The organism is Cytobacillus kochii (assembly GCF_020171845.1).
Taxonomy (GTDB): Bacteria; Bacillota; Bacilli; order Bacillales; family Cytobacillaceae; genus Cytobacillus; species Cytobacillus kochii.
This window is the reverse complement of sequence record NZ_JAIVAM010000008.1, coordinates 1-230,686: the sequence shown is the minus strand read 5'-3', so window position 1 is coordinate 230,686 and position 230,686 is coordinate 1. Positions and strand designations below refer to the sequence as shown.

The window sequence follows — 230,686 nt, the reverse complement described above, 5'->3', positions numbered from 1 at the left end:
TACATCTTTCCAAAGTTCGATATCCTTCCAATGCCTTTTTGGCTTATACAAAAACTGTTTCACATGATTTCCCCCTTCAAAGTAGTCGTCAATTTTAATATGCAAAAGCCATGCCAACTATTTCATTCTAAGAATAAGATATGCGAACACCTACACGGTGGATACAAATGGAAGGAACAGCTTATAGAAGGGCTTTTAACAAATGGTGGTCATAAAAAAAATGCCGATTATTCGGCACTTTAAGAAGAATATTTATTATGTCAAAGCTTAGTCATCCCATATCATCTTTAGCACCTGATATCACTTCAAGCCTTTGTAGTTTATATTGAAGCGTTTGCCTTGGAATTTGTAACAATTTAGCTGCTTTTAATATATTTCCCTCTGTCTGGTTGATGGCTTCCTCTATTAATTGGTTCTCCAATTTGGCTAAAGCGGGACGCAGGGCAAAGTCAGTTTGTTTAGTAGTGTCTTTCTTTTCTTGTACATATTGTTTAAGCATTAGAGGGAGATCTTGAATATTCAGGACTGATCCATTACACACATTCATCATATATTCGATCGTATGCTTAAGTTCCCTGACATTTCCTGGCCATTTGTACTTGAAAAAAAACTGCTGTACTTGTGGGTGTAGACCAGTAATATTTTTTAAAAATTGCTCGTTATATTGCTTAATGAAATGTTCAGTTAAGAAAACAATGTCTTTTTTCCTTTCTCTTAAAGGTAATAATTCAAACGTGAGTACATTTAAACGGTAGAATAAGTCTGCTCGTATGTTCCCTTCTGCTAGGGCAATTTGAGGGTGAATATTCATTGCCGCAATGACGCGAAAGTTCACATATGTGTTTGTTGTGCTTCCTAGTCTCCTCACTTGACCATCTTCTAACACACGTAATAGCTTCGCTTGTAGCTCAATGGGCATCGCATGAATTTCATCTAAAAATAATGTGCCTCCATCAGCCAACTCGAATAATCCTGGCCGATCCATGGCACCAGTATAGCTTCCTTTCGTTGTCCCGAATAAGACACTTTCTAATAAAGATTCTGGAATAGCAGCACAGTTTTGTGCAATAAAGGGAGCATTTGCCGAGAGTGATGCATCATGTATTCCTTGAACAAATAATTCCTTTCCGCTTCCACTTTCCCCAATTACAAGCATCGGTGACTGTGAACGCGCTAGTTTTTTTGCTTCGTTTTTTACCGCTATCATTTTCTCATCTTCTGTTAATAAGCTATCAAGGGTATATTTGGTTGCATGTGAATGACTTGTTGCTGTTTTTCTTTTACTTTTTACTTTTGATCTTAAATCAATCAAACTATCATTCAGTTCTTTAATTCGCGAATAATCTTTCGCAATTTCAACCGCACCAGCAACTTTCCCATCAAGCTCGATCGGTAAAGTAGTATTGACGGTCTCAATCTGTTTTCCATATAAGTTCACATAACTTTGCTGTTCATTGATCATTGGTTGCTGAGTTTGCATGACATTAAACAATGTGCTCGTATTTTTGTTTAACGAGGGAAAAACGTCTAAAAGTGGTCTCCCTAACACTTCTTCTATTTTTAAACCATCATGTTTGGCAGCTATCTCATTGTAGTAGATAGTATAGCCATGTTGATCAACAACATGAATCCCTTCGTCTATGCTATTTAAAATTGCTGATAAGACCTCTTTAGAAATACCGTACTCGCTTGTCAATCTCATTCCCCCTCTATTCCATAAATACAGATGAGGTGCCGAAAACTTGTCATACATTGCCAACTTTTGGGCAAATTATTTTAAAATCGTTGTTGATAAATCTTTTACCCAAACATTCATGTCCTCGAGTTTATTAAAAATATAACAATTCTTTCCTAACCTTCCACGATAGACGTAGTCTAATTGGTGTAGGGCTGCGTTCATACCAAAGGATAAAGAACGAGCAATCGAATAAGCACAAAAGATCCCATCATTTGCAAGTTCCTTCTCTAATCTCTGTAATAACACTTTCATTAATCCATGCTTACGATGTTCCACTAAAGTAGCACAATCCGTTAGCTCTGCGTTTTTATAATCATTATTTACTTCTGCTGAAGCAGCGCTTACAATTTCATCTGCATAAACATAACCAAAATAAATCGTACCATCATTCATTGTTTTCTTAATATACTCGGGGTCATGAAGAGGCGTTGGATATACTTCAAATATAGCCCGATAAAGTTTAGCCAACCCTTTGGCATCATTTTCTGTCATTCTTCTTAATTGATAGTCTGCGGGTGGGATATTTATTTGAAACTCCTTTGACAATTTAGAAACATTTTCAACAATCTCATCTTCTTTTATCCAGTCATCGCTTCTTCTTCTTTCTGTTTGATAATACTTACAGAAGAAGAATAAATCAGACCCAAGAAAATAGCGATTTATGGTAGCTTCACATAGAAAACCATTCTGTATCAGCGTTTCAAAATCCTCCTTTCTTGCTTTAATTATTACCTTTTCAATCTCATGTTCATCGGAAACTTCAGTTATTTTTTTTATGATTGCGCACATATCACCACGATAATCATCAATCCTTATTCGTTTATTATAGAAATCCTTTACAACGTCCATTACGTAATGATTTGTACACAGTTTTTCCTGTATGATTTCAACCATTTTTCGCCCTCCATTATAGAAAAAGCCCGGCTTTCGCCGAGCTTTCATATTCTGTTACTCATTTGGTTCCCTACTCTAAGCGAAAGCTTACTAGTTTCATTTCAGTCATTTCTTCCACCGCATATTTTATTCCTTCTCTACCTGTTCCACTTTCCTTCACGCCTCCATATGGCATATGATCTACTCTAAATGTTGGGAAATCATTAATCATCACACCGCCAACGTGCAGCTTTTTCGCAGCCTGAAACGCTCTTTGCAAGTCATTTGTAAACACACCTGCTTGCAATCCATATTTAGATTGATTCACCCAATCAAGTGCAGTATCAAATGAAGCAAACTCATTAATATGAACGACAGGGGCAAAGGCTTCCTCACAAGAAACTTTATCATCCAACCTTGTATTTAATAATACAGTTGGTTGCAGTACACCCTCTTCTTCTCTTCCTCCATATGCTAACTCGGCACCATTCCTTATCGCTTCATCAATCCATGCTGAAGCCCTCACTGTATCGTCTTCAGATATCAAAGCTGATACATCTGTTCGGTTATCGAGGGGGTTTCCTAAATGAAGCTTTTTGGTTTCAGCGACAAAGGCTTTCACAAAAGAAGCAAAAACATTTTGATGAACGAAGACTCTTTGTACGGAAATACACACTTGACCTTGAAAATTATAAGCTCCAGCAACAATCCGAGGTACGATTCTTTCAATATTTGTATGTTCATCAACAACTACAGCTGAATTGGATCCTAATTCAAGCGTCACCCTTTTTAAACCAGCATTTTCTTTAATTGATTTTCCAACTGCAGGCGAGCCCGTAAAAGTAATCATCGCAATTCGTTCATCACTGGTGAAAACATCGCCGATTACACTCCCGCTCCCTGTAACAACATTGAGCGCACCTGCTGGAAGACCTGCTTCTTGAAACATTTCGGCGATTTTATAGGCTGATAGCAGAGTTTGACTTGCTGGTTTAAGCACAACAGCATTTCCAGCTGCAATTGCAGGACCAACCTTATGAGCAACAAGATTCATAGGAAAATTGAAAGGGGTAATCGCAGCAATAACCCCAAGTGGTTCGCGGACGGTGTAAGCCACCCTTCCCTCTCCTCCTGGAGCCGCATCCATAGGGATTGTTTCACCTTGGATATTCCTTGCTTCTTGAGCGGCAAATCGATAGGTCATAATGGTCCGCTCTACTTCTGCTAATGCCGCTTTTATCGGTTTGGCTGCTTCTTTTGCAATAATCTCAGCACAATTTTGTTTTTGCGCCTTTAACTGTTCAACAACTGATTCTAATATCTCTGCTCTTTGATAAGCAGGCATTTTTCTCATTTTTTTTGCCGCTTCATTTGCTGCTTCTATCGCCTCTTCTACTTCATTTGATGAAGCTTGAGCGATTTCTGCTATTACCTCTTGGTTATAAGGACTTTTTAGTGCTTTTAATGTTTGCGTATTTTTATGTTTTCCGTTAATCCATAATAATTGCTGCATCTAAATTGCCTCCTACTAATCTTTTAATAATGTTTGTTTATCTATTATTTACCCTACTGCAACCAACAACTAACCTAAGCAACTATCTATTTACTCTTCAACCATGCCACACCATGAAACAATGGAGAGGGCAATGACCTCAGCAGCCTCAAATACGTCTTCTAAAAAAATATATTCATTAGCATCATGAGCAGAAGCTGTGACACCTGGACCAATGACAACAACCGGTGTATGACCAACGTTTGATAAGATGCCTCCGTCCGTTCCCCACGGAGATGCTTCAATGATTGCTTCTTTATTTGTCACCCTTTCAAAAGCTTTACCGACAGTAGTGATTAATGGATGATCACTTTCTAGATTCCCCGGTTGCCACCTGCCTCCAAACCATTCAATACTTGGGATATTTTCTGATAGCCATCCATCTTTCTCACACACCTCATCAATGGCCGCTTCTAATTCTTTTTCTACGTCTTCCATTCTCTCATGAGGAGCTACACCGATTCTGCCCTCAATTATAGCTATATCCGGTACAGAGGATGGCCAATCTCCACTCTTAATTTTGCCAATATTCACTGGCACAGGAATGGGTATATTTTTATATAAAGGATCGTCAATTCTCGCATTTCGCACTCTCTCTAGCTGCTGAAGTCCTTCTATGATTAACATCGATTTTTCAATGGCATTGATTCCTTCATATCTGGTGCCACCATGTGCTGATTTACCTTTCACAGATACACGAAACCACATTGAGCCTTGTTGCTTTGGAAATACTTTCATATTAGTAGGCTCTGGGATGATCGCGCCGTCCGCTTGGTAACCTCGTAAAACAGCTGCTAATGTTCCTGCTCCTCCACTTTCTTCTTCTATCACACTTTGAAAGATAACATCACCTTTCAGTTTAATATTTGAAGCAATAATCGCTTCTAAAGCGAGTAGTAATGCGGCTGTTCCACCTTTCATATCTGTTGTACCTCTACCGTACATTTTACCTTCTTGGATATGCCCACTATACGGATCATCTGTCCAGTCATTTATATCCCCTTCTGGTACAACATCAATATGACCATTTAAAATGATTGATTTGCCGTCTCCTTTGCCCTTTAGAACAGCGACTACATTCGGATTACCACTATAATCCTTTCTATCAGAACAATAAGCAGGATGTTTAAGCAGCTCTTCATCTCCAATTTCCCATATATCGAGGGCAAGCCCTAATTTACGGCATTTTTCGATAATAATTGCTTGTGCACTACTCTCGTGTCCACGCGTACTCTTTTCTTGAACAAGCCTTTGTAAAAAACGTGTACCCCTCGCTCGATTTTCATTTAACCAGTCTTTGAGTTTTAAATCTTCATTCATCGAAGCCCCACTCCTTTAAAGATATCGTCGATGGTGAAAAAGCTTGAATCATGTATAAGAAGGAAAAAAGTGCTTTCTTTTCAGTTATTCGCTAATGCTAAGTATTTTCCTTTGCCCTATGAAAAAATAATCTTGTCATGGAGTGACACAGTGGCATCAGTAAGTTGTAATACTTCATCAATAGTATGAGGTTTAAAGACCTCATGAAGAACTAATCCACGATTTTTCTCAACCAAAAAAACTGCCATATCTGTAATAACCATATTGACACAAGCAGTTGAGGTTAAAGGAAGACTACATTTTTGCACAATTTTTGATTGACCGTGTTTATCCGTTTGATTCATGACGACAATCACTTTTTTCGCTTTTTGGGCAAGCTCCATCGCACCCCCCATCCCCGGTACCTTTTTACCCGGGACAATCCAATTAGCTAAATCACCGGTTTCACTCACTTGCAATGATCCTAAAATGGTTAAATCCACCTTACCCCTACGAATCATGCCAAAAGCGAGCGCGCTATCAAAATAAGAACCACCTGCAACTAAAGAAACAGGAAATCCACCGGCATTGCATAAGTTTTCATCTTCTTCACCATGGATTGGGCTCGGTCCCATCCCAATAATGCCATTCTCTGCATGAAACATGACGGCAAAATCTCGAGGGAGATGATTAGGTACTAATGAGGGTATACCTATGCCAAGATTCACAACCATTCCAGATTGGATTTCTGCAGCTGCTCTTTTGGCCATACGATTACGCGTTTCTATTGCCAAGCCCATTTCCAGTCCACCCCCTCAGATTGAATGATATAATCAACAAATACACCAGGCGTAATGATTTCTTCTGCCTGTAAACTTCCAACTGGAACAATTTCTTCTACTTCAGCAATGGTAATGTCTCCTGCCATCGCACAAAGTGGATTCGTATTTCTTGCACTTTTATCAAAAATGAGATTACCAAATGTATCTGCCTTCTTAGCATAAACGATACTAATATCCGCTGTTAACGCCGTTTCAACCATATAGCGCTTTTCACCGATTTCACAAAAAAACTTGCCCTTTTGTACGATATCATTATCGATGGCAATATCTGATAAAATTCCTGGCAACCCCATACCGCCTGCTCTGATACGCTCTGCCAGTATCCCTTGTGGAGAAAATTCAACCGCCAGCCTCCCATCTGTCATTAATTGGCCTGCAATCGGATTAGAGCCGATATGAGAAGTAATGATGTGAGATACACGGCCGAGGCTAACGATTTTTCCAATACCAATATGAGGAAACCCAGTATCGTTACCAATAAGCTTTAACTGTGAGACCCCTTTTTGCTTAATCGCTTCAATCAGTGTCGGCGGTGATCCTACCCCACCAAAACCACCATACATTAATGTCATACCATCAAAAAATAAGTGATCCACTTCTTCAATAGATGAAACTTTATTGAGTGCCTGTTTCACTCTTCATCACCTTCTAACTTTAACTCGACTTCGTTTAAATAAAAGTTCGTAAATTGCTGTAAGGTTTCTTGCAAGCGTTGAATTAAGTCATCCATTTCTTTATAAGTAATATTCAAAGGGGGGGCAATCATAATTGCATCCCCATTCACACCGTCTGAACCTGCACCAGCAGGATAAACAAGTAACCCATGATGTTGAGCAATACTAATCATACTTTCGGTTACTTTCATTGCCCTAGGGAATGGCTTCTTTTCTACAAAGTTCTGGACAAACTCTATTCCCAGCATTAAACCTCTTCCCCTTATATCCCCGATAAATGAGAAACTTTTTTGTAGTTGTAACAACTTTGCTTTTAAATATTCACCTTTTTTCTTTACTTCAGGTATAATTTTATTCTTTTCTAAATATTCTATGACAGCGAGTGATACGGCACAGGCTTGAGGGTTAGCACTCAAAGTATGCCCCCCCATAATTGTCTTAGAACCTGAAACAATCGGTTCCATCACATGATCACCGACTAAAGTAGCAGCAATCGGCGTGTATCCCGCACCCATCCCTTTACCTAATGTAACGATATCTGGTTCAACACCCCACTGCTCACAAGCGAGCATTGTGCCTGTGCGTCCAAATCCAGTCATTACTTCATCTGCAATAAATAAGATTTGATGGCGCTCACAAATCTCTTTAATAATCTTGTAATAATCTTGCGGTGGAGTGATAGCTGCCCCCGATGCCCCAATGATCGGCTCCGCTATAAAAGCAGCAATATGCTCACTCCCTATCCTTCTAATCATATTATCTAACTCATTTGCACAGAGGTAACCACACTCAGGAGCTTCCTTATTGTACGGACACCTGTAACAATAAGGAGGTTGAATCACTGGAAAATCTTCCAATAGGGGAATAAACCGCGCTCTTCTCCCAGTATGTCCTGACATAGAAAGTGCACCTAATGTGATTCCGTGATAACTCATCCATCTAGATAAAACCTTTGTCTTGGTCATCACACCTTTTTCTTGCCAATATTGAATACTAATTTTCATGGCCGTTTCTGTTGCTTCCGACCCGCTATTGACAAAGAAACACCAATTCAACTCTGGGAAGGATAAACTAGCTATTTTCTTGGCTAACTTTTCAGCTGGCTCACTTGTGAACTGTGAGCGATATACAAAAGATACTCGCTTAGCCTGTTCTGTCATTGCATCAATAATTTCCTGAACTCCATGACCGATATTTGCCGTAATCGCTCCAGATGAAGCATCGAGATATTCCTTCCCCTCACTATCGTACAAATATACACCTTTGCCATAATCAATCATTGGATACTCTGCATCTATTACAGGTTTGATTAAATATGTGCGGTCCATCCCCATCCCCCTTACTAATCGAGCATTCAAAAGTACATAAAGAAAACCCGCTAAAACCTACCAATAACATGTGAGGTAAACGAGCAATGAAGTATTATTATTTTTTTGGAGCGGGCGAATCAGATTGATTTATGTTTTTATTTCAATTGTATGTTTGAGAAATGTAAAACTTTCTTAAAGATTTAAAAGAATATTTTAGTTGCCATTGTTATGAACTGAAATGAGGGATTTGATGAAGGCTCTAAGTGTGAAGTCAGCTTGATTTGTGTATTAATGACTTAACGATTAAAAAAACAGTATACCCAATTTCATGGGCACACTGTTTTCCCTATCTATTCACCTACAAAAATCTCCACATCTTCTTTTTCCGCTTTAATGGTGGCATACGATCCAAACGGAATCGTCGCAGCTTGATTTGTATGTCCAAAGTCAATATTAGCAATAATTGGAACGCCGCTCATTTCCTTTTTCGATTCAATCATTTTCTTTAAGAAATATTCAGTAACCTGTGATTCCTTTTGAAATCTCCCGATAAGGATCGCTTTTATCTCATTCGCCTCTTTTTGCTGCAGCAGAGATTGCAGCCCCCGTTCAAAAAGAAAGGGATGTGATTCTTCATTATCCTCAATAAAGATAATCGCATCTTTCAATGAAGGCATATATTCTGTCCCTTGTAATGACGTTAATGTTGATAAATTTCCACCTATTAATTTTCCGCTTGCCTCTCCTTCCTGAAGTACAAGATAGCCTTCGGATGCTATATACTGCTTTTCATCTTGCTCCAGATGCCATGGATCATCACTCCATTTATCCGCAGGCTCAATTTCATACATGCCATCAGTCGTTACTGCTTGAAGGAAGCTATTGAGTGTATATTCAAACCCATATTTTATACCAAAATCAGCAAAGAAAGGGCCGGAGTATGTAATTAAGCCCGTCTTATGATGAATGGCAGCTAGCAATGCTGTTATATCACTATACCCACAAAAAACCTTTGGGTTGTTTTTAATTAATGAATAATCAATTGATTTTAATAATTGATTGGTATTATAACCGCCTATACCAGCTATAATCGCTTTAACATTCGGGTCACCAAACGCATCATGTATATCTGCCACTCTTTGCTCAATACTTGTACTAAAAAAATCATCATGTTCGAGGACATATTGACCATATGTTATATTAAATCCTAAATTAGCTAACCGTTCTTCTGCTAATCTTCTTTGTTCACCCTTTATGACAGCCATACTTCTTGAAGGAGCAATGATTCTGATTTCATCTCCTGATTGTAATCTCTTAGGAAACATCTATGTACACATCCACTTTTTTCTTTCTATTTTACCGTAATTTTCATCTCATTTCGACAAGATACATGAAATCTTGTTAATAATCGCTCAACGATTTTCCATTTGTTATTCACTGACAAATATGTTGATGAAAAAAAGAGAGACTCCTAAAAGCCCCTCCTTATTCTTTATTCTTTATTATTACCAGTTACCGCACCAGCTAGCACCGATGATTACTAACAAGATAAATAATACTACAATTAACGCAAAGCCACCGAATGCTCCATTTCCACAACCACCGTACCCACCTACTGGATAACTATAATAAGGTTGAACTTGTTGAGCACAAGGATCGCATCCATATCCGTAATTCATAATCATTCCACTCCTCTTTTTGTTTTAGGCATTTTCAAAATCATCATATGACATAGGTTCTTGTCCTGCATGTGTTTTTGCCCAATTTTTTTAGAATGTCAGTTTTTTTCTTTTTCCTCTAGACGTAAAGCGTTTTCATCTCATACAATTTAATTACAAGATAAATTGGGTAATCTAAAATTGTCATATTTAAAGGAGTACAAAGAATGAAAAGAAAATCACTCCTCCTATGTTCCATGTTATGTATTGGATTTATATTTTTATTTCAATTCTTTCAAGAACCTAAAGTGGAGGGAGATCAATCAGTAGAGAATTTTTATGAAAAAGTAGGAAGCGAAAAAACAATTAACTATTTAATCATTGGTGATAGTATTGGTAGAGGATCAGGAGCATCAGAGCCAAATAAAAGATGGTTTCAAATATGGGAAAATAAAATGAAAGATACATATGATGTTGATTTTAAGCGTCATATGGTTGTACAAAGCGGAAGCACTGCTTTTGAAGGGTTAAATAAGCTGAACGCCACTACGCACCTTGGAAGCATCGATTTAACTTTTATTGTGTTCGGGGAAAATGACCGAAAATATATGAACGAAAAGCAGTTTGCCCAATTTTATGAGGGACTTCTTAGACAAGTAAAGAAAGATTATCCTGATACAGAAATATATACATTAACGGAATCACCTTTAGATAATGAATTATTCATTCAAAAGATCACAGACATCTCAGCCCATTATTTAGCTAAGAATATTGATTTACGCCCTGTATTTAGTGAATCAACTTATTCTGCTTTTGAATTAACCACAGACCTTGTACATCCAAACGATAGAGGCTATCAACTTTATGCCGAAGCGATTTTTCAAGAAACACAAAAGTTGATGAATCAGGATACGCAAATAGCTGTTCTAGCTGCTCCTCTTCATGATGACGTGAATATCGCCTTACAACAATCTTCTGCCTACACACATGCCAGCCATCCATATAAAGGTATTTACTGGTACAGTGAAAATGCTGGAGAAACAATCAAATTTTCCTTCTCCGGAACTTTTCTCGGGATGAAGGTGAAGAGTCACCCTGCAGGAGGCATGCTAGATATTTATATTGACGGTCAACCTGTACGAACATTATCAACGTGGTGGCCTTTAGAAAAAGAAAGACATCTATATATATCAAGCGGTTTAGAGAAAGGTATTCATCAAGTTACATTTACTGTATCCAAGCAAAAATCCATCTTTAATGAATCAGGTAAAGCGGAAATATTTCTTTCAACGATCATAACCGAGGGTACGAACTAGACCGTTTTTCAAAATAAGTGAATGAGCTCTCCTTCCTTTACACACATTAACAAAAAAGGACAGGGAGAGTTTTTCTCATGTATCGATGTTTAGTATTACTCGTTTTCATAGCCTTCATATATTCCAATCATGTGCTTGCCTCTTTTTCTCCAACAGCAGCAGAATTACAAGAACAAGATTACATTCTTGAACAACTCAACCATATCTTAGATGAACCCCATATCACGAGTAAGGAAGAATCAGTTGAACTTGCACATCAACTTTTCGAAAGTTTAAATGAAGAACAAAAAGAAGAGATGATTCTTCCACTAAATAAGGCAATTGCACATAAATGGTCTAATTTACCTATTAATCAAGCAAGTAGAAATGGCGTCCCCTTATCTGAACTAAATACACAAAGTTTTATACTCGCCATGCTATTACTTCAAGCAAATCTCAGTCCGCTTGGCTTTGAACATATGACAGAAATCATTAAAGCTGATTACTTTTTATCAACAACAATCAAGAACCCTCCATTTAAATGGGGGGCACAAGAATATTATTTCTCTATACACGGAAACCCTTCCTTTACAAAACCTTGGATGATTCAACTAACAGGGCATCATCTTGCAGAGAATATTTTCATTAACCGTTCTAAAACAACGATTACCCCTGAGTTTACGGGGACGCAACCTCGTATGTTTCAAATAAATAATCGTACGTATCATCCAATGGATGCAAAAGTAAATGCTGTCCATGCACTCTTATTATCTCTATGTAATGAGCAAAAACAGCAAAGTAAACTTAATGACGAGTTTAACGACATTTTACTAGGCCCCGGATATGACCAATCGTTCCCCACTCAGGAAGGTTTACTTATAAAAAATCTAAACACGGAGCAACAAATACAAGTAAAACACATGATTGAGGAATGGGTCGCTCATGCACCTTATGAAGCAAGAAAGGCATTGCTACACACGTATTTATCTCAGGAACAACTACAGAAAACGACGATTGCTTGGGCTGGTTCAACTTCAATCAAGCGACCGGGTAGTTACTTTCGTATTGATGGGCCGCAAATTTGGATAGAAATCTATAGTAAAGAGGGGGTTGCCAATAAAAAACAAACACATGTACATTCGATATGGCGCGATAAATTAAATGATTATGGGGGGATATTGAAATAAATAACATCAGTCTAATTTTTCTGTATCTTACCTGTTATAATCCTGGCTCCTTCAATGACAGTTTCAACTAGCTCTTGTTCTTCATAATCATCAATACGAACAGACGGGATGGTAATAGATATACTTGCTAAAATTTCATTTTGAGGATTAAATATCGGTGCGCTATATGAAATCGCACCTTTCACTCTTTCACCATTACTTTTGGCATATCCTCTTTGTTGAATAGATTGTAGCTCCTCATATAATACATCTTTATCAATAATCGTCGTACTTGAAAGAGGTTCGAATTGGATTTTTGCTAAATACTCTTTTTGGATGTCTGCTGGGAAATAAGCCAATAATATCTTTGCTGAAGCGCCTGCATATAGTGGTGATTCTTGTCCCACCGTAATCATCGTTTGTAGTTGATGACTGCTTGCGATAAAATCTATACACTTTCTTTTTTCATTTTCAATCACATTTAAACTAATGCACTCTTCTATTTTCACCCACATTTCTTTCATTACTGGGGCGGCTATGTTTAAAAAACTTGTGTTTTTTTCTACTAAATGACCTAAAAACAATAACTCTAATCCTAACTGATATCTTTTTGTTTCTGAATTTTTATGTAATAAGCCTTCATAAACAAGTGTAGAAAGCAATCTTTGCAAACTAGGTTTAGATAGGCCCGTACGTTTATGTAATTCTGTTAATGACAAAGTTTTATGCTCATAAGAAAAAGATCGTAGAATTTGTAATGCTTTATGTAAGGTTTGCATCGAATAGTTCTTTTTAAACATTTGATCATTCATGGATGCATCCATCACCTCTTAAATAATATTTACTTTACAATAAATTTACCATTTTCAAAACCTTTCCACAAGCGGAAAAAGATTTCTTGGGAAATGAAAAAGAAGGATTCAACTAAAGTGAATCCCCCCTTGGTCTAAATACACTTATATTAAGCTTCTTCAGCAAATAATTTCAGATAACGCCCATAGCCTTCTTTCTCCATGTCTTCATAGGGTATGAATTTTAAAGAGGCCGAATTAATACAATATCTTAATCCATTTTCACCTGGCCCATCATTAAACACATGACCTAAGTGAGAATCAGCTTCCTTACTGCGAACCTCTGTTCGAACCATATTGTGACTGTAGTCTTCTTTTTCTAATACTTCTTTCTCTTCTATTGGTTTGGTAAAACTTGGCCAACCACAGCCTGCATCATACTTTTCAGTTGAACTAAATAATGCCTTACCTGAGACGATGTCAACATATATTCCCTTTCTAAATTCATCCCAGTATTCATTTCTAAATGGCGGTTCCGTACCATTATTTTGTGTGACATAAAATTGCATCTCATTTAATTTATTCTTCAAATCTTTTTTCTCACTCATCTTTTTTCCCACCCCAATTTTGTTTAATAAATCCTGCTCTACCTGAGCCTTGATGGTAGGCCTGGTAATGAGTTGGATTTTTCTTATAATAATGTTGATGATACTCTTCTGCAGGATAGAAAGCTTTTGCTGGTAATATCTTTGTCACGATTGGATCTTTAAAAGGCCCCTCTTTCTCTAATCTTTCTTTTGAAGCTTCGGCCAATTGTTTCTGCTGTTCATTATAATAAAAAATAGCCGTCTGATAAGATTGGCCTCGATCGTAAAATTGACCACCAGTATCGGTTGGATCAATTTGTTGCCAATACAGTTCAAGTAATCTTTCATACGGGAAAATCGTTGGATCAAACGTGATTTGCACCGCTTCATAATGACCAGTCGTTTCCGAGCAAACCTCTTCATAAGTTGGATTTTCTTTATCACCGCCGGTATAACCAGATATTACCGCTTTAATGCCCGGTAACTCATCAAATGGTTTGACCATACACCAAAAACAACCACCGGCAAATGTCGCTTTTTCCTCATTATTATTCGCCATCTTGTCACACCTCATTTTTATTTTCCTTAGCTCTTAAAGAAATAGCTTGTAACACTAAGATAAAGAAAAGTGGATGTAGATGCAAATAAACAACCTTCAATTACTACTTATGTTCTCCGAAATCCTCTTCGCGATAATTTTTTATCGCATTAAACATTTCGATGAATACAATAATGAAAAATCATAAGTAAGGAGGTTGGCTTATTTAATGGTGCAGCAATCAACTTCAGAGCAAAAGGTCTTACAAAAAATGTCGTCATCTGCCAATCAACTACTGAATCAGAACTTAGATGCATTAGGCTATATCCAATTCTTTCATCTTTCTTCAAGTAGCAAAATGATAGATATCTTTATAAATGGTGTCAAGATATACAAACAAATTTCTTATAAACAATTGACTAATAAACTCGCATTACCTGCCTCTAGTTACCATATTGATATTTATCCAACTGACGTCATGGTCTCATCTTTACTTAGTAGAAAAATTGAAGTCCTCCCCGGAACATTGCATAATATCGCACTCTCAGGTGAAGCAAATGACATGAAATATACGGATACACCAACTAGTATCGCTATACCAAATTCACTCAATGCAAAATTTATTCATCTGGTAGCTGATGGTCCATCATTCAAACCGGTAATATTAGCCCCTAAAAGTGAGGAATTGCCACTCATACAATACAAGCAATCGAGTAAATGGATGAATCTTTCGCCTAGTATGCTTCAAGGCTGTATTTACGGTTACCCTTATAGAGATTATCTCACTTCGTTTCGCTTTCCCCTACAGCCTCAAAAGCAACATCTTATCTATATCTTTGGTTCTGTGACAGGAGATCCACCATTAGAACTAATGGTACTTATTCAATAACTGCCAGAACTTTTCTTATTCGTTCATATAAAAACCTGTAGCAGGTATATTACTCAATAAGAGTACTCGCTACAGGTTAATGCTTACTTTACCGGTACTAATAAGGTAAAGTCAATATCATCTTCTTCTAAATTGAAGTCATTCACTTTTACTTTTATATCACTTTTTAGATCCATTTCTGTTAACGCTACATAGATTTTCTCTTCATTTGGTTGGATGACTACCCAATCTGGTGTTTTATAATGATTATTAATGAGTTTGAGTAAGAAGGATATCGGTAAATCCATTTGGCCGATGGATAAATCCTTTTGTTCCAATACAACATCCCCGTTTGGTAATACAGAGGGTTCAAAAGACATTCTTAAACGCAACTGTTGACTGAATACCGGTAAGGTGCCATATAAATTCACTTCATCATCTAACCTTACTTCATAGTCCAGTCCTCCGTCTAAAATTTCTTCCTCTAAGTAATAATTAATTAAGAGGTTTAAATCATTTTTATTTGTTGATATATGAAATGGAGCGTAATCCGCCTCATTTAATTGCACACTTTCATAAGGGTCATCCTTCGCTGGAATACTAACCATAATAAATAAAATAAGCGCAAATAGAATGATTATACCCAGTAGCCCTAAGAAAAGCACTTTCCATTTATTCCCCTTCAATGAAGCTCCCCCTTAATTCTCTTTATTTTCAATGACAGACTTAATTCCTATTTGATCTAAAACTTGATAAATTCTCCCTGCCATTAATTCATATCCTCGATCATTAGGATGGAAATGATCTGTGAATAGTAGATTTTCTTCACTCGCTTCAAAAATATCATCCACATTTACAAAGTACATGTTCTCATACTCACCTAGTACTTGTTGGCTGGCTATATTCCACTGACGCATGATCAAACTTAGCTCTTTAATACTCGAAAACCATTCTAAAAAAGGGTTATATAATCCCACTAATAAAACTGTGCTGTTCGGATTATATTCTCGAATGGTATGTAGAATTGTATTTAAATTATCTTCAAAAACATCTTGTTCTTTTTCAAAAGCAGCGACATTTAATTTGGTAAAATTAGATCGGACTACCTTCATAATATCATTGCCACCAATAGTAATAATAACGAGATCCGATTCTGTTACCGCATTTTTTACTTTGTCCATATTAAGCCGTTCTAATAATTGGTTTGACCGATTCCCTTTTACACCATAATTAATAAAACTTGTATAATTAATCGACCGATGCTCCTCTAAGAGCTTTTCCAAATAGGGTATATACCCACCACTTTCAGTCGTGTCGCCTACACCCTGGGTCAATGAATCACCGATTGATACGACATTTAAATCGATGGGAAAAAATTCTGCAGGAATATCTTGTTTAGTTAAATCCTCCATTTGTTTTGCTTCAGCGGCCTCATTATCGCTTGTCATCGCATTGGTATTACAACCCGCCAATAGAACCATGATTGATAGTAATAAGGTGAATATTCTTTTCAATTCTTTCTCACCTCTTTATTAAAGTATGTTTCATTATATCATGTTGTGGTATTCACATAAAAAAGTGTGATTACTTAATAATATTAAATTATACTCTTTTAACCACTATTAAACTTAAATGAAGAGAATAATTTAAATAAAATACTATCTATGGGACCAGAAGAGACATTTTTTCACTTGATAATTTTATGAAATAAAGTTAAAAGCAATACTTAAAGAGGTAAATATATTAGCACAAAAAAAGAAGCAAGAACAAGCTTTGAGTTTACACTTTAGGCTTGGACTTGCTTCTAAGATCTGTTTAATGAAATTATTGTATTTTTTTTATATCGGCAATGATTTCTTCATAAGGAACATCGGATACACCATCATAATCCTTCATAACCACACCATTTTGATCGACTAAATAAATTGAAGTCTGATGAATGACTTGATCATCATTCTTTGGTTTTTTTACTAATGACTTGAAAGAATCAACAGCAAAGCTTTCAATCTCTTCTTGGGTATAGCCCGTTAAAAAGTGCCAGTTTGAAAAGTCTATTTCATAGTTGTTCGCAAAATCCTTTAATGCCTCAGGACTGTCCACAGTTGGATCCACACTAAAAGAAACAAACTCTACATTTTCAATCCCTTCTTCTTTAACCTTATCTTGCAATTGACTCATATTATATGTCATTGGTGGACAGACCGTTTCACAACTAGTAAAAATAAAATCAGCTATCCAAACTTTCCCTTCTAAATCACTTAAACCTACAGCTTGATTGTCTTGATTAGTATAATTAAAATCTTCCACATCATAGTTTAGTGCATTTTCTATTCCACTTTGGCCACAAGCGGCTAGCATAATTGTAAAAAGACCAATAACCGCGACTAATTTTTTCAACACTGTCACCTGCTTTTATGTATTTATCAATTCAACATTAATGTAACAAACGAAATTGTTTGAATGAAGAAAAAAGTATGACATCTATGTGAACAAAGGAAAATAATGCAAATACCTCTTCTAATAATCGAATAGAAGAGGCATTTACTGCTTAAAGGTTATTCGATGTGATAACAAAAACCAATTGCGCCTTCACCGGTATGGGTACTAATAATTGGTGTTGTATCCTCTATTGTTACATGATTAAATCCTGTTAATTCACTGATTACTTCTTTCAGTTTTCTTGCTAATTCTAACCCACCCGCATGGGTAATTCCTACACTTTTAATCGTCTTTCCTTTTGCATCTTCTACTAATTGTTTGGATAAAAACTTTATCACTTGAGAGTGACTTCGTACCTTTGTTATGGGTGTATACACGCCATCTGCTAACGAAGCAATCGGTTTAATATTTAATAGAGAGCCGATTAAACCTTTTCCTTTGCCTATTCTTCCACCTTTAATCAGGTTTTCCAAAGTGTCTACAACAACATAAAGTTTCGTATTTTCTTGAATTTCTTGAATTCTCTGGATAATACGCTTGTAATCTTCTCCCTTATCTGCGAGTTCAGCAGCAGCTATGACTTGAAATGCCAACGCTTTTGAAATGAACCGAGAATCAATAACAGTCACATTGGCCTCTGTTATGTCTGCGGCCGTTCGAGCAGAATCAACTGTCCCACTCATTCCTCCAGTCATATGGATAGAAATAATTTCATCGTAACCATCTTTGTTTAGTTGATCATACAATTCTACAAATGTCCCTGTTGCAGGTTGAGAACTTTTAGGAAGCTCATCAGACTGTCGCATTAAATCCAGAAATTCTTGGGGCGTAATATCGACACGGTCCTCATAAGATTGTCCATTAATATTGATTGTTAATGGTACAACAGCTATATCTAACTTTGTAATCATTTCAGCTGATAAGTCAACAGTTGAATCCGTTACAATTTTTATTCTAGTCATTCATTCACGTCCTATCATAGCAATTCAACCTTCATTATACATGTATATCACTACGATTAAAAGATTTATGTTGAAACGTCTTTATACTGTCAAAATTACAATAAAAAAGATTATTACATCTATTTTATGATTTTTTTAGTTAGGTAAACTGGACAAATAATCAATAACAAAACAATAGATTTCAAAATAAATGTTAACAAAAATACATGATTTTGAAAGGCATATTAGCTTTTATATCTATGTGGACCCTCTTTATAACTTTCTCAACTTGTTCACTACACTAAAAAAAGACCCCTTTACGGGATCTATCATGCATTGCTTTTTAATTCTTTTGTTTGAAATACCATCTCAACATCTGACCACTTCATCACACGTTTTAAATACTCTTTAAATGAGTACACAGTTGTCTTACAATGTTCCGTATGATAAATTTTCGTTACAAACTGCTGTAGTCGAATGTGTACTAAGAAAAAACAAGGACTATCCTTATCCACTAAAGGAATCTCTGTAATCTTCACCTTCTGTCCAAATACATTTCTGAACTCTAGGCTTTTACATATCAAAATATCAATCCTCATTTTCACCCGTTTAATCGTATTATACATCATTTCGTTTAATAATTCTTCTAGATTTTTTGCGCTTCATAAAATTATGATGAGGAGCTTTCCAATGCTTCTAATTGTTCTTTCTTTAACTTTCTGCGATAAACGATTTTTGATAAGGTAATACTGATTTCATATAGGACAAGAAGCGGAATACTAACGATAATATCTGACATTAAATCAGGTGGTGAAATAATAACAGAAATCACTACAAGAACAAAATAAGCGTATTTCCTGATTTTTGTTAACACGTATGGGTTAATAATCCCGAGGGATGTTAAAAACATCGCCACAACTGGCAATTCAAATAGTATTCCAAAAGGCAACGTCATATGAAATATAAACTGAAAATACTTATCTACCGTAAAACTCATTTCCATCATACCTTCACTTAACCCCGTCAAAAAGTTAAACAATGTAGGCATAATGACAAAATAACCAAAGCTTAGCCCAACTAAAAACAATGCAAAAAGAGCTGGAATGTAAGCTAATGTAACTTTTCTCTCTTTAGGCACAAGTCCAGGTTTAACAAATTGCCATAATTGCAATGCTACAACTGGTATTGTCCCAGCTATAGCAATAACAGAAGCAATCGTAAAATACACCCAAATGATATCACTCGGACCAAGTACAATTAACTGCTCTTTCAAATCACGGACAAACCATTGGTAAATATGATCGACGAACAGAAAACCGACAATAAAAAACAAAACAAATGCCACTATACAAAGAATTAACCGCTTTCTTAATTCCTCTAGATGCTCAATATAATTCAATTCTTCTTGTTTCATAACCTACTCCTGCTTCGTTTTCATTTAACCTGTTGAATCTTGCTTCACTTCTGTCCACTATTTAAGACGAACAAAATGGAAAACCCACACAAAAAACGAGAAACATGTGGTTAGGTCAAAAGTAGTTGATTACCTTGACTAATACATGTTTCTAATTTTCACAATTATTCATTTTCATAACTATATGTAGCCCTATCGATTAGGCCTTTTTATTCATTGTCTCTCTCTCAGCATCATCGTCATTGGCTAATTCTTTCGTAGATTTCTTAAACTCTCTTAATGTATCACCAAGCGCGCGACCAATTTCGGGTAATTTCTTTGGACCGAAGATGATGAGTGCCAGCACAAGAATGAGAATAAGTCCTGGAAAACCTATGTTTGAAAACATGAAAAACATCCCCTTAAACTGTTGTTCAAGCCATCCCCATTATAGCGTTATTTTAAAAGAAAAGTCAATTAATTCCTAACAATCATTAGACTAAAAGATGAAACAAATTTTCATCATTGTTAATTTCTTGGTAAGAGAATCCTTTTCTATTCATGCGCTCGATTAAACTATGATTATCGCGTCGATTCTTTAGCTCAATACCGACTAGAGCTGGACCACTACCTTTATTGTTCTTCTTTGTATATTCAAATCTTACAATATCATCCGTAGGACCAAGCACCTCATCTAAAAACTCTCGTAATGCCCCTGCTCTTTGTGGAAAATTAACAATAAAATAATACAATAATCCTTCGTACAATAAGGATCGTTCTTTAATTTCCTGCATTCTTTCAATGTCATTATTTCCACCGCTTAAAACACATACAATTGACTTTCCTTTAATCTCCTCTTTATAAAAATCTAAAGCTGCAATTGATAATGCTCCTGCTGGTTCAGCAACAATTGCATGCTCATTGTATAATTCTAATATTGTTGTACAAACTTTTCCTTCTGGGACACTAATAATGTCATCTACATATCGTTTACAAATATCAAATGTCATCTCGCCCACTCTTTTCACTGCTGCACCGTCGATGAATTTATCAATTTCATCTAGAGCCACCACTTGATTTTGTTGAACGGATTCCTTCATCGAAGAAGCTCCTTCAGGCTCGACACCAATCATTTTCGTTAGAGGTGACACACTTTTAATGTACGTGGACAAACCAGACATCAATCCGCCCCCGCCAATACTTGCGAAAACATAATCAATTGGTTCATCGCAATCATGAAGCATTTCAACAGCAATAGTTCCTTGGCCAGCTATCACATGCTCATCTTCAAAGGGATGAATAAATGTGCGACCTTCCTGATTACAGCACGCCTGAGCCTCTGCGAATGAATCATCAAATGTATCGCCAACAAGGATAATTTCAATTGAATCTTTGCCGAATAATTCAACTTGGCTTACCTTCTGTTTAGGTGTAGTTGCCGGCATAAAGATTTTCCCATTAATACCTAATCGATGGCAAGCATAGGCCACCCCTTGTGCATGATTACCTGCACTCGCACAAACAACGCCGTTCTTTATACGTTCCTCTGGTAATGACATCACTGAATAATAGGCACCTCTTAGTTTAAAAGAGCGTACATGTTGCAAATCTTCCCGTTTAATATACACATTGCACTCATATCTTTCAGACAAGCGATTATTTTTTTGCAGCGGTGTATGGGCAACGATATCCTTTAAGTGCTGGTACGCAATCAAGATATCCTCCAATTGCACCATTTTCTCTTTCACTGCTCTCTGTTCCATTTGTCAACTCATCCCTTTTCCTTTTGTAATTTGTACATTATAACATGAGAATAATAGATTGATGCACAATTTTTTAAAAATTCATGTTTTTTTAAAATGAAAACGGTTACTTTATTTCTGATTTTAATTCCCAATAAATGGAAGAATAATCATTTGCTTCCTAGAAAAAAATTGATGAGGAGATTATAGTGAATCGGACATAAGACATGGAGTACATACACTTAAAATTGTTACCGACCAATAATAGGTTGCACGCCTTTTTAGAAGTAAAAACTGGATTAACGCTTTTTCATATGTTATTTTCTCGTTATTCATGATATGAGGGCAAATTGGCAATGTCATTTTACGTGCAAGAGTCAGAAGAAAAAAGGAGACAACTGATACAAATCATTTTTTCTTACAAGGATCAGCAGAAAAAAGATAAATGTAGGTGTACCCACCCATAACACATAATTGTTTTTGGACATTCTTAAATAATCAAAATAAGAGATTGATAGCTTAACGTTTATAGTTACGTCGCATAATGCCATTTTCTTACTCCCTGCCTGTTTTAGGGTAGGCAAATAGATAAAGAGCAAACACTTCATAGGAGACCATGAAAAAAACACGAAGCCTCTTCGTGTTTTTAATGACTCCATAAAGAAGCCGTCTCTTTTATTTTCTAACATACACTTGAAATTCGTAATCGTAAGCATTTTTTTCGTCTTTGCTTCGTTTCTCGACGGACACTTGTTTCCATTCAGTGAGGTCGAATGATGGAAAGCTTGTGTCACCCTCGATTTCAGCATGAATTTTAGTAATATAGAGCTTATCTGCATAAGGTAAAGTAGATTGATAAATTTGCGCTCCACCAATGACAAAAACTTCCTGCTGTTTTTCTTGACTGTATGTAATTAATTGTTCAATCGAATTTAATACTGTTGCTTGCTCTGGAGAAAAATCTGTATTCCTAGTAATGACAATATTTTCTCTTCCTGGTAGTGGTCTTCCAAGTGAGAGCCATGTTCTTCTCCCCATAGCAACTGGGTGACCTAACGTCGTCTCTTTAAAAAACTGCAAGTCCCCTGGTAAATGCCACGGTAACTGATTATCTTTTCCTATCACTCTATTCTCACTCATTGCCCAAATTAATGAAATCATTTTCATATCCTCCAATCGGCACTAGCAATTAATTATAAGTTTAATATAATTCTCTGCACTTGAAAAGAAAATCCAATAATAAAGCTTCTCAGCAAAAGAAAAGCACTCATACCATGAAGAGTGCTTTTTCTACTTAAACGGCAACTGGGGCTTTAATTGTTGGATGAGGATCATAGCCCTCAATTGCTAAATCTTCCATTTCTATATCAAAAATCGAGGTTTTATTGTTATCAATTCGTAGTTGCGGCAATGCCTTTGGTGTTCTTGATAATTGTTCCTGTACTTGCTCAAGATGATTCGAATAAATATGCGCATCACTGATTGTATGAACAAACTCACCAACCTCTAAACCACACTCATGAGCAATTAAATGAGTGAGTAACGAATAGGAAGCCACATTAAATGGAATCCCTAAGAAGGTATCGCCACTGCGTTGTAATAGATGGCAACTCAACTTTCCATTTATGACATAAAACTGGAACATGGCATGACAAGGAGGTAATGCGGCTTTGCTTCCTTTTCCACCTGCATTGATCACATCTTCAGGATTCCATGCATTCACAATGATTCGCCTTGAGTCAGGGTTATTTTTTATCTGTTCTATCGCATCTTTTAACTGGTCAAGCTCTTCGCCAGTTGAAGCAGTCCAATTTCTCCATTGCTTTCCATATACATTTCCTAAATCTCCGTATTTTTCTGCAAACTCATCGTTAGTAAGGATTCTTTCACAAAACTGTTGTAATTCTTTTTGATAGATTTCATTAAACTCGCTATCAATTAAACAACGTCTACCAAAGTCTGTCATATCAGGACCGTTATATTCATCTGATTCAACCCATTTTTTAAATGCCCATTCATCCCAAATATGGTTATTATGCTGCAATAAATAGCGAATGTTTGTATCACCTTTAATAAACCAGAGTAATTCACTTGCAATTAAACGGAACGGTACACGCTTTGTTGTAAATAATGGGAATCCTTGACTTAAATCGAAACGCATTTGATAGCCAAAAACACTTAAAGTTCCAGTACCAGTACGATCTTGTTTTTTTTGTCCATTTGTTAAAATATGTTGTAGCATGTCTAAATATGCCTGTTCTGGATGTTTCTCCATGATACTCACCTCTTAAACTTTATATCTTAATGATTATGGCCCGCCATTTGTCTAATAAAAGAAAACGTTTTTGGCGCATTTTCATACAAGTAACTTCTCGTTTCTACATTCAAAAAATAAAGGGCAAAACTCTCAGCAAAATATTCTTCGGAAAACGTAGAGAAATAGGAATCATTTGGAAATAATTGTGGTTGCTCTTCTTGCCAAATACGAATAAATTGGCTATTCGAACGGATTTCCTCAAAGATATAACGATCAATGGAATGTGCCAGCTCATGCAATTCCAAATTAACGGAGCCATGGTCCATCCCTTGGTCACTATAGCCTATTTTTACAAGCACTGTTTTCCCTCCACCAATGCCTGGAACTTGATCCCATGTCGTTGATGAAGTATATCCACGTGGAATCATTCCAGTTAGATGTCTTACGCTAGGATTCTCTGTCAACCTGCCTGAAAAAAGCTTAATCTTAATATTTTGATTGTCTATTTTTTGTAATAAGGTAGACGGTAATTGGTCCAAGCGGGATATGATGGCCGCTGCTTCTATTTCATCAAAAGATTCTGTTGGTAATAAGACAATCTCTCCTAACAAATCTTCTGATGTGAGATCCACTGCTTGCTTTAGGTCTGAAGAATATGGATAGTTCTTTAACTGAATCGCACCGATATCGGCTTGTGAACTTCCCATTAATGTTAAGGAAACAACTAAAAATAAGCCTGTAAATATCCACTTTTTCATAGCTGTTCCTCCCTTTTCTATCATTAATCGTATCATTACTAGTCTATTAATTATATCATAGATTTTCATTAAATATAAAAAGGACTAATCAAAGATCAGCCCTTTTAATCTCGCACACTTATGAATAAGAACGAACAATATCGCTTAAGCTAGCAGCTTGCGTACCATTCCCTACCGCTGCAAATTTCCAGTCTTGACCATGGCGGTAAATCTCACCAGCAACTAAACTTGTTTTCCCATCATAATTTTCCGTTAAGTTAAAATGAATTAACTCTTGATGGTTATTTGAATTGACAATGCGAATAAAAGCATTCTGAATCATACCAAAATGTTGTTTTCGTTTTACACAATCATAAATATTAACAACAAATACAAGTTTATGGATATGACTTGGAATACGACTCAAATCGATAAGGATTTGTTCATCATCACCATCTCCATCGCCTGTTAAATTATCACCGGTATGTTGAATGCTTCCATCACCACTTTTTAAATTACCAAAATAAATGACATCTTTATTGCTACGTAATTTATCGTTATCCCCAAGCAAAATAACCGAAGCGTCACAATCGATATCGACACCCCCACCGCCTCCAAAGAGACCAGCTAATAGTCCACCACTACTTTTTTGCTTTACTGGATCCCATCCTAAACCAACAAGTATTTTTGAAAGACTTGGATTCCCTTTTGTTAAATCTACTCTTTGTCCCTTTTGTAAACTAATCGCCATTGTTTATCTCCCCTTTGTTTTTTTATCTCTTGTTCTTCATATTGCGAAAATTATCTTGCAATTGTTCTAATTTTTTCGTTCCTTCTTCTCTTAATTTGCGATTCTCTTCCTCAATCGACTTTGTTTCTTGCATCCCCTTCATGATGATATCCCAAGACTGTTCAATTGTTTCAATCTTAATACTTGGTCCACCAGCAAGTCTTGCAATGTCTGTACTTTGTTGTGATATATTTTGCGCATTTCTAACTAACATTTCATTTGTTCTGCGATCTAATTCACTCATCGAATCAGCAACGAGCTTTTGCCTTTTCGCTGCCATCGCTTGAATAAGACCATTTTTGAAGATTGGAATCGTCGTCACAAAAGCTGAATTAATTTTCCCAATTAATTTCGTATTCCCTCTTTGAAGCATGCGGATTTGTGGTGCCGTTTGTAATGCAACCATTTTCGCCATTTCTAAATCATACACTCGTTGATCTAATAATTCGACTGCATTTCTTAGAGTATCTAATTGCATAGAGGCCATTTGATCACCTGCAATTGCTTTTTGCTCTAATTGTGGCAATTGATTGGCTTTCAGTTCATCAGATTTCATCTGACCAGCAACAGCATACTGTTCAAGTGAAAGGTAATATTGATAGTTTTCCTCATACATCCTATCTAACGTAGTAGTTGCTTCAACCATTTCATTTTGATATTTAGAGATTTCAACATAAATTTTATCGATTTCCTTGCCCATTGTTTGGTATTTTCCAAACAGCTTTTCAATGAGTTTTTCGCCCTTTTTGAAGAGTTTATCAAAGAAACCTGGCTTTTCTTTCTCAAAATCTTTCGGGTCAAACTGATCCATAATTTTTCCTAGCTGTTTCAATAATTCTCCGGAATCCTCTACTTTTGTTGTTCTCATATTGCCGAGAATTTGATCAGAAAACTTGGATATTTCCTCAGCTGGTTCTTTACCAAATTCTAAAATTTGAATTTGATCGCGCTCGTCTATTGAGGCAGCGAGTTGTTGAACCTCTTTATTTTCTCTTAAAGCTAGTTTAATTTGACTTGCAGATGCTTCTGTTAACTTGTCTTCTGGGTTTGTTGAAATGACATCCAAATTCGTTTGCATACCAGATGAATTCATTTATTTCACTCCTTTATAACTTCTTGAAAATTTTAGTTAGTGCAGATTTTATGAAAGATGGTTCTTTATACTCTAATTCAAAAATGACATCTTCCAACCAATGAACATCATATAAACGCTCATCAATATAATTCTCAATATCATTATGTCCTGCTGGATTATAAACAGTGATATCCACACCGAACTGATTCATTAAAAGTAGCAATACGGCATCATGGCGACTCATTAAGCCATTTAATTCGTTGTTATATAAGATAAGCTTAGGTACATCTTGTGAATAATCAAAACGTTGAATGAGTTGTAGCATCTTACCTTGGAGTTGCATACTTTGAGCGAAAATATAAACCTTTAAATCTTCTTCAGATTCATTTGCTTGTTTTTTTAATAATGATTTTTCACAAATTTTTCTTATCGCATAGGCTATCCCTTGCTGTAAGCCATTAGGTAAATGCTTGTAAGTCCAAAAATGAGCATTCATCACTTTATCTGGATCAACTAATCCGTCTTGATCAAGTGCATTACGATAATGGTAGCGATAATCGCTGCTCACCCCTTTTGAAAAAGGAAAAGAGCGGATTAAATAACTATGATCGTTTTCCTCAAGTGTGTGAAGCCTTTCCCAGTATTCTTTGCGGTCTCTACTGACACCTTGAATTTTTGCAAATACGTGCGGAATTTTCACAACCTTGCCTGCCACTTCAAAATTAGGGCGAATCATCGCCTTTTCTTTAACAAGTAGAAAAAGTTCATCATAAGTTGTTTTCAACGTAAGCGACGCGGGCAAATATTCTCGTAATTGCCATGGCTTAAAAATACCTGATCCATCTTGATTAAGTATCGATTCTATTTCTTTTGATGCACGATAGGCAACGGTCGATTTTCTTCGTCGCTTTTCAGTTGGAAAAGGTTCAGCCTCATTCTTATTTTGAAAATGATGCACCGGAGTATTTGCCCAATCTAATTGAAACGAGGCAAACGCATCTTCTCCACTAGGTGATATGTAAATCACATCACAACCGAGCGAAAGTAAATAGTAAATAAAGTAAGCATGCGTTTTTTTATAAGGTCCATACCAAATAAATTTCGGGAGCTTTACTGTTAAATCAGCGTTGGTTAAGCTTTCTCCCAAATGGTTATGAGACCATTTAATAAGATCTGTTAAGATTCTACGCAAATCATTATGCTTAAGCCCACCTTCCTCTTTATCAGAGAAAAGTTGTAATGTTTCCATTAATGCTTCGCGGATTTTACGCTGAATAGCTGGTAGTTCTGAACGAAGTAGTAATCCTTCCCCATCTAAAAATGCCACAAATCGATTAATTGAAAGCTGCTGATCTCTATGGATATTAATAACCTTTTGAATGGACTTAAAATGTTCATTATTCATCGATTTGTCTAAATGGTCTTCACCGATTACTGAAATATCGAACGTTGGATCATGAGCTAGGTCAAACAGTTCATTATAATAGGCATCCTCGTCTAATGGTACACCTAATAACCGGAGAAAGATTTGATTATAAGTAAGTGTACGATTGGCCACCTCATACATCGGCCTTTCATTTAGTGGCGTTTTTAATGCTTCTTTATACCCTTCATATGTAACTGCCATTCGGATATTTTTCACATGACTATGAGTGACATTCATTGACTGATCCCTTCCCTTTAATACATTCGTCTTACAGGTTCAATTTGTATATATATTGTTGTTTTAGAAACAATGATTATAAACACGTATCCATTTCATCTTAACATAATTAGTTACGATATGAAGCTATTGAATAAGGGCTTCTGCCATTTTCACCATTTACTGTGGTTATGCATATAGTTGCATTACTAAGGATACCTGTATTTGCTTCAAACGAAAGGATAAATGTAATCAAAGGATGGATTAAAAATGAGAATGTTAGCGAAGCGTTCCAAGTTACCTAATATCGATTCAGAATTAAAAATACTAGAACAAACTTTAAATTCCTCAATATTTATAATGCTTGATTTACTCTTTTTGGCTGCCTTTCTTTCATTATTCACCTATACAGTTCACCAGTCCATTTTCTACACGAGCATGATCTTTATTTTCTTTATCACAGCTGGATTGGTTGTATTTTCTGTTGTAAATCGGATCTTTCGCTCCGGTCCGCAGGATTGGTAACTGTCTGAAGTATTTTAGTAAGGAATTCTTCTGTTGCCAGCATCCCTTTTTCCTTTGTTAACCAATGAGAAGACTTCTTTAAATGTTGAGCCAGTTCTCCATGAGCAGGAACAAATGATTCATCACAAATTTTTAAAAAGTCATAATCTAATAATGAATCTCCTGCACCGAATAAATATTGGGCCCCTTCATTTTCTACGATATACTGTAGTGCCCTACCTTTGCTAATCGCATTGGGTATAAAATATAATTTTCTACCTTGCAAAGAAATACGCCATCCAAGCCCTTCTGCAGTTAGGCGTATTTCAGCCAATTGGCAATCTGACAATGTTTCCATTAGCACATAGTAGAAAAACCAACCATCTGCTTCACGCAATCTACCCTCTATCTTAAATGGGAATAAATGATTCAATAGCTTCTCTTTCGTTCCACTCTTATCATAGACTTCTCGCTTGATACTTTCTTCCCAATTAAGCAAAGGCTGACCATTATATAGAATTTGTGCGCCATTGGCAACAACTGCATAACGATGGCTAAAAGGAAATTCAATCCGCTCAAATTGTTGCCGTGTTCGTGTAGTAATTGGCACGAACAGAAGGGTATTGCGAATTTGTTGTAATAATTTTATGGCACGATCACTCATCACAGATAAAGCTTTATTATTTTTATATTCAACAACGGTTGCAGTTTTACTTGGAATTTCTTCCAATTGCGATATCGCTGTCTCTGAATAGATTAATGTCCGATCTAAATCTGAGGCAAAAATTCCTCCTCTCATTGGATAACCTTCTTAATTAGCCCACAACATGTATAGCTCATTTGTGGATAATGAACCAATTCAATCTTTCTCTCCTCAGCAAGTGCAAACAAATGCTTTAGATAAGGACTCTTTTTATCTTTAATCAGTATTTTCCAAGGTACCCTTCTTAAAGCTACTCTCGTCGTTTCACCTACACCTGGTTTAACGAAATGAGAAGATTCGATCCCGAACTCCTTTTGGATTCTTAGTATTTCATTCATACCTGAAAAGGTCGCTCCGTAATTTCCATCCACTATTTTACTTGCTTCCTGCTTTGCTATAGAAACAACTTTTTGAAATTGCTGAGTTATTGTGTCTAAATAGATGTTTGATAAATCCTCATCAATCATATGATGATAATATTTCGCCCCATGAAAATCCTTTTCACCAATCCATTGATTATTTAAGACCGTCCTGCTGACAAGTCCAGAGACAGTCGAATTTAAGCAAGCACTCGGAATTAAAAAGTCTTCCCTCGTTCCAAATACGGTTGTACAATGGCCAGGGTCAGCTAAAACAGCCAATGTATCATCAATTTTCACCCCATATTTATGAAAGAATAAGTGGCATGCATTTGTTAATTCTATCGAAATGGCACCTTTTCCTGTCCAACCGTCTACGAATTGAATTATTCCCTTTGAATGTTTTTCTAAAATATAGTGAAGGGCATTTTCATCGATTCCTCTATCGCGAATAATAGAAATACTATAATGTGGCAAATCTACATGGTATTTAAAAAACAAATATCTTTTGATTAAAATGCCTATTGGTGTACCTGCTCTCGCTAGTGAAACCAAAACTGTCTGTTTGCCTTTAGCTGCATAAATCTGTTCTGCTACAACAGCTATACTTAAAGCCACTTTCTCTTTAAATTCGTCTAAAGAACGAAAGAAAAGATCGATATACGCTTTTGGTGGCTGGTATTCTATTGGTAAGGTTTCACTATAATGAGCACCTGATTGAATGGCGTGTTCTCTGTTTTCTGTTGTATCTTCTAAACGGATATGACTTAAATCCTTTAAAAGAAAGGTGACCTCTCTCGGGTCATATGACCCAAACATAGGCTGCCTGGCGACAATAGTCAAATCACCTCACTCCTTTCAAAAAGACGACTTGAATACTTGGTATCTTTATCTGTTGTAAAAACTTGCTTAAAACCTGTTCATCTACTAATCTTTCAAAAAAGATAAATACTTCATCATATGTTTCCGGTGGAATATTATAGATATAGTTCACCACTTCTTCCATTTCAGGGCTAGGAAAAGTCATACCAAAGCGTGCACCATAGGATGGTTTATTATGGACATGAATAGGGCTACGGGTTGTACTTTGATACTTTACACTCCCCTCCATTAAGCTAGCTATTTTCATTGGCAAATACATAAACTCACCTGTGCCGATACATAAAATATGTTTACCCTTTCTTTTTTGATCAAGAAATGTTGCAACCTTTTCTGCTTTTGAATTTAATAAAACGTTCACTTTACTATCCAAACCGAATCGACCACTCTCAGCAATATAAGGAACAGTGTGGAAGGGAGACTTTTGATTTGTCGTAGGATAATACTTAGAAGCAAACAGCATAGGTAATTCTTTTTCTATGTAAATTTCATTCATTTCTGTAGATGGATGGTACAGGTCTACACTTTCTTCCTCCTTAATAACTGGGTTCCCATCTACTTCAACCTCGCCAGCAAGAAGGGATATATGACGTATAGTGATATCTAACGCTTCCTCTAATTCAATAAATGCATTCTTGTTGGTCTCATTTCTCCAATCAAGAATAGAAACAACAGTATAATGCTTCCTCGGAAACTTATCATGTAATGATGTGATAATATTTCGCGCTGTCTTTCCAGTCGTCACTTCATCATCTACTAATATAATTTCCCGACTATTTTGCAACAAATTGGCATCGATATAACAACGATGAGAAGTAGCGTGTGAATGCTCTTCCTCAAAATGAATGATCGATTCAACGCTTAAAAGATCTTCTCTCGTTGTATGAAAATAATCTGCATTCTTAAACGCTTGAAAAAATGCCTGACCGAGCGCTGTCGCAGTTTCTGCAAAACCAATAATGATGGGAGAATATTGATCGCCAATAAATGCTGTATCACTAAATTTCGTTTGCTTATTTTTCAGTACATCCACAAAGGGTGATGACGGCGAAAGCTTTTTCCCTTCCACATCCTTTAGGTAGTTTTCTGCTAATAACAGTCCCGTTGCTAATCCTTTTGCCGGCGAGATAGGCAGATGTTTTCCTAACACTTTACTAACGAATAAAAAGGATCTTTTTTTATTCTTTCTTGCTGCCATCTGGAATAATTCATCGAATTTAAAATGGTAAGGATTATAGTTGATATTTAGCTTCACCTGCATGGGCTCGATGACGTCTATCATGTGATAACTGTTGGAAGAAATCAATTGTGTTGTATTGTTCATTTAGCACCCCGTAAACTCTTGATTTTAACTCTATTTTCTTTGCCCAATCATAGTGGGGCTTCATTTCGTTCATTTTGTTCTGACTGGCACTTTTCATCACACCATGGGCCCCATTTGAATGATTTAATATATCCATTGCATCATTGTATTCTTCATAAGTCACAGTGTTTAAAGCTTGTACCGGCGTAATTTGCGTGGGATGTATAATCGTTTTTCCGATGATACCATTACTAATATCGAGCAATATTTCTGCTATGAATCCTCTCATCTCTTTCGGTAGTTTGTTCATAAATGACGAGGATTCCATGATTTGCTCCGTTTGATTACTTAGTAAGTTAACTTTTTCTTTAGAAACAAAGTGCTCCCAAACAGGTCCAGAAAGTAAGTAATGATTAGGTGCCCTTTGAAAAAAGTTCATAATGTCTGCTAAACAATCTCTCAATACAGCAATATCATATAATGAAGTGGATGTGTTTCTTCTTATTCCTAATAGTCCACAAAAATCTGTCGCCCCAATCCGGATATTCAAAATAAAATGAGCGTACTTATCGAATATTCCCTTTAGTTTTTTTAACTCTTCCATTCTTGTTTCTTTAAATAGAACTTCTTTCGTTTCAAGGATTGGCATCGCATATAATTCATGGCCACTATTTCGTAAATCACTAACGAGTTGCAGCATTTCTTCACCATCGATTGAAGAGAATTTTGGAATGACAATACCAGTTAGTAACTGCCATTCATCTTTAAATAAAGTGATTAACCGGACTAACTGCTCTTTATTTCTTATACGAATAAAAAGCAATGGCAATTCTTCTAATGTAATAAAGCCTCTAGAAATATCTTGTCGAAGTTTATGTAAGGAATGCTGCAACCCCCTTTCCGCTACTTCCACTTCCAAATCACCAATACTATCTTCCAAACAAATGACAACTGATGTTAGACCAGCGTGCTTTTTATTAATCAAATCTTGATGGATAGCAGGACGTGTTGCAGGCATATAAAGGGTAGCAGCTAATGCATATGCAAGCTCATTCTTCGGTGTGTATTTATTAAATGTCGTCGGTTCTTTAAAAAAGTACTCATCTAGTGCAGCTTGAGATAAATCTGTAAATAACCTCATACGCCAACTCCTTTTTTTAATTTCGGAAAAATTTAATAGAGGGGACCCAGAAATAATTGCAATTATTATCAGATATTGGAAGATATTGATGGAGTGAAAAAAGAGGGATGAAGCAATTCATCCCCTTTTCTTATGAGCCTGCTGCTTCAGTACGTTTTCTCTTCGCATGTACAATAAAAGTAATTGCAAAAACAATCACAAGTACACCAAAGAAATACATATGATCAATGTGAATACCTCCTGCACTTAACAACATCTTTAAAGAGATTAATAGAATAAGAATATAAGAGCTTGTTTCAAGTTCAGGTACACGGTCAATTAATTTTAAGAATACTCCTGCAACACCCCTCATCATAATGATACCTAGCATACCACCAACAAGAAGTACCCATATTTCTTGACTCACACCTAGTGCTGCTAAAATGCTATCAATTGAAAAAGCAATATCCATTAATTCAACGGCAATAACTGTTCCCCAAAATGTCCCGAACAGACGAATTAATAAGCCTCGTTGATTGATTCCTTCCAACGCTTCTTCGTCTTCTGCTTCTTCTGCTTTCTTTTTGTCGATAAAATATTTAATAGCTAACCAGCCTAAGTAAGCGGCTCCTAATACTTTTATCCACCAAAATTTAATTAAAAATACACCTACACCTATCGCTAAAAAACGGAAGAAATAAGCGCCAAGTAACCCATAAAAAAGTGCTTTCTTTCGTTGTTTTGGTGGTAGGTGCTTAACCATTACTGCTAAGACAAGCGCATTATCCGCTGAAAGCAAGCCTTCTAAAATGACCAATGTGCCAATCAGCACCCATGCATCTGGTCGAGATAATGCCTCAACCCACATATCCCAATCAAAGAAACTAGAATAGGTATGTAGGATTCCATCGATAATTTCCATAGTGAATTTTTCCCCCTGATCAACTTTATATACTATCGTTCTTCACCTAGTATATACGAATATGTACTAGAAAAGTTTCAATTTTTGAAATTAACTCATCCATTTTGGCGGGGTATTTTTATCCCAATAGATGGATCCAAGTTCGTGGTGAGTTTGGAATTGATCAAAGGCAGTATGATAATGGAAATTAAACCAATAACCTTGCTGCGGTGGATGATCTCTTCTGACATGAAAACGAATGACATCTTTTTGCTTTGTCTCATCTGCTATATGAAAAATTCGTTCTGAAACGCCCGCAGAGGCCGTTTCAGTGATACTCAAATGATGCAGATTCTCCTCTGTATACTGCTCTGCAACTTCTGAAATCGCCTTTTCTATATTAGGGAGTATGACGATTTGAAATTCTGATTCAATGACCGGTTTAATTTTTTCACCAAACTTTTCGAAAGAATGCTTTTCCGCGGAAGTAACCATTTCCTTTATAAAATCCTCCCTCGAAACTTGTGAAGTTTCTTCTACACTTACATCTGGTAAGCTTTCAGCTAAAACTGCTTTTCTTGGTGACTTATCTTCATCATGCTGAATAGGTAATAAACTCGTTGGTGTCACCAATCCAAATGTAAAGATTGTCACCATCACCACTAATGATTTTCTTAACCAACTCGGCAAGTGTATCTCCTCCTCAGATGACTTTCATTATTTATTTAAAAATGCCACTTTTCTCAATACGGGAAACAACTTCTAATAATGTTTCTTCTGATTGGACAATACCCATGCGTACATAACCTTCGCCCCATTCACCAAAGGCAATTCCAGGTGTTACAACGACTCCTGCTTTTTCAATTAATTCAAGTGCGAATGGCTTAGATTTCATTCCATCCGGTAATCTCCCCCATACGAACATCGACCCTTTAGGTAAAGCCACATCCCAACCTACTTCTCGTAATCCAAGAACAAAAGAATCTCTTCTTTTTTTATAGACCGCTCTCAATTCATCTAAAAAGGACGAATCATCAGCTAACGCCTGTACAGCAGCCATTTGAATAGGATAAAAAACGCCATAGTCAAGGTTAGACTTTAGATTACTTAGAAGAGAAATAACTTTACGATTTCCTGCAGCATAAGCCACACGACACCCTGCCATATTAAAGCTTTTAGATAACGAGTTCATTTCAATCCCTACATCCATCGCACCATCAACTGATAAAAAACTAATTGGCGCCTCTTCAAAATATAATTCAGAGTAAGCAAAATCGTGGAGAATGACAATGTCATTTTCTTTCGCATAATCGATTGCTTGTCCAAAAAATTCTTTTGTCGCCAGGGCAGGAACCGGATTTCCAGGATAATTTAGAATCATTAACTTTGCTTTTTTACTAACTTCTTTTGGAATATCAGCGAAAGAAGGTAAGTAATCATTTTCTTCTTTTAACGGCATACGATACATTTGCCCACCTGCAAGATTCACACCTGCTTCGTACGCTGTATAACCAGGATCTGGAACGAGTACTATATCACCAGGATTACAAAGCACCATTGGTAAATGGACCAAACCATCTTGTGAGCCCATCAGTAACGTGGTTTCTTCCTTCGCATCAAGGGTTACGCCGTATTTTCTACTGTAATAATTCGCCACTGCCTCATGAAACTCTGGAACCCCTTTTAATGTGTAACCATAAAGCTTTGGATCACTTGCCATTTCGCCCATCATCTTTGTTATAATGGGAGGAGGTGGTAAATCGGGACTACCGACACTAAGATCGATTATTTTTATGCCTTCTTCTAGTTTCCGTTGCTTGATTTCAGCTAGTTCCGAAAAAATACTCTCTTGGAATTGCTCCATTCTCGCTGCCATTTGAATATTCATGTTCATTGCCTCACAAAATTTTTCTTTTATTCTACCATATTTTATCACTTTTTGGGCATTGGTTCATGATTAATTGCTGCTTTTTTGGGGGATATATACAAATAAGAATATAAGAAGGGGGAAGGTACATAATGGATTCTAGTTGGATAGCGCTTGTTGGTGGTTTAGTACTACTTGCTTACTTTGTTTATATGTGCATCACTGATTAAAAAACGTTTACCATTAGTTTCGATTGCTGTAGCCATTAGGAAGGCAACAGCAATCTTTTTATCTTTTTTCCCACACACCGTAGTGGAATTTCGCTGATTTACGTTTGATTTGCTGAAATGCAAAGGCTTGGAATCTTTCACTACGGAAATGATCCTTCAATACCACTCTCTCTTTAGACACGCGCTTCGCCTCAATAATCATTTCATCAGTTAAATCACCTTTGTATGTAATCGAATGTAATGCATTGATATTAGACGATTCTTTTATCGTTGTTTCAAACATGGGATCAATATAGACACATTCAAAGGAAGAATCAGGTACAGATTTCAAGTAATCGATGGCTAAATCATGAACTACTTCGATTCTTTCCATACTGTTTTTCATGATTACGTTATCATTTGGCCATTCTTTCAGACCTTGACCAACGAAATACGCTATCACTTTACTTGCTTCTAACCCAATTACCTTCCCGGTCTCACCTACAGCATAACTTGCCACAATGCTATCTGAAGCTAGCCCAAGTGTGCAATCCAGAAAAGAAGAACCCGCTTTTAGTTGACAAATTTCTATCAAAGGATCATGTTCACCTTTTTGCAAACGCTTAAGGCGGAACATTGCTGAACTAGGATGAAAGAAAAAAGGTCTTTCCTCACCCACTTTATATAGTTCCATTCGCTCTTTTCCAACGACAATTCCGTTCGTTTCGTATTGATTGACCATACTCTTTATTGTTCTTTTTCTTCTATGTAAAAAGGGAAGGTTCAGCGTCATTGCTACCTGTTTTGCCTTATTGGTTTCGTCAGGATTTGTCCTTGCTGATGTTGTAACAAACATCAAAACACCTACTTATTTTATTGAAATTAAAAAGCAACAGTCAGGATAAGAGTGCTCCTAACTGCTGCATTCAATCACCTTTTATCGTGTGATCCTTTTTATAATTTATTATCAAACGCTGCTAATAAATTGTGCATAATTTCTTCCATAGAGTGATCTTCAATATCATGACGTGGAATAAAATGTACCACTTCTTTCCCTTTAAGAAGGGCCATAGATGGAGAAGACGGCTCAATACCTGTGAAATATTCACGCATTTTCGCTGTTGCATCTTTATCTTGACCAGCAAAAACTGTCACTAAATTGTCTGGTTTCTTTTCTGCATTTAATACAGCCTGAGTCACTGCTGGTCTTGCTAATCCTGCTGCACAGCCACAAACAGAATTCACGACAACTAATGTTGTACCTTCTGCTTGCTCCATATAATCGTTTACTTGTTCTTCAGTTGTTAATTCGCTAAAACCGGCCTGAACAAGCTCAGCTCTCATCGGCTTCACAACTTGTTTCATATACTCTTCATAAGCCATAGACATAAATATTTCCCTCCTTTACTAATGATTGCACAGTAAGCATACTATATTTCAAGCCTATATTGCAAAGTTATCGTTCTCCGATATAAAAGGAATAGCTCATGGTAGACGTTTGAATAATTGGAAATCCAAGATATTTATGACTGGGCGGATGCTTCTAAGTCTATGGCTGGATTCCACCTTTTTTGAGGTGTTGATGTATGTGTTTTTTAAGATAACACCAAAAGTGCGGTGGTATCGCACGTCTCAAAGGGAGGCATACCCAGACACATTAATTAACTAACAAACGAAAGAGCCCATATTTGAATAGTCTTACTATAAATTTTGCCTGAGGTTAGTCAATTAGCCATAAAAACTGCAACTAGCCGAAGTGACTATTGATTGCCCTTCCTCTTTTTTCTAAGCAAACTATAATGGACAGTATTGTTAGAACATCCGTTGATGAACACAGCGTCACAGTTTATACCTTCTTGTTTAAACCCTAGACGTTCAGATATATTTCTAATCATATTTGAAACAGCTCTTATTACTCAAAACCTGTTTGCACTGCTCTCAACCTTATTTGCGAGCCTGAGTGACTTGCAAAACCTGTTTGCACTGCTCTCAACCTCATTTCCGAATCTGAGTGACTCGCAAATCCAATTTGTATAGCTCTCAACCTCATTTGCGAGCCTGAGTGACTTCCAAATCCAATTTGCATAGCTCTCAACCTCATTTGAGAATCTGAGTGACTTCCAAATCCAATTTGCAAAGCGCTCAACCTCACATGCAAACCTGAGTAACTTGCAAATCCTGTTTGCATAGCTCTCTACCTTATTTGCGAGCCTAAGTGACTCGCAAATCCAATTTGCACTGCTCTCTACCTCATTTCCGAATCTGAGTGACTTGCAAATCCAATTTGAACAGCTCTCAACCTCATTTCCGAATCTGAGTGACTCGCAAATCCAATTTGCATAGCTCTCAACCTCATTTGCGAATCTGAGTGACTTGCAAAACCTGTTTGCATAGCACTCTACCTTATTTGCGAGCCTGAGTGACTTCCAAATCCAATTTGCATAGCTCTCAACCTCATTTGCGAGCCTGAGTGACTTCCAAATCCAATTTGCAAAGCGCTCAACCTCACTTGCAAACCTGAGTGACTTGCAAATCCAATTTGTGCAGCTCTCAACCTCACTTGCGAATCTGAGTAACTTGTAAAACCTGTTTGCACTGCTCTCAACCTCATTTGCGAATCTGAGTGACTCGCAAATCCAATTTGCATAGCTGTCAACCTCATTTGCGAATCTGAGTGACTTGCAAAACCTGTTTGCACTGCTCTCAACCTCATTTCCGAATCTAAGTGACTCGCAAATCCAATTTGCATAGCTCTCAACCTCATTTGCGAATCTGAGTGACTTCCAAATCCAATTTGCAAAGCGCTCAACCTCACATGCAAACCTGAGTAACTTGCAAATCCTGTTTGCATAGCTCTCTACCTTATTTGCGAGCCTAAGTGACTCGCAAATCCAATTTGCACTGCTCTCTACCTCATTTCCGAATCTGAGTGACTTGCAAATCCAATTTGAACAGCTCTCAACCTCATTTCCGAATCTGAGTGACTCGCAAATCCAATTTGCATAGCTCTCAACCTCATTTGCGAATCTGAGTGACTTGCAAAACCAGTTTGCACTGCTCTCAACCTCATTTCCGAATCTGAGTGACTCGCAAATCCAATTTGCATAGCACTCTACCTTATTTGCGAGCCTGAGTGACTTGCTAATCCAATTTGCATAGCTCTCAACCTCATTTGCGAATCTGAGTGACTTCCAAATCCAATTTGCAAAGCGCTCAACCTCACTTCCGAATCTAAGTGACTCGCAAATCCAATTTGCATAGCTCTCAACCTCATTTGCGAATCTGAGTGACTTCCAAATCCAATTTGCAAAGCGCTCAACCTCACTTGCAAACCTGAGTGACTTGCAAAACCTGTTTGCATAGCTCTCTACCTTATTTGCGAATCTGAGTGACTGCAAATCCTGTTTGCATAGCTCTCTACCTTATTTGCGGGCCTAAGTGACTCGCAAATCCAATTTGCACTGCTCTCAAACCTCACTTGCAAACTTGAGTGACTTGCAAATCCAATTTGCACTGCTCTCAAACCTCATTTCCGAATCTGAGTGACTCGCAAATCCAATTTGCATAGCTCTCAACCTCATTTGCGAGCCTAAGTGACTTCCAAATCCAATTTGCAAAGCGCTCAACCTTATTTGCGAATCTGAGTGACTTGCAAAACCTGTTTGCACTGCTCTCTACCTCATTTGCGAATCTGAGTGACTTCCAAATCCAATTGGCACAGCTCTCAACCTCACTTGCAAACCTGAGTGATTTGCAAAACCTGTTTGCATAGCTCTCATTCCCTTTTTCAAACCTGGTCGACGTGCAATTCCGGTTCACCCACTCTTTTTCACTCAACTCATGCAGGCACGCACACAACTCGACATAACACTATTCCTGCTGATGTAAAAACCTTCTATATCTATGTCTCTATCTCTACTTTTTGATCTCGTTTCTTTTGTACTGAACCCTGCTTATGCTCAGTTCTAACACAAAAAAATTTAACTACTCTTCATCGTATACTGATAATGATTGAAAAAGGACACCTGCATGTTGCGCATGCAGGTGTCCTTCTAACTCATCCATTCTTTCGTGATTCTGTCATTTGCTTCCATACAGATCCTTTTGCTTCTTCGCCTTGCTCAATTCTTTCAATTGCTAGTTTAATTTGCAGACTTACTTCAAATTCATTATCATTTTCAGCTGCTTTTAAGGCAGGAAGCGCTTTTTCGTCGCCTACTTCGTATAAGAACATTGCTGCACGCCAGCGAACCAGCTTGCTTTTATCAGATAATGCTTCCATCATTTTTTCAGAAGCTTCTGGGAAGCCTAGATCTGATAAACAATCCCCCGCCGTTCTTCTCACTGTGACCGATTTATCTGTTAGCGCTTTATATAGATAAGGTAGCACTTGAACGTCTTCAATCATCCCTAAGTACACAGTTGCTAATCTTCGCACAGACGCTTTTTCATCTTGAAGGGCAAAGTCAAGTACATCTAAATCATCTAAGGAAGGATCAGCCATTTGCTCAAGCTTTTGATAGCGTATACGCCAGTCCTCCGCTTTTAAATCATCTGGAGTAAGTTTAAGACGGACTCTTGGTGCCAATGCTTCTTCTGATTCTGGACTTTGGGCTGCAGTGATGAGTGTTTTTACTCTTTCCTCTGGGTATGCAGCTAGAATCTCATCCACTACTTCTTTACCTACTTGTTCGAATTCACCATAACGCACTCCTAGTTCTTTCCACTTTCTTACCATGACTACATTATCATCAGGTGCTTGTGCATCACCTACAGCTTTAACATAAAGTTCCGGTAAGCCAAAGCGCTTTTCTTCTGTACCATCTGTTAATTTCACTTGCATCGGTATGCCTTTATACGTTTGCACAAAAGCTTGTACTTCACCAAAATGTTCATTTACTTCCGTTCCCCCAGCACTCTCAGCTTCTTCGCCAAAGGCTGCTCTCACTTGAGGAAGTAAATCTTTCCAATCGAATTTCGCATTTCGTTCGACTGCAAGAAAATCGGCTACATGATAGACACCTTTAATCCCATCTATTTTTAAGATATCAACAATAACTTCCGGCGCACCTTCAGCCTGACCTACTTTGTAATTATTGCTTGTCCCCATAGGCAGTTCTTTATCTAAGATCACCTTCATCGTATTTGGACTTGGTGTAGGTTCAATCGCTTTTATAATCAATGAAATCACCCTTTACTTTAATTATTCTCTCATGATAATTATTCTAACATAAATCATCGTCTACTTTCATTTATCTACATTGATTAAGCATCTGCCCATTCAGACAGATAACTCCAACGTTCAATTAGATATTCTAAATCATGATTTAGCTTTTTTTGTTCATCCATGAGCTGTTGAGCTTTCTCGAAATCACTACCAATATTGTTCATATCCTCATCGATTTCTTTCAAACGACTTTCAATCGCTTCCATTTTGTCATCGATTTGCTCCCATTCTCTTGCTTCATTATAGGAAAGCTTTTTCTTTTTTGGTTTACTTTCTTCCTTTACTTCTACTATCTTTTTCTCTTCCGCTTTTTTACTTGATGCTTGTTTTGATTTTTCAAGGTATTCACTATAATTCCCATAATAACTAGTTATTTCCCCATTTCCTTGTAATACAAGTAATTGAGTGGCGACTTTATCGAGAAAATAACGATCATGTGAAACCGTTATCACCACACCAGCGAAGCTTTCTAAATAATCCTCTAGCACCGTTAACGTCTGTGTATCAAGATTATTTGTCGGCTCGTCTAAAAGCAACACATTCGGTGAAGTCATTAAGATTTTCAATAAATATAATCTACGTTTTTCTCCACCTGAAAGTTTTCTAATTAATGTACCATGCATATAAGGTGGAAACAGAAAACGCTCAAGCATTTGTGCAGCAGATATCGTTTTTCCGTCAGTGGTTTCGATTACTTCGGCCGCTTCCTTTAAGTATTCAATCACTCTTTTGCTCTCATCCATTTCTTCACTTTCCTGTGTGTAATAAGCGATTTTAACCGTCTGACCGATGATTCTCTCACCTTTGTCTAACGGTAACTTGCCGGCTAAAATATTTAGAAAAGTGGTTTTTCCTGTCCCATTTTGACCAATAATGCCTAGTCGGTCACCTGGTTTCACTAGCAGGTCATAGTTTTTTAGGATGGCTAAATCACCATAATATTTTGTCGCTGATTTCAACTCAAATACTTGCTTTCCTAAACGACTACCACTTAAAGACATGTCTAATTTTTCACTTGAAGTAACATTTGTCAATTTTTCATCTAATTGATCAAAACGATCTATGCGCGCTTTTTGTTTGGTTGTTCGCGCCTTGGCACCGCGTCTCATCCACTCTAACTCTCTACGATATAAATTCCGTTGTTTATCGATTACAGCCGCCTCATTCTCCTCTCGAATCGCTTTCGCCTCAAGGAATGCTCCATAGTTACCTTTATAACTGTATAATTGTGCCGCATCAAGTTCAAACATCCGGTTTGTCACACGATCAAGGAAGTAGCGATCATGTGTCACAAGCAGAATCGCTCCCCGGTATCGGGTAAGATGCTCTTCTAGCCATTGAACCGATTCATGATCAAGATGATTCGTTGGCTCGTCGAGAATTAATAAATCACTATCTTGTATCAACGTTTGTGCTAACGCTACCCGTTTTTTTTGTCCGCCTGACAATTCACCAACTTTTTTTTCAAAGTCGGCAATACCTAGTTTTGTTAGGATGGTTTTGGCATTTGTACTTGCTTCCCATCCATTATTAGCATCTAATTTTTTTTGTAATTGGAAAAGATGCTCCTGTACTTCGCTATGATCTGGATGTTCATTCAAAGCGATTAATGCTTGCTCATACTCTCTTAAAAGAACCAGTAAAGGAGAATCGCCTGCAAATACTTGTTCAAGTATAGTCAATTGTTCGTCTAATTTAGGTTCTTGTTCAGCATAGGAGACTGAATAATCCTTAGGCGCAATAATCTCTCCAGCATCAGGCAAATCAATACCAGCGACGATTTTTAACAGTGATGACTTTCCTGTTCCATTTACACCAATTAAGCCTACGCGGTCACTTTCTCCGATAGTAAAATTAATTTGCTTAAATAGCTCTTTTTCACCGTAAGTTTTTGTTATATTTTCTAAAGATATATTTTTCATTTCGACCATCCATTCATTAATCTATCTAAACCAGCTATATTGCGGTTAGGCTATTAACTATTCTAATAGCTAATTGTAACATGAAAAATGGCGATCCGTGATATATTCATGCTTATCAACTTTACTCATACAATTTTTTATAAAAAAAAGTCGAGACAATAGGAACTGGATTTTTCTACTAAGCTCCGCTTTTTAGCGTTGCCGTGTAAGAATACCATCTCACCTATTGTCTCAAACCTCTAATATTGATCTAATACTATTAATGTTTGTTGTGTGTGGTCAATTAAATCAAGTAAGTCTTCTAATTGATCTTCTGTTATCAGTCTGTCAAAATTGACCACTATCTCTTGCGTCCATTCATTCTCTATCTTTATTAATCGTTGTTGAACGGTACGGCGATTCCCCCATTGTTTAACGACTTGCTCGTAAGCTGATTCTAACTTATTTTTTTCCTGTTTTTGCAGGATAAAAGTGATGGATAGATGAGCACCGATTGCATTTGTAAATGGGTGCGCAGGCTGCAACTCTGCCGTAATTTGCTGCAAATTGGCCTGTAAGGTAATTTTTGCTGATAAAGTGCTAGTAACGGTTGTATCCGTAAATGTGATGTCATAGCGTCGGCTAAATTTCGCTAGATTCATCCAATCATTTCGATCGATTATCTTCATTTCACCCGTTAAATCAAAATCATAAATATGCCCCTCTAAAACAACCTTCATATTATCAAAAGCTATTGGGTCAAACAATGTATCAGTTCCCCTTTATATTGATTAAAATAATCCTTTCGCTTGTCCTTGTTGGTCCACATCCATTTGCATCGCTGCAGGTACTTTAGGTAACCCAGGCATTGTCATAACCGCTCCTGTTAATGCCACAATAAAACCGGCACCTACAGAGGGCTTTAATTCTCTTATAGTTATTGTGAAGTCAGAAGGAAGACCTAACTTTGCTGCATCATCGGATAATGAGTATTGGGTTTTAGCCATACAAATAGGGAGCTGAGACCAGCCAAAGCGTTCAAAATCGGCTAATTGTTTCTTTGCTTTCGATGTAAACTCAACTCCACTTGCACCATACACACTTTTAGCAATTGTTTCAATTTTCTGTTCTAAGCTGTCATGTAAATGGTAAAGTGGCGTAAACGATTGGTCTGTTTTTGCAATTTGCTCTAACACTTTCTCTGCTAACTGTAAGCCACCAGTTCCTCCTTCTGCCCACACTTCTGTTAGTGACCATTGTATATTTTGCTCCTCACACAACTCTTTAAAAGTCTCAATTTCATCTGTAGAATCACCATTAAAGCGATTAAGTGCAATAACGAAAGGCAATCCGAAACTCTGAACTGTTTCAACATGCTTTTTTAAATTAGAAAATCCTTTTGCTAGTGCAGCCGTGTTCTCTGAGCTGAGATTTTCCTTAGCGACGCCCCCATGCATCTTAAGTGCACGAATCGTCGCCACAATGACAACTGCATCAGGACTTACACCCATATTTCTCGCTTTTATATGTAAAAATTTCTCTGCTCCTAAATCGGCGCCAAATCCCGCTTCTGTTACAACATAATCAGCTAACTTCAATGCCGTGTTTGTCGCGATCACACTATTACAACCATGTGCAATATTCGCAAATGGTCCACCGTGTATAAGTGCAGGTGTATGTGCAAGAGTTTGTACTAAATTAGGCTTTATCGCCTCTTTTAATAAAAGGGTTAAAGCACCTTCAGCACCTAAATCAGCCACCGTAACCGGTTGTTTGTTAATATTATAAGCAATAATCATTTTGCCTAATCTTTTCTTCAAATCATGTAGGTCTTTCGCTAAACATAGTACTGCCATTACTTCAGAGGCCACTGTAATATCAAAACCATCTTCTCGCGGAATACCTTGAGCAGGTCCCCCCAGACCAACAATGACATTTCTTAGCGCACGATCATTTAAATCCATCACTCTTTTCCAAATAATTCTTCTCTGGTCAATTTTAAGATCATTTCCTTGTTGGATATGATTATCGATTAAGGCAGATAAGGCATTATTCGCTGTAGTAATCGCATGAATATCACCTGTAAAATGAAGGTTAATATCTTCCATCGGTACGACTTGTGAATATCCCCCTCCTGTCGCTCCACCTTTAATGCCCATTGTTGGACCTAGAGAGGGTTCTCTCATGGCAATCATCGACTTTTTCCCTAACAGACTTAATGCATCACCTAAACCTACAGTAACAGTAGATTTCCCTTCGCCTGCAGGTGTGGGGTTAATGGCTGTAACAAGAATTAATTTCCCATTTTCCTTATCTTCCACTCTTTTAAGTGTTTCGGCTGTAAGTTTCGCTTTATATTTACCAAATTGCTCTAGATCATCGGCTGTAAGTCCGAGCTTTTCCCCAATCTGGTGAATTGGTTTCATCGTTGTTTCTTGAGCAATTTCAATATCTGACTTCACATATTTCCCCATCGCTTTTCCTCTCCTCTATACCAGTTGTCATTGCAAGCGTTACTATTGTATCACTTCCTAAATCTAAATAATGATATGTGACGAGAAATTTTCAAATTAATTATAATTTTAAGGTTTTCAGGTTGCTCAATAAGTTAAACGTCTTTATAATAAGTTTATTGAAATTTCACACAGTAGGGGATGATCACTTGCCAATTACCATTCCACAAGGACTTCCAGCACGGGAAATTCTCGAGGAAGAGCAAATATTCATTATGGATGAAGGTCGCGCTAAGGGGCAAGATATTCGCCCATTAAACATACTTATACTAAACCTCATGCCGCAAAAAGAAAAAACAGAAACCCATTTATTAAGGTTATTAGGTAATACACCGCTTCAAGTTCATATTACCTTGTTGAAAACAGTTACACATCAATCAAAAAATACAAGCCACATACATCTTGAGCAGTTTTATTCAACATTTTCTGAAATCAAACAAAAAAAATTTGATGGCATGATTATTACGGGTGCTCCGATTGAATTACTTTCCTTTGAAGAAGTCGATTATTGGGAAGAGTTAAAAGAAATAATGGACTGGACAAAAACCAATGTCACGAGTACACTCCATATTTGTTGGGGCGCACAAGCAGCACTTTACCATCATTTCAATATTGATAAGTTTGAGCTACCGGAAAAATGTTTCGGCGTGTTTGACCATGATGTAGAAAATTGGTCAGAAAACTTATTACGCGGTTTTGATGACTCTTTTGTCGCACCCCATTCAAGGCATACGGATATATCATTAGAAGAGTTAAAGAATCATAGTAAGGTCAAGGTTCTTGCTGCATCACCTCAAGCGGGTGCTTTTATTATGAGCGCCAATGAAGGTAAACAAATTATGATTACCGGTCACCTTGAATATGAAGCAACGACACTTGCTGAAGAATATGAGCGAGATCGAGCAAAAGGATTGCCCATAACCATTCCGAATCACTATTATCCCAATGATGACCCAACCAAGACACCAAAAAACAAATGGCGTTCGCATGCCCATCTATTATTCTCCAACTGGTTAAATTATTATGTTTATCAAGAAACACCTTATGAATGGGATTAAAAATAGCCAATCCGTAGAATATACGGATTGGCTATATTTTATTTTTCATACATTGTGAATAGGAATTGATTTTGAAGAACTAGACAGTTGACAATTAAGAGGATTCTTCTCGGACAAAAATGGCCACAATAGCAATCTCGGCAATAATTTTGATTACTCCGTTTCGTGCAATAGGAGAACTATTATTGAGAGATTCTTAATTCCTCCCCTTGGGAAACAGTAGTTTAAGAACTGAGATTCATTATTGCATTATGATCAGGTCAGTTTCCTTATCAAAAGCGGTGTTTTCCCCTTTTTGCACTACTCCCTATTGTCACTTTCATCGCCCATGAGCAGCGCCTCTCTTTTGAGGCCCTTATAAATACCCTTATACAAACATCCATTGCATGTAAACTAATTCTGCTGCACATAGCCACCTTCTTCATACGGTTGGACAACGACAAAACCTTCGCCTGAAAATTTCATTTGCACTGAGTCACCGCTACCACGGCCTACAAATGTTTTGAATGAGACATCAGCAACGAATTCCGGTTGCAAATGGCCAGACCAAGCGACCGTTGCATGGGGATCTGTTAATACCGGTTTATCAGGAGTTACCTTTAGTGTTAGTGGTTCATAATGAGTCGTTATTGCAGCCATTCCCTCTCCTTCTAAGCGAATATTGAATAACCCACCTGAAACGATGCCTGCTACTTTTCTCATAAGCTTGACGTCCCACTTCAAACTTGGCTCAAACGCTAATAAATCATTGGCACTCACACATAATGTATCATTATGAAAGCGAATAATAGAAATCTTCTTTCCTTGATCCGCTAAATAGAGTTTCCCCCTGCCAGTTGCTTTCATAAGAGCTGTGCTCTCCCCAGAGAAAGCACGTTTAAACATTTTCCCAATTCCATGTTCTAAAATCCCTTCGCGAACAAATTTGATTTGACCTTCATACGCAATCATGGAGCCAGCTTTTGCCCAAATCTGCTGTTGTAAGTTCACTTCTAATAACCGATCCGTTTCTAACTCAAATAATCCCTGACCTCTATCTTCTTGCTCTGTTTTCTCAACAAACTCTGATAATGAGTACCTACTCATAAGCTCACTCCTTTTGGAAAATAAAAATCCACATAAATGATAATGCTTGCTGCAATGGAAGAGGTAATCCGCCTTTAGGTAATGACTCTGCAGCCTTTTTATAAACACCTTGCTCTGCCACTTTTTTCATTGGGAGCCCTTGCATTAGCTGTTCAAACTCCCATGGCATCATCGTGTTGCAAATGACCTTTTCTCCTAGTAACCTAGGAAAACTATTGTTTCTAGGTCCTGCAGTTGGTCCCAGTATCCCAAAACACCCATAACCACCCGGCTTCAATATTCTCACAGCCTCTTTCACTGCATTATACGGATTTTCTGTCCATTCCATAGAATTTATTGCCAACACCCCGTCAAAATGATGCTCAACAAATGGGAGTTCTGTTAAATCCCCTTTGATGAATTGGTTATCATTCGTTTGGTTCACCCGATTTGCTTTTATAAGCATTTCTTCAGATACGTCGACCCCGACTACATTGATGGCATGTGTTGAAAGCTTATAAGCCCCCATTCCATCACCACAACCAAGGTCACATACATGATTATTCGCCTTTAAGTACTGCAGGAAGAAAGGGATAATTTCCTTGCGGCTCCCTTCATTCCACATACTTGCTGATCTCTTATGCCAACTATCCGACCGCTTATCCCATTCTGTAGCCGATGCCTTTTTCCAATCAAATTCAGCCATCAAATATTCACCTAGCTCTCTTTATACCTATTTTTACATTATGTGATATAAAAAATTTAATTTTCTGTCTATATTAATGTAAAAAAAGCAGAGTTATCCACCCTCCATAACTCTGCTTTTATTCTTCTTCATTTTTTCGTTGTACCACTCTTAATGACTCTACTCTATCTTTATTCTCTTCGAAAAACTGTACTAAATCACCAATGCGGTCAATAGCATCCCAACTTAAATGATGCTCAATTCCCTCAACATCTTCATAGATATGTTCTTCTTTCACACCAATAATTCGAAGCATTTGCTCTAATAACTCATGGCGGTAAACGAGGCGTTTGCCTATTTTCTTTCCTTTTGTCGTTAATACTAAACCACGGTATTTTTCATATACGAGATATTCATCTTTATCTAATTTCTGCACCATTTTAGTGACTGAAGAAGGGTGGACAGATAGTGCTTCTGCGATATCAGAAACGCGTGCATAGCCTTTTTCTTCAATTAATAAATAGATTTGTTCTATATAATCTTCCATACTAGGTGTTGGCATGTGGATCCTCCCAAAAAAGGCTAACATCTATGATAAACGATACTTGTTACATACAGTATAGCCGCTTACTTGTTCAAAAAAAGCATAATGATAGTGGTTTCATAAGCTGTTATAACGCAAATGAAAAACCACTACTTAAAATATTACTATAAGAATCCTCATGAAACAAGGAAGATATGGGAATAGACGGAAAGAGTTAGGTTGGAAACTTAAATTTAATTTTATTTTCCTTTTTATCCCACATCAATGCTGCTGCAAACAATTTGTCTTTCCCTTGGAAACCTTCCAGCACATCAGTCTCACCACTTTTCAATAGTTGTTTCACTATTTTTTGTGTCATTGACTTACCGAGAATTTTCTTAGATAAGGTAAATGTACAATTCTTTTTCTGATAGTTACTACAACCAAAAAATTTACCCTTGTCTATCACTTGACCATCACATAATTGACAATTGCCTAATGGGGATTGTCGCTTTTTCTTAAATGTTTTTGGGATAAATTGTTGTTTATCTTCTTCAGAGAATATCCATTCATTCGTTACTTCCTTCGTAGCCGCAATTAAATGATGGACCATTTGACTTGTTTGATCCATAAATTGTTTAGGTGATGCCTCTCCTTTAGAGATTTGCTTTAAGCGTTGCTCCCATTTCGCCGTCATTTCAGGAGACGCTAATATCTCTTTACCAACCGCAATAATGAGAACCTTGGCTTTTGAAGTAGCATAGACCATATTCTTTTTTACATCAATATAACCACGATCTTTTAGCATCGTAATAATGCCCGCTCTTGTTGCTTCAGTTCCAAGTCCTTCTGTCTGTGTTAATACTTGTTCCAGTTCTTTATCATCAATATGTTTTCCTGCTGTCTTCATCAACGTTATTAATTGACCTTCAGTGTACCTTTTAGGAGGCTGTGTTTTACTCTCCTTTACTTCTGTTTTTTCTGTTATTCCTTTATCTCCCTTATCTAATAAGGGAAGATTCACATCTTTATCTTTCTCAACTGGAGAAATCACTTGACGATAGCCTTGATCAGCAATTACTTTTCCTTTAGAAATGAACATCGCTCGCTCATCAACCAAGGTTTTAATTGTCGAGTACTCGATTATTGCTTTCTTATGGTGGGCAGCGATGACACTTTTCGCAATTAGGTCATAAAGTTTTTTCTCCTCCGATGCAAGTTTGGAGAAGTCTGGAATTTGCTCAGTCGGAATAATGGCATAATGGTCAGTGACTTTCTTTTCATCCACATAGCGCTTATTCTGAACGATGGAGGAAAACGGTAAAGGAAAGAAATCCTCAAAATCCTTTATTTTTTCATATCGAGCCAAAATTTGTGGTAATGTGTTTGCTTCCTCCGTGGTAATATGCCTTGAATCGGAACGAGGATAAGAAACCCATCCTTTTTGATATAACTTTTGAACAATATCAAGTGTTTTCTTAGGTGAGAATTTAAAACGCCGATTCGCTTCTGCTTGAAGTGCTGACAAATTATACAATTGAGGCGGTAGGAATTCTTTCTTTTCCTTTTTTATATCTGCTATTGTTGCTTCCTTCCCCTGGCAAAACAAAGCAATTTTCTCAGCTAATGCGCTGTCCATAATACGACTATTACCCTTATCTTCCCATTTCCCCTTATATTTTTTCCCGGTGATCTTGAAGGTTGCTTCTACTTCCCAAAAAGGTTCAGAAACAAATGATTCAATTTCAAGCTCCTTTTTTACAATCAATGCTAATGTAGGTGTTTGTACTCTACCAACCGAGAATACATCTGAGAATCCTTTTTGTTGTAATAATAACGTATATAATCTAGAAGCATTCATTCCGACAACCCAATCAGCACATGATCTTGTATAAGCTTCGAAAAAAAGGTTTCTCGTTTCTTCTTCATTTAATAACTGTTGAAACCCTTTTTTAATGGCATTCGGCGTTAATGAAGAAATCCATAATCTCTTCATTGGCAAATTTGATTTTGCTTGACGCAATATGTTTCTTATTATCAGTTCTCCTTCTCTCCCTGCATCTCCCGCATGAATGACTTCATTCACCTCTGGATGTGATAAGAGCTTTTTAATAACCTGGAATTGCTTTATTTTATCTTTGGAGACTTCGTGCTGAAACTGGTTAGGTAGAAGAGGGAGTGTATCTAATGTCCATTTTTTCCAAGTTGTATTATACACTTCAGGAGGAGAGAGTTGACATAAATGCCCGATAGCCCATGTGATAAAACCACCATCTGTCAAAATTGGATTAGGAAGAATTTCGATATAGCCTTGGTGTTTCTTTTTGGGGAAAACGGAAGCGAGTGTAGCTCCTTGGTCTGGTTTTTCTGCAATAATTAGTTTCATTCTTACTCTCTTTTCTATCAAAATATTATGTTTCTATCTTACTAAAAAATGTGAAGAAAGCAAGAAGTAAGAGTAAGATATACTTAAGAGGGATTACTATAAATGATTTATTACATTCCCGTTCGTAAACTCTTATATAACAAAAGTAGAATAAAGGCTGCTATTTTAAATAACAGCCTTTCTCACATATGAACACGATTTAAGGGGCAGTAGATTCTGATCGAAAACGTTTATGATTCATCTTTTTACCTAACAGTCCTTTTGTTGGTGAAAAGATAAACACGAGCGCGAATAGAACCCCACTCATCATCGCCATTGAACCAGAGATTGAACTGTCAATCCAGGTAGCTACATAATAACCACTAATCGCTGCTAGTACTCCGAAGAATGCACTTAAACACAGCATATGACTTAGTTTATTGGTTAATAAATAAGCAGAAGCACCTGGTGCTATTAACATCGCTACGACAAGTATGGCACCGACACTATCAAATGAAGCGACAGTTGATACTGAAACCATGCCCATCAATAAGTAATGAATAAACATAACTGGAATACCAATAGCCGCTGCAAGGGCAGGGTCAAAAGATGTAATTTTTAGTTCTTTATAAAATAACATCATTAAAATAATATTTAGTATCAGTATACTCAATAACATGATGAATGCTTTTGGAAGCGGTGGTAAAAAACCGATTTCCACCATGTCGAATGGAACAAAGGCAATTTCACCCATTAAAGCATGATCGACATCTAAATGAACACTATCAGCAAACACTGTAATAAGTATCACGCCAATAGCAAAAAAGAAGGTAAACACGACGCCAATTGATGCGTCTTCCTGAATGCCTTTATGATTAAGAAATTGGATAAGCATAGCCGTAAATAAACCAACTATTGCAGCACCGATAAGCATATAAATTCCATTCATTGATTGACTGATTAGAAAAGCAAGCACAATCCCCAACAAGACCGTATGACTAATTGCATCAGCGAGCATCGCCAACTTCCGTAAAATAAGGAAACAGCCGATTACACCACAAGTAATGCCCACTAATGATGCGACAATAATAATCCAAATTTCATAACTCATCTACTTCACCTGCCCTTGTTCACGAAGAAGCTTTTGATTGGTCATTCTCCGTTTGATTTTAAGCGTGATGATACCACGAGCAGGTGCAAACAGAATGGATATAAAAAAGATAATCGTAGCAGTTACTACGATAAAGGGGCCAGTTGGAATCCCTCTATCTAGTGAACTAATTAAAGTACCAATCACACCTGATATCGCTCCGAATATGCCAGAAATTATGACCATTTTACTAAGTGAATTCGTCCAATAACGGGCGGATATTGCAGGTGTAATAAGTAATGCCGCCATCAGAATGACACCGACTGCCTGGATACCGATTACAACAACAGCTACTAAAAGGGTCATAAATAAAAAGTTTAACGCGCTAACCGGTAAACCTAAGCCTTTAGCGAATTCCGCATCAAAGGTAATTAGTTTAAATTCTTTAAAGAAAATAATGGTCACCATAAGTAATAATGCTGCTGCCCCTGCCATTAATTTCACATCACTACTAACCATTCCTGCTGCCTGACCAAAGATAAAAGAATCTAGACCGCTCTTATTGCCAGAAGGCATTTGCTGTACTTTCGTTAGTAAGACAATACCTACGCCGAAAAACGTGGATAGAATTAAACAAATGGCCGTATCTTCTTTTAAAATAGACGCGGAGGCAATGTATTGAATACAATAAGCAGCTAATAAACCTGTAACGGTTGCTCCTATTAAAAGGATGATGAGCGACCGCTCTCCTGTTAACATAAACCCTATACATATTCCTGGTAATGCAGCATGTGCAACAGCATCTCCGATTAAGCTTTGTTTTCTTAGTAAGGCAAAACTCCCTAAAATACCACTAGCTAACCCTAGAAGAAGCGTACCAATTAACACCCACTGCGTATTTGCTGCTAGTAGCATTTGCCCTATTTGTTCCATCACTCATGTCACCTCTTTTGTTCCACCATTACTTTTCCTTTATCTAAAAAAGCTAGCTTGCCCCCGTATGTTTGGTGTAATTGTTCTACTGTAAAAACCTCTTCAGTGACACCAGATGCAATGACTTCTTTATTTAATAAAATACAATGGTCAAAGTATTCTTCAACTGTTTGTAGGTCGTGATGAACAACAATGACCGTTTTCCCTTGATCTTTAAGGTCTGTTAATAATTGTATAATCGCTTTCTCTGTTGCTGCATCCACACCGACAAAGGGTTCATCCATAAAGTAAACTTGTGCGTCTTGAACGAGCGCTCTAGCTAAGAATACCCTTTGCTGTTGCCCCCCGGATAATTGACTTATTTGCCTATTGGCGTAAGAATCCATTCCCACTTTCTTCAAACTTTCTTTTGCGAGTATCGTATCCTCTTTACCTGGTCGTTTAAACCAACCGATATGGCCATACCTTCCCATTAAGACAACATCTAATGCACTTGTTGGAAAATCCCAATCCACTGACCCTCGTTGGGGCACATAACCAACAAGACGATCTTTTGCTTTGTAAGGTTTTCCGTATATTTTAATCTCACCTGACACTTTAGGAATTAGGCCCAATATCGCTTTAATTAAAGTGGATTTTCCGGCACCATTTGGTCCAACAATTCCAGTTAAACTGCCTTTTGGTATTGAGAATTGAACATCCTTTAGTACTGCTGTTTTATCGTAGGCTACAGTTAAATTTCTTATTTCTATTGGATTTGTCACTCTAATCACTCCTATATACACTTACATAAAAACAATCTTTATTTTAATGATTGAACAATCGTATCTACATTATGTTTATACATACCAACATAAGTGCCCAGTTCAGTGCCCTCTTCTCCCATAGCATCAGAGTATAATTCTCCCCCTATACTTACCGTATGGCCCTTTTCCTTCGCTCCTTCAATCACTGCATTAATTGAACGTTCGGATATACTTGACTCTACAAAAACGGCATTGATTTCTCTATCAGCAATTGTATTCACTAAATGTTGCACATCCCCTAAACCATATTCAGCGTCTGTACTTAACCCTTGTAAACCCATAACTTCCATATCATAAGCATTACCAAAGTAATTAAAAGCGTCATGAGCAGTGACTAGAACACGTTTCTCTTCAGGAATTAAATGAATTTGTTCAGTAGCATATGCTTTTAATTCTCTCAGCTCTGTAAAATATGCTTCTGCATTCGCTTCATAATCATCTTTATTTTCAGGATCTACTTCAATCAATGCATCCTTTGCTGTAGTCAATGCCTCTATCCACAAATCAATATCGAACCAAATATGTGGGTCTACCGCATTTTGATTATCTTTATCAGCTAGTAAGTTAGATGGTTCTAATGAATCGCCTACTGCCACAACAGTGGTTTTCTCGCCCATTTTCTCTAACACTTCAAGCATCTTGCCTTCTAAGTGCAAGCCATTATACATAATTAAATCTGCATCTTGAAGAAGACTAATGTCACTTTGCGTTGCCTTATAAAGATGTGGGTCTGTGCCTGGTCCCATCAGACTATTTACTTCCACATGTTCACCACCGATATGCTCAATACCATCAGCTATTTGAGCAATAGTCGTTGTTACTTTTAATTGATCATTTTCGGTATTTCCTGCTTCATTACTTGAACAAGCTGTAAGCACCATTAAACTAAACATAGTAACTAATATTCTTTTCATCTCTACCCTTCTCTCCCTTTATATTCCTTATTTGATTATATGCATACTTTTTTAATCGATACACTTTTTTTAACTAAATCTATAAAAGTTTCCTATGTGCAACATTTTAACTCATGGTGAAAAAATCGTCAATAAGTAAACATGACAATACAAAAAAAACCCGCAAACAGCGGGTTTCTCCATTTATATCATTAACTGCATCAAACTAAGGTTCGTTTATCAACTTCAGGAACAATTTTTTTCTCATAAGAGACTAAAGTATCACTACTGCTGATCTTTTTTCCTCGAAACGATTCCATTTTTTATTTGAAACCAATCGACTTCATTTATAATGTGGGCAACGGTGAGGATATATGATGGGATCGTCTCAATTGAAAAAATGATTGCACCGATATCTTTGTCATATAAAATAAAGGAATCCCCATGATTGTAGTGTAAAATCTCATGTCCCATTTTAACAATCGATTGAAAAATAATATTCTTTTCTATATCATCAGCATCCACATTAATAGAAAAACGCAAAATCCACTCCCTCTCATCGATGCGAAAACGATACATATGGCCACCTTCTTTGATTGATTTACCTATCATATGAATGCCGCGTTTAATTATGACACTTTCTTCCTAATAACGCATAATACAAAACATGTATCTAAGCTTGTCATTCTTACTTCAACCAATCATTTAGGATGGTTATATTCTTCTAAAAAAAGCTACTTCTATCACCAAAATATCTATTTGATAACCCAACATAGTAGTGCTCATCCACACCCTTTTGAAAAAACTGAAATTTTTACAATATTTTAAAGAAAAAACTTTCAGATTTCTTGACGGAATTCGATTAGTATTGTATATTTAATACATCATTTAACAGAATATATTTCCTATATTCCATGACAATATTGCAGTATGTTTATGTTGGATGAAAATTTTTTCTGAAGGCTTGGAGCCTTCAAAGTTTTAGGAGGAAAAGTTCACATGCAAAACGGTAAAGTAAAATGGTTTAACAATGAAAAAGGTTTCGGTTTCATCGAAGTTGAAGGTGGAGACGATGTATTCGTACATTTCACAGCTATCACTGGCGAAGGCTTCAAATCTTTAGAAGAAGGTCAAGAAGTTTCTTTCGAAATCGTTGAAGGTAACCGCGGACCTCAAGCTGCTAACGTTGTAAAACTTTAATCTGTATATAATCAAGGCTGGCAAAATTGCCAGCCTTTTATTATGTAAAATTTTTGCCAATACTTTGGATTTTTTCTCCTACGGTACATTTGGTTATACAAAATCGGTGAGCAAAGTTTCGTCCATATTCTTTGCGATGATATTTGTATAAAAAACAATCCTCACAATAAAAATCAATGACTTGATCAACCTCTTTTACTAATTTCTTTTTCTCATCCACAATAAACCTTCCTTCCTATAACAACTGCATTTTACTATAGATTTTTTTCCCGTTTAAACTTTGGGTCGCTAACTTATGTGCTTCTTGATTTTCTTTTCTTACAATAGGAGTGTACGTTACATTTAATGATAATAGGCTCACCTTTTCCTCAATCCGATCTAACCAATCATTTAATACTTTCTCATAACAAGGCCATTCGCCAGCTAATTGCATTAATAGTCCTTTTGCATCTCCTCTTATTTCACAAGTCTGCCGACTGACATTTAATTCTTCTAATTGTGAAAGAGCAAAGAAAAGGGCAGCATATTCCGCTTCATTATTTGATTCTAACTCGTGAAAACATTCATTGGCTCTTATACGATACTTTTTCTTTCCTTGTCGATAGTAGATAACGGCCCCTAAGCCTGAGGTCTTCGTTTCGTCATAAAAGCCACCATCAAAATAAATCACTAAATCATGCGGTTCTTCTTCTACTTCTTCTAATAGCTTATTTAATTCTTTTATGGTCCAAGATGTACCGTTTTCATCCAAACACTTTATTTCCGTCCATTTAGGATGATGAGAAAACTCTTCTCCCATATCAAGGGCAGACTCACCATCTAACCATTCGGAAGAAAATAAATAGATTTCGTTATTTTTTAGTTTATAAGCTGCAATCAATTGATATTTCATTTATTTTAACACGCCTTTTAATAAAATGATGATTCAAAAATAAGGTGCTTGTATGCTACACTTACTTGTAGTTTGTATTTTTCATCATATGTTTTTCTGTAGCAAAATATCTCTTTAATGTTATACGATTATTATGAACATTTCTCCTTCATCGCATTACAAAGAACTCCCACTATTTTATCACAAAAGGAGGAATTGCATTGATTGAAGTATATATAGACGGTGCAAGTGCTGGTAATCCTGGTCCGAGTGGTGCAGGTATATTTATAAAAGCGAACGGAAATGTAGAGAGGCATAGTATTCCACTTGGAAATATGGAGAACCATGAAGCAGAGTTTCAAGCATTGATTTTAGCATTAAGAATTTGCATAGAAAATAATTATCGAACCGTTTCCTTTCGCACGGATTCACAAGTGGTAAATGCGAGTATTGAGAAGGAATTTGCCCGTAATAAAAAGTTTGCTCCCCTTCTTGATGAAGCACTTGAATTAAGTAAGCAGTTCGACCTTTTCTTTATGAAGTGGATACCAAGTATACAAAATAAACCCGCGGACGAATTGGCAAGAGCGGCTATTCGGAGAAATAAAAAATAATGTGGCAGTCAACTAAAACGGCAGACTTCTCTCTTCTACTTGTCGCGTTCATTTGGGGCACTACTTTTGTTCTTGTACAAAATGCTCTCCAATCTCTTAGCGCCTTTTCATTTAATGGTATTCGCTTTCTTATTGCTGCATTTTTCTTAACCATAATGGCGATTATTTTTTATAGGAAGCAGTGGGAAAGACCAACTAAACGTACACTAATGGCAGGTATCTTGTTAGGTTTGTGTCTCTTTATCGCCTATACATTTCAGACAATTGGGCTTCATTATACTTCTTCTAGTAAAGCAGGTTTTATTACTGGTTTGAGTGTGATTCTTGTCCCTATATTATCACTTTTTATATTAAACATAAAGATTACTCGTTATGCTGTTATTGGCGTATTTGTCGCTACATTAGGACTTTACTTACTAACAGCACAAGATATCTCTGCATTTAATAAAGGTGATGGTTTTGTATTCATTTGTGCATTAGGTTTTGCTTTGCATATCATATTAACAAATCTATTTGCACAGGCTCATTCAGCTATTATTTTAACTATTATCCAAGTAACAACTGTGGGTTTACTCTCTATTTTATCAGGTTTTTTCTATGAGGGATGGTCTTACGATAGTGAATTATTATTCAGGCAAGAGGTTATATTCGCCTTACTAATTACAAGTATTTTAGCTACAGGGCTGGCCTTTTTAGCACAAACACACTTCCAGCAATTCACCTCTCCAACAAGAGTCGCTGTTATATTTGCAATGGAGCCTGTTTTCGCTGCACTGACAGGCTATATCTTTGCTGGAGACCGTTTATCGATCATCGCCATATTTGGTTGCCTATTCATCCTACTTGGTATGATATTAGCTGAGTGGCCACAAAAAGAACGTTTTACTGAGAATTCAATCGAAAAAAAATGAACTGTACCTCCAATTGTTAGCTCATATGTCTAAAAATTGGGGCGCAGTTCAGCCTCCACATCATGCTTGTTCATTTTTTATGTTTTAAATAGATATATGCAAACTCTTTTTCATATAGTTAATTGCTTCCTTGCGGTTCGGTATATTATTTCCCATAAAACGCTCTAACAGTGATAAATAAAAACTGCCATCAAATGATTTTTGCGCCTTTAATGTCATCTCTATTGCTGTATTAACTAATTCATCTGGTGCATTTGTGTAATGTTTACCGAAGTATATAAAGCCTATACTATCTTCTTCAAGCTGAAATCCTTTACCTTCTAAATGGCATAAATATTCTTCTAACGATTTCAATGGTCGCGCCAGTCCCCTCTTTTTCTCCTACTCAATACCTATATTTTAGCTTTTTTTTCGACAAGTTTCTACAATATTAAGTGAAGTATTCTAACTTTGCTTCAGGAAAGAATTTTACCATATATTGATAGAGCGTCTCCTTTATATCTTCCTCTTCTTCTTTTTTATAAACATATTTTCCAATCCCATACTTTCCCCATTTATATCTTCTTTTTTCCTCATCTAGTTCAAGTTTTGTCATTGGATAGTTTTTTTCAATTACTCGTTTCGCCGGCTTAGTAAAACGATGTTGAATAAATTCAAAAGTTAAATCTTTTTTTGCTTCAATCGGCAACTCGGCTTCTAACCGTTCAAACATTTCATAATATCCTTGTTGCCAACCGTCATGTAAATAAATAGGTGCCACAATAAAACCGAGCGGATAACCAGCTCTCGCCACTTTACCAGCAGCTTCTATACGATCTTTCAATCTTGATGTTCCAGGTTCAAAAAACTTAATCACATAATCAGCATTCACACTAAAGCGAAAACGTGTTTTACCATTATGGTTCGCATCTAATAAATGATCGACATGATGAAACTTTGTCACAAACCGCAATTTACCATATTCTGATTGCCCAAAATGTTCAATCGCTCTTTTTAATGTGTGAGTAATATGGTCAATGCCAACAATATCTGATGTACAAGATGCTTCAAATCTTGTTATTTCTGGTGCTCTTTCCGCCATATATTCATCAGCAGCAGTTAGAATCTCGTCTACATTTACATATGTGCGAATATAAGGTTTACTTCCCATTGTTGTTTGTAGATAACAATAATGGCAATGTCCCATACATCCAGTTGCGAATGGAATCGCATATTCTGCTGAGGGCTTTGATGTATCAAACTTTAACGTTTTCCTTATACCGACAACTAACGTAGATTTAGCGACACGATATTTTTGAAAATCATTGTCCCCTGGTAAATTTCTGACTTGATTATGGGAGGTTGTATACCTTATTTCTACATCCGTACTTTCAAACCGCTTCTTTAATTGTTGGCCAAGTGGATAATCCAGCGCGTTTGGTTCAAAATAAACAAGTTTTGGCTCGAATGGCTTCAATCGTCTATCCCTCCTTGGAGGGTATCATTAAAATAGCTCCCATATGTTTCATATGCTTCTGCTTCATTCGAGAAAACAGCCACTTCCTCTGTTAATGGATAATAATTTTCATATAAAAACAATGCTAACTCACCTGGTCGCTCTGGGTTATTGACGACCGCAGCAGCCTGAATATTAGCTACATCTTGTGTATGCGGATTACGATAAAAAACATAAACAATATCACCAGCATTATAATTCATCATAACGTCTCCTTTAAATGAATGATCTATCATACATTTTGTGTTAGTTTCTTAAATACTTGCTATAATAATTTTGGTAAATTTATTGAGAGGAAGTGCAATATACGATGAACCGGAAAGTTTTGGTGGGGAAAACGCAATTTAATATAACAAAAAAAGCCATCAGGAATGACTATTCCCAATGACTTAAACGTTAAATCACTGCAGGTTGACGCAGTAATTTAGCAATACCTCTTAGTTCAATTTCTTCTAGCTTCTGATTAACTTTATTTACGTTATATTTCCATTCAGCTTCTAATAAAGTACATTCAACAGGAACATCACATTTAATTTCTGCTAATTGTCTACTTAAATGTAGCATGTCCAAATCTTGCTCGATTTTAGTTTTTTGCCCTTTTGTTAGTGCTTCGATGTTCTCTAATACGCCTTCTATATGCTCGTATGTTTGTAAGAGTTTTAATGCAGTCTTCTCACCAATCCCCTTTACCCCAGGATAATTATCGCTTGGGTCACCCATAAATGCTTTTAAATCGATTAACTGCCTTGGTTGTATCCCTTTCTCTTCATAAAAGCTATCTGGTGTGTGGACTTCATAATTACCCATCCCTTTTTTCAAAAGGGCAACCGATACATTCTTATCTAATACCTGTAAAATATCACGATCCCCTGTAAGAATCACAACCTCTGCTTCTTCTTTTAAAACCTGTGAAAGCGTGCCGATACAATCATCTGCTTCATAACCTGTCACACCGATATTTGGAATATCAAAGCTCGCGACCATATCTTTCGCCAGCTCAAATTGTGGGACCAATTCAATCGGTGCTTCCGGTCGATTTGATTTATACCCGTTATACATATCTGTTCTGAATGTTTTACTGCCCATATCCCAACAAACGGCAACATGGCTAGGGTTAAAATGGTTCACACCCATTAAGAAATGCTTCATAAATCCATATATGCCATTGGTTGGCGTTCCTTTAGAGTTATACATAAATTGACCAGTAACAGCTGTTGCAAAATAAGCTCGAAATAATAAAGCCATCCCATCTACAAGAAGGAATCGCGGGTTTTGTGGTTGTTGATTTTCGTTCAAAATTGTTCCTCCTCCATCTAAAGTATCATTATTATAACATAGATATAAAAAATGTATGGTTTTCGCTCTGTAACGGATTTATTGCTGCAAAAAAAAGAGGAAAATCCGTTGTCATCGCAACCAGTTAAGGTGACAACGAGGTCGGATTTCCCTATAAAAATTATTTCTCTTTCGTAGCAATGGGATGCTCGTCATAAGAAATCCAATCACTAAAGCTACCAGGATAGAGCTTTACATTTTTGTAACCAGCTTCTTTTAATGCTAAATAATTGGGAGAGGCCGTAATCCCTGAACCACAATAAACTATAATATGCTTGTCTTTCTCAATTTCTGAAAACCGTTGCTTTTGCTCATCAATTGATTTAAACTTGCCTTCACTTAAAGTGTCCATCCAAACTTTATTCATTGCTCCAGGTATATGACCTGCTTTCTTATCAATCGGTTCAATCAAACCGAGATATCTCTTTTCTTCTCTTGAATCAATTAACACCACTTCATTATTCGAATGCTCAATTGCTTCTTTTACTTGTTTGTAATCGGCAACCATGTCCGTTTGAATGGTTGCTGTGAATTCACCGCGACCAAATGACTGAACCTTGCTTTCAGTAGGATGACCTGAAGCTAGCCATTCTTTAAAGCCGCCATCTAAAATATATACTTGCTCATGACCAAAATAGTGAAACACCCACCAACAACGAGCAGCAAATGACCCTTCCCCGTTGTCATAAACGACAATTTTTGTATCATTCGTTATTCCAACCGCTTCTGCCTTCTGGACAAATTGCTCTGCTAAAGGCAGTGGGTGTCTACCCCCATGCTCTTCTACTTTTGATGATAGATCTTGTTCTAGGTGAAAATAAACAGCGCCGGGAATATGACCGGTGCGATACTGCTCAAATCCTTCTTCAGGATTAGCGAGGTTAAATCTACAATCAATCACTCTCACATCATTTAGATGTTGGAAGAGCCATTCTACGTTAACTAAGCTGTTCATCCCCGTCACCCTTTCTTTTTTCAATAAGTCTTTTCACATGATCCTTAGGCTCCCAGCAATTAAACTTGTAATTAGGCATCGTTTCATAACCTAAACGTTCACAAAAATATCTCATTCCATTTTCATTTTTAACGGCTAAGAAGTTTACACAAGTTGCACATGCATGAAAGGCATTCACATCTTTCAAGCATGTCACCTCCAATGCCTTAATAGGCCCTCAGACGTTCTTCTGTTGCAACTAGCTGTTCAATTGGGAAGTCTTGAGATAATGTTGCTAACAACCCTTTATAATACTCTTCTGATTCAGCAATTAAATCAGACAGTAGTTGTTGATAAACGGCTGAAAGTTTTTCATCATAATAATCTTTGAGTTGTTTAGATGATTCATGTAAATATACATCTGTTGGTTCTTGCAAGCTTTCCTCAAGACTTTCTGCTAGTAATTTTCTTTCATTCTTCTCAAAGAAGTTCTTAGGGTTTTTAAAATAACTCATTGCTTTTTTAAATGTAGTGCGATCCACGTTACTGAAAGCAGACTCAAAATTCACCCCTTCAAAAGAAGGATTTTCTGGACGACTAAAGGTTACATCGCGATTCAATTGGTTTACTTGGTTACTTCGTTTCTCGTAGGTTTGTTGTAATAACTTTCCTATAAATACTTCTAGACGAATGGTCGTCGCTCGTAATTCTTGAGCAAAATCATATCCGAAACTTTGTAAAAAGTCCTCCAAAGCTACTTGGAGCGCTTTTTTCATATCACGGCCATCCTCTTTTAATTGTCCTGGATTAAAAGATTCTTTTAAGAAATCATTAAATCGTAAGAAAACTCTTTGTTTGATATAAAACACTAGTTCATCCGCTTCTTGATTTAATGCTTGAGTTAATAAATCAAGATCATCTTTAGCAATTTTCTCTTTAATAATCGCTAGTTCATTCGTCAGAAGTTCTCTTTTTGCTAACTTGGCTTCTTTACTTTCTTTAGAAGATTCGATAAATGTGCGCAATTGGTTCATTACTCGATTCCACTCAAGTTCAGCAGCAGATAATGAAAGTGACATCAAATCGTGATTAATGAAACGATAGAAACTTTCTTCAAAATCCTTCATTCCAGAAGAATGTTCTTCGCCTGATTGTTTTTCGAATAATGCCTGTAAACTCGATAACCCATGTAATGTTGGTCTTCTAATGCCGTATTGAATGAGCTGATCATGAACATATTGCAAGACATCGTTTTTCTCCTCTTCATCACTTGCAAGGTCAATGGCATTGACAATAAAGAACATTTTATCAAGTTCGAACGCATCTTTAACCCGGCCCAACTGTATAAGGAACTCACGATCGGCTTTGGAGAAAGCATGATTATAGTACGTCACGAAAAGAATGGCATCTGAGTTTTTAATATAGTCAAAAGCTACTCCTGTATGACGTGCGTTAATGGAATCCGCACCTGGAGTATCAACGAGTGTAATGCCTCTGTCAGTCAAATCACATTGATAATATACTTCAATCATCTCAACAAAACATGATTTTTCTTCTTTAGCAACATAATCTGCTAGTTCTGTGAGGTCTGTGATCACTTCTTTCCCAAGCTTTTCCTGAAAATTATTATAACCTTTGCCAAAGGCCGCAAGAAAGGCAAAGTGCGTTTTTTCATGTGCATCAAAGTCGTGATGCTCTTTTAAAATCACATCTATCTTCCCTATGGCTTCACTAAATGATTGCGCTTGTTGATTAAAGACTTGTAGTGAACGATTAATATCTGCAAACATGACTTTTTCACTTTTTACAAATACCTTAACTGTACCATGAGGGTACTCAGCAGTAACAGGCATAATTTTATTAATGGCAGCAGTTGTTGGATTTGGCGATACCGGCAAGATTTTTTCACCAATTAATGCGTTGGCAAACGAAGATTTTCCAGCACTAAAGGCACCAAACAAAGCAACAGTGAAACTACGTGATTGTAGTCGGTCAGCTTTCTCTAATAGCTCTGCTGATATTTTGTGGAAACCTGGGATATCTCGTAACTCTTTTGCGGTATGCTCGAGCTTACTAATTTGTGCCTCGATATCAGCTTCATGATTATTTTCTTGGTTCATTTCTTTTTCAACAATTGAATGAGTAGTCACTACTTGTTTATTATCAACAAACTCTTCTTCACCTTCACGAATAATTTGGACATCTTCATCCTTTGGTCTCATTAACTCTTGGACGGAAGCTGAAACTTTTTTATGGTCTAGCTCTCCTGCCAATAGCTTCTTAATTTCTGCTTTTTGCTCTGATTGTTTTGCTTTAATTTCCTGTAATATATTAAGTGCCTCACCGAAACGAGCATAAGCATCCCATTCATCTTTCATTGCGAGAATTTTTTCATTAGCTAACTCTTCTAACTCTTTCAAATACAACTCTTTCCAGTTGATTATTTGTTTCTTCGTTTCTTTTTTTACAGCATCAGACACATCCCTTGTATATTGCAAAACATAATCACCTGAGAGCCTCGCCCCTTCTTTAATAGCTGTCTTTAACAGGCTTTCTGGTATATTGATATTAATGTTTTGAGCTTGTGACTGTAACTCATTATGATGTATGTGATCATCTTTTAATTTTTTTAAGAATAACTCTTTCACATGCCATTCAATTTGCGATTGGACTTTTTCCTTTAAATCGTTATATAAAAGACTTAGCCTTGTACTTCGTTCTTGTTCAGTTTTAGCCTTCGCAAATAATAGGCCCACTTTAAAGCCAGGTTGCATCGATTCTAAGTAATTCTCAGCTAATTCTCTCGTTTGAAACGGCATTAAATAAGCATTATTTAAGAGATCTTCCATATCATGATTCAAATCAATTTCTGCTTGATATTTTTTTTGCTGCAATGCTTGTTTATGTGACTGTAATTGTTCAATCTTTTCAAATACGAGCGCTCGTTCATCTTCAGGCAGAGCTGCTAAAATTTCCTCATTAGCTGCTATGTCATGAGCGTCTTTTTCTTCTAAGTAGATAAAATGATCTTCAGTTAACTTCTGTAATGAGTGAAGAACAGATTGTGGTAAGAGCCTATCTTTTTGGCCAATTTGCTCGTAGATGAATTTCTGAAGAGCAGAAAAATCATTATGTGGTAACTCTGGTTTCTTCAACGATGTATAGAAGATTCTTTCAGGTTGAACGCCCCACGAGGCGAAAGAATCCTTTACACTTTCAGTAAAATGTTGAAAACTTAATTCTTCTTCTCGATGTTTATCTATTTGATTGATAATTAAGTATACTTGTTTACCCGCTGCAGTTAAGTCTTTAGTGAATAAGAAATTGAGTTCTGATTGCACATGATTATAATCCATCACATAAAAGACCATATCAGCTAAATGTAGAGCCGACTCAGTAGCAATTCTATGTGCATCATCTGTTGAATCAATTCCTGGTGTATCCATAATAACCGTATCTTTTGGCAAATTTGTTTCCGAATGGCTAATTTCTACGGTATGAATGAGGTCGCCATCTTTACTATATTTTTTAATTTTTTCATAATCATAAGGTGCAGGATAGAGCTTTGGCATCCCTTCCTTTAGATACACCTTGGCATAATCCTCTCCAGATTTCACTTTAACTAAATTCGCACTTGTTGGGATAGGGCTGGATGGCAGTAAGTTTTCTCCCACAATTTTATTGATCATGCTCGATTTACCCGCAGAGAAATGTCCACAAAATGCAATCGCGTATTGTGAATCTCGTAATTTATAGACGAGGTCTCTTGCTCTTGAAGCAGAAACATTATCTCCATTTTGTTCAAAAAACAATGATAATGCTGCTATTCTTTCAATTAATTCATTTTGACTAAGTTGTTTACCCACTGTTTGAACCATAATTAATCCCCTTGTCACATCAATTTACTACTATTACAATTGCGCAAGCTTTTTTCCTATATAGGTATTAATATATTATAAATATGGGGTAAAGTGAACCTTTCGTTAGGAAAATTGGTATTTTCACCAAAAAAAAGAAGAAGCCTCACTCACTAAGGCTTCTTCCTATATGTAATAAAGGGGTAAACGCTAATTTAAGATTTTGCTTCAGACTTTGTAACACCATTCAACACATATTTCATTACTGCACCATATACAGCGATAGTGCCAACCACAAAAAGAGCTGTCAAATGTATCACGCCTTTCATTAATTGAGAATAAGTATCATCTTCAATTAATAATTTATCATAATCGAGAATGATTTTCAATACTAAAATAAACCTTTTTCAAATTTTTCCTATTTCTTCATCTCTCTTCATTGGAAAGGCTTCTTCATATTTCGTTAATGCTTTTAATGCTTCTTCCTCAACTGGAATACGAATGGCTAAAATAAAGAAATTCAACAGAGTGAAAACAAGGGCAGTATAGTAAGCTTGAAACAATAGAGGCATAATAAGAAACTCCATGGCAACGACTGTATAGTTTGGGTGCTTTAGCCAACGATATGGTCCTTTAGTTACCACTTTTGCATGAGGTAAAACAATAATCTTTGTATTCCAGAACCTCCCTAAGGTAGATAACACCCATATTCTTATTACTTGTGTGAGTATAAATAATGGCAGTAAATAATACCAATAAGGAGATAATCCTTTGCCGAACACAATTACCTCAACTGTTAGAACAATAAAAAACAAACTATGTACCATAACGATTAGTGGATAATGACTTTGACCAAATTCAATGCCACCTCTTTTTTTCATCCAGTCCTCATTGAATCTTGCGACGATTAACTCTATACACCGTTGAGTAATAACAAATAGAAGAAAATAAAAAAACATTTAATTCACCTCCATTTTAATAAAAGTAATTCCGAGCTAAAACCCGGCCCTAAGGCAGTTGCCAAACCTATATCATCCTTTTTTCCAAGTAGAAAAAACCTTCGCAAGACATATAATATTGTGCTTGATGACATATTGCCGAACTCCCTTAGAACATTTAATGAAGTGGCGGTCATCTCAGCAGGAATGTGTAAAGACGCTTGATAAGCATCAATCACTTTTTTTCCACCTGGATGAGCAATAAAATGTTGCAAATCGGTTATTTGTAATGAGAATTGATTTAAGAATTTCTGTACATTTGGCTTCAGCCAGCCTTCAATAATTGTGGGAATATCTCTTGAGAATATGACATATAAACCATCATCCTTTACGTCCCAACCCATTACATCAAGCGAATCCTTTTTTGTCGTTGATTGTGTCCCGTATATATGGGGGATGGCAGGCAATTTCTGATATTTTCGATAACCACTTTCATCACCTGCGATTAATGCACAGGCAACACCATCAGCAAATAAAGAAGTACCAACAAGATTACTCTTAGAGCGATCATTTCTTTGAAAAGTTAAACTGCATAATTCAATTGTTAATACTAAAACCTTTGCTTTTGGATAAGCTAAGCAATATTCATAAGCCCTCGATAAACCCGATGCACCACCTGCACAGCCTAAACCCCATATTGGGATCCTTTTTGTTTGCTCAGAAAAGGGTAATAGATTCATTATTCTTGCCTCAAGCGATGGTGTAGCTAAACCTGAGCTAGTAATCGTAAAAATCGCATCTATCTCTTGATACTTAATAGGTTGATTTAGAAACTCCCTCGTTGTTAAACATTTTTCAATCGCCTCACACCCAAGTTTAACTCCCGTTTCAATGAAGGCATCATTTTTATCAGCAAAGCTATGGTCCTCTTTAAACCAATCTAGTTCTTTGGCAAAATGACGTTTTTCAATTTGTCCATTTTGAAATACTTTTAGTAAACGATCGATATCTTTGAACGATTGCCCAAATAAGTGGCGTGCAAATGCTACCACTTCATTTTGAGTAATTTCATTTGGTGGGGGTACTTCTGAGATGGATAAAATAGCTGGCATAAGGAACTCCCTTTCTATCTATGTACGGGTATTTTTTCCTTAATAAGGATATTTATGCATTGATTGGTTTTTAATCTTTCTCGTTCATTTTTTGCATTAAAAAAAGCCGAATGAGTTATCTCATTCGGCTCAGAAAGATGTGTTTTGAAGGAGTTGCTGTGCCCTTTTATCATATCTTAAAGTAGCTCTCTTGGCATTACGCAAACTTTACCAATTATATTTGCTTATTTATTGCCTTGCTTATGCACATCAATGATAATCGTTTTATCAATGATTTGACCACAAACACGGCAAACCCCTTGTTCTTTATATAGCGTTTTACAATAATCACAATAATATTGCTGCATTTGCTCACATCCAATATCTCTAATAGATTATTGTATGTAAGCTATGATGATTGTGTTTCTATTATGAAGCTTTTTTCAACTGAGCATTTGTTTCATTTTTTGGTTTATAGGAGACAAAGTAAGCTAGGCCAACAAAAACAGCCCCTCCAACTACATTACCTAAAAAGGCAGGTATGATATTACCAATGAAATCTATCCAAGTAAACGAACCTGCAAAAATCGCAGCTGGAATAACGAACATGTTGGCAACAACGTGCTGGAATCCAATCGCAACAAATGCCATAACCGGGAACCAAATAGCCAAAATTTTACCTGCAAAATCATGAGCACCATAAGCTAACCAAACAGCTAGGCATACGAGCCAGTTACAACCAATCGCTGAAACAAATGTTTGTAAGAATGTATCATCAATTTTTGCACCAGCAATCGCTACTGTTTTATCTAGATATGGACCTGTCTCTGTTAATCCAACGACATGTCCAAAGAAATAAGCAACAAACAGTGCCCCTACAAAATTGGATAATAACACCCAAAACCAATTATTTAATAATTGCCCAAGACTAATTCTCTTTGAGAACAAAGCACTCGCAACTGACATCATGTTACCTGTAATCAATTCAGCCCCAGCCAATACTACTAATACAAGGCCTAAAGGGAAAACTGCTGCACCTAAAAACGATCCGAAACTTCCCCACTCTGCCGGTAAATTCCCAATAACACGAATGTCTAATAAAAATCCTAGTGCAATAAATGCCCCACCTAAAAAGCCTAAAACCAACAGCGACAAAAGTGGTGTTTTCGTTTTTGCAACACCTGTTGCAATCGTCTGTTCCATAATTTCTTGCGGTTTACTAAATCCCATTCTAACTACCCCCTAAATAAAAAAGGCAGCACTCAGACACCCCCTACTTTTGTAAAGGATTTCAAAGAATGCTGCCTAACCCTTCTGCAATCACCTACAGAAGTATCAGTCATCATATTTATATTGTTTGTTGTAAAAAGAGATAAAACAGTACTTGCCTTACTTCCATTTACCCATTGCAAACTATATGCTACCAAAAAACAAAAACTTTTACTAGACTATTTTTTATTTTTTTCGTGTAGCGAAGTATTTTTTTATAAGAGGATTCGTTCAGGATAAGTATATATATTCATGTTGCCATTACGAATAAATCCAACAGTCGTAATTCCTAATTCCTCTGCTGAGCGCAAAGCAAACTCTGTTGGTGCAGATTTTGAAAGAATCATTTCACAACCAATCTTTGCTACTTTTAAAAGTATTTCCGAAGAGATTCTTCCTGTGAAAACAATGATCTTCCCTTTCATGCTGATACCCTCTCGTAAACTATAACCATATATCTTATCAAGCGCATTATGCCTACCAATATCCATTCTGCTTAATAATATCCCATTTTTGTCACAAAGCGCAGCGCTATGTACACCACCTGTTTGTTTAAATGTAGTCGCAGAAGCTTGTAATTGTTCCATTAACTGATTACATTCATTGACAGTTAATTGAATGTTAACATCTTCCATTTTTTTAGCTGTTAATGCATCGTTAACAAAAACAAAGCCTTGTCTACTCATACCACAACAAGAAGTAATATATCTTTTATTTTGGAAGTTTTGTATATAAGGATTTGTACGATCAGTTGTAACATGAACGAACCCTTCCTTTTCTTGTACCCATATATCTTTAATATGCTTGTAAGATCTTATGATACCTTCTGATGCAAGATAACCTATAACCATGTCCTCAATATATTCTGGTGTACATACCATTGTGACTAGCTCTTCTCCATTCAGCTTAACCGTTACAGCATATTCGGTAACAATGGTATCTTCTATTTTTTCAACTTTATTTCCAGTCACTCGTATGATTTTACGACTCGTTTCCACTTGCTTCATCTTTTCTCCTCTTTCTATGAATCTATGATATTTTTATCGAATACAAATACAGATATCGCCATATTTTCTTCCACTTTAATATCAGAAAACAAATGTAACAGCGTCGCGCCGACCAGTTCTTCCATTCCTTCTGGCGTACCTTCAGCATATACATCTTGAATCATTTTTGTTCTTGCTGAATGCACCATTTCTTTGCCATCTTCTGTACGAGAAATAAATTGTTCTGTCGGTGTGAGATTACCGTATAAAGTCGAAACGGCCATATTCTCTACAAACACTGTGTGGATTTTCTCCGGTCCCTTACCAAATAAGTCTTTTCTTAATTTACGAATGATATCATTAAACTCATGCACCATTTTTGACATCTTCTTTACCCCTTTATATAAGATTCTGTCTCAATTGTATAATCATAGTACAAGCAAAAAAAAAATGAAAGGGGCTGCGAATAGGAAAAAAATTGCACGATGATTGCTTCAATGTTTCAAAATACCAAAATTACCCTATTGAACTGTAATCGTTATAAGATTAAATTCATTATTGTTAAATTTAATTTTTAGCGCTATAATAACTAGTGGAATTGTTGGAGGGGTAATATTTTCATGTTGTCTCTCTATCAATGGTACTTTCTACATACTAAAAATGGTATGGATTGGTATAATAGCAAGCGTTGTTATTTAACTATTCCACCATGGATTATGCTCGCTTTTTGTAAGCGGTATAGTACATGGTGGTTTTTTTATTGGTTTAAGCAGAAACACTCACTTTATTCTCTTTAAACCATTGTTTGATCAAGTGTAAGGGGGAAACAAAATTGACTTCCAATGTAAACATTACAATTAATGGTGTGGATTATGAGGGGCATGAGGGGCAAACCATTCTCCAAATCATTAATCAAAATCAAATTGAACATCCACAGATTTGTTATTTACCAGAGGTAGACCCAATACAAACATGTGACACATGTATTGTAGAAGTAAATGGTCAACTTATGCGCTCATGTTCGACTGTAGCAGAAAGTGGTATGAGCGTTAGCTTAAGTTCAAACCGTGCCAAAGAGGCACAAACAGAAGCGATGGACCGTATTTTAGAAAACCATTTACTGTATTGTACAGTTTGTGATAATAATAACGGCAACTGTAAAGTCCATAATACAGCTGAATTATTAGAGATTGAGCATCAAAAGTATCCTTATACGCCTAAAGAAGATAAATCGGCTGTCGATATGTCGCATCCTTTCTATCGTTATGATCCAAATCAATGTATTGCCTGTGGCCAATGTGTTGAGATTTGTCAAAGTCTACAAGTAAATGAAACACTTTCAATTGATTGGGAAAGAGAAAGACCAAGAGTTATTTGGGACCAAGGTGTATCCATTGATGAATCGTCATGTGTTTCATGCGGACAATGTGTAACGGTTTGTCCATGTAATGCCTTAATGGAAAAATCAATGCTCGGTAATGCAGGTTTCATGACAAAGATTGATGATGAGATTATGACACCAATGATTGACCTTGTAAAAGAAGTAGAACCGAACTATGGCACGATTTTTGCTGTATCAGAAGTTGAAGCTGCGATGCGTGAAGAAAGAATCGAAAAAACGAAAACCGTTTGTACTTTCTGTGGTGTAGGTTGTTCGTTTGAAGTTTGGACAAAAGACCGTGAAATTTTGAAAGTGCAACCAAGCCACGATGCACCAGTAAATGCGATTTCCACTTGTGTCAAAGGTAAATTCGGTTGGGATTTTGTTAATTCTGAAGAAAGAATTACAAAACCATTGATTAGAAAAGAAGGTCGCTTTGTAGAAGCTAGTTGGAACGAGGCATTAGACCTAGTAGCTAGTAAACTAGGTAGTATTAAAGAAGAATTCGGCAAAGATTCAATTGGCTTTATTTCTTCTTCAAAAATTACAAATGAAGATAGCTATTCATTACAAAAATTAGCTAGACAAGTATTTGAAACGAATAATATCGATAACTGCTCTCGTTATTGCCAATCACCAGCCACTGATGGCTTATTTAGAACGGTAGGTATGGGCGGTGACGCTGGAACCATTAAAGATATTGCTGATGCAGGTCTTGTCATTATTGTTGGTGCAAACCCAGCAGAAGGTCACCCTGTTCTCGCTACACGTGTGAAAAGAGCGCATAAATACCACGGTCAAAAGCTAATTGTTGCAGACTTGCGTAAAAATGAGATGGCTGAACGTTCTGATTTATTTATCAGTCCGAAACAAGGAACAGACCAAGTTTGGTTGATGGCTGTAACCAAATACATGATTGATCAAGGTTGGCATGATGCTGAATTTATTAAGGAAAATGTCAATTACTTCGATGATTTTAATGAAGTTTTAGAGAAATATACGTTAGCATATGCTGAAGAAACGACTGGCTTATCACAATCACAAATCATCGAAATGGCCGAAATGATTCGTGATGCTGACGGTACTTGTATCCTTTGGGGTATGGGCGTCACGCAAAATACTGGTGGTTCTGATACTTCAGCTGCTATTTCTAACCTGTTATTAGCAACAGGTAACTATCGTCGCCCAGGTGCTGGAGCTTATCCATTGCGTGGACATAACAATGTACAAGGTGCATGTGATATGGGTACCTTACCTACTTGGTTACCAGGCTATCAACATATTACCGATGATATCGCTCGTGCGAAGTTTGAGAAAGCTTACGGAGTTGAGATCTCAGGTACACCAGGTTTAGATAATATTCAAATGTTACAAGCGATTGAAAAAGATGAAATGAAAGCAATGTACCTTGTTGGTGAAGACATGGCACTTGTTGATTCTGACGCGAACCATGTAGATAAAGTACTTTCTAGTCTTGACTTCTTTGTTGTTCAAGATATATTCTTCTCTCGAACAGCTCAATACGCTGACGTTATTTTACCTGCCGCACCATCGCTCGAAAAAACAGGTACATTTACAAATACTGAACGTCGTGTACAAAGATTGTACCAAGCGTTACCAACATTAGGAGACTCTAAACCTGACTGGTGGATTATACAAGAAGTAGCTAATCGCCTAGGGGCAAATTGGACATATACACACCCTAGTGAAATCTTTGCTGAAATGGCGAGTCTTGCACCACTATTCTCTCAAGCAAGCTATGATGTACTAGAAGGTTGGGGTAGCTTCTTATGGGGAAGTCTTGATGGAGCAAGCACACCATTGTTATATGAAGATGGTTTTAACTTCCCAGACAAAAAAGCGCGTTTCGCCTTATCTGATTGGGCAGAACCTGCATATTTCCCTGAAGAATATGACCTCCATATTAATAATGGGCGTATGCTTGAACACTTCCATGAAGGAAATATGACCAATAAGTCAAGAGGCCTGAATGCAAAAGTACCAGATGTGTTTGTGGAAGTATCAGAAGAACTAGCACAAGAAAGAAAACTTTCGGATGGCTCGACAGTAAGACTCGTCTCTCCATTTGGTGCAGTTAAATTGAATGTTCTAATTACAGACCGAGTGAAGAAAAACGAACTGTACTTACCAATGAATTCAGTTGATAAGGATTCTGCTATCAATTTCTTAACTGGTCCTTTATATGATAAACGAACGCGTACACCGGCTTATAAACAAACGAAAGTTCGTATGGAAATTTTAAATAACAAAGCCGGGGACAAACCATTACCAAAAACGAACCCGCGTAATAAAAAACGCAATCCACAAAACGGCGTGGAAGTTCAACGTAAATGGAATCGCGAAGGCTATGTTCATTTAACAGATCAATAAAGATTGGAGAGGTGATTCATTATGGCAGCGCCTATTACTGAGATTCATCGTGAGAGAAATGAAGCCCTTGAACAAGAGCAAAAGCTTAACGAATTAAAATCATTACTCACTGAAAATGATCAAGCAGTACAAAGCATCATGGCTCTTATTGGCGAATTACAACAAGCAGGTATGCTTGATGCAGCCAATTCCATGTTAAAAGGGAAAGAACAAATTGCTAAAGTAGCACTTGGTCAAGTAACAAAAGAACCTGTAACCAACTTAATTAACACATTAATGGGTGCAACTGGTGCACTTATGCAAGCTGACCCTGAACAAACAACAAAACTCATTAAAAGTGCAGTATCGGGCATGGACGAAGGAAAAAACTTTTTACATGAAGAAAAGAAAATTGGTATTATGCAATTGGCCAAAGTTTTAAATGACCCTGATATTAATCGCGCGATCGGATTCGGTATTCATTTCCTTAAAGGCATGGGTAAAGAATTAAAAGAAGAGAAATAATGCAGTAAACCTCCCACTCGATTATTGTGGGAGGTTTTTCATTATCATTTACCCTGAGCAATATAAAAATTATACAAAAAAGACTCTCCCCCCTTCCTCTGGCTATATATAAAACCTAACTTATCGAGATAGAGGACTTCATCATCCTCCTTTCTTTTCTAGTTAATCGTTCACTTCCTAAAGCTATTCTTATACCATGACTTAATCTCATAGATGAGTGACTATTTTGTGCTCGATCTTCATTGCTGTTTTTTTCCTAAATGCTGCTAAGATTATCTACCTCGTACAGCGTTGATGATCTAACATTAATCAAATACGACCGTTAGTTATCCCCCACGCAACCTCAACAAGCCCGTAAAAAAGGCTAACCTTATCAAGCTTTCAAGCCTGATTCTCTCATATGGAATCAATCCCCTTCAAATGTTTGTCAAGGTCCGTCACAGCAATGGTGACCTTCTAAAAGGAGGTTTTATACTAAACGGGGTTTGCGCTATTTATCTTGTTGGTTCTTCTCTTTTATAGCGGGAATTGGGTTGCCCTACTTATCTTGTTGATTCTTCTCTTTTTAGTAGCGGGGGGTAATTTCGCACTACTCATCTTGTTGATTCTCCTCTTTTTAGTCGCGCTTTTTGATTTTGCCCTACTCATCTTGTTGGTTCTCCTCTTTTTAGTCGTGCATATTGATTTTACCCTACTTATCTTGTCGCTTCTCCTCTTTTTAGTCGCGCTTTTTGGGGTTGCCCTACTTATCTTGTTGATTCTTCTCTTTTTAGTCGCGCTTTTTGATTTTGCCCTACTTATCTTGTTGATTCTTCTCTTTTTAGTCGCGCTTTTTGATTTTGCCCTACTCATCTTGTTGATTCTTCTCTTTTTAGTCGCGCTTTTTGATTTTGCCCTACTTATCTTGTCGCTTCTCCTCTTTTTAGTAGCGCATTTTGGGGTTGCCCTACTTATCTTGTTGATTCTTCTCTTTTTAGTCGCGCTTTTTGATTTTACCCTACTCATCTTGTCTCTTCTTCTCTTTTTAGTAGCGCATTTTGATTTTGCCCTACTCATCTTGTTGATTCTTCTCTTTTTAGTAGCGCATTTTGATTTACCCTACTCATCTTGTCGCTTCTTCTCTTTTTAGTAGCGCATTTTGGGGTTGCCCTACTTATCTTGTTGATTCTTCTCTTTTTAGTAGCGCATTTTGATTTTACCCTACTCATCTTGTTGATTCTTCTCTTTTTAGTCGCGCTTTTTGATTTTGCCCTACTCATCTTGTTGATTCTTCTCTTTTTAGTCGCGCATTTTGGTTTTACCCTACTTATCTTGTCGCTTCTCCTCTTTTTAGTCGCGCTTTTTGATTTTGCCCTACTTATCTTGTCGCTTCTCCTCTTTTTAGTCGCGCATTTTGATTTTACCCTACTCATCTTGTTGATTCTTCTCTTTTTAGTCGCGCATTTTGGTTTTACCCTACTTATCTTGTCGCTTCTCCTCTTTTTAGTAGCGCATTTTGATTTTACCCTACTTATCTTGTCGCTTCTCCTCTTTTTAGTAGCACATATTGATTTTGCTCTACTCATCTTGTCGCTTCTCCTCTTTTAAGTAGCGTATCTTTATTTTGCCCTACTCATCTTGTCTCGTTCCCTCTTTTTAGTAGCTTAAATTGATTTACGCTACTCATTTTACGCTCACGTTCATTTTAAGTCGCACCAATTGATTCTCATTATTGACGTCCAAATCCAATTTGCGAGGCTCTCAACTCCATTTTCACTTTGAGTGACTTAGAAGATACACCCATTTTTTATTCCAACTTGGGTATAAGGGCAGTTTTGTAACCTTCCATTACCTCTACTATTTTTATATCCACAAATAGTTATTTTTTTATAAAAGGCAAAATTGATAGTCTTAAATTTAGCATATCTCTCTCTTTTTCTTCATAAGCATTTTAATAGAAAGGATGGATGATATGCAAAAATCACAAGGCTATCAGTTATTTCTATTTATTAACACTACTGCTCTCTCCATTACTATTGCTTGCATCTTTTTAGCAAGTACCGTCGCACTCGTCACAATAAAGATGTCTTCTGATATTGCTAGTTCTGTCATCAATGGACCTCAATCGCATTCCATTTATCTACACTTATTAAAAAGTGCTAACCAAAGTTTTATTAGTGAGGATGCGATTGAAGAAGTGGCTATCTCTGACCTTGCTTTTAAGTTTGCAACAAGTATTACGCCTGAGGATCCACGGACATTCCTTGGTAGAGAACTCCCTTTATTCTCCTTTTTCGATGGCAAAATTCACATCGCTGGAAAAGGAACAGATTATACAACTTTACCAATTGAGTCAACAAACGTACCAATGGATAAATTAATAAAAGACAAAGAGACTATCGGAAACGATGATGATAATAACGATGACGGGCAGGATGGAACAACATCACCTAAAGAAAAAAATGTGTATATTTATCATTCACATAGTTATGAATCTTACCTTCCATTTATAAAAGAAGCACAGACAGCAGACGACGCTGTAAGTAATGATGAAAAGTATAATGTGATCTCAGTTGGTTCTAAACTACAAAAAGATTTACATGCTGAGGGTATCGGCGTTGAACATAACAGAACAAATATGACAGAAGCATTGCATAGTCAAGGATTACAGCATAATGATGCTTATACAAGGGCAAGAGATTTCGTTTCTGAGGCAATGGCTAGTAATAAAAACTTATCTTACATTATTGATATTCATCGAGATTCACAGAGAAAAGATGTCACTACTATTGACATTAATGGTAAAAGTTATGCTCGACTCTTCTTTGTGGTCGGTGCAGAGAGTAAGAATTACGAAAAGAATTTAAAACTGGCAGAAGATCTTAATAAAGCAGTAGAGGAAAAATACCCTGGTCTAAGTAGAGGAGTCTTAAAGAAAGATTACTCAGTAGGCAATGGTGTCTACAACCAAGACTTATCTGATCGCGCCATTCTCCTAGAAGTCGGCGGTGTCGACAATAACCGTGAAGAACTTGATAATAGTACAGATGCCTTTGCCGATATATTTAGTGAATATTACTGGAAGCAAAAAGAAGTAGAATCTCAGTAATTAAACAGCGACTATTCATTTTGGGTAGTCGCTGTTTACTGGGGATATATTTAACTGCTACATTTCACCCTACTTACAATTGATATAGATAAAGAGATCAAAGGAATTTATAGTAGGATTGATATAAACTTAATTATTGGGGACAGATTATTAGATTCAAACCCGATTGGTGCAACTGGAACGAACTCGAATTATTAATTAAGTTGATTAAGTAAATCGCTATTAAGCATTCACAGTTTCTTTCATTCTCTCTTTCTACCTTAATTGATTTCATACTTATTTAAAATTTTACAAATCTGTCATGCAAATATAATGCAATATCCCTTATAATGAAAGTTGGAAACAATCGACTAATTATATAACAGAGGGGCGTATTAGAATGTTTAAAAAAATTGCTTCAGATGCATTAGGCTTATCAGATATCGGAAAAATTATAAAACCAGAGGATTTTGATAAAACACAATCAGATGATTTTGTACGTCATGAAGATAATGAAAAAATCTATTTTCTTATCATGACGAAAAGTGATGAATATTGCTTTACTAACTTAGGTTTAATTCATATTGACGGGCAAAACGCAATCTCTTCAAAAAGAGTCATGAAGCGTTATCCTTACTTCCAATTTGACGTCAGTGACGTAAAGTTAGAAACAGCTGGTAAGATTGATTTAGATGTAGAGATTAAATTTAATCTTGGTAGTGTCCCATTCAGTATTGATGTTGATAAAAAACAAGTAGATGAATTGAAAGATTTATATAAGGCATTATTATATATTGCTGAAAAAGTGTATGAAAACAAAATTATGTTAAAAATGGCCAATGATAGCCTTGATAAAGCTGTGCAAGTTCTACATAATTCGAGAATCGGTGAACAAGATCTAGCAAAACAATTCCAAGCCCTCACAGAATTTTCATTTAATTGGCTTGACTCAAGTAAAAATCAACTACATGAAAAAGACTTCGGTTCAGTGTTCGAAAAATACATTAATAACTAAACAGAAAAGGCTTTTGCCGATTATAGATGAAACAAAAGGCAAAGGTATGTCGTTTATAATTTCTTATGTATCAGCAATTCGTAGTACATATCTAATAAAACGAGTTTTGCTCGGATATCTTGAATGAATTTCCTTTAGATGTACGAGCAAATCCTTGTTCCACTGCTATCATCCATTTTATATCAAAGATGAACAATCAAACCGAGTTTTAATGAATCGGATTTGAACCGTCTTTTTTTAAAGCAAAGAAAAGCAGCTGACTTGAATTCAGCTGCTTTTCATTACCTATTAAGAAGCTTTCGCTTGCTCAACTTCCTCTTCATTTACTCCACTCTTTTTTCCAAGCATATTAAAAACGATATTTAAAATAATTGCCGTTAAACTCCCAACCACAATTCCGCTTTCAGTAATAATACGGATATTTTCTGGTAGATTCGCAAAGATCGTTGGAACAAATGTAACCCCTACACCTAGACCAACAGAACAAGCGATAATGAGTAGGTTTTCTTGTGAGTTAAAGTCTACTTTGCTTAACATTTTAATTCCTGATGCTATAACCATACCAAACATAGCAAGCATGGCTCCACCCAGCACAGAAGATGGAATAACTGTTGTTAATGCACCGATTTTAGGTACTAACCCTAAGATGACTAAAAATGCACCAGCAACATAAATAACATTTTTGGTCTTTACACCTGATAATTGAATTAAACCTACATTTTGTGAAAAAGTTGTGTAGGGAAATGCGTTAAAAATACCACCAAAAACGATCGCTAATCCTTCTGCACGATAACCGTTTGCTAAGTCTTTATCTTTTAATTTTTTATTCGTAATATCACCTAATGCGAAATATACACCCGTAGATTCGACAAGGCTGACCATTGCCACGAGAATCATTGTAAGAATCGGAATCAAATCAAAGGTAGGCATTCCGAAATAAAATGGCTGTGGCATATGGAAGAATGACGCCTCCCCAACCGCTGAAAAATTCACTTTCCCCATGATAGAAGCAATAATTGTTCCAACAATAATACCAATTAAAATCGAAATAGCACGTACAAAGCCTTTTGTAAACTTATACAAAACTAAGATAACAAGAAGCGTTGAAAAAGCTAAAATAACATTTTCCGTTGAACCAAAATCTGGGCTACCTTCCCCGCCAGCCATATTATTCATAGCTACAGGAACTAAAGTTAATCCGATTATTGTCACAACTGATCCTGTTACGACAGGAGGGAAAAATCTAACCAATTTACCAAAGAAAGTAGCAACCAATATTACAAATAATCCAGATACAAGAATGGCACCATAAATGGATGTAATACCATAGTTTCCGCCGATTGTAATCATCGGCCCTACTGCAGTAAATGTACAACCTAGGACAACCGGCAAACCGATACCAAAAAATCTATTCTTCCAAACTTGCAATAATGTGGCAATCCCACACATCATAATATCAATTGATACAAGATAGGTTAATTGCTCTGCTGTTAAACCTAGGGCACCACCAACAATCAATGGGACAATAACTGCTCCAGCGTACATGGCGAGCACATGTTGTATTCCTAGGGAAGCTAATTTCAACGGATTTTGATTCATTTTGAGGATTCCTCCATCTCTTCAACTTGTGTAAAAGTAACCTTGCTATCCGCAAGTGATTGAACAATTGCTAAAGATTCAACTTTATAACCTTTTTTGCGTAATTGTTTTCCTCCATCTTGGAATCCCTTTTCAATGACAATGCCCATACCAGCGATAGATGCTTTCGCTTGGTCCACGATATCCGCTAAGCCTAGAGCAGCCTGCCCATTTGCTAAGAAGTCATCAATGATCAACAGACGGTCATTTTCACTTATAAATTTTTGCGATACTGAAATCTCATTGGTTTCTTGTTTTGTAAATGAATACACCTCTGCAGTTAACAAATCATTAACCAATGTCAAAGATTTTCTCTTCCTAGCAAAGACAACAGGTACATTCAAATATAATCCAGTCATGACAGCTGGAGCAATTCCTGAAGATTCTAATGTAAGTATCTTCGTCACGCCTTCATCTTTAAACCGAGCTGCAAATTCTTTGCCTATTTCTAACATAAGCTCAGGATCAATTTGGTGATTAAGAAAAGAATCTACCTTCAAAACAGTATCTGAAAGTACTTTTCCTTCTTGTTTGATTTTTTCTTTAAGCAGCTCCATAATTATCCCCCTTGGCTATAATACAAAAAACCTAAAAGTCATCCGCTTCACTTTCAACTTGAGTGCAGCAAGGACCTTTAGGTTTTAAAGGTGTGGAAACAAGAGCAGATAAAAGACTACTCCTCCACTTGCTCACCCATAGTCAAATAATTTACGGTTATTCGGTAGAAACTCGCGGACCATATTTCCGCTATTATATGAATGACAACTATTAAGTTATTTAAATTGAATTACTATCATTATATCATGCGACTTCAAAAATTCAATAGGATAATGATAGAAAAAACGAACAATAGAGAATTTCTTATAATTATCATTCGTATATTATTGGTAATTTTCTAAAATCTCATTTTCCGTTACTACGTTTATATAAAGAAATAACCATTTTATAAAAATGTTCCCTTCTCTTAAAATCATCTTTACTCTTGATATTTCTGCAAACTATATCATTTCTAACAAAAAAACATCTAAACCTACTTCAATGAATAGGTTCAGATGTTTAAATATCTTAATAAGCTTCATTATTGGGTGATTTCATCGCTTGTATAGCGCTTCCTTTTCTTTTGCGGTAAGTTCACCACAACAACTGAACCGACAATAAACAGGGCACCCACTACTTGTAACCAAACAAGGCTTTCATTAAATAATAATACACCCATTATTGTAGCAACCACAGGTTCAACTGTGGAAATGACTGCTGCTGTACTTCCTTCTGTTTTCTCTAACCCTTTTGTATAAAGAATATAAGCAAGTACTGTTGGTATAAGCCCTAGGCCAACACTTAAAAGCATGACATCAGTTTGCATAAAGAGTGTACTTTTCTCCCACAAACTTGTTATTGGTATAAGCACAACAGCTGCGATAATAAAAGTAAAAAATGTTACGGCAAACGGAGAATAGCGGTTGAGTGCAAATTTACCAAATATTGTATAAAGGGCATAACCTATACCTGAGCCTAACCCAGTAATTATACCTAAAATGGTTATTTGACTCTCTCCTAAAGCTAAGCCTGCAATTAATATACAACCCGCCATTGTCATAATAACGGCGATAATTTTATTTATTGTCATTTTCTCTTTTAAAAACATAAATGATAGAATCGTCACAAATGCAGGTGCTGTATAAAGAAATATAACTGCCATGGATATACTCATCTCACTCATAGTCGTGAAATAACAAAAATTGAATAACACGATGCTACAAATGCCTGTACCAAGGAAATACCGTACATCACCTACAGCGTGTAACTTCATCTCTTGGCGATAATGGATAAAACCTATCAGCAATAAAAATAAAACAGCAAAAATAGCGCGAATCGCTACGATTTCCATTGAAGTGAAACCAGCAGAAGCTAATCCCTTCACAAATAAGCCAATAATTCCCCATAAACTTGCTCCAGCCGCAATCATTATAAAGGGCAGAATACGTTTCATCTTCCACTCCCCGTTTCTAGCGATATCTAGTTTAGTTGATAAATTGCACGATACTTATCTGTTAAATAGTCAATAAGATACTGTACATTTAAGCCTTCTCCAGTTGCCGATTGAATGATTTCTAAAGGCTCTTTCATACGCCCGTAGCGATGGACATTCTCAGTTAACCACTCTCTAATCGGGGTAAGATTGCCCTCTTCTAACAATTGATCAAACTCAGGTATACTCTTCAACATACTTTGTTTTAATTGTGCTGCGTACATATAGCCTAACGCGTATGATGGGAAATATCCAAAGCTTCCGCTTGCCCAATGAACGTCCTGCAAGACACCCTCAGCATCAGTTTTAGGCGTAATCCCTAAATATTCTTCATATTTTTCATTCCATAATTGCGGCAAATCTTTCACTTCGATTTCATCATTAAATAATGCCTTTTCTAGTTCATAACGAATCATAATATGAAGCGGATAAGTTAATTCATCTGCTTCTATACGAATCATAGATGGCTTAGATTCATTAATCGCATGATAGAATTCATCTAATGTAATGCCGTCAAATTGATCCGGTGCATATTGATTGAGCAGTGCAAAATTATGTTGCCAGAACCCTTTATGACGACTGACAAAATTTTCATAAAAAAGCGATTGTGATTCATGTATACCTGTTGATGTACCTTGATGGAGGGGGGTATTTTCTAGCTCTTTAGAGATATTTTGTTCATAAATCGCGTGCCCACCTTCATGAATCGTACCGAATACTGCCATGCGAAAATCATTTTCGTCATATCTCGTTGTGATGCGGTAATCTCCAGAATTAATACCAGTTGCAAATGGATGGACGGTATCATCTAATCTCCCCGCCTCAAAGTCATAGCCCATTTGATTAAGAATTTGGATTGTAAATTCCTTTTGTTTTTCCTTAGGGAAAGTTGCATATAGGAAATCTGTTTCTGGTTTACTTTGTGATTGAGCAACTTCTTTTACAAGTGGCACAATCGATTGTCGTAACTGACCGAACACTTCGTCTAATGTTTTCACCGTCATCCCTGGTTCATGGTGATCTAATAATGTATTATACTTATGTTCTTTGTAACCCCAATAATTGATAAAACGTTTATTATAATCGACGAGTTTTTCTAAATACGGCAAAAACATTGAGAAATCTGACTTTTCTCGTGCCCCTTCCCATACTGTTTCAGCGTGCGATTGAATAGATACATATTCTCTAAATTCATCAGCAGGAATTTTTTTATTCAAATCATACTCTTTTTTACATACTTCAACTAACCTATTCGTTCGCTCTGAAAGGTTATTTTTTGCCTGCTCATCACTTAACTTCCCTATGTATGCCGCCATTTCTTCGCTCGTACACATGGCAAAGATCTCAGAAGACAACATACCTATCGTTTCAGCTCTTTGTTCAGCACCTTTGCGCGGGGCACCTGTTCGTAAATCCCAATGCATAAGAGAAACTGCTTCCTTATAAGCCATCACTTTTTTAACAAATGCTAAAAACTCATTTTCAACATTAGTAATCATCGCATCCATCGTCATTCCCCCTTCTTATTACTAGGTTTATTTTAGCATAATCTATTCTATAAAAGCTGATGTTTTATTTATCTTTATTAGTTACTACATAATTAAAAATAACAATCAAAGTATTTATTTAGCCCATAATAAAAGAGAGACCTAAATTGAAGTCTCTCTTTCATTTTAACCATTATTAACCATCACAGGCAGTATATTCAATACTTTTTCCTTAACCTCTTCCGAATGATTTTCGTCAAATAAAATATGCACATTACCATGATCATCATTCGTACGAATCAGGCGGCCTATGCCTTGTCTCATGCGCAACAACATATAAGGCATGTCCACCTCTTCAAAAGCCTTGCTTGTTTGTTCTCTTTTTGATTGGAACACTGGGTCATTAGGTGGAAAAGGCAATGAATAGATAAAGACATTTTCAAGCGATACACCAGGAATATCCAAACCTTCCCATAAATGCACTGACGCAAGAATGGACTGCTCTTCATTTTGGAATTTTGAAACGAGCGTACTAATTTCTGCTTCTCCTTCAAAATAAATCGGGTAGGTAAGTTTTCCTTCTGCATATTCTTTAAACAGCGATAACTCCTCTTTTTTTGAAAAAAGAAGTAAACTACCGCCTTGCATCTTATTTAATTGCGCAATCATATAATCCATTTTTTGCTGATGGTCACCTGTCTCAAAGAATGGTGCCAAGGCAGTCATATTATTTTCGTAATCAAATGGTGATTCTACTGTGAAGGAAAGAAAATCATCGACCCCTAAGCTTTTGGCAATATAGTTAAACGATTGTTCTTCAGATAAAGTCGCTGATGAAAAGATAAAAGGAATGTCCTGAGAGAATACTTCTTCTCTCATAATTTCTTCTACCAATCTCGGCATAATGATTAAAGTTCTTTCTTCTTTTTCTTCTTCAAACCAGGCGATACCACTTTGGTCTTTAATAAATAGTGATAAAGAATAGGAAATCTGCTCAAGATACTCTTCCACAACCTTTAGTTCGTATTCATTAATGACATACATTTCACTCTCAAACACGAGTTCTTCTTCTAGTTGACTAATATGGGCAAATAGTTTTTTCGCCTCGTCTATTAAAGCTTTCTCTCGTTTAATCATTTGTTTTTCAGAGCCTGCAATTTTCTCAGTCGTTTGTGATAGTATGCGAAAGAACATTTCACTTTGGTAAATTGTATCTTCAATTGTATGCAATGTTTTTTCACGTACATCGTTTGCCATTAATCTCGTTAACAAAGACTCTAAAATTTGTTCAGTTAGTCGATAAGTTAAAGCTTTTTGAGCAGCATATTCTAACAAATGTCCTTCATCAAAGACAACACTTGAAGCTTCTGGCAATAGTGGTAGCTGTCCTTCTCGCTTTCTTGATTCCTTTGTCCAAATATGTTCCATATAAAAATCATGAGAGCAAATAATGATGTCTGTTGATTGGCGATAATGGTCTCGATGCAATGTTTGCCCACAACGGTGACGTTTTTCACAAGTGAAACAATCTTGCAAAGAGTCCCAACCAATCTGCTCCCATTGTTCATCAGTCAGCTCCGGATAGCTTTTGCGATCACCATAAGGTGTAAACTTTTTCATGGAGACATTTTCCTCAACAAAGGATGGGAGGCTTTCGTGTACATCCATAAAGATATCATCACTATCAATCGATGCTAGCTGTTTATCCAGCTTATTCAAACATAAATATTGCTCTCTTGATTTAGCTAAACGAACATCGATATTTAAATTTAAAGCTTTCTCTAACTTGGCAATATCTCCTTCTGGCTTTACTAACTGTTCAATTAACGTTTCATCAGCACAAGCAATAATCGCAGGCTGGTGGCGGTACCGCGCGTAACAAAGGGCATATAATAAATAGACTATGGTTTTTCCTGTTCCCACTCCTGCTTCAGCAAATACGACCTTTCGATCTTTCATCGCATTTTCTAATTGGAAGGCCATATAAATTTGTTCATCGCGTATATCAAATCCACTCTCTGGAAGTAGATCATAGAATACATCACCAATCCAATCCCCTAGTTTCTCGTAGAATGATTCTGTTTTTTCAACCGTAAACGGCATCTGACTCTGTTGCATGACGTTCCCCCGTTTTCTTCTTTTATGAACCCTATTGTAGCAAAAAAAAGTCGAAACCCCTCAATCATACAAGGTTTCGATAAGCGATTACTATCTCTTTAATTTATTTTTGATAATGAATACGATAATGCATGCCTAATTTCTTGTTGGGCGGATTGCAATTTTTTTAGTGCATCACTATCTTTCATTTGATCTGTTGATATCGCTTGTATAGATCCATCAATTGCTTGCATTATTTTGTGAAAATCAATTTGCGTATCTTTCATTATCATGACCTCCATGAACCATTCGATATATGTATTCTATTCACTTTTATGGCATCATATACCTGCTTTAAAAAGAGAAATACAATCATAAATCTCATGGAGAGTCCATTAATTATTGCGTGGAGGTCGCTTGCCCCAATATTGATAGTAGTCTGTTTTAATAAACCCATTAAAAAGTTTTCTTTTCTTTGTTGCAGGTTTTCCAAACACTTGTTCAAATTCTTCATCAGAAGTGAGGATATAAATAGACCATGTATCAAGTAAAGACAAAGCTTCACCCATTTCTTTATACATTCTTTGGACTGCTGGTTTATCACCTAACCGCTCACCATATGGCGGATTTCCTACAATGACACCGTAGTCCTTTGTCGTTGTAAAATCACGGACTTGCATCTGTTTAAATTGCACAAGATCGCCAAGTCCCGCTTCAAAAGCATTCTCTTCAGCAATTTTCACCATACGATGATCAATATCCGTTCCAGTAATGTCTAGTGGTTGATCATAATTAGCAAGATCTTCCGCTTCCATTCTTACCTCATCCCAAACTTTAGTAGGGATAATGCCCCAACCTTCTGAAACAAATTCTCTGTTAAAACCAGGAGCGATATTCTGCCCTATTAAAGCAGCTTCAATAGGAATCGTTCCCGACCCGCAGAAAGGATCTACAAATGGTTTGTCTGGATGCCAATTAGTAAGCATGATCAGTGACGCTGCTAAAGTTTCCTTAAGTGGTGCTTCACCTTGTCCGGTTCGATAACCTCTTTTATGCAATCCACTTCCACTCGTATCGATTGTTATTGTTGCTACATCCTTAAGAAGAGCCACTTCAATCTTGAACAACGGGCCATTCTCATCTAACCAACCATCTGTTTTATAATGATGCCTCAATCGTTCGACAATCGCTTTTTTTACAATCCCTTGACAATCAGGAACACTGAATAGTTTGGACTTAACCGATTTACCCGAAACAGGAAACTCTGCATTTTCCGGAAGAAATGCTTCCCATGGTAAAGCCTTTGTTTTCTCAAATAATTCATCAAAAGTTTTTGCTTTAAATTCTCCCACTTTGATTTTGATACGATCAGCAGTTCTTAACCACATATTGCTTCGTGCAATCGCATGCGCATCACCTTCAAAAGTGATTTTTCCATTATCAACTTGACATTCATAGCCAAGCGCACGAACTTCCTTGGCTACAAGTGCCTCTAGCCCCATTGCAGAGGTGGCAATCAATTGAAATTTAGACACAACGTTCATCCTTTTATCTCTTATTCGATCTCGCTTAACAGCAAGTTTACACAAAGTTTATTAAGTCTAAGCGTATAATTTCGTTTATTAAAGTACACCTAATTAACTGATTTCTATTCTTTAATTGAAAGAAAAGCTCTCCTTATAATAGGAGAGCCTATAATTTCTTTTTTTTTACATTAATTCCGTTCTGTAAGCCATGTTTTGTTCTACGTACTACAAACGGCAATGTATTGCCTCGTACATAGTGGTAATCATCTATCTACAGACGAATACGCCTGTCCTTCCTATCAGTTCATTTCCTTTAGGAAAGTGCCCCTACCATAATTTGGGTTTCTCACTCGCGGGGTTTACCTCGTTCCACTCTTCTCATTTCTGAAAAGACTTCGTCACTGTGGCACTTTTATAGGTATTCATACCCTATCTTTAAAAAGACTTAGGTATTTTCCCTGCCGTCAACTGTTAAAGTTGCCCTAGCTTATGTCTTCGCCAGGCACGAACACTACTGGCATCTCAGCCTGTGTGAGCATGGACTTTCCTCTACAATTTAAAAAATTGCAGCGATTACCCGAACGTTATTAATGATACAACGAATATTATATGTAATATTCTTATGAATAGCAAGGGCTTTTTTGAAAGTCACTAATGTTTAATTAATCGTACAATTTACTCCCAAATACATGCTTCTCTAAATTTGATAACCTTTTAAGGATATCAAAATTTGTTGTACCAGCTGGTTGAGAAGCTGCTTGAGGTCTTTTATTATTAGACTCCTCAAGTTCTTTTCTTAATTTCAAGTTTTCATGTTGTAATTCTTCAATTTCAGCATGGAAGGTTTCATAATCTTTAATAATTAAATCTAAAAACTTATCTACATCTTCAGGTTTGTAGCCTCTCATGGCGGTTTTAAATTCTTTTTCTAATATATCCTTACTCGTTAATTTTACTTTATCAGATAGCATTATACTCACCTCTAGTATCGCCAATAGTATTCTTTATTTTTTCAAATAACAACACTTTTGTCAATTTAATTTATCGGTTTCACGCGTTAAAATCCATCTTGGGTCATTTGATCTTCTTCTACTATTAATTGTATATCATAAAACGAGATTTGATGTATGGAGTAATTTTCTTTATTTTGATAATTAAGTGCCTCTTCAAATAAATATTTGGGAGACCCTTCTTTTTCCGTATCATAAAAAAGGATAAGACAATCACTCTTCGATAGATGAAAAATGTTCTTCATTTTAAATTGATTAGGATTTTCATAAGGCTTACGCGAAACTGCATCAACATAATCAGCACTTGCTACAATTGATTCATACCATTCCTTATTATCTTCTTTCCAATTCCCCTCTACATTTAAAAAAGGCGTAATCACACCTAACTGTAAGTGTTCAAATCCTTCCTCCTGCAACTCGTACACGACCTCTGCAGCCCATAGCTCCGTTCCAAGCTGCCCACTAATGAGCACCCACTCTAATCCTTCATCAAGTAATGAAAGCAATTGTTTTTTTATTGCTCTTTTGATATACGTCACTGCTTGTTCATCTTTTTTAAAAATTCCTAATTCGAAAGGCTTATAACCTGATACAGTGGTTACTTTTACCAATTTTAACTTCTCCTTGCGTCTATTTCAACTTCATATTAGCCTAATTTTAACATATTCCCTTATTTAAATCGAAAGATTATAAAGGGAAGACAAGGTATCTTTCATTTTAAGGTGATGATGCCTAGAAATGATAGAGCTTCTCTTGCTTACATTTCGAACCAATCTTTTCTAATAAGTGAACTTTGTAAAACCAGCTTTATCTTTATTCTTTGATTAATCGTCTATTTACGAGGAAGTTTCTCAGCTTTCTTTCCTTATTTTGCTCATTGTTCGAAAGTTTGGATAACTAACCGAAATCCAAATCATGATATGGCCTTCAAATACATATTGTATATTCTTTTCACGCGCTTATTTCAATTGCATTAACGAATAGTAAAAAGGACCCATACAATATGATGAGCCCTTTAATGATTCATGTTCAATATCTCCTAAACCTTCTGTTGAAAGGATGAACTGGCAAAGGGCGATACGATACTTGCCCATGTAAAGCCGGTACTTCTGAAGAAGGATGATTGAAATGTACATGCTGATAATTAATATGTTTCACTGTTGTCGTATGACTGGGATGAAAATGTGGAATAATGATGGTCTCATAAACATGGTTAACATGATGATTAGTTGGATGAACAATCGGTTGCAACTCATTTGGTTTAGGTGGAAATTGGTGCATAAAAATCTCTCCTCTCAATCGATAAAAAAACCTTTTTTTCATTCTATGAGAAGTTAGGAAATCTGCCCTGAGAAATTCACCTATAATCGCACCCAAATTATTTCATTATATAAATAGTAAACTATAAAAACTATCCTTCATCGTGGTCATAAACACGGCAGTAATAATAACGACAAAAAAGAAAATATATAAAATAGCTCTATACATTTAAATATCATCCTCGCAATTAGCATTCATTTCATACACGGAATATTGTACAAGGAAATATCTTATAAAACAACTAAGAAAGTTGTCCTTTTTAGTGGTGTTTTTTTACAAATATAAATACGAATGACACAAACGAAGTAAGTCTAAAGTCTTATAAAATTTCAGACAACAATCAGACGACAAAAAACCTCGCCTCTTTCTATAATAGGATTGAAGAAAGAAATGGAGGTTTTCCAATGACAAAGATATGGTCAAATGGCGCAGCTGTTGCTCAAGTAAGAGTCGCACGTCCGACAAATCAACTAACAGAAATAGAACGGTTTTATTGCAGCGGTTTAGGGTTACAAAAGATAGGGTCTTTCCAAGGTCATAGTGGATATCAAGGTATAATGATTGGTTTACCAAATGCTAGTTATCACTTAGAGATAATCCAACACGAATCTGGACAGCCTGTTCCTTCGCCTACAAAAGAAGACCTATTAGTTTTTTATATTCCTCAATTATCAGAAATCCTAGAAATAAAAAATAGGTTGCATGGCTTGGGATACCACTCTGTTTTACCAGAGAACCCGTATTGGGAGGAGAAGGGTTTCACATTTGCAGACCCTGATGGCTGGGGAGTCATTCTAATGAATACTTCAGGTATATAAACAAAAAAAGATCCACCGGGACAATTATTCATCCTGGTGGATCCTTTTCTGTAATTTCCTTATGAGTCTTTCACGCCGTTTATACAGACCCTCTTTTTGCTTTTTATATTTCTCTTTCGTTTCTATTTGCTTAAACGCCTTATCTGTAAATTGTATCGCTCTCATGAGATCAGGCAGCCTGTGTTCATATATTTTTGCCAACTCAACACATGCGCTAAATTTTTCTTGGTCATCGCCATCAGAGGAAACCATCAGCCATAACTCTGCTGCTTTAGCCCATTGCTTTTTCTTTTTCAACTGCCAAGCTAGCTGATGTTTCGCTTTTATACCAGCTTCATCATTCATTTGTGCTAATTCTTCATACCCCACTTGCGCTTTCTTGATTTCACCAATAGAGCTAAACCACCTCGCTGTCTCATAGGCTTCTCTTGTGGTTTGCTCTTTATCTAACCCTAGTAATTGGTTAGACAAGTGGATATATAATGTGATCAGTGAGAGGATGTCGATTTCATTATGTTTCATTATACCTAGCATGCCTTCAGGGTTTTTAGTATCTAAATAATCAAAGTAAATCATCGGCGCAAGATAACCTGGGATATCATCCTCTCTTTTTACTCCTAATACTTCTCTTTCAACAATAGATAACTTCGTCCGCTCGAGTTTATGTTTCCATAACCTTCTTGAAGCATGATATAAATCAAAATGACCAAAAGGCGGTAGTTTGGGTAAATGTTCTCGAATTAATGTATGCCGTGTTTGTAACTGGGGCCAATCAAACGCTTTACCGTTATAGGTCACCATGGTTGTATAATCAATCGATTCTAAGAAGCTTTTATATAGAGCGATTTCTCCTCCAGGGTCAGGTAATATATGTTGCTTTAATGTGACGCCTTTTCGACTCACGCTCGCATACCCTAATAAGAAAATCGTATTGCCTACTCCACCTCCAAGCCCTGTTGTTTCAGTATCAAAAAAGAACAAATCCTCTGCTTGATGGCCTCTCGCTGTTAACGGGTGACACTCGGTAGTTTCGTTCCATTTTTCAATGACCTTGTATAATTCTTGAAAGCGGTAATTTCCATGTAAATAATCTAGGGGATAATGAATTTCTCTAATGAGACAAGTACTACCTTCTATATCATGATAAGGAGAAACATGGTGTTGTTGCCATACGTCTTGGAAAGGGAAAACGGATGGGGACTTCTGCTCTACTTCTACTTTTTTCTCGGTAGCATGAGACATATGTGATTGTAAACGATTCAATTTATTTTTTAATGACACACTTCTCACCTACTCCTTATAGCCATGTTTGAAATAACTTTAACACATCACCTTTAGCTGTCTCAGAAGAAAGATCTGTTCCAACACAAGAAGGACAACCCGTTTCACAAGGACATCTCTCAATCATTGAGATGGCTTCTCTTATTAGTTGATCAATTTCATCGTAGACTTTCTCACTTAATCCTACACCGCCAGGGTATTTATCGTAGAAAAATAAGGTTGGTTTTTCATTATGAATAGCTTTTACTTGCGGAACGACATGAACGTCCGTCTGATCACACATAACGAATAATGGCACGATTGCTTTAAGGGCATGAGCGGCTCCTATTAAACCTTGCTCCAGTCGTTCTTTTCCGAACATCAATCCTTCTGCAAAAAAGGTCACCCACGTAGCACTTGTGTGCAATTCTTCTTCTGGTAAAGAAATGGGTCCAGAGCCGATGTTATCATGCGTATCAAATTTAATTTTTTTAAATATCGTTGCCATGGCCGTTACACTCACATCACCATAGCCAATCTGTTCGTTTCCAATTCGCTTTGTTTTATCTTCCTCTAACACTTTTAATTCGACGGCTAAATTGGCGTCTGTATAATAATCAACTGCCACTTCTCGTACAAAAGCTTTTTTCTCTTCCCAATCTAAATACTCAACTTGAAATTGAGTACCTTGGTGGAGGTAGATGGCTTCATCATGTAACAATGTCATCGCCGAAAAACGGTCCATCTCACCAATCACCTTCACATTCGCCACATCTGATTGATCGATTATGACAACATTCTCTTGCGATGCAGACCGTAAACTGACATTATGAGCTGGAAAAGAATCATTCATCCAATAATACTTCTCTTGATTTTCGTGCAGTACTTGTTCTTCAGATAAATATTCTAATACTTCTTCTGTTTCAAAGCGACCAAATGACTCTCCTTTCTTAAAAGGCAATTCATAGGCAGCACATTTAATATGATCGATGAGAATAATTAAGTTATCCGGATTGATTCTTGCTGTTTCTGGATTTCGTTTAAAGAAATAATCAGGATGATCAATGATATATTGATCTAATGGGTTTGAGCTAGCAACCATAATGACGAGTGATTCACTATGTCTACGCCCAGCTCTACCAGCTTGCTGCCAAGAACTAGAAATTGTCCCTGGGTAACCAGTCATAATACAAACTTGCAGCTGACCAATATCGACGCCAAGTTCGAGTGCGTTTGTACTAACAACTCCATAAATCTCTCCATGACGCAAACCCTTTTCAATCGATCTTCTCTCAGATGGAAGATAACCGCCACGATAACCTCTGATTGCTTTCGGTCCAATCTTATGCTTGACTAGCTCTTGTAAATACTTGAGTAATACTTCCACTCTCACACGGCTTTTGGCAAAAATAATCGTTTGCACTTTGTTCATTAGCATTTCACTTGCTAGCCTTCTTACCTCGAGTGTCGCACTTCTCCTTATATTTAATGGCTGATTGACAAGTGGTGGATTATAAAACACAAAATGTTTACGGCCGCTCGGCGCACCATTATTGTCAATTAATTTCATATTTGTTTCTGTTAACTCCTCTGCAAGTTCAAGGGGATTGGCAATAGTCGCAGAAGTGCATATAAAAACGGGTTTACTTCCATAAAACTCACAGATTCTTAATAATCTCCGTAGAACATTGGCTACATGAGAACCGAATACACCGCGATAAATATGTAATTCATCAATAATAATAAAACGAAGATTTTCAAATAATGATACCCATTTCGTATGATGTGGAAGAATTGCTGAATGAAGCATGTCCGGATTAGTCATAACAATATGGCCAGCTCTTCTCACTTTTTGTCTTATATTTGAAGGCGTGTCACCATCATATGTATAGCTATTAACGGAAAGAGATGACTCTTCAATCAATTCATTGATTTCCATTTTCTGATCCTGAGCAAGTGCTTTTGTAGGAAATAAATATAGAGCCCTTGCTTGTGGATTATTAATGATAGTCTGCAATACCGGCAAATTGTAACATAAGGTCTTTCCCGACGCTGTTGGTGTAACAGCAACAATGGACTGATGAGCCATAACGGCATCGTAACTTGAGCGCTGATGGGTATACAGACGGGATATTCCTCTTTTTTCTAAGGCGCTCATTAAATGAGAATCTAGTCCAATCGGCATATCCGCTACTTGCGCTTCCTTCTCTTCCAAAGTATGCCAATACGTTATTTGTTCTCCAAATTTATCGGATTGCTTGAGCTCTTTAATCAGTTCTTGTAAATTCTTTTTCACCTTCACGTTCTTCACCTCATCACTTTATTCTAGCGAATAAACGTTCGCAGAAAAAGGTTTTTTTACGATTTATTTATTAGAATATTATTCCATCTAGCCTATTTGAGTTTTAAAATCACCCAAACTTTATCGAGTGCATAGAATAAAAGGAAATGTTTGATTGATTTGGGAGGGAGTTACATGAGTGAAAAAAGAAAGGAGCCGTTCGGAGATTTAATGAAATCCATGAATCAGTTTTTTCATGATAAACCTGTAAAAAACTTCATGCAGACAATGGACGACTTTTTTAAAAATCCGTTTCCTTTCGCTACTTCTTTTCATGTAGAAGTAAATGAAAACGCCGAAGATTATATTATAAAAGCGGAACTGCCAGGCATAAACCGTGAACAAATTGAATTGAATGCCATTAATAATTATATTAAAATTACGATTCACCGACTCGATATTGAGACGCGTGAAGATGACTTACAGCAAATATATCAAAAAAAACAGGCATTCCAACAATCAACTAGGACGATCCCTTTACCTTTTATTATCGATGAAAGCACCATTCAAGCTTCTCACACTAATGGCTTACTCATCGTAAAAGTGCCTAAACCAAAAGGTAAAAGGATCAACTTACAATAATATAATGACTGTAGAGCAAGTAGTAAATCTATTTTCTACTTGCTTCTGTATTTAACCACTGATTAAAAGCTCCTGAAGGTACACTGAAGTAGTCTCGTGTAAACTGAAGGAAAATTTCAGTATCTACTTCTCTTCTGGCAAACTGTTCGTAAAAGGAAGATAAATATTTCTCACCTACTTCTTCGGGACTAATCCCTCTATAAGCGTAATGTTCTTCGATTAATTCGATTATTTTCCAAGCAGGTTGTGCATTTAATATGGCTTCATGTTCAACCTCATTGATATTGGTATTGGATACTTGGCTTCCATTCACATGCTCTTCTAATGCCCCTAATTCTTCTTGTAGGTAAGCCAAAGCCTGTTGCTTACTTTCCTCACCTTGATCAACGCTGTATTGATAAGCAGCTAAATGCGATAGACCCGATCCAATCCAGCTATCCTTTTGAGGGTCCTGACTGATAGCCGATGCAAAATAGAGAGCAGCCACCTCTTTAGCTAATATATATGGATTCTGAGCACCTTCTGCATTCAGTATGACCATCCCAGGCACACTCTCAGTTTCCAAGGAATCGCTTATAAAAATATCTACTTGCTTAAATGGTAGAGGTGCTATCGCCTCTTCAAAATAATCAAAAACTGCTATAATCTCTTCTTCAGTTAATTCCTTCCGTGATGGAGATTGTTGCAAAAAGCTAACCTGCGTATCCTTCTGTGTAATCCTTTCATTTTTCTCCCAATTATCAGACACAATAGAAAAGGAGAAATTCTTCACATCATCAATGGAAACCTTTTCTTTGTCATTCTCAATAGCAGAAGATATAAATGTATATCCTGTTTGAAGGTCATAACTCACTTTAAATGAAGACAATAATGCATGATGATGATGAATATATGGATTATCTTTTGTCGCTTCTGCCCATCTTCCGTTTTTATATGGTGCTAATGCAAAATACCAGTCTTGGAAAATATCAGCATCCTCTATTCCTGTCATGCTATAGTTGAATTGCACATCAAATCTACTCTCGCCTTGCCATTTTTCAGGTAACGTAATGTAATAAACATCATCCTTTATTTCATATGGTAGATTTTCCTGGTTTACAATGATTTCATTCAGTTCTAATTGAGCTAAATTTCTCGGTGCAAAAAATATGAGCTCTTTCCATTTATCTTCTGATTCGTTCTTAACTGACACCTCTTCTTTCACTGTAAACTCATTTTCACTTACCATGGAAAGCTCTAAAGAATAGTCTCCTTTATTTTCATTTGTTACACCAATTTTCGAATCACTATATTGATTAACAAATAGGCCCCCTAAAACAAATAATAAAAAAAGGATAGCAAAACCTACTTTATGTAAACTAAAGTTTAGTATTCGCTTTTCTCCTAATCTTTTTCGTGTGGGTCTCCCTTTTGGTTTAATTCCAGTTTTGATCCAAGGCATTCTAGCATAATCTGCTTGGAATTTATTTTTTAACCCCGCGGTTAATAAGCTAAAAGATATCGTGGTTATTAACAAAATGATAAGTGGCACCATTAAAATATATTGATTGCCCATCAAATTCTCTCTCGCTTGCCCAACAAGACCTGATAATTCTTTTGTAACCGATAAATAGATAACAGGATCATTTCTAACAATCGTTCCGCCGATAAAAATATTTAATAAAGCTAACTGTCCCATGATTGTAATCACATAAACAATTTCCATTGTGAACATCACAAGTAATGATTCTTTTAATTGGGGAAACACGTTACGCCATAACAGTCTCCACCTCTTTGCACCCAGAGTCATTGATGCCAAAACAAAATCTCTTTTATAAATTTCAGCTGTTTTTTGCCTAACAGAAGATACGATACTAGGAGTACCAACAAGTGAGGCAATAACGATGAAATACGCTATAAGAATAGGTGTTTCCAATATAGAACCAAAATTAATAGGCAACAAGCAGAAATATAAAATTAAAAATGCAGGTACATAACTCCAAGCTCCTTCAAAAGCGATAATGAAAGACGGTGTTTTTTTCCATGTACCAATAAACATCCCTAGTACTGTACCGATTATCATTTTTATAGTAGCAACCGCAATGGCAATCCACACCGTATATCGCAAACCATAAAGTATCATTGACAATAAATCGTACCCCCACCGATCAGTCCCTAAAGGGTAAGCCATTGATTCAAATGGTTTTAATGGGGGTGAAATGACATCGCCATCAATATACTTCACCTCTAAAGCCATGAAGATGGAGTGTGGGGCTATTTTCGGACCAAATACCGTAAAAAATAAGACAATCGTTACACTAACTATCCCTAAATACAATGCGTAATTTCGATTATATACCTTATTCATAAATAAACCCTCGTTTAAATAAATAAAGTAAAAGTCTAATAGCTAAAAAGACAAGTAGAGAAATGATTAGCATACAAAAAAGCCCGATGGCAATAGGCTGAGGGTCACCAAAACTTTGAAAAACAAACTTGGTTAGACCTGAGACGTTGAGCAAATATTCCACAATAAATAAATTACCGATGGCAAGGGATAATACTTTCACTAAGTCAGCAGTGAGAAACGGCTCAATATTTTTATACACATGCTGAAAATTAATACGATCAACTTTCAATCCTTTTGCTACAGCTGTACGAATATAATCTTCTCCAGCTATTAAGAAGTACCTCTCAGAAATCAATTTAAATAGATAAATAGAAGGGGCAATCGCAACAAGAACCATCGGGAACCAAATATTCAATGCACCCTCATTCGGTAAAAAGGAGACGACTCTAAAGCCTGTCCATTTATAAATATTCACCGCGAAGAGTAGAGCAAAAATAATAAAAATAAAATCCGGAATGGTTGAGATGATATTCATCATGACACGGAAAATTTTTGTTAAGTAGAATCGACTTAAGAAAATACCGAATAATAAACTTAATAGAATGGAAAGTAATACACCCACAAAAACAATATAAAAGGAAGTGAAAAAATTATCTCCAATCTCTGAAGCAATCGACCTTTGCTCCATCCCTACATAATATGTACCTAAGCTGCCGGTGCTCAACTCTTTAAAAAAATTTCCTACCATTGATGGAAATTGGGCAAAATTCAAACTAACCGTACCATTTGCAGGGTCAACTAAAACGATTGATGGTAAAGTTGCTAGAAATAATATAAGAAAGATGACGATAATCATTTGCTGGATATAACGAACCATTTCTTTCCCCCTTCTGCTTCTTTCGTCATGCTAACTATTTTTCATCTTTCCTCCATTATTGTCAATATTTTTTTGACAATTCTCCCATTTCCGAATAAAGGACTTTTCATTCAAATTTATATTTATTAAATAGCTTTTCAAATGGAAGAAAAAGGGCGGCCAAATATTACTGTGCATTACCTCTTTTTTATGATGTCATGTCTGATACGAGTCATCATAAAAAGCCATGTGATTTTTTGCGGTCACATGGCCAAAGTAAGTATATGTCTGCATTAATCCAATTAATAATTGCCACCTTAAAGAACATTGCCGTATACTTATCCATCAATGAACCTTTTGATCATTTTATTAGCATTTAAACCCTACACCTTAAAGAAACCACCGACCCCTTTTACCATTGACGACATTTGATTAATATATCTTTAAGTTTCCTTACGTTGTATTTAATCACCTACAAAAGCATTAAACTCGTTTGTTTTCTCGTGAATGTTTAGAGTGCGTGATATTTGTGTGGTCAAGCTTATTATTTTGAGACTTGACCACATTCTTTTATTTTATGGAAGAAAAGCGAAACGTATAAACTTCACTCCTTATTCCAGATAACATCACACTTAGTTTTTTCTTTCTATCCTCGGTGGTGGTAAAAAACAATAACTTAGGCACACTTTCTTTTATGCTGGGTAATAACTTCTTATATTGTTGAATCTTCTTTTTGTTATCGATCATTTTTCTCTGGTTATCTACTTCAATTAAATGCATATACCCATTTCTATTAAATACAGCGTCAGCGATAATTTTACGCTTAGACACTACTGGCATATTTCCAAATGATATACCAAAAGAATTAATTGTCTTTTCTTCAAATTCAATGGAATATTCGTTTTCCAATCATGTGGGCATTTAAAGTAGATATATACTTCATTTCGTAGAAATGTGTGGTCAAGTAGACTTCTTTTATTTTCTTCTTTTATAGAACCAATTAATTCTCTTCCAGCTTTATTAAGGTGGATTATTTTTCTTTATTATGAAAAGACTCATTAATGTATGGCGATAGTTGTTTAACTACTTTGCAAGCATTTCTATATGATTTTAAGTCATGAATGACTTGCAAATGTTTTATTTTTACTATGCCCAAGTGATCAATTGTTGTTAACAAACTTTCATTCCTACTTTGTGTTGATGATAACATGTTGTAACCCCTCCAAAAGTTTGAACATAAAACTGTCATTAATATATGGAACCTGAACAATCCTGTTTTTTTCAACTTTATAAATAGCTCTGCCCGGTATACTTGGCAATTCCTCTGCCCCAACATCATCTAAAATTACACGACTACTTATTTGGGCAGCAGCAACAAATGATAATCGCGCAACAATATTCATCTTTACTTGCATGGGGACCGCTTGTGCAGTGGTGTATTGTGTGCAAAATATTAATCTATAACCTAACGCACCCTGACAAAATTTCGCATATTGTTTAGCTTCTGTATTACTACCTACAATATCGGGAGATAACTCGGCACCTTCATCGACATTTATAAATGTACGTTGTTTAATTGAAGTATCTACAATGTTTGTATAACGCTTAGAACGCATATGCTTCTGTTTAAGCTTTAATCGTTCAAGTATCCCGAGTAAAGTCTCTGCTGATTCAACTAGATCACTCGCGACTTTTTTTTACTTGCGGTATATCCTCGTACATACCAAACTCCATTCCACCTTTTAAGTCGAGGATAAAAAACTCTATATTATCAGATTGATTCATCAGCAATGTATAAAATGTTCGTTTAATAAATACGGTTTTTCCGTATCTCGTTACTCCTCCTACTTTTTTTTAGCTAAATTTTTATTGGTAAAACTTTCATTTTCATACTCAGAATCATATATAATTAATTACAAAGATTGGTGGATTGTAGTTCTATCATATTAATAAGATATCTGTTAATCATTATATTATTTGTAAAAAATTATATTTTTTACATACCAAATATTGTAGTTTAAAGAAAATTATGTTATTTTTATACTCGTAATAAACAAATAATGGAAAGTATGGATGAAATACGAAAAAGAAAATGACAAAACTTATTTGCTCGGTATTGGTAGTTGGTTCAATTGGACTAGGTGCAAATACAGCGTTTGGTGCCTCTTTCGGAAATTCTTCTAGTAGAGCCTCTACTAAAGAAGTTCTTGAAATTAGGTATAATGGGGCTGCCTGGAATTACTCTAGTTCTTCTTATAAGTCTACTTCGTTTAAATACTCACGAAATGGTAAAACTTTGCTAAACAAAACCGCCTATTCTAGCAAAGTGACAGGTTCTGTTTGGGACGATTTAAGATGGGGAGACAAGTATACTACGAAATTTTCTTGGAGTCGTGGAGCAAAAAAATAATTTTCTATAATTTTAATATTCATAATTTTTTTGAGAAAAATCCAATATAATATAAGAAATCGTTCGGGCCTGATAGGTACTTTTCTACAGGGCCCGATTAGACTTTTAAATCTTATAAAATACCGCATTACTTTAATTATGAATAATAACTACGTAGTTGATGTCAACTAAAAGGTGATACTATTGAAATATTCTTTATTTAGATTTATCGACGTTATTGAGGCGTTTGCTATCTATCTAATGTGTTTTTCTACAAATTTAATATTTATTTATGTACAAACTTTGGATTTAGGAGATTCTTTTATTTTAGAGTCTTTTTTAGAAAGTATTATAGAGTATCAACTTGTAATAAATATTTTTCTTACATTTATTATGATAGTATTTCACTATCAATTTTTAAATCGTAAGAAAACAGAAATATCCTGCCGAATACTCGTAGGAGATACAATGGTAAATGTTGTAATTCGATATATCTTGAATAGTCTAACTATATTAGTGTTTAGTTTTTTACTGTCACTCTTATTAAACTTCTATTTAGAGTTGAATGTAACCAGTAATCTCTACTTAGTTTTTATTTTTATTATATATATATTAATTAGTGCAGCTAAGGTGGAAAAAGAATGAGAATTTTACGTTTTTTTATACTTAGAATATTTTTAAAAAGACCGATACTTGTTTTGGGTATGATAACATTACTTTTTTTAGCCAATTATCTTTCTTTTACAACTGTTCGTTCAGTTATATCAACTTTTCAAGGCTATGGAGAAATGGAAAATCTAAATCAAGAAGGGACTATTATTGCTAATCTAGACCCAGATAGTGAAGCTGATTTCAATGAAATTAATATAGAAGATACACAAAAAGTATATGAATACTTAAACAACAATTACACTTATGCTCTGCGAGTCGATGGTTTTGTTACTTCATTACCTAATGAACATAAGATGGAAGTTCCTTTCAATTATATCGATGAAGAGGCTTATAAGATAAATCAATTGAAATTATCTCAAGGAGACCACTTAAACTTCAATTATAAATTTAATAAAGATGATATACCTATTTTAGTAGGTGCAGGTTTGGCCACAACATATCCTGTAGGGTCAAATATTGAGATTACAGATCCTGTGACCCAACAACTAGTTAATTTAAAAGTTCAAGGAGTCTTGAAGAAGAATACTCAAAGTTCTAATTTTTATGCTCCCAACTCAAAGAATTATCATAACTTTTCAATTTTTCTACCTATTAATGAAGAATTTATTCAAAATGCGGGTCTTGACCTCCACGTTAATGGTTTAATGGACCTTGTGCTTCTTGATTCGACAAAAGAAGAAGCAATGAATTTAAGAGAAAATATCAAGGAAAATGTAGGTTTAGAGTTTAACTTTTTTAATCAACAAGAAAACTTTGATTTCTTTGAAGATTATTATTTAAATTCATTAATAATCATCTGTACTATCACCCTTATTTTAACTATAATCATTGTAGGTCTCGCTATATGGAATAATTTGGTGAGTGTTCGATTAATGATAAGAGATTTTACAATCAATTTATTAGTTGGATTAAGTTATTCAAAACTAAGAGCAATTTTCTATAGCTATTTTGGAATATTGTTCTCTATTATTCTAGTCATATTATCTGTGATAACCGCTTATAATAGATACGGCTCTTGGTTAAGAAACGATTCAACTTTTGCTACTTACGGAATATTTGGATTAATAAGCATGGATTGGATGGCTTTACTTATTGTTCTTTTTATAGATGTTATTATTGCATTTGTGATTGTTGAACTTACGATAAAAAAAATTAAAAGTATTCCGATATCCGTAGGGGTGTTACAATGAATAGTATAATTAAGCTAGAAATCCAGAAAAAAACATTTAAGAAGAAAGGTTTTTCTATTCTAAATGACTTTGATTTGGAAGTGAAACCTGGGGAAAGACTTTCTATTGTAGGAAAGTCTGGAGTTGGAAAAACTTCTTTACTTAATATTCTTGGTCTACTTGATACAGACTATCAAGGGAATTATAAGCTTTTTGATTCACCTGTTAAGGATTTATCACGAAATAAACTAGCTGAGTGGCGTAATCAAAAAATTGGTTTTGTTCTCCAGGAGTCCTCGCTTATTAATTCTTTGACCATAGAGGATAATATTAAATTGCCGCTTATGTATGGTAACGTTGAAAAAAATCTAACTGTACAAGAGCGCTTTAAACGGATTACTAATAAAATTGGGATTGAGCCCATTTTGAAAAAAAAACCACTTGATTGTTCTGGGGGCCAACGATCTAGAGCCGTTTTTGCTAGGGCCGTAATTATGAATCCCCAAATAATTTTATCTGATGAACCAACTGCGTCTTTAGACTCGGAAAATAAAGAGAAAATTATCAATCTACTATTTGATATGAATAAAGAATTTAATACTACTGTTATTACAGTAACTCATGATTTAGATGTAGCCAATCGTCATGAACGTATAATTACACTCGAAAGGAATGAATAAAATGGGGTTCATTGCAATGATCATGTCATTTATCCTTGGCATATTCTTCTTCACCATTCTTGGCACTTCTCGTAGAAAACGGCATTTTTTATACAAGTTTTTTTAGTGCTAGGAATCATTCTCATACTTTTTGCTGTTTATCTAGCATGGCCTAAATAAGAATCATAATTACATATAGCACATTAAATGAGTTATATTTGTATTGGTTATAAAATCTTGGTTGCCCAATAAGATTCACTAAAACTCTTTTCTGCTTATGAGTTATGGGTGACCCTGATTTTGCTTTATTGTAAACATCTGTTGTTATTTCTTTATACGTACTGTTGGGTATATCTAGTTCTAGTTCATCAATAATTTTAATTAATGTTTCAGCACTTAAAGATTGTAAGGTCATAAACCCATTCTATTTGCGAAAGATATGACATTTGTTCACTTCCTTGCTTATCGCGTTTATTAGTCCTCGTTTAATTCAAATGTAATGACTCCCCATTCTCCTTTTCCTTGATACCATTCAATACTACTTTGAAACACTCTTTTATATCCTTGTTTAGCAATTTCATTCATCCGTTCACCTAATTCAGAAGGTGTAAGACCAAAATATGGTAATATATAGTTAAAAACTTGAGGTGCGATAACTTGATCAACATAATATTAATTATTTTCTTAGCATTAACTTTTTTTGCCTCTATTACTGCATTAATTAATACTCATAAAATCCTAAGAGATCTAACAACGATAAAGGATAAACTAGGAATTAAAGAAGATAACATAAGTTCTAATTCCTTTTTTAAGAATGATCTTGATAAGGATTGATAAAATCGTGAACTTTATTCCAACTACTTAACGAAACATAATACTAAGTCTATTTCTTAAATAACTTACATTACATATAACGCGCCTGAATTAGAAACTGGACAATTTTATAAACTAAATCATCCACAGCTTCATCTATAATGTCCTGATTAATCCCGATGTACCTCATAGTGACAGATGGGGATGAATGATTAAATATCTGTTGAAGAACTGCAACATCCTTATACTTTTGATAAAAATGATATCCGAATGTCTTTCTAAGGGTGTGCCTGCCGATTTCATCTAAGCCCACCTCTTTGGCAGCAGTATTTAATATCTTCCAAGCTTGCACTCGGTGTATACGGGCGTTTCCTCTTCTGGACTTAAACAAATACTCTGCTTCCTCTTTCTTAACGGTAAAATCCGTAATATGGCGCTTTAGATCGTTGTTAATCTTAAACCGTTTCAATTTACCAGTCTTTTGCTCAGTTATAACGATATGGTTTTTGTTTCTCACATCACCTACCTTCAACTTAAGCAAATCACTTATTCTAAGACCGGTATTAATCCCTAATACGAATAAGAAGTAATTCCTTTCATGCTGGTTCATCAAGACTTCTTTCATTGCAGCAACTTTCTCTAAATCACGTATAGGTTTAACGGTGTTCAATGCAACAACTCCCTTTTAATATTCTTCTATGGCTTCCAGCACATACCGGCATGAGAAAGGGAGAAATTCTCGGGTTAACTTGGGAAGATGTTGATGTTGATTTTGAATCTAGAAAATTAAAAGTCAATAGAACACTATATAAAATAACAGGAGAATTTCTCTCGCAATCTCCCAAATCACCTTCATCTGTTAGAACAATATATATGGATGAAGATCTTATAAGATTTTTAAAAAAGCAAAAAGTAAAACAAAACATTGAAAAGATGAAGTTTGGGACTGTCTACAGAGAACATAATATGGTTTTTGCACAAGAAACGGGCGAGTTCATAAACCCTACTGCAGTAAACCAATTATTTTCTCGGTTCATTAGACAGTCCAAGCTCCCTCAGATGAGGTTTCACGACCTTAGACATACCCATGCCACTATTTTATTACAAATGGGCGTAAACCCAAAACTAGTGGCCGATAGGTTAGGACATTCTAGCGTTAAGATTACACTAGATACTTATTCTCATGTTCTACCAGAAATGCAACAAAATCTAATAGACCAATTCTCGAAAGCTATGAAAAGTGGTCAAATTGTGAGCAACTAAGTATTGAGGAGCGCTTAAACCCTACACCTTAAAGAAACCACCGACCCCTTTTACCATTGACGACACTTGGTTTACAGCATTCATCATTTGTCCCGCTGTATCCATCATCTTATTAAAATCAAGTGAACCATCTTGTGACTTAAAGCTATTCATAATCGATTGAACATTATTAGGTTGTTTCGCAACAAAAGATTGTTTTGGATACGGGTTCATGGTGTTATATTGGCTTTGCATATTATAAGATTTATTTACCGGCTGTTCATTGGGCTCGAGTGGATTGTGAAAATAATTCGGACTATCCTGTAAAGGGTAGTCTGGTTGGTGATTATTTACATCATGTTGAGGTGGATACATATTCCCATATGGAATTGTCTGATAGGGATAGTTATTCGTGTAAGCATAATTTATTTGAGATTGGTTCCATAATGGCTGTTGTTGTCCATTCATTATTGGGTGTGGAACGGACTGCATTACCGGCAGTTGTCTTATTTCAGTAGGGTAGGACATATTAGATTGGTAAGGTGCATAATATGGATTAAAGCTCCATGCAACAGGCATATTTCGTTTACTTTTCTCATTTCTTTTACGGCCAAACATGGGCAAACATCCTCCTTATTCATCATCATTATACTGTATGATGAATAGGCGCATTAGGTGATTATCCTCAATAAAATTTGCATTTTAAACAAGATATCCTTACTTTTCATTCTGTCATTAATTGTTGAACTTTGTCGGAAGTTTAAATTTTTGAAAAATAAACAATCTATTTATTTCGTGTTACTATAAATTTAAAGATTTGTTTTTTCCTACATTTCTTTAAAACTTCATATTTCATCGCATGATTGGATGAATATCCTTTTAAGATTATTTCATTATTTGGGGGAGGAAGATTCAAATGAATATTCACGAGCTAAAGCAGAAGTTTCAACAAGTGAAGGAAGTTAAGCCAGATCACGCGAACCAACTACTAGATTTCTCTAAACGAGCTTATATCCACAATGAAATTTCCATTTTGGATTATCGAAATCTTGTTCGTGAATTAGAATCATTAGGTGCTGTCATTCCTGAAAGTTTTTTTAAAGACGGATCCCTAATTACTATGAAATAGGAAAAAACATTCATAACTCAGAAGGAAAAAGGAGTCACTTTTTAGTGACTCCTTTTTCCTTCTATTATTTATACTGAAGCCTGCTCTCCCTTTTCCACTCATTCTTTGTAAGAAAAAGTCGCTCGATTATTTCATTCGTCCAAAGTTAGGACCTTTAAATCCTCAGTCTTAGTCTTGTTCACACTTCACTTTCTTCTACGATTCTTAACAACGTCTCAACAACATATTTTGCAGACTGCAATTGATTTGTAAATCTCGATTTACTTGTTTCAGGATAAAAGGCTTGAATGGAGCATGTTTCAATTTGGTCATAGGCGGAATTAATTTGCATCGGCCACAGCTTCTTCGTTGCTTTGGACTGTAAAAAATGAAGTGCTTCTTCCTGCCATACATCCAACTCTTGTTTCACCTTGTCTGCATAAGGCTTAACTTCGCCGAAAAAATCCGCTTTCTTATTTTCTTTTCTACCATCTATATAGCGCTTCTCTATCCATTCCAAATGCATTAACATCTCTTTTGAGTGTTTGGCTAGCTTGTTCATCATGTTCATCTCCAGTCATTCTGTAAAATCATAGATGAGCTAACCTTATTGTAGCTTACGACTATACTACTCGTAAATGATTAGCGATAACCAAGTTTGTATTTCACAAAATGTGAATCCGTCGTATCTTGTTGATGAAGCTCGTCCATCGGAAATCTTTCTAATTCCTCTAACTTTTTATGACACGCTTCTACTTTTTCTATTTGTTCTTCTTGTTGATTGAACTTTAATTGTTGTAGATTCTTTTGCACAGCTGTCTCTAAAGCCTCCAATTGATTATAGATATCCTCTAGCATGAGTAATAATTCTTGTTTTTCTGTCATATTGGGTTTCATTGACAAGTCATGCCTCCTTTAAGGTCGCGTCTTTGATATAATGTACATTCGCTTTCCTATTTTTTTCTCCTTTGCGATTGACAAAACTAGAACTGATTCGGCAAAGAAAGAAGGATTTTTTATATAATGACCTTCTTTCGACAGCATATGAATAAACGTTTGAAAATATGACTAAACGGCAACACTGAAAAGAAAATGAAACATTTTTGCCTTCTATTACGTCAAATATTACAAAACAAGTACACCTTGTTGGATTAGTGCTTTTTGACCACCCGATTACATCTTGCTTCTGGTATGATAAGGTATAGTTTGTGAGGTGAAGTCTATGGCATTTCATTACCCGAACGGGAGGAAATACGTACCTGCAGAAAAAAGCACATTAGAAAAAAGAAAACGCAAGAATCCGTCATATGGTAAAAGAGGTATGACATTGGAGGACGATATAAACGACAGCAACCAATATTACTTAGATAGAGGGATCGCGGTCATACACAAGAAACCAACACCAGTACAGATTGTTCAAGTGGATTATCCTGCAAGAAGTGCTGCCGTCATTAAAGAAGCATACTTTAAACAGGCATCGACAACTGACTATAACGGCATTTACAAGGGTAAGTATATTGATTTCGAAGCAAAGGAAACTAAAAACACCACTTCATTTCCTTTTAATAACTTCCATTTGCATCAAATTGAACATATGAGGAACATCATTAAACAAAGGGGCATTTGCTTTGTCATTTTACGCTTTTCGACAACTGGCGAGTTATTTTTACTAGAAGCTAAGGAATTACTTGTTTTTTGGGAACGCATGGAAAATGGCGGAAGGAAATCGATGACAAAGGATGAAGTGATAGAAAAAGGGCATCGCATAATACTTGGCTTTCAACCGAGAATTGATTATATTAAGATATTAGATAACATTTATCAGCTTGATAGCTCAACATAAGGTTTGAGATAGAAAGGAAGGACTTATATGTCAGAACAGTATAAATCTAGGGAGGAGCGCCGAAAACAACAACAGCAATCACCTAAACCGAAGAAGAAAAAATCAGGAAAAACGTTATTCAAGAAGATTTTTCTCACATTAATTGCACTCGGTATTGTTGGGATGATTGCAGGCGCAGCTACATTTGCCTTTATGGTTAAGGATGCTCCCGAGCTAGATCCAGCACTATTAAAGGACCCTATTCCGTCGGTACTTCTCGATATAAATGGTGAAAAAATTACGGAAGTCGGTGCTGGAAATTTAGATTATGTTGAATATGAAGATATACCTGACCTTGTTGAAAATGCTTTTCTGGCAACAGAAGATGTTCGCTTTTATGAACATAATGGCATGGATTTAATTCGATTAGGTGGAGCAGTTATCGCCAACGTAACAAAAGGTTTTGGTTCTGAGGGCGCTAGTACGATTACTCAACAGGTCGTAAAGAACTCATTCTTAAATAATGAAAAAACAATTAGCCGTAAAGCACAAGAGGCTTGGCTTTCATTCCAATTGGAACGAAAATATACGAAGCAAGAAATCTTTGAAATGTATGTGAATAAAATTTACATGTCAGAAAATAGTCACGGTGTGTTAACAGCATCACGTTTATATTTTGGTAAAGATTTGGATGAACTGGAGTTACATGAAGCCGCATTACTTGCAGGGATGCCGCAAAGTCCAAACAACTATAACCCGTTTACTCATCCAGAAAATGCCGAAAAACGACGTAACATTGTTTTATCTTTAATGAACCAACATGGATTCATTTCCGAAGAGCAAAAGACTGAAGCACAATCCATTCCTGTCACTGAAGGGTTAGTTGCTGAAGGTGAAAGAGAAATAGAAGATGATACACCTTATGATTCATTTGTCGATGTTGTCATTGATGAAGTAACTGAAAAATATCCTGACCTCGATATCTTTTCCGATGGTTTAACAATTCATACAACAGCAGACAAAGATATCCAAAAATATGTTTCAAATATCTTAAATAGCGAAGATGTCATACAATATCCTGATGAAGAATTCCAAGCAGGGATTACTTTATTAGATTCAAGTACTGGTGAAGTTCGGGCGATTGGTGGCGGACGGAATCAAGAAGTAAAACGTGGCTTCAACTTTGCCACAGACCAAAAACGTCAAGCAGGTTCAACATTTAAACCGATCGCCGGATATGCACCTGCCATTGAATTTAATCAATGGGGCACTTATCATACACTTGTTGATGAGCCATATAAATACAGTGAAGGAACCGAAGTAAATAACTGGGATAACTCGTTTAAAGGGACGATGACGATGCGCCAAGCATTGGCAGAGTCACGGAATATACCTGCTGTTAAAGCTATTCAAGAAGTGGGCACTGAGCAATCAATGGAATTTGCTAATCGACTAGGCTTTAACTTTAAAGATGAATATTATGAGTCATCTGTACTTGGTACAAAGGCCGTTTCTCCAATGGAAATGGCAGGTGCTTATAGCGCATTCGCCAATGAAGGTTTCTATACAGATCCTCATACTGTCAAAGCCATTGAAATGCGTGATGGTACGAAAATTGACACCACACCTGAAAGTGAAGCGGTGATGAATGATTACACTGCCTTTATGATTACAGATATGCTGAAGACAGCTATCTCAAGCGGTACCGGTACAACAGCAAATATCCCGGGATTACCTGTAGCTGGAAAAACAGGGACAACAAATTATACAGCAGAAGAAAAACAAAAGTATGATATCCCTAACGGTGCAACACCAGATGCCTGGTTTGCTGGTTATACAACGAATTATACGGCAGCAATTTGGACCGGATATGAAAGTAGGAAGACTTACCTACCATCAAACGGTTACGATCAGAAGATTGCCCAAATGCTCTTTAAAAACATTATGCAATATGCTTCAGAAGGGAAAGAAACAGCTGATTTCAAAATGCCTAACTCTGTTGAAAAAGTGGCGATTGAAAAAGGTAGCAACCCTGCAAAACTAGCAAGCGAATATACACCAAGTGATCAAATTATTACAGAGTACGCTGTCAAAGGAAATGCACCAAAAACCGTCTCTGAAAAGTTCGATAAACTTGAAGCACCGAATGGTTTCAATGCCAAATATAATAAAGAAGCCAATACGATTGAACTCGTATGGAAACATAAAGACAAAGATAATACTCAGTTTGTAGTGACCGGCGCTATTAATGATGGCGGTGCCCAAGAGCTCACGACAACATCTGAAACATCACTTACAATTGAAAATCCTGAACCTGATAGCACATATACATTCACCGTCAAAGCGGTTCAAGATGATAAGGAAAGTGATGCTGCCCAAACATCTGTTGACATACCGGCCACTGAAGAAGAGCCAGAAGAAGTCGAACCACCTGACGAAGAAACACCAGGTGATGGACAACAACCACCTGGAGACGAAGAAGGTGGCAATGAGAACGAGAATGGCAATGGTGACGGAAATAACAGCGAAAATGGCGATGGAAATGGAAATAACAATGGTGAGGGCAACGATAACAACAATGGTAATGGTAATGAGAATGAGAATGGTAATGAAGATAATAGTGAAGAAGAAAATCAATCACCTGAAGAAGAACAACCACCATCACCACCAGATGAAAACCCTGAGGAATAATCGTTATGTTAAAGGCAGAGAAGCTACCTTCTCTGCCTTTATCTTACCTGTGTGATTGTTTCAAAATATTCAAGAAGGCATTTGCTAAAGCTTCTGCATAATAAAAAACACTCTTCGCATTTTTAGTGCTTCGAGTGTTTTTTTCTTACCCTATTCTTAGCATCTAATTTAATTACTTCATTCATGAGTTCTATTAATTGAATAAAAGCTAAATGAAGTGCAGGTTGCCCCATAATAAATTGTAATCGATCGGCAAAGTTGAATGGGAGATGTACCAAACCATCACCTATTTGTTGTTCATCCAGTGATACTGGTTTTTCATTTAACCAATACACATATTGAACTAAAAGGGCAACTCCCAAAACCATGAGTTGCTCTGCTTCCTGCTTATCTCTTTGTTGATGGGCTGATTTTAGCCTGATCTTTAATTGATCCCATTCTTTAAGAATCATTGCGATGAATCGCTCTGACTCTTCCCAGGGTTTTTCAGAAGCTATTCCTTGATACAACTGTCTTTCGTAATAAAATGGGACAAACTCCCCTACTTGATCCTGTATATTATTAAAAAAAGGATGCTGTAACCTTTTTAACCGCTCATTCATATTATTTTACGCACCTAAACTTTTCATTCTCTTTTTACCTTCTCTACAAATATCAAGAACTGGACATTCTTGGCACTTTGGATTTTGTGCTTTGCAATGATAACGCCCAAAGAAAATTAAGCGATGGTGGGTCACAGACCACTCTTCTTCTGGTATTTTCTTCATAAGTGCTTTTTCGACCTCTAGAACTGAATCCTTCCATCTACAAAAGCCAAGACGTTTACTTACCCTCTCCACATGTGTATCAACAGCTATTGCAGGGACATTATAGGCCACTGATACAACCACATTCGCTGTCTTCCTTCCGACTCCTGGTAACTTTGTTAATTCATCGCGATCAGCAGGAACCACACCATCATAGTCATCTATTAACATGCGACATAGTTTTTGAATGTTTTTTGCCTTATTTCTATATAAACCAATCGAGCGGATATCCTGTTGTAATTCTTCAATGGATACATTTAAATAATCCTCTGGTGTTTTGTACTTTAAAAAAAGCTTGCTCGTCACTTTATTCACTAATACATCGGTACACTGCGCTGATAATGCCACCGCAATAACAAGTTCAAAAGGATTCTTATGAACGAGCTCGCAGTGAGCATCGGGAAACATTTCTCCCATTTTATCTAAACAATATCTAATGTCTTTCTTATTTAACATATATCATCACCATTCAAACTATTGTTCTAACCAATTATAAAAAGGTAGCGACTCATTTCTCTTATCACTATTCTCTACACTTTTCATTCTCTTCACTTGGTTTTGTCTAAATTTCTTCCCTTGATTTGTTGCTTGTTCTACTGTTTTTATACCATTCTTTTTCCACTCAAACAAGATGCGATCAATATAGCGGAAATTCAATTTACCAGATATCACCGCTTCTTTTAAGGCCGCCTTAATGATTTTCACCTCATGATGGTCATCATCTAACCAAAGGGCTAGAGTTTCACATTCAAAAGGAGAAAGTGGCCTGCCAAATTCACTTTCAAACACTGAATACAAATCAATTTCGTCTTGCTGATTTTCTTTTGCTTCTTTTCTTTTATCTGCAATTAAAAAAGCATCTGCTAATTTTTCCCAAAAACTATCTAAACAGTATTTTTCAAAGCGAATACCTTCTTCACTATAACCCTCATTTATAGTGATTAACCCTTTTTGTATTAAACGGCGAAGCATCCCCGCACAGTCCTCTGCTGAATAAGTCATTACTTCTGCAAGTTCAAAAGGTGTCGGGAAGTCATTTCCCTTATCACTAATTGAAATCAAATGGAGGATAAGAACTACTTCTTCTTCTTTTAGGTTCATTGCTTTGTACTGCGTTAATAAAGCTCCAGGAATTGTAATGTCTTTTTCCTGTAACCATTTTAATAATATTTTCTTTGGCATCATACACACCTCCATACAAGTATATCATGAACCCTTTTAAGAAAAGTATAGAAATGTATTCAAATAAAAGGTGTAAAAAAGTGAAAAAGAGCCACAAAATGACTCTTTTTCGTTTGTTATTGTGAAAAGCTTACGGATATAAGCGGTTTAAAAGTCTTGGGAATGGAATCGACTCTCTCACATGCTCCACGCCACTAATCCAAGCAACTGTTCGCTCTAGACCTAATCCAAAACCAGAATGAGGAACTGAACCGTATTGTCTTAATTCTAAATACCATTTGTATGCATCCATATCTAATTCATGTTCTGCTAATCTTTGTTTCAATAGCTCGTAATCGTGGATACGCTCTGATCCGCCAATAATTTCACCATATCCTTCTGGCGCTATTAAATCCGCACAAAGGACAACATCTTCTCTTTCAGCATCTGGCTGCATGTAGAAAGGCTTGATTTTTGTTGGGTAATGTGTAATAAAAACGGGTTTATCATAGCTCTCGGCAATCGCTGTTTCGTGTGGCGCGCCAAAGTCTTCTCCCCATGTGATATCATCAAACCCTTTTTCTTGTAAAAATGTAATGGCTTCATCATATGAAATTCTTGGGAATGGTGCTTGAATTTTCTCCAATTTAGACACATCTCTGTCTAATGTCTTCAATTCAACTTGGCAGTTTTTCACAACAGCTTGGACAATATAGGAGACATATTCTTCTTGCACTTTCAAATTGTCTTCAAACTCATAAAAAGCCATTTCCGGTTCAATCATCCAAAATTCGATTAGATGGCGTCTCGTTTTTGACTTCTCAGCTCGGAATGTTGGCCCAAACGAGAACACTTTCCCTAAAGCCATCGCCGCAGCTTCCATATATAATTGACCGCTCTGAGATAAGTATGCATCTTCATCGAAGTACTTAGTAGCAAATAACTCAGATGTCCCTTCAGGTGCACTACCTGTTAGAATTGGTGGATCAACCTTTGAGAAACCATTTTCATTAAAGAATTCATATGTAGCACGAATGATTTCATTTCGAATTTTCATGACAGCATGTTGTTTTCTTGAGCGTAACCATAGGTGGCGGTGATCCATCAAAAACTCTGTTCCATGATTTTTCGGTGTAATTGGATAATCAGTAGATTCATGAATCACTTCTACACCTGTAACGAGTAATTCATATCCTAAAGGTGAACGATCTTCTTTTTGTACTTTCCCTATTACGTACACACTAGATTCTTGTGTAACCGATTTTGCTGCTTTAAATACTTCTTCAGATACATCTGCTTTTACGACCACACCTTGGATAAAGCCAGACCCATCACGTAGCTGTAGAAAGGCAATTTTCCCACTGGAGCGTTTATTAGCAATCCATGCACCAATTTTCACTTCTTGATCAACATATTTATACGTTTCAGCAATTGTCGTTTTAATCAATTTAATACCCCTTCCAAAAACATTTACCAATTAGATTCAAGTCGCCTTTATTATACCCTTCTCTGATTCTCGAGGCAACTTTTCATCATACATAACTCTTGCATGAGAAAAGGAAGTGAAGGGCTCCACTTCCTTTAACGATTACTGCAGTTTATGATTCACAAATTCATGTATTCGACGAACAGCGGCTTCTAATAGGTCAAGTGATGTTGCATAGGATAAACGAATATTTTTCGGAGATCCAAAACCAGAACCAGGAATAACAGCTACCTTCGCTTCTTCTAATAAACCTTTTACAAACGCATCAACATCTTCATAACCTGTAAGCTTTGCTGCTTCTTCTACGTTAGGGAATAGATAAAAAGCACCTTGTGGTTTAATACATGTGAAACCTGGAATAGCTACTAATTGTTGATAGATAATATTTAAACGTTCTTCAAACGCATTTTTCATTTCTTCTACAGGTTGCTGTGAACCATTATACGCTGCAATCGCGCCGTATTGAGAAGGAGTAGTTGGATTAGACGTACTATGACTTGCTAGGTTTGTCATTGCTTTTATAATGGCTGTATTTCCGGCAGCATAACCAATTCTCCAACCTGTCATTGAATGAGACTTTGAAACGCCATTAATGATAATCGTCTGCTCTTTCAATTCTGGACTGATTTGTGCGATCGAAATATGCTGATGTCCATCATAAGTCAACTTTTCATAGATTTCATCAGAAATAATTAAGATATTATGTTTCAAACAAAACTCACCAATCGCTTCTAGTTCCGGCTTGCTATATAGCATGCCTGTTGGGTTACTAGGTGAATTAATGATGACAGCTTTTGTGCGATCTGTTATAACGCTCTCTAACTGCTGAGGCGTGACCTTATATTCATTTTCTTCAAGACCATCAATAAATACTGGCTTTCCGCCTGATAGTTTAACTTGCTCTGGATAACTTACCCAATACGGAGTTGGAATAATGACCTCATCACCTTTATTTAAGATGACTTGAAATAAAGTGTATAACGCATGCTTAGCACCACTTGTAACAATAATATCTGACGCTGGAATATCAATCCCTTGATCTTGTTTAAACTTGTTAGAAATGGCTTCTTTGAGTTTTGGTAGTCCTGCAGCTGCAGTATACTTCGTATATCCTTCATTCATTGATTGAACAGCTTCATCAATAATATGCTGGGGTGTATTAAAGTCTGGTTCACCCGCACCTAAACCAATAACATCAATTCCTTGTGCCTTCATTTCTTTTGCCTTAGCTGTAATTGCTAAAGTTGTAGATGGTGTCAGTGATTGCACTCTTTGTGCTAGTTCAAAGTTCATTATCCTAATCCTCCAGAATGTGTAATCTATCATTTTATATATGAACTGACCATGGAATAGTCAGCCGAACCACTTATTTAAAGATTTTCTAATATTTTTAATTCTTCGTTACCTGTCTCATAATCTATTACATAATAATTAAGAAGACCTTCGCCAGTTTTATAGGAAATCTCCCACAGAGGGATAGATTTTTCCATTCCAAGGTTGACAGAAATAATATCAGTGGGATTTTTTTTATTCATTGCCTTTTCGATTGCTTCTTCTTTCGAAATCCCATCTTTTTTATTTTTTATGATTACTTCATCCTCAGAATCGGCTGAAACCCATACATACACCTCTTCATCTTCTTTTGTAATTCCATCAATAATGTAATACGTTTCATTACCATTGTATAGAGTTACTCTTTTTACGGTCTGTAGATTCGCCTCATTTTCCGCTTTTTCTTTTGCCACTTTTTCCGCTTGATTTATCGGCTCCATCGCTTTTATATAAACTTTTGCCGAAAAACCGATAATGACAACCATAATGGCTAGTACGATGATTAGTATTTTTTTCATTCTTTTCACTACCTATGTACGATATATTGTAAAAACAGCTTTGCTATCATCATCCTTATCCAATGCTAAGCCGAACATTAAATCTTTTTCTTTTAGTGTTCTGTTTAAACTATCAACAATTTTGTATAAATCTGGACTATTTTGAATCGTTACTGTTGATAAGATCTCAATCTTGCTTTCCATCTGTATTTCCTCCTTGACAAGTAAGGCCCATTTTCTTTGTTACGTCTAATAGTATACCAGTAAAAGTGGTTTGCATAAATATTAGACGATTAGTTTTTAAAAATTATAACCATTGTTCAATGATATGAATCGTTTCATTCAAATCACACTCTTTTGCTTCTACAGACGGTATCGATTGTAGAAAAGCTTTTCCATAACTTGCGGTTTTAATTCTTCTATCAAATACAATCACAACACCCCTGTCAGTATTCGAACGAATTAAGCGGCCGAACCCTTGTTTAAAACGAATCACAGCTTCCGGTATGGCGAGCTCTTTAAAAGGATTTCCCCCATCTCTTTTCATCTTTGCAGCTTTCGCACTAGCTACAGGGTCATCTGGCGGTGCAAATGGTAGGCGAACGATAATCAAGCACGATAAGTCTTCTCCAGGAATATCTACTCCTTCCCAAAAACTACTTGCGCCTAATAATATTGCTTTATCAAACTTTTGGAAATTTCTTGTCAATCGCGAACGACTACCCCCTGAGATTCCTTGAGCAAAGATCGCATAATCACTAAGAAAGTCCGATTCCTTTATGAGTTGATATGTTTCTTTAAGCATTTCAAATGAAGTGAATAAAATGAGCATACGTCCCTTGGTTACTTCAGCAATGGAAATAATTTGCTCTGCGATACTGGCAATATACTCTTCCATTTTCACCGTTTTTATATCTGGTAAGTCTTTCGGTATAATCATTTTCACTTGTCTTTCATATTGAAATGGTGAAGGGATTTGCTGACTAGTACAAGGTAAACCTTCTAGGCCTAATTCTTTCTCCATATATTGAAACGACTGATTTACGGTCATTGTAGCAGAGGCTAAAACAACGCTTTTTTTCTTGGTAAAAAAGGACTGACTTAGTCGTTCAGAGACATCTAATGGTTCTGCATAAATAGAAGTGACATTCTGAATTGCACGTAAATCAACTTCTACCCAAGATGCTAAGGGGAAATTTTGGCTGTTTTTAAAAAAGAAGTGCAACGAATTGACATAACCTTCTAATTCCCTTACAGCAGATGAGACATCCTCTAATAAAGGCTGCGACTTCTCCGCAATAGGAGATGGTCCATTCTGAATAGCATGTAACCTTGCTGTCAACATTTGTATAACCTCTTTTAGAATAGAAGAAAACCTCTCCACTTGAATGTCAATTTGACGCCCATATTTAGCGATTAGGTTTTGGACATTCATTTTCACTCGCACTAATTTACTCTTCTTAGGACTAGATTTTTGCACAAGCTTCGAAATTAAGTAAAAGAACTCATCCATTTCTCTATGTAAGCTCTCCATCATTTCATTGACCTCAAATGAATGAATAACCTCATTTGAAACACCGACTTCTTCTAGCAATTGCTCAAGCTGAAAGATCCACTCTTTTTGTTCGAATAATCCTAATTTATTAATCGTGAGCCGAACAGTCATAAAATCTAGCATGCGTCCAAAATAAGGAGATGCAGCTTTTACAAAATGATGAGCCTCATCAATAATTGCATATTGATATGATGGCAATATATCATAATCACTGATTGTATCAGAAAGTAACATACTGTGATTCGTAATAATCAATTGTGCTGACTCAGCTTGCTTCTTTGCACGATTATAAAAGTCTTTTTCTCTAAAGTCCTTGTCGTTAATGAATAACATGCGGTTATTTTTAATTTGATTCCAATACAATTGACCGCCACTAGATAAATTAAGTTCGTCGACATCGCCTGTTGTTGTTTCTGTTAACCATACTAAAATTTGCATCTTCGTTAAGCATGTATCATAGTTATCATCATGACTTCTAAGTGTATGAATAAACTTTGCTAAACTAATATAATGATTTCTTCCCTTTAGAATACTTGCCTTGATGGGCATTGGTATCATTTGCGTTAGTAAGGGTAAGTCCTTCTGAAGCAATTGATCTTGAAGTTGAGTTGTGAAGGTACTAATCACGATTCTTTCGTTTTCCTGCAAAGAAAAAATAATCGAAGGAAGTAAATAAGCCAATGATTTACCTACACCAGTTCCTGCTTCAATAAGTGAATGTTGTTCGGAAATAAATGCCTTATAAACGGCATCCATCATCTGATATTGTCCCTCTCGTGATTCAAAAGGTTTGAACACTTTTTGCAAATAAGCTTCTTTTTCTTCTTTTGTATAAGGATACAAGATACCAGATTTGTTTAATTTCCCTACTTGCTTGTTTTGACTTTTACGAAGAGCGATCCCATGATTAATTTCTAAATTGCTAGGAAGGGATTGATGGCTCTCCTCTTTCCATTGAATCCAATCATCTAAATATAAATCTAAGTCACTTTTTAAGCCAAAGGAAATATCTTTTAATTGTTTCAAAGTAAGCAATGGTAAGCTTTTCATTTTCTGTTCTAATATTAAAAGTAATTCTGCTGTTACATAAGCATCGCTATCCGCTTGATGTGGCCTCTCATGAGAGAGCCCTAAGTTTAGCGATAAATCAGATAGCTTATAGCTATCCTCACTTGGTAAAAAAATCCTTGCCAGTTCAACTGTATCTATAATTGGGCCATAAAAACCTGCTAAACCAGCCATTTTAAACTCTTCCTGTAAAAACGATAAATCAAAAAGGACATTATGTGCAACGAAGTAGGCACCTTCAAGCATTTGCTCCACTTTCTTGGCAATCTCTGAAAATTTAGGTGCAGAGGCCACCATTTCGTCTGTTAGTCCGGTTAGTTCTTCTATAAATGGAGGGATACTGTGACTTGGTTGTACAAGTGAAGCGTACTGTTCAGTTATCTGTCCATTTTCAATCACTACTGCTGCTAATTGTATAATTTGATCACCCTTTTTAGGTGAATTTCCTGTTGTTTCTAAATCTACGACAACATATTTATTACTCATGGTTACACCTCGAACATTCTGTCACACAAAACGTTATCATAAAAAGGATAAAAGAGAAAGTTATCTTTCTTTATTTCGCAAATGAGGGTTTTAATCATCAAAAAAATACCCTTTGTTTATAGTAAATAAATATAATAAATTTGCATAACCCTATCAATTTACACCCTACCAAATGAGCATTTACTCCTCTTCTGAATACTTTTGCAAATTGTACATTTTATCTTCTTATTCACTCACATTTTTTAAGAATATCTCACTAATCTCTTCCCAGTTATCAAGAAATGATTCCCTATTCAGTTGATCCAGTTCAAGATAAAGATTACGTGCTTCTTTATCGACTTGTAAATAGTATGCCCGATAGTTTTCATCTAAGCGTAAGAAAACATCGGTATCTATCTTGTTTTCCTCATTTAAATAATTGATAGCCAATTGTAGATTTTTACGCTCTCTATTCATCTTTTCCTGCTCTTTATGATGCCAGTCATTTAATTGTTTTTGCACCGTTTTATTAAGATTATTAATGGCATCATTGCTATTTCTATGCCATTCTGACCATACTTCAGCCATTTCCGTGGTTCGTTTAAATTCTGCCTTTAGATCCTCTTGATTTTGGACATTAATAAACTGTCCATTTGCAGCCCTTGCCATTTCTTTCAACTGCGTTAAACCATCGTTATTAACTTGATAGCCAATGATTTGAACGACTGGACTTAAGTTAGAATCACTCAGTTTTTCCATTGCCTGTACAGGATTTCCTCCACAAGTTTCGATTCCATCACTCACAAGATAAATAATATTCGTATTCTCTGAACCATCATGTGATTCTAAATTAACCATTGCTTGTTCAACTGCTTTTGTCATTGGTGTCCATCCAGCTGGATTAAATTTACCTAGGGCATTTGTAAACTCTTTACTATCATAGGCTGAAAGAGAATACACTTGTTCTACAGTACTGCATGAAACCTCTTTATCTGCTTCATCTCCTGTTCCTTTATGTCCATATACAGTTAATGAAACTTTCGCTTTTTCTGGCAAACTATCAACAAATTGATTAATCGCTTCTTTTGCAAGTTCCATTCTTGTTTTTCCATTTTCTAGAGCACCCATACTACCACTAGCATCAAGTAATATAGCTACATTATAATTTTTCTTTAATTGGCTTTCCTCTTCAGTAACGGTTGGATCTGCAAATTTCATTGCTTGCCATTGATCAATCGGTACATTTGGCATACTTAAATTCTCTTTAAATAGGGAAAAGATTTCACGTTCATAGGCATCAATCTCTTCTTCTGTAGCCTCCATCGTAATAGAGGGTAGCTGATCAAGTGCCGACTTTACTTCATTGGAAAATTCCTTCATCGCCCATTCACCTGTGTAACCATAGTCAACTGATTCCTTAAACGATTGGGGAATAGGTAACAAAGTTTGAGAAACTGGATTTTCTTCATCTTTTATATCATTTGCTTTATCTGCTACAGCCTCAATTGATTTATCCTCATCTATAACTTCTTCTTTTTTTGTCTCTTCGTTGCTACATGCAACAATGATAAATATCGACAACACTGCTAATGCAAATAAAAAAGCGGTTTTTTTCACCTTGATCGTCTCCTTCAATGGTTTATTTCTCTTTATCCCTTCATACTCATACGAATTATTTTACCATTATTAACTAAAACTGTTGTCATTTTGTACAAAAAGAAACTATGAAAATAACAAGTCTGTAATGACCCCTTTCGGCTAATAATAAATTAGTAACCATTTGTGTCGATAAACACAATAAAATAAAAAGCACAAACAAATCCTTTTTAAAACAGAATTTGTTCGTGCTTATTCAATCAAGCATTTTTCTCAAACAGTTCAGGCATTTTCACAAAATCGTACTAGCTGGTTCCTGGTGAAGCATATCAATTATTTGATTATCTGCTCCCATAATCGCTACTTTTGGTTGATGACCTTTGAGTTTTTCCTCCGCTACTTGAGCATATGAAATGATAATCACAATATCCCCTTGTTGCACGAGACGTGCGGCAGCGCCGTTAACACAAATAACACCACTCCCTCTTTCACCAGGGATAATATACGTTTCGAATCTTGCTCCATTATTATTATTAACGATTTGTACCTTCTCATTTGGTAACATATCAACAGCATCTAAAATATCACTATCAATCGTAATACTGCCGACGTAGTTTAGGTTCGCTTCTGTTACTGTTGCTCTATGAATTTTGCCATTCATCATTGTTCTGTACATATTAAACCCTCCTCTATGACCTCATGCTGTAATGATGATATTATCGATTAAGCGGGCATTGGAAAATTTCACGGCCAACGCAATAATGATTACACCGTTAACTTCATTGCTTGGTTGTAATTCTGGATAAGAAAGAATCTCAATATAATCGACTTCACCACTTGTCTTCTCATGAAGCATTGTTTTCATCACTTCAATTATACGAGCTGTATTTCTTTCTCCTTCTGTGATGATTGCTTCCGCTGCCTGTAAACTCTCAAAAAGCACAGCCGCCTCTTTGCGTTCTATTTCTGTTAAAAATACATTTCTTGAGCTCTTTGCCAAGCCATCACTTTCTCTCACCGTATCCACCGCAATGAGTTCAATCGGAAAATTTAAATTTTTTACAAGCAAATCTATTACTGCAAGTTGTTGTGCGTCTTTTTTACCGAAGTAAGCTCTTTCCGGCTGAATAATATTAAATAATTTAGAAACAACCACGACAACACCGTCAAAATGTCCAGGTCTAGAAGCACCACAAAGTCTTTCTGTTCTTTCTTCAACATGAATTGTTATCGCTTGCTTCTGCGGATACATTTCATCTGCTGTTGGATGAAACAGGTAATCTACCTTCACTTCTGCTGCTAATTGCATATCTCTGTCTAAATTCCTCGGATAAGTGGCCAAATCTTCATTTTCTCCGAACTGTAGCGGATTTACAAAAACACTCATGACGACTATATCATTCTGTAAACGTGCTTTTTTAGCTAGTGTTAAGTGGCCTTCATGCAAATAACCCATAGTCGGGATAAGCCCAATTGATTTCCCTTCTCTTTGGAAGTCTTTGATGATTTTCTGCATTTCTTTGATGCTTGTCACTTTTTTCATTTCTTTCCTCCGTAGAGACTTAAAAGTTCTTCTTCTTTCATATTAAAAGAATGGCTATCCTCTGGAAATTGTCTACTCTTAACCTCTTTTACATACGCAGAAATGGCTTCTTCCATCATTTCTCCACTATTTAAATAGCGCTTAACAAACTTTGGTACCCTCTCCACGCCATATGTGAGAATGTCGTGGTACACAAGTACTTGGCCATCTGTATGCACACCCGCACCAATCCCAATTGTCGGGATATTTAAGATTAATGATACTTCTTTAGATAGCTGTTGTGGCACACATTCAAGAACAAGAGCAAAAGCCCCCGCCTGTTCACATTTTCTTGCATCATTGATTAGTTTTTGGGCTGTTTTTGCATCTTTACCCTGTACTTTGTAACCACCTAACACACCAACTGATTGTGGTGTTAAACCTAAATGTGCGACAACTGGTATACCTGCATTTGTCATTGCAGCAATTTTATCTATTACTTCATCTCCACCCTCAACCTTAACTGCATGAGCACCAGTTTCTTGAATCAAGGTTCTCGCATTTATGAGCGCATCTTCCATGGAAATATGGTAGCTCATAAACGGCATATCTACCACGATAAAAGTGTCTTTTGCCCCGCGCTTCACAGCTTTAGCGTGGTGAATCATATCATTCATTGTGACCGGAATCGTTGAATCATAACCTAATACAACCATTCCTAGTGAGTCGCCGACAAGAATTATATCGACATTAGCTTGCTCTGATAATTTAGCCTGTGGAAAATCGTATGCCGTGAGCATGGCTATTTTCTCACCTTTACTTTTCATTTTCAAAAAATCAGTCGTTTGTTTCATCCTACTTCCTCCTTTTTTAATAGGAAGAGGTGATGATCTACTGATAATGAGAAAGACATAAAAATAACCTTCTACAAAAAAAGTGCAGAAGGATAGTGTATATTCTCATTATTAAACTCATCCCTCTGTCCTGGTCCTAAATGGATCTAGGCAGATTTCGCGTATAAATGATGGTCAAACAGGTGCAGTTCTTACCGATACTGCCCACACAAAGTATATCAATAATTGTGTTAACTTTCTATAAAAAATATCTATTATTCTAAATCAATATCTGCAGAATAAATTTGATGTCGCACACCAGCCTCATCTTCTAAAAGCAATATGCCTTCATCTGTAATTCCTATCGCTTTACCCGCTATGGTACCAGATAGTGTACGCGCTTTTATATTTTTTCCTATACTAATGGCATAACTTTCCCATAAAATTCTTATCGGTTGAAAACCATTCTGTAAATAAAGTTGATAAAGTTTTTCGAGGTTGAATAAAAGTGTTTGAATAATCTGTGCGCGCGAGATTTCTTCTTTCTTTTCAATTGCAAGGGAGGTGGCGATAGGTTGAATCTCCTCGGGGTAGTCTTCTAATTTCTGATTCACATTAATACCAATTCCCATAATTATAGAAACGATTCGATCTGCATCTGCTTGCATCTCTGTTAATATCCCTGTTACTTTTTTACCATTAATCAACACATCATTAGGCCATTTAATTTCAGCTGTTAAACCGGTCACTTCCTCGATTGCCTGAACAACTGCAACAGCCGCAATAAGTGTTAATTGGGGTGCACGATGAGGGGGAAGCTGTGGCCTAAGAATGACGCTCATCCAAACACCCGTATATTTAGGGGATATCCATTTTCGGTCCATTCTCCCTCTACCGCTTATTTGCTCTTCTGCTACTACAATCGTACCTTCACAAGCACCATCTGTTGCTAATTGATGGGCTACTTTTTGTGTGGAGTCCACTGATTCCTCATAATGGATATGACTACCAAGTATTTTTGTTTTCAAACCATAACGTATTTCATCAGCAATCACTTTTTTGGGTGTAGCAATGATGCGATATCCTTTTCTTCTCACCGCTTCAAATTCAAACCCTTCTTTCCGAAGATTCTCTATATGCTTCCACACTGCTGTGCGTGAACAACCGAGTAAATCTGCAATAGCTTGCCCGGACAAATAATCATCTTGGTGAGTCGTGAAGGCATTTAATAACTTCTTCCTTATTTCTGATTCCATTGAAACAGCCACTCCCTGATATCTTCTTTATTATTTTGTAATTCTCCAAGTATAATTGCTTCCTCAACTTTTGCTAATAATTCCTTTAGCCAAGGGCCAGCTGATTGCTGACTCCAAGTGATAATATCAGTGCCATTGACTGCTAATTGTTTTCTTGAAGTAATCGACAATTTGCTATACATTTCAACTAAATGATCAGGATATTCTACTCTTTCATGATTGTATACTTGATGAAGTTTTTCAGCACTCACTGCTACTGATAAACCACTGTGGTAAATTGTAGTAGCTTGAAAAGGTGTTGAAAGTCTTTTTTGGAACCACTGATATAGATTGAGTATTTCTTTCAGGTCTTTACTTGACATCTTCCATTCTTTTAATCCTAACTTTGCTTCATGCTCATTTAATTGAAAAACCTTTAAGAGCAGAACCCATATTTCAAGCAAGGATAATGATTGAAGAGGATAAGTGACGAGCTGATCAAGTCCCTTCTCCTTTTGCGAAAGCATTGGTAAATAGAGATGCAAGTTTGAGTCTTGCAGAAGCGTCAAGGCATCTACTCGATAGTCTCCTTGTAATAATTTATTAAATTCAACAAGCTTCCTTTCAACTGCCACATGTTGCAGTAGATGGGCTTTCTTTTTTAATGCATCATATGTTCCTTCTTCGAGCAGGAAACCTAATTGACTTTTAAAGCGAAGCGCTCGCATCATTCTTAAGGCATCCTCATTAAAGCGTTCTTCACTTGAACCAACGGTCTTTATTTCTCTATTTTGAATTGATTCCCTTCCAGCGAAGGGGTCAATTAATTCACCATTTTTATCCATAGCAATGCTATTCATAGTAAAGTCTCTTCTCTGTAAATCTTCCTTTAAATGACGGATAAAACGGACTTCATCTGGTCTTCTAAAGTCACTATACGTTGACTCTGCCCTATATGTTGTTACTTCATATGCTTCACCTTTTAGGAGAATAAGTATGGTACCATGCTCAATACCTACATCAACCGTTTTAGAAAAAATCGCTTTCATTTCAATCGGTGTAGCAGATGTAGCGATATCTACATCTGCTATTTCACGACCAATTAGAAGATCCCTCACTGCACCACCGACAAAATAAGCTTCATAACCTGCTTCCTCAAGCTTTTCAATAATCGGAATAGCTCTTTGAAAAATTGGTTTCATCATTTCGCCTCACTTAATAGATCAAAATAAAGCTGCTCGTATTGTGAAACAATCTTATCGGCATGGAAACTTGTCAGTACAGATTCTTTTGCTTGTAATGATAATTTTGTATGTAATTTTTCATCTTGTAAAATATCTAATGCGACTGCTGCAATACTTTCTATATCACCCAGTTCACAAATATAGCCATTTACACCATCTTGGATAACTTCCGGAATCCCTCCAACATTTGTCCCTATACACGGTACATTGCATGCCATTGCCTCAAGTGCGACTAAACCAAAGCTTTCCTTTTCGGACAATAAAAGCATCAAGTCACTAATGGAATAAAGTTCCGCTAAGTTGTCTTGTTTGCCAAGAAAAATGACTTGGTGTTTTAAGGATAATTGGTCTACTAATTTTGAAATATCACTCATCTGTGGACCATCACCTACAAGTAGGAGCTTAGCTTTTATATGTTCGGCAATTTTAGCAAACGAACGCACGACATCATCTACCCTTTTTACACCACGAAAGTTAGACACATGAATAATAACCTTCTCGTCTTCAGCTATTTGAAATTCTTCTTTCAAGTAATCTACATCTTTTTTTACATATTCACGCTCATCAATAAAATTGTATACGGGAACAATTTTTTTCTGTGGATTGATTAAGTCGTAAGTTTGTGCAATTAATGCATTGGAAACAGCAGTAACACGATCCGATTGTTCAATTCCAAACTTTATTGCATCAGTTAATGATGAGTCATAACCAAGAACCGTAATATCTGTTCCATGCAAAGTTGTAACGATTTTAACATCACGCCCGCTCATTTGCTTCCCTAATATGGCACAGATCGCATGTGGCACCGCATAATGTACATGAAGTAAGTCAAGATTTTCTCTTTTAATGACTTCTGCCATCTTGCTTGCTAACGCGATGTCATAAGGCGCATATTGAAAAACGGAGTATTGATTAACCTCTACTTGATGGTAAAAAATATTATGATATATCTTATTTAAACGAAAAGGAATGCTTGAAGAAATAAAGTGTATTTCATGTCCTCTTTCTGCCAGCATTTTTCCGAGTTCTGTGGCAATTACCCCTGATCCACCAACAGTCGGATAGCAAGTAATCCCTATTTTAAGTTTTCTATTCATTCTTACACTCCAAATAAATCGTTTTCGATCATCAAAGGTTTTTTCACCATAAAACCTTCTGCATATTTAACACCAACTTGCTGTCCAAATAGGCGTTCTCTAGCTTCAACCATTTCCACATAGCCATTTGTTAACGGAGTATCGACAGCTCCCTCCGTTTTCGTGAATTGACTTTGGTAAGCGTTTAAACTGGCGATCTTTTTGTCTATTGTTGATGTAATATCTATCATAAAATCAGGTTGGTGAAATCCATTAATCATATAATAGTAAAAGCTTTTCACTTTATGATCCGTTTGATACTCATTCGTTTGATATTTACGAATACCTGCAGAAAAGACTGCTTCCTCGACAATTTTCGTTGCATTCGCATGATCTGGGTGCCTATCTATTTCATATGGTGCAAAGACAATTGTCGGCTGATACTTCCTAATCATTTCTACTACCTGTTTGATACGCTCACTTGTTAAAAATAACTGTCTATCACCTAAATGAAGTCCTTCTCTTACAGACACATTTAATATTCGCCCTGCTGCAATTGCTTCTGTTTTCCTCAGAGTAGGATTACCGTTAGACGACAACTCGGCTTCTGTTAAATCGCAAATCCCTACTTTATAACCTTTTTCCACATACTTCGCTATTGTTCCTGACATGCCGATTTCTACATCATCGGCATGCGCTCCGAAAGCAAGGATATCAAGCTTTATTTCGTTCATTTCTATTCACTCTCTTTTATAATTTCTCTCCAGGAAAAATCTCCTCGTTCAAGTCCTTTTATTAAGACTTCCGCTGTGCCCATATTTGTCGCTAAGGGTACAGCGTAAACATCACATAATCGGATTAACGCCGTAATATCTGGTTCATGTGGTTGTGCGGTGAGCGGGTCTCTAAAAAACAAGACGAGATCCATTTTATTTTGCGCAATCATACTTCCAATTTGCTGATCCCCACCCAGTGGTCCAGATTGAAAACGATGCACAGTTAGATTAGCTTCCTGCTGTAACCTTAAACCCGTCGTACCAGTTGCAAATAATTGGTGCTGTGAAAGAATAACTTGATACGCTTTAGAAAAATTCACAATATCATTCTTCTTTTTGTCATGAGCAATTAATGCAATGTTCATCGGCACCGCCTCCATACTTACTCCATAATATTTTCTAATCCGTAAACTAACGTATCAATTTTAACTACAGTATCGACAGCTAATGCTACACCACTCATGAATGATTCGCGATTGTATGAATCATGGCGAATTTGCAGTGTTTGTCCACTAGAACCAAACATTACTTGTTGATGTGCAATTAAGCCAGGAAGTCTAACGGAGTGAATATGCATTCCATCAAAATCAGCCCCACGAGCTCCAGCTAGCGTTTCCTTTTCATTAGGATGTCCTTGTTGCTTACTCTCTCTTACATCACGAATCATCTCAGCTGTTTTAACAGCAGTGCCAGATGGCGCATCTAATTTTTGATCATGATGCATTTCAATAATCTCTACATCATTAAAGTACTTAGCTGCCATTTGAGAAAACTTCATCATAAGCACAGCACCAACAGCAAAGTTTGGCGCAATAATCGCACCTAAACTGGTATCATGACATAAATCCTCTAGTTCTTGTAAGTTCTCTTTGGTAAATCCAGTTGTACCAACAACTGGTCTCACTCCATAAGTAAGCGCTGTTTTCGTATGATGCATACCAACTTCAGGCGTGGTTAAATCAATAAGAACATCACACGCTTCATTTTTAAAACATTTTTCTATATCAGAATAAACAGGAACATCGATTCCCTCAAAACCTTTAAAATCACTTAAAATGCCACCATCATTTTTATGATCTACAACTGCTACTAATTCATAATTATCTTTGTTCTGAACTAACTTAACTGCCTCACTTCCCATTCTACCTCTTGGACCTGCAATCACGATTTTAATTGTGTTCATTATTTTTTCCCCCTTCTTCAATACGTGTCCATCTATCTTTATCGCGCGTTTGAAACTTGTGCATTACTTGGTCATGCGCTTTTGCTAAATCTATATTTAGAGAATTAGCAAGACAAATTAAAACAAAAAGCATGTCTCCCATTTCTTCTTCTATTGCCTTTTCTTTTTCTGTACTCTTTTTTGGTTTTTCACCATATGTATGATTGACTTCTCTTGCCAGCTCCCCTAATTCCTCTGTCAATCTTGCCACCATAGCAAGTGGACTAAAATACCCCTCTTTAAATTGCCCAATATAGGTATCTACTTCCCTCTGTAATTCTTCCATCGACTTACTCATTGCTTCTCACCTCATATACATACCTTTTCAAATCATTTTATTCACACTCTCCATGTTAGCTAAACATAGCCATTTTTACAATTCCTATCGTTTAATTCTTTATTTCTGTCCCATAAAAATAGTCTATGAATGAGAGAATGTGCTGCCTTGCTCCCCTGTCAAGCGTGATTGCTTATCCTCTATTGAATCTATATAATGAGATGGCAAGTAATATATTTCATCATTTCGGAGGGCACTGTGAATGTTTGGATTGAAAATTAAGAATATTATCCTTATTCTGTTTGGCGCTAGTATATTCTCTTTCGGTATTGTTCACTTTAATATGCAAAACAACTTAGCAGAAGGTGGCTTTACAGGTATCACGCTCTTATTGTATTTCCTATTTGATTGGAATCCATCTTATACGAATTTGATATTAAATATTCCTTTATTTTTTATAGGATGGAAACTACTAGGTAAAAAAGCATTTATCTATACGATTATTGGAACGCTAGGCGTTTCTCTTTTCCTTGAAATATTCCAAAGATATCAAATACATATGCCATTAAAGAATGATCTTACTTTAGCTGCACTGTTCGCAGGTGTTTTTATCGGTGTTGGTCTCGGTATAATTTTCAGGTATGGTGGAACAACGGGTGGCGTTGATATTATTGCACGACTTGTTAATAAGTATACCGGTACTTCCATGGGTAAAACGATGTTTGTGTTTGACTTTTGTGTGATTGCATTATCACTGATTTTTTATCTCAAATATTATGAGGCAATGTATACTCTAGTTGCCGTTTTTGTTGGCGCGAAAGTGATTGACTTTATCCAAGAAGGAGCTTATTCTGCAAGAGGTGCAATGATTATCTCTGAGAAAAATGAAGAGATATCAGCGAAAATTCTCTATGAAATGGAGAGGGGAGTCACAGTTTTAAAAGGTCGAGGGTCTTTTACTAAGCTGGATCGTGAAGTATTATATTGCGTAGTAGCTAGAAATGAACTAACTAAATTGAAGAACCTTATCCATTCAGTTGATCCTAATGCATTTGTCACCGTATCACAAGTGCACGATGTCTTAGGAGAAGGATTCACATTGGATGAAAACAAAAAACCTTTAGAACGCTGAGATTACTAAAAACTAACAAAAAGCAACTACCTCAAGTGAGCAGTTGCTTTTACATTTTAAAATTTATTAATCATCATTGTTCATGCCAATAAAAGCAAGAACAAAACGCAGTAATTCCATAACAGCGATAACTGTTGCCGCTACATAAGTTAGAGCTGCTGCATTTAATACCTTTTTAGCGCCAGACTCTTCATCATTTCTAATCACACCCGAGCTTACCATAACATTGAGTGCTCTAGATGAGGCGTTAAACTCAACCGGTAATGTAATTACCTGGAATAATACCGCTGCAGCAAAGAAAATGATACCAAGTAACATCATACCAGTAAATTGAAACAACAATCCTCCTAAGATGAAAAAGAAGGATAAGTTAGAGCCAATGTTTGCAACTGGAACAAGCGCATGTCTAAAGCGTAAGAAAGCGTAGTCTTCAGCATCTTGAATGGCATGACCCACTTCGTGTGTCGCCACTGATACGGAAGCAATGGAAGATCCATAATAATTATCCTCAGATAATCTCACGGTCTTATCCCTCGGATCATAATGGTCTGAAAGTTGCCCCTTTACTGGTTCGATAGAGACATTATAAAGCCCATTTTCATCTAAAACTTTTCTAGCCGCTTCTGCTCCAGTCATATTTGAAGAAGTAGATATTTGTAAATGTTTCTTATACGTCTTCTTCAAGTACATTTGAATAGCAATCGGGACAATCATAATAATGATAAAGTAAATCAAAAACGACATAGGTGAACCTCCTAATAAAGTATAAGCTTCTCATCTACATGTGCATCATGTAGACAAACACTGGAAGAAATATTCACATACTAAGCTAAAAGCTTTTAGTTAGTCACTCAGTATGACAGAATGGCTTTGTAAATAGTGAAAACACGACTTTACATGGATGCTTGTTTCTAAAAAAAACTTGATAATTGGTACATTCTTGCTTACAAACAATTCAAAAAAAAATGGGTAGCTTCGTCTCTAGATGCCTCAAGATGAAAGTCCATTTTTCCTGCCATCTCATTCTCCCATTGCCTTTTCCTTCTTTAATCTACCTTAAGGAAAAGCTTATCATGTTTATGCTTTGATTTCATTTTACCTTTTTCTTATAAGACAATTCAAGCGTTTAGCCTTAGCTCTCTGGATTTTTTTCTTTTTTCTTTCCGCCCTTATATTTTTTAAAACCGACATACGAAAGCGTTAATATAATAATACTTCCAGTTGAAATAATTACCCACCAAAGTGATGGATCAGCTTCATCATCTGTTATTGTATCGAAAATATCTTCTAGCTCACTATTCAATAATTCTAGTTCCCTTTTACCTTCTTCTTTCACCATTACATCTCGACGATATTGATCAATATATTGAATGCGTGTATGCAATTGTTGAATAGTTGCTGGCTCTACTTCCAATTTTAATGAAGGGTAAATTGTATCATAAAGAGAGAGAAAGGTATTGTACTGTGTATGAAAGCTCTCGCTATCACCCGCTTCTATTGACTCCCTTACTTCCCCAAGTGTACTTAACATCGGTCCTTTCATTTCATGCCACATCGGTTCTTTTGCAGGAGATAGGGCGTCCATTAATATCCGAAGTTTGGTTGCTTTTTGTACTTTCGACTCATACGAGCTTTGTTCTTTCTTTATTTCTTCAACTACTTCTTGGTGAACAGATGTGACAGTTCTCAAACTTTCCCTCGTCATCGCAGTTGATGTGCTTGTAGCCAATACAAATTGGTCTGTGAAATAATTCAACATTCTACTAGCCTCTTCATATTTTTGCGCTTTAACCAAGTGTAGAACTTCATCTGATAATAGATCCAATTGATTCATCATGCCATCGTCATTTTCTGTCTCTGCTACTATCATGTAAGGGAAAATGAGTGCAATAACTAAAATAATAGCCACAACTCTCCATTTCATACGTACCTGTCCTCCTTATCGGATTGCTAATAGCATTGTATGACGATGTGGACAAGGTTAGACCATTAATCAATAGATTTATCTACGAAACACTAGAAGCAATATTGGCAATAATGAGGAAATAAAGCTAGAAGACTTCTATATGGAAGTTCTAACTTTATTTTTCTATTGATAGGCTATGTTAATCTTTGTTGTTGATATTCGTTATAATCGAACAAACAGGCTATGAATAAGCTATGAATAGCGAGGTTGGTGATGAATGTGAAGGTAACTGATATTTTAAAAGCAATTCATAAACTAAATCCAGCTGAGAAACACCGATTAAGAGAATACCTAATTGAAAAACTTACTGCATCATCTAAGGAGATAAAAGGAAGACAGCCTCGTAAGCGTGGTGGTGCTGCAAAGAAACGTGGCATAAGCAAAGAACAAGTATGTGTTCTAGTCGCAACAGATCGTGATAAACTAGCAATTATCACGTACATTGGGTATGGGTAGAATAACCAAAGGGAATTTAGATAAAGCAATTGGGCATAAGCTTTCAAAAGGTAATGTATGATGTACTGATGCCTGGAGAGCTTTTAAAGTTTACGCGAATGAAAAGGGAATGGAAATATATCAATTCAAATCAGATGGAAAAGTACGCACAAAAGGTCTTTATCACATTCAGAACGTAAACAATTATCAAGAAATGCTAAAAGGTTGATACAACGTTTTAACGGTGTGGCAACCAAATATTTAGAAAATTATCTCACTTGGTTTCAAGTCTTAGAAAGCATACAGTATCAAAACAATGTACATTCAAGTTAAGTAATTCACGATATAGAAATTATTTTCATTCGGCAAACGGCCAATTAAGGGAGAAAGGATTGTTTTTACTAATAATTGAGACTGGAGAGAGTAGGTGGTTTCATTGTTTAGGTCAGCAGTATATTTGGTACACGTATTAATATTCATATTCGTAGCTCTTATTGGTATAGGTCCAATGTTTAGCATTGCTGCACCAGACCCAGACCGAGCCGCAATTTATAATTGGGGTTGGGGTTCATTGATTTGTATTTTTATGTTTCTTGTGTTGGTATCTGCTTATGTACAGTTAAGGATAAAAAAAGTTTGGGTGTTTTTAATATCCGTAATAGGCTTGATTGCTTTTTTTATTCTCACTTTACTATACATATACCCTTTCGTTATGAATTTTTTTTAGAATTAACAAGGTAACAAGTGTTTAATTAACGGTTGGGATAATAGAAGAAGCAAACATTAAGCAATAGAACTTCCATTACTTGGAAGTTCCTTTGTTTTCTATAACTATCAACATTAATTTTTAACATAACCTATTGATAAAAGGTTATTGATGAATGGAGGGCATTTTCAGCTGATATCGCCCTTTTCGAATACATAATAGATAGGTCAGACCTAAAGAAAATAGGCTAAGCCAGAAAGTAAAATAACCGATTTGCGGAATATATTCATTAAGTACAGAATATCTCGGTAACATAAAGAAAACGTAGTCAATCACATCATTATGCAAAGTCCAAATAGCAGCAATTATAAGATGCCAAGCTTTTATGCGATAAAAAGGGGCATAGAGCACACCTTGTACAGCCATAGCACCATGGGAAACAATAAGCATGAGTGCCGTTATCTCCACTTCACCTGTCACTTGGAACACAAGTAAATTCATCACAACTGCCCAGATACCGTATTTCACAAGTGTAACAATTGCGAGCGCTTCAAAAATAGGCCAATTTCTACCTAATAAAAAAGCAATAAGAACAATAACGAAAAACAAACTAGCAGTTGGACTATCAGGAACAAATGGAAGGAATATTGCTGGTGTATCAACTAATTGCCACATATACCAATCGTAACCATATACAGTCCCGGCAATATTGATGATTAAGAGAAGAATTAAAAAGCTTCGATTACCCAATATCGTATATATTTGTTTCATAGACTACCTCACTTACTACTTTTTATGTACGATACGAAAAGAAGCTGACAACTGCTGGTCAGCTTCTTTTTCACTTTATTCAGATTCTATACTGTCGATAAATTCGACCACTTTATCAAGTTCTTCATCACTACCTGTGAATATACCTGCTGGCATAGCTCCACGGCCGTTTTGAATCACATCTTTAATCTCTTCAGGTGATAATTCAACATCGATTAAAGCAGGTGCACCTGCACCACCTTGCAATTCATTACCGTGGCAAGTTAAACAAGTATTCGCTTCCATGAGCTTATACCCCTCTGCCTCGGTATCGACTTCAGCATCTGCGACGATTTTTCCTTGTTCTGCTGCAGCCTCCCAGTCATGGTGAGCAACTGATTCCCATGTTAGGAAGGTAACCCCCGCCAATGCAAGTAACATAAAACCTGTGGCAAAAGGACGTTTTGATGGTCTACGTTCAGGACCGCGATCGATAAATGGCGCCAATGCAAGTGCACCAAATACTAATCCTGGAATAATAAATGCACCAATAACATTATATGGTCCTGATGCATATGTGTATTTTAGCAATTGATATAAGAATAAGAAATACCAGTCTGGTAGCGGAATATAAGCTGTATCACTCGGATCCGCGATTTTTTCAAGCGGTGGTTCGTGCGCAATTGTTAAACATAAGAAACCTACTAGGAAAACGGCTCCTACCATCCATTCTTTTAGTAAGAAGTTTGGCCAGAAAGCTTCTGTTTTGCCTGGATATTCCGAATAATCTTTCGGAATGAAAGTCTTACGTTCAGCAGATATACGGGAATCACCTACGAATTTCATTCCTTTTCCGCGATGCATGTAATAATTCCCCTCCTTTTAATAGAAGATTTCATTTTACAATGGACCAGAAATACCTTGTTTACGAATCATAATAAAGTGAGCAGCCATTAAGCCAAATAATACTGCTGGTAGGAAGAAAACGTGAATGGCGAAGAATCGTGTTATCGTTTGAGCTCCGACAATAGATGCGTCCCCAGCAATAAGTGTTTTTAACATTTCACCAATAAATGGAGTTGATTCGACAATTTGAATGGTAACTTTTGTTGCAAATAAAGCTTTCATATCCCATGGTAATAGATAGCCTGTTAATCCAAGTGCTAACATTACAAAGAATATTCCTACTCCAACGAGCCAGTTTAATTCACGTGGTTTTTTGTAAGCACCTTGGAAGAATACGCGTAAAGTATGTAAAAACATCATAACAATAACTAAGCTAGCTCCCCAGTGATGCATGCCACGAACAATTTGTCCGAATGCTACATGGTTTTGTAAATAATACACAGACTCCCAAGCATTTTTGATATCTGGAACATAGTACATCGTTAAGAACATTCCAGACAAGATTTGAATGACAGTTACAAAGAACGTTAGACCTCCGAAGCAGTAAACAAACGCCGAAAAGTGATGCGCTGGGTTTACATGCTCAGGTACTTCATGGTCAGCAATATCTCGCCAAATTGGCGTAATATCCAAACGTTCATCAACCCAATCATAAATTTTATTGAACAATGATTACGCCTCCTTATCGCGGTTCTGCCTTACCTAAGTGTAAGAACCCATCTACTTCTTTTGTTGGAAAAACATCAAGTGCTGCAATTGGTGGTGTACCTGGAACATTTGTACCATCTTTTGTATAAAGACCTCCGTGACAAGGACAATAGAAATGATTTTCATTTGCCTTATCTCCATTCCAGTTAACTGTACAACCTAAATGTTTACATACAGGTGATAATGCGACAACTTTATCATTCTCATCTTTGTAAACCCATGCAGTTCCAGTTTCTTCCGAAGAATACCAGCCATCTTGTTGTTCAAACGAATAGTCAACCCTAGTAGGCTCTGTTGTTAGGTCAGCAACCTTCTGATTTGTTGCAATAAAATCGCTTTCACCTTTCTTTTGTAGGACCGGATCTACTGCAAACCGCACCATAGGTAACAACATTCCTGCTGCCATGAACCCGCCTACACCTGTGAGTGTGTAATTAAGGAATTGACGTCTTGTCACACGATTTTTGCTCATACTTTTCCCCCCTCTATTATGAAGTTAAGTCCAACGGACAAAGTTCAACACAATATAAAACTAGGACATACCAATGATATATCAATCTTTATGGAAGGTCAATATAATCCTTCACTGAATCATCACAACTATGAGATTTATGTGACTCTTCAATCATTATTCTGCCATTTCTTCACAAATACATTCAGTAATTGTTTTACCTGATCTTCTAAAATTGAAAGCTTGTACTGATCATCCATGTTATCTAGCGGAATTGAAGGCATCCAAATTAACCCTCCATCTAACTGTTCTTCTACAGTTTTCCAATCACTATCAGAAGTTATGTAAAAAATATGTTTAAAATCTTGAGAAATTAATTCTTTTTCCCATTCTATTAAATCTGCAAGCCGTTTCTCCTCAGAAATGGTCTTTAGATAGCTCATTCCTGGTAACATAAGAATTCTGCCTTTGAATTGCTTTTCAAGTTGCCCAGATAAGAGGTTAATAAATTCGGTCATTGCCACTGTTTGCTGGATATCATCTGCAAAAGATACCGGATAAAGAGGAAGTATGACTGTATCAATATAATCTCTTTCTTTCAAAAACAATTGTATATCCTGTGTATGCCACTTCATCCTAATCACTCCAATTACGCCTTAATATTCCTTATTTATCATACCACGGAAATGACCTTCTATCAAAAGGCAACAGTGTCTATTTTTTGAACATTTCAGAATTCATTAAATATATTTTTTATACTTAGACGAAGATGGTATAGGTATTATTAATATTCCTAAGGTTCGTCACGCCCATTATTTTAATTAAAACTTTAAAACTCTTAATGTGGTAGAATTAAACTCTAAAAGCTTGGTGTGCTATATTGGGACTTCCCTATTCGCTTTCACAAGAATCATATGCCCCCTGTTTTCATTTCATCCTCTTCCGTCTCAACATATAATGAAATCAAAAAAAAGATATGACTCCCTTAAAAAAATAGGAAGCATATCTTTTTTGTCTGTACTTTTCTATAAATAAAAACCTATGTTTGAAGTTTATTCAATTTCGTTGTTAATAGAATAAATCTTTCTTTATCTTGTTTATCTAATGCCTCATCAATTTCTTTGAGTAATTTTTCCTTTTGAAAACGCGCTAAGCTCTCTGTTAAGAATCTTTCAGCTATCATACGGTCTTTTTCACTTATTCTTAATGTCTTTGGCATAAAAGGATTTTCTTCTAACACCGCTGCATATTGATGAGCTTTATTGGCAGCATGGAAGTTCAACTGAATAAATATATCTTCTTCTCTATTTAAGCGGATATCATGAAATGACTTTTCTGCGTCAGTTGTCATTACATTCTCTTTGTAAAAACGAAAAGGCGCTTCATCGACACAATGTGTAGACATAATTAATCCTCTCGGACAATACTGAGCCTGTTCCACAAAATGAACCTTCTCCATTAATTGATCATGACTCATTAAGTAGTTAAGAATCCAAACACACTCTCTTCTTTTTAACTGATAATGATTAAGAAACCAACGAATAAAGTCTTTCTTTTCATTGACAGATACAGGGGCCGTCATTTTGATTCCCTCCTCTGCTGCAGCTTTAATTTTTTTTTCACTTAAGCTTCAGGTAGACTTTCTGATGATGCAAACCTCTACGACTCATCTGAAAGCCGCTGCAGGATATCCTGATATTCTTCGTTGTGAGGTTCCAAACGAGTAAGCTTACTAAAAAGTTCGGCAGCCTCCTTTCGTTTTCCTTCTTCAATTAGAAAATATCCATAGTCTGCCAAGAAATCCGGCTGCTGTTTAAAATAAGTATATGCTTCATTGTATTTGTTTAATGCCTGTGAATATTCTTCTATTTCTTGATAACTTTTTGCTGCATCCCATAATAGTTGTGGATCAATCACTTCTGCGCTTTGCATTAATTCTGCAATTTCAATTACATCATTGAAACGCTCGTTATTCATAAAAACTTTATTAATCACAATAGCAGCATCAATATATTCTGGATCAATCGCTAACGCTTCTCTTAGGAGGTCAACTGCTAGTTGTTCATCTGGAATTTTCAAGGCTAGCTTACCACCATAAAAATAAAGTTCTTTATTATATTCATCTTGTTTAATTCCCAGTTTTACTGTTGCTAAAGCTTCTTGAACTTGTTCTTCACGTTCATATGCCTTTGCGAGATGTAAATACAGCGAGTGAAATTCTGGATCTATTTCTTTGAGCTCATTAAATTTCTCAATGGCTACTTGATTATAACCAGCTTGTAAAGCTGTGAATGCATAGCTAAATAGCGTATGTATTTCCAACTTTTCTTCAAGCGCTTTTTCATAATAAGGCAATGCTTCTTCAAAAGCACCCCCTGCACTTAAACTTTCAGCCATTCTTTGGTTAACGTTTACACCGCCAATAAGCTCCTTTTTTGTCAGTACTTTTTCATATAATTTAACTGCTTCTAAAAATTTTCCTTGTTCTGCACTCAACTCACCTAAGGCAAAATCGATAATTGGCTCCTCGGGAAGTATCGCTTTCGCATCTAATAACTTTCTTTCACTTACCTCATATAAACCTTCCATCTGATATAAGTCTGCCAACAATAATAAGGCTTGTGGATAACTAGCATCTTGTTGATTTACTTGCTCTAATACGAGCACTGCTTCTTCTTCATTTCCTAGATCAATGAAGATTTCTGCTTTCATTACAAGCAGTTCGCCTTCCTCAGGGTAGGCATCTAACAGCCTCTCTATTAGTTGGTGTGCCTCTTTTAGAAACCCATATTGCATCAGTTCTTCCGCTAAAACAAACCTTTCTTCATGTGTACCATGAGAAAGTATTTCTTTATATTTTTCTAATGCCTCATCATGTAACCCATTTTCTAACAAGGCTATAATCTTTTTTACTTTATCCATATCTATATCCTTTCAATACAATTATGATAGCTGGTAGTATGATGGTGTCTTAATCATGACTCTCTTACCAAATCCTTCAAGCGGATGATGCCAATCACCTGCCCGTAAGACTCTCCCACGTAAACATGAGATGACCAGCCTCTCTCTATGATAATGATATACATCTAATTCTTCAATATTTGTGATTTCCCTGCCTCGTTTGTAAAAATTATAATTCGCTTCTAATCCAGGTTGTAATTGTGTTTTAAAAGGGTATATACCGATTGTTGCTTGCGTTTGCTCATTGATTAATTCACCATTTTTCAATGGATGAGCCACATATGGCAGGCGATGCTTTTTCATATAATACACCCACTTTTGTTGCAGTAAACGGTAGTCTTTTTCATTATCAACATGCTTAAAAATAGGGATTAAGTTACTAAAGTAAGGAAAGAACGCTTCTTTCACCCATCCCCATGGCATATCGTCTAAATCATTGATTCCCGTTATTTCCACAAAAACAGCAGGAATTTTTTCTTTTCTTAATAATCTTATCATGTCTGGCTGCAGTGAAGCCAATGGCAATTGCACCCCTAACAAATAATCAATTGGAGAAATTTTCAGCTTATCATCCAACAGTTGGATAGCTGACTTTAATTGATGTTTATAGCTTATTTCCACTTTCGTCATGAACACTAAACATCCCTTTAAAATCAGCTCAGAAAGAAAGAAGTTAGGCATATCGTCAGGTATTGTCTCAACATACTTAACGAGGGGAGGAGAAATCACGTACGGATCTCCGTCTATTTTCATATACGTATATTGCCTAAAGGGTGCTTCTCTAACGGAAAGGATTTTCTCATTACCGATAACGTAAGAGGTAGGAACATAGGCGCCCTTGCTTTTATTCTGTCGATAAACGTTCTCAATCATATATACCATTTATCATCATCCTTATCTCATCTTTTTAGACAAGCTATGATGAAAACAAGAATATATGATTAGTTTTTACATTTCGCTCACAAAAAGAAAAACTTGTGGTGCATACCGTATGTCATCATTGGCATGTACCACAAGCGAATAGATATGATTTATATTTACTTTACTAATAAATGATCAATATGATCAAAGAAGCTTGGATAAGAAACAGCGATAGCATCTGGCTGATAGAGTTCTATATCCCCGTCTGAAATTAATGAAGCAATGGACAGCATCATACCAATACGATGATCACCATAGCTCTCGACAGTTCCTCCCGATAGAGAAGTTTGACCTTCAATAATCATCCCATCATCAGTTGCTTCAATATTTGCACCTAGTTTTTTCAACTCATTCACAACTGTATCAATACGATTCGTTTCTTTTACTTTTAATTCTTGCGCATCTTTAATAATCGTTTTCCCGGTAGCTTGTGTCGAAAGTAGGGCAATAATTGGTATTTCATCAATTAATCTCGGAATCATTTCTCCATCAATTGTGACACCTTTAAGTTCAGATGTTTCAATAAAAATATCACCTGCAGGCTCCTCGTGACCGTTACTCTCATAAGGCTCAATCGTCATTTTTGCACCCATTTCTTTTAGTACATCAATGATACCTGTTCTTGTTGGATTTAAACCCACATTTTTGAGGACGATTTTACTATTAGGTACGATAGCTCCTGCTGCTAGGAAAAAGGCAGCTGAGGAAATATCTCCTGGTACGATAAGATTCGTTGCTTTAAATGATTGACCACCTTCAACTGAAATCATTCCATTATCATTTGACACTTTTCCACTGAAGGCATGGATCATTCTTTCTGTATGATCTCTCGTTTTTTCAGGTTCAATAATTTTTGTTGTCCCTTTTGCTTGTAATCCAGCAAGTATGATGGCAGATTTCACTTGAGCACTGGCTACTGGTAAAGTGTAGGTGATTGATTCAAGCTCACCACCTGTAACAGATAAGGGAGTGAACTCACCTGATTGACGTCCCTCAATTTTAGCACCCATTTCCTTTAAGGGTCCAACCACTCTTGTCATAGGACGTTTACCAATTGACGAATCACCGATTAAAACACTATGAAAAGGGCGCCCAGAAAGGATACCCATAATGAGACGAATGGTTGTTCCTGAATTACCGACATCAAGTACTTCTTCTGGTTCTTTTAGGGCGTCCATACCTTCACCATGAATAATAACTGTTTGATTTTCATGCTCTATTTTAACACCAAGTTTTCTAAAACAAGCAATTGTACTAAGGCAATCTTCACCAGCTAAAAAATTCTTAACGACTGTTTTCCCTTTTGCAATTGAACCGAACATAATCGACCGATGAGAAATCGATTTATCACCAGGGATATGAATCTCACCAGATAATCCATTATGTGTAAAATTCAAATTCTTTACGCTCACACTTAATCACCCTTTTTTTAACATTGTTACATGCCAATTGTATGTTCAAAAGATGTTTGTCTATTTATGCAATCTATCGCACGATCACGATCCTCTTCTGTTTGAAAGCTAATCACAAGCACGCCAGTTATTTCTTCTCTCGTTTCTCTAATACTAATATTTGTGATACTAATCTCTTCCTTTGCTAAATATCCAGTAATTTCCGAAATGACACCTGGATAATCAGGGACATCGACAAATAGGTCATAAAAGGCCGGAATGGCTCCTTTTTGTTTTTGTGGCATTTCATCACGAAAGGTTTTGGCAGATTGGAAATATTGAAAGATCTCTTCATTATCCGCAGTAGTAAGCATTTCATAGACATAGTTCATTTCTTTCTTCCAGTCTTCTAATAAATCTAACAACACCTCATTATTTTGCAAGAGAATATCACGCCACATCGCTGGGCTACTAGAAGCAATTCTTGTAATATCCCTAAATCCACCTGCAGCAAGGCGGGGAATCAGCTTTTGTGTTTGACTACTCTCTTCGGCTCGACGAACGAGAGAAGCAGCAATAATATGCGGAAAATGACTAATCACACCTGTTAAGTAATCGTGCTCATGTGGTGTCACTGTAATAAACTTTGCCTTTGTACTAGTCAGCCACTCTTTTAAACGATCGATTTTCTCTTCCGTAATATGCGGTTCAGGTGTTAAAAGATAGAAGGCATTCTCAAATAAAAGTCGTCTGGCTGCAGATACACCACTCTTATGTGAACCGGCCATCGGATGACCACCAATGAATGTAAAACCTTTTTGTTTTAAATCATTGGCAGATGATATAATTTCTTTCTTCGTACTTCCCGCATCTGTTATAATTACATCTCTTTTAAGATCCATGTATGCGAGCTCTTCTACTATTCTTTTTGTCTCATTTACTGGTGTAGCAATAATAATCAGGTCAGCCTTCTCAGCACCTTCACGAATAGTTGAAACTGACTCATCAATTACACCCAACATCTTACCGAGTTTTAACTGTTCTTTATTTACATCATAACCGCTACATTTGGCTTCAAGATGAGTATGCTTAATTGAAAGTGCAATAGAACCACCGATTAATCCTAGACCAATAACAAATACTTGTCCATTCATGTTTTAACACACCTCTTGTTAGAAAACTCATTGATTGACGAAGGTATGAGGTTAAATTGCTAAATAGAAAAATACCACTACCCTACAAATACTTTTTCATGTAAAACAATTTCAGAGACGATTTTCGCCTCTGAAATAAAAAATTCCTAATTAAGATACTGTCTTGATTTCTGATAGAAATTGAGACATCGCTTGTATAACACCATCATTTTGTTCCTTCGATCCAACTGTTACCCGAACAGCTGTAGGAAAACCTAATGCTTGACCCGATCTAACAATATAGCCCTTTTCTAATAGTGATTGAAAGACGCGATTTCCCTCCACAGCAAAGTCAATTAAAATAAAATTTCCTTGGGATGGATAGTAATCTAATCCGTTTTCCTCACAAAATTGATAAAATTGCGCTAATCCACTACGATTCTCTTGTCTACATTTTTCAATGAACACATCGTCAGATAACGCCTGTATAGCTACTTCTTGACCGAAGCGGTTGGCATTGAATGGTTCCCTGACTGGCTCTAACGCGCGAATGAGTGGTGCTTGAGCAATCCCGTAACCAATACGTAGGCTAGCAAGTCCATAAATCTTAGAGAAAGTACGAAGAGCGATGACATGTGGAAAAGCCTCAACAATTTTAATGGAATCATGGTAATCTTCTGCTGTCGTATATTCACAATACGCTTCATCTAGTACCACTAATACATCTTCAGGAACTTTACTAATAAACGACACTAGTTCATCGTTGGGAATATAGGTGCCAGTTGGGTTGTTCGGACTACAAACCCAAACGATTGCTGTTTGCTCATCAATTTGCGCTAACATATTCTCTAGATCATGCTGCCCTTCTTTTAGCGGTACCTCACGTACCTCTGCTCCTTCAATGATTGCATTATGTTTATATTGAGGAAAGGTTGGTGTAGCCATAACAGTATTTGTTTCAGGACTTAATAATGCACGAGAAAGCATCATAATTGTCTCATCCGAGCCATTTCCAAAGATTAATTGATCCTGACTCACACCAAGATGACTAGCTAGGGCTTCACGCAAATTTGCAGCATATCCGTCCGGATATAAAGCAAAAAATGCAGAAGGTTGCTGAATTGCCTCTGACGCTTTTGGTGAACAACCGAAGGGATTTTCATTAGAAGCAAGTTTTGTTATTTCACTTAGTCCATATTGTTTTTTTACTTCATCTATAGATTTTCCAGGTTGGTAAGGGGTCAAATTTAATATTTGCTGCTTCCACTTCATTTTCCTCATACTCCTCTTCTTTATCTATTTAATTCTTGTTGTAAATCCGGTCGTAATGATACTGCATTTCCTAAATAAATATGAGAAATTTTTTCTTGAGCAATCTCCGTGTTCACATGCATCATCACCCGAATACATTTTGTTAAACCTTTTGGAACAGGAATTTCTCTCATACACATAACGGGCACATATGTCCATCCCTCAATTGCCCGGAGCGCCTTTGCTGGAAAGGCTTCTGTGATGTCATCTGTTACAGAAATAAATACACTTACGACAGAATGTGCATCTATATGATTCTCCTTAATCATTTCTCGTAGCAACTGCTCGGTAGCTGCCACTATTTCTTTTTCTTCATTCTTTTCAACAGTAACCGCACCTCTCACCCCACGTATCACCTTTATCCCCCCTTATGAAAGCTTGCCAATTCTTCTAGTATGATTTCATCGGAAATATCCTCTAAAACTGGTTTCCCGATTCTGGTTAACAACACAAACTTTACTTGGCCTGCAACACTCTTTTTATCTTGTTTCATTCTTTTTAATAGATTTTCATGACTTATATGAACAGGAATCGTGGTTGTATATCCTAAAATCTGTAACCATTGTGTGAAATCTTCTACATTAAATGAAAGATTTAATTTTTTCTGACTTAATTTAAGAGCAAAAATCATTCCAACTGCGACCGATTCACCATGCGTCCAACCGCCGTAGCCCATTTCTGCCTCAATCGCATGACCTAATGTATGACCAAAGTTTAAATATGCTCGCACACCTTTTTCTTTTTCATCCGCTGCGACAAACTCTCCTTTTATTTCTATGCCTCTTGTTAAAAAGGATGAAAGTAACGTAGGAGAAAGTTCTTCTAGCGTATGGAGTTCACTACGCATCTGTGCATAAAACACTTCATCATGAATGAGTCCATGCTTAATTACTTCAGCGAACCCTGAGCGTTTTTCCTGCAAAGATAGTGATTGCAAAAATTCTAAATCATAAAAAACTGCTTCCGGCTGATGAAAAGCACCAATCATATTCTTTCCTAAAGGATGATTGATGGCTACTTTACCACCTACTGCACTATCGTGGGCAAGAATGGTTGTTGGGATCTGTATAAAAGGGATACCTCTCATAAACGTAGAAGCAACAAACCCTGCCAAGTCACCAATTGCCCCTCCACCTATAGCAATAATAAGCGATTTTCTATCGAGCTTTTTCTCAAGCAAAAAGCCGGTAATGTCATAATAGACATCAAAAGTCTTTGCATTTTCTCCGCTAGGTGCAATGTAAACGGAGAAGGGCAGCTCATTAAAAGCTGCCTTTAAGTCGTTCCAATAAATATCCGCTACCTTTTCATCAATAATGATGCCAATATTGGTGACTTCCTTCATATTTTCTTGAATGAATGCTTGTACACCATGAATAGCGCCGCTACCAATAACGACTGGATAAGAGTGATGTTGAGTTGAAATTTGCAGCTGCACCATCTTTAAAACTCCTTTGCATACCGTTTTTGATCGGCAATTATATCCTTTAACGTCTCAAAGCGATCTGCATAGAATTGTTCAACAATCGCGCTTGCTAACTCCCAAGCAATTACATGCTCTGCCACTACTGCCGCCGCTGGTACTGCACAACTATCTGAACGTTCAATACTAGCATTAAAAGGTTCTTTCGTATCAATATCTACACTTTCTAATGGTTTATATAGTGTTGGTATAGGTTTCATTACACCTTTAACAACAATCGGCATACCAGTTGTCATGCCTCCTTCAAAACCACCAAGATTATTGGTTTTACGATAATAACCTTTCTCCTCACTCCAAGCAATCTCATCATGTACTTGACTACCTGGCTTTTTAGCGGCTTCAAAGCCAATACCAAATTCAACACCTTTAAAGGCGTTTATACTCAACATCGCATAAGCAAGTTTTGCATCTAGTTTACGATCATAATGAACATAACTACCAACTCCCGAAGGCATACCTTCTACAACTACTTCAACGACACCACCAATAGAATCACCATTCTTCTTGGCATTGTCAATCGCTGCCATCATCTCTTCTGCTGCTACACTGTCTAAACAACGAACTGGAGACTCTTCAGTTATTGTTTTTAATTCTTCCATTGAAGAATAACTTTTCACATTTGAGACGATTCCACCGATCTCCACAACATGACCCACAACTTCAATGCCTAAAGATGATAATAACTTTTTCGCTACTGCACCCGCTGCTACTCTTACTGTTGTTTCTCGAGCTGATGAACGTTCTAATACATTTCTCATATCTCTATGACCGTATTTTACAGCACCATTTAAATCCGCATGACCTGGTCTCGGTCTTGTTATTTTTCTTTTTACTTCTTCTAATTCCTCCGGTTCGATTGGTGCTTGCCCCATAATCTTAGTCCAATGCTTCCAATCATCGTTCTCAACGACAAGTCCAACCGGTGATCCTAATGTATATCCATGTCTAACGCCGGATGTAATCTGGACAGTATCTTTTTCAATTTGCATCCTACGGCCACGACCATATCCTTTTTGCCTTCTTGCAAGTGACTCATTAATATCTGTTTCTAGTAATGGCAACCCTGCAGGCAAGCCTTCAATAATTGTTGTTAATTGGGGTCCATGTGATTCCCCAGAAGTTAAATATCTCATTACTCTTTCCCCCTTCAACGCTTTAAAGGATTATGTATCAATATAACATATGAACATCTATAAACATAGTATAAATTTAAAAATAATCTTTTATTTCTATAAAAAATATGTAACTAGTTAGGTTGAAAAGCCTATTTATTTTATTAACGGCAGTCCGCTTGTCTTTTTATAAAAGAAAGATTGCTGATTTTTCAAGTCATATAGAGAGGGATTAAATATTTGTTCCGTACTTCCAACAAATAAGTAACCACCATTTTTAAGTGCTTTACTAAATTTGCTATAAATCATTGCTTTTGCTTCTTCGGTAAAATAAATAAGGACATTTCGACAAATAATTAAGTCATAGTCTTTTAAAAAAGAATCGGCAAGTAAATTTTGCTTTTGGAAGACTACTGTTTGTTTAATCTCATCTGATAGAATATATTGTTTTCCTTCTTGAAAAAAATACTTCTTTTTCATTTCATCAGGTATCTCCTGAAGAGATCGTTCATGGTAAATGCCTGTTTTTGCTCTCAGTAGTGCAGATTCATCAATATCAGTAGCAAAAATTCGGATTTTTGAAAGAGGTAAATACTTAGATAAGATCATCGCTAGTGTGTATGGCTCCTCTCCTGTTGAACAGGCAGCACTCCATAACTTCAATGGCTCTTTCTTCTGTAACAATAGAGGTAGTATTTCTTTTTCTAACACTTCCCACCTCTTTCGATTTCGGTAAAACTCAGAGACATTAATCGTCATACGATCTAAAAACTCAGCCAACAGCTTTTTGTCTTTAACCATCGCAAGATATAACTGGTTAAAAGATGTATACCCCTTTTTATCATAGAAAGCTTGAAGTCGCCTTTTCATTTGTGTTTCTTTATATTGAGCCAAATCAATGCCCGTATATTGGTTAACCTTTTCAATAAATTGCTCATATTCATGTTCGTACATGAGGTGTACACCTCCCTTATAAAGCTACATTTTCTATCTAGTATAAAACAAAAGTGCAAATAATGTTGAAATTTTTTTGAATTGCCGTAAATAATTCGATTTGCTTTATAAAAAGTATACAAAAGATCAAGTGAGAGTTTATCGTTTTCACTCTACTCATGCTAGAGCAGCTTAATAAATTGTCCTTAAACGACTTTGCTCAGCTAAATTTTTTCTTTCTTACTCTTGATGGATGCGTTAATCCCTTCTCCTCAACTGTATATAAACACAAAAATTAATAGAGCCATTATTTAAGCAAAAAAACGCCTGGCAATTGCCAGACGTTTTTAGAGTGAATAGATTAGTTAGACCAATCGTTGATTAACTTTTTGTATTCGACAATTTGCTCTTCTTTAAAGAACAGACCGATTTCACGTTCTGCACTTTCTTTTGAGTCTGAACCATGAATAACATTCTTACCAACAGTTACTGCGAAATCACCACGGATAGAACCTGGTACAGCATCTTTAGGGTTAGTTGCACCCATCATTTGACGAGCTGTGGCAATCACATTTTCACCTTCCCAAACCATTGCAAAAACGGGTCCAGAAGTAATAAAGTCTACTAATTCACCAAAGAAAGGACGCTCTTTATGCTCCCCATAATGCTCTTCTGCAAGCTCAGTAGGAATACTCATTAACTTAGCGCCTTTTAGTTGGAAGCCTTTCTTTTCAAAACGAGAAACGATTTCTCCAATTAAATTACGTTGTACACCATCTGGTTTAACCATTAAAAAAGTTTGTTCCATTTTCAAACACTCCTCTTGCTCTATGTATTATTTATCATCCATAATCCATCAAAAATATTATCATTGTTTTGACAATTTAGCAACTTCCAATTGATAAAATGACCGTTTCGGTTAAAACTTTCTTTTACCAATTGTTTTCGCAATATCTCGCAGTAAATTTTTTGCGCGGTTTTGTGGAAGCTCAGCAATTAAATTTAGCGCTTTTTCAAGGTATAATTCACTTAATGTTAAGCTACGATCAATCGCATCGGAATTTTTTATCAATTCTAATGCTCGCTCAATTTCTGCTTCTGTTGAATGGTCAGTTATTTTTACTAAATCGTCTTTAATGGCAGGTGTTTCCATAGCCAGTAAAACAGGTAAAGTAATATTCCCTTGCTTCAAATCACCACCAGCAGGTTTCCCTAGCTCTTTTTCTGTCCCTACAAAATCAAGCACATCATCAATAATTTGATAACTCATTCCAATATAATAACCTATATAATATAACTTTTTATGTAACTCATCCTCTACATCAGCTGCGATTGCTCCTAATTGACAGCTCGCTGCAATGAGTATAGCGGTTTTTCTTCTAATTCGACGTAAGTACTTTCGCAAATTTTGATTAAATTGAAATTTATCCTCAATCTGTTCAATTTCACCTAAACATAATTCCACAAGCGTGTGAGCTAAAATTTGGTGCGCAATCGGTTTATTAATGTTAGAGAGAACATCAAGGGCTCTCGCAAAAATATAATCACCGGTATACATAGCAATCCGGTTATCCCACCTAGATTTAATTGTCGGCTGTCCGCGACGCAAATCTGCATCATCAATTACATCATCATGAACAAGTGACGCCATATGGATGAGTTCTAATGAAACTGCTACATTTTTTATGTTATTAATATCATAGTTGCCAAATTTACCACCAAGTAAAACAAATACGGGTCGTAATCTTTTTCCACCAGCCTGTAATAATGAAAGGGATGCCTCATGAAGCAAAGGCGATTCAGCCTGTATAGTGTCCTCTAATTCTTTTTCAATAATATTGATGTCAGCATTCAAAAAAGAATAGATCATCTTTAATTTCATATCGATACTCACCCAGCTTTAAATCCTTCATGCACATTCATACTTGTCAATGATGAATTACATTTCAGAACAAATTATTATTTATGTCCAATATGGACCGCCGCAACGCCACCAGTATATGGCTTATACTCAACATCACGAAAACCTGCTTTTTTAAACATTCCCGCTAATTCTTTTATACCAGGAAAATCTTTAGCAGACTCTTGTAACCATGAATATTCCTCATAGCTTTTTGCAAAGATTTTACCAAATGCCGGCATAATAAAACGGAAATAAAAACGGTAGCCTTGTTTAAAGCCAATCATTGTCGGTTGAGAAGTTTCTAAGCAAACAGCTATACCACCAGGCTTCACTACACGATACATTTCCTTTAAGACTTGCATATAATCAGGAACATTCCGTAAGCCGAATCCGATTGTTACATAGTCAAAGCTATTATCAGGGTATGGTAATTCCATCGCGTTTCCATGGACTAATTCTATGTTCTTGATTGGGTGATTGCTCACCTTCTCTTCACCAATCTTAAGCATATTTTTGCTAAAATCTAAACCAATGACTTCCCCTTTTTCACCTATAGCTTCTGATAATGCTATCGTCCAATCGCCCGTTCCACAACAAATATCGAGCGCTTTTGCCCCAGGCTTTACATCCATTCGTTTCATCGTATCTTTCCGCCAGCGCAGGTGCTGTTGAAAACTAATGACTGAGTTCATCTTATCGTAATTACCATATATTTTTTCAAATACTTTATGCACACGTTCTTCTTTCGATTGTACCATGTATTTAACCTTCCTCTACAAATGACTGAACAGCTTCTTGTTGCTGGCTTTTCATCCATTTTAGTTTTTCTCTAAATAGCTCTGTATGTTCGCATTTATCAATGGATTGCTCAATTTCTTTAAAGGATAAGGAGACGTATTTATCACAAATATGAATAAGACTTTGTTTATTGTTATGCAAAGTAAATGGTACACTTTGCTCAGTCTCAAATAATTTAGATAAAGCGTCAAATAAAATGGACGGTTTACCAGCTAAAAATTGCTTTTTCTCGAGTAACACTCTATTAATAAAAACAAGATTTGCTGCTAATTCTCCAAGCTCACCTCTATTGTAAAAGTGAGTAATACGATCAAATAAAGAGGACTCCGTCTTTTTTAAAGACTCCATTAACGATTCTACAGTAACTCTGGCATGGCTATAAACAGAAACTTTATGTTCATTTACTTCCATAATACCTTCAGCTAAAGTTCGTATCATAAAAATATCATCTATTTCAGCTAAAATTTGGTAGTATAATCCACTATAATAAGTTCCTGCTAAAATGGTGAGCTGCCTTCCCTTTAGACGCTCTAATGGCAGAGGTTCATTTTGAACGCTTTCGTGTGTATCAAGGGCGATTTGCACAAGCATGGTCGTTATGATATATTTATCTGCTTTGGATTTCGGTATTTGCAGGTTATCGACAATAAACATGATTAAAAGAAGCTTGTCTTCGTCAATATATGGTTGTTGAATGATCTTTGACATATAAGGTTGACTTGTTTTTTTCTGAAGAACTTCCTTTAAGTTCATTAATCGTGTATTCATATCTTGTAGTTTGGCGTTCTTGTTTGCATTCATTATATATTCCCCCGATACGGGCAATCCTTATGATCGACATATGAACCAATCATTTACTAAAGATTAATTATAGTAGCACTTCCCTTTTACATTGCCCAAAAAGTGACTTAATTGTTCTCCCTTAGACATAAAAAAAGCCTCTCACTTTTATAAAATCATTGCTTCCATTCCTTTTTTAAAGCTTATTTAACTTGAATGGTAGAGCGCTTGACTTCAATGATAAGCCAGTGACAATTATATCATAAAACAAAGTGACTTGTTAGGGGAATATAAAGGAAAGGCATATAAATTCATGTCAATCGATCATACCTTTAAGCTTTCTTTTCACTTTCTACTTCTCCATATGCTGTTACGATGGACGCATGCCCTCGTATTTTAATAGCAGAAGTATGCTCCGTAAATTGAGCAATCATGACTTCTCCCTCATCTAATTTCTCCGAATGATGAAACCTCGTGTCCGAGCCTCTTGTTAAACCAATCACATTTACGCCATCTTCTTTTGCTTTAATGACGACATATTCATTGCCAGGATTTGTTCTCTCCATTTGAGTCACCTCTATCCTATTACCCTTTTATAAATGACAACACTTCTGCTCTTGTATTTCCATCTTCCGCAAAAACACCTCTAACCGCAGAGGTGACTGTTTTACTACCAGGTTTTTTCACACCACGCATCGTCATACACATATGTTCTGCCTCTACGACTACCATCACACCATGAGGATCTAATTTATGTAATATTGCATCTGCTACTGTAGCTGTAATGCGCTCTTGAAGTTGTGGTCTTCTTGCAACAGTTTCTACAGCCCTTGCTAACTTGCTTAATCCCGTCACCTTACCATTTCTAGGAATATAAGCAACATGCGCCTTCCCAAAGAAAGGGACAAGATGATGTTCACACATTGAAAAGAATGGAATATCTTTTACAAGGACAAGTTCTTCATGGTCTTCACCAAAAACGGTTTCAAAATATTCTTCAGGGTCCTGGTGTATGCCCGAAAACACCTCTTCATACATTTTTGCTACTCTTTTTGGTGTATCTAATAACCCCTCTCGGTTCGGGTCTTCTCCAATAGCGTCTAATATAAGCTTTACAGCTTCTTCAATTTGAGCGCGATTTACTTCTGACATTCAGCTACCTCCTATTACGGAACTATAAACTATTATCTTACATGCTAGCATAATTATTTCCTAACAGACAAAAAGTTATAGAAAAAATAAAGGATAAACTTTCTTCCTTTTAGGATACTATTATATAAATGAACACAAGTACCGTCAAACTCCTATGATGGTTTTGAAAAGAAATCTATATGTTAAGTACAAATAGTAGCAAAAAACATAGTTTTTTATAACTCATTCATAAAACGGTCATTCACTTGAAATGGTGGAATGTGCATTGATTTTGTAAAGAGAATGAAGAACGACGTGAATCATTCATTTTAATTGTCAGTCAGTTATTGGGGTCTTCTTAATCATTTAACGAAGAGTAAAAGAATCCGTAGACTTTAGCCCCTTTACCTTTGTGGATTGCAAACTGTTGTATAGGACTAGGCAATGTTTGAAAATAATCGTAAATTTATAAGAAAAACCGCGAAAAAAATTCGCGGTTTTTCCTTAAGCAATTAATTATGTAATTAATTACTTTACTGCATCTTTAAGCGCTTTTCCTGGTTTGAAAGCAGGAACTTTGCTTGCAGCGATTTCGATTTCTTCGCCAGTTTGTGGGTTGCGGCCTTTACGTGCTGCACGTTCACGAACTTCAAAGTTACCAAAACCAATTAGTTGTACTTTATCACCATTTTTAAGTGCATCAAGCACTGTATCGAAAACAGCATCAACTGCTTTAGTAGCATCTTTCTTAGAAAGCTCGCTAGCTTCTGCAACTGCATTAATTAGTTCAGTTTTGTTCATTACTTTCACCTCCTCCCAAAAAAATATCGTAAACCCAGTAAAATAAAGATTCCTTACATTCATTTGTAAACAAAATTACTGAATTCTATACGTTGTAACGCATTTTTGTTGAAGCAGAAACTTATCATATCTCAAAAAAAGAAGAATTTCAACTTTTTTGATGCAAAAAGCCTTATTTCATAAGGGTTCTTACCGTTACAACGTTAATTCTGCTTAAAAGATTATCATAATCAATTGAGCATATCAAGGATATTTCATGATTTGATGGCAATCTTTTCTTATTTGAAACAAATTTGTAATAAGGGGAAAGAAAACCCGTCAATCTAGGCTTAAAGCTTGACAAATTTGTAGAGATAAAAAATGTAAGCTCTTTCATTTTAATAATACAATTCTTTATAAAGAACAAATCAAAGTAACCATACTGTATTTTTATTCGTTTCTATGTAGACGAAAATTTGAATGGTCTTAGAAGGAAATTCAAGTATAGCTTCTACCGAAATTCCACGCTTCTTTCGTTTTAGATAATACTCTATTTAACCACTCATCCGTTCATACTTTTTTAACCATAAAAAAAGACAACTTTTCATCCGAATAGAATGAAAGTCGCCTTTTATTTCTACAAAATAATGGCAATGAGTCCCCCAGAGCCTTCGTTTATAATTCTTTCTAAAGTCTCTTTGAGTTTATATCTAGCATTCTCAGGCATCAATGATAGCTTCGCTTGGATTCCTTCTCTAACAATCGAACTAAGCGACCGACCAAAGATATCTGAATTCCAAATTGAAAGGGGATCATCTTCAAAGTCTTGCATTAAGTAACGAACTAATTCTTCACTTTGTTTCTCTGTTCCGATAATCGGAGAAAATTCAGATTCGACATCAACTTTGATCATATGAATAGACGGAGCAACAGCTTTCAAACGAACCCCAAACCTTGAACCATGTCTTGTTATTTCAGGCTCATCTAAACTCATATCAGACAGTGATGGAGCTGCGATGCCATATCCTGTCTGTTTCACCATTCTAAGCGCATCTGAGATTTGATCATATTCTGATTTTGCATGGGCAAATTCTTGCATCAGTTCAAGAAGATGATCTTTGCCACGTATTTCAACACCGACAATTTCTTTTAATACTTCATCATATAAATCATCAGGCGCATATAAATCAATTTCAGCGATCCCTTGACCCATTTCTATACCGGCTAAGCCTGCACGATCAATAAATTCGAAATCACTAAACTGATGTACAACACGATCAACATCTCGTAACCTCTTAATATCTTTGACAGTCTCTTTTACGGCTTCTTGATAACTCTCACGTAACCAATGATCTTCGTGGAGGACCATTACCCAACTTGGCAAGTTTACATTTACTTCTAAAACAGGGAATTCGTACAACGCTTCTCGCATCACGCTATATACATCAGATTCCCTCATTCCTTCTACACTCATAGCAAGTACAGGGATATCATATTTCTCTGATAGCTTCAAACGAAGATCCTCCGTCGCCGGATGGTGTGGTTGCACACTATTGATGACCATAATAAATGGTTTTCCTACTTCTTTCAGCTCTTCAATTACTCTTTCTTCAGCCTCGATGTAGTTTGCGCGAGGAATTTCTCCAATTGTACCATCTGTCGTAATGACGACACCAATTGTAGAGTGTTCTTGAATGACTTTTCTTGTACCAATTTCAGCAGCTTCGTGAAATGGAATCGGCTCCTCATACCAAGGAGTATTGATCATTCTTGGACCATTTTCATCCTCATATCCTTTTGCTCCTGGGACTGTATATCCAACACAATCAACAAGACGGATATTTACCTCCAAGCCTTCATCTACATGGACATTAGCAGCTTGATTCGGCACAAACTTTGGTTCTGTAGTCATAATTGTTTTTCCTGCTGCACTTTGAGGGAGCTCATCCTGGGTACGTGCTCGATCAGCCTCATTGTCCATATTTGGGAGGACTGCTAGCTCCATGAATTTCTTAATAAATGTCGATTTTCCAGTACGGACTGCACCTACTACTCCAAAATAGATATCACCGCCTGTTCGTTCGGCAATATCTTTAAAAATATCTACCTTTTCCAAGTGATCCCCTCCTGAATCATGAGTTAGTGGGATAATATTATCCAATAATTTATATTTGTACACTATATATCTATGATGTTGTCCGATATGAATATGCCAACTTTTTAAAAAAATCCCCTTTCTCACTTTTTCTTTATGCAATCAATTGTTGCTTTTCATTATTGTATTAAAAGAGAAAAAAACCCTCCCTCTACAATATATTTTGTAGAGAGAGGGTTATGACTAATTCACTAAAAATATTGGTTCATTCTTTTTTTCATCTATTGTATACGGTAATGAATAAGATGGTACAAAAGGTGAATCTTCAACTAAATGGAAGCGAATATCACTGTTTTCAGCTTTAATATCCCCAGCCTCCATTAATTGCATTAAGTCGGTACGATAATCAACGAATACTTCTCCGTCGCTTGTCACCACATACGATAGTTCGTTACCACTAAACGGACTAACAGCTTTCGGTTCTTCATTATAACCGATTTTAGAGAAATCTAATGAGTATACATTTTCACCGATATTATCCTTATATGGTGGATATCCTTCCATGCGAATTCGAAGAGTAATATCTCTGATTTCATCAGCAATACGTAAATCAGACAATTTCACTTTCGGATCATCTTCAACATCAATCAGTACATATTGAAAAACGCCTCCGGATTCAAATGCATTGCTAGGATACTCAGCCATATACTTTGGTACAAGTTTCTTAAAATCAATTGGATATTTTTGAAATAGCGGTGTATCTTCTTCGGTCGTTTTTATAGGTAATAGACCACCTGTCTCATCTTGATATTGCTTGATGGCTGTTTGTACGCGATTAATTTCATCCTCGTAAGGAATTTGATTTTTTGCTCTTTCTTCTTCTGGATACATACATCCAGATAAAAGAAGGGTTATGAGTATAAATAAGCTAGTTAAATAGCTCTTTTTTTTCATATACATCAACCTTTAATTATGTATTTTCAGGGAAAATCCCTTGCGATGTTCTATTCTGAAACGGGACCGCTAAATACGACTAGAAAAATAATGAGACCACTTACTACCATAAAACTATAGGCAAATAGAGCAGTTACCCCTTTCAATACCCCATTTTTCAACTTAAACCGACTTAAATAAATAAGTAAAATAGCAATAAACATAAAGCCCATTGAAGCAAGGGCAATCCACATTTTCATTAAACCAGGTGACATCTCATTCACTCCTTTTTCCGAATTGTATTATACCATACAGTTCGTTCGCTTTGACAGCATTATCAGATAATTTTATGTATTGCAGTAAAAGGCAAGCAATTATTTGACTAATTGAACATTCTCAATATCCATTGTAGGAATCCCCTCTTTGACTTCTTATTCTCCATTTATATGAATGGTAACATAGCAAGTCAAAGTATAAAAAATAACCGAGGAATAAGAAGGGGCTCCCTTATCCTCGGCAAATGACTAAAATACCCTATTCACCCTGTTCATTTTACCAGTTTGCTTCAAAGGCATTGTATGCAAAGGATAAGCCGCCCGTCTCCTCATATGCCTATATTTTTATAAACAGCACCAAATTATTAGTTAATCTTGATTTTGCGCCATAAAAATATCCGCAATATCTTCCATTTCATTTGTTTTTGTACGCGCCATTAGACGGTCAACTCCATCTTTAGCATCGATATCATTAAATAAAATGTCATATAGAACAGAAGTTATGGGCATTTGCACATCGTATTTCTCTGCTAATTGATAGGCTGCCCTTGTTGTTCGAACACCTTCAACAACCATACCCATATTTTCTAATACTTCATCTAAGTTTTTGCCTTTGCCTAGAAGATTCCCTGCACGCCAGTTTCTCGAATGAGTACTTGTACAAGTCACAATTAAATCACCTATGCCAGCTAGACCTGAGAAAGTTAGCGGACTTGCGCCCATTTTTACACCTAGTCTGGTGATTTCTGCTAATCCTCTAGTTACTAGCGCTGCTTTAGCATTATCTCCATAACCAAGTCCATCTGAAATGCCGGCTGCTAATGCAATAATGTTTTTTAATGCGCCACCAATTTCAACGCCAACAATATCCGGATTAGTGTATACTCTAAAGTTTTGGTTAATAAATAAATCTTGGACTTTTTCAGCTGCCTTCATATTTTTAGAGGAGACAGCTACAGTTGTCGGGTGACGCAAACTCACTTCTTCTGCATGACTAGGCCCTGATAGAACAACCACATCTTTTAAAAGGGTTTTAGGTGTCACTTCTTCAATCATTTCGGAAATTCTTTTTGAAGTATCTGGTTCAATCCCTTTACTCACATGTACGATGGTCAGTGGTTCTTTTCTCACTTCAGCTATGCTCTGTAAAACTTCTCTAATCGCTTTCGTAGGTACAGCTAAAATGATTGTTTCGATACCTTCTAATACTTGATCAAGCTTTGTATAACCTACGATATTTTTTGGTAAAGAAATCGCAGGTAAATATGCCTCGTTTGTATGGTTTTCATTAATTTCTTTGATTTGTTTTTCCTTGTGACCCCATAAACGCACTTCATGGTCATTATCTGCCAGCACCATCGCAAGGGCTGTACCCCAACTTCCGGCACCAATAACAGCTATTTTTTCTTTTTGACTCATCTTGCATTCACCTCATTTCAATTCATTTCGCCTATTTAAAAGAAGGAAAGGAACCGCCAATCTGAGAAAAACGTTAGTACAGCGGAAGAATAGTCGTTTTTTTACCTTTATTAATTGGCATATACTAAAGAGCCGCTGGTCCCATAAAGCTAGAAACATCATTATGTAAGGGACAGCTATTATGAAATGATGAGTCATCAAATCGTACAGCTGTCCGCTTTTACTATGCTAATAGTGAATAGTTTATTTTCGCTCTCTTGCAATAATTTTAATTGGCGTCCCTTCAAATCCAAAAGCATCTCTAATTCTGTTTTCAAGAAATCTTTCATAAGAGAAGTGTAGAAGCTCAGGATCATTAACAAATACGACGAAGGTCGGCGGTTTGATTGCTACTTGGGTAGCATAATATATTCGCAGTCTTCTTCCCTTATCTGTTGGTGTTGGGTTCATTGCCACTGCATCCATTATAACATCATTTAAAACATTTGTTTCCACGCGCATCATATGATTTTCACTAGCAATGTTCACCATTGGAATCAATGTATGAATTCTTTTCTTTGTCAATGCTGATAGAAAAACAATCGGTGCGTAATCAAGGAATTGGAAATGATCCCTAATATTTTGTTCGAACTTCTTCATTGTTTTCTCATCTTTTTCAACAGCATCCCATTTATTCACAACAATGATGACAGCCCTACCAGCTTCATGTGCATAGCCTGCAATTCGCTTATCTTGTTCAATGATACCTTCTTCTCCATCTAGTACAATGAGAACAACGTCAGAACGTTCTATGGCTCTTAAAGCACGTAACACACTATATTTCTCAGTCGTTTCGTACACTTTACCTTTTTTCCGCATACCCGCTGTATCTATAATGACATACTCATCACCATTATACTTAAGCTGTGAGTCAATCGCATCTCTTGTCGTTCCTGCTACATTAGAAACAATGACGCGATCTTCTCCTAGAATAGCATTTACTAAAGATGATTTCCCTACATTTGGACGGCCTATAAGCGAGAACTTTATGACATCATCATCGTATTGATTTTCTTCATGATTAGGGAAGCTCTTAGCTGCCTCATCTAATAAATCACCCAAACCTAAACCATGTGATCCTGAGATTGGAAACGGTTCACCAAAGCCTAGGGAATAAAAGTCATAAATCATTTGTCTCATTTCTGGATTATCAATTTTATTGACTCCAAGAACAACAGGCTTTTTTGCTTTATACAAAATTTTCGCTACTTCTTCATCCGCAGATGTCACACCTTCACGACCGTTTACTAAGAAAACGATCACATCAGCCTCGTCGATAGCGATTTCAGCTTGTTGACGAATTTGTTCTAAAAAGGGCTCGTCCCCAATATCTATGCCACCTGTATCAATAATATTAAAGTCATGAGTTAACCATTCTGCAGAACTATAAATGCGATCTCTTGTAACGCCAGGAATATCTTCAACGATTGAAATTCGTTCACCAACAATTCTGTTAAAAATAGTAGATTTTCCTACGTTTGGACGTCCGACAATTGCCAGTACTGGTTTTGTCACGAACATCACCCCTCAATTTCATTAAAATACTTGCTTATATTAATTTAATGTAAGCAAATTTGATTTAAAAGAAACCCTTCAACTAATGAAGGGTTCAACTATAATATATTACCAAACAGCCACCTTCCTTACAAGGAGAAGCTGCATATTCATTATTTAATGGCGGACAATCACGTACATTTCTTCAGTCAGCATATGAGCGATTCCGTCTAAAATAGCTTCTAAATTTGTAGCAATCACTTCCATTTCTCTTTTATCCTCACAATGAAACACGGCTGCACCACTAGGGACTTTCTTTGGGTTTGTTGTAATAACTGCAAGTACAAATTTATTGATTTCCATCATTTGTCCCTCCCTTTATTTCGGTACATGCATTTCTTTTGGCATTTTTATTGCATTTTCCAGAGTTGGTACACCACCAATTACTTTAATTGCTTTTTCAACTGTTCTTTCCTGAGGAAGAATGAATACCCCTACCCGCCCATCATCTAAATCCCGTTTAGCTAATGGCACAAGTGCTGGGGCACCGGAATCCGTAACGACCCCTAGAGCCGTTGAAACATCATGTAATATCGCTTGTCTTTGCCCTAAATTTGCAATGGTCGTATTTACATTAAAATTTTTCGGAACCAGAATAAAACCCATCCCATACTTTAAAATTTCTTCTTGTCTTTCCGGAAGTCCAATGTTCATAATATAAATGTTATCAACATATAATCCGGCTCCGTCGAAATGCGGCTTTACATATTTGATTTCCACGATATCTGATAACTTACCACCACTCATCATTACTTTTGATAACACGACGGCAATAGCAGCAGCGATAATTGCTACCCAAAGATTAAATAAGAGGTAAAATAATGTAGTAATAAGAGATGTAAACATGACTAAATAATTCCTGCTTTCAAAGGCAATAGCAATTCCTTCTATATAAGTCCTACCTCGGGGAACCATTTCATAACTATCTAACTCAGTTAACGTATTTCTTTCCATATTTCTAACCTCACGGAACTGTGAAGCAGCAACGGTTAAGAAGGTAATTGCAGTAAAATCCTCCTCCATGATTGACGGGATGGCAACACTGCCTAATCCAGCAGCGATAAAACCTAAAGCAATATGAATAATCTTCCCATGTAGATAGGTTGGGTACTGTCGATAATCTGTTCTTAACATATAAATCCTTGTTAATGTGCCAACAATTACACCTAAAACAACTGGATAGATATATTCATTCATGATAATTTTGCTTCTCCTTTACTAATGGGTTTAAGTTTCTTTCTAGGTAAGCAGCCAAATATTCAATCATATTCCATCCAGAAACAACTACAAATGCCATACTTAGGACATCAAGAAAGCCAAAAGATCCAATTTGGAAAGGAAAGCCATACTTTTGAATAATAAGGGCAAATATTACCTCCCCGTTTAATGCAGCAAATATTAATATACAAATACGGCTTAACGCTTGCTTATGAAGAAGTATGACTAAACACGCTAACATACCGGCTAACATCCAGTCACGGTTAAAAACAACCCAAATTGGATCAAACATCTCAAAGCAGAGAAAAGCACAGTAAGCAAATGAGACAATGAGCATACATGTAACCAAATAGAGAGGATGACCACATTGCGATTTTACAAAGAGAAAACTAGCGGCAATGTAGAGAAGAAAGAAACTCACACCAATTTCTGTCGTTCCAATTGAAAAATGATAAGGCGTAATGATAATAAGCAATAATAGTGCGAATGACGCTAAATAACGGTATGTATTTGCCTTACTTACGAAAAATGTGACAATAATCCAAAGCGACCAAGCAATCCAATAAAAGAAAAGACCTTCCAAATAAATACACCTCCTACTATCCCCATTATGGGTAGAAAATATGTAGTTTAATCTATTTGAATAAAAAATGTCTGATTTCTTATCTTAATAATTAGGAGGTGTAGATATGGGAAAAGATCGTCAGGAAAAAAAACTAAAAAGCAGTAAGAGAGTAGAATCAGATCGTGACCAAAGTATTCAATACGACGGGGCAACATCAATGCAAAGTCCAGAAAATGCACGCAAATTAAATAATAATGAATAACTTAAAAGAATTGTGAAACCTCTTAGTAACGCGAATACTCTTTATTTAACTGTTTTACTTTAAGTATTTTTGTCCTTTTCGCGTATTAGCGCGACTTTTGTTTTGTATTCAGTCAACAAAGTCGCGCTCTTCTTTTTTATGACTTTGATTAATGATATAGTTTAAAAATCAAAAAACTTTTAACGTAAAAAAAGAGACTACTTTTGTAAGTAGCCTCTTTTTTTAAACATTATTTTGAATGAATCATTCTTGAACTGTATGTATGTGTATTCACTTGGCGCTGTTGCAGCCACTCAAGCACTTCTCCCTTAAAAATAAGGGGGGCAAGTTGTAATTCGTTAAGATTGCTTGCACCTATAGCTGTCATAATTATTTTTAATTCTTCATGAAGGGAAGTCACTTCTTTTACTACTGCTTCATAACCAGAATCCACTAAGATCTTCAAGAAATATCCTGCCATTCCTACACCGTTAGCACCAAGCGCAATAGCTTTTGCAATATCCATACTCGTCTGAATTCCACCAGATGCAAGTATCGTTATATCACTATGTGATTGTGCTTCAACAATGGAAGTAGCAGTCGGAATCCCCCATCCATCAAAGAACGACAGTACCCTCTCTCTTCGTTCGTTTTCAATTTTAGAGAAATTAGTGCCACCATAACCACCAACATCCACAATATTAACGCCAACACCTTTTAGCTTTTCTACTGCTTCACGACTCATACCGAATCCTACTTCTTTAACGATAATTGGTACATCTAAGTGATTTACAATCTTCTCGATACGCATGAGGGCATGCGAAAAATCACGATCTCCCTCTGGCATCGTTAGCTCTTGGACGACATTTACATGAATTTGTAATGCATCTGCTTGTATCATCTCTACAGCATCTTTGGCTTGATTTACCGTGGCTTCGCTACCCAAATTGGCAAATATTAGTCCATCTGGATTTTCTTTCCTTACAATTTCATACGAAAAGCGTTCTTCTGAATTTTTTATTGCTGCCATCTGCGAGCCTACTGCCATCCCTACCCCTGTCTCTTTAGCCACCCGCGCGAGCAGGCGATTAATTTCAAGTGTCTTTGCACCACCGCCACCGGTCATTGCATTGATAAAAATAGGCGAACTGAGTTGTAGTTCGCCTATTTTCGTTCCCAAATGAATCTTTGAGAGAGATGTGTTAGGTAAGCTTTGATGTACAAAAGAAACACAATCAAATCCAGCGTTATTCGTTTGACCAGTTGTTAGCGCATATTGAATATGATCCCATTTTCTCTTTGCTCTCGTCACTATACTACCACCATTATTTATTTAATTTCTTTAACTGTTCACCAATCATTTCACCTAATTGGAACCCTTTAGACTCTTCAGGCAGTTCATAATCAGTTGGTTCTTCTTCTTTTTCAACAAGATCTTTAATGCTTAGAGAAAGTCTTTCATCGTTCTCATTCACATCAAGGACTTTCACTTGCACTGCTTGACCTTCTTTTAATACTTCATGTGGTGTGGCAATATGTTTATGTGCGATTTGAGAAATATGAACAAGTCCTTCCACTCCAGGGAATACTTCTACAAAAGCACCATAAGATACAAGTCTTTTCACTGTGCCTTCTAACACACTACCTTTAGGTGCTTTTTCAGCAATACCATCCCATGGACCAGGCAAAGTATCTTTAATAGATAGTGAAATTCGTTCATTATCCTTATCTACACTTAGTACTTTTACTTTGACAGATTGACCTTCTGTAACAACATCTGAAGGCTTAGCAACATGCTCATAAGAAAGTTGTGAAATATGGACTAAACCATCAACACCACCGATATCAACAAAAGCACCGAAATCTGTAATACGTTGTACAGTTCCATCAATCACGCTTCCAGCTTCAAGCGAACCAAGTAATTCTTTCTTTTGCTTTCCTTGTTCCTCTTCAACAACTACACGATGAGAAAGAATTAAACGATTTTTATCTTTATCTAACTCAACAATTTTAAAAGCTAATGTTTGACCTTTATAATCTGAGAAATCTTCAACAAAATGTGCTTCAACTAAAGAAGCTGGTACAAATCCGCGAACTCCAAGGTCAACGACTAATCCACCTTTAACAACATCTTTGATTTCAGCATCAAAAACTTCACCGTCATTAAATTTTTGTTCTAGCTGTTCCCAAGACTTTTCAGCATCTACTTTGCGCTTAGATAGTACGAGCGCTTCTTCTTCTACTTTTAACACTTCTAATTGTAGTTCATCACCTTCTGCAACAGCATCGCTAGCTGTTTCTACATGAAGACTTGATAGTTCACTAATTGGAATAATACCATCTAATTTGCTATTTTCGATATCGACAATCACTTGCTTCTCTTCTACTTTTGTCACTTTACCATTTACTTTATCGCCAACTTCAAAATTTGCTACTTCAATTTCATTCATTTCTTCTGACATATGTATTCCTCCTTAATCCAATGGCTAATTTCATTTTCCACTTATAAAATGCAATCTTACAAAGTGTAAATTGCACTAAATAAACTAGAGTTGTAAAACCACTTTGATCCTGAAATATAAAATGCCTTTTTATAAACTTCTTACAAATAGCACCTTTTGTCAAGTAAGAAGGTTTAGCGATTCTGTTCGATTAATTTTTTAATTTCATTCATAATGATATCCGTTGTTTCTTCTGCGTTGACTTTGTTTGCCCGGATTTCATCCATTGGGATAGGCTTTCCGTAGACAACTTTTAATTTCTTAAAAGGTTTATACGGGCCAATGATGGCACAAGGTACGACAGCAGCATCAGAACGAAGAGCAAAGAACCCTGCACCAGCAAGACCTTTACCAACTTCTCCCGTTTTACTCCTCGTCCCTTCTGGAAATAAACCTAAAACATGCCCTTCTTTAAGAACCTTTAACCCTTTTCTCAACGCTTCACGATCACTCATTCCTCTTTTTACAGAAAAAGCATTCAGATGTGGTAATAACTTCCCTAAAACTGGCACGTTAAACAACTCTTCTTTTGCCATAAAGTGAATGTCTCGTGGCGCTGTAATCCCTACAATTGGCGGATCCAGGTTATCAATATGATTGCAACATAAAAGGACGCCACCTTCTGCTGGGACATTCTCCCTACCTTTCACATCCATGCGATAAACGGGCTTTAATAAGCCGTATACTAAAGAGCGTGCAAATGTATATACACTCATATTATTGAATCCTTTCCTCAACCAACTTCATAATTCTATCAACAACTTCGTGAATGCTTAGTGATGTTGTATCCAATTCCACTGCATCCTCAGCTTTTTTGAGTGGTGCAACTTCCCTTTCCGAATCTAACTTATCTCTATTAGCAATTTCCTCTTTTAAAAGAGCTAAATCTGAAGGAAAACCCTTTTCTAAGTTTTCAGCGTGGCGTCGAGCTGCTCGTTCATCCACTGATGCTAAAAGAAACACTTTTACTTCTGCATCAGGTAAAACATGTGTACCAATATCGCGGCCATCCATCACTACACCACCTTCTTGACCGAAGCGTTGTTGACGGGCAACCATTTCTTCTCTTACCTGCTTATGTTTAGAAACCGTAGACACTGAATTAGTTACTTCAGCTGTTCTAATTTCCGTAGAAACATCTAACCCATCTAAAAGAATACGTTGGCCAGATTCTCCAGGATTTAAGACAATGTCTGTCTCTTTTAACAAATGAATTAAAGATTCTTCATCATTTATATCTATTTCTGACTGCAACGCTTTAAATGTTAACGCGCGATACATCGCCCCTGTATCTATATAAATATAATGAAGCTTCTCAGCTATGATTTTAGCAACTGTACTTTTCCCCGCTGCTGCAGGTCCATCTATGGCAATTGATATTTTATTCATAAACCCTCCTGAAATACCTATACAAATATATTCTTTACGTTTTATATTCTATCATAAATTCACTTAATTAGTTGTAATGATTATGTGTCATTAATAATCCCCTCTTCTAATAAGGAGTCTTTTTATTAATTAAAATAATATGGTCGTTTAAAAAAAATAAGAGAAACACTAAAAAAGGATGTTCTCAGGAAGAACAATCCAAAAGGTCTGTAAAGCTATTGTTTCTGTTGGCCTGACTTTCATCATAAAATCAAGTTAAGGCCTATTTAAGTAAAATACTTCCTCATCATTATATTCTAAATGATGATTCACTCCTTCATATCTTGTCACTTCATTAAAATCCGGAAATAGATGTAAATAATGAAAAACGGTTTGAAATAATAGTAACAACCCAAGATGAAAAATGATTAATAGTATGAGTGTACGTTCGAATACTTTCACCCTTCCACCTCCATTAATCATTATGGAGACACAAAAGAGATTTTATGCTGTTCTGCTTAAGATTGTTTACTTTTCTTCATATGAAGTAACTGTTGTTCGAAGCAAAACCTCATCATTGCTTGTCTATCTTCTGCATTTATTTGTGGAAATCTAAATGATATAACGAGACGCCCATCTGCTAATGCCTCTTTCCTTACATATTCTGACGCTAAAACAAAGGAACGCTTTTTACCTTCTATCACAAGTGTAAAACGCAATAAATAGGGCGATGGTTTATACAAATAGGTGAAATGATTAACAACTACAGCTATTCCCCCTGCACTTATATTTCTACTTATCCCTATAATAGAATGAGACATCCCTTCACCTACGGGTTGAATTTCAACAGATTCATTGAAATCAACTCTAACATACTCCCTCATTTGTTCCTTCTCATGAGTAAATTCTTTTGCATAAGCAATTTTCAATAATGGTGTTGACTGCATCATTCGACCGACCACTCTTCCAGAGAAGAAAAACATTTTCCCATTTGCATTGTAAGCAACACACTTAATTCTTCTTCCATCTACTAAGTACATTTTCCGATTCGTTTGTAAACAAACGGGATAATGAATATGTAATATATCCTCTTTAATTTCAGCAATTCTAGATATGTACTTGCCCTCACTTGATAGATAATGTTCTATATACAATTGATCACCTGGTGACAATGTATTCCCTCCTAATCTTTTCTACTTTTCCTTATTTTATCACTTAACTGTTACAAAAGAACTATATTTTTATTTGAATGAGATGAGATTTATTAACATCATGGTATAATCGCATTACTCTATTTAGTCCTAATTTTTTTCTACGTTTATATTTCATCTTCATGTCTTTATTTAGCCAATGATTTCCATAAAAAAAACAAAAAGAACCCTTTTCGGGTCCTTATTTGCCTTATACCACATCTTCATAAATCGGTTCTGCATTTTGCAATTTTTCTACTTTTTCTTCTCTTCCATTTTCACTATTAATATAGATGCGATACGTGTCTTCACCTAATGTCCCAGTAAATTCATAACAAAGTACTTCTTCATTACTATCATTCAATATAATCGCTAAACGGTCATCCATAATTTTTAGTTGACTATTGATTTTTTCTCTTGCTTCCTCTTTTGCTAACACAGCTTGAGGAATATCTCGCTTATGATGGGATTTCAAATAATCCTCTGCTGAAAATCCTAAAATTTGCCCATTATCTAATGCTACTTTCATCTTAATTGAATCTGGGTAAATTCTTACATCGTCCTGTTTAGACACAAATGTAAACACGCCCATTTGATCATATTGCACACTTTCAAATAGATCAAGATCTTCAAATTCATTATCCCTTAAAAATTTCACTGCTGATTGATGAGCATCTTCCAGACTAATTTTTTGTTGTTTTACACCTCTTGCCGTGATAAGCCAAATAGGATAACCGCCCTTTTTAGTAATATCTAAATTGGTTTCTATACTTTCTTTAGGAGACCTTAGTGATACACTAAAAAATCCATAATCCGATCCTTCGCCATTTTCTGCCACGGTTGCTTTAACATCATCAGGGGATTGCGCATATTTCTTCGCTTCTGATACAGCTTCTTTTTTAGATATTTCTTTTCCTTCTAAGTATTGATAGTTCTCATCTTTCTTTTGCATACTTACAAATGCGGGACCTAAATCCGTTTCATCGTATCCCTCAACTGTTTTTTCGACGGTTTGAAAGCCGTCTATAATTGTATTATCTGCTGCTTCATTATTTGTAGCAAGCGCTGTTTCTACATCCATCCAACGTAAGTCATTTTTGACGACCATATGCTGCACATTCCGTAATTCTGATTGAATATCTGCTGCCTGCTTATATAATCCTTGTAAAGACTGATATTCTTCATCAGTCAATGGGTCTTTATCCAAGTCTCTAATCGCTGCCTTATAACTAAACTCACCAATTTGTGCTAAAAATTCTTCCGTCTTATTAAATGGTAAAAGGGATAGTGGTAGTTGACCTACATCTGAATGTGCTTGAGAGGTAATTCTCCAAACATCCGCAAGCGCAGGAGACAGTGAACTTCTAGAATTCATTGCCAATGTAGATCCGATTTTATCATGTAATACATCGATTTCATAAGTGAGTTCATGAAATGCACGTTGATAATTGTTTTCTGCGTTAATTAATATCGCATTTTTCTCACGATGTTCTTGATAACCCCAGACAGCAGTTCCGATAACACCAACTGAAAGAACAGTTATGAGTATTCCTTTTAACACGTGACTTCACTCCTTATTTACAGAAAATATGTTGTCCAATTTTTTTAATTTGTGGCCTTGTCCAAATCCATGGACTTGTTGCAGTATCTGGATTAAAGTAATAAAGGGCATCTCCACTCGGATCCCAGCCATTAATTGCATCTATCACTGCTTCCCTCGCTGTTTCATTAGGTGTTAGCCAAATTTGCCCATCTGCAACCGCCGTAAATGCTCTTGGTTCAAAGATCACACCATAAACCGTATCTGGAAAAGACGCACTTTCTACTCTGTTCAATATTACTGCCGCTACCGCTACCTGCCCTATATAAGGTTCGCCACGCGCCTCACCGTATACCGCATTTGCCATCATTTGTATGTCGTTTTCCGAGAATCCACTAGGAACATTTGCTGAAGTTGTACCACCGGAATTACCACTTGATGCATTACCATCATTTTGATTTGATCCACTATTATTAGCAGGTGCTTGTTGACTTAAATCCGTGCCGCCATAATGTGTAAATGAATTCCCTTGATTAATTTGATTCTTCACATATTGCTTATCATAATTTGACGCACTCACCAACTTTTCCTTCGTACCAGAACCAGCAAGCCCATCTATATCCAAGCCAAATTCATATTGAAAATTACGTAATGCCCAATATGTGCCCCATCCGAAGACCCCATCGATTTTACCATTATAGAATCCTAAATATTGCAATCTTGCTTGTAGCTCAATGACATCATCGCCTATCGCTCCTTGTCTAATCACTTGATTCGAAAAAGCATTTGCCGACTTATCCAATTCAGCCATTGGAATAGTCGTCGCTATAAGCAGTAGTATTAGCATCACTTTAGTAAACATCAATAGTTGTTTCATCATACTAACCTCCAAAAATACATCTTTTCATCTGTTAAACAATCAGGTAACCTAATATGGCGTTTTGCAGGCAAAAAATGATGGCTGTAACAGTTAATCCTCGATCTCATCTTTTTTCACGTTTACTAATCAGCGAGGAAGCTAACAATACATCTATTTTTTGTTCCAATTGGCTTTTTATACAAATTCAATGAGAAAATCATTTGGATAAATATAGCATTTACAGGGTGGTCATCAAATAGAGGCTAGTACGCTTGAGATTTAACGATTTTTATAAAATTCAACTTCTATGTTAAATGTTGTGATTACTTATTTTCCTTTAGAAGGTATCCGTCAGCCGTAGGAAGCTTGGTGATTTGACAAAAAGAAAAGAAGGCGGATTTGAGTGTACTCAAATCCACCTTCTTACTTTATCTGAAACTCATTACTCATAGCCTCTTTTTAACCTATGTTAACCATAATTTGTTCTTGTATCTTCTAATGATTGATTATATTTAGCACTTAGTATTCTCGCTTGTTTGGCTTTTTTTAGCCCCATCCACCAAAGAAAGATCATAAATGGAACAATAAACAGCAACCAATTTTCTAATGTTAATAAAATATAATCATATGTTCCATGCAAAAGAAAAGGAGTTGCTAGAGATAGGCATAGCCATTTCCCTCTAGATTTTTTCGAAAACTTTCCTTTTCCTAAATAATAGCCCATAATTACACCAAAAAGAGCATGACTAGAAACCGGGAATAACGCACGACCTAGCGCATGCTCTATACCAAGTGTCAATAAATAAAAGATATTCTCCAATGTTGCAAACCCAAGTGATACTGCTGCGCCATAAACAATGCCGTCATACGGTTCATCAAAGTGCACATGGGGGTAAATAATAATAAGTAGGATAAACCACTTAAAAAATTCCTCAAGCATACTAGAAGAAAGAAAAGCAGAAACAAAATGAGAAGTAAACACTTGTTCTACTTCAAATACATATTGGATAAACATTATGGGAAACACAAGAAGTGCCCCAAATAAAAAGGTTCTAAAAACCATCGAAAAGGGCTCAGTCTCATATTGATCTTTTAAATAAAAGTAACTTAATAATGCCAAGCCAGGAGCAATGGCAGCAGATATTAATCCCAGCATGGGCTGTTCCTCTTTTCAAAGCTTTTCTTTAATCGTATCATGTATAGGTAAGATTGAAAATAAATTTACCAAAATAATTACATATTAATTGGAGGTACCAAGTTGGATAAAAAGAAAATACTCCTAATTCATACAGGTGGGACCATTTCTATGAGTGAGGATGTTGAAACAGGTGCAGTATTAACAAATGAAGAAAACCCATTAACAAGACAAACAAAAGAGTTAAATGAGCTTGCACACTTGATCGTCGAAGAACCATTTCAATTACCCTCTCCCCATATTACGCAAAAAGAAATGCTTATATTACGAAACTTAATTCATTCTTACAAGGATAAGGTATCTGGTGTTGTCATTACACATGGTACTGATACATTGGAAGAAACCGCTTATTTTCTTGACTTAACAGTAAAGGGTTCTTTGCCGATTGTTGTGACTGGGGCTATGCGCTCTAGTAATGAAATTGGCTCAGATGGATTATATAATTTGATTTCTTCTATTCGTGTAGCCATTTGTGATGAAGCGGATGGAAAAGGCGTTTTAGTAGTGCTGAATGATGAGATTCACACAGCTGAAAATGTGACAAAGACACATACATAGAATTAGTTATAGGTACTTTTATGATCCTATGTATGGTCTTTAATTAAAAAGGAAATTGTATTGCCTCAAGTCTATCCCCTTAAAGAAAATTTACAGTCACTCTTACTTCGCTCAGGTCGACTTTCTTCCATATAATATGACTAATAATTGACTTATAGATCGCATTCATTTTTTCAGGACTGCTTCCATTTTTAATAAAATCTACTACATTTTCTATTTTATTAATTCTTTCTTGATTAGTCACCAATGAAAACGAGCCTAAATTTTTCTTATAGTTTTTCAACTCATCTTCTAACTCTAATATCTTTTCTTGTCTCACTTTCATTTTTTTCTTTGCTTTTTCTGCTGTATACATTCCTTCTTCAAATGCCTCTTCAATTTTTTCTAAAGCTCCTTCATTCTTATCTAGTTCATTTTCAAGCATTTCTATTTTCTCTAAAAGAATTCGTTTTTCTTCATTGTTAGTTTGTTCATTATTTATTCTAATTAGGTTCTTCTTTATTTTAATTAGGCTTTCATAAATAGCGTCTTCTGCAAGCTGAACATTGCCTCCTTTACACTCATTGCAGCTAGTGCATTTTTTAAAAAACATTTCACCTTCTTCGTTTTTTTGGATAGTAAGTGTATTACCGCAGTTATAACATTTAACTAATCCACTAAGTGAATTAATATTTCCACCCTTGGAATGTGATCTTTTATATCCCATAAGATGCATTATCCTCATGTGCTGTTCTTCTGTTTTTAAGGGAGTGTGACAATTTTTCACTGTAGTCCATTCCTCTTTTGGTTTAACTCTAAATGGCTTTTTATCCAAGGATTTTGTTTGTGAAGTTCTAACACCTTCTGTTTTATTGAATACTATATGACCTAAATGGACATCGCTTTTTAATAATGCGTTCACTGTAGTAGGAGACCATAAACCATTTCTAGGGGAAGGGATTTGCTTCTTATTTAGATTCCATGCGATATCATGAGTAGACTTTCCATTCAAAAACTCATTCAATATTAAGCTTTTGTATATCTCCGATTCTTTTGGATGAGGTTGCAATTTTTTCAATTCAGCGTTATAGCTATATCCAAACGGTGCTACCCCATTACTCCATCTACCCATTCTAAGTCCAATTTTTCTGCCAGTAGATAGACGCTTTGTAATCATTTTATATTCTCTTCTTGCAATAAACCCCTTAAAATCCATTGTTTCTTCATCACGTTCATCATTATAATCATAAATTTCAAAAGGGTTTGCTTGAATAATTAATGTATCTGTACTTTTAAATAATCTTCTAATAGTGTCTTGATCAGTCCCACTACCACGACCAAGTCGGTCAAAGTCAAATACTAAAACCGCATCATACATCCCTTCTTCTACATCTTTAATTAACTCTTTAATTTTCACTCTGTCAGCTATTGATTCACCAGAGCCAATCTCAGGATACTCAACATAGTTCCATTCATGTTGCTCACAAATTTCTTTCATAATTAGTAGATGCTTCTCTAAATCTTGGTCTACTTCACCTCTAGATTTACGAGGATAAATTGCTACATTCTTAATAGCATTTATCACTTTATTGGTTGAATATAGTGTTTGCAAATTAATTACCTCCCTTTATAAACGACTTCTACAGTGAATAGTTTCTCTCGATTTACATTAATTTCTGTTAGTTCCCATATGGTTGTTGTTTGTTCACGTCTTAGCCCTAGTCGATAAGCAGTTTTTTTGATTTGTTCCTCTGACCTATGATTGTTGAGTAATTCTTTAACTCCTTTTGCTCCCATTTTTTCATAATTCTCTAAAACTATCTTTTTCTCTTCATCTGACCATAAATCATTACGTTGGATAATAGAATTCGATAACCTTGATTGTTTAGCAACTTCAGGTCTTTTTTTTATTCCTAGCTGTTTGGCTTTTCTTAATATCTGTGTATTAGTATATTGTGGGAAGAATTCCTGTAATTCATTTGAAGTTTTTATGTGATAAATTTTTTTTAGTAATTCAGTTTCCTCCAAAGACCAATTGGCTCTCACTGTTAATACCTCCTGTTAAATTCTATTAATACTACTATATAAAAAATAGAGTAGATTGTAAATGATTAACAATCTACTCTATTACATTAAAAATACTTATTTATCGCCTTTACTAAATTAACTTGAATATATTCAGGCATTAGTCTTAGTATTTCTTCTTCAGCTTTATCTTGAATATGCTTATGCTTAATAATTTTCAAAGGTTTTCTCATGCTATCACTCTCCATTCCTATTAATCAGTTTCTCTAATAAACTATTTATGTAGTATCTATACCTTACTTTCTTCTTCACGTTGCTAATCTCTATTCCAATCTCTTCGCATATGTCCAAACTTATACTCGATTTATTTACCTTGGCTTTATATGTATGTTCCTTAATTTGATTCTCAGCTATGTATTTATACTTTAAAAATTCATTAATTGGTACATAATATGTAGAGTTATCATAAGCTCTAAAGTTAAATATGAATCCTGCAACTAATCCATCATATTTACTTGCATTCTCCAAGGCCTTAATTTGATGTTTCTTAATTATCTTTTCACTAAAGCTAACTGACTTTGCTTTGGTTGATTTAAGCTCAACAGGGAATAAATTAGGTTTCTTATATATAAAGCAATCAAAATCATTCTTCGATACAGCAGTGTTAGCTTTAAGAAACATAGGATTTACATCCTTTATTCTATAGAAGAAAATCGATTGATCTGATGCTGATTTCTTTAAATCTTCTTCAAATTGCTTTCCTTCTTTACTCAATTAGATTATCACCCTTTATAAACTAGAAGATTAGTGAGATACTAGTCTCCTAGTACTTTTATCGTTTTTGAAAGTTAGTCAACTCTCTTATCATTGCTAGTAAATCTTTACGTGTTAATACAGTATCGTTTCTATCTTGAATATCAAGGTATTGTTTCTGTAAGCGTTGGATTGCTACTTTAGAAAAGCTTTCTAAGCTCATGTTAAAAGTTGGCTTATCTAGGATGGCTAGTGAATTATAGAAATGATCCCTGCTACTATCAAGTAAGCAATCTACTACTGTTTGCATTTTTAGTGCTCCATTTTCTATTGCCATCTTATAATCAACATCTATGTATTTAACTGAAGGGTTTCTTTTTAGTTCGCTAACATTTTTTGTAGATACGGTAATTTTTCTTTTATAATCACTAGGCTCTAAGTAAGATTCTTTCTCTACAACGTATAAGTCGTATACTTTCCCTTCACTTTTAATATCTGGTGTATGTAAGCGAACCACTTCATCTTTAAAGATTAGTGCATTACCTACTATTTCAAATTTATAAAAGTTTTGTAACCACTTAAAAGTATCAATTAAGCTGTTGTACTGATGTTTCATGTTGGAAAATAGGACTGTTTTAGGCTTGTTTTCTAAAATATATACCGCTACCCCTACTCTTTTACCAGCTCCACGACACCAATTAATTTCAATTTCTCTTTCTTTAGCATTTGCTAGCTCTTTTTGATATGTAAAAAGTTTTAACATCTCTCGCTCACTCTCCGTTTTTAATTTGATTAATAAGATTTCAATTCTAATTTCATTTTTTCAATTAACGATTTCTTTTCTTTAAGAAGTTTAATTTCTTCTTTAACCAGTTCCGATTCTTCGGCATATGGTATCCTTAATTGTTTCTGTTTATCTTTTATTGTTTCCAATAGCTCATTTATAAGAAATAGCTCTTCCTTTAAAACTTCATATCGTGTCATTTATTCTCACCTCCTTTCAATATAGTTTTCAACTCATTTTGCAACTCCTCTACTTTAGATTTCTCCTTTAAGTAAGCTGTCCTATAAGCGTCAGTTTTTTCTAGTTGTTCCTCATGTTGTTCTTTCCAATAATTTGATAGTTCTCTAGCCTCCTCTAAGCCTTCTTTAAATACTTTGCTCATATAGCCAGTGCCCTCAGAAGTTAAGGTAAATTGAGCAATAACTTTTGTAGCATTAATATACCGATTAACAATAAACTTGATTTCGTTTTGCTTTAATTGCTCTTCTTGGAATACTTTTCTAATAATCTCTTGGGTTACTTTTTCAAGTTCAGTTGCGATACCAACCACTCCATTCTTTATATCCCATGAAGTATTTTTCGTTATTGTTTAGTTTCTTAATGAATATCCAATCACTCACATCTAGAGAGTTAGTTTTATTTATTATGCAATTTTCATGACTACATTTAACTCCATTAGTAGTAAACGATAGAACATGCTCCCTACTTCCTTCAGAGTGGATGTGTCGGTCATGGCCAGATGGAGTTTTTATATTTTCACTTTGTCTCAATGATTCTAAAATAAGCACTTTTAACCACCCCTATATTAATTTATTTTCAAATAAAACTGTTATTTTATTTCTCAACTTTTTTTCCTTTTAAATAAGTCTGCTCTCTTATGCTTATCGAGAACATCTATTAGATTTTCTATCTTGTCTGCAATATTGTTCTTTTGTAAGGTTTCTTTTTTAAAAAGCTTCACCACTTCAAAAGTGAGCTCCAATAATACTTCATGTTCTTTCATGCTTATTTGAGAGATTCCTTGTCCTTTCATTGTCTCTATAATCTAAGAATGTACTAGCAGTTCTGTGTCAATTACTTCAATCATATCTAGCAACTTCATCTTTATGCCTCCAAATCTATTCAGTTTCTAATGCACTTCTATCAATTCTTTTCAACTCATTGACAATACGTTCAAAGCGCTCTCTCTTCTCTGGAGAATTCGGATCTTTATATCTAACTCCTATTTCGAGAACCCAATTGGGTTGAAATTTTTCTGTGAATCTAATCCATTTTTTCAATGATACAAAATTAGGCAGCCATTGTTTGCAAATGATTTCCCCTAGCCTATATATTTTTTCGTCATCTACAGACTCATGAAATACTATGTGTGTAAAGTCTTGCCCTCTGTGTCCATAGCAACAATATTTTGTTTTCAACCCGAGCTGAAAGTTTAATACATCAATAACTTCTATCATTTCTTTGTCAATGTTGTCATATGGTATACCTTTATTAATAAACTTTTCTCTTAAATCGTTCATCTATTAACTCCTTTATTGACTAATTTATTATCAAGTTATTGTTTACCCATAGTTCTCTTCCTGGTAAAGTAAGTTTTAAATCTTTTGTGTCAGCATCAAGAATAGCTATTTCATTGTTTTCCATCTTAATAATTATCATTTCTTCATTTATGTATGTAATCATACCGTATCCATAATGTGGTAGATTTAGGGATTCATGTAGATAAACTGGTTCTCCGACTTTTAATAGTTCACAATTAAATTTAATTTATTTAACCTCCCTTGTGTAATCTACAAACATATTAACCTCATGAATTGTTGCAGTTGAGTATTCTTCATCATCACAATTATCAAAATAAAGCTCATTATAATTATTTGGATAACAAAACTGCTCATCACAATATACATTAAAACCTTCATTAATAAGCCACTCTGATGCAGCCCTATATGTAGTGTAAGCTCCTTGCATGTTTGAATATGGTTTATCTAGCCCATCATATTCACTTGAAATCTCTATTACGTAAACTTTCTCCATCTAATTCCTCCAAAAAATTATTTAGCTTATTGAAAACGATGGCACTGTTTCGAAGCTTACATATTCTCTCTTTCTTGACCACCCTTTTATAAAAGGCTTTGATTCTTTATAGAGAATTTCCCACTTGTCAATGCAAATATCTCTGTGAAATTTCCAAACAATTAATTCATCGTCTAGGAAACCTTGTATATCATCGTAATCCCATAAACACCAATCATCCCATTTATTTTCTAACCAGCTTACTATGTCTGAGTCGTCTTTGAAAATATAAAATGTATTATCATAGTTTTCATTTCTGTAAACTAGATAAAGGCTATCGTTCCAATTTTCTTCTTCCATAGATTCTTTTATTCTGCTGGGATCATGCGCTTTCCAAAATTCTCTGCTACGGATATTCTCTTCATCAGTCTCTTCCAGTCTTTTTCTAATTGATTTTAAAGCATCCTTAAGTGAATAGTTTTCTTCTAAAACACTTTTACTCAAATAGAAGCCCCTTCCTCTTATAAAAGATTTGTTTTATCAGTAGTAAATTTTAAACTTTTTCGAATAATCCTCACCATGTTTTTCTACCATTGAATTGTGAATGAGATTTTGATAGTTATCTATTATTCGTGCAACATCTAACGCATGCTTATGTTTAACTGATTCGTGATCATTTTTTTCCATAGTAAGCATTGCATCATTCCAAAGTTCCGCCTCAACTACACCCACTGCATCAAAATAGCTCATATTTTTACCCATTTATTTTAAACTCCTTCGGAATACATTTCCCAATGCCATGCATCTTCATCTTCTAAGTCATCTGAGAAATATAATTCCGCCTTATTTTTTTCACTTATAGCTATGAACAAATCACCATTATGCTTATTGGTTTCACTAGTTTGGAATGAATTTTCACACTCTGAGTCTCCTCCCCAATTTACAAATATGTATTCGCTACTACCATTTTGATAATTGATATTAATTGCTGTAATATCGTTATGATTAGTTAATCTATCAAAAGGTTTTATCCCTGATTCCTCATCATGCCAGGTTGAAATGAAGGATGAATGGACATTTGCTTTTGGTGATATCTGTATGAAAATCTCTTCCGCTGACATTGAATCACTAATGCTATTCATCGCCATTCTGGATATTGATCTCTTAATATCTGATACCTCAAATGTTCCCAAATCCTCTCTTCCGATTTTGATAGACTCACAATTTTCTAGTACTATTTCAATTGAATCAATCTCTTTCATTTGTTTCTCCTCCAGTAGCAAATTTGTAATAAGTCTCACCATATTCCATCATCATTTTGTTATGAATCAAATTACTATAGCTTTCTATTGTTCGGGCTATATCCATTCCTTCCTTATACTCAAGAGAATCTTGACTATTGTTGTTCAACATATCCATAGCCTGATTCCACAATTCAATCTCCATTTCGTATCTAGCTTTAAAGTATTTAATATCATCCATACAAGTTCCACCATTCATAATAAAATTCAACTTTCATATATAACACATTCCCATAACACTCAATTACCCTTACTTATTCTTTTTTCGTAAACTCTGTCAAAAATAAGTTATTTTATATTTATTTATTTTCAATTAAATACTAATTAATCATATAACTAAAGGATTTCAATAATATCCTATCTTCCATAGCTACAACAAGCGTATCGTCAGTTCCTTTTAGCAACTTCTTTTCAGCTAACTTAACAGGCAAAGTAATAAAACGATTAGATTTTACTTTGATTTCTTTTCTTCCGATCTTTAACAATAGAACTTCTTTCTTCATTAGATTGACCTTAATGTCAAAATAATCTCCATAACCTATCCCGTAATTCACTGCTATTTTCTTGGGGATTCTCATATTGATTACATATCCATCTGTATTAGTTTTTACTTTAGTGACTAAATATCCTTTAATAACATATGAATAAATCTCATTTAAAGATGCTTCACTCAGTGATCTGACAATACTTTCAGACCACCTGAGTTTATTATGAATTAGTTTAATCAGCACCTCTCTGTCTAATGTTTTTTCTAATGTTGCTGTCATATTTTCCTCCTTCTATTAAATAGCTATCTCAAATTTCATTTGTGAGTGTTTATTATAATTTTCTAATGTAAAATGTTCTGGTTTAAAATCATAGAAATTTTTAACTGAATCATCAATAAGTAAAGTTGGAGCAGTTAAAGGTTCTCTTTGAATTAGTTCCGTTGCTTGACCAATATGTCTATCATAAATGTGTAGATTATTTATGTAATGGTGTAACCTTCCTACTTTTAAACCAGTAACTTGAGCAATCATATGTTGTAATAAAGCATATTGAGTTACATTAATACTTCCAGCCAATGTGAAATCGCTTGATCTCTGAATTAAGGACATATTCAAACTCTTACCATCTGAATCCCACATTGTCATGAATGCACATGGATATAATGTCATATCGTATAGATCACTATGATTGTATAGGTTAGTGATCATTCTTCTGCTAAAGGGATTTTTCTTTAAATCCCATATCAATCTATCAATTTGATTGAAATAGCCTTCTTTATATTTATGCTCGTATTGCAGCTGCCTACCATATGCTTTACCTAAGTTACCTTCTTCATTTTCCCATTCTGACCAATACATTACTCCATACTTTTCTTCAAGCATTCTTACATCATTAGATTTGTCTTGATAAATCCACATCAACTCTTTAAGGCCAGTTTTCCAGGCAGTAGGTCTTAATGTGACCACAGGAAACTCTTCACTTAGATCATATTCATTTAATACACCAAAGACCTTCTTTGTGTATGAAGGTGTTCCATCTTTCCATTTTGGTCTAACTAGTTGCCCCTTTTCAGATACACCATTAGTCAATAATTTTTCTATGTTATTCTTAATAATTAAATCTGCTTTACTCATATTTCAACTCCTATTTACTAGAGAGAATAAAAATCCTCCCTAGTATTTCTGTATAAATTAACCCTTTTGACGTTCGATTTCTTCTTTCAGCTTAGGCTCTGGAGCGTATTTTTCTTCCCAATGTGGAGGCTTCATTATCTTCCCATCTTTTCTATATCTGGGTTGACTATCTTCCCATAATTTACCCATATTAGCATTCTGCACAATTTTGAACAGGTTGAAAGGTTCAACTCCTAAAATGTTAAATGTTCCTTGATTAAAGTATTCAATGTCTGTTAAAGCATCTGCTTGAGCAACAATTACATCATCTACTTCTGGTTGATTAAATACAATTTTATCACAAGCGTGCTCTAAGCCTTCTTTGAAATCCTCAAATAATTGTAGGAATTCTACAGTGTTTCCACCTACTGTTGCATATAAGAATTCAACTAATTCCTCACCTGTCCATACTGTTCTATTTAAAGCTGTTTCTTTATCAATGGCTGTGGGTGTATCAGAATATTTATGTTTAAATGCTTTATGAAAATCTTGTACCATATAGTACATTTGATTATTTTGTTTATCTTTTGTTTTTGTCATTTGTTAGTCTCCTTTTAATATGAATAATCTTCATCTTTCATGTCTTCTACTTCAGATAGTAAATATCCATTACCAACTGAAGAGAAAAAGTCATGATTAGTTGTTCCAGTTGAAAGGCCATTGATTACAATTGGATTGACATCATCTGCTGTATCAGAAAATAAAGGCGAAAAACCTAGATTCATCAAAGCTTTATTCCCGTTGTACCGTAAAAATACTTTTACATCTTCAGTCCATCCAAGTTCATCATAGAGTAATTCTGTATACTTAACTTCATTTTCATATAGTTTATACAGTAACTCATATGCCCAATTTTTTATGTTGCTTTGCTCATCTTCAGTTAGCTCTTTAAATCCTTGTTGAAATTTATATCCTATATATGTACCATGAACAGATTCATCTCTAAGAATCAATTTGATTACTTCAGCTACGTTAATTAGTTTTGAATTCCCTAAGTAATATAGTGGTGTATAAAACCCCGAATAGAATAGAAAGCTTTCTAAAAACACACTAGCAACCTTTCTTTGTAATGGTGATCCGTTTAAATAGATATCATTAATAATTTCAACTTTCTTCAATAGAAACTCATTATTATCAGTCCAGTTAAATATCTCCCGAATTTCTTGTGCTGTGTTTAATGTGCTAAAGATTGAGCTATATGCTCTTGCGTGTTCTGATTCCATAAATTGAATGTTGTTATATACGGCTAGTTCATGCTTTGTTTTCACTGATTTTTTTAGTGATTCTAAACCTTCTTCAGATTGAAGTGTGTCTAACTTTGCTAAACCTCCAAAAACTCTTTCTACTAGTCTCTTTTCTTTCTTAGGTAACTTAGACCAATCTGCTATATCTTTTGATACTGGCATACGGGTCACGAGCCAAAATTGGCTCGTAAGTTTCTCGTATGTTAATTTATCCACCATATCTTCAATGGCGTTCCAGTTTATAGTATTATGAATCAAATCAAATCCCCCGATATGTGTTTATTTTTAATTTAAATACTACAACTCTCACATTCATTTGCACCGATAGTTTCTCCATCATCTGTGTAAGTCCTAATATAATAAACTGATTTAATACCCTTTTTCCAAGCATAGTTTCTTAGGATACTTAAATCCCTTGTTGTTTTTTTAGTTGGATAGGATGTGTCATTCTTCCACTCGTACATGTCTTCAGGTAGTTCTGACCTTAAAAATAACGTCATACTCATTCCTTGATCTACGTGTTTTTGAGCAGCTGCATATGTATCAATGATTTTTCTTTGGTCAATATCATAAGCTGAAACATAATACGGTATTGTATCTGACGATAAGTAAGGTGCAGGATAATAAACTTTACCTCGTTTTCCTTCTGTTCTTTCTTCTATTCTCTGTACGATAGGATGTATTGATGCAGTCGCTTCATTTACATATGATATAGAACCAGTTGGTGCAACTGCTAACCTGTATGCATTATATAAACCACTCTTCATTACGGACTCCTTCAAATCACTCCATTCTTTTTTAGAAGGAATTGAGATACCTTTGAATAAGTCTTTAATCTTATCATATTCAAAAGAAAACTCATCACCTTTTAAATATTTGTCAAAATACTTACCATTAGCATATGTAGAGAGTTCAAATTCATGGAATGTTTCTTGTCTTTCAATTGCAATCTGATTACTTTCATACAAAGTCCAATAATTTAAAAGTTTAAAATAGACATCTACAAATTCTATGGCTTCTGGTGAGCCATATTCAATCTGATTTTTAGCTAAGAATCCATGTAGATTCATTGCTCCTAACCCAACTGCATGATAAGAGTCGTTACCATTTTTCACTGAAGGTACAACTTCAATATTTGATGAATTAGAGACAAACGTTAATGCTCTCAGCATTGTTCTAACAGATTTACCAAAATCATTTGATCCCATAAGGTTATCTATATTAGTTGAACCTAAATTACAACTAACATCCTTACCTAGGATTGAGTATGATTGATCATCTTCAATTTCTGAAAGCACATGGACTTGGAAAATTTCAGTGCAGTTCCCAGTGACAAATCCATCAAAAATAAGTGAACTGTAATCTTCCTGCTTAGTGTCATACACATTTTCGATACCATTGAAATCAATAGATTCTATTGTAGCTGTAAAATCATGTTTAGGTTTTCTAGACTTTGGTTTTAATTTACTAGTTAATAAGTTGAATTTATACATATCATATTCTTTTAGCTCAATGAATTTAACAAACCTTTCTCTTGAAACTCTATCTTGAACAACTAATTTATATGCAGGTTTTACATTATAGTATTTTGAACCTCCTTTACCATCAGGTAATAGGGCATTGTTTCTCTCTCCTCTATTATAAATGGTTGAGTAAACACCCAAATTTAGCAAAATTGTTTGTAAATCAATCAATAGCTTTTTATGTACAGATGTTAACTCTATACTTAAAGATTTGTATTCAAAACTTGCATTTACTGTTCCATCCATTTGATAAAGTCCACTTAAATAAGCTGCCACTGTTTCTTTGTCCGCATTGCTCAAGAACCCTGGATAATCTAATTTTGTTTCTTTAGTAAAGTTAAACTTTTCAAAAATATAAGCCAACAGACCGCTATTTAAAGCCAGTAACCCTTTCTGAGGGTTAGTGAATTTAGGATTTAAAGAAGCATTATGTTTAATATCTCTATCTAAATACCTTTCTATTACATTGGCTACCAAACTTTCAATTCTATCCTTTAAAACCCTTTTATTATCATAAAGATAAATTTTCACAGCATTCTTAGTAAATGTTCCATCTCCTCCGATTATACCCATCAGATAAGATAGCTCAGGATCATGAAATTGACCAAACGAACCTTCCGAAGATTGAACTAATAACCTGTCACCAATACTAAGTTCGTTTAATGGCAATTTAATTATTTCATCACCTTTCTTCACATAGAACTTATGGTCTTGAGTTGTCTTTATTTCAAACCCCTCTTTAGTGTTAATTTTATAAATTTCTTTTTTAGTTCCTGTTAGCTGCATTGGTATCGCATCTTTTAGAGAAACACCTTTTTCATTTACATTAAGATGTTTTGTTCTATTGTCGATAACTACTTTTAAATCCTCTTTACTCTCATGAAGATCACCAACCGCTCTATATCCATTCTCTGTTAAGATTTTTGTGTCTCCTGTAACACATAAGTTACTCATAATGATTTGTCCATAAATAGGATTATCGTTGTTAACAGTATCAATATTTATGATGTAAGGGTATCCGCTCTCATTCTGTAAATTGCTTATCTCTGTTTCCAAGTCTCTAGCTCTTATCATCGTCTTACGGATTTCTGGATTATCAACCATATTACTATATTCTTCTGTAATATTTACGTATGAGAATGCTTTACCATAGTATCGCTCAACATCATAAGGAGAGAAAAGATACATAACCTCATTCTTTTTAATGAGTTCATAGTATTTATCAGGTACGATTAACCCTAGTGACAAGGTTTTTATTCTTGATTTTTCATCTGCATTCTCTTTTCTTACTGATAAAAAGTTTATAATATCTGGATGAAAGACATTCAAATATACTACTCCTGCACCATCTCTTACCCCACCTTGATTAGCATATGAGAATGAATCTTCAAGCAACTTCATAATAGGAATTACTCCATCAGCCATTCCTTCTACATTTTTTATTGGATCATTGTTTGCTCTAATATTGGAAAGGTTAACTCCCACTCCACCAGAAATTTTTGAAAGTTGCAATGCAGAATTTATTGCTCTTCCGATACTATTCATAGAATCACCAACATCAATAAGGAAACAAGAAACCAATTCACCTGCTCTTGCTTTACCTGCTGATAGAAAGCTGGGTGTTGCTGGTTGATATCTCTGATTAATCATTTCTTCAGACAAATCTAAAGCTAATTGTTCGTTTCCATCCGCAAAGAATAACGCATTGAATGCGATTCGATCCTCATACCTTTCTAAAAACCTTTTACCGTCATTGGTTCTAAGTGCATACTGTGAATAAAACTTATAAGCACCCATAAATGATCTAAATCTAAATTTATGTTTATATAGTTTTTTAAATAGTCCCTTTACAAATTTTCTAGAGTATTTATCTATTACTTCTCCTTTAATGTAATTATGCTCGATTAAGTAGTCTAACTTTTCATCTAGCGTATAGAAGAATACAGTATTTGGATTAACGTATTCGAGGAAGTATGCTTTAACTGCTTCCTTGTCTTTGTCTAGTTGAATCCTACCATCTTTAGGTATGTTAACTAAGTTATTTAATGTGAAATAAGACTCTTTCTTTATTGACTTACTCAGTTCTGGTGACTTCAATATTTTCCACTTCCTTCTTAAATCTTACTAAGTCCTGGCTTGTTCCGCTAAATTCAAACATGAGAATTAAAGGTCTGCTATATTTTTGAGATAAATGTTTTCCATTTAAACAATAATCATCTCCAAAATTCCTATTCCCACTAGCTGCGATTCCTTTTAGATACTGTTTATTGTTTTTATAATTTATAAATGCATCGGCTATCCCATTTATAAGTTCTCCCTCATAAGAAGGGATAACCAACACATAATCTTCAAGAACTTCTTTGAAAGGGAGGTTGTCATCAATAGATATATTATCTAGGCCTGTGTGTTTAACAAACCTTTCTACGTTCCCTGTCAACGAAATATAAACTAGCTTCATTTATTGATTAATCCATTCAGCTTGTCTGGGTCAAAACCTGAGAATATTTCTCCTTCTTCTGGTTCGATAACTGGTAACTGTCTCATCTGTAATGTGTTAACTAAGTAATCAAAAGCACTTGCATCCTCTTCTACATTAATTGTTGCGTATTCTATCTCGTTTGAATTAAGTACATTCTTTACCATTTCACACTTCGGACAATTATTTTTAGTATAAACTTTCAGCATTGTAATCTCACTTTCTTTATTTATATTAATTTATTTTTAATTTAACATTCATTATGTGTTAAATATGTAATCTTCATTGTTGACCCAACTTTGCTTATAAGCATTTTCCATCTCATCGAGATATGCTCTATTCTCAGTTTTAAGTTTCTTTTCTTCTTTTTCTGGAATTTCTTCATATGCAGACTCAAAGATTTCTTTTGATAATACAAGTGGGTTACCTGCTTGATCATATAGAATTATATTACCTTTGAATACTGGTTGTATCCCACTCTGAGTATCAATCGTACTATCCTCAGCTACTACTTCACAGGCAGAGTAAACAGAATCTCTTTTTACATATCTGCTCATCATTATCTCCTTTTATATTAATTTATTTTCAATTAAAGTGTGATTCAAATGTCTCTAACTCTGCGATGATTCTCCAAATAGCTTCAGCCTCTTTGGATTCCCTTTTTCTTGTATGACTGTCTGCTCTTCTTTCCAGTACTTGTAGATAGTCCTGCAATTCTTGTTGAAGTGTTTCTAACAAGTGTCTCACCTCCTTAAAATAAAATGTAACTTTTATTTGCTATTTAATAAATGTAAAAAACCTAATTCTTTTAAAACTGTTTTCATTCTTTTTTTCTTAAAATCTTCAATTCTCTTAATTTGTTCCATCAATCCATCAGTGCAAATGGTGTGACCAGATATCTCAACTCTATCTCCATTATCATCTGTTAATCTAATTGTGCTGCCTGATGTTTCTTTTAATTCATTGCATATCATACATTGTTCGGTCATAATATGGCCTTTCTTGTTTAGTTAAAGTGTCTCTGTACTCGTAATTTAAGCTTATATTTAATAGCATCTTTCCAAAATCTTTGGGAGCCTTCCTTGTATCCACCTTTAACTTTTTGATAATATCTATAATCTATAAATATAGGATCAGCATCTGGTGAGTCGTAAAAGTATTCAGGCTCAAACACTTTAATGTTGTTTTCTCTGAGAAGGGAATTAATATGTTTTCTTTCCCTGGTAACAGTATAAATAATTTTGTTCAGTTTAGGTATTAATTCTTCGTTGTTTGCTTTAACAGCTTTTTCTAATCGATTATGTAACACGTTAATTTCTAAGTCAATATATATTTTCTCAGTAATCATATTCATCAACTCATCTGATATAGCTGCTCTCATAGCAAATCACCCCAGCTAATTTTATCATGAGTTACTTAAGTTATCAAACAAGCGTTCTCTTTCTTGGTAAAGTTTTTTCAGTCTTTTTTCAAGTGTAACGATAAGCATATTCAACTGTTTTAGTCTCTTCAATATCTTCACCCCCTTACAGATCAATAATTTTCAGTCTATCAATCTGTAAGTTTATATTAATTTATTTTCAATTAAAAGTCAATATGCTTATGTAAAATAAACTGAACTATATACTTGATCAAATTTACTGTATACTGCATCTATTTGTTCTCTGAGGCTTTCTATTTCTTCTTCACCAAGGTGTTCTTCTGCTTCTAGTGTATGTATTAATTGTGAATACTTTTCTTCTAGTTCTCCTAATTCAGATAGCAATGTTTCTCTAAGTTCCTCTTTAATTGATCGTTGGATTGTGACCGCCTCATTTAGTTAACTTTATTTATTTTGCATTTCTTCGCATATAAGGTATTTTTTCTATAATATCCACTCAATTTCAGGCTTGCCTTTATAGCCTTTCTCCCACACATACCAAGCAAAACATATAGTACCTCCATGTTTACTTCTATTCCCGTCATCTACTTGCAACAGTTCGTTCCAAAATACGACCCTCTTGCAAAATACGTATACTCTTCGCAAGGGCGTACTTTGAAAGAAATTGTAGCGTTTCTGCCCCTCTAAAAACTGAATTTTCAATATCATAGCTACTTTTCCTCCATCTGGTATTAAATCTAATGATTTTTCTACAGATTCAGTTGCCATAAAGAATGGTGGATTAGTAATTATATTTTTAGCTTGAGTTTCTTCTATTGAAAGTAAGTCAATTCCTTTTTCTCCATAAATATGTTCATCAATTCTAATATCAGAAGAAATAACATCTAACCCATTTTCCTCAAGTACTTTTGAGATTGCTCCTGCTCCACTGCATGGCTCTAAGATCAATCCCTCAAATTTTTCCCTTTTTATTAATTCTTCAGTTGCCCAATTAGGTGTAGCATAATAATCTATCCCATCAGACCTCACTCTTCCTGAAACAGATAATCCCTTCAAACTCATTTATATCCCCCTAGTTTTACTATTTTTAGAAAATTTATTTTCAATTTACTCCGCTCTGTCTGCTGAGAACGCTTAGTCTCTATTTTTATCAAATGCTAATTCTTGTTGCTGTAAAAATATCTTCTTTTACTCATTCGTGTTTTTTATAAAAAATTATTTTCAATTAAAATAGAAGTTTTATCAAAACTTTAAAAACTGTAAAGGACTATCCATTGTCCTATTTGTCCTTTCAAATTGCTTTAAGTAGCTATGTATGCTTCTCATATCTTGATTTGAGAGATTTACAAATTTGACATACTCTGGTCTGCCTTGAATTGATATTACTGCCCAACTATGATTCTCATAGTGATTTATGTCTGCTGATATATTGAATTGTTTCATAAGAGCATTGTTCTCTTTAATAATATTCTCATTTTGCTCTTGTAATTGATTTAACCTATCAAATAATGTAGAAAACCTCTGTTCATTTCTAATAATATCCTTCTGTCTCTTTTCTTCTAGTTCTGTAATACCAAGATATTTTCGTACTTTCTCCCGAAACCAGTCTGCAATCTTCATTATTCTCACTTCCTTTATAAAATTCACATTTCATTCAATATCAATATGCAAGTTATGACCATTTCTTTTTGCCATTAATTGAAGCCATTTGATTTTCATTTCCATTTCAACTTTTACAAGTTCATCGAGGCCTTTTTTTTCGATGTAATCACAAATCGCTTCATGGTATTCATTACTAGCTTCAACTAGGTCTTTACGATACGATTCTTCATTATTTTTTACCTCTGTATAAAATGGAAATCTATTTGTTTATTTTAGTTCTAATGTCTTGCACAAAATTCCCCAATCTCTCGTATAAATAATGATTTTTAGTAGAACCCTTACTAAACAACCAAAACTGTAGTTTAGCCAACATTTAATCGCCCCTTTATAAGCTTCATAATTCTCGCATTTTATCTATTCTGTATCATAAAGCCATGAATCTTTTTTCTAGTCTTTTCTTTTTCTCTCCATTGCTGTCTTACAAATTCTATATTTTCTTTAAATCTTCTTGATTTTGCAATTTCATCTGCATAAAGAATCCCTTCTGTATCTTCACGATAATCCCAAATTCCACCTAAACTCTCATTTCCATCCTCATCAATAACAATTTCAAGCGCCATTCCAAGTGGATGAAGAAACTGACGATTCAATTCTTGCACATATCCTTTTACTCTAAACTCTTTAACATCAATGCGTTTAATCTCATTCATATTTTCACCTCTGTATAAAATGGAAATTTCATTAACCAATATCTAGCTCTTTTATCAGCAAATCAAATAACTCTTTACTAACTACTCTCTTGCTTGTGCCAGAGTAATCATCAAGTTCAACATGGTATGTATTATCGTTATTTTCAACAGCATATACAGTGCCATAGTAGTTATCAATCCCTAAATTATAACGAGTCTTGTCCATAAGGTTTCCTCCTTTATAGATCTTACATTTTATCAGTTCATTTTCAGAGTTTTGTGCCAAAAAAATTTTTCACACTTTTGTTGCATGAAAAGTTGTTTATTGTGATTGTTTAGTAATTTATTTTGAAGTTCTAAGTCTTCGATTTTCTTTCTCAAAATTTGATTCTCTTTTTTCAAATTTGCGTATCACATTCCTATCTTTCTCGTTTTAATACTCATTTTCTTTCACCTCTTCATATCTAAAAAAATAAAACCAACATCAACACTACTCATATTTATTTAATTTCAATTAAAATTAAGAGACATTTATAATCTCTTAATTATTTTCAATCCATCTAATAGTTGTATTACTTCTTCTGGAGTAACATTTCTCTTGGATAATTCATCGTTAAAACTAGTCCACTTATTTGCTAACATGTGATCTTCTGTTTCACTTGAGAACAAAGATGAAAGTTTAATATCATAAAATTCACATATTCTATGTAATGTTTGTAAGCTTGGTATTTGTCCTTTCTCAACTTTGCTTACATAAGTGTGACTAATACCTATTTTGTCTCCAGCTTCCCTTAATGTAAGCTGCTTACTTTCTCTTAACCTTCTTAATTGAGATCCTATTTGCTTATCTAATTCATCCATTGTAGCACCCCTTTCATCTAGTATTATATATATAAATATATAGATGCCACAATGAAGGATAACAATTTACTTTAGTTGTTTTTAATTAATTCCTTATAACAACCTACAACTAAATTAATTTGGTACTTAACATCATCAAATGCATCATGTGCTACTAGAGAATCATTATTATAGCTATCCTTTAATTCCTGTTCAGTAACTCCTAATTTCTTCCCAGCTAAGTCTACAATTGTCCTAACATCACGATCATTCTTATAATAGATAGGGTATTCCCTCAGTTGATACTGGAGCATTTTATTATCGAATAAGATTCCATTTCCCCATAAGTAAATGTTTTTAGCATCATCTGATAAATACTCCAACCATTTTTGGAAGTCATCCAGCAAGTCATCCAAGCTTCCTTTCCCCTTATTCAACAAGTCAGTCAACAGTTCTTTATTGGTGTTTAACCACCATTTCAACGTTGAGCCATCAATAGGCATATATTCTTCTTTTTCAATATCTGCAATTTTATTAAACTTGTCATAATGTTCACCAGTCTCAATATCAAACGCAATTGCAGCAATTTGGAATATAGGTGCAGATGAATCAGTGCCTAGTGTTTCTATATCAACCATTACATCTATTCTCTTGACCATCCTCATCCTCCTTAGAAATAAAGACTTCAGCAATAATCTTTTCCATATCTTCTTTTTCTAGATAATTACTAAGAATTTGAACGATATTTTCAAATGTCTCATATGGAACTTCTTCAACATCAATTTCCTGAGTTTGGTCAACTAGTAGTTTAGCAACCTCTAATCCCTGTATATAATAATGAGTGTCTCTTTCTATTGTTTTTTTATGTTTAGAGATTACCTGATCAATTGCTTTGTTAATTCCTTGGTACACTATGAATCCCTCCATTTTCAGATAAAAACCATCTTTTATTACTTTTCAAAAGTTGAAATAAATTCACTTAAGCTCATTCCATTATCCTCTGCTAAACTTTCAGCAAAAATCGCTACATTCTTCTCTGTGGATAGGCACATTACCTCGCTCAACCAGTCTGTATAACTAGAATAATCCTTATCAAAATAGTCCATATATGTTACTTCATTTATGTAACCTAACATTTGTTTACCATTAACATTGAAGATCTTTTCAGCGCTACCTTCATATATAGATCTGCCACTTCTCCACCATCCGAATGATTCTTCCCATTCCTCACACATTATTAATTCATCAAAACTTTGCTCATTTAACTCCCAAACTTGATATTTGTTTTCTTGTGTTTCTACGAGTTTTTTTGCTTCTATATTTAAAACTTTAAATGCCTTATCTAAGTTTTGCCCTAATATTTGTTTCACTTCTTTTCCCACCTTTTTTATATTTATTTATTTTCAATTTGACTGACTAACTACTTTTTATTTGTCGTATTATGTACTTATAACATACATTTAATAGAAAACACTCAAATCCTGCGCTTTCCCGAGAAATATCAGAACTTACTTCTGAAGTATTCGTAATTAGTTTACCTTATCTTTTAACCAGTATCCTAGTTTAGCAAACTCTTCTAGAGCATCTTCTAAATTTACTTCTCCCTTAGCAGCATCTAAGTGATCTTGTAGTGTTAAACCTTCAGTAGCAAAGTATTCATTTAGCAACTCTTCTAATTTAGTCATAAGTATTTCTCCTCCATTTTAATCGTTTAGTGGTATTAGTCCTACCTTTGACACTTTTGTTATATCGATAAAGTCATTGCTTCCGTATCCATTAGGCAATTGCAATACCCCATGCTTCCCTTCCTTGAATGAGGTGTAAGGTAAACTAATAAATTCCTGCATTTTCTCATCGCTGACTTTTCCTGTTTCATAAATTGTTTCCACACCATTGTCAAACAAAATCTTTACTCTATAATTTTTCATTTTTTTCTCCTTTAGAATTTAAAATTTATTTGATTAAATGAATAAGCATGTATGTATAATATGAAATAAAAACCAACTGAATCACTTTCCCTCTAAATGTGTGCCTTTTATTGAATTTCTTCCGAAAAGCAGCAACTTTTTTCTCTGAAGATAGGTCTTTCTTTTTATTCTTTAATACAGCAACTAAAACAGAAAGTATAAAGTATGCTAACAAAATGATAGTAGGCAAAGTGTGCGGATCATAATTTATAGAAAAACATAAGTAAAGTAAGAGAAACAAAATATATGGTATTCCTAAAGCTATGGTTATTAGTGCTCCTTCGAGCAACTTCTTATCTGGTATATAATTGTCTGATCCAACCTGTTGTTTCCTTATCTCCTCCTCGCCAAACAACTTATTAATTTCGTACCAAGGATTACCTTTAATTAATACAGCTAATTGGAAAATTAACAAAATAACAGTAAGGAAAATCATCATTCGCAAAACAACTCCTCTATATTTATTTATTTTCAATTTAAAATCATAATTTATTTACTTACTTTAATTCGTCTTTCCTTAACTGATTGAGTTTTTGATATTCGCTCGATTTCTTTATTAGCACTAGCTACTCTTGCTCTTGCATGAGCAATGTCATGGCCAATCTGAGTTGAATACGGATCTTTTGGACTTCTTTTCGCTACACCTTTTGCTCCATTGTCCATAATAACGATTGTAACATCACCATTATAGATTGTTTTATATGCATATTCTCTGCCTTCTATTAGTTGCTTTTGAATTACATCTCCATTAGGAAAGGTAACTACACTGTTAAATGTGTAAGGTAAAATTTCATGAATATGTGTGACTTGACTCATAATTTATCAATCCTTTCTAATAAATGAATTATTTTATCAAATCAAAGACACATAAGTTCCATCTCTGATAACTCTTTAATCTCTTTTTTAAATATTTTCATTTCACTAAAATCTACAAGAATAACTTTTATTTCATCTGATTCAAGTTCTTTTGCATGGTTTTTATTTGTTGTAAAAGTAACCTCATATTTTCCATCTGACAATATTGCAGTATTTGAAACCCACAACCTACCGACTTTTGCAAGATACATAATATCACCTCATAAAAGATTCATTTTATTAATAAATTCTGAAAAACTTCTTATACTCATCCCAAGGCATTAGTTCACACATTCTTATCTGCCTTGCAATCTCTTTGGCTGTCGATAAACCTGTTCCATCTTTTGATAATAAGTTTTTCAACCTTGAAACTTCTTTTAACACTCTTTTTCTCTTAAACTTTTCAAACATTTAATCACCTCATGTTTAAAATATTCATTTTATCCATTACTTTTAGCGTAGTTATAGCCTTTCATCAAGCATATCCTAGATGTTTTGAAGAATATCTCTAATTCATTTAAAGTAAGTTTTCGACCTAATTCTTTTTCAACTTTTTCTCTCGCTTCCTCTTGTAATCTCACACCAACAACCATATCCATGTTTATCACCTCTTGATAAAATTATCCTTTTATCTTAATATCTTAGTTCAATGTCACCATCACCAGTTTCTTCGATAGACTCTATCTCTAGAACGCAATCCACAACAATCTTTTTGTCTTTATTTTCAACTTTCATCAATTCAACAATCAGTTCTTGCACTGTCATTCAGAAGACATCTCCTTTCTAACTTATGGGGATTCTGCTTCCCGTATCCTTCGATTTCTCTTTAATTGATACCCCAGATAAAGCACATTCTTCACTACAAAAATCTGCTGCTTTAAAGAATATAAGCTCCCATCCACAATGTTTACAACTTTTATTCTTAACCAATTAATATCACCTCACAGTTCAAAATTAGCAAATATCCCTATACTACTTACAACCGTAACTTTATCTTCAATATTCAAAGTTTCCACAACATCATTCTCAGAAGCATACTTTCTTAATTGATCAAATCGATCCTTCTCAACATAGTAAACACCACTACCAATCTCTTTAAATACAGAACTTGATTTCTCCTTTAATAGTGCCTAATCTGTTTTATCAAAGTATCTTTTCAGCATTATAGTTCTCTCCTTTGTGTTCTATGTATTTATCTTAAATATGGTGGAATATCTTGCTTCCAATTGCAATCCTCACACACTAGAAACAGTTCAAATTGATCCGCTCTTTTCTCTAATTGTGTTACTAAACTTTTGTGATTTCTCGAATCATTGCCGCAGGTTAAAGGGTGATGATAAATGCTGTTTTGCCACTCATTAACGTACAATCTAATTCTATTTAAATCGCTATAAGAGCCCTTCATGAAATGTCTCCTTGCTTATTCATTGCTTGTTTGTAAATCAATGTCTGGAATAATTGACTCTGGTCTAATAATAACTTTGTAATGAAAAGGATCTTCTTTCTTAGCTTCTAATTGTTCTGCAAAGAAACTCACATTATCGCTTAATCCAAGATAGTGTTTTTTATATTCATCTTCACCAACTTTGCATGTAACCGTCATTCTCAAGTCTGTGTCTCCATTGCCTATGGCACAAAGACCTTCAACAACTAATAAATCCTTATCCGTTATCCCATTGAAAAACACAATTTTTCTTTGTACTTGAAATGAATCTGCTGACTTTGATAAATTTTCAGAAACAGTGTCTGCTTCTGTGCACCCTGCCAAAATAATTGCCATAACTCCAATTAAAACAGTTAATAGTTTTTTCTTCATTCTTATCAACCCTTCGTTTTTGGTTTATAAATTTTTTCCACTATAAAAGATACACATGATGTAGCTAAGGCAACACCTAGAAAAAGTGTAATCACATATAAGAACACACTATCTGAAACAAGATCGATTGCATACACAGCTCCTAAAGGAATACCTATGCCTATAGAACATACTAATGTAATTATCAACCCTATTTTTAATTGTTCTATGCTTCTCACCTCTCAATCCACACTATATATAGACACTTTAATTCAAAACCATCTATATATAGTGTTTATTTTCAAATGAAATCCATGTTTTATCACTCTCAATATCTTAAAACTGTTAGACCTAACAAAATGATATTTAATACGCATATTCCTAAAAACCAGTTAGGAACCCATACCTTTTTTGGTGTTGCAAACAGTACAGCTGCAAACACTAACCATAATAGGATTATAATAAATTTAATGTATAATATATTGAACAACCCCTATATTAATTTATTTTTAATTAAAACAAGCTATTATTTTTACTTAGTTTCTTCGCAATATCTTCATTACTTGGTAAGCTATTAATCAATCTGCCCACTACATTTTTCAAACCATTTAGATCATTTGCCTGTTGGACTTCATTAATAAGGTAGTCTTTAATTGATTGGCTTAACACTTATTTCACCTCATTTTTAATAGTATTTAATACCGACTCTATTGATTCTGAATCTGTTGAAATCTCCTTGAAGGCTATCTTTTCTCTGAAAGATTTAATATCCTGATAAGCAAAAAATTCATCAAAACACTTTTTATATTCTTTTTGCTGTTTCAGTGTCTCTTCAACACTTTCTTTAATTGAGCTAAACGGGATTTTATCTCTTTGTAGTCTTTTTGTAAGCTCTTTTTCATCGTGAATTGTAAAATTGTAAATAAATAACTCATCTGCCAGAGTAGGCAATAGCATACTATAAATTTTAAATATTTTACTAAAATCATAGTCTTTATATAAAGCTGAATAAACCCTCTCTGAAAAGAAAAATCTATCACAAATTATTACTTGATCTTTTATCCCGCTTTTCATCTGTCTAAATAACTCTAACCACGAATCATAATATGTAGTTATCTTATTTAATCCTTCTTCCCCACTCTCATTAAAACCAGTAAAATTGATTAAAGTGCTGTGTGGCAAGTGCTGTCTCAACTGAAAAGATACTGAAGATTTCCCTGTTCCTCTCGCACCTTCTAAAATTATAATTTTGCTCACATTATCACATCCACTTGTTTCAATATGTCCTCTAATTGCTTTTCATGTATTCTATAATACCCATCAGCATACCTATGTTTGGCCAATTGCTCACGAATATCTTTTTTATTTTTAACTTGCTTTATCGTTAATGGCGCTACAACAATAGACCCATCATCCTCAAAGTCTAGTCCAACCATTTCATTTATGTAATCTATTTTGTTGATTCTTGCTATTTCATTAGTTGGTGTATAAACAACTGGTTCATACTCTCTGTAATGGATTATCGAAGAGTCTCTTAATCTCTGAACTTCTTCTTCACGCATTTTTACACTTTCAATTATGTTTTTATCTTTATCAATAATTGATACAATGAAGTCATTAACGTTTAATTTGGGTAACTCTTCAATCTCAGCCAAAAACCCATTATAATGTTTCAAGTCACTGCTTTTAGTGTTTACTACAACAATTTCACCCATTAATCTACCTACCTTTTCTGATTAATTTAACCTTCGTCTGTTTTCTACCGAATTGAATAGCTTCATCATAGGTACCTACAAGTAAATCTAATTTATTACCTTTTATTGCTCCACCCTTATCAAGCACTATGGCCTTAAAAGAGCTTTTCCCAATTGCAACTTCAACAATTGAATATAACGGTAAAACTGAATGGTCACTTGCTATAACCCTCATTCCGTTATAATAAATTGTGTTCTGAACGTTGTATCCTGAGTATGTCTTACCTGTACACCCTTTACAGTTACTGGTATAAGCAGTCACTTCCATATTTAGAATTTCTTCACTAGGGCAATTCCTTTAGCCTTTTATTTGATTCGTTTAACTTTTTCTCTAGGTCAGAAATTTTTACTTCCTTCTCTTTAATGGAAGTATTCAACCTTTCAACTTCATCATTCAGAGTATGTATTTCTCCTTGTTGTTTCTCCAATGTGCTATTCCTTTCAAATAATTCATTGTTAAGTATTTGATTATTTTCAATTAAGCTATTAATTTCATTCTCTCTATTTATAATTATGTTATTCATGGTGTAACCTGTGTAAACATTGGATGTTAATAATCCACCGACTAAAGTAACTGTTAACATAGTTTTCTTTTTCATATTAAACTCTTAAAAATCAAGAGTATCCATCACCTCTCTTTTTATGTTAATTAAATAATAAACTATCTTTCTGATAATTACAATACATTATATTAATTTATTTTCAATTAAATTTCTTTTCTTTCTGTTTTAATTATTAAGTTACCTTCTTGATCAATATTATCAATCATTGCTACTGTGTGCTGATAGATAGAATTCTTGTATTTTCTCGGAATAAACTTATTCCCTCTTCTGAAGCCAGTTATAATTAGCTTATTTCCTCTAGTAAACCAGGATGCTTCTACAACCTCTTTTTTATCTTTTGAGATAGGCTTAGAAAGCTGTTGATTATAATGGGAAAAGGCTCCAGCATAGAATTTGACAGTTACAACACCATCTGTTGTAAGAATAGTAATTTGGTGTTTATTCTTATCCTTATCTAATACTGTTCCCGCAATTCTATTTAACTGAAATTCTTTCCTTGGGATACCTTTAGATACATATTCATTAACCACAATAGGATTTTCTGGTAATTGACTAAATGTGCTTAAACCATACTTTTCTTTATTTATGGCAGCTAACTCATGCTCATGATAATAGAATGAAAGAGAATCCATCTCCCATTTGCTAACTGTCCCATTCATATACTCGTCTAATAATTGGCCATATAATAAAGAGTTGATGTGTTTCAATGTATTCTCTTTACTCATCCAATCTTTCATTTCTTTAATTTTTTCATTGTATTCATCTGTAAATTTTTTCTCAGATATAATTAAAGATCCATCGTCAGAGTATTCAACCACTGACTCATCAGTAAAATATTCTTGAAAGAACTGTTGAGATATATCATCTAATTTGAATAGGCGGTCTTTAGGATTCTTAAGTGTTTTACAGACAAATTGAGATATATACTTCTTATATTTATATAGCCTACCCTCAAAGTGATAGTCTTCAGGTAGAAATTCATTGTTCAATAGCATAGGCATGTTCTGCATATTTAAAGTTTTCTTTGGCTCAAATAGTTTTTGTGCAAACTTCTCCATTATTGATTTGCTATCGCCATATTCCGAAAAACATCCACCTTTAATTAATTGAACCAGTTGACCTTTTTTAACTAACTTAGTTTCAAACATTCGCTCATAGAAATCCTCAAAAGATGAATATGGTCTATGTTTGATAATTAAATTAACAACATCATCGCCTATCCCATTCATCCCTTTTAAGCCAAAGATAATTGAATCATTCTCCAAGTCTGGGGAGAATCCGAATTTTGCTTTATTAATATCTGGTAATGCTACTTTCACACCTCTTTGACGAATATTTCCAATCGCAGCTGCAACTTTTCCATAGTTGGTCGAGTACTTCTTCTTATTTTTAGATTCTTCTTCTGTTGAGTCATCATCATCTTGATCAGACTCTATTCCTCCACTATTGACAGTTAAACAAGCAGTATTCCAATAAAGAGGGTTATATTTAAAAATCAAATTCAATTCTTGTAGCGCAATGACTGTGTAAGCTAAAGTGTGAAGTATTGAAAACGAGTAACCCAGTTGTCGTTTAATTTGCACGTTCCATACATAGTTTAATAGTTGATTTGATGCACCCATCTCTTTACCTTTTTTAAAAAATAATTCTTGTACTTCCTTTAACACATCTGCCTTTTTCTTTGCTATAGACTTACGTAAATAGTTTGACTCTTTAATATCAAAGCCAGATATCTTCTCATCCATTACCATTTGCATTACCACTTCTTGTGTGTCTGCTACTCCATATAGATCTTTTAGATAAGTTTCTAATACTGCTATTTCATCTTTACTTAATCCAGCCTTACCCATTTCCTCATACCACAATGAAATATTGTTTTTATATTTAACAAATGTGTCAACTGGTTGCTCATCACCATCTGACATCAATCTCATTAGAGAGTTAGTTACAGCTGCTTCAAGCAATGACTTAGGCTTAACCTTGGTGACTGACTGTAATCCAATGTCTGTGGAAAATTGAAATAGATCCATTACTTCCCCTTTACCAACCATTTCCCATATCTTTGGATTATCATAGTCAAGTGTGTCTGGATGAATATATTTTTTATAGGTTTTTCTAATACTTCCTTGCCATTCAATTTCGTTATGTTCTAAAAGTTGATCAAGGGTTACACGTATCTTATCAAGTCCTTCAATTGTTAAAAGATCGAATTTTATATTCCCCATTGCTTCAGCATCACCCATGTTAAACTGAGTAATATTAGCACCTTTTGGTGTTTTCATTAACGCACTCGTCTTTACATAATGCTCATTAAAAATAAATATTCCACCTGCATGACTTGACCTTTTATTAACCAAACCCTCTATTTTTAAAGCAGTCTCTTTTAAATAAGGATACTTATCCACTTCTCGTATAAATTCTTTAATTGGCTTTCTTTCTTTTTCTTCATGGCCATTAAAACAGTCATTTAGTGACCAGTTAGAACCACGCTCAAAAGGTATCATTCCTGCCAAATACAAGCCAACATCACTGTCTATTCCTAATCCTCTACATGCAGTCTGTATAGCTGATTTAGAACCCTCAGTTCCAAAGGTGGCTATTTGTAATACTCTATCTTCACCAAAATGTTTCTTTAGTGCTCCTATAATTCTATTTCTCTTTGATCCTTCTGTATCAATGTCAATCAGTGATACCCTCCCTTTCGAGATACTTTAACACTCTGTAAAAGTGGGCTTAGACTATATCTTCATCTCTGTAAGACAGGATGGCTGGCGCTTCGCAAATAGGACTTTCACCTATTCACTACGGGACATTACCCTAGTCGTTACACCTTCTTTACCGAGTATCTCACGACATTTCAGCAAAGCTTGGCACGGTATTACCATATTAATTTATTCTTAACTTAGGCTTCCACCGTTAGCGTTCCTCCTGTAGAACACACCCTGCAATTACAGGTTCACCAGCTAGTAATCTATAATGTTACCACTATAGACGACTAAGTAATATACGTTTTTGAGTAATTCTCAAAGTTTAAGTCCTTAAGAGAAGTATACCTTTCATATTTTCGTTTAAGGAATACTTTAGAGTCTTTATAGATGAAATCCAATAATCTTTCAACTTGTTTGTTCCCTGCTATTATTAAAGTCCAATTATTAATATTGTTCTTATGTCGCTTCATCAATTTTAAGTTTAGATCCAAGCTACCTTGTATCCCACTTAAAAATTCTCTAGTTCCACAAAAACTCAGCTGAAATTTGTTTGTTCTAGGTTTGACTATTGATCCATCTCCATCCATGTAGCCTCTAATGAAGTGGTTAACTAGTTTTTGGGGTACTTTTTCACTTGTCGGGAATGAAAGGATTTCAGTTTTCCTTGGTAAAACCCCCAAAGCAATTAAATCTGAAACAATCTTATGAGAAGTAATGACTATCTTGCAATATGTAGTTTGCTCATTATAAGGAGTTTTATGTGTATACACCTTGATATTGTGAGTTGAATCAATGGCAGATTTGAACTTTTCAAGGTGTTCTATATCGTGCATACTTAAAGCTATCCCCAATTTCCCAGTTTTGTATTTTTCATCTGTTATTACATACCCATCTGCATAAATAAAACCAAGCCAGTATGCCTTATCTTCAGTATCAATCACCTCAAAGAAATTTTCATTGCAACTGTATTTAAAATATGACACCTTGACTCCGTTTTCTTTTAGTAGCTTACTTATCTTTTTTCTGTCGTTTTCATTCCCCGTTATCTGTATCGCAATTTGCTTAAGTGTTGCACCATTTTCGTACATTTCTTTTATCTCTACTATTCTATCTGTTAACAAACATATCTCACCTCCTTTAAAATACTATTATTAATTTATTTTTTAAACGTATATTACTTGATCAGGAAAATCTGGTCTTGATTTATGTATATGTCTCCAATGGGGTAAATCATATGTCATTGGATTAATTTGAGTTATGTCTAACAAATAAGTAATAAGGAAACCTGCTGCACTTCCCCTTGCTGCGCCTACTAAACTATTTCCTCCACACTCATCATCCCAAATAATATTAATAATCTCCCTAGTTGTAACATAATAAGATGGCATTGATTGATTTAGCTTCTGACTGATTTCCCATAGTTCACCAAGTTCCACATTTAATCTTGATAGAATACTATGAAATTCTTCTGAAGATAAATCTTTCCTCATTAACTTCTCTTCAAATCCTTCTTCTAAAAGTTTCAGCAAGTATCTGTCTTGATCATTTTCTGAATAAGCTACTTTCTTAATGTATTCATATTTATCATAAGCTGGTTGAAAAGTATGTCTTAATTCAAACTCAGGCAAATCAATCTTAGGGATAATTGGATCATGTTCAATTGTATAATCCTGAATCATATCTCCAATCAATAGTGTATTATTAATTGCATCTTCAATTACTTCTTTTTCTAGATAGTCCATATTGATATAGATTTCTTCTTCTGTATGAAGAAAGCAAGCTGAATAGAAATCATCTACTTCTCTTTCTCCATCTTTAGCGTTTAAAAATGCTCTATGTACTACTCTATCCTCTGGTCTTAGATAATGAGTATCAGTTGTAACGATGTGTTTTAATCCATAAAACTTGGCAATGGCTAAAAGCTTATGATTGCAATATATCTGCTCTTCTGATAAAGCAGGTTGCAACTCTATAAAGAAATTTTCTTTACCAAACACATCAATACACCAAGTTAAAAAGTGATGTAATGCCTCCCTATGATAATTAACTCTTTCTTCATTCCCTTGTTCCTCAAAGTCTCTGATAGATAGTAAATGTATATTCACTTCTGATCCTAAACACGCTGAACTCGCTATTAAGTGGCCAGGATCTTGTTTAACAACTGCCTCAAGATACCCTTTAACAGTAGGTGTTCTTTCCATTGTTCCAGTGTAGAAGCTATTATTCCATGCATGAGATGATAACATTCTTAATTGTTCATGTCCTACTTCATCCTTTGCCAAAAGAAGAAAGTGGGGAAACTTAGTCTCCCCTGATTTATAATTGTCTTTTACTTCTTCCATAGAATTAACTAGATATATTTCGTTACCTAAAATTAGCTTAAAATCATGGTCTAGCTTTTTTTCATCCTTTAATTCTCTTGTAAGTTTAATTGCTTCAAGGTGTGATGATAAGGTTTCATGATCGGTTATAGCAACACCCTTGTATCCTAATTCAGCCGCAGTTTTAATTAGATCTTTTGTTCTGTTTGTTGAATCCAGTAATCTAAAATTGGATTTATCGGTGTGATTATGACAAGATATTCCTACACACACATTATGCACCTACTTTCTAGAAAACAAATTTTTTCTTCTTTGCTTGTGTTACTTCATAATCTTCAATTACTATCTGAGGTATCACTTCACCGTTCCACTCATTAACAGCACCTTTGCCAATGATGTCAATAAATAGCCTTTCCCCTTTTCCTTTTAACTCGTGCCATTCTTCTTCTCTTGTAAAAAACTTTATGTATTCAATACCATTGATTACAAACTTTAGCGTTTTAGATGTTTTACCATTTAAGTAAATCTCTTCAGAATTAACCTCAACATCTTTTATTGCAATAAGTGGCTCATGTACTCCATTTGACCATGTATCTTTACATTTGCTTATTTCCAATATAAATGTCTTACTCAGTGACTTTGTGGTAAAAATAAAGTCAACATCATAGTAAATTTCATTACTAATATTCTTAAGTTTTTCATTGATAATATTATTAACCTCAATCATATTTTCTGGTTTAATTTGAAATCCTGCTGCATTCGCATGACCTTCGACAAAATCAAACTTTCCAACATCAATAAGAAAAGATTTTAAATCCGTTAGTTCCCCTTTATCATTCCCTCTCAATGATCCAGTGAGCGCTTGTTTTTCAGTATTATATCTAAACAAAAGCGTTCCTCTTTGATATTCATCTTTTAATTTATTTGCAACTAAACCTGTAAGATTTTTATCTAAAATGTTAGTCACGTCTACGATTAAAAGCTTATTCATTAATAGCCCTTTTTCTTCAATCTTTTCCTTGATCAGTGGAATACTTGTATCTCTCATTTTAGTTTGCTTATTCTTTACGTTCCCTAGCATTCTAGCAGTATTAACCTCAATCGGCTCATATTCCTTTTTTCTCTTGTAATAGATTAGTTCATCGGACTCTAGCAAAGCTTTCATTAATTGAGTTTTTTCTTCCATTGTTCCTACTCGTATGCATGCATTGATAAGTGGGTTAATATAAAACTCAGTGTTCTTTATATTGACAATACCTTTAGTTGGATAAGCTTGTTTTTCATATAATGCAACTAATAGCTTATTCTTTAAATTCTTTAATCCCTTATCGACAAAATATCTGGTTTCTAATGACCTCATATCTTGACTATCTGCAATATTCCCTATTGCCACCAAGTCCAAATAGTTGTCAGCATAATTTAATCCAAGTTTCTCATCTAAGGCCTTGCAAAATTTATATACAATACCTACTCCTGAAAACTGTTTATTCTCATATTCAGGGGATAGTTGACTATTCACAACGATTGCATCTTTAGACTCTTCATCACATTCATGATGATCTAATACAATAACATCCATACCCATTTCTTTTAACTTCTTATGTTCTTCAAATTGGCTACTTCCTGCATCTGGGATAATTACTAAGCTCGTGTTATTAGGTACAGTGTCTACTATTACTCCATGTTCTTTTCCTTCGTGGAGCCTCCATTTAATTTTCACTGATGGAAAAGCTTTAGATAGATATTTAATTAATAGTGTAGCACTTGTATACCCATCTGGGGATCGCTGTCGACTTGTACAAACAGCTCACCACCTTTTTCAATGTGTTTTACAATCTTTTCAACAGCTTTATTAATATTAACTAATTTTGAATAATGGATGATGTGTTCATCCGATAGTTTGAAAAACTTTTTTATGTCTTGAATCCCTCTGTTTTCTAATATAGTATCAATTGGTTTAGTAAAGTTATTCTTTCCGATTAATTTATAATTCATTTTCCACTCCCTCAATTGTTCCTATTTCATACTTGTTTCTAAGTAATTCTTCCAATACATCTTTCCCTTTATCACATGGACTTTCTTTATAATCTAATAGATTCATATCATCCCAAACTATGTAAGTTCTAACATAAGGAGTAAACTTAGATGCAAATTTCAAAAGTGTTTTCTGGTAAGATTCTATGGCTGCCTCATACTTTTCATCTGTCTCATCTTCTTTCTGTGCTCTAAATTTATCCTGGCAAATAATAACCTCTTCCACACCTAAAGAAAGAAGAATGTTTCTGTGCATATCAGTAATCTGACTAGAACAGGAAGCGACTGAAAAATTGTTGTCTCTATAATAATCCTCACACTTTAATACAGATTTCTCGCCTTCAAATATCACTGCTTTTCTCAGCCTACTTATAGCATCTTTTGTTTTATTGAGACCATATAAATTAAGCATAATTTGATGATTGTACAATCTATTTTCAATTGTTAATGGCATATACTTCTTACCAGCATCTATATCTTCTTGAAGCATCGCCCTACCTCGAATACCAATAAGTCTATTATTAATATCATAGTGAGGAATAACGATTCTTTCCCCTTTTAGATAGTAAGAAATATTAAATTTCTGTTGTGTTTCATAAGATATTCCTTCATCTAACCAAGCTTCATGAGGATAAGGTAAAAACAGATCCATCACTCTTGAATCATATTCAGGCAATGTTTTAATCTGCCTATCCTTTATGTGTTTAATTTTATTTATCCAGTTCCAATCATCTATAATGTCATTACTAATCTTTATTGAAGATGAGAAACCAAACCCTTTATTGGTTAGTCTGGCTACATATTCAACAGCCTTATTTAACGAATACTTATACCCTTGGTTCTCTTTTGCTCCTATCACAACATCATATATATCCATATTTCTTGAGCAATCTGTATAACAATGAAAGGTTTTACTTTCATGATAATAGTAAAGCTTATGTTTATGTCCTCCATGGCAAACTGTTTGATACTGATTGCCTTGAAATGGTTCTTTGCTTCCTAAATCTATTAATATCTTATGTACTTCTTCTTGTGTTAAGCTCTCTCGAATTTTGTCTTTATCGTATCTCAAATGGGGCTAACCCCCTTAGAACACAAACTTAGTGTCATCTTTTTGTTTTGGTTTACTCTTTATTTCCGTTGGTTCAATATCTTCGATCAATGTACAATCATTTTTAGTAACAAAACATTCATCTATTCTCATGGTATCGTAATCTACATGCAGCCATATCTTAACTGGTTTGTATTTTGTCATTCTGTTTTTATATACGTGATATACGATATTTGGAGTTTTATAGAAACCATTTCTTAAAATAGGCTCAATAGATTCTAAATCTTTTTGAGTTACTTCAAATGCAATCATTGCTTTTTGTATCTTATCCGCTAAACTTTTTGCTCCTCTGAGTAAATTCTGATCACCATCTCGTACATTTTTCCATTCTCCATTTAATTGTGATGAAGTAGAAATAAATACATTGTACCTTTCAGCAATCTCAACTAAACGAAACATAAACATGTAAAGAACCATATCTTCACGCATGCTCATACCTTTAGACATATTGGCCATTTCTTCAAGAATCTGAACACTTATATGAATATAGTCAAAGAAGATATATTGAGTTTTATTTTCTACAATATGTGTCTTTATAACTGTTTCAATTAGTTGCGTATTAAAATTAGGAATATATTCAATCCACAAGTTTGATCGCCCTAGAACTTCAATAGCCTTATCTACTCTTTCATACTCTTCATCTGTACATATTCCATCCTTAATGGATGATTCAGGCACACCAGAAATATAAGCTAATATTGTTGGTTGTAGTAAATCAGCATCCATCTCTGTGCTAATGTATAAAACATCTTCTAAATTATTTCTCTCTATCCATTTTCCTAACTTCAAATCATAAATCTCATCAACAGCTAAGTCTGTAGCTTCAGCTAAGGCCAACCTCGTTTTACCTGTATTCTGTGGAGCAGATCTCAATGTAACTGTTTTTAACTTTGCTCCTCTAAATATTGTATTTTGGAGGTTTCCAATTAAAGAAACTCCAAAGTCTGGCTCTGCTTTATAGCTCTCAACTAAAGCTTTTGCTCCCTTTGCTGCATGTTGTGTTTTCTTGCTATTGTCTGTAAGGAACATGTTTCTAATATCTAATTGTTTTCTTTCGAATATTTCAATTATTTCTTCGATTGTTATCCTATCAAACTCTTCAACCATTTTTTCTTTCTCGACTGGATTGATAACTGAATCATCATATACACCTTTTATATCAAATCCCTGTCTCTCGTATTCTCTAAGTAAGCTAAACTTCTTCAGTCTAGTGAAGCTATAGTCAAAATTCCTAATATGTGCATTCTCTAATGCTGTATGTAAATATTCTATACCGTCATTATCATTAAAAGTTTTATATTGTATTTCATATGAACTTAGGAATGAATCCACCATCAATAGGTCAATTTCATCTATACCCTGTTCCTTCAAATTGTTAATTGCAGCAAATATAATCATATAAAAAGAGGATTCACCTTCAACATAAAAATCCTCTTTTGTTAATCGATACCTCTCTTCTTCCAGTAGTGAAGGCTTTTTCATTACATTTCCTAGCACTTGCATTATAGATCTTTTATCAATAAGACTCATTCTTCACCTCTCCTACAATGAAGTAATATCTATTTTGTGTATTTTTGATGTGTAGTTAAAAGTAGGTGATTGGACTTCAACAACTCTTGTTTTCTTAGGAGTAGTATTTTCCACACTCTCTTCTACCTTTGACAATTGAATATAATGTTTCTTTGCATCCTCATAAACGAATGGTATGATGCCTATTCCAGCACCTTCAACAACACTATTTCCTAAAGTGTCATGAAAGTATCTCAGTGCTAATTCCATGCCTTTTAATTTGTATTTATAATCCGTTTGAAAATCCTTAATCTGTTTCAACATCATACCTGTTGGAGCATCCATCTTATATAAGTTACATACATAGCTTAATAATTCTTCTCTGTGTGTTTTTTCTTGATTCCATTCTTCAAAACATTCCACATGATAATAACGTTTTTTGTATTCATAAGACTCATCTTTATCTAGTTTTCTTTCACAATATGGACATTTTACTTGTCTGCCCATAGCTTCACCTCACTTATAGAAGAAGGGAATAAGACACGCCTATTCCCAATATTAAACTTATTCATTTAAAGTAAATCTTTTAAGTCATCTAAAATAATTGAGACTACATCAACTTGATGTTTTGTACATTCTGATACCTTTTTACCCTTGCCTAAATGCTGTTCAACCACATCCACTAATTCTTCAACTCTCTCCTGTTCTACAAGTTGGTTACCGATTTCATCAATTTCTTCCATAATCTTATCGAAATCTAACTCTTCTGAAGCGTAAACTTTTTTCTGTTCGTCAAAAGTTACTGTTTGAATCCCTTCAATCTCCTCTTGCTTTTTAATTGCATCTACAATTGCCGCTTCCAGGTTTTCTGCTGTATACTCATCAATTTTAGTAGCAATATAATCAAAACGACTACGAGCGAAGAAATGCTCAGTTTCCGCTAAATATGCGCTGGATTTAATCACATCTCCATTTTCGTCTACTCCGTTTGTATGTAGGTAAGCAACAATATCACTATTATCAATTACAGGAGCCACCGCACGCTTGTCACCTTTAAGATGGATTTTACCTTCCTTGTCCTCTTTAGCGTGTGCAATGAACACGACAGTGTAGCCTACACCTAGTAGTTTATTGATCTCTTCCCATAGCTCAGTTTCATACTCTGTCCATAAACCGTATCCATCATTTCCATCTTTAATTCTATTTACTCCATATTGATTACAAACATATCTAGTCGCATATTTCGCAAATGCATCAACTTCATCAATAATGATAGTTTGATAAGCTTCTCTTGCTTTTTCAGATTGTTTAGTTAACTGTTTGTTAACTTTCTTGAAATCTGCCCAACTATTAATTGGCATAAATGGTACACCTGCAATTGCGTTCAGGCCTTTTTCAAATGGTAAATATAATGGCTTTTTCATCCTCGTTGCTTGTTTAGTTTTTCCAAGGTTATTACCACCATAAACAGTAATAACCTTTCCTTCTAAGCCATGTGCTACAACTGAAATCTGTGGACTAAAAATATCTAATACTGACATATATGTATTTCCTCCAATTGCTTATATTTAAAATTTCGATTTATATTTACTATTATGTGTTTATTTTCAATTAAAACGGTAATTCAATTTTCTTTTTAGCTGGTGCATCAGAAGACTTTTTACCGAATCCTTTTTTCTCTTCTGCTTTAGGTTGTTGAGATTGATTTTTTAATTCCGCTAAATATGTTTCTCTTTCAACCATTGCTTGCTTAATTGAGTCAACTTTATAAGAGTTTGCATTTTCCTCATCATATGGATCAACACCACCTGTAATAAGATACTCTCTTAAAGTTTTGTATGTAACTTTCTCTTTATCCTTTCCAAATGCAGCTTTCTCCATTACTGTTACCTTCTCTTTGAAGTTGATAATATCTCCATAAACTTTAGCTGTATCACCTGCTTCATAGTTAGAATCAACATAATCTGCTCCTTCTTCATTTACTACAAAACTAAACGGAATTACTTTACCACCGTATAATGGGATAATCCCTTCTAGTTTAAGGCGACCAGTTTCTTCATCGTTTTTAATCTCAGGTGATGTCGATTTAACAAAAACTTCAACTTCAAATTCCGCTTTAGGTGCATATTCTTCACCAGGTGAAACTCTGTTAAAGAAATTCGAAGTTAATTGTGGGAATGACTTTAACTTACCATCTTGACCATAATATTCATTTACTCCAACTTTCCCCTGATTTACTCGAACCTTGTCAGCCTCTTCTCTTCCATGTGAAGCAACTGATTTATATTCATCAATAATTGTTTTATAGCCTTTAGCGATTCCATTTTCTGATCCATCGGCTTTTTTATATTTTGACATTCCTGAAACAGTATGTATTTCATTTTCTGCAACTTCGATATCTAGTTCAATATTTAACCCTTCTTTACTCTTCCACTCTTGATGTCGAACCTCCAATAATACTCCTTCAATCTCAACGTTATTGTAAGCTTCCCTTAAAGTGTTTTGTTCTGACATATGCGCATTCCTCCATTTATTTATATTAATTTATTTTCAATTAAAATAGTAATTTTATCTTAATTTACTTTACCCTTTTAAACTTTTTCTTCTTGTTTTTAAACTTGCAATCTGTAATTCCTAATCTCTTATTTAAATCCATGTATCTATACTTAGGTGTTTTCCAATGTGTGAACTTCCCTACTTTGTTCTGAACGTCAACTACTGTTCCAAACCTTACGATAATATCTAAGCTACCATAGCTGTATATAATACCTTTCCAACCCCAGCTGATTCTATCTGGTGCTGTCTCTTTCACCAGGATTACATTTCGTGTTAGTTTCTTAATTACTTGATCATCACTTGTATCCTGATTCCCTTTTGTTTGTGATTTGTATTTCTCTTTCGCTTTGTCCGTAACCTTGAGTAACTTCAAATCCTCACCTCCTTTAATTGGCTATGTGATTATATTAAACTATCATTCATTTAATGTCAATATATTAATTTATTTTCAATTAAAATTTTTTCAAGCTGTATTTAGACTAAGTATTTCTCCTGATTTATCAATTACAATAGCATTTAACTGTCCTCCAAAAACAGCTCCACCATCAATATTTATATACTTATTTTTACTGTCAATCCAAATCTCATTACTTTTATCTTCGTACACTGTTTGTGTGGGAGTATGGCCATATACGATTGTTTTACCAGTTCTATTAGAATAATTCCACCAACCTCTAGACCAGTAAAACTTATGAGGTTGAGTATTTCTCCAATTTTCAATATAAGGATCTATGCCGCCATGCACAAACAATACATCACCAAACTCATAATAATCTTTGAACGATCTAATAAAATCAATTTCATCTGTTCTTTCCTTCATTAGTTCAGCTCTTTCTTGATAACTTCTGAACATTAAGTGCTCATCAGATGTAAAATCCATTGCAGTTGTATTTCCACCATTCATGAAAAAATGATTACCTGTTTCATATGTAGGATTATCTAAAAATGTAAGCAACATATCTTCGTGATTCCCTTTAAGAACTACAATTTGCTTACCATATAATTTCTTAAGCTTCATGACCTCTCGAACTACAGCTAAAGAGTCCTCACCTCGATCAATTAAATCACCTAAGATAAATAACATCTGTTTCTCTCTATCCCAATTTTCTAATATATTTTTAAATTGAGTTATCTGACCATGGATATCACTTACAACAAATGCAGCGTTAATTATAATCACCTCATTTTATTAAAATCTATTCTACCTTCTTAAGGCTGCTTAGCAGTCCGTCTGTCATTTCTTTCTCAGTAATTTTAATGTCTATCTGTTTTTTAAACTTTATAATTATATCATCCAAGATGCGATGTACAGTCTCCTCTAAAGTTTCAGAAGGTGGAAATTTAATAAATAAAAATTTAAATCCTTTCTCTTTCATTGCTATTCTTTTTTGGCGCTCACTTATCATCACATATTGACCACTTGGTGATGTTACTTTATATTCTAAAATTACAACATCAGTATTCCCATAATCCCAGGTACAATAATTACTTTTAAACTTCCCATATATATCAATTTTATAGCCTTTATAACTGTCACTTTGTAAATGTTTCATCTTATATCACCTCTCATAGAATTCTAGTTTTCTATTAGCTATTCAATTCTCTATCTTTCAATTCGTTCAACTTATTATTCCAGTCTTCCTTTTTAATTTTAAACATCAGCCACATATCATCGCCACCATACGTATCTTTTAATTCTGTTCCAATAAATTCTTCTGGCATTACTAAAGTTACTTCTCCTAACTTTATTCCATCTGGGTTTTTCTTAGTCTTTTTTACTTTAGTTGCAGCTTTAATACCTTTTAATAAAGCTTTAGCATTAACTCCATAAGCTTTTTTCTCATTCCATAATTCTGCTAAAGCAGTAGCGTTTGAATAAGTTTTCATTGTTAATCTCCTCCTATAAATCATTCGTCTTATTTTACTTCCTCTACTTTTTCAATCTCGCTAACATTTATCAAACAATCATCCCACACTACCCATCCATAAGTTTCATGGGAATTTTTTATAAAGTTTCTATCAATCCATTGCCTAAATTGTCCTTGGTAAAAATCCTTACTATTGATTTCTGTAATTCGACCAGACTTAAAAATGATTCGTATTATCAAGTTTTTCATTTTTTTACCCCCCTAATTAAAGCAGCCATATCCCACAAAGCCTATGTGTCTTTTCTTATCGTCATAACCGTAAAACGGTAGCATTTCTGGAGTATCTTCAATTTCTAATTTTAGGTTTTCATCGGTTTTCATTAATAAAAATATCCACAAATAACACATGTTTTCCGATGAAATACCTACATTACCTTTATAAGGTAAATCAAATCTATCTATATTAATCCCTAAGTCAACCAAACTATTGAAGAGCTCTATACTTATTGAAGAATCTTCATACTCGCTGCAGATTTGCTCAATATCTATACCAGTCTTTTCTAATAATTGAAAGTGGGTTTCCCTAACTTCCTCTACAGATTTATTTGAATTTATGTAATAGTAATCACATTTTCCGTGTCCATCATTTGACCAATCTCCAATTGGCATTGTAAATTTGTATATATCAGTCACTCCCTAATCTTATTTAAAAAACACTGCTTTTTGTTGCATATAAAACTCAAGTTTATAGTCTTTTCTCCCTGATTTTTTAATTACCGCAATGCAATCTTTATACGCAAAATGAGTATTATGAATTTCGTCCCTAGTCTTTCCTGCTTTCTCCTGTTCCTCTAACCAAGCCTCAATGTGATCACTAAGTGTCATTCAGATCATTCCTCCTAATAAAAGTTAAGCTTCATCCATTAATGCACTGTGCCTTGATAGATATAATCGCTATAATCTTTATAAATAATTAATGCAGAACCTTCTAGCTGGCCTTCGCCATTTCCTCCTTGAAAGAAACCGACTGGAGCATATTTAATATCAACTAAGTGAAAATCATCAATATTATTTTCTTTAAGAAAAAGATTAATATTCTCATCTAAAGGTATGTATTTTCCATCGGATCTTCCATAGTTTGTATGAGTAGCAGTTATTTTTTTAGTTTTAATCATATTCTACCACCTTATTATATGTATTTATTTTCAAATAAAATGCATATTTTATTATTATTAAACTTGCTTCATTTTCTCAGTAAGTTCCATGAACCACTTTTTGTCATTGGTACTCAAGGCTAAATCTACCATGTTCAACAAGTCTCTCTGTTTAGTGCTTACTATTTTTTTAAGGTGATTATTATTCATTTTTTTCTCCTCTTTTATAATTCTTAAATTTGTTTAATGATATCTGGAGTAATGAGATTTTTCTAGCTGTCTTTCTAGTCTATTAATTTCTTTCTGTGCTTCGTTAAGTTGGTTGTCTCGTTTAATACCCAGATTGACATAGGAACGTTTAAGAAGCTCTATTTCCTTCTGCTGTTTCTCAATAAGCTCTTCCACTTCCAAAACATCAGAATAATTAACCTCAAGACATTCGTCACCATCTATGAACATTTTCAAATTTGCTAATATCTTCTTTGCCCTTTTCTCCAAATTAACTCCTCCTTTCAAATGATTCCTCTTGCTACTAAAACTACCGCGACCACAAACATCAAAATCATTATTGCTAAAATAAATGCTTGGTGAAGGGAATCTTTATTCAAATTAACTCCTCCTACCTTGTGTTTAATAAATGTTCCGCATCAATGCCAACCGTTTTTAGTGCAGCCAAACAAACTGCTATCGGAACAGTATCTGCTTCACTGAAGAAAGTCGGTTCCTCACTAAAATGATGCAATGAGCATTCACAAGGAGCGCCTAAATCTTCATAAACTTTAACACCATAATCAACAGACAATATACTTACTACCTTCCAAGCATCTTGAATACTGGATAAAGGAGAAAACTCTTTGCCTATAATCACAATGTTTCCTTCCTCGTCTTCTGCTTCACATGTACCAGTATTTTCGTAATTATAGACTTTCCACTTCATAATCTTTTCAGCAATCAGACTGTCAATCTTAATTTGATCCATCCTCTTTCCCTCCTAATCAACTGATCTATTAAACTGCCCTTTTTAACTCATCTAATGGAAAATCACGCTTTATAAAATCTTTAAACACGCCTATTTTTGATGGATAGCATAATTTTTGGTACATCAATAACATGTCATCCTTTGTTAAATTCTTGCCGAAGTATTTATTAAACCGTTCAAGTAAGCGATCAGCATCCTTTTCGCCTAACCCCTTACTGATGGGGCGACATAATGAAAATACAACCCTTGTTTTAACATCATCGAAATCTTCGCATCCGCCTATATATGCATAAGTGTTAGTTTTTTCATCTATAATTAATTCATCGAACCTATTCAATATATCAATGCCGAACTCTTTCATAAATTTAACCATTTCGTTATGTTCCATTGGTTACAAGCCTCCTTTTTAATCAACTCATCTATCATTTTGTTGCTTTAATTTTTGTTATACAAATCTTTTTGATACAATTTTCCATTTTTAAAATATACAACTTCTGTCTCTTCAATGATATTTTCTAATGGGATACTTCTCATATAGTCAAAATAATAGTCCTCTGCACATCTGACAGAACAGAAGTATTCCCCTAACTCTTGACTATATTCAATGTCCATTTTATCTGTTAAAGGTTTTCCACAAGCATGACGGCAACATTTAACTACATCATCCGAAATTATTTCTTCTACTTCACACTCTGTTACAAAAGTACATTCCTTTAAAATTTTATTCAAAGCATTTTCAGCGTTTTTTCTTCGTTTATACACTTTTGCCAAACTTAAATCATCTGTATGTGTGGGAACAGTTACACCCTCATTGCTATACTTGACTATGTTTCCTGCGTAAAATCCTTCTATATCCGTATGATCTTGAGGAATTATTTTCACTACAAACCCCATATACTCACCCCTGATTTACATATTGCTTATCCAGTTGCATAACATCTTCGTGATGTGCAGTTATTGTTCTATCGATTCAATGTTGATTAAAGACTTCGATAAACACATTTCTTTTGACACTCGCGTTATAACACGTTCTTTTGCATCTTCTGTGCCGTAAGCCCATACTTTTCTTGTGCCACTGTAATTAAAGTCCATCCCTCTTGCGTACCATTTAACCTTATAATCTTTACCGTCCATCATTTCCCCTCCTTAGGAAATCCCTTTACTCTTTTGTTTCATACTTAGCTTTTAGCTTTTCAAAAAGCTCACGTTCATCTTTTTCTTTCTTTATTCGAAGCTTTTCTCTTCTTTTACGTTCCAATTCTTCTTGTTCTTTCTTGTATACTTCAATATTAAAAATTCCAAGCTTACCTAATTCACTTCTTAAAAATTTGTGATTTTCAATGTATCTCCTGGCGTGCGGTTCAAAAAGCACTCTTGTTTGCTTTGCTTCTCCAAAGTCTTCGTCTACATCTTGAGTAATTACAACTACGCATCCGTCTTCTGTTGCAATTGTTACATTTTCTGCGAATTGTGCTATATGAGTAAAAGCAATTGTTTTACCCACTAATTCAGGTAAGTTTTTATACTCTAAAATTCTCATTTATAACCTCCTAGTAAACTTAATAATTCTTGTGTTGATTAATCTGCCTATTCATTCAGTCGAAATTCTCATATTATATAGTGGATACGATGAATTTCTCTTTTTTATCATTTCTTCGAAGAGCCACTGCCTGGGCTCTTCTTTTTGCTTTTCTTGATCACTTTATCTCAGGCACGTTCGTTACTACGTATTTACATAATTTGCAATAAAATTGGCAACCTTAATTTAGAAAGGATGTGTCTTATGTTTCCTGCATACAAAAAGAAACTGGTTTCTCTTATGTGGATGGGTGTTGGAAGTGCTGTCCTTTCCAGTATCTTTAGTTCCATTCTCATTAGTTTTATGGTCAAGATTAACAAGAAAATCAATCGGCTTAGCTAGGATTTTTCCTAGCTGTCGGTAGGAAACTTAATGCAAAATCAGTTTAATTATATGTGTTTATTTTTAATAAAAGACTGATTTTATAAAGCAAAACTATCTTTCTTTTTCATGTCACTGTCTTTTAAGTCTCCTTCTCGACCTTCACCAACAAAGTGCTCAACAACAACACTGTCATTTATATCAGGAACATGCATTCCTAAAATGTAATCTGGTCTTCTTTGATCAGGTTGTGGGCATACAGCAATAATTCTCCACCCTTTATAGAGCAATCCTTGTAAAGCTTCAGTGCAGTAATCTATAGCAAATGCTAACTTATTAATACTCATTAAACCTAAATTTGGTACATGAATATCACATTTTTGATTAAACTCGACAACTTTTTCAAAGCGATTTTTAGCTTCATCAATTTTTTCTGCTATCTTATTCATTTCAGTAATCATGTCAGAGTGATCAGCACCAACTGACTTTGGAACACCTTTAATAGAAAACTCGAGTTGCGGGAATGTTGATGTGAATTTTTCTAAATCAACTATGTAATTATTATTGTCATCTATTTTGAATATGCCTGATGGAGTTACTAGTTTATAGTCACTATCTTTTTTTACTATTTCCGAATCAAAGGTGTCTCTCCAACTCAATGTCTCAGGCTTACCTTGCTCACTTAATTTCATTTCTTGTGCATTCACACTTTCCCCTAAGAAATCTTCTAAAACTTTTAATTCCTCACGACTAAGTTGGTTAGAATTTAAGCTCTCTTTTATGAATTTAATTCTTGCTAACATGACTCCACTCCTTTTAACTCATTTTTTAATCCAATCCATTATATAGTTCCCTTGTTAACAACTCCTCTGAAAAATTAGGAATCTCTCTTATTGCTTCAATAATTTTACCTTTAGTTTCTCTACAAGGAAAATAACCATACTTCGCATACCTAAACATCCTATTCAACGAATTGACTGGAAGAATTATTTCATTAATCTCCTGATCAATAACTAATCTCTTCATATGTAAATGTTCAAAAAACTTACTGTGATAAGCAATCTTCCAAACGGATTCTTCTCCATCCAGTGCATCTTCTTTGTAATATACAAACTTTGTAATAGTGAAATCAAATTCGTCTATCATATCCAAAGGACTTTTGAATTTATGCTTAATTAATTCCACCACTACATTAGTATCAGCATTTAAATAAGCTGTAACTTTTTTGTTTTTATACTTTAAACTATACTTAGGACTGTTACTAAATTGAATACTAGCTTCCACAAAATCCTTTTCATTCTCAAAGAATATGTCTATATCTTTATACTTCTCATTGTTGTATATATTTTTAAATACTCCTCCAGCTATATAACCTTTATGTCCAAGCATATACTGATCTAACTGTCTGAGTTTAAGGTGATTTTCTGCTGGCTCATCAATAAGAATCACTTTTTTAACACTCCTACTATTAATTTATTTTCAATAAAACATCTGTTTCATTTACCATGGACAATGTCTGCCCAACGATCAAACTCTCGTTGCTCTCCTAAATTGTAGGCAAGTAAGTATAATTCTCTTTCTTGTTCAGAAAGCTCTCTGCCTAATTTCGCCTCTATTAGTTTAATCACTGATTGACTCATCTTTGATTCTCCTTAAGATTCATTTTTCCGATTTCTTATTTCATTTAATTCTTCTCTCAATAGGCATTTCACAGCCACAGAATCAAATTCTACTGAATCAATTTTACCAAACGCTATTTGAATATCCACTTCGTCAACTTTATCACTTCCACTTTTATCAACAGCATTAATGGCCTCATTTATGTATTCTCTTATCTTGATCATGTATTCTAAAGCCAACATAAAATACCACCACCTAAGTTTTAATAATTTTATATTAATTTATTTTCAATTTAAAGTCAATAGCAATTTTTGAAATTTTCCCACTAGAGCCTTACAAATATATTACAAACTGTTAGATTCTAGTGGAATGTGGTATATTAATAATGTGCTAAAAGTTGGGCTGCAAATCAACTTTAGTATAAGTCTCTGAGTTTAACTTGGAGACTTTTTATATTTCATCATCTTCTTCTAAAACTTCTATTTCTAAAGGCTCCACTTCAACACTTACTTCATCACCAGCTATCAGTAATTTTGATGATACACCGAAGTTAAGATTGCTTAGCAGTTGTACAACACTTTCCTCATTTGACTCAAAATACACATCTGAAACCATTCTCATCTTGTAAAATGCCATTAAAACTTCTCCTCACTATTCTGTAATAAAATTATGATTATTTCCTCCCCTTAGAACAAAAATAGAACTTATGTTCCTATTTTCTATTATAAGGCGAACATTCTTCGAATACAACTGGTATATATAGAAAAAATTAACTTGTGTTCACTAGTTGTCATTGTTAATATAGTTAACACAGGTTGAAAAATATAGGAGGATTTTCCGATGGCAAAAGAATTAGTCGGAAAATGCCTACTCACAGACCTTCTACATAAATCATATATGACACAAGCAGAGCTGTCAGAGAAAACAGGTATAAGTCGTCAACAGCTTAGTAGCTATGTTAACAATAAAAACAACATGTCTTTACCTGTAGCAAGAAAGATATCTGTAGCTCTCAATTGTAAAATTGACGATCTGTATGAATGGAAATTCTAAAGAGTAGGCTGGGGCTATTATATAGCTCCAGCTAAATGTTCATTCTTTAATGAACTTTTATATGTAATTATTAATGGTTAATTAGAACTACTCTCGCTACAATTAATATAATACACTATATTCTGACATATGTCTTTGACTAGTTTTGTCGAATATTGTCATATCTGTAACTTTTTTATTGACTATTGTGTAATATCATGGGTTGCTAATCCAATTTTTCATTTTCGGAAAATTGGATTAGCTGAGACATAAAAAAATAATTATCGTATGTGATTATTTTTAATTATAAATATCCCAAAAGGGATATTACTTATACTTAATTTTAACATTTGTAGTTTTATAAACTTTTTCTGGGCTTAATATTGTTTTCATAAAGGATGTGTTGTAATATTCATATCCATTTGCTTTCATTTTTTTAAATCCAAATTCTTCAGCAATAAGAAATAAATCTTCTTTGGTAATTACTTTATCGTCATCTTCTTTAGCCTCAAATATTTTAGTAATCATATGAATCATACCACTCTCTTTTAAAGAGTTTGCTGTTAAATATTCTAATTCAAACTCATCTTTCAATCTTTTTAATCTTAAATATATTGTGCTCTTGTTTATAGGCCTTTTAACATTCAGATTTCTTTTTGTATTAGCGTTTTTAAAGATAAAGTCAGTTGGAACTAATTCACTCTCTTTATAGTCACCTGTTTTTTCATCATAGTATCTATGAGTTATTTCTTTATATGCATTTTCAATAAATCTCATTGTCCTGTTTTCTACTTCAATTGTTCTCTTACTGTCATCTGTAGAATTAATGTTAATCTTATTGTTATTCCAGTCAATATCTTTATAGTGCAAGTTAATAATCTCACTCAATTTATCTCCAATAACACCCTCAAACATTAATGCTAACATAGCTTGATCCTGAGCATTTGGCAAGAGCTCCAAAAACTCATAGAGCTCATCCTTAGACCAGTGTATTTTTTTAGTATGATCTACAAATTGACTGCTCCATTCTTTTGTTAAGCCCTTTAAAGGGTTTATATTATTATCTCTAATTGCCATTGGACTAATAGCCCACGAAATATATTTTGAAATAAAGCGCTGATACGTAAAGGCAACACTACCGCTCACAGGTCTTGCATTTTGAATAACTTTACCTATTTCGACTGAATTAAAATTATACAAATCTTTTCCAAGCGCTTCTTCAATTAATTCAGCTTTTTGAAATAAGCTCCCTATAGTCGTTTTTGTTTGTTCGTTATCGAATTTCTCAAGATATTTCTCTTTAACTTCCCTATTATATAGGCTTTGTTCCATTGTTTATTCCACCTCTATTTAAATTTCAACTTCTCTGAAGAATTCTTTAACCGCTTGCTTTGCGTAAGAGTATTTATTTAAACTTCCATTCTCATTAACTACTCCAATTTCTTGCCACATTGGATTATCTCTATCGAAATTTAGAGAAGAAACAATATCTATTACTTTTACTTCATCCATTTTTCTATCCATCATTCTTCTAGCTAAAATTAAATATCCTACAAACATGACGCTACTATTAATTAAACTCTTTTTTCTCACTTCTGTATAATTTGAGTTAAACTCTGACTCAAATGTACCCATTAAAATATTAAAGTATTTAATTAAATATCCAGACACTTTATAAACATCGAGCATTTTTTCTAAATTAAATTCATCATCAATAGTTTCAGCCAAAGTTTTATAAGTAACGATTTCATTAGCGTTTCTATTCAAATGAGAATTTTGAGATACTCTTCCTTTTAACTCTGATTTAGGAATCAATTCTTTTAAAACTGCATCGGACATACGTTCACTTAATAGTTCTTTTGCACGTTCTTGTGCAATTGGAGTAGCTTTTGCTAATTGACCTTGATAAGATTTTGCTTCTTCATCAGAGTAATTTGTTAATAGAAGTATAAATGAACCTTGTAGGTTTTTTTGTTTGTTGTATGCGAACTCTGTTGCTTTAGTTCTATGGTATCCATCAACAATATCCAATATGGTTCCTTTAGTAATTGTAATTTGACCAGTAAGATCATCAAATATCAATTCAGGTTCTTCATGATCTGCGGTTCCAATTGCTGCATTATAGACTAGTTGAGTAGGTTTTAAAGTTCTATTTAAAATATGCTCTTCAATTTCAATTACATTCTGCATTACTAACTTCGCTTCCTCAACTATTCCACCTTTATACTTTTTCTTAACACTCTCTCTCTGAATTTCAAAATTATAGTGTAGTTTTGCTGATAAAGATAATTGAGCAATCAAATTCATTGGCACAACACCAACAAATTCATTTTGACTAATTCTTGAAAAGTTTTCTAATGTTAGAGGGAATTTTATAGTATTTTCTAATTCAGTTGTTCCAACATACTGTCTAGACTTTTTAGATTCTAAATCTGTAAAGTAGTCTGATGGATTAATCTTTGAGACACCTGTTTTACTGTATATCTGTTCAGTTAATAAAAACAATCCTCTAGTATCAAGTTCTGGAACCACTTCTTCGGGGTTGTCAATCCATTTTTGTGCATCTAATACTTTATACTTTTTAATTAAATTAAATTTAATATCATCAACAATCTTTTTGTTGTGTTTAATCCTGGTTTCTTTCATCGCACTTATTAGATTCTTTTCTAATTCTGATCTCTCTTTTAGCATTCGAACACCTCTAAAATAGTTTTTACTATAAATTTATTTTCATATAACAGATTATATTTTCTTATATAATTTTATTTTAATTAATTTCAAATAAAAAGTAAACACTATAACTTCCGTATTAATGAAGATGTAATATTTAATTGTTCATTTGCTGTAACTTCATGTTTATAATCATTTGAACATTTTTAGGACAGCTCTCTATAGCTCCAGTTAGTGTTTCCAAGTCCACATTCTTAAACAATTCATTATCAATTTTTCCACCCGATGATACCGCTCCAAGTATTCCATAGTCCTCTGTAGCTAAGTATCTCTGAGTATTAGCTAATGAAGAGTGATTCAATGATCTTTTGGCCTCTAATATGTCACCTGTGACTCTATACCTCCAAGTTGCTCCTGCTTTTCTTAAAGAGTGAAACTTTATATTTCTTTCCTCTTGAATCCCAAGCTTCTTATTCAGTCTAATCATCATATCCGTGAGTCTTCTATTGTCTATATTAAAAACTTTCTCCGAATCAGTTTGCTTTAAAGTTTTCAATTCCTTGAAAAATTCCTTATCAATACTTTCTTTAAATTCTTTGTTTCCTTTTCCTATTCCTCTTACTAGAACCACATCATCTTTTTCCATAAAGTTAGACCACTTTATATTTGTTACATCAGATATCCTCGCACAAGTATCAAAGGCAAATAATATAGCCAATCTTTTAATGTTTCCATTATGTTTCTCCAATCTCGCTGCTTCTGCATACTCTAGAACTTCATCAAATTCTAAAATCCCATGGTGTTTTTGAATTTCTGGTAAAGTTTTAATTAGAGATAAATAACTTATATCATCAATCAACTTTTTAGCTGCTAAATATTTAATTAATCCTTTTACACCTTTTACTTTTCTATTAATAGAGCTATTAGCTAATTTCTTTTCTCCGTTAGTTTTTGTTAGATTGTACAGGTGGCTTATATAATCCTCAAAGTCATCTAATGTAATTTGTATGTCTTCCTTAGTTAAGTATTCAATTTCTTTATCTTTTACAATTCCAAAGAACTTTCTTATATCTAATTCATATGCTCGTCTTGTTTCTTTACTATTGTAACCATGAGTTTCTAAGTATTTTTTAATTTGATCATAAATCAGTGTATTTGATAATTTTACAATATTCTTCTGCAACACTTAGCTAACCCCCTTTAATTCTAATTCTTTCTCTAACATTCTTTTTATGCGATTAATTTCATTTAAATCTTTTTTAATTTGATGACTATTCATTTTCCTAACATTCCTTCTGAACCAACCTGACAAATCTTGCAACATGTAGATTCCCTCCCTAATTCCCTCATATATATTATCCCCACGTTTAATTAAACATAAACTTTTATATTAATTTATTTTCATCTTAATTTAATAATAATACCAATCCGATTTTTTGTAAATAGAAAATTGGATTGTTTTAGTATTATTTTCCTAAATTAACATGGAATAAGTTACTTTTTTCATTATTAAGGCAAACTGTTAAACTTGTATTGAGGTGTTTAAGATGTATGTGTCACCAATGTTACTTCATAAAACTGATGCTCCGTTCGATGATTCTAATTGGATTACTCAGCTTAAATTAGATGGAATTAGATGCGTTCTTTCTAAATTTGACTATAATACTAAATTATATTCAAGGCATAAGAATGAAATTACAAACAGATTTAAAGACCTGGTCAAAAATAGTATCCCTCATGGAACAGTATTAGATGGTGAAATTATTGTTTCAGATCAAAATAGTAAGCCTAACTTTGAACTGGTTATGGAGAAATTCCAATCCACTAAATCTGACTTAAAAATAACTTACTGCATATTTGATATTATTTATTATAAGCATAAAAAAGTTACCCATTTACCTTTATTAGAAAGACTGTCATTGATAAATAGTGTTTTAGAGAATGAATCTGATCAATTTGCACTAGTGCCATTTGTTGATGGTACTGTAACAACTCAATACTTCAACCTAATTAAAGATAATGACCTTGAAGGTATTGTTATAAAAAGAAAAGATTCTAAGTATGAGATAAACAAAAGATCTAATAGTTGGTTAAAATTAATAAATTACAAATATACAAACGTAGAACTATATGCTCTTAGGCAACAAGAGTTTGGAGCATTATTAAGGTTCCCTAGTGGCCATTACGCAGGCTGTATAGAGTTTATGAGTCCAGATATCAAACAGCAGTTATACAGTAAAATTAGAGACATGGAAAAGTACGATAATAATAACCCTACACAGTTCAGCAAACCATTACATCTAGAAGTTAAGTTTAGAAACTACACAAGTAAAGGGCTATTACGAATCCCATCCTTCAATAGATGGCTCTAAATGAAAAAAGTAGTCGAGATTAATTCAATCGACTACTCTTTTCTATGTATTTTATATTAATTTATTTCTTATTTAATAATTTCATATAACCCGTGACCATCTCTTTACGAATATCTCTAGGAGTATTTTTCTTTTTATACGTGATCGGTGGTATATACTCTGTTCCTGATGCAGAAGCAGCATAAAACATTTCATATTGTCTTTCAATTATGCTTGTTACTTTCTTATTCATGCTTAAAAACCTCCTAGTGATAACTTATTTAAATTAAGTTTACCACAAAACGAGGTATTGTCTAGTATTATTTGATTATTTTTAAATAAAATATAAGTCCTAATCCAATTTTTTGTTTATTGATTATTGGATTAATGTCTTAAAATTAGTAAAGGTGCTACCCATATGAATGAGTAACACCTTTGATATTATGTAGTTATTTTTAATTAAGAGCCTGGTTTAGGGTCAGCTGAATGAAAAGGCCTATCATAGTTACTTACGTAGTTGACACCAACTGCTAAACTTGATAATAAAGCTATAGCTATGATGGATTTAATTACAAAATTCCTCAAGAAAATTCACCTCCTTTCAATTTATTGTCGTTAACTCATTTAGCATCTCTCTACATGCTCCTTTTTTTAATAATTCAATCTTAGAAAATCCAGTAGAGAAATAATCGTTTTTCTTTGTATATTTAATTATAGATAACATATGCTTACTCTCACTATTAAAATATATTCCCTCTAAATAAAGTAAAAAAGATTCATCGACTTCACTTTTATTTTCTTCAACATATCTTATGCAATCTTCTCTATTCTTTATTCGTCTAAACATTTCATTTCTTGTGTATTTGCACACTCCGTTTTTTTTATCCCAAAAAACATTAGCAAACTCAATTTTTTCTTCCATCACATTAGCGTCTGACTGTCTTCCAATCAATTCATATAAATTTTTACTTTCCTCAAAATGTGAAACGCAATCTCCACAAGAGCTAAATAAATAAGATTGACCAATAATAAAATTTGCATAAGCTTTAAAAGTGGTTGGAGCATTGGAGCTGATAACTAAATTAGCAAACATTCTTGCTTTTATAGGATCGTTATGTACCCTTAATGAGTTGATTGAAAGTATTTCTAAAGTTCTAATTCTATACATCGTTTGCATAAAATTATTGGTTACAGTGTCTTCTATATACTCTAAATCATAAGTAACGTTATCTAGAGGAAACCTTTTAATTTGACTATAGCAGTAGACAATTAGTATTTTTCTGAATATATCTAGCACCGTACTCTTTATTTTCATTTCATTTAACTCTTTTATTAGAGTTAAATATTCCTTTTCAGTTGTACACTCATGATATCTTAAATCTATTCGATATACCTTACACCATTCCTTACTTTCTTCATTGGTTGTGCCTTCCATTCTATCAAGCATTTCAGATAAATCTTTAAAGAGTCTATTCATTGTTAAATATTCAAGCATATGCCTTGCAGACTGTTTATTTATATCAAGTGAAGCAGCATAGTCTACTAAAAGATTTTCACTTTTGTCAGGAAAAAAATATTTAACTAATTTAATTAGGGAGTCTAAATCACTAAATTCTTTCTTCTCATCATTTAAAACCTTTCTTAAAGCAATTCCTCTGGAGTATCCAGCTATCTTAGCAATATCATCACTTGATCCATGTTTACCACTGTCTATTTCGTTTAAGATCATTTGCTTCAGACTCTTCATTTCGCCTTCCCCCATCAATTGATTATATATTTATTATATTCTCAGCCTACACCCAAGTCAATACTTTATATTAATTTATTTTCAATTAAAATTTATTCACCATCGATCTGTTCTTTTAAAGCTATCCATGTGTTTTCTTTTATTTTTAAGTTACTAGTATAAGAAAATAAAGCATTCACTATTATCTCCCACTCCAGAAGGTGCTATAATATTCATTACATATTACAATCTATGAGGTGACAGAATGGACTACGATTACGACAACTTAGATTTATCCATTATATACAACTACACTGACTTGCCAGATAAAAACGCTGGCCGATGCGATAACTGCAATAATAGTCACTTTAAATCTACTGTTGGTAACGGTCAATTTATAAGAGAATGCAGCAAATGTGGTATGAAGAAGTTGATCTAATACTAGTCAGCTTCTTCATCTATTGTTTAAATTTAAATAGAATCCAAATCAAATTTGTCCTTAAATTTCTTAAGTTTTTTTCTTTCTTTTTCCAAATCATTGTAATATGCTTTTAGCAAAGCTAGATCCCTCTCCCCTTTCCTAATTTTTTTCCTAACTGATTCCATCTCTTCTTCAATCTTTTTGAGAGTCATACGTCTCACCCAATCCCAAAGTTTTCAAACATTACTTTTGTTTATTCAGGACTTTTGTTAATAGTAATATTTACCTATAGAGTATCACAAGTCTTTCGAGTTTTGAATATTATTTTTCAAAAATTGCCTAAAGCATTCGATCTATATTTTCTTGAATTTTTTAATTCCAGGTAACAAGCGTTCGACCTCTTCATAAAAAGGTCTTTCATTACCTTTTAAAAATAAGCATGCGTAACCAAACTCATCTTTAAGAATTCTATACCAATCAACTTTATTTTTTTGAGTTTTCTTTTTATGGTTAAAAACTATGGTAAGACTATCAAAATTTGCAATTGACTTTACATTCTCAATGCGAGCATAGTCCATAAGAATAGGATTAATTGTTTCACCTATTTCTAAATTTTTTGTTGGATCATACATCGCAATGTTTTTGGTAATAAATTCATTAGTTAGATCTGCTGCTCTAAGTTCTCCTCCAGTCTCATTTCCCTTGATTGATACAATGAATTTCGTTTCTCCTTTAAAATCAAAAGAGTTATCATAGACTTGCTCTCTGCCATTTTTACCAATGTGTTTATTTCTTCTATTTCTAAAAGGTGTGATAAAACCATTTCCATCCTTATTATCTATCCCGAGATATTTACATAACAATTTTAAAATTAATAGTTCATCTTTGTATTCTGCTCTATACTCAAAAACTTCGTGGCATGAGATATCCTCTCGGTTTAGAAAATTGTATTTATCAGTAAATATTTCATCAAACTTCGCTTCAATACTCATAGTTACCCCCATTTTTAAAATAAGCTCTAGAAGTATTCAACGCTATAAGTCAAAAGTCCTTCAAAATAAAAACTGTCTTTTATTCTTTTTCTAACAAATAACATCTCCATCTTCATCATACAGGTCAATTTCTAATAACAAGTCGCCATTAATAATTTCAGCATCATTTGAGATATAGGCATGAGTCCCATCAGTGAATTTAATCGTTATATCTACTCTGTCCTTTATTACTTCTTTAATTACTTTGCCCTTTAGTAAATTGCACATATCAAACATGATTAACTTCACATCCATCTGATTCAATTTTCTGTATCAATATTTCATCTGTTATTAATAAATGCTGATCCATCTGCCATTCTCTATAGAACCACGTTCCAGTTTTATTCTTAAATTGAACAGGATGCCCCTGAACATCATTTGCATTGGGGTCAACTTCAAGTAGCTTGTAGTAATCATCACCATCAAATCTCCATTCACCTACGTTTAACACTTATAAAAACCTCCTATATATTATTTGTTTAATTTCAATTAAGTGTATTGACTCTTATCTAGTTAGTTTATCTGCTTTATTTTTATTTCTTTTTATCCAAATAACTCTGGATTCAGTTTCTTTCAAAAGTCTGCGTATATCTTTCATAAGTAATCTATAAATTTCTCTATTTTCACCTTTGAGACTCTTCCCATCATCTAGCCTTCTAACGATTCCTCTATCGTCAATCTTAATGGTAAAATGATTAATTTCATCTTTATTAATTATTAATAAGGTTTCTCTCAAAGCCAGTAATTCTGCATGAGTTGAAGTAAAAACATTTTTGAATACTGTTCTATGCTTCTTACCAGCAATGATCATCCCAGCTTTACATGTTTTTTCTGATTCATTAAAACTTGCATCACAATAGCATACAATGTCTTTCATTCTATTCTTTAATACCATGAGCTTTCATTCTTAAATTCCTCAAAGCGTTATAGACTCTATCCTCAACTACATTACCAGTGTATCTTTCATATTCATCAAAGAAATTAAGCATTTCTTTATAAGATTTCTCTACTTCATTTGTATGATTTTTATTCACTTCACTCATCTCCTTTTTATGGATAAAAACGTTATTTTATCAATATTAATTCATTGCCACCTAAACCATATGTCTTTCCTTCTAGCACTAATTCATAAGCACCAAAAATCTCTTCTTCTACCTCAATAATTTGATTTTCATACCTCTTTACCAGTTCAACAAAACTCTCTGGATAGGTTGCATCTCCGTTTAAAATTTGTTCTACATTAAACTTTGCTTTCAATTTGTTAGAATCCTGCTCCATAGAATCAAACATGCTTACTATTTCTTCTGCTTTCTCAACATCACTCTTATTTTGCGATAAGATTGCCTGTATTGCTTTGGTTTTCCAGATTTCCCCACCCATATAATCACCTCTTAGTAAATTCAACTATCAATTTGTTTCGTAATCTTCTCGGAATTTTTATTAAGTGTTGGGGTGGGTCATAGACTTAATCTTTGTTAATCTCATTAAACCAAGGAGATAATCTAACCACTCATCGTGCGGATTATGGTTGCTAAAGTACTCTGTGGCATCTATTGCAAAATTTTCACCTTTGATTGTTATTACTGCATATAGCTTACCGTTATCGTGAACTAGCTTAAATTCATTTGTCACTACTATCACCTATCCTTTAATAATCTCATCTGTCAGTTTTTTAATTATCGAGCATGTTTATTCAAAAAAGCTTCTGTATCTTTGATTCTCGTAATGAGAATACTGTTTTCGTGCCACCCCTCTATAGAATCGTTTTTTATTCTTTCAAGAATTTCTAACTCATTTTCAGCACTGTCAAGTTGCCCATCGAGATATCCTTTATCATATTGTTTCATTTTCGATTCTCCTTAGTTTACACATTGCTTATTTTGTATATCATCTACTCAACTATCATTAAGCTCACTTAGGTTTAATAGAATCAATAGTTATTTTTTTGGTTTGCTCTATAAATATTTCTTTTTTTAGGTGATTAGCTATTTCGACCGCCTCTATCTTGGCATCTTTTAAATGAGGAAAACGCCCATGATGATTTCCATCAATATCAGAAATGTCATAAATTATTTCCACTGCTTACCCTCCTTTGCTAAATATTTTGCTTAATTTGTTAATTAGTCTTTGTCAAAGAAAGAACCGCATTGTTCACAAAATTGTTCTCCATAAACTTCATCAACAGTTATTTCTTCATGCTTGCATTCATTCACCTGATTTTCCTCCTTAGTGTACTTATTGCTTAATTCGTTTATTAAAATTCAATTTGTCTTACCTTATTCAATGCTTCTTCTAATTCTAAAATCCAAGATAATTTTATTTCGTCTGCTTTTTCCACAAGTGGTTTCCTTGTTAAACAAATGAAATAACAATCATTATGCTTAGTTACTTCCTTTCTGTAATTCCAACTTTGCAATGCTTTTCTCGCCTTTTTCACTTCAATCACACTTGTACGTTTATCGTGATAAAGAGTATACATCTTTATCACCTCCTTTATCTATGAATAAAACTCGTATTTTATTTATTCATTAATCCAAACATCCTTGTGTCAACAATTGCAATGTGGGAACTGTCAATTCTTTCTTTAACATCATCAATGCTTTTAAAATAATAATCGCATTCCCAATATGGAATAAATTTATTGTCCTTGCTGTAGATTTTATTTCCTTTATATTCTTCTACAAATCTTTTTTCTTTCAAATTAAATTCAACTTCTTCGCCATGCTCTTTGCAAAACAAACCTATTTTCTCCAAGTCTACATCTAAAACCTTTTTATAATTTCCATTTGTAAATTCTCTAAAACTCAATTCTTTGTTACATTGTTTACATTTTAACAATTTTAATCATCCCTTCTATTTTATCTGGAATTATCCAAACGACCTTCTCGCATCCGCACTATTATCAAAAATTCTATAACCCCAAAATGTCATCATTTCTGAGTTAAAATAACAAGCAAACCCTTCATCTTTTTTTGCTAGATTTTCACAAGCTTCTTTTAAGTCTTTTCCTGTGCAATGACCTAATAGTGTGGCTCCACCACTTTGACCTGTGGCTCGATATCCTTCGCACCAAATATCAAAATCCTTCACTTTTATTCCTCCTTTTTATTGCTTTAAATCTTAATCCCACCATCCACATATGATTCTTTACAGCAACTACATTTCCAGAGACGTTTATAGTCGTGTTTTTTAGACTTCTTACCTCTTATTAGCTTTCCTTTACAGTCTGGACAAATGCCATTTATCATAAAGGCTTTACGCTGTGTCTGTTCTTCTATCATTCTCCATTTCTCTTTTCTTACAGCTTCCTCTTCATCAGTTAATTGAGATTGTTTTAATAGTGAAGAAGCCAGAATTGTATTAATTTCTGAATAAGGTGCTGTTTGAATGCTCCACCCCACATTTATCACTCCTCAATTAGAATAATCTCTTCTATCGAAACAGGTTTATAATTCCTACCATTTTTAATTGCTTCTGCTTGTGCCAATATAAGCGCTTCTCTTCTATTAAATGCTGACAGTTCTATTTCAAATCCTTCTAATATAACTTTATATCTCGATGTAATCATATAATTATCTCTCCTTTAGTTTTGATAAAATCAGCTTTTTATTTATTATATCGGGCATATCTTTCGAGAAGATGCTCAAAAGTAGACCAATGATGGGAAGTATAAGTCTCGTAACTGAATACAATCCCTTCCATTTTTGATTTAATAATTTTAGCATTATAATTATCATTGTTATTGTTGGCTTCTGTTAACTCTTGCTCAAGTCTTAAATAACCTTCAACTAATTTAACTTCATTATCTCCCATTCTTAAACACTCCTTAATATATGGCATTTGATAAATTTAGCTTTTTATCTATTTTGTTTCATTTTGTGTTTTTCTTGACGTATCTTTTTAGCTTCTTCTTTGTTCGGTATATGCTCCCTAGTTGCCAGTTCCTTTTTTATTTCATCAATTGTGTACCATTTGCTACCTTGAAATGCATACCCATTTTCATAAAAAGGATTGTAACTCCCTCCACAATGCCTAGCACTATGCAATAATCTTAATAATTCCTTTGTGTGTAAGGTTTTTAAATAATTTTCATAATCTATACTCATCTCACCACTCCTTGATAAAAGTCGCATTTTATATTAATTTATTTTCATTTAAACTAATTCACTTGTAAACATAACTATACTTTGTCGATCTACATACCCCTTTTCAATCCACTCTTGATTTGGAATATATTCCTTCTCGGCTATTGTCATAAATTCCAGTGGTACACTTTCACCTTCTACAAAATTCAAACTCATTTCCATGGCCTTTCTAGTCCATATCCAGGGATTGATTAATAGTTGATTCATAGCTGCCCACCTCTGAATTCCTTATTATATTCTTCATTTAGTTCTTTCCAAGCAGCTTCAACAAACATTAAATTAAATCCTTCTTTGATCATTCTGTTTCTAAGCTGGAAATATGAATTAATGCCCTTTTGTTGTAACCAAGTATTAAAACTCATAAACAAAAACTCCTTTTATATTAATTTATTTTCAATTATGAGGAGGGAGATTATTTTCCCCTTTAAGCTATCTACTCTTTTTCTTCTTTTCTTTTTGATGAATCTTAATTGCTTTTAAGAAATTAATCTGAAATCCTGCATTTTCGGGTAAGTTATATTTCTTAAAGATAGCTCTGATAAACTGCATTCTTTTCTTATCATTTGTGAGTGTTTTAAACTCTTCACTTTTCTCGATTCTACTTAAAATTAAATCAGATACTTCATATAAAGCATCTCTATCATAAATTGGTCGATCCAGTATGTTTCCAATTACTCGATTATATCCATTTGGATACATTGAATCATAGGCAACAATTGCACTACCCTCTAACTCATTTAGAGTGGAAAAAGATGTTTTATCTAAAGGTATGAGGTTTATCAGAAATTCATTTTTATGAAGATCATAGTCTTCATATAATTCTGGATTACCGCTTTTAGTAAAGTGTCTAGACGCTCTTTTAATTATGTCTTCACCTTTACCTATGTAGTATCTATTTCCAGTTTTATTATAAATTATATAAATCCCTGCAAAAGTGTTAATACCTTTTTCGTTCTGTGCTTTTTTACTCTTTAAATTTATCAATTCATCAGGAGAGTATTCTCTTATTTTCTCCCTCAGTCTCTCTAATTCTATCCTTACTGCATATTTATTTTTTTCACGATTGTTTAATGTTTTTTCCCTATGGTAGTAAGACGGAGCAATCTCAAAAGGATCATAGTCACTTAACTCTTTTCTTATCCACTTCAACTCATCTTTTGTAAACACTTAAAGAAAACCACCTTCCAGATAAACTTATGTCCATATCACTTATTTATCTAAATATTGGTTTTACCATAAATCTCTCAATTTCCGAAAATATCTTCAATCTGCTCTTCCACTTCTTCTAAATATTTAATTTGATTTGTATTATCCAGCTCGCTGAATGGGATTAGCTTATTATATTCCGCCTCCATCATTAGCCATTCTTCAAATTCTTGCTGAGTACATTCTGCTTCTAACTCTTCATTGCACTTTTCATAGTTCTCAACCGCTTCGCTTTTACCACATGCTCCTAGTATGACTATCGCTATTAAAAGAATTAAGTTCAGAGTTCTTTTCATTACCTGCCTCCTATATTAATCGCAATGTGTATTCTCGCACTATACTATCTCGCTTCCATTTAAAATTGTCATTTTATTTTAAAATACTGATGTTAAGTCATCTATACTCTCATTATCTATACTATCTTTCGGATCATATATAAAAACTTTTGGTTTTCCAATGGGACTTATTTTCTCATCGTCAGGGTTAAATAAAACTATATTACTTCCACTACCCCTTGTTGAATTATAAATAATCCCTTCAAAACCTGCCTGCCTTGCACAATCTGATATAAAGTTGGTGACAAAATACTGCGGTCTCCAGTAAGTTGATCTATCTTCAACCTTTTCATATGTAAATCCTGTTGTAATAAGTGCTTCTATTAATTCACTAGTTGAGTAGCTCATATTAGTCCAATCGTTTCTTAAATCTAGTATTTTTTCCAAAGTTTTATGCTGTCTATATTTCTGAATCCAGATAAGTGACGCATCATTTGGTTTATCAAGTGTTTCAATCATAGATAGTTGCTCATTCTCTGCTAGATATAATACACTTTGACCTTGATGATGGAACCTTCCCCCCGATGATAATCCAATACCTGGTGCTTCTAAATCAGTTGATGAAAAGACTTTAGCACTTGTGA

At 35.0% G+C, this 230,686-nt stretch carries 284 protein-coding genes, 1 other RNA gene, 4 pseudogenes and 1 riboswitch (1 of these 290 cut by a window edge); of the genes and pseudogenes, 25 read left to right on the top strand and 264 right to left on the bottom strand.

Annotated features, from left to right (window positions below; genetic code table 11):
* From kamA to LCM23_RS14190, 10 genes are all read right to left on the bottom strand, one after another.
* On the bottom strand, positions 1-63 hold the 5' end (the start) of the coding sequence (gene kamA, locus LCM23_RS14235; RefSeq protein ID WP_224937552.1) for a lysine 2,3-aminomutase. Its footprint begins 1,353 nt before the window's first position; only the first 63 of its 1,416 coding nucleotides appear in the window; the start codon lies at positions 61-63; its stop codon lies beyond the left edge, outside the window.
* A 208-nt stretch (positions 64-271) separates the two neighbouring features.
* On the bottom strand, positions 272-1,696 hold the full coding sequence (locus LCM23_RS14230) for a sigma-54 interaction domain-containing protein (RefSeq protein WP_224937551.1): 1,425 nt from the start codon (positions 1,694-1,696) through the stop codon (positions 272-274).
* Between the two features lie 75 nt (positions 1,697-1,771).
* Positions 1,772-2,632: a putative beta-lysine N-acetyltransferase gene (gene ablB / locus LCM23_RS14225; RefSeq protein ID WP_224937550.1), complete on the bottom strand. Its 861-nt coding sequence runs from the start codon at positions 2,630-2,632 to the stop codon at positions 1,772-1,774.
* Between the two features lie 70 nt (positions 2,633-2,702).
* On the bottom strand, positions 2,703-4,124 hold the full coding sequence (locus LCM23_RS14220) for an aldehyde dehydrogenase family protein (protein ID WP_224937549.1): 1,422 nt from the start codon (positions 4,122-4,124) through the stop codon (positions 2,703-2,705).
* A 90-nt stretch (positions 4,125-4,214) separates the two neighbouring features.
* Positions 4,215-5,483, bottom strand: coding sequence for a peptidase (locus LCM23_RS14215; protein ID WP_224937548.1), 1,269 nt, complete (start codon positions 5,481-5,483; stop codon positions 4,215-4,217).
* 116 nt (positions 5,484-5,599) lie between these two features.
* The gene (locus LCM23_RS14210) at positions 5,600-6,262 is read right to left on the bottom strand and encodes a 3-oxoacid CoA-transferase subunit B (RefSeq protein ID WP_224937547.1); all 663 of its coding nucleotides are present in this window, start codon (positions 6,260-6,262) and stop codon (positions 5,600-5,602) included.
* Positions 6,247-6,939, bottom strand: a complete 693-nt coding sequence (locus LCM23_RS14205) for a CoA transferase subunit A (protein WP_224937546.1) — start codon at positions 6,937-6,939, stop codon at positions 6,247-6,249. The genes LCM23_RS14210 and LCM23_RS14205 overlap by 16 nt, the downstream gene beginning before the upstream one ends.
* Positions 6,936-8,306 (bottom strand): aspartate aminotransferase family protein, encoded by a 1,371-nt coding sequence (locus LCM23_RS14200; protein ID WP_224937545.1) that lies wholly within the window; start codon positions 8,304-8,306, stop codon positions 6,936-6,938. The genes LCM23_RS14205 and LCM23_RS14200 overlap by 4 nt, the downstream gene beginning before the upstream one ends.
* A 332-nt stretch (positions 8,307-8,638) precedes the next feature.
* On the bottom strand, positions 8,639-9,613 hold the full coding sequence (locus tag LCM23_RS14195) for a S66 peptidase family protein (RefSeq protein WP_224937544.1): 975 nt from the start codon (positions 9,611-9,613) through the stop codon (positions 8,639-8,641).
* 180 nt (positions 9,614-9,793) lie between these two features.
* Complete coding sequence (locus LCM23_RS14190; RefSeq protein ID WP_095372875.1) at positions 9,794-9,967, bottom strand: YjcZ family sporulation protein; 174 nt, start codon at positions 9,965-9,967, stop codon at positions 9,794-9,796.
* A 206-nt stretch (positions 9,968-10,173) separates the two neighbouring features.
* On the opposite strand from LCM23_RS14190, the gene LCM23_RS14185 reads away from it, so the two are divergent.
* Together LCM23_RS14185 and LCM23_RS14180 are read left to right on the top strand one after the other, a co-directional pair.
* The gene (locus LCM23_RS14185) at positions 10,174-11,262 is read left to right on the top strand and encodes an SGNH/GDSL hydrolase family protein (protein ID WP_224937543.1); all 1,089 of its coding nucleotides are present in this window, start codon (positions 10,174-10,176) and stop codon (positions 11,260-11,262) included.
* Between the two features lie 77 nt (positions 11,263-11,339).
* Positions 11,340-12,428, top strand: a complete 1,089-nt coding sequence (locus LCM23_RS14180) for a DUF3500 domain-containing protein (RefSeq protein ID WP_224937542.1) — start codon at positions 11,340-11,342, stop codon at positions 12,426-12,428.
* An 11-nt stretch (positions 12,429-12,439) separates the two neighbouring features.
* Here the strand turns inward: LCM23_RS14180 and LCM23_RS14175 are convergent, their stop codons facing one another.
* From LCM23_RS14175 to msrA, 3 genes are all read right to left on the bottom strand, one after another.
* Complete coding sequence (locus LCM23_RS14175) at positions 12,440-13,219, bottom strand: IclR family transcriptional regulator (RefSeq protein ID WP_224937541.1); 780 nt, start codon at positions 13,217-13,219, stop codon at positions 12,440-12,442.
* Between the two features lie 149 nt (positions 13,220-13,368).
* Positions 13,369-13,806, bottom strand: coding sequence for a peptide-methionine (R)-S-oxide reductase MsrB (msrB, locus tag LCM23_RS14170; RefSeq protein WP_224937540.1), 438 nt, complete (start codon positions 13,804-13,806; stop codon positions 13,369-13,371).
* Positions 13,799-14,344 carry a peptide-methionine (S)-S-oxide reductase MsrA gene (gene msrA, locus LCM23_RS14165; protein WP_224937539.1) on the bottom strand — a complete coding sequence of 182 codons (546 nt, stop codon included), beginning with the start codon at positions 14,342-14,344 and terminating at the stop codon, positions 13,799-13,801. Before msrA ends, msrB begins: the two co-directional genes overlap by 8 nt.
* 208 nt (positions 14,345-14,552) lie before the next feature.
* On the opposite strand from msrA, the gene LCM23_RS14160 reads away from it, so the two are divergent.
* Positions 14,553-15,212, top strand: a complete 660-nt coding sequence (locus LCM23_RS14160; RefSeq protein WP_224937538.1) for a DUF4397 domain-containing protein — start codon at positions 14,553-14,555, stop codon at positions 15,210-15,212.
* Positions 15,213-15,295: 83 nt separating this feature from the next.
* On the opposite strand, the gene LCM23_RS14155 is transcribed toward LCM23_RS14160, so the two are convergent.
* From LCM23_RS14155 to LCM23_RS13995, 33 genes are all read right to left on the bottom strand, one after another.
* Entirely contained in the window at positions 15,296-15,877 is a 582-nt protein-coding gene (locus LCM23_RS14155; protein WP_224937537.1) for a YpmS family protein, read from the bottom strand.
* Between the two features lie 12 nt (positions 15,878-15,889).
* The gene (locus LCM23_RS14150; RefSeq protein WP_224937536.1) at positions 15,890-16,705 is read right to left on the bottom strand and encodes an SGNH/GDSL hydrolase family protein; all 816 of its coding nucleotides are present in this window, start codon (positions 16,703-16,705) and stop codon (positions 15,890-15,892) included.
* Positions 16,706-17,015: 310 nt separating this feature from the next.
* Complete coding sequence (locus LCM23_RS14145) at positions 17,016-17,591, bottom strand: SCO family protein (RefSeq protein ID WP_281202358.1); 576 nt, start codon at positions 17,589-17,591, stop codon at positions 17,016-17,018.
* Positions 17,592-17,746: 155 nt separating this feature from the next.
* A complete protein-coding gene (locus LCM23_RS14140) occupies positions 17,747-18,592 on the bottom strand; it encodes a DegV family protein (RefSeq protein ID WP_224937534.1) in 846 nt (281 codons plus the stop codon).
* Between the two features lie 308 nt (positions 18,593-18,900).
* Positions 18,901-19,155, bottom strand: coding sequence for a DUF2535 family protein (locus LCM23_RS14135; protein WP_095372867.1), 255 nt, complete (start codon positions 19,153-19,155; stop codon positions 18,901-18,903).
* An 86-nt stretch (positions 19,156-19,241) separates the two neighbouring features.
* Positions 19,242-19,985, bottom strand: coding sequence for a twin-arginine translocase subunit TatC (gene tatC, locus LCM23_RS14130; protein WP_224937533.1), 744 nt, complete (start codon positions 19,983-19,985; stop codon positions 19,242-19,244).
* A 199-nt stretch (positions 19,986-20,184) separates the two neighbouring features.
* Positions 20,185-20,373, bottom strand: coding sequence for a twin-arginine translocase TatA/TatE family subunit (locus LCM23_RS14125; RefSeq protein WP_095372866.1), 189 nt, complete (start codon positions 20,371-20,373; stop codon positions 20,185-20,187).
* A gap of 85 nt (positions 20,374-20,458) precedes the next feature.
* Complete coding sequence (gene ilvA, locus LCM23_RS14120) at positions 20,459-21,727, bottom strand: threonine ammonia-lyase IlvA (protein ID WP_224937532.1); 1,269 nt, start codon at positions 21,725-21,727, stop codon at positions 20,459-20,461.
* A gap of 654 nt (positions 21,728-22,381) precedes the next feature.
* Positions 22,382-22,867: a dihydrofolate reductase gene (locus LCM23_RS14115; protein WP_095372864.1), complete on the bottom strand. Its 486-nt coding sequence runs from the start codon at positions 22,865-22,867 to the stop codon at positions 22,382-22,384.
* A 133-nt stretch (positions 22,868-23,000) separates the two neighbouring features.
* On the bottom strand, positions 23,001-23,981 hold the full coding sequence (locus LCM23_RS14110; RefSeq protein ID WP_224937531.1) for a thymidylate synthase: 981 nt from the start codon (positions 23,979-23,981) through the stop codon (positions 23,001-23,003).
* Between the two features lie 26 nt (positions 23,982-24,007).
* The gene (locus LCM23_RS14105) at positions 24,008-24,721 is read right to left on the bottom strand and encodes an anthrax toxin lethal factor-related metalloendopeptidase (RefSeq protein WP_224937530.1); all 714 of its coding nucleotides are present in this window, start codon (positions 24,719-24,721) and stop codon (positions 24,008-24,010) included.
* A 118-nt stretch (positions 24,722-24,839) separates the two neighbouring features.
* On the bottom strand, positions 24,840-25,451 hold the full coding sequence (locus tag LCM23_RS14100) for a TerD family protein (protein WP_224937529.1): 612 nt from the start codon (positions 25,449-25,451) through the stop codon (positions 24,840-24,842).
* 22 nt (positions 25,452-25,473) lie between these two features.
* On the bottom strand, positions 25,474-26,568 hold the full coding sequence (locus LCM23_RS14095) for a toxic anion resistance protein (RefSeq protein WP_404826612.1): 1,095 nt from the start codon (positions 26,566-26,568) through the stop codon (positions 25,474-25,476).
* Between the two features lie 28 nt (positions 26,569-26,596).
* On the bottom strand, positions 26,597-28,228 hold the full coding sequence (locus LCM23_RS14090; RefSeq protein ID WP_224937527.1) for a YceG family protein: 1,632 nt from the start codon (positions 28,226-28,228) through the stop codon (positions 26,597-26,599).
* A gap of 436 nt (positions 28,229-28,664) precedes the next feature.
* The gene (locus LCM23_RS14085; protein WP_224937526.1) at positions 28,665-29,510 is read right to left on the bottom strand and encodes an HAD family hydrolase; all 846 of its coding nucleotides are present in this window, start codon (positions 29,508-29,510) and stop codon (positions 28,665-28,667) included.
* Positions 29,507-30,592: a cysteine protease StiP family protein gene (locus LCM23_RS14080; protein ID WP_224937649.1), complete on the bottom strand. Its 1,086-nt coding sequence runs from the start codon at positions 30,590-30,592 to the stop codon at positions 29,507-29,509. The genes LCM23_RS14085 and LCM23_RS14080 overlap by 4 nt, the downstream gene beginning before the upstream one ends.
* Before the next feature lie 25 nt (positions 30,593-30,617).
* Positions 30,618-31,976 carry a phosphoribosyltransferase family protein gene (locus LCM23_RS14075; RefSeq protein ID WP_224937525.1) on the bottom strand — a complete coding sequence of 453 codons (1,359 nt, stop codon included), beginning with the start codon at positions 31,974-31,976 and terminating at the stop codon, positions 30,618-30,620.
* Positions 31,885-33,096, bottom strand: a complete 1,212-nt coding sequence (locus LCM23_RS14070; protein ID WP_224937524.1) for an HpcH/HpaI aldolase/citrate lyase family protein — start codon at positions 33,094-33,096, stop codon at positions 31,885-31,887. The genes LCM23_RS14075 and LCM23_RS14070 overlap by 92 nt, the downstream gene beginning before the upstream one ends.
* A gap of 130 nt (positions 33,097-33,226) precedes the next feature.
* Complete coding sequence (locus LCM23_RS14065) at positions 33,227-33,997, bottom strand: TerC family protein (RefSeq protein ID WP_224937523.1); 771 nt, start codon at positions 33,995-33,997, stop codon at positions 33,227-33,229.
* 90 nt (positions 33,998-34,087) lie between these two features.
* On the bottom strand, positions 34,088-34,672 hold the full coding sequence (locus LCM23_RS14060; protein WP_404826611.1) for a YpjP family protein: 585 nt from the start codon (positions 34,670-34,672) through the stop codon (positions 34,088-34,090).
* 25 nt (positions 34,673-34,697) lie between these two features.
* The gene (locus tag LCM23_RS14055) at positions 34,698-35,864 is read right to left on the bottom strand and encodes an LL-diaminopimelate aminotransferase (protein WP_224937521.1); all 1,167 of its coding nucleotides are present in this window, start codon (positions 35,862-35,864) and stop codon (positions 34,698-34,700) included.
* Between the two features lie 267 nt (positions 35,865-36,131).
* A complete protein-coding gene (locus LCM23_RS14050) occupies positions 36,132-36,908 on the bottom strand; it encodes a class I SAM-dependent methyltransferase (RefSeq protein WP_224937520.1) in 777 nt (258 codons plus the stop codon).
* 98 nt (positions 36,909-37,006) lie between these two features.
* The gene (locus LCM23_RS14045; RefSeq protein WP_224937519.1) at positions 37,007-37,441 is read right to left on the bottom strand and encodes a BrxA/BrxB family bacilliredoxin; all 435 of its coding nucleotides are present in this window, start codon (positions 37,439-37,441) and stop codon (positions 37,007-37,009) included.
* A 523-nt stretch (positions 37,442-37,964) separates the two neighbouring features.
* Complete coding sequence (locus LCM23_RS14040) at positions 37,965-38,240, bottom strand: hypothetical protein (RefSeq protein ID WP_224937518.1); 276 nt, start codon at positions 38,238-38,240, stop codon at positions 37,965-37,967.
* A 57-nt stretch (positions 38,241-38,297) separates the two neighbouring features.
* The gene (locus LCM23_RS14035) at positions 38,298-38,444 is read right to left on the bottom strand and encodes a hypothetical protein (RefSeq protein ID WP_224937517.1); all 147 of its coding nucleotides are present in this window, start codon (positions 38,442-38,444) and stop codon (positions 38,298-38,300) included.
* A 6-nt stretch (positions 38,445-38,450) separates the two neighbouring features.
* Positions 38,451-38,903 (bottom strand): hypothetical protein, encoded by a 453-nt coding sequence (locus LCM23_RS14030; RefSeq protein WP_224937516.1) that lies wholly within the window; start codon positions 38,901-38,903, stop codon positions 38,451-38,453.
* Positions 38,904-38,960: 57 nt separating this feature from the next.
* Positions 38,961-39,158 carry a hypothetical protein gene (locus LCM23_RS14025; RefSeq protein ID WP_224937515.1) on the bottom strand — a complete coding sequence of 66 codons (198 nt, stop codon included), beginning with the start codon at positions 39,156-39,158 and terminating at the stop codon, positions 38,961-38,963.
* Positions 39,159-39,164: 6 nt separating this feature from the next.
* Positions 39,165-39,413 carry a hypothetical protein gene (locus LCM23_RS14020; RefSeq protein WP_224937514.1) on the bottom strand — a complete coding sequence of 83 codons (249 nt, stop codon included), beginning with the start codon at positions 39,411-39,413 and terminating at the stop codon, positions 39,165-39,167.
* A gap of 106 nt (positions 39,414-39,519) precedes the next feature.
* Complete coding sequence (locus LCM23_RS14015) at positions 39,520-39,720, bottom strand: hypothetical protein (protein WP_224937513.1); 201 nt, start codon at positions 39,718-39,720, stop codon at positions 39,520-39,522.
* A 389-nt stretch (positions 39,721-40,109) separates the two neighbouring features.
* Positions 40,110-41,234, bottom strand: a complete 1,125-nt coding sequence (locus LCM23_RS14010; RefSeq protein ID WP_224937512.1) for a conserved virulence factor C family protein — start codon at positions 41,232-41,234, stop codon at positions 40,110-40,112.
* An 83-nt stretch (positions 41,235-41,317) separates the two neighbouring features.
* Positions 41,318-43,201, bottom strand: coding sequence for an ABC-F family ATP-binding cassette domain-containing protein (locus LCM23_RS14005; RefSeq protein ID WP_224937511.1), 1,884 nt, complete (start codon positions 43,199-43,201; stop codon positions 41,318-41,320).
* Between the two features lie 239 nt (positions 43,202-43,440).
* On the bottom strand, positions 43,441-43,947 hold the full coding sequence (locus LCM23_RS14000; protein WP_224937510.1) for a hypothetical protein: 507 nt from the start codon (positions 43,945-43,947) through the stop codon (positions 43,441-43,443).
* A gap of 24 nt (positions 43,948-43,971) precedes the next feature.
* Entirely contained in the window at positions 43,972-45,654 is a 1,683-nt protein-coding gene (locus LCM23_RS13995) for a formate--tetrahydrofolate ligase (protein ID WP_224937509.1), read from the bottom strand.
* 188 nt (positions 45,655-45,842) lie between these two features.
* Here LCM23_RS13995 and metA point away from each other — a divergent pair, with 188 nt between their 5' ends.
* A complete protein-coding gene (metA, locus tag LCM23_RS13990) occupies positions 45,843-46,751 on the top strand; it encodes a homoserine O-acetyltransferase MetA (protein WP_224937508.1) in 909 nt (302 codons plus the stop codon).
* Positions 46,752-47,144: 393 nt separating this feature from the next.
* Here the strand turns inward: metA and LCM23_RS13985 are convergent, their stop codons facing one another.
* The 9 genes from LCM23_RS13985 to LCM23_RS13945 form a co-directional block, all read right to left on the bottom strand.
* Positions 47,145-47,837: an AIM24 family protein gene (locus LCM23_RS13985; protein ID WP_095372842.1), complete on the bottom strand. Its 693-nt coding sequence runs from the start codon at positions 47,835-47,837 to the stop codon at positions 47,145-47,147.
* Positions 47,838-47,841: 4 nt separating this feature from the next.
* On the bottom strand, positions 47,842-48,522 hold the full coding sequence (locus LCM23_RS13980) for a class I SAM-dependent methyltransferase (protein WP_224937507.1): 681 nt from the start codon (positions 48,520-48,522) through the stop codon (positions 47,842-47,844).
* 118 nt (positions 48,523-48,640) lie between these two features.
* Positions 48,641-49,063 carry a transcriptional regulator MntR gene (gene mntR / locus LCM23_RS13975; RefSeq protein ID WP_095372840.1) on the bottom strand — a complete coding sequence of 141 codons (423 nt, stop codon included), beginning with the start codon at positions 49,061-49,063 and terminating at the stop codon, positions 48,641-48,643.
* A gap of 196 nt (positions 49,064-49,259) precedes the next feature.
* On the bottom strand, positions 49,260-51,410 hold the full coding sequence (locus LCM23_RS13970; protein WP_224937506.1) for a DNA topoisomerase III: 2,151 nt from the start codon (positions 51,408-51,410) through the stop codon (positions 49,260-49,262).
* A 199-nt stretch (positions 51,411-51,609) separates the two neighbouring features.
* Positions 51,610-52,500 (bottom strand): metal ABC transporter permease, encoded by an 891-nt coding sequence (locus LCM23_RS13965; RefSeq protein WP_224937505.1) that lies wholly within the window; start codon positions 52,498-52,500, stop codon positions 51,610-51,612.
* Complete coding sequence (locus tag LCM23_RS13960; protein WP_318247537.1) at positions 52,501-53,412, bottom strand: metal ABC transporter permease; 912 nt, start codon at positions 53,410-53,412, stop codon at positions 52,501-52,503.
* An 8-nt stretch (positions 53,413-53,420) separates the two neighbouring features.
* Positions 53,421-54,176, bottom strand: coding sequence for a metal ABC transporter ATP-binding protein (locus LCM23_RS13955; RefSeq protein ID WP_224937504.1), 756 nt, complete (start codon positions 54,174-54,176; stop codon positions 53,421-53,423).
* A 38-nt stretch (positions 54,177-54,214) separates the two neighbouring features.
* The gene (locus LCM23_RS13950) at positions 54,215-55,132 is read right to left on the bottom strand and encodes a metal ABC transporter solute-binding protein, Zn/Mn family (protein ID WP_224937503.1); all 918 of its coding nucleotides are present in this window, start codon (positions 55,130-55,132) and stop codon (positions 54,215-54,217) included.
* A gap of 264 nt (positions 55,133-55,396) precedes the next feature.
* Positions 55,397-55,723: a hypothetical protein gene (locus tag LCM23_RS13945; protein WP_224937502.1), complete on the bottom strand. Its 327-nt coding sequence runs from the start codon at positions 55,721-55,723 to the stop codon at positions 55,397-55,399.
* Between the two features lie 387 nt (positions 55,724-56,110).
* Here LCM23_RS13945 and cspD point away from each other — a divergent pair, with 387 nt between their 5' ends.
* Positions 56,111-56,311 carry a cold-shock protein CspD gene (cspD, locus tag LCM23_RS13940; RefSeq protein ID WP_053476725.1) on the top strand — a complete coding sequence of 67 codons (201 nt, stop codon included), beginning with the start codon at positions 56,111-56,113 and terminating at the stop codon, positions 56,309-56,311.
* A 40-nt stretch (positions 56,312-56,351) separates the two neighbouring features.
* Here cspD and LCM23_RS13935 read toward each other — a convergent pair whose 3' ends face one another.
* Entirely contained in the window at positions 56,352-56,531 is a 180-nt protein-coding gene (locus tag LCM23_RS13935; RefSeq protein WP_095372834.1) for a zinc-finger domain-containing protein, read from the bottom strand.
* 15 nt (positions 56,532-56,546) lie between these two features.
* Positions 56,547-57,203 carry a reverse transcriptase-like protein gene (locus LCM23_RS13930; RefSeq protein WP_224937501.1) on the bottom strand — a complete coding sequence of 219 codons (657 nt, stop codon included), beginning with the start codon at positions 57,201-57,203 and terminating at the stop codon, positions 56,547-56,549.
* A 200-nt stretch (positions 57,204-57,403) separates the two neighbouring features.
* Between LCM23_RS13930 and LCM23_RS13925 the strand changes: the two genes are divergently transcribed.
* Both LCM23_RS13925 and LCM23_RS13920 read left to right on the top strand, forming a co-directional pair.
* Positions 57,404-57,796, top strand: a complete 393-nt coding sequence (locus LCM23_RS13925) for a reverse transcriptase-like protein (RefSeq protein ID WP_224937500.1) — start codon at positions 57,404-57,406, stop codon at positions 57,794-57,796.
* On the top strand, positions 57,796-58,707 hold the full coding sequence (locus LCM23_RS13920) for a DMT family transporter (protein ID WP_224937499.1): 912 nt from the start codon (positions 57,796-57,798) through the stop codon (positions 58,705-58,707). Before LCM23_RS13925 ends, LCM23_RS13920 begins: the two co-directional genes overlap by 1 nt.
* A gap of 84 nt (positions 58,708-58,791) precedes the next feature.
* Here LCM23_RS13920 and LCM23_RS13915 read toward each other — a convergent pair whose 3' ends face one another.
* The 14 genes from LCM23_RS13915 to LCM23_RS13855 all read right to left on the bottom strand — a co-directional run bounded on the left by LCM23_RS13915 (position 58,792) and on the right by LCM23_RS13855 (position 70,998).
* A complete protein-coding gene (locus LCM23_RS13915; RefSeq protein WP_224937498.1) occupies positions 58,792-59,061 on the bottom strand; it encodes a DUF6123 family protein in 270 nt (89 codons plus the stop codon).
* 76 nt (positions 59,062-59,137) lie between these two features.
* On the bottom strand, positions 59,138-60,163 hold the full coding sequence (gene splB / locus LCM23_RS13910) for a spore photoproduct lyase (protein ID WP_224937497.1): 1,026 nt from the start codon (positions 60,161-60,163) through the stop codon (positions 59,138-59,140).
* The gene (locus LCM23_RS13905) at positions 60,160-60,408 is read right to left on the bottom strand and encodes a transcriptional regulator SplA domain-containing protein (RefSeq protein ID WP_224937496.1); all 249 of its coding nucleotides are present in this window, start codon (positions 60,406-60,408) and stop codon (positions 60,160-60,162) included. The genes splB and LCM23_RS13905 overlap by 4 nt, the downstream gene beginning before the upstream one ends.
* A 190-nt stretch (positions 60,409-60,598) precedes the next feature.
* On the bottom strand, positions 60,599-61,501 hold the full coding sequence (locus tag LCM23_RS13900) for a 5'-3' exonuclease (protein WP_224937648.1): 903 nt from the start codon (positions 61,499-61,501) through the stop codon (positions 60,599-60,601).
* Positions 61,502-61,658: 157 nt separating this feature from the next.
* The gene (locus LCM23_RS13895) at positions 61,659-62,492 is read right to left on the bottom strand and encodes a sulfurtransferase (protein ID WP_224937495.1); all 834 of its coding nucleotides are present in this window, start codon (positions 62,490-62,492) and stop codon (positions 61,659-61,661) included.
* Positions 62,476-62,670 (bottom strand): hypothetical protein, encoded by a 195-nt coding sequence (locus LCM23_RS13890; RefSeq protein WP_224937647.1) that lies wholly within the window; start codon positions 62,668-62,670, stop codon positions 62,476-62,478. Before LCM23_RS13890 ends, LCM23_RS13895 begins: the two co-directional genes overlap by 17 nt.
* 28 nt (positions 62,671-62,698) lie before the next feature.
* Positions 62,699-66,349 (bottom strand): dynamin family protein, encoded by a 3,651-nt coding sequence (locus LCM23_RS13885; protein WP_224937494.1) that lies wholly within the window; start codon positions 66,347-66,349, stop codon positions 62,699-62,701.
* A gap of 194 nt (positions 66,350-66,543) precedes the next feature.
* A complete protein-coding gene (locus LCM23_RS13880; RefSeq protein ID WP_157733949.1) occupies positions 66,544-66,717 on the bottom strand; it encodes a hypothetical protein in 174 nt (57 codons plus the stop codon).
* Positions 66,718-66,735: 18 nt separating this feature from the next.
* Positions 66,736-67,287, bottom strand: a complete 552-nt coding sequence (locus LCM23_RS13875; RefSeq protein WP_224937493.1) for an isoprenylcysteine carboxyl methyltransferase family protein — start codon at positions 67,285-67,287, stop codon at positions 66,736-66,738.
* 5 nt (positions 67,288-67,292) lie between these two features.
* Positions 67,293-68,378 (bottom strand): type III polyketide synthase, encoded by a 1,086-nt coding sequence (locus LCM23_RS13870; protein ID WP_224937492.1) that lies wholly within the window; start codon positions 68,376-68,378, stop codon positions 67,293-67,295.
* A gap of 224 nt (positions 68,379-68,602) precedes the next feature.
* On the bottom strand, positions 68,603-68,725 hold the full coding sequence (locus tag LCM23_RS25925; RefSeq protein WP_263624244.1) for a hypothetical protein: 123 nt from the start codon (positions 68,723-68,725) through the stop codon (positions 68,603-68,605).
* Between the two features lie 61 nt (positions 68,726-68,786).
* A complete protein-coding gene (locus tag LCM23_RS13865) occupies positions 68,787-69,587 on the bottom strand; it encodes a formate/nitrite transporter family protein (RefSeq protein WP_224937491.1) in 801 nt (266 codons plus the stop codon).
* A gap of 254 nt (positions 69,588-69,841) precedes the next feature.
* On the bottom strand, positions 69,842-70,633 hold the full coding sequence (gene fdhD / locus LCM23_RS13860; protein ID WP_224937490.1) for a formate dehydrogenase accessory sulfurtransferase FdhD: 792 nt from the start codon (positions 70,631-70,633) through the stop codon (positions 69,842-69,844).
* A gap of 14 nt (positions 70,634-70,647) precedes the next feature.
* Complete coding sequence (locus tag LCM23_RS13855) at positions 70,648-70,998, bottom strand: DUF2294 domain-containing protein (RefSeq protein WP_095372820.1); 351 nt, start codon at positions 70,996-70,998, stop codon at positions 70,648-70,650.
* 446 nt (positions 70,999-71,444) lie between these two features.
* On the opposite strand from LCM23_RS13855, the gene fdhF reads away from it, so the two are divergent.
* Positions 71,445-74,384: a formate dehydrogenase subunit alpha gene (gene fdhF / locus LCM23_RS13850; protein WP_224937489.1), complete on the top strand. Its 2,940-nt coding sequence runs from the start codon at positions 71,445-71,447 to the stop codon at positions 74,382-74,384.
* Between the two features lie 21 nt (positions 74,385-74,405).
* Positions 74,406-74,888, top strand: a complete 483-nt coding sequence (locus LCM23_RS13845; protein ID WP_224937488.1) for a DUF1641 domain-containing protein — start codon at positions 74,406-74,408, stop codon at positions 74,886-74,888.
* A 516-nt stretch (positions 74,889-75,404) separates the two neighbouring features.
* Here LCM23_RS13845 and LCM23_RS13840 read toward each other — a convergent pair.
* Positions 75,405-75,944 carry a hypothetical protein gene (locus LCM23_RS13840; RefSeq protein ID WP_224937487.1) on the bottom strand — a complete coding sequence of 180 codons (540 nt, stop codon included), beginning with the start codon at positions 75,942-75,944 and terminating at the stop codon, positions 75,405-75,407.
* Positions 75,941-76,453 carry a hypothetical protein gene (locus LCM23_RS13835; RefSeq protein ID WP_224937486.1) on the bottom strand — a complete coding sequence of 171 codons (513 nt, stop codon included), beginning with the start codon at positions 76,451-76,453 and terminating at the stop codon, positions 75,941-75,943. The genes LCM23_RS13840 and LCM23_RS13835 overlap by 4 nt, the downstream gene beginning before the upstream one ends.
* Positions 76,454-76,839: 386 nt before the next feature.
* On the opposite strand from LCM23_RS13835, the gene spoIIP reads away from it, so the two are divergent.
* Positions 76,840-77,976, top strand: a complete 1,137-nt coding sequence (gene spoIIP, locus LCM23_RS13830) for a stage II sporulation protein P (RefSeq protein WP_224937485.1) — start codon at positions 76,840-76,842, stop codon at positions 77,974-77,976.
* A 379-nt stretch (positions 77,977-78,355) separates the two neighbouring features.
* Complete coding sequence (locus tag LCM23_RS13825; RefSeq protein ID WP_224937484.1) at positions 78,356-78,970, top strand: PH domain-containing protein; 615 nt, start codon at positions 78,356-78,358, stop codon at positions 78,968-78,970.
* 288 nt (positions 78,971-79,258) lie between these two features.
* On the opposite strand, the gene LCM23_RS13820 is transcribed toward LCM23_RS13825, so the two are convergent.
* The 11 genes from LCM23_RS13820 to LCM23_RS13770 form a co-directional block, all read right to left on the bottom strand.
* Entirely contained in the window at positions 79,259-80,569 is a 1,311-nt protein-coding gene (locus tag LCM23_RS13820) for a nucleobase:cation symporter-2 family protein (RefSeq protein WP_224937483.1), read from the bottom strand.
* The gene (locus tag LCM23_RS13815) at positions 80,566-81,165 is read right to left on the bottom strand and encodes a xanthine phosphoribosyltransferase (RefSeq protein WP_224937482.1); all 600 of its coding nucleotides are present in this window, start codon (positions 81,163-81,165) and stop codon (positions 80,566-80,568) included. Before LCM23_RS13815 ends, LCM23_RS13820 begins: the two co-directional genes overlap by 4 nt.
* Positions 81,166-81,284: 119 nt before the next feature.
* Positions 81,285-81,386, bottom strand: a riboswitch (purine riboswitch).
* A gap of 300 nt (positions 81,387-81,686) precedes the next feature.
* Positions 81,687-82,598, bottom strand: coding sequence for a DMT family transporter (locus LCM23_RS13810; protein ID WP_224937481.1), 912 nt, complete (start codon positions 82,596-82,598; stop codon positions 81,687-81,689).
* A 26-nt stretch (positions 82,599-82,624) separates the two neighbouring features.
* Positions 82,625-84,145 (bottom strand): carboxypeptidase M32, encoded by a 1,521-nt coding sequence (locus tag LCM23_RS13805; RefSeq protein WP_404826610.1) that lies wholly within the window; start codon positions 84,143-84,145, stop codon positions 82,625-82,627.
* Between the two features lie 165 nt (positions 84,146-84,310).
* Positions 84,311-86,242, bottom strand: coding sequence for an ATP-dependent DNA helicase (locus tag LCM23_RS13800; protein WP_224937480.1), 1,932 nt, complete (start codon positions 86,240-86,242; stop codon positions 84,311-84,313).
* Between the two features lie 98 nt (positions 86,243-86,340).
* Positions 86,341-86,508 carry a hypothetical protein gene (locus tag LCM23_RS13795; RefSeq protein ID WP_157733946.1) on the bottom strand — a complete coding sequence of 56 codons (168 nt, stop codon included), beginning with the start codon at positions 86,506-86,508 and terminating at the stop codon, positions 86,341-86,343.
* A gap of 108 nt (positions 86,509-86,616) precedes the next feature.
* The gene (locus tag LCM23_RS13790; RefSeq protein ID WP_263624243.1) at positions 86,617-87,765 is read right to left on the bottom strand and encodes a THUMP domain-containing class I SAM-dependent RNA methyltransferase; all 1,149 of its coding nucleotides are present in this window, start codon (positions 87,763-87,765) and stop codon (positions 86,617-86,619) included.
* Between the two features lie 179 nt (positions 87,766-87,944).
* Positions 87,945-88,332, bottom strand: an RNA gene (rnpB, locus tag LCM23_RS13785) — RNase P RNA component class B.
* A 77-nt stretch (positions 88,333-88,409) separates the two neighbouring features.
* A complete protein-coding gene (gpsB, locus tag LCM23_RS13780) occupies positions 88,410-88,718 on the bottom strand; it encodes a cell division regulator GpsB (protein WP_224937478.1) in 309 nt (102 codons plus the stop codon).
* Between the two features lie 86 nt (positions 88,719-88,804).
* Complete coding sequence (locus LCM23_RS13775) at positions 88,805-89,368, bottom strand: DUF1273 domain-containing protein (protein WP_224937477.1); 564 nt, start codon at positions 89,366-89,368, stop codon at positions 88,805-88,807.
* Between the two features lie 418 nt (positions 89,369-89,786).
* Positions 89,787-90,038, bottom strand: a complete 252-nt coding sequence (locus LCM23_RS13770; RefSeq protein ID WP_224937476.1) for a CotD family spore coat protein — start codon at positions 90,036-90,038, stop codon at positions 89,787-89,789.
* 443 nt (positions 90,039-90,481) lie between these two features.
* On the opposite strand from LCM23_RS13770, the gene LCM23_RS13765 reads away from it, so the two are divergent.
* Entirely contained in the window at positions 90,482-90,895 is a 414-nt protein-coding gene (locus LCM23_RS13765; RefSeq protein WP_224937475.1) for a VOC family protein, read from the top strand.
* A 24-nt stretch (positions 90,896-90,919) separates the two neighbouring features.
* On the opposite strand, the gene LCM23_RS13760 is transcribed toward LCM23_RS13765, so the two are convergent.
* Both LCM23_RS13760 and LCM23_RS13755 read right to left on the bottom strand, forming a co-directional pair.
* On the bottom strand, positions 90,920-92,176 hold the full coding sequence (locus tag LCM23_RS13760) for a ribonuclease H-like domain-containing protein (protein WP_224937474.1): 1,257 nt from the start codon (positions 92,174-92,176) through the stop codon (positions 90,920-90,922).
* Positions 92,177-92,192: 16 nt separating this feature from the next.
* The gene (locus tag LCM23_RS13755) at positions 92,193-94,457 is read right to left on the bottom strand and encodes a DEAD/DEAH box helicase (RefSeq protein ID WP_224937473.1); all 2,265 of its coding nucleotides are present in this window, start codon (positions 94,455-94,457) and stop codon (positions 92,193-92,195) included.
* A 174-nt stretch (positions 94,458-94,631) separates the two neighbouring features.
* Here LCM23_RS13755 and LCM23_RS13750 point away from each other — a divergent pair, with 174 nt between their 5' ends.
* Positions 94,632-95,078, top strand: a complete 447-nt coding sequence (locus tag LCM23_RS13750; RefSeq protein ID WP_224937472.1) for an Hsp20/alpha crystallin family protein — start codon at positions 94,632-94,634, stop codon at positions 95,076-95,078.
* Positions 95,079-95,106: 28 nt separating this feature from the next.
* Here the strand turns inward: LCM23_RS13750 and LCM23_RS13745 are convergent, their stop codons facing one another.
* The 5 genes and pseudogenes from LCM23_RS13745 to LCM23_RS26185 form a co-directional block, all read right to left on the bottom strand.
* A complete protein-coding gene (locus LCM23_RS13745; protein ID WP_224937471.1) occupies positions 95,107-97,425 on the bottom strand; it encodes an ABC transporter permease in 2,319 nt (772 codons plus the stop codon).
* Positions 97,418-98,284, bottom strand: a complete 867-nt coding sequence (locus LCM23_RS13740; protein ID WP_224937470.1) for an ABC transporter permease subunit — start codon at positions 98,282-98,284, stop codon at positions 97,418-97,420. The genes LCM23_RS13745 and LCM23_RS13740 overlap by 8 nt, the downstream gene beginning before the upstream one ends.
* Positions 98,285-98,833: 549 nt before the next feature.
* On the bottom strand, positions 98,834-99,172 hold the full coding sequence (locus tag LCM23_RS13735) for a hypothetical protein (RefSeq protein WP_224937469.1): 339 nt from the start codon (positions 99,170-99,172) through the stop codon (positions 98,834-98,836).
* Between the two features lie 278 nt (positions 99,173-99,450).
* Positions 99,451-99,879 carry a hypothetical protein gene (locus LCM23_RS13730; protein ID WP_224937468.1) on the bottom strand — a complete coding sequence of 143 codons (429 nt, stop codon included), beginning with the start codon at positions 99,877-99,879 and terminating at the stop codon, positions 99,451-99,453.
* A gap of 64 nt (positions 99,880-99,943) precedes the next feature.
* Positions 99,944-100,096 (bottom strand): annotated as a pseudogene (locus LCM23_RS26185) (FtsK/SpoIIIE domain-containing protein); the annotation flags it as partial.
* Positions 100,097-101,293: 1,197 nt separating this feature from the next.
* On the opposite strand from LCM23_RS26185, the gene LCM23_RS13720 reads away from it, so the two are divergent.
* Complete coding sequence (locus LCM23_RS13720; RefSeq protein WP_224937467.1) at positions 101,294-102,514, top strand: peptide ABC transporter permease; 1,221 nt, start codon at positions 101,294-101,296, stop codon at positions 102,512-102,514.
* A complete protein-coding gene (locus LCM23_RS13715; protein ID WP_224937466.1) occupies positions 102,511-103,173 on the top strand; it encodes an ABC transporter ATP-binding protein in 663 nt (220 codons plus the stop codon). Before LCM23_RS13720 ends, LCM23_RS13715 begins: the two co-directional genes overlap by 4 nt.
* A 151-nt stretch (positions 103,174-103,324) precedes the next feature.
* On the opposite strand, the gene LCM23_RS13710 is transcribed toward LCM23_RS13715, so the two are convergent.
* Entirely contained in the window at positions 103,325-103,567 is a 243-nt protein-coding gene (locus LCM23_RS13710; RefSeq protein ID WP_224937465.1) for a hypothetical protein, read from the bottom strand.
* A gap of 489 nt (positions 103,568-104,056) precedes the next feature.
* Positions 104,057-104,635: a site-specific integrase gene (locus tag LCM23_RS13705; RefSeq protein WP_224937464.1), complete on the bottom strand. Its 579-nt coding sequence runs from the start codon at positions 104,633-104,635 to the stop codon at positions 104,057-104,059.
* Here LCM23_RS13705 and LCM23_RS13700 point away from each other — a divergent pair.
* Entirely contained in the window at positions 104,635-105,228 is a 594-nt protein-coding gene (locus LCM23_RS13700; RefSeq protein ID WP_224937463.1) for a site-specific integrase, read from the top strand. The genes LCM23_RS13705 and LCM23_RS13700 overlap by 1 nt on opposite strands.
* Before the next feature lie 21 nt (positions 105,229-105,249).
* Here LCM23_RS13700 and LCM23_RS13695 read toward each other — a convergent pair whose 3' ends face one another.
* Positions 105,250-105,825: a YppG family protein gene (locus LCM23_RS13695; RefSeq protein ID WP_224937462.1), complete on the bottom strand. Its 576-nt coding sequence runs from the start codon at positions 105,823-105,825 to the stop codon at positions 105,250-105,252.
* A gap of 298 nt (positions 105,826-106,123) precedes the next feature.
* Between LCM23_RS13695 and LCM23_RS13690 the strand changes: the two genes are divergently transcribed.
* The gene (locus tag LCM23_RS13690) at positions 106,124-106,336 is read left to right on the top strand and encodes a YppF family protein (protein WP_095372800.1); all 213 of its coding nucleotides are present in this window, start codon (positions 106,124-106,126) and stop codon (positions 106,334-106,336) included.
* Between the two features lie 178 nt (positions 106,337-106,514).
* Here the strand turns inward: LCM23_RS13690 and LCM23_RS13685 are convergent, their stop codons facing one another.
* On the bottom strand, positions 106,515-106,877 hold the full coding sequence (locus LCM23_RS13685) for a DUF1798 family protein (RefSeq protein ID WP_224937461.1): 363 nt from the start codon (positions 106,875-106,877) through the stop codon (positions 106,515-106,517).
* A gap of 80 nt (positions 106,878-106,957) precedes the next feature.
* Complete coding sequence (locus LCM23_RS13680; protein ID WP_224937460.1) at positions 106,958-107,218, bottom strand: hypothetical protein; 261 nt, start codon at positions 107,216-107,218, stop codon at positions 106,958-106,960.
* Between the two features lie 319 nt (positions 107,219-107,537).
* On the opposite strand from LCM23_RS13680, the gene recU reads away from it, so the two are divergent.
* Both recU and LCM23_RS13670 read left to right on the top strand, forming a co-directional pair.
* Complete coding sequence (recU, locus tag LCM23_RS13675) at positions 107,538-108,158, top strand: Holliday junction resolvase RecU (protein ID WP_224937459.1); 621 nt, start codon at positions 107,538-107,540, stop codon at positions 108,156-108,158.
* 27 nt (positions 108,159-108,185) lie between these two features.
* Positions 108,186-110,828, top strand: a complete 2,643-nt coding sequence (locus tag LCM23_RS13670; protein WP_224937458.1) for a transglycosylase domain-containing protein — start codon at positions 108,186-108,188, stop codon at positions 110,826-110,828.
* A gap of 122 nt (positions 110,829-110,950) precedes the next feature.
* Here the strand turns inward: LCM23_RS13670 and LCM23_RS13665 are convergent, their stop codons facing one another.
* From LCM23_RS13665 to LCM23_RS13575, 19 genes are all read right to left on the bottom strand, one after another.
* Positions 110,951-111,430: a YpoC family protein gene (locus tag LCM23_RS13665; protein WP_224937457.1), complete on the bottom strand. Its 480-nt coding sequence runs from the start codon at positions 111,428-111,430 to the stop codon at positions 110,951-110,953.
* Between the two features lie 6 nt (positions 111,431-111,436).
* Positions 111,437-112,090: an endonuclease III gene (gene nth / locus LCM23_RS13660; RefSeq protein ID WP_224937456.1), complete on the bottom strand. Its 654-nt coding sequence runs from the start codon at positions 112,088-112,090 to the stop codon at positions 111,437-111,439.
* 18 nt (positions 112,091-112,108) lie between these two features.
* Positions 112,109-112,816 carry a DnaD domain-containing protein gene (locus LCM23_RS13655; protein ID WP_224937455.1) on the bottom strand — a complete coding sequence of 236 codons (708 nt, stop codon included), beginning with the start codon at positions 112,814-112,816 and terminating at the stop codon, positions 112,109-112,111.
* 130 nt (positions 112,817-112,946) lie between these two features.
* Positions 112,947-114,239 (bottom strand): asparagine--tRNA ligase, encoded by a 1,293-nt coding sequence (asnS, locus tag LCM23_RS13650; protein ID WP_224937644.1) that lies wholly within the window; start codon positions 114,237-114,239, stop codon positions 112,947-112,949.
* Positions 114,240-114,383: 144 nt separating this feature from the next.
* Positions 114,384-115,574 carry a pyridoxal phosphate-dependent aminotransferase gene (locus LCM23_RS13645; protein ID WP_224937454.1) on the bottom strand — a complete coding sequence of 397 codons (1,191 nt, stop codon included), beginning with the start codon at positions 115,572-115,574 and terminating at the stop codon, positions 114,384-114,386.
* Between the two features lie 77 nt (positions 115,575-115,651).
* On the bottom strand, positions 115,652-116,131 hold the full coding sequence (locus LCM23_RS13640; protein ID WP_224937453.1) for a cell wall elongation regulator TseB-like domain-containing protein: 480 nt from the start codon (positions 116,129-116,131) through the stop codon (positions 115,652-115,654).
* A gap of 12 nt (positions 116,132-116,143) precedes the next feature.
* A complete protein-coding gene (locus LCM23_RS13635) occupies positions 116,144-116,314 on the bottom strand; it encodes a YpmA family protein (protein ID WP_191810924.1) in 171 nt (56 codons plus the stop codon).
* 103 nt (positions 116,315-116,417) lie between these two features.
* Positions 116,418-119,219, bottom strand: a complete 2,802-nt coding sequence (dinG, locus tag LCM23_RS13630) for an ATP-dependent DNA helicase DinG (protein ID WP_224937452.1) — start codon at positions 119,217-119,219, stop codon at positions 116,418-116,420.
* 225 nt (positions 119,220-119,444) lie between these two features.
* Positions 119,445-120,815: a vWA domain-containing protein gene (locus LCM23_RS13625; protein WP_224937451.1), complete on the bottom strand. Its 1,371-nt coding sequence runs from the start codon at positions 120,813-120,815 to the stop codon at positions 119,445-119,447.
* Between the two features lie 271 nt (positions 120,816-121,086).
* Complete coding sequence (panD, locus tag LCM23_RS13620; RefSeq protein ID WP_095372786.1) at positions 121,087-121,470, bottom strand: aspartate 1-decarboxylase; 384 nt, start codon at positions 121,468-121,470, stop codon at positions 121,087-121,089.
* A gap of 21 nt (positions 121,471-121,491) precedes the next feature.
* Complete coding sequence (panC, locus tag LCM23_RS13615) at positions 121,492-122,337, bottom strand: pantoate--beta-alanine ligase (protein WP_224937450.1); 846 nt, start codon at positions 122,335-122,337, stop codon at positions 121,492-121,494.
* A complete protein-coding gene (gene panB, locus LCM23_RS13610; protein WP_224937449.1) occupies positions 122,334-123,170 on the bottom strand; it encodes a 3-methyl-2-oxobutanoate hydroxymethyltransferase in 837 nt (278 codons plus the stop codon). Before panB ends, panC begins: the two co-directional genes overlap by 4 nt.
* Before the next feature lie 254 nt (positions 123,171-123,424).
* On the bottom strand, positions 123,425-124,405 hold the full coding sequence (locus LCM23_RS13605) for a biotin--[acetyl-CoA-carboxylase] ligase (protein ID WP_224937448.1): 981 nt from the start codon (positions 124,403-124,405) through the stop codon (positions 123,425-123,427).
* On the bottom strand, positions 124,390-125,586 hold the full coding sequence (locus LCM23_RS13600) for a CCA tRNA nucleotidyltransferase (RefSeq protein ID WP_224937447.1): 1,197 nt from the start codon (positions 125,584-125,586) through the stop codon (positions 124,390-124,392). Before LCM23_RS13600 ends, LCM23_RS13605 begins: the two co-directional genes overlap by 16 nt.
* Complete coding sequence (bshA, locus tag LCM23_RS13595; protein WP_224937446.1) at positions 125,586-126,725, bottom strand: N-acetyl-alpha-D-glucosaminyl L-malate synthase BshA; 1,140 nt, start codon at positions 126,723-126,725, stop codon at positions 125,586-125,588. Before bshA ends, LCM23_RS13600 begins: the two co-directional genes overlap by 1 nt.
* A 2-nt stretch (positions 126,726-126,727) precedes the next feature.
* Positions 126,728-127,438, bottom strand: coding sequence for a bacillithiol biosynthesis deacetylase BshB1 (bshB1, locus tag LCM23_RS13590; RefSeq protein ID WP_224937445.1), 711 nt, complete (start codon positions 127,436-127,438; stop codon positions 126,728-126,730).
* Between the two features lie 2 nt (positions 127,439-127,440).
* A complete protein-coding gene (mgsA, locus tag LCM23_RS13585) occupies positions 127,441-127,845 on the bottom strand; it encodes a methylglyoxal synthase (protein ID WP_224937444.1) in 405 nt (134 codons plus the stop codon).
* Positions 127,846-127,862: 17 nt separating this feature from the next.
* Positions 127,863-128,663, bottom strand: a complete 801-nt coding sequence (dapB, locus tag LCM23_RS13580; protein WP_224937443.1) for a 4-hydroxy-tetrahydrodipicolinate reductase — start codon at positions 128,661-128,663, stop codon at positions 127,863-127,865.
* A complete protein-coding gene (locus LCM23_RS13575) occupies positions 128,650-129,000 on the bottom strand; it encodes a nucleotide pyrophosphohydrolase (protein ID WP_224937442.1) in 351 nt (116 codons plus the stop codon). The genes dapB and LCM23_RS13575 overlap by 14 nt, the downstream gene beginning before the upstream one ends.
* A 241-nt stretch (positions 129,001-129,241) precedes the next feature.
* On the opposite strand from LCM23_RS13575, the gene LCM23_RS13570 reads away from it, so the two are divergent.
* Entirely contained in the window at positions 129,242-130,111 is an 870-nt protein-coding gene (locus tag LCM23_RS13570) for a YitT family protein (protein WP_095372776.1), read from the top strand.
* 66 nt (positions 130,112-130,177) lie between these two features.
* Here LCM23_RS13570 and LCM23_RS13565 read toward each other — a convergent pair whose 3' ends face one another.
* Both LCM23_RS13565 and ypjB read right to left on the bottom strand, forming a co-directional pair.
* A complete protein-coding gene (locus tag LCM23_RS13565; RefSeq protein ID WP_095372775.1) occupies positions 130,178-130,855 on the bottom strand; it encodes a zinc metallopeptidase in 678 nt (225 codons plus the stop codon).
* Positions 130,856-131,243: 388 nt separating this feature from the next.
* Positions 131,244-132,035 (bottom strand): sporulation protein YpjB, encoded by a 792-nt coding sequence (gene ypjB, locus LCM23_RS13560; protein WP_224937441.1) that lies wholly within the window; start codon positions 132,033-132,035, stop codon positions 131,244-131,246.
* 360 nt (positions 132,036-132,395) lie between these two features.
* Here ypjB and LCM23_RS13555 point away from each other — a divergent pair.
* Positions 132,396-132,830: pseudogene (locus LCM23_RS13555) on the top strand (IS1595 family transposase); the annotation flags it as partial.
* Between the two features lie 553 nt (positions 132,831-133,383).
* On the opposite strand, the gene LCM23_RS13550 reads toward LCM23_RS13555, so the two are convergent.
* From LCM23_RS13550 to LCM23_RS13405, 30 genes are all read right to left on the bottom strand, one after another.
* Complete coding sequence (locus LCM23_RS13550) at positions 133,384-133,989, bottom strand: lipoprotein heptaprenylglyceryl N-acetyltransferase LhaT (RefSeq protein WP_224937440.1); 606 nt, start codon at positions 133,987-133,989, stop codon at positions 133,384-133,386.
* A gap of 75 nt (positions 133,990-134,064) precedes the next feature.
* Entirely contained in the window at positions 134,065-134,832 is a 768-nt protein-coding gene (locus LCM23_RS13545; RefSeq protein ID WP_095372771.1) for a menaquinol-cytochrome c reductase cytochrome b/c subunit, read from the bottom strand.
* A gap of 36 nt (positions 134,833-134,868) precedes the next feature.
* A complete protein-coding gene (gene qcrB, locus LCM23_RS13540; protein WP_191810886.1) occupies positions 134,869-135,543 on the bottom strand; it encodes a menaquinol-cytochrome c reductase cytochrome b subunit in 675 nt (224 codons plus the stop codon).
* Between the two features lie 13 nt (positions 135,544-135,556).
* The gene (locus tag LCM23_RS13535; RefSeq protein WP_095372769.1) at positions 135,557-136,054 is read right to left on the bottom strand and encodes a ubiquinol-cytochrome c reductase iron-sulfur subunit; all 498 of its coding nucleotides are present in this window, start codon (positions 136,052-136,054) and stop codon (positions 135,557-135,559) included.
* 149 nt (positions 136,055-136,203) lie between these two features.
* On the bottom strand, positions 136,204-136,668 hold the full coding sequence (locus LCM23_RS13530) for a YpiF family protein (RefSeq protein ID WP_224937439.1): 465 nt from the start codon (positions 136,666-136,668) through the stop codon (positions 136,204-136,206).
* Between the two features lie 404 nt (positions 136,669-137,072).
* Positions 137,073-137,615: a ReoY family proteolytic degradation factor gene (locus tag LCM23_RS13525; protein ID WP_224937438.1), complete on the bottom strand. Its 543-nt coding sequence runs from the start codon at positions 137,613-137,615 to the stop codon at positions 137,073-137,075.
* A gap of 77 nt (positions 137,616-137,692) precedes the next feature.
* Entirely contained in the window at positions 137,693-138,955 is a 1,263-nt protein-coding gene (locus LCM23_RS13520; protein WP_224937437.1) for a tetratricopeptide repeat protein, read from the bottom strand.
* Between the two features lie 21 nt (positions 138,956-138,976).
* Positions 138,977-139,876: a hypothetical protein gene (locus LCM23_RS13515; protein ID WP_224937436.1), complete on the bottom strand. Its 900-nt coding sequence runs from the start codon at positions 139,874-139,876 to the stop codon at positions 138,977-138,979.
* A gap of 155 nt (positions 139,877-140,031) precedes the next feature.
* Complete coding sequence (gene aroA / locus LCM23_RS13510) at positions 140,032-141,327, bottom strand: 3-phosphoshikimate 1-carboxyvinyltransferase (protein ID WP_224937435.1); 1,296 nt, start codon at positions 141,325-141,327, stop codon at positions 140,032-140,034.
* Positions 141,328-141,353: 26 nt separating this feature from the next.
* On the bottom strand, positions 141,354-142,460 hold the full coding sequence (locus LCM23_RS13505; RefSeq protein WP_224937434.1) for a prephenate dehydrogenase: 1,107 nt from the start codon (positions 142,458-142,460) through the stop codon (positions 141,354-141,356).
* 150 nt (positions 142,461-142,610) lie between these two features.
* Complete coding sequence (hisC, locus tag LCM23_RS13500; RefSeq protein WP_224937433.1) at positions 142,611-143,711, bottom strand: histidinol-phosphate transaminase; 1,101 nt, start codon at positions 143,709-143,711, stop codon at positions 142,611-142,613.
* Between the two features lie 20 nt (positions 143,712-143,731).
* Positions 143,732-144,106 (bottom strand): chorismate mutase, encoded by a 375-nt coding sequence (aroH, locus tag LCM23_RS13495; protein WP_095372762.1) that lies wholly within the window; start codon positions 144,104-144,106, stop codon positions 143,732-143,734.
* A gap of 2 nt (positions 144,107-144,108) precedes the next feature.
* Complete coding sequence (aroB, locus tag LCM23_RS13490; RefSeq protein WP_224937432.1) at positions 144,109-145,191, bottom strand: 3-dehydroquinate synthase; 1,083 nt, start codon at positions 145,189-145,191, stop codon at positions 144,109-144,111.
* Between the two features lie 2 nt (positions 145,192-145,193).
* A complete protein-coding gene (aroC, locus tag LCM23_RS13485; RefSeq protein ID WP_224937431.1) occupies positions 145,194-146,366 on the bottom strand; it encodes a chorismate synthase in 1,173 nt (390 codons plus the stop codon).
* 135 nt (positions 146,367-146,501) lie between these two features.
* Positions 146,502-147,299, bottom strand: coding sequence for a CheR family methyltransferase (locus LCM23_RS13480; protein ID WP_224937430.1), 798 nt, complete (start codon positions 147,297-147,299; stop codon positions 146,502-146,504).
* A 340-nt stretch (positions 147,300-147,639) separates the two neighbouring features.
* A complete protein-coding gene (gene ndk, locus LCM23_RS13475; protein ID WP_095372758.1) occupies positions 147,640-148,086 on the bottom strand; it encodes a nucleoside-diphosphate kinase in 447 nt (148 codons plus the stop codon).
* A 111-nt stretch (positions 148,087-148,197) separates the two neighbouring features.
* On the bottom strand, positions 148,198-149,160 hold the full coding sequence (hepT, locus tag LCM23_RS13470) for a heptaprenyl diphosphate synthase component II (protein ID WP_224937429.1): 963 nt from the start codon (positions 149,158-149,160) through the stop codon (positions 148,198-148,200).
* A gap of 77 nt (positions 149,161-149,237) precedes the next feature.
* The gene (locus LCM23_RS13465; protein ID WP_224937428.1) at positions 149,238-149,939 is read right to left on the bottom strand and encodes a demethylmenaquinone methyltransferase; all 702 of its coding nucleotides are present in this window, start codon (positions 149,937-149,939) and stop codon (positions 149,238-149,240) included.
* A 4-nt stretch (positions 149,940-149,943) separates the two neighbouring features.
* On the bottom strand, positions 149,944-150,780 hold the full coding sequence (locus LCM23_RS13460; protein ID WP_224937427.1) for a heptaprenyl diphosphate synthase component 1: 837 nt from the start codon (positions 150,778-150,780) through the stop codon (positions 149,944-149,946).
* A gap of 311 nt (positions 150,781-151,091) precedes the next feature.
* A complete protein-coding gene (gene mtrB, locus LCM23_RS13455) occupies positions 151,092-151,325 on the bottom strand; it encodes a trp RNA-binding attenuation protein MtrB (RefSeq protein ID WP_095372754.1) in 234 nt (77 codons plus the stop codon).
* Between the two features lie 19 nt (positions 151,326-151,344).
* On the bottom strand, positions 151,345-151,911 hold the full coding sequence (gene folE / locus LCM23_RS13450; RefSeq protein ID WP_224937426.1) for a GTP cyclohydrolase I FolE: 567 nt from the start codon (positions 151,909-151,911) through the stop codon (positions 151,345-151,347).
* Between the two features lie 507 nt (positions 151,912-152,418).
* The gene (hbs, locus tag LCM23_RS13445) at positions 152,419-152,691 is read right to left on the bottom strand and encodes a non-specific DNA-binding protein Hbs (protein WP_066200607.1); all 273 of its coding nucleotides are present in this window, start codon (positions 152,689-152,691) and stop codon (positions 152,419-152,421) included.
* 616 nt (positions 152,692-153,307) lie between these two features.
* On the bottom strand, positions 153,308-154,786 hold the full coding sequence (gene spoIVA, locus LCM23_RS13440) for a stage IV sporulation protein A (protein ID WP_095372751.1): 1,479 nt from the start codon (positions 154,784-154,786) through the stop codon (positions 153,308-153,310).
* Between the two features lie 222 nt (positions 154,787-155,008).
* Positions 155,009-155,719 carry a hypothetical protein gene (locus LCM23_RS13435; RefSeq protein WP_224937425.1) on the bottom strand — a complete coding sequence of 237 codons (711 nt, stop codon included), beginning with the start codon at positions 155,717-155,719 and terminating at the stop codon, positions 155,009-155,011.
* A 50-nt stretch (positions 155,720-155,769) separates the two neighbouring features.
* A complete protein-coding gene (locus LCM23_RS13430; protein ID WP_095372749.1) occupies positions 155,770-155,973 on the bottom strand; it encodes a DUF2768 domain-containing protein in 204 nt (67 codons plus the stop codon).
* A 369-nt stretch (positions 155,974-156,342) separates the two neighbouring features.
* Positions 156,343-157,392, bottom strand: coding sequence for an NAD(P)H-dependent glycerol-3-phosphate dehydrogenase (locus LCM23_RS13425; protein ID WP_224937424.1), 1,050 nt, complete (start codon positions 157,390-157,392; stop codon positions 156,343-156,345).
* 243 nt (positions 157,393-157,635) lie between these two features.
* The gene (der, locus tag LCM23_RS13420) at positions 157,636-158,946 is read right to left on the bottom strand and encodes a ribosome biogenesis GTPase Der (protein WP_095372747.1); all 1,311 of its coding nucleotides are present in this window, start codon (positions 158,944-158,946) and stop codon (positions 157,636-157,638) included.
* Positions 158,947-159,102: 156 nt separating this feature from the next.
* A complete protein-coding gene (locus tag LCM23_RS13415) occupies positions 159,103-159,288 on the bottom strand; it encodes a capping complex subunit for YIEGIA (protein ID WP_224937423.1) in 186 nt (61 codons plus the stop codon).
* Positions 159,289-159,303: 15 nt separating this feature from the next.
* Entirely contained in the window at positions 159,304-160,182 is an 879-nt protein-coding gene (locus tag LCM23_RS13410) for a YIEGIA family protein (RefSeq protein ID WP_095372745.1), read from the bottom strand.
* The gene (locus LCM23_RS13405) at positions 160,175-160,786 is read right to left on the bottom strand and encodes a YphA family membrane protein (protein WP_224937422.1); all 612 of its coding nucleotides are present in this window, start codon (positions 160,784-160,786) and stop codon (positions 160,175-160,177) included. Before LCM23_RS13405 ends, LCM23_RS13410 begins: the two co-directional genes overlap by 8 nt.
* A gap of 106 nt (positions 160,787-160,892) precedes the next feature.
* Here LCM23_RS13405 and LCM23_RS13400 point away from each other — a divergent pair, with 106 nt between their 5' ends.
* On the top strand, positions 160,893-161,030 hold the full coding sequence (locus LCM23_RS13400; RefSeq protein WP_224937421.1) for a YpzI family protein: 138 nt from the start codon (positions 160,893-160,895) through the stop codon (positions 161,028-161,030).
* A gap of 229 nt (positions 161,031-161,259) precedes the next feature.
* On the opposite strand, the gene fni is transcribed toward LCM23_RS13400, so the two are convergent.
* The 9 genes from fni to prsW all read right to left on the bottom strand — a co-directional run bounded on the left by fni (position 161,260) and on the right by prsW (position 169,623).
* On the bottom strand, positions 161,260-162,321 hold the full coding sequence (gene fni / locus LCM23_RS13395; RefSeq protein ID WP_224937420.1) for a type 2 isopentenyl-diphosphate Delta-isomerase: 1,062 nt from the start codon (positions 162,319-162,321) through the stop codon (positions 161,260-161,262).
* A 13-nt stretch (positions 162,322-162,334) separates the two neighbouring features.
* Positions 162,335-163,471, bottom strand: coding sequence for a 30S ribosomal protein S1 (rpsA, locus tag LCM23_RS13390; protein ID WP_224937419.1), 1,137 nt, complete (start codon positions 163,469-163,471; stop codon positions 162,335-162,337).
* Between the two features lie 173 nt (positions 163,472-163,644).
* Complete coding sequence (locus tag LCM23_RS13385; RefSeq protein ID WP_224937418.1) at positions 163,645-164,226, bottom strand: lysophospholipid acyltransferase family protein; 582 nt, start codon at positions 164,224-164,226, stop codon at positions 163,645-163,647.
* 1 nt (position 164,227) lies between these two features.
* Positions 164,228-164,899, bottom strand: coding sequence for a (d)CMP kinase (gene cmk / locus LCM23_RS13380; protein WP_224937417.1), 672 nt, complete (start codon positions 164,897-164,899; stop codon positions 164,228-164,230).
* A 255-nt stretch (positions 164,900-165,154) separates the two neighbouring features.
* Positions 165,155-165,340, bottom strand: coding sequence for a DUF5359 family protein (locus LCM23_RS13375; protein WP_224937416.1), 186 nt, complete (start codon positions 165,338-165,340; stop codon positions 165,155-165,157).
* 56 nt (positions 165,341-165,396) lie between these two features.
* Positions 165,397-166,050, bottom strand: coding sequence for a flagellar brake protein (locus LCM23_RS13370; RefSeq protein WP_224937415.1), 654 nt, complete (start codon positions 166,048-166,050; stop codon positions 165,397-165,399).
* Positions 166,051-166,279: 229 nt separating this feature from the next.
* On the bottom strand, positions 166,280-167,629 hold the full coding sequence (gene ypeB / locus LCM23_RS13365; protein WP_224937414.1) for a germination protein YpeB: 1,350 nt from the start codon (positions 167,627-167,629) through the stop codon (positions 166,280-166,282).
* A 13-nt stretch (positions 167,630-167,642) separates the two neighbouring features.
* Positions 167,643-168,419, bottom strand: coding sequence for a spore cortex-lytic enzyme (sleB, locus tag LCM23_RS13360; RefSeq protein WP_373370920.1), 777 nt, complete (start codon positions 168,417-168,419; stop codon positions 167,643-167,645).
* A 517-nt stretch (positions 168,420-168,936) separates the two neighbouring features.
* On the bottom strand, positions 168,937-169,623 hold the full coding sequence (gene prsW / locus LCM23_RS13355; RefSeq protein WP_095372734.1) for a glutamic-type intramembrane protease PrsW: 687 nt from the start codon (positions 169,621-169,623) through the stop codon (positions 168,937-168,939).
* Between the two features lie 102 nt (positions 169,624-169,725).
* On the opposite strand from prsW, the pseudogene LCM23_RS13350 reads away from it, so the two are divergent.
* Positions 169,726-170,217, top strand: a pseudogene (locus LCM23_RS13350) (asparaginase); the annotation flags it as partial.
* An 82-nt stretch (positions 170,218-170,299) separates the two neighbouring features.
* Here LCM23_RS13350 and LCM23_RS13345 read toward each other — a convergent pair.
* The 80 genes and pseudogenes from LCM23_RS13345 to LCM23_RS12960 form a co-directional block, all read right to left on the bottom strand.
* Positions 170,300-171,784, bottom strand: coding sequence for a recombinase family protein (locus tag LCM23_RS13345; protein WP_224937643.1), 1,485 nt, complete (start codon positions 171,782-171,784; stop codon positions 170,300-170,302).
* Positions 171,785-171,816: 32 nt separating this feature from the next.
* On the bottom strand, positions 171,817-172,245 hold the full coding sequence (locus LCM23_RS13340) for a hypothetical protein (protein WP_224937412.1): 429 nt from the start codon (positions 172,243-172,245) through the stop codon (positions 171,817-171,819).
* An 86-nt stretch (positions 172,246-172,331) separates the two neighbouring features.
* Entirely contained in the window at positions 172,332-172,457 is a 126-nt protein-coding gene (locus tag LCM23_RS25920) for a hypothetical protein (RefSeq protein WP_263624235.1), read from the bottom strand.
* Positions 172,458-172,461: 4 nt separating this feature from the next.
* Entirely contained in the window at positions 172,462-172,998 is a 537-nt protein-coding gene (locus LCM23_RS13335; protein WP_224937411.1) for a Holliday junction resolvase RecU, read from the bottom strand.
* Positions 172,999-173,056: 58 nt separating this feature from the next.
* Positions 173,057-173,740 carry a hypothetical protein gene (locus tag LCM23_RS13330; protein WP_224937410.1) on the bottom strand — a complete coding sequence of 228 codons (684 nt, stop codon included), beginning with the start codon at positions 173,738-173,740 and terminating at the stop codon, positions 173,057-173,059.
* A gap of 29 nt (positions 173,741-173,769) precedes the next feature.
* Positions 173,770-173,961, bottom strand: coding sequence for a hypothetical protein (locus LCM23_RS13325; protein ID WP_224937409.1), 192 nt, complete (start codon positions 173,959-173,961; stop codon positions 173,770-173,772).
* Positions 173,958-174,311 carry a hypothetical protein gene (locus LCM23_RS13320; RefSeq protein WP_224937408.1) on the bottom strand — a complete coding sequence of 118 codons (354 nt, stop codon included), beginning with the start codon at positions 174,309-174,311 and terminating at the stop codon, positions 173,958-173,960. The genes LCM23_RS13325 and LCM23_RS13320 overlap by 4 nt, the downstream gene beginning before the upstream one ends.
* Before the next feature lie 568 nt (positions 174,312-174,879).
* Positions 174,880-175,281, bottom strand: coding sequence for a hypothetical protein (locus LCM23_RS13315; RefSeq protein ID WP_224937407.1), 402 nt, complete (start codon positions 175,279-175,281; stop codon positions 174,880-174,882).
* Positions 175,282-175,528: 247 nt separating this feature from the next.
* Entirely contained in the window at positions 175,529-175,795 is a 267-nt protein-coding gene (locus tag LCM23_RS13310) for a hypothetical protein (RefSeq protein ID WP_224937406.1), read from the bottom strand.
* Positions 175,796-175,816: 21 nt separating this feature from the next.
* Positions 175,817-176,278: a hypothetical protein gene (locus LCM23_RS13305; RefSeq protein ID WP_224937405.1), complete on the bottom strand. Its 462-nt coding sequence runs from the start codon at positions 176,276-176,278 to the stop codon at positions 175,817-175,819.
* Between the two features lie 36 nt (positions 176,279-176,314).
* Positions 176,315-176,536, bottom strand: coding sequence for a hypothetical protein (locus LCM23_RS13300; protein WP_224937404.1), 222 nt, complete (start codon positions 176,534-176,536; stop codon positions 176,315-176,317).
* Positions 176,537-176,541: 5 nt separating this feature from the next.
* A complete protein-coding gene (locus tag LCM23_RS13295; RefSeq protein ID WP_224937403.1) occupies positions 176,542-177,036 on the bottom strand; it encodes a hypothetical protein in 495 nt (164 codons plus the stop codon).
* Positions 177,023-177,256, bottom strand: coding sequence for a hypothetical protein (locus LCM23_RS13290; protein ID WP_224937402.1), 234 nt, complete (start codon positions 177,254-177,256; stop codon positions 177,023-177,025). The genes LCM23_RS13295 and LCM23_RS13290 overlap by 14 nt, the downstream gene beginning before the upstream one ends.
* Positions 177,257-177,395: 139 nt before the next feature.
* Positions 177,396-177,842, bottom strand: coding sequence for a hypothetical protein (locus LCM23_RS13285; RefSeq protein ID WP_224937401.1), 447 nt, complete (start codon positions 177,840-177,842; stop codon positions 177,396-177,398).
* A 15-nt stretch (positions 177,843-177,857) separates the two neighbouring features.
* On the bottom strand, positions 177,858-178,697 hold the full coding sequence (thyA, locus tag LCM23_RS13280) for a thymidylate synthase (RefSeq protein WP_224937400.1): 840 nt from the start codon (positions 178,695-178,697) through the stop codon (positions 177,858-177,860).
* 57 nt (positions 178,698-178,754) lie between these two features.
* Positions 178,755-179,276 (bottom strand): pyrophosphohydrolase domain-containing protein, encoded by a 522-nt coding sequence (locus tag LCM23_RS13275; protein WP_224937399.1) that lies wholly within the window; start codon positions 179,274-179,276, stop codon positions 178,755-178,757.
* Positions 179,277-179,290: 14 nt separating this feature from the next.
* Positions 179,291-180,238: a class 1b ribonucleoside-diphosphate reductase subunit beta gene (nrdF, locus tag LCM23_RS13270; RefSeq protein ID WP_224937398.1), complete on the bottom strand. Its 948-nt coding sequence runs from the start codon at positions 180,236-180,238 to the stop codon at positions 179,291-179,293.
* A gap of 32 nt (positions 180,239-180,270) precedes the next feature.
* Positions 180,271-183,600 carry an LAGLIDADG family homing endonuclease gene (locus LCM23_RS13265; RefSeq protein ID WP_404826608.1) on the bottom strand — a complete coding sequence of 1,110 codons (3,330 nt, stop codon included), beginning with the start codon at positions 183,598-183,600 and terminating at the stop codon, positions 180,271-180,273.
* Positions 183,578-183,961, bottom strand: a complete 384-nt coding sequence (gene nrdI / locus LCM23_RS13260; protein WP_224937397.1) for a class Ib ribonucleoside-diphosphate reductase assembly flavoprotein NrdI — start codon at positions 183,959-183,961, stop codon at positions 183,578-183,580. The genes LCM23_RS13265 and nrdI overlap by 23 nt, the downstream gene beginning before the upstream one ends.
* Positions 183,958-184,188, bottom strand: coding sequence for a glutaredoxin family protein (locus LCM23_RS13255; protein WP_224937396.1), 231 nt, complete (start codon positions 184,186-184,188; stop codon positions 183,958-183,960). The genes nrdI and LCM23_RS13255 overlap by 4 nt, the downstream gene beginning before the upstream one ends.
* 51 nt (positions 184,189-184,239) lie before the next feature.
* Positions 184,240-184,536: a hypothetical protein gene (locus LCM23_RS13250; RefSeq protein ID WP_224937395.1), complete on the bottom strand. Its 297-nt coding sequence runs from the start codon at positions 184,534-184,536 to the stop codon at positions 184,240-184,242.
* Between the two features lie 28 nt (positions 184,537-184,564).
* Positions 184,565-184,717, bottom strand: a complete 153-nt coding sequence (locus LCM23_RS13245; RefSeq protein WP_224937394.1) for a hypothetical protein — start codon at positions 184,715-184,717, stop codon at positions 184,565-184,567.
* Positions 184,718-184,749: 32 nt separating this feature from the next.
* The gene (locus LCM23_RS13240; protein WP_224937393.1) at positions 184,750-184,968 is read right to left on the bottom strand and encodes a hypothetical protein; all 219 of its coding nucleotides are present in this window, start codon (positions 184,966-184,968) and stop codon (positions 184,750-184,752) included.
* A gap of 17 nt (positions 184,969-184,985) precedes the next feature.
* Complete coding sequence (locus LCM23_RS13235) at positions 184,986-185,360, bottom strand: hypothetical protein (protein ID WP_224937392.1); 375 nt, start codon at positions 185,358-185,360, stop codon at positions 184,986-184,988.
* A gap of 219 nt (positions 185,361-185,579) precedes the next feature.
* The gene (locus LCM23_RS13230; protein ID WP_224937391.1) at positions 185,580-185,744 is read right to left on the bottom strand and encodes a hypothetical protein; all 165 of its coding nucleotides are present in this window, start codon (positions 185,742-185,744) and stop codon (positions 185,580-185,582) included.
* A gap of 99 nt (positions 185,745-185,843) precedes the next feature.
* Positions 185,844-186,422, bottom strand: a complete 579-nt coding sequence (locus LCM23_RS13225; RefSeq protein WP_224937390.1) for an NAD(P)-dependent oxidoreductase — start codon at positions 186,420-186,422, stop codon at positions 185,844-185,846.
* A gap of 180 nt (positions 186,423-186,602) precedes the next feature.
* Positions 186,603-186,980: a hypothetical protein gene (locus tag LCM23_RS13220; RefSeq protein ID WP_224937389.1), complete on the bottom strand. Its 378-nt coding sequence runs from the start codon at positions 186,978-186,980 to the stop codon at positions 186,603-186,605.
* 392 nt (positions 186,981-187,372) lie between these two features.
* A complete protein-coding gene (locus LCM23_RS13215; RefSeq protein WP_224937388.1) occupies positions 187,373-187,672 on the bottom strand; it encodes a hypothetical protein in 300 nt (99 codons plus the stop codon).
* 31 nt (positions 187,673-187,703) lie between these two features.
* Positions 187,704-187,877 carry a hypothetical protein gene (locus LCM23_RS13210; RefSeq protein WP_224937387.1) on the bottom strand — a complete coding sequence of 58 codons (174 nt, stop codon included), beginning with the start codon at positions 187,875-187,877 and terminating at the stop codon, positions 187,704-187,706.
* A 305-nt stretch (positions 187,878-188,182) separates the two neighbouring features.
* Complete coding sequence (locus LCM23_RS13205; protein ID WP_224937386.1) at positions 188,183-188,512, bottom strand: helix-turn-helix domain-containing protein; 330 nt, start codon at positions 188,510-188,512, stop codon at positions 188,183-188,185.
* A gap of 71 nt (positions 188,513-188,583) precedes the next feature.
* Entirely contained in the window at positions 188,584-189,150 is a 567-nt protein-coding gene (locus LCM23_RS13200) for a 3'-5' exonuclease (protein WP_224937385.1), read from the bottom strand.
* Positions 189,122-189,403 carry a hypothetical protein gene (locus LCM23_RS13195; RefSeq protein ID WP_224937384.1) on the bottom strand — a complete coding sequence of 94 codons (282 nt, stop codon included), beginning with the start codon at positions 189,401-189,403 and terminating at the stop codon, positions 189,122-189,124. The genes LCM23_RS13200 and LCM23_RS13195 overlap by 29 nt, the downstream gene beginning before the upstream one ends.
* Positions 189,404-189,441: 38 nt before the next feature.
* Positions 189,442-189,861, bottom strand: coding sequence for a hypothetical protein (locus LCM23_RS13190; RefSeq protein ID WP_224937383.1), 420 nt, complete (start codon positions 189,859-189,861; stop codon positions 189,442-189,444).
* A gap of 159 nt (positions 189,862-190,020) precedes the next feature.
* Entirely contained in the window at positions 190,021-190,176 is a 156-nt protein-coding gene (locus tag LCM23_RS13185) for a hypothetical protein (protein ID WP_224937382.1), read from the bottom strand.
* 18 nt (positions 190,177-190,194) lie between these two features.
* On the bottom strand, positions 190,195-190,419 hold the full coding sequence (locus LCM23_RS13180; RefSeq protein ID WP_224937381.1) for a hypothetical protein: 225 nt from the start codon (positions 190,417-190,419) through the stop codon (positions 190,195-190,197).
* Positions 190,420-190,444: 25 nt separating this feature from the next.
* Positions 190,445-190,897, bottom strand: coding sequence for a hypothetical protein (locus LCM23_RS13175; RefSeq protein WP_224937380.1), 453 nt, complete (start codon positions 190,895-190,897; stop codon positions 190,445-190,447).
* 50 nt (positions 190,898-190,947) lie between these two features.
* Positions 190,948-191,274 carry a hypothetical protein gene (locus tag LCM23_RS13170; RefSeq protein WP_224937379.1) on the bottom strand — a complete coding sequence of 109 codons (327 nt, stop codon included), beginning with the start codon at positions 191,272-191,274 and terminating at the stop codon, positions 190,948-190,950.
* 41 nt (positions 191,275-191,315) lie between these two features.
* Positions 191,316-191,525, bottom strand: coding sequence for a hypothetical protein (locus LCM23_RS13165; RefSeq protein WP_224937378.1), 210 nt, complete (start codon positions 191,523-191,525; stop codon positions 191,316-191,318).
* A gap of 28 nt (positions 191,526-191,553) precedes the next feature.
* Complete coding sequence (locus LCM23_RS13160; protein ID WP_224937377.1) at positions 191,554-191,724, bottom strand: hypothetical protein; 171 nt, start codon at positions 191,722-191,724, stop codon at positions 191,554-191,556.
* Positions 191,725-191,753: 29 nt separating this feature from the next.
* Entirely contained in the window at positions 191,754-191,912 is a 159-nt protein-coding gene (locus LCM23_RS13155; protein ID WP_224937376.1) for a hypothetical protein, read from the bottom strand.
* Between the two features lie 34 nt (positions 191,913-191,946).
* On the bottom strand, positions 191,947-192,078 hold the full coding sequence (locus LCM23_RS25915; RefSeq protein WP_263624234.1) for a hypothetical protein: 132 nt from the start codon (positions 192,076-192,078) through the stop codon (positions 191,947-191,949).
* Between the two features lie 18 nt (positions 192,079-192,096).
* Positions 192,097-192,243: a hypothetical protein gene (locus tag LCM23_RS13150; protein WP_224937375.1), complete on the bottom strand. Its 147-nt coding sequence runs from the start codon at positions 192,241-192,243 to the stop codon at positions 192,097-192,099.
* Between the two features lie 262 nt (positions 192,244-192,505).
* Entirely contained in the window at positions 192,506-192,718 is a 213-nt protein-coding gene (locus LCM23_RS13145; protein WP_224937374.1) for a hypothetical protein, read from the bottom strand.
* Between the two features lie 15 nt (positions 192,719-192,733).
* Positions 192,734-193,129, bottom strand: a complete 396-nt coding sequence (locus LCM23_RS13140; RefSeq protein ID WP_224937373.1) for a beta-sandwich lipoprotein — start codon at positions 193,127-193,129, stop codon at positions 192,734-192,736.
* A gap of 5 nt (positions 193,130-193,134) precedes the next feature.
* Complete coding sequence (locus LCM23_RS13135; protein ID WP_224937372.1) at positions 193,135-193,347, bottom strand: hypothetical protein; 213 nt, start codon at positions 193,345-193,347, stop codon at positions 193,135-193,137.
* Positions 193,348-193,621: 274 nt separating this feature from the next.
* Positions 193,622-193,777, bottom strand: coding sequence for a hypothetical protein (locus LCM23_RS13130; RefSeq protein ID WP_224937371.1), 156 nt, complete (start codon positions 193,775-193,777; stop codon positions 193,622-193,624).
* A complete protein-coding gene (locus LCM23_RS13125) occupies positions 193,778-194,365 on the bottom strand; it encodes a nucleoside/nucleotide kinase family protein (RefSeq protein WP_224937370.1) in 588 nt (195 codons plus the stop codon). It lies immediately after the preceding gene.
* On the bottom strand, positions 194,362-194,823 hold the full coding sequence (locus LCM23_RS13120; RefSeq protein ID WP_224937369.1) for a hypothetical protein: 462 nt from the start codon (positions 194,821-194,823) through the stop codon (positions 194,362-194,364). Before LCM23_RS13120 ends, LCM23_RS13125 begins: the two co-directional genes overlap by 4 nt.
* A gap of 4 nt (positions 194,824-194,827) precedes the next feature.
* Entirely contained in the window at positions 194,828-195,130 is a 303-nt protein-coding gene (locus tag LCM23_RS13115; protein WP_224937368.1) for a 3D domain-containing protein, read from the bottom strand.
* A 16-nt stretch (positions 195,131-195,146) separates the two neighbouring features.
* Complete coding sequence (locus LCM23_RS13110; RefSeq protein WP_224937367.1) at positions 195,147-195,461, bottom strand: coiled-coil domain-containing protein; 315 nt, start codon at positions 195,459-195,461, stop codon at positions 195,147-195,149.
* A 107-nt stretch (positions 195,462-195,568) separates the two neighbouring features.
* On the bottom strand, positions 195,569-198,103 hold the full coding sequence (locus LCM23_RS13105; protein WP_224937641.1) for a helix-hairpin-helix domain-containing protein: 2,535 nt from the start codon (positions 198,101-198,103) through the stop codon (positions 195,569-195,571).
* 317 nt (positions 198,104-198,420) lie between these two features.
* Positions 198,421-199,254 carry an LAGLIDADG family homing endonuclease gene (locus tag LCM23_RS13100; protein WP_224937366.1) on the bottom strand — a complete coding sequence of 278 codons (834 nt, stop codon included), beginning with the start codon at positions 199,252-199,254 and terminating at the stop codon, positions 198,421-198,423.
* A 60-nt stretch (positions 199,255-199,314) separates the two neighbouring features.
* Positions 199,315-200,727, bottom strand: a pseudogene (locus LCM23_RS26085) (PHP domain-containing protein); the annotation flags it as partial.
* Positions 200,728-200,743: 16 nt separating this feature from the next.
* Complete coding sequence (locus LCM23_RS26080; RefSeq protein WP_224937640.1) at positions 200,744-202,204, bottom strand: DHH family phosphoesterase; 1,461 nt, start codon at positions 202,202-202,204, stop codon at positions 200,744-200,746.
* The gene (locus tag LCM23_RS13085; RefSeq protein WP_224937364.1) at positions 202,204-202,449 is read right to left on the bottom strand and encodes a hypothetical protein; all 246 of its coding nucleotides are present in this window, start codon (positions 202,447-202,449) and stop codon (positions 202,204-202,206) included. The genes LCM23_RS26080 and LCM23_RS13085 overlap by 1 nt, the downstream gene beginning before the upstream one ends.
* Positions 202,439-203,560 (bottom strand): hypothetical protein, encoded by a 1,122-nt coding sequence (locus tag LCM23_RS13080; protein WP_224937363.1) that lies wholly within the window; start codon positions 203,558-203,560, stop codon positions 202,439-202,441. Before LCM23_RS13080 ends, LCM23_RS13085 begins: the two co-directional genes overlap by 11 nt.
* A 15-nt stretch (positions 203,561-203,575) precedes the next feature.
* Positions 203,576-205,129 (bottom strand): DnaB-like helicase C-terminal domain-containing protein, encoded by a 1,554-nt coding sequence (locus tag LCM23_RS13075; protein ID WP_224937362.1) that lies wholly within the window; start codon positions 205,127-205,129, stop codon positions 203,576-203,578.
* Positions 205,130-205,141: 12 nt separating this feature from the next.
* On the bottom strand, positions 205,142-205,615 hold the full coding sequence (locus LCM23_RS13070) for a hypothetical protein (RefSeq protein ID WP_224937361.1): 474 nt from the start codon (positions 205,613-205,615) through the stop codon (positions 205,142-205,144).
* 65 nt (positions 205,616-205,680) lie between these two features.
* The gene (locus tag LCM23_RS13065; RefSeq protein WP_224937360.1) at positions 205,681-206,649 is read right to left on the bottom strand and encodes an ATP-binding protein; all 969 of its coding nucleotides are present in this window, start codon (positions 206,647-206,649) and stop codon (positions 205,681-205,683) included.
* A gap of 70 nt (positions 206,650-206,719) precedes the next feature.
* Entirely contained in the window at positions 206,720-207,622 is a 903-nt protein-coding gene (locus LCM23_RS13060) for a hypothetical protein (protein WP_224937359.1), read from the bottom strand.
* A 64-nt stretch (positions 207,623-207,686) separates the two neighbouring features.
* Positions 207,687-208,037, bottom strand: coding sequence for a hypothetical protein (locus LCM23_RS13055; RefSeq protein ID WP_224937358.1), 351 nt, complete (start codon positions 208,035-208,037; stop codon positions 207,687-207,689).
* Positions 208,038-208,127: 90 nt separating this feature from the next.
* Entirely contained in the window at positions 208,128-208,844 is a 717-nt protein-coding gene (locus tag LCM23_RS13050; protein ID WP_224937357.1) for a metallophosphoesterase family protein, read from the bottom strand.
* A gap of 16 nt (positions 208,845-208,860) precedes the next feature.
* A complete protein-coding gene (locus tag LCM23_RS13045; protein WP_224937356.1) occupies positions 208,861-209,217 on the bottom strand; it encodes a hypothetical protein in 357 nt (118 codons plus the stop codon).
* Between the two features lie 34 nt (positions 209,218-209,251).
* Positions 209,252-209,551, bottom strand: a complete 300-nt coding sequence (locus LCM23_RS13040) for a hypothetical protein (RefSeq protein WP_224937355.1) — start codon at positions 209,549-209,551, stop codon at positions 209,252-209,254.
* Positions 209,552-209,580: 29 nt separating this feature from the next.
* Positions 209,581-209,781 (bottom strand): hypothetical protein, encoded by a 201-nt coding sequence (locus tag LCM23_RS13035; RefSeq protein WP_224937354.1) that lies wholly within the window; start codon positions 209,779-209,781, stop codon positions 209,581-209,583.
* Between the two features lie 12 nt (positions 209,782-209,793).
* On the bottom strand, positions 209,794-210,225 hold the full coding sequence (locus tag LCM23_RS13030; protein WP_224937353.1) for a hypothetical protein: 432 nt from the start codon (positions 210,223-210,225) through the stop codon (positions 209,794-209,796).
* A 9-nt stretch (positions 210,226-210,234) separates the two neighbouring features.
* On the bottom strand, positions 210,235-210,417 hold the full coding sequence (locus LCM23_RS13025; protein ID WP_224937352.1) for a hypothetical protein: 183 nt from the start codon (positions 210,415-210,417) through the stop codon (positions 210,235-210,237).
* A 38-nt stretch (positions 210,418-210,455) separates the two neighbouring features.
* A complete protein-coding gene (locus LCM23_RS13020; protein WP_224937351.1) occupies positions 210,456-210,707 on the bottom strand; it encodes a sporulation protein Cse60 in 252 nt (83 codons plus the stop codon).
* Positions 210,708-210,764: 57 nt separating this feature from the next.
* Positions 210,765-210,896 (bottom strand): IDEAL domain-containing protein, encoded by a 132-nt coding sequence (locus LCM23_RS26180; RefSeq protein WP_224937350.1) that lies wholly within the window; start codon positions 210,894-210,896, stop codon positions 210,765-210,767.
* Between the two features lie 33 nt (positions 210,897-210,929).
* Entirely contained in the window at positions 210,930-211,184 is a 255-nt protein-coding gene (locus LCM23_RS13010; protein WP_224937349.1) for a hypothetical protein, read from the bottom strand.
* A 121-nt stretch (positions 211,185-211,305) separates the two neighbouring features.
* On the bottom strand, positions 211,306-211,665 hold the full coding sequence (locus LCM23_RS13005) for a BC1872 family protein (protein WP_224937348.1): 360 nt from the start codon (positions 211,663-211,665) through the stop codon (positions 211,306-211,308).
* A gap of 28 nt (positions 211,666-211,693) precedes the next feature.
* Complete coding sequence (locus LCM23_RS13000; protein WP_224937347.1) at positions 211,694-212,053, bottom strand: hypothetical protein; 360 nt, start codon at positions 212,051-212,053, stop codon at positions 211,694-211,696.
* A 47-nt stretch (positions 212,054-212,100) separates the two neighbouring features.
* Positions 212,101-212,559: a hypothetical protein gene (locus LCM23_RS12995; RefSeq protein ID WP_224937346.1), complete on the bottom strand. Its 459-nt coding sequence runs from the start codon at positions 212,557-212,559 to the stop codon at positions 212,101-212,103.
* A gap of 60 nt (positions 212,560-212,619) precedes the next feature.
* A complete protein-coding gene (locus LCM23_RS12990; protein ID WP_224937345.1) occupies positions 212,620-212,799 on the bottom strand; it encodes a hypothetical protein in 180 nt (59 codons plus the stop codon).
* Between the two features lie 25 nt (positions 212,800-212,824).
* Positions 212,825-213,205 carry a hypothetical protein gene (locus LCM23_RS12985; protein ID WP_224937344.1) on the bottom strand — a complete coding sequence of 127 codons (381 nt, stop codon included), beginning with the start codon at positions 213,203-213,205 and terminating at the stop codon, positions 212,825-212,827.
* Positions 213,206-213,666: 461 nt separating this feature from the next.
* Positions 213,667-214,368 (bottom strand): hypothetical protein, encoded by a 702-nt coding sequence (locus LCM23_RS12980; RefSeq protein ID WP_224937343.1) that lies wholly within the window; start codon positions 214,366-214,368, stop codon positions 213,667-213,669.
* Positions 214,369-214,393: 25 nt separating this feature from the next.
* Positions 214,394-215,014 (bottom strand): hypothetical protein, encoded by a 621-nt coding sequence (locus LCM23_RS12975; RefSeq protein ID WP_224937342.1) that lies wholly within the window; start codon positions 215,012-215,014, stop codon positions 214,394-214,396.
* 47 nt (positions 215,015-215,061) lie between these two features.
* Complete coding sequence (locus LCM23_RS12970; protein WP_224937341.1) at positions 215,062-215,205, bottom strand: hypothetical protein; 144 nt, start codon at positions 215,203-215,205, stop codon at positions 215,062-215,064.
* A 12-nt stretch (positions 215,206-215,217) separates the two neighbouring features.
* A complete protein-coding gene (locus LCM23_RS12965; protein WP_224937340.1) occupies positions 215,218-215,427 on the bottom strand; it encodes a hypothetical protein in 210 nt (69 codons plus the stop codon).
* 208 nt (positions 215,428-215,635) lie between these two features.
* Entirely contained in the window at positions 215,636-215,821 is a 186-nt protein-coding gene (locus tag LCM23_RS12960) for a hypothetical protein (RefSeq protein ID WP_224937339.1), read from the bottom strand.
* A 204-nt stretch (positions 215,822-216,025) separates the two neighbouring features.
* Between LCM23_RS12960 and LCM23_RS12955 the strand changes: the two genes are divergently transcribed.
* Complete coding sequence (locus tag LCM23_RS12955; RefSeq protein WP_224937338.1) at positions 216,026-216,238, top strand: helix-turn-helix transcriptional regulator; 213 nt, start codon at positions 216,026-216,028, stop codon at positions 216,236-216,238.
* A 306-nt stretch (positions 216,239-216,544) separates the two neighbouring features.
* Here LCM23_RS12955 and LCM23_RS12950 read toward each other — a convergent pair whose 3' ends face one another.
* The 4 genes from LCM23_RS12950 to LCM23_RS12935 form a co-directional block, all read right to left on the bottom strand.
* Positions 216,545-217,549, bottom strand: coding sequence for a phage lytic cycle repressor MrpR family protein (locus LCM23_RS12950; protein WP_224937337.1), 1,005 nt, complete (start codon positions 217,547-217,549; stop codon positions 216,545-216,547).
* An 18-nt stretch (positions 217,550-217,567) separates the two neighbouring features.
* The gene (locus LCM23_RS12945; RefSeq protein ID WP_224937336.1) at positions 217,568-218,908 is read right to left on the bottom strand and encodes a DNA sulfur modification protein DndB; all 1,341 of its coding nucleotides are present in this window, start codon (positions 218,906-218,908) and stop codon (positions 217,568-217,570) included.
* 136 nt (positions 218,909-219,044) lie between these two features.
* Positions 219,045-220,073: a tyrosine-type recombinase/integrase gene (locus LCM23_RS12940; protein ID WP_224937335.1), complete on the bottom strand. Its 1,029-nt coding sequence runs from the start codon at positions 220,071-220,073 to the stop codon at positions 219,045-219,047.
* A complete protein-coding gene (locus tag LCM23_RS12935) occupies positions 220,074-220,211 on the bottom strand; it encodes a hypothetical protein (protein ID WP_224937334.1) in 138 nt (45 codons plus the stop codon).
* Positions 220,212-220,434: 223 nt separating this feature from the next.
* On the opposite strand from LCM23_RS12935, the gene LCM23_RS12930 reads away from it, so the two are divergent.
* Positions 220,435-221,259: an ATP-dependent DNA ligase gene (locus LCM23_RS12930; RefSeq protein ID WP_224937333.1), complete on the top strand. Its 825-nt coding sequence runs from the start codon at positions 220,435-220,437 to the stop codon at positions 221,257-221,259.
* Positions 221,260-221,320: 61 nt separating this feature from the next.
* On the opposite strand, the gene LCM23_RS12925 is transcribed toward LCM23_RS12930, so the two are convergent.
* The 24 genes from LCM23_RS12925 to LCM23_RS12815 all read right to left on the bottom strand — a co-directional run.
* Positions 221,321-221,491, bottom strand: a complete 171-nt coding sequence (locus tag LCM23_RS12925) for a hypothetical protein (protein ID WP_224937332.1) — start codon at positions 221,489-221,491, stop codon at positions 221,321-221,323.
* 206 nt (positions 221,492-221,697) lie between these two features.
* Entirely contained in the window at positions 221,698-221,823 is a 126-nt protein-coding gene (locus LCM23_RS25890) for a hypothetical protein (protein ID WP_263624231.1), read from the bottom strand.
* Between the two features lie 16 nt (positions 221,824-221,839).
* Entirely contained in the window at positions 221,840-222,985 is a 1,146-nt protein-coding gene (locus tag LCM23_RS12920; RefSeq protein WP_224937331.1) for an AimR family lysis-lysogeny pheromone receptor, read from the bottom strand.
* Between the two features lie 450 nt (positions 222,986-223,435).
* On the bottom strand, positions 223,436-223,597 hold the full coding sequence (locus LCM23_RS12915; protein WP_224937330.1) for a hypothetical protein: 162 nt from the start codon (positions 223,595-223,597) through the stop codon (positions 223,436-223,438).
* A 141-nt stretch (positions 223,598-223,738) separates the two neighbouring features.
* Positions 223,739-224,377, bottom strand: a complete 639-nt coding sequence (locus tag LCM23_RS12910) for a hypothetical protein (protein WP_224937329.1) — start codon at positions 224,375-224,377, stop codon at positions 223,739-223,741.
* 90 nt (positions 224,378-224,467) lie between these two features.
* Positions 224,468-224,653 (bottom strand): hypothetical protein, encoded by a 186-nt coding sequence (locus LCM23_RS12905; protein ID WP_224937328.1) that lies wholly within the window; start codon positions 224,651-224,653, stop codon positions 224,468-224,470.
* A complete protein-coding gene (locus tag LCM23_RS12900; protein WP_224937327.1) occupies positions 224,646-224,867 on the bottom strand; it encodes a hypothetical protein in 222 nt (73 codons plus the stop codon). Before LCM23_RS12900 ends, LCM23_RS12905 begins: the two co-directional genes overlap by 8 nt.
* Positions 224,868-224,921: 54 nt before the next feature.
* On the bottom strand, positions 224,922-225,311 hold the full coding sequence (locus LCM23_RS12895) for a ribonuclease H family protein (RefSeq protein ID WP_224937326.1): 390 nt from the start codon (positions 225,309-225,311) through the stop codon (positions 224,922-224,924).
* The gene (locus LCM23_RS12890) at positions 225,295-225,450 is read right to left on the bottom strand and encodes a hypothetical protein (RefSeq protein WP_224937325.1); all 156 of its coding nucleotides are present in this window, start codon (positions 225,448-225,450) and stop codon (positions 225,295-225,297) included. Before LCM23_RS12890 ends, LCM23_RS12895 begins: the two co-directional genes overlap by 17 nt.
* Positions 225,451-225,481: 31 nt before the next feature.
* Entirely contained in the window at positions 225,482-225,796 is a 315-nt protein-coding gene (locus LCM23_RS12885) for a hypothetical protein (RefSeq protein ID WP_224937324.1), read from the bottom strand.
* 296 nt (positions 225,797-226,092) lie between these two features.
* Positions 226,093-226,263 carry a hypothetical protein gene (locus LCM23_RS12880; RefSeq protein ID WP_224937323.1) on the bottom strand — a complete coding sequence of 57 codons (171 nt, stop codon included), beginning with the start codon at positions 226,261-226,263 and terminating at the stop codon, positions 226,093-226,095.
* Between the two features lie 64 nt (positions 226,264-226,327).
* Entirely contained in the window at positions 226,328-226,495 is a 168-nt protein-coding gene (locus tag LCM23_RS12875; protein WP_224937322.1) for a hypothetical protein, read from the bottom strand.
* Positions 226,496-226,670: 175 nt separating this feature from the next.
* Positions 226,671-226,895, bottom strand: a complete 225-nt coding sequence (locus tag LCM23_RS12870) for a hypothetical protein (RefSeq protein WP_224937321.1) — start codon at positions 226,893-226,895, stop codon at positions 226,671-226,673.
* A gap of 38 nt (positions 226,896-226,933) precedes the next feature.
* Positions 226,934-227,254, bottom strand: a complete 321-nt coding sequence (locus tag LCM23_RS12865) for a hypothetical protein (RefSeq protein WP_224937320.1) — start codon at positions 227,252-227,254, stop codon at positions 226,934-226,936.
* 30 nt (positions 227,255-227,284) lie between these two features.
* Positions 227,285-227,506, bottom strand: a complete 222-nt coding sequence (locus LCM23_RS12860) for a hypothetical protein (RefSeq protein WP_224937319.1) — start codon at positions 227,504-227,506, stop codon at positions 227,285-227,287.
* Between the two features lie 23 nt (positions 227,507-227,529).
* A complete protein-coding gene (locus LCM23_RS12855; RefSeq protein WP_224937318.1) occupies positions 227,530-227,817 on the bottom strand; it encodes a hypothetical protein in 288 nt (95 codons plus the stop codon).
* Positions 227,818-227,822: 5 nt separating this feature from the next.
* Entirely contained in the window at positions 227,823-227,984 is a 162-nt protein-coding gene (locus LCM23_RS12850) for a hypothetical protein (protein ID WP_224937317.1), read from the bottom strand.
* 38 nt (positions 227,985-228,022) lie between these two features.
* Entirely contained in the window at positions 228,023-228,229 is a 207-nt protein-coding gene (locus LCM23_RS12845; protein ID WP_224937316.1) for a hypothetical protein, read from the bottom strand.
* A gap of 44 nt (positions 228,230-228,273) precedes the next feature.
* Positions 228,274-228,522 carry a hypothetical protein gene (locus tag LCM23_RS12840; protein WP_224937315.1) on the bottom strand — a complete coding sequence of 83 codons (249 nt, stop codon included), beginning with the start codon at positions 228,520-228,522 and terminating at the stop codon, positions 228,274-228,276.
* A 48-nt stretch (positions 228,523-228,570) separates the two neighbouring features.
* Positions 228,571-228,768 carry a hypothetical protein gene (locus tag LCM23_RS12835; RefSeq protein ID WP_224937314.1) on the bottom strand — a complete coding sequence of 66 codons (198 nt, stop codon included), beginning with the start codon at positions 228,766-228,768 and terminating at the stop codon, positions 228,571-228,573.
* Complete coding sequence (locus tag LCM23_RS12830) at positions 228,765-228,923, bottom strand: hypothetical protein (RefSeq protein ID WP_224937313.1); 159 nt, start codon at positions 228,921-228,923, stop codon at positions 228,765-228,767. The genes LCM23_RS12835 and LCM23_RS12830 overlap by 4 nt, the downstream gene beginning before the upstream one ends.
* A 67-nt stretch (positions 228,924-228,990) precedes the next feature.
* Positions 228,991-229,728, bottom strand: coding sequence for a GIY-YIG nuclease family protein (locus LCM23_RS12825; RefSeq protein WP_224937312.1), 738 nt, complete (start codon positions 229,726-229,728; stop codon positions 228,991-228,993).
* A 77-nt stretch (positions 229,729-229,805) separates the two neighbouring features.
* Positions 229,806-230,063 carry a hypothetical protein gene (locus LCM23_RS12820; protein ID WP_224937311.1) on the bottom strand — a complete coding sequence of 86 codons (258 nt, stop codon included), beginning with the start codon at positions 230,061-230,063 and terminating at the stop codon, positions 229,806-229,808.
* Between the two features lie 78 nt (positions 230,064-230,141).
* Positions 230,142-230,686: RES family NAD+ phosphorylase (locus LCM23_RS12815; RefSeq protein WP_224937310.1), on the bottom strand; the 545-nt coding region annotated here is incomplete at its 5' end.

Bases quoted from the DNA above. Each gene is read 5' to 3' on its own strand.
- LCM23_RS14085 (WP_224937526.1), bottom strand. From the start codon at position 29,510: ATGAGAGGAGGAATTTTTGCCTCAGATTTAGATCGGACATTAATCTAT.
- LCM23_RS14075 (WP_224937525.1), bottom strand. From the start codon at position 31,976: ATGAACAATACAACACAATTGATTTCTTCCAACAGTTATCACATGATA.
- LCM23_RS12885 (WP_224937324.1), bottom strand. From the start codon at position 225,796: ATGGGTGGGGAAATCTGGAAAACCAAAGCAATACAGGCAATCTTATCG.
- aroB (WP_224937432.1), bottom strand. From the start codon at position 145,191: ATGGTGCAGCTGCAAATTTCAACTCAACATCACTCTTATCCAGTCGTT.
- mtrB (WP_095372754.1), bottom strand. From the start codon at position 151,325: ATGGAGAGAACAAATCCTGGCAATGAATATGTCGTCATTAAAGCAAAA.
- LCM23_RS13690 (WP_095372800.1), top strand. From the start codon at position 106,124: ATGAATATTCACGAGCTAAAGCAGAAGTTTCAACAAGTGAAGGAAGTT.
- LCM23_RS13945 (WP_224937502.1), bottom strand. From the start codon at position 55,723: ATGATAGGTAAATCAATCAAAGAAGGTGGCCATATGTATCGTTTTCGC.
- dapB (WP_224937443.1), bottom strand. From the start codon at position 128,663: ATGAACACAATTAAAATCGTGATTGCAGGTCCAAGAGGTAGAATGGGA.
- LCM23_RS13685 (WP_224937461.1), bottom strand. From the start codon at position 106,877: ATGAACAAGCTAGCCAAACACTCAAAAGAGATGTTAATGCATTTGGAA.
- LCM23_RS13005 (WP_224937348.1), bottom strand. From the start codon at position 211,665: ATGGATCAAATTAAGATTGACAGTCTGATTGCTGAAAAGATTATGAAG.
- LCM23_RS12950 (WP_224937337.1), bottom strand. From the start codon at position 217,549: ATGGAACAAAGCCTATATAATAGGGAAGTTAAAGAGAAATATCTTGAG.
- LCM23_RS13250 (WP_224937395.1), bottom strand. From the start codon at position 184,536: ATGAGCAGATATGTAAAAAGAGATTCTGTTTACTCTGCCTGTGAAGTA.
- LCM23_RS13930 (WP_224937501.1), bottom strand. From the start codon at position 57,203: ATGAAATATCAATTGATTGCAGCTTATAAACTAAAAAATAACGAAATC.
- LCM23_RS14055 (WP_224937521.1), bottom strand. From the start codon at position 35,864: ATGAATATTCAAATGGCAGCGAGAATGGAGCAATTCCAAGAGAGTATT.
- ndk (WP_095372758.1), bottom strand. From the start codon at position 148,086: ATGGAACAAACTTTTTTAATGGTTAAACCAGATGGTGTACAACGTAAT.
- LCM23_RS14050 (WP_224937520.1), bottom strand. From the start codon at position 36,908: ATGTTTGTTACAACATCAGCAAGGACAAATCCTGACGAAACCAATAAG.
- LCM23_RS14020 (WP_224937514.1), bottom strand. From the start codon at position 39,413: ATGCAAACAGGTTTTGCAAGTCACTCAGGTTTGCAAGTGAGGTTGAGC.
- LCM23_RS14070 (WP_224937524.1), bottom strand. From the start codon at position 33,096: ATGAGGTTATTTACAGATTTATCTCAAGCTGCACTAGATGAGTACTTT.
- LCM23_RS13505 (WP_224937434.1), bottom strand. From the start codon at position 142,460: ATGAATGGACAAGTATTTGTTATTGGTCTAGGATTAATCGGTGGTTCT.
- LCM23_RS13720 (WP_224937467.1), top strand. From the start codon at position 101,294: ATGAGAATTTTACGTTTTTTTATACTTAGAATATTTTTAAAAAGACCG.
- LCM23_RS13165 (WP_224937378.1), bottom strand. From the start codon at position 191,525: ATGTATCTTGCAAAAGTCGGTAGGTTGTGGGTTTCAAATACTGCAATA.
- LCM23_RS13275 (WP_224937399.1), bottom strand. From the start codon at position 179,276: ATGACAAAAACAAAAGATAAACAAAATAATCAAATGTACTATATGGTA.
- LCM23_RS13300 (WP_224937404.1), bottom strand. From the start codon at position 176,536: ATGGGTAAAAATATGAGCTATTTTGATGCAGTGGGTGTAGTTGAGGCG.
- LCM23_RS13410 (WP_095372745.1), bottom strand. From the start codon at position 160,182: ATGAATGAATATATCTATCCAGTTGTTTTAGGTGTAATTGTTGGCACA.
- ilvA (WP_224937532.1), bottom strand. From the start codon at position 21,727: ATGGAACAGAGAGCAGTGAAAGAGAAAATGGTGCAATTGGAGGATATC.
- LCM23_RS12945 (WP_224937336.1), bottom strand. From the start codon at position 218,908: ATGCTAAAAGAGAGATCAGAATTAGAAAAGAATCTAATAAGTGCGATG.
- LCM23_RS13515 (WP_224937436.1), bottom strand. From the start codon at position 139,876: ATGGTATATATGATTGAGAACGTTTATCGACAGAATAAAAGCAAGGGC.
- LCM23_RS13400 (WP_224937421.1), top strand. From the start codon at position 160,893: ATGGGAAAAGATCGTCAGGAAAAAAAACTAAAAAGCAGTAAGAGAGTA.
- LCM23_RS13870 (WP_224937492.1), bottom strand. From the start codon at position 68,378: ATGCCAGCTATTTTATCCATCTCAGAAGTACCCCCACCAAATGAAATT.
- thyA (WP_224937400.1), bottom strand. From the start codon at position 178,697: ATGAGTAAAGCAGATTTAATTATTAAGAATAACATAGAAAAATTATTG.
- LCM23_RS14215 (WP_224937548.1), bottom strand. From the start codon at position 5,483: ATGAATGAAGATTTAAAACTCAAAGACTGGTTAAATGAAAATCGAGCG.
- LCM23_RS13640 (WP_224937453.1), bottom strand. From the start codon at position 116,131: ATGAAAAAAATACTAATCATCGTACTAGCCATTATGGTTGTCATTATC.
- msrA (WP_224937539.1), bottom strand. From the start codon at position 14,344: ATGGCGAATAATAATGAGGAAAAAGCGACATTTGCCGGTGGTTGTTTT.
- LCM23_RS13810 (WP_224937481.1), bottom strand. From the start codon at position 82,598: ATGAAACGTATTCTGCCCTTTATAATGATTGCGGCTGGAGCAAGTTTA.
- LCM23_RS14175 (WP_224937541.1), bottom strand. From the start codon at position 13,219: ATGAATGATCAAATGTTTAAAAAGAACTATTCGATGCAAACCTTACAT.
- LCM23_RS12870 (WP_224937321.1), bottom strand. From the start codon at position 226,895: ATGTATACTCTTTATCACGATAAACGTACAAGTGTGATTGAAGTGAAA.
- LCM23_RS14025 (WP_224937515.1), bottom strand. From the start codon at position 39,158: ATGCAAATTGGATTTGCGAGTCACTCAGATTCGGAAATGAGGTTGAGA.
- LCM23_RS13115 (WP_224937368.1), bottom strand. From the start codon at position 195,130: ATGGAAGTGACTGCTTATACCAGTAACTGTAAAGGGTGTACAGGTAAG.
- LCM23_RS12895 (WP_224937326.1), bottom strand. From the start codon at position 225,311: ATGGTATTAAAGAATAGAATGAAAGACATTGTATGCTATTGTGATGCA.
- LCM23_RS14195 (WP_224937544.1), bottom strand. From the start codon at position 9,613: ATGTTTCCTAAGAGATTACAATCAGGAGATGAAATCAGAATCATTGCT.
- LCM23_RS14005 (WP_224937511.1), bottom strand. From the start codon at position 43,201: ATGAAAAATATATCTTTAGAAAATATAACAAAAACTTACGGTGAAAAA.
- LCM23_RS13605 (WP_224937448.1), bottom strand. From the start codon at position 124,405: ATGGAATCAGAAATAAGGAAGAAGTTATTAAATGCCTTCACGACTCAC.
- LCM23_RS13765 (WP_224937475.1), top strand. From the start codon at position 90,482: ATGACAAAGATATGGTCAAATGGCGCAGCTGTTGCTCAAGTAAGAGTC.
- LCM23_RS13960 (WP_318247537.1), bottom strand. From the start codon at position 53,412: ATGGAACAAATAGGGCAAATGCTACTAGCAGCAAATACGCAGTGGGTG.
- LCM23_RS12995 (WP_224937346.1), bottom strand. From the start codon at position 212,559: ATGGGGTTTGTAGTGAAAATAATTCCTCAAGATCATACGGATATAGAA.
- LCM23_RS13225 (WP_224937390.1), bottom strand. From the start codon at position 186,422: ATGAGTTTGAAGGGATTATCTGTTTCAGGAAGAGTGAGGTCTGATGGG.
- hepT (WP_224937429.1), bottom strand. From the start codon at position 149,160: ATGAAATTAAAGATGATCTATTCTTTTTTGAATGCTGACATCAATATT.
- LCM23_RS13790 (WP_263624243.1), bottom strand. From the start codon at position 87,765: ATGAACGTTGTGTCTAAATTTCAATTGATTGCCACCTCTGCAATGGGG.
- LCM23_RS13075 (WP_224937362.1), bottom strand. From the start codon at position 205,129: ATGAGTCTTATTGATAAAAGATCTATAATGCAAGTGCTAGGAAATGTA.
- LCM23_RS12880 (WP_224937323.1), bottom strand. From the start codon at position 226,263: ATGAAACAATATGATAAAGGATATCTCGATGGGCAACTTGACAGTGCT.
- LCM23_RS13235 (WP_224937392.1), bottom strand. From the start codon at position 185,360: ATGAGAGCAGCTATATCAGATGAGTTGATGAATATGATTACTGAGAAA.
- LCM23_RS14190 (WP_095372875.1), bottom strand. From the start codon at position 9,967: ATGAATTACGGATATGGATGCGATCCTTGTGCTCAACAAGTTCAACCT.
- LCM23_RS13875 (WP_224937493.1), bottom strand. From the start codon at position 67,287: ATGTTTTTTTATTTTCTTCTATTTGTTATTACTCAACGGTGTATAGAG.
- LCM23_RS13255 (WP_224937396.1), bottom strand. From the start codon at position 184,188: ATGCTGAAAGTTTATACTAAAAATAATTGTCCGAAGTGTGAAATGGTA.
- LCM23_RS13770 (WP_224937476.1), bottom strand. From the start codon at position 90,038: ATGCACCAATTTCCACCTAAACCAAATGAGTTGCAACCGATTGTTCAT.
- LCM23_RS12930 (WP_224937333.1), top strand. From the start codon at position 220,435: ATGTATGTGTCACCAATGTTACTTCATAAAACTGATGCTCCGTTCGAT.
- LCM23_RS13550 (WP_224937440.1), bottom strand. From the start codon at position 133,989: ATGAAACAAATATATACGATATTGGGTAATCGAAGCTTTTTAATTCTT.
- LCM23_RS13665 (WP_224937457.1), bottom strand. From the start codon at position 111,430: ATGAATGAGCGGTTAAAAAGGTTACAGCATCCTTTTTTTAATAATATA.
- LCM23_RS12990 (WP_224937345.1), bottom strand. From the start codon at position 212,799: ATGGACGGTAAAGATTATAAGGTTAAATGGTACGCAAGAGGGATGGAC.
- LCM23_RS13220 (WP_224937389.1), bottom strand. From the start codon at position 186,980: ATGAAGATTGCAGACTGGTTTCGGGAGAAAGTACGAAAATATCTTGGT.
- LCM23_RS13460 (WP_224937427.1), bottom strand. From the start codon at position 150,780: ATGAATGCAAACAAGAACGCCAAACTACAAGATATGAATACACGATTA.
- LCM23_RS13480 (WP_224937430.1), bottom strand. From the start codon at position 147,299: ATGTACGAACATGAATATGAGCAATTTATTGAAAAGGTTAACCAATAT.
- LCM23_RS25920 (WP_263624235.1), bottom strand. From the start codon at position 172,457: ATGAGAAAACCTTTGAAAATTATTAAGCATAAGCATATTCAAGATAAA.
- panC (WP_224937450.1), bottom strand. From the start codon at position 122,337: ATGAAAAAAGTGACAAGCATCAAAGAAATGCAGAAAATCATCAAAGAC.
- LCM23_RS13570 (WP_095372776.1), top strand. From the start codon at position 129,242: ATGTTTGGATTGAAAATTAAGAATATTATCCTTATTCTGTTTGGCGCT.
- LCM23_RS13415 (WP_224937423.1), bottom strand. From the start codon at position 159,288: ATGGAAATCAATAAATTTGTACTTGCAGTTATTACAACAAACCCAAAG.
- LCM23_RS14220 (WP_224937549.1), bottom strand. From the start codon at position 4,124: ATGCAGCAATTATTATGGATTAACGGAAAACATAAAAATACGCAAACA.
- LCM23_RS13110 (WP_224937367.1), bottom strand. From the start codon at position 195,461: ATGAAAAAGAAAACTATGTTAACAGTTACTTTAGTCGGTGGATTATTA.
- LCM23_RS12955 (WP_224937338.1), top strand. From the start codon at position 216,026: ATGGCAAAAGAATTAGTCGGAAAATGCCTACTCACAGACCTTCTACAT.
- LCM23_RS13825 (WP_224937484.1), top strand. From the start codon at position 78,356: ATGTTTAAAAAAATTGCTTCAGATGCATTAGGCTTATCAGATATCGGA.
- folE (WP_224937426.1), bottom strand. From the start codon at position 151,911: ATGTCAGAAGTAAATCGCGCTCAAATTGAAGAAGCTGTAAAGCTTATA.
- LCM23_RS13020 (WP_224937351.1), bottom strand. From the start codon at position 210,707: ATGATTAAAACTAAAAAAATAACTGCTACTCATACAAACTATGGAAGA.
- LCM23_RS14210 (WP_224937547.1), bottom strand. From the start codon at position 6,262: ATGGGCTTGGCAATAGAAACGCGTAATCGTATGGCCAAAAGAGCAGCT.
- hbs (WP_066200607.1), bottom strand. From the start codon at position 152,691: ATGAACAAAACTGAACTAATTAATGCAGTTGCAGAAGCTAGCGAGCTT.
- LCM23_RS13430 (WP_095372749.1), bottom strand. From the start codon at position 155,973: ATGTCACCTGGTTTAATGAAAATGTGGATTGCCCTTGCTTCAATGGGC.
- LCM23_RS13520 (WP_224937437.1), bottom strand. From the start codon at position 138,955: ATGGATAAAGTAAAAAAGATTATAGCCTTGTTAGAAAATGGGTTACAT.
- LCM23_RS12835 (WP_224937314.1), bottom strand. From the start codon at position 228,768: ATGAATCAACTATTAATCAATCCCTGGATATGGACTAGAAAGGCCATG.
- LCM23_RS13120 (WP_224937369.1), bottom strand. From the start codon at position 194,823: ATGGGTGAAATTGTTGTAGTAAACACTAAAAGCAGTGACTTGAAACAT.
- LCM23_RS13295 (WP_224937403.1), bottom strand. From the start codon at position 177,036: ATGAAAGAGATTGATTCAATTGAAATAGTACTAGAAAATTGTGAGTCT.
- LCM23_RS13740 (WP_224937470.1), bottom strand. From the start codon at position 98,284: ATGGTTCGTTATATCCAGCAAATGATTATCGTCATCTTTCTTATATTA.
- LCM23_RS13240 (WP_224937393.1), bottom strand. From the start codon at position 184,968: ATGACCGAACAATGTATGATATGCAATGAATTAAAAGAAACATCAGGC.
- LCM23_RS13885 (WP_224937494.1), bottom strand. From the start codon at position 66,349: ATGGTTCAAACAGTGGGTAAACAACTTAGTCAAAATGAATTAATTGAA.
- LCM23_RS13855 (WP_095372820.1), bottom strand. From the start codon at position 70,998: ATGTCAAAAATGGTGCATGAGTTTAATGATATCATTCGTAAATTAAGA.
- LCM23_RS12965 (WP_224937340.1), bottom strand. From the start codon at position 215,427: ATGTTGGCTTTAGAATACATGATCAAGATAAGAGAATACATAAATGAG.
- LCM23_RS14160 (WP_224937538.1), top strand. From the start codon at position 14,553: ATGGTGCAGCAATCAACTTCAGAGCAAAAGGTCTTACAAAAAATGTCG.
- LCM23_RS13185 (WP_224937382.1), bottom strand. From the start codon at position 190,176: ATGACTAAATTAGAAGAGTTGCTAAATGAATACTTTGCTACTGAAGGT.
- LCM23_RS13800 (WP_224937480.1), bottom strand. From the start codon at position 86,242: ATGCAACAGAGTCAGATGCCGTTTACGGTTGAAAAAACAGAATCATTC.
- LCM23_RS13840 (WP_224937487.1), bottom strand. From the start codon at position 75,944: ATGAGTAGGGCAAAATCAAAATGCGCTACTAAAAAGAGAAGAAGAGAC.
- LCM23_RS14030 (WP_224937516.1), bottom strand. From the start codon at position 38,903: ATGCAAACAGGATTTGCAAGTTACTCAGGTTTGCATGTGAGGTTGAGC.
- LCM23_RS14200 (WP_224937545.1), bottom strand. From the start codon at position 8,306: ATGGACCGCACATATTTAATCAAACCTGTAATAGATGCAGAGTATCCA.
- dinG (WP_224937452.1), bottom strand. From the start codon at position 119,219: ATGAGTAATAAATATGTTGTCGTAGATTTAGAAACAACAGGAAATTCA.
- LCM23_RS12925 (WP_224937332.1), bottom strand. From the start codon at position 221,491: ATGAATAAGAAAGTAACAAGCATAATTGAAAGACAATATGAAATGTTT.
- LCM23_RS13845 (WP_224937488.1), top strand. From the start codon at position 74,406: ATGGCAGCGCCTATTACTGAGATTCATCGTGAGAGAAATGAAGCCCTT.
- LCM23_RS14040 (WP_224937518.1), bottom strand. From the start codon at position 38,240: ATGCAAACAGGATTTGCAAGTTACTCAGGTTTGCATGTGAGGTTGAGC.
- LCM23_RS13385 (WP_224937418.1), bottom strand. From the start codon at position 164,226: ATGAGTGTATATACATTTGCACGCTCTTTAGTATACGGCTTATTAAAG.
- LCM23_RS13745 (WP_224937471.1), bottom strand. From the start codon at position 97,425: ATGAATAAGGTATATAATCGAAATTACGCATTGTATTTAGGGATAGTT.
- LCM23_RS13435 (WP_224937425.1), bottom strand. From the start codon at position 155,719: ATGAAAAAAAAGAGCTATTTAACTAGCTTATTTATACTCATAACCCTT.
- LCM23_RS12840 (WP_224937315.1), bottom strand. From the start codon at position 228,522: ATGAGTATAGATTATGAAAATTATTTAAAAACCTTACACACAAAGGAA.
- LCM23_RS13160 (WP_224937377.1), bottom strand. From the start codon at position 191,724: ATGTTTGAAAAGTTTAAGAGAAAAAGAGTGTTAAAAGAAGTTTCAAGG.
- LCM23_RS13290 (WP_224937402.1), bottom strand. From the start codon at position 177,256: ATGGATGATATTAAATACTTTAAAGCTAGATACGAAATGGAGATTGAA.
- LCM23_RS13715 (WP_224937466.1), top strand. From the start codon at position 102,511: ATGAATAGTATAATTAAGCTAGAAATCCAGAAAAAAACATTTAAGAAG.
- LCM23_RS13060 (WP_224937359.1), bottom strand. From the start codon at position 207,622: ATGTCAGAACAAAACACTTTAAGGGAAGCTTACAATAACGTTGAGATT.
- LCM23_RS12820 (WP_224937311.1), bottom strand. From the start codon at position 230,063: ATGAAAAGAACTCTGAACTTAATTCTTTTAATAGCGATAGTCATACTA.
- LCM23_RS13465 (WP_224937428.1), bottom strand. From the start codon at position 149,939: ATGGTACAATCGAAAGAAGAACGTGTGCATAAAGTATTTGAAAAAATA.
- bshB1 (WP_224937445.1), bottom strand. From the start codon at position 127,438: ATGAACGAAATAAAGCTTGATATCCTTGCTTTCGGAGCGCATGCCGAT.
- LCM23_RS13655 (WP_224937455.1), bottom strand. From the start codon at position 112,816: ATGCCAAAGAAAATATTATTAAAATGGTTACAGGAAAAAGACATTACA.
- spoIIP (WP_224937485.1), top strand. From the start codon at position 76,840: ATGCAAAAATCACAAGGCTATCAGTTATTTCTATTTATTAACACTACT.
- LCM23_RS13040 (WP_224937355.1), bottom strand. From the start codon at position 209,551: ATGAAAACTTATTCAAACGCTACTGCTTTAGCAGAATTATGGAATGAG.
- LCM23_RS12910 (WP_224937329.1), bottom strand. From the start codon at position 224,377: ATGAGTATTGAAGCGAAGTTTGATGAAATATTTACTGATAAATACAAT.
- LCM23_RS13325 (WP_224937409.1), bottom strand. From the start codon at position 173,961: ATGACACGATATGAAGTTTTAAAGGAAGAGCTATTTCTTATAAATGAG.
- LCM23_RS13895 (WP_224937495.1), bottom strand. From the start codon at position 62,492: ATGAACAGCTTAGTTAACGTAGAATGGCTCTTCCAACATCTAAATGAT.
- LCM23_RS25915 (WP_263624234.1), bottom strand. From the start codon at position 192,078: ATGACAGTGCAAGAACTGATTGTTGAATTGATGAAAGTTGAAAATAAA.
- LCM23_RS14125 (WP_095372866.1), bottom strand. From the start codon at position 20,373: ATGTTTTCAAACATAGGTTTTCCAGGACTTATTCTCATTCTTGTGCTG.
- LCM23_RS13920 (WP_224937499.1), top strand. From the start codon at position 57,796: ATGTGGCAGTCAACTAAAACGGCAGACTTCTCTCTTCTACTTGTCGCG.
- LCM23_RS13140 (WP_224937373.1), bottom strand. From the start codon at position 193,129: ATGAAGAAAAAACTATTAACTGTTTTAATTGGAGTTATGGCAATTATT.
- prsW (WP_095372734.1), bottom strand. From the start codon at position 169,623: ATGCTGGGATTAATATCTGCTGCCATTGCTCCTGGCTTGGCATTATTA.
- LCM23_RS14090 (WP_224937527.1), bottom strand. From the start codon at position 28,228: ATGAATGTCACTCATAGTCATGTGAAAAATATCCGAATGGCAGTTACA.
- LCM23_RS13210 (WP_224937387.1), bottom strand. From the start codon at position 187,877: ATGGACAAGACTCGTTATAATTTAGGGATTGATAACTACTATGGCACT.
- LCM23_RS14180 (WP_224937542.1), top strand. From the start codon at position 11,340: ATGTATCGATGTTTAGTATTACTCGTTTTCATAGCCTTCATATATTCC.
- LCM23_RS13985 (WP_095372842.1), bottom strand. From the start codon at position 47,837: ATGAGTAGGTACTCATTATCAGAGTTTGTTGAGAAAACAGAGCAAGAA.
- LCM23_RS13000 (WP_224937347.1), bottom strand. From the start codon at position 212,053: ATGGAACATAACGAAATGGTTAAATTTATGAAAGAGTTCGGCATTGAT.
- LCM23_RS13980 (WP_224937507.1), bottom strand. From the start codon at position 48,522: ATGGCTGAATTTGATTGGAAAAAGGCATCGGCTACAGAATGGGATAAG.
- LCM23_RS13525 (WP_224937438.1), bottom strand. From the start codon at position 137,615: ATGACGGCCCCTGTATCTGTCAATGAAAAGAAAGACTTTATTCGTTGG.
- LCM23_RS12830 (WP_224937313.1), bottom strand. From the start codon at position 228,923: ATGAGTTTTAATACTTGGTTACAACAAAAGGGCATTAATTCATATTTC.
- LCM23_RS14035 (WP_224937517.1), bottom strand. From the start codon at position 38,444: ATGCAAACAGGTTTTGCAAGTCACTCAGATTCGCAAATGAGGTTGAGA.
- LCM23_RS14065 (WP_224937523.1), bottom strand. From the start codon at position 33,997: ATGGAAATTATCGATGGAATCCTACATACCTATTCTAGTTTCTTTGAT.
- mgsA (WP_224937444.1), bottom strand. From the start codon at position 127,845: ATGAACATTGCATTAATTGCTCATGACAAAAAGAAGAATGATATTGTG.
- LCM23_RS13695 (WP_224937462.1), bottom strand. From the start codon at position 105,825: ATGTTTGGCCGTAAAAGAAATGAGAAAAGTAAACGAAATATGCCTGTT.
- LCM23_RS13035 (WP_224937354.1), bottom strand. From the start codon at position 209,781: ATGAAAAACTTGATAATACGAATCATTTTTAAGTCTGGTCGAATTACA.
- LCM23_RS14080 (WP_224937649.1), bottom strand. From the start codon at position 30,592: ATGTTTGGGTCATATGACCCGAGAGAGGTCACCTTTCTTTTAAAGGAT.
- LCM23_RS13700 (WP_224937463.1), top strand. From the start codon at position 104,635: ATGCAACAACTCCCTTTTAATATTCTTCTATGGCTTCCAGCACATACC.
- bshA (WP_224937446.1), bottom strand. From the start codon at position 126,725: ATGAATAGAAAACTTAAAATAGGGATTACTTGCTATCCGACTGTTGGT.
- LCM23_RS13600 (WP_224937447.1), bottom strand. From the start codon at position 125,586: ATGAAACCAATTTTTCAAAGAGCTATTCCGATTATTGAAAAGCTTGAG.
- LCM23_RS13565 (WP_095372775.1), bottom strand. From the start codon at position 130,855: ATGTCGTTTTTGATTTACTTTATCATTATTATGATTGTCCCGATTGCT.
- LCM23_RS14045 (WP_224937519.1), bottom strand. From the start codon at position 37,441: ATGTCTATGGCTTATGAAGAGTATATGAAACAAGTTGTGAAGCCGATG.
- LCM23_RS13085 (WP_224937364.1), bottom strand. From the start codon at position 202,449: ATGAATTATAAATTAATCGGAAAGAATAACTTTACTAAACCAATTGAT.
- LCM23_RS13835 (WP_224937486.1), bottom strand. From the start codon at position 76,453: ATGAGTAGAGCAAAATCAATATGTGCTACTAAAAAGAGGAGAAGCGAC.
- LCM23_RS13205 (WP_224937386.1), bottom strand. From the start codon at position 188,512: ATGGATGAATTAGATAAGCAAATAGGATCTCAATTAAGAAGGTTAAGA.
- LCM23_RS13645 (WP_224937454.1), bottom strand. From the start codon at position 115,574: ATGAACTTTGAACTAGCACAAAGAGTGCAATCACTGACACCATCTACA.
- fdhD (WP_224937490.1), bottom strand. From the start codon at position 70,633: ATGAAGCAAGTGGAAACGAGTCGTAAAATCATACGAGTGACTGGAAAT.
- LCM23_RS12980 (WP_224937343.1), bottom strand. From the start codon at position 214,368: ATGTTAGCAAGAATTAAATTCATAAAAGAGAGCTTAAATTCTAACCAA.
- LCM23_RS12905 (WP_224937328.1), bottom strand. From the start codon at position 224,653: ATGTTTGATATGTGCAATTTACTAAAGGGCAAAGTAATTAAAGAAGTA.
- recU (WP_224937459.1), top strand. From the start codon at position 107,538: ATGGCATTTCATTACCCGAACGGGAGGAAATACGTACCTGCAGAAAAA.
- LCM23_RS13535 (WP_095372769.1), bottom strand. From the start codon at position 136,054: ATGAGCAAAAATCGTGTGACAAGACGTCAATTCCTTAATTACACACTC.
- LCM23_RS13635 (WP_191810924.1), bottom strand. From the start codon at position 116,314: ATGGAAAGCAAGATTGAGATCTTATCAACAGTAACGATTCAAAATAGT.
- LCM23_RS13175 (WP_224937380.1), bottom strand. From the start codon at position 190,897: ATGATGATTTTCCTTACTGTTATTTTGTTAATTTTCCAATTAGCTGTA.
- LCM23_RS12960 (WP_224937339.1), bottom strand. From the start codon at position 215,821: ATGGCATTTTACAAGATGAGAATGGTTTCAGATGTGTATTTTGAGTCA.
- tatC (WP_224937533.1), bottom strand. From the start codon at position 19,985: ATGAAACAAGAAGAATTGAATTATATTGAGCATCTAGAGGAATTAAGA.
- LCM23_RS13575 (WP_224937442.1), bottom strand. From the start codon at position 129,000: ATGAGTAAGTCGATGGAAGAATTACAGAGGGAAGTAGATACCTATATT.
- nrdI (WP_224937397.1), bottom strand. From the start codon at position 183,961: ATGAAGCTAGTTTATATTTCGTTGACAGGGAACGTAGAAAGGTTTGTT.
- msrB (WP_224937540.1), bottom strand. From the start codon at position 13,806: ATGAGTGAGAAAAAAGATTTGAAGAATAAATTAAATGAGATGCAATTT.
- hisC (WP_224937433.1), bottom strand. From the start codon at position 143,711: ATGAAGTGGAAGCAGCAAATATTAAATTTGACCCCTTACCAACCTGGA.
- LCM23_RS12970 (WP_224937341.1), bottom strand. From the start codon at position 215,205: ATGAGTCAATCAGTGATTAAACTAATAGAGGCGAAATTAGGCAGAGAG.
- LCM23_RS13820 (WP_224937483.1), bottom strand. From the start codon at position 80,569: ATGAATCAAAATCCGTTGAAATTAGCTTCCCTAGGAATACAACATGTG.
- LCM23_RS13025 (WP_224937352.1), bottom strand. From the start codon at position 210,417: ATGACACTTAGTGATCACATTGAGGCTTGGTTAGAGGAACAGGAGAAA.
- aroC (WP_224937431.1), bottom strand. From the start codon at position 146,366: ATGAGATATTTAACTTCTGGGGAATCACATGGACCCCAATTAACAACA.
- sleB (WP_373370920.1), bottom strand. From the start codon at position 168,419: ATGGCTGAATTGGATAAGTCGGCAAATGCTTTTTCGAATCAAGTGATT.
- LCM23_RS14095 (WP_404826612.1), bottom strand. From the start codon at position 26,568: ATGCAAACGAATTTGGATGTCATTTCAACAAACCCAGAAGACAAGTTA.
- cmk (WP_224937417.1), bottom strand. From the start codon at position 164,899: ATGAATAAAATATCAATTGCCATAGATGGACCTGCAGCAGCGGGGAAA.
- LCM23_RS13530 (WP_224937439.1), bottom strand. From the start codon at position 136,668: ATGAAGTGGCATACACAGGATATACAATTGTTTTTGAAAGAAAGAGAT.
- panB (WP_224937449.1), bottom strand. From the start codon at position 123,170: ATGAAACAAACGACTGATTTTTTGAAAATGAAAAGTAAAGGTGAGAAA.
- LCM23_RS13170 (WP_224937379.1), bottom strand. From the start codon at position 191,274: ATGAGTCAAGTCACACATATTCATGAAATTTTACCTTACACATTTAAC.
- LCM23_RS13065 (WP_224937360.1), bottom strand. From the start codon at position 206,649: ATGTCAGTATTAGATATTTTTAGTCCACAGATTTCAGTTGTAGCACAT.
- LCM23_RS13285 (WP_224937401.1), bottom strand. From the start codon at position 177,842: ATGACAGCAACATTAGAAAAAACATTAGACAGAGAGGTGCTGATTAAA.
- rpsA (WP_224937419.1), bottom strand. From the start codon at position 163,471: ATGTCAGAAGAAATGAATGAAATTGAAGTAGCAAATTTTGAAGTTGGC.
- LCM23_RS13145 (WP_224937374.1), bottom strand. From the start codon at position 192,718: ATGAAGGGCTCTTATAGCGATTTAAATAGAATTAGATTGTACGTTAAT.
- LCM23_RS13315 (WP_224937407.1), bottom strand. From the start codon at position 175,281: ATGAACGATTTAAGAGAAAAGTTTATTAATAAAGGTATACCATATGAC.
- ablB (WP_224937550.1), bottom strand. From the start codon at position 2,632: ATGGTTGAAATCATACAGGAAAAACTGTGTACAAATCATTACGTAATG.
- LCM23_RS12935 (WP_224937334.1), bottom strand. From the start codon at position 220,211: ATGTTGCAAGATTTGTCAGGTTGGTTCAGAAGGAATGTTAGGAAAATG.
- LCM23_RS13805 (WP_404826610.1), bottom strand. From the start codon at position 84,145: ATGGATGCGATGATTACTAATGTTGAAAATGAGTTTTTAGCATTTGTT.
- LCM23_RS13670 (WP_224937458.1), top strand. From the start codon at position 108,186: ATGTCAGAACAGTATAAATCTAGGGAGGAGCGCCGAAAACAACAACAG.
- cspD (WP_053476725.1), top strand. From the start codon at position 56,111: ATGCAAAACGGTAAAGTAAAATGGTTTAACAATGAAAAAGGTTTCGGT.
- LCM23_RS13180 (WP_224937381.1), bottom strand. From the start codon at position 190,419: ATGAAAAATTATAGAGTAAAGATTTTGTTTGACAATGGTGTGGAAACA.
- LCM23_RS13815 (WP_224937482.1), bottom strand. From the start codon at position 81,165: ATGGAGCTGCTTAAAGAAAAAATCAAACAAGAAGGAAAAGTACTTTCA.
- LCM23_RS13795 (WP_157733946.1), bottom strand. From the start codon at position 86,508: ATGAAAGATACGCAAATTGATTTTCACAAAATAATGCAAGCAATTGAT.
- LCM23_RS25925 (WP_263624244.1), bottom strand. From the start codon at position 68,725: ATGCAGCAATATTATTGTGATTATTGTAAAACGCTATATAAAGAACAA.
- LCM23_RS12850 (WP_224937317.1), bottom strand. From the start codon at position 227,984: ATGATTACATCGAGATATAAAGTTATATTAGAAGGATTTGAAATAGAA.
- LCM23_RS13155 (WP_224937376.1), bottom strand. From the start codon at position 191,912: ATGGATATGGTTGTTGGTGTGAGATTACAAGAGGAAGCGAGAGAAAAA.
- LCM23_RS13865 (WP_224937491.1), bottom strand. From the start codon at position 69,587: ATGGGATTTAGTAAACCGCAAGAAATTATGGAACAGACGATTGCAACA.
- LCM23_RS13045 (WP_224937356.1), bottom strand. From the start codon at position 209,217: ATGAAACATTTACAAAGTGACAGTTATAAAGGCTATAAAATTGATATA.
- LCM23_RS13545 (WP_095372771.1), bottom strand. From the start codon at position 134,832: ATGCATCGCGGAAAAGGAATGAAATTCGTAGGTGATTCCCGTATATCT.
- gpsB (WP_224937478.1), bottom strand. From the start codon at position 88,718: ATGCTATCTGATAAAGTAAAATTAACGAGTAAGGATATATTAGAAAAA.
- LCM23_RS12985 (WP_224937344.1), bottom strand. From the start codon at position 213,205: ATGAGAATTTTAGAGTATAAAAACTTACCTGAATTAGTGGGTAAAACA.
- mntR (WP_095372840.1), bottom strand. From the start codon at position 49,063: ATGCCAACACCTAGTATGGAAGATTATATAGAACAAATCTATTTATTA.
- LCM23_RS13710 (WP_224937465.1), bottom strand. From the start codon at position 103,567: ATGACCTTACAATCTTTAAGTGCTGAAACATTAATTAAAATTATTGAT.
- LCM23_RS14100 (WP_224937529.1), bottom strand. From the start codon at position 25,451: ATGGCGATTAGTTTACAAAAGGGACAAAGAGTAGATTTAACAAAAGGG.
- LCM23_RS12915 (WP_224937330.1), bottom strand. From the start codon at position 223,597: ATGACTCTCAAAAAGATTGAAGAAGAGATGGAATCAGTTAGGAAAAAA.
- LCM23_RS13310 (WP_224937406.1), bottom strand. From the start codon at position 175,795: ATGGAGAAAGTTTACGTAATAGAGATTTCAAGTGAATATGATGGGCTA.
- ypjB (WP_224937441.1), bottom strand. From the start codon at position 132,035: ATGAAATGGAGAGTTGTGGCTATTATTTTAGTTATTGCACTCATTTTC.
- LCM23_RS13070 (WP_224937361.1), bottom strand. From the start codon at position 205,615: ATGGGCAGACAAGTAAAATGTCCATATTGTGAAAGAAAACTAGATAAA.
- LCM23_RS13995 (WP_224937509.1), bottom strand. From the start codon at position 45,654: ATGGGGAAATATGTGAAGTCAGATATTGAAATTGCTCAAGAAACAACG.
- LCM23_RS14110 (WP_224937531.1), bottom strand. From the start codon at position 23,981: ATGGAGAAACATCCAGAACAGGCATATTTAGACATGCTACAACATATT.
- LCM23_RS13905 (WP_224937496.1), bottom strand. From the start codon at position 60,408: ATGATGAATTATAATGCTGGTGATATTGTTTATGTTTTTTATCGTAAT.
- LCM23_RS13200 (WP_224937385.1), bottom strand. From the start codon at position 189,150: ATGGTCAAGAGAATAGATGTAATGGTTGATATAGAAACACTAGGCACT.
- LCM23_RS12845 (WP_224937316.1), bottom strand. From the start codon at position 228,229: ATGGGAGATAATGAAGTTAAATTAGTTGAAGGTTATTTAAGACTTGAG.
- LCM23_RS13330 (WP_224937410.1), bottom strand. From the start codon at position 173,740: ATGTTAAAACTTTTTACATATCAAAAAGAGCTAGCAAATGCTAAAGAA.
- LCM23_RS13950 (WP_224937503.1), bottom strand. From the start codon at position 55,132: ATGAAAAGAATATTAGTTACTATGTTTAGTTTAATGGTGCTTACAGCT.
- LCM23_RS13970 (WP_224937506.1), bottom strand. From the start codon at position 51,410: ATGAAACTAATTATTGCAGAAAAACCAGACCAAGGAGCTACACTCGCT.
- LCM23_RS14115 (WP_095372864.1), bottom strand. From the start codon at position 22,867: ATGATTTCATTAATTTGGGCAATGAGTGAGAATAGAGTGATAGGAAAA.
- LCM23_RS13215 (WP_224937388.1), bottom strand. From the start codon at position 187,672: ATGAATGAGATTAAACGCATTGATGTTAAAGAGTTTAGAGTAAAAGGA.
- nth (WP_224937456.1), bottom strand. From the start codon at position 112,090: ATGTTAAATAAGAAAGACATTAGATATTGTTTAGATAAAATGGGAGAA.
- panD (WP_095372786.1), bottom strand. From the start codon at position 121,470: ATGTACAGAACAATGATGAATGGCAAAATTCATAGAGCAACAGTAACA.
- LCM23_RS13750 (WP_224937472.1), top strand. From the start codon at position 94,632: ATGAGTGAAAAAAGAAAGGAGCCGTTCGGAGATTTAATGAAATCCATG.
- LCM23_RS13425 (WP_224937424.1), bottom strand. From the start codon at position 157,392: ATGAGTCAAAAAGAAAAAATAGCTGTTATTGGTGCCGGAAGTTGGGGT.
- LCM23_RS13730 (WP_224937468.1), bottom strand. From the start codon at position 99,879: ATGCGTTCTAAGCGTTATACAAACATTGTAGATACTTCAATTAAACAA.
- LCM23_RS14140 (WP_224937534.1), bottom strand. From the start codon at position 18,592: ATGACTAGAATAAAAATTGTAACGGATTCAACTGTTGACTTATCAGCT.
- LCM23_RS13965 (WP_224937505.1), bottom strand. From the start codon at position 52,500: ATGAGTTATGAAATTTGGATTATTATTGTCGCATCATTAGTGGGCATT.
- LCM23_RS26180 (WP_224937350.1), bottom strand. From the start codon at position 210,896: ATGAATAATAATCACCTTAAAAAAATAGTAAGCACTAAACAGAGAGAC.
- LCM23_RS14105 (WP_224937530.1), bottom strand. From the start codon at position 24,721: ATGAAAAAGTGGATATTTACAGGCTTATTTTTAGTTGTTTCCTTAACA.
- LCM23_RS12920 (WP_224937331.1), bottom strand. From the start codon at position 222,985: ATGAAGAGTCTGAAGCAAATGATCTTAAACGAAATAGACAGTGGTAAA.
- LCM23_RS14185 (WP_224937543.1), top strand. From the start codon at position 10,174: ATGAAAAGAAAATCACTCCTCCTATGTTCCATGTTATGTATTGGATTT.